We start from the raw sequence: 230,686 nt of genomic DNA on the forward strand, positions 1-230,686 counted from the left end.
TCGTTCCGCCGTCAGAACTGCCGCCAATCGTAATTGTATTACTAGTTACATTAGCACTCCCACTGCTTTGGTATCCCTCTACAGTAAGTGAAGTTTCATACATCTTGCCCATTTTCATGCCCATGCTTTCCCACTTTTTGAAGTGCTCGCTAACCGATATGGTTCCGCTTGTGCGTTTGGATGTCCGGACACTCCAATACTGTTGAAAAGTTGTTTTGTCTCCTTTAATGGAAGGCTGGTCAACCCGAGTGGTTTCATAAATATCATATGTTCCCCCGTCAACGGTAAAAGTGCCCTTCGATGTTGCACCGGGTGGACGCCAGCTTCCCCAGCTATCGACGATGTAATATTCTACGAGCGGGTTAACTGCCCATCCATAGACGCATAAATACGAATTACCATTTGGTTGGTAGTTGGCACTGTAGTTTACGGAAATGTTTCCAATTTGCTGGTGTGTCTTGGTCTCGTCGAATTTCTTGCCTTTACGGAATAATGCATTTCCAATGTTACTCCACTGGGCACTGAACGCCCCCCCACTATTAAGAGTCATACTTGTGTTCCCGGAATCTTTCCACAACTCATAGTAGTAGTTGTCATGGGTACCGGTTTGGTTTGAGGTGATCGTTGTTGCCGCCTGTGCATTTACTGCGGGTAAGATAAGCGAAAAACAAATCAAAATTGATAAAAATAACCGTATTCTTTTTTGTTTCATTGGACTTTCCTCCTTGTGTGTAATTGCATGTAGTCTGACTATGATGCAATGCATTCTGTAGTAGCTTGATACAACATTTATTTCCAAAATTTTAATTGTAATCGATTACAATTAAAATTTTATCATATTTTCCTTAATATTTTACCTGAAAAATTTCGAATTATATTGTAGAAAGTTTAGTACTTCATTCTTACTTCCCTACAGGATAAGGTTTCCAAGGAGTGCGTTCAGATCGAAGATTGGGGTGTAACCGTGATAGAAATGTTCATGAGCTCGTATTTTCCCGGTCTTGTGACTACTTAACAGGTGAAAATACGAATAAAAATAGCAGAAAGAGAAAATATTAAATTAAAAAGGGTGAAAGAAGGGCCTGAATATGAAAAAACAATGGAAATTAATCACTGCTACCCTGTATGTAGGAGTGATGATGTATGGTAGTGCAGGGATTATCGAAGCTGCTGGTATAAAGACAAGCCCCCAGATGCAAGCTCTTACTCCTAGCAACTCTATTCAGGGTGAGGCTGATCCAGGGCGCATGCAGTCACAGGACTGCCATCGACAAGGACATGCTTATAAGCACGGGCATGGCAAACGGCCTGGAGGCTGGGACCATCATCTGAACGAAAAAGTAGCCAAACTATTGGGTATCACTCCTGTTCGCTTAGAAAATGAGTTGGGACAAGGCAAATCGTTGTCCGACATCGCTAAAAGCAAAGGAATTAATGAGGAACAGCTTATAAATAAGCTGAAAAATGAAATGACCGTCGATCTGAAACGGCTCGTCAACCGCAAAGGGCCAATTACATTCGATCGTAAGTCCGGCACTTCGAATGAAGCTCAATTGAAGCGTTAGCAGGGGATACCGTCAACCTCGGCTAACGAAAACTAAATGTAAAAGGGGTGCTTGGCTGATGCAGAACTAGCATGATCTTTTTTGTACTAAAAAACCTTGAGAATGGCGGTCCTCAAGGTTTTCATATTCACCGGGCGGTCCGCATCGGATTCCTGCTCTCGCAGGGCACCTTGGTCTGGCACAGTCCGCAGCCGGCACCTGATTTGGCCTCGCCGCCGTTTAAAACCGCAAAGTCCCGTGATGCTTGGCCGTACACAAATTTCATGCAGGCAATCTTGTCATGTCCGCCTTCCTTGCTGATGGCTTGCACAGGGCAGCGGGTAATGCACACACCGCAGATGCCCTTGCTACACAGCAGGCAGTTTCCGGTATGGCCTGTGACTGAAGATGCTCTGGCATCAGGCGGCACCTTGAGATCGGTCACCACGGACAGCAGGCGGATGGCAATTCCTTTTTCGGTGATGAAGCCGTCGTTGATACTGAAGGTGCCAAGACCCGCAGCATATGCAATGTGGCGCTCCGACCAGTTGGAGATCGGCCCCCCTGTGGCACCATAGATGCTGTACCAATCCGTATCCAGCGGTGCAACTGCACGGTAACCAAGGCCTGTTAAGTATCCCACCAAATGCCGCCTTGCAGACTGTACAAAATATTCATCGCCAAAGGTCCGCAGCAGCGCCCATTCCCTTGAGGCTCTATCTTTTTGCGCCCGATTAGCCTTGCGGATCGTCTCGCTGATCGGCAGCACAACGCTGATAACGGTACCTCCATCAAAACTCCCCATTCCAAAGGAACGTTCAAATGCTTCCTGCGGCGTGGCGTGGTCGGGCCCGACCACTCTTTTGTACTCCTCAAACAAAGGATCATTGCCCGCGGCAAATTGAATAATCGGCTCCTCGTAATAAGGACTCTGTAGTTCTTCACAAACATTGCCTTTGTCTTCGCTCACATAGGTTTTCATCTCGGCTACGATGTTTTCTCTCATATCCGGTACGGATTCAACCATCCTATCCACATCCCTCTCCGTGGTTATTGTTCACAGCAAAGCTTCCTTTCAGAAGTCTTGTGGCGGGCTAACATATATTACTTACCAGCCTTGATACCGCGAAACATTTCTTTTTTTTCGTGTATATACACGAATTGAGTAACACTTCATGTATGAGTAGGCGGCTAATCACAAACCCAAATGTTCAATTTTGGATAAGAGTGAGGTCAGTATCTGCAGATTCCCGTTTCCCAATGACTCCTGCAAAAAACGTTGCGCCTCCTCCCAAAGCTCGGCTGCGTCGTTGTATACCGTTCTTCCACTCTCCGTCAGAGTAAGGCAGCGGTTGCGACTGCCCTCAGCAGATGTATCCTCCACATATCCGCTATGCTCCAGCGCCTTCAAATTGCGCACAATCGTTGTCCGGTCGAGCCGCATCTCCAGCGCCAATTCGCTTACACTTGCCGGTCCCAGCGCAGTTAAGTGTTTGAGAAGCGAGAATTGGCTAATATTGAGTCCGCTCGGGGCCAGATACCGGTCATACAGTCCCGTAACAGCCATCGAGGAACGGCGCAGATTAATGCAGGTACAGACTGAGGCTGATTGCTCCTGCGGAGATTTCTTATTCTTTTCTGTCGTTTTCATAAGTTCTCCATTCGTGTACTATTTCGTGTATCTACACCATCTCAAAAGTGGCAGGTTTTGTAAGCGATATTTGTCACAGCAGTCAGCTCTGTCGGTCTATCATGATTTATCCCCTGTAGTCCTTCCTACTAATGAAAAGTTGAAATAACCAGTCGCACGAAATCAACCAGCTACTGGTTATTTAGCTTTGCTAGAATATGAGTTGAGCGATACCTATAATAGCTTTTTAAGCTGGGAAATACGGCCTTGGGATACGCCGAGCCATTCAGCATATTCGCCTTGCTTGGCTGTTGGATGCTCGCGCATGAGTTTTCTTAGATTTTCAACTAAATGTTGTGAAGACAACCGATGTGCATTTTTTTCTTTGTACGCAGGTTTCTTTACGACAGGAACAGGTAATTGACTCACATCTATGTTTCCCTTCAGATCGTTTATGCATTTTTTACATAAAAATGAATCCCTGAAATAGCTTAAATCCTGAACCGAATAACATAAGTGACAGCAGACTCCAATATACTTCCGCATACTCAATAATCCTGTTTCAACATCTAAATAAAATTCTAAAGATTCACCAGCTTGAATCCCCATAGAGGTTCGCATCTCCTTAGGGATAACAATCCGGCCTAACGTATCCAAGGGACGTGTCATACCTGTATTTTTCAAATGAGCTTCTCCTTCCATTGTCCAACATCCAATGATCTCCTAATAAAAATATAAAAATCAATAAAGTTAAAGCATTTATGTTTGTTCCAAAATATGGTATTATCGTGAAGGAAAATCAATAGTTATACTATTAGTTTCCAAACTATATTGTTTATTGAAATTGAAATTCTATGAAAATGCTGAAAGGGTGGTTTATCCATGGAAATCACACCTACGATACAGGCAGAAATTCAAACCTATTTGAAACGAAAAGGCTTAACGATGACCAAGTTTGGTCACACGATTGATTTGAATGTAGGTACAGTTAGTAGCATTGTGACCGGTAACCGATCTATTTCTGTTCACCAACTGGATAGTATTACTGCGGGAATGAATTTACCACCGGATTATTTTTACGAACGTTATATTGAAGAATGCATTGAAGAATCTCCGCTCAACTGGAAAAAAATCAGCCCTTTCCTATACCGATGCATTGAGCTAGGACGACTGGATTGCTTGCAGCGAGTGGTAATTCTGTTATTGGATAACCCTAATTATCCGCCATCACTCTTTGAAGTCGCCGAAAATGTATACAAAGACGGTTATAATGAAGCAGCGGCTTACCTTTACAAAAAGGTGGCTGAAAGTGAGAAGCAGCAGCATTCAGAGCGATTGGCGATCTGCCAGTATCGTTTGTTCCAAATCAATATTGGACAAGATAGAGCTGTAAATCTTCAGGCTGCCATTGAATTTGCCCCTTTTGTTGATCGTTTAGACGAGATAGAGCAATTAGATGCATTAAAAGATTTAGCGAACGTGTATAGGTCACTAAGTATGTGGGACAAGGTGTATGAATTTTCATCTCAAATGGGTCAAATGGGAAAGATCCAATATAATTTGGTTCATAACTCTAAGCGAAAAGGAACAGAGCCACGAAAAAAGCTAAGCAGGCCACTGTTTGTATACATAGTTTACTCCGAGTTGCTGTGTGCTAATGCTTGCGATGCAAAAGGTGATCATGAACAGGCATTAGAACATATTCGAGGTTATGCCGATCTAAGTTGGGTGAAGGAGAAGGATCCTGATTCACTTTATTGGAAGAAGCAATATCAACAATGGGCGAAAATTAATACGTACGTCAACAGGCTTATGTCCGGGGATATTAGTGTTCTCCCCGATTACGTAGAACATATGGCTGCCGAAAAAGAGATTTTGGCCGAGCTATTGAACGTCCTTGAAGTAGCTAATCGATATAATGTAGATGTAGATCATGTCCTCCGACGTTTTGAATCCCAAATTGCAGCATATCAGGAACCGTCATCTTCTGACATGTACACACAACAAGTTTTACCGGGAGAATACATTCGGTTCTGGTACAAGATGGCTAAATACAATCTTAATAAAGGTAGATATCCATATGGTTTCAAATGTCTCCTAAATGCATGGGAAAAGGCCGAATCCATTAATAAAGGAATACTTTCGCATAATTGTGCAATGTTATTTGAACGATTTAAAGCGTATGCCGTTCCTGAAACCCGAGATCAGTTGCAAAGTCTATGGGAGAAAATTGACCAAAAAGATGGTTTTTCTTTTCGCAATAACTAGCTTCTTATTGGTACTCGCAGTACCAATCCAAGGTCCGAATCAAGGTCATGGAACGATTTCTACCACTGGAATCATCGGAGGTGCTTAATTCGAGTGTAACTACTATGGACCAGCTTATTGCTGGTCTATTTTTGTATTATTTTGTAATTTTTTGGTTCAAAAAAGATTATGACGTATTTGTACATCCCTCCTTAAAATGAGATTCATTAGGAGGTATGCAGGATGAACAGGTATGAAACGGTAACGTTAATTCAACAGATGGAACACGCCAGACAACATTTGCATGATCTTTACGAAGAGTATGGCTTCGGACATGCTTGTGTACTTGAGCAGTCTATGCTTTTGGATGAACTGATTAATCAGTACAACCGTATGTTTCAAACCAAGAAGCTGCCTCACTATGTTTAGGGCTAGATCATTAACAACGACGATGTTATTTCAGTACATCCTCTCCCTTCTTTGTTATGCAAAACTGTGACTTTTCCCGCGTAACGTTTATTATTATTCTATATAATGACTTATTTTAAAATAAAATACATATTCATGTCATAAAATGTTAATCACTTTTTTGAGGGGACGGCATACTAAGGCAATAAAAAAAGCAGAGCTCAATAAGCGAGCATTGCAGTTTGAGGATAATATACACATATTAAGAGACTTTTATGGCAGGTATACATGAGTGAGTTTTATTATTATGTTGAAGAAAAGAAGATTGCTCTTTCTATTCTACTCATGACCATTTCCATTCCGAGCTTGGCCGCAAATGCTCAAGGATAGAACCTTCGTCGAATGAATTTAACCAGTACATTAAAGATGCTATTGAGCAAGAAATTCAAGTGAATGAGGGAGATGACAATGGTTACAAAGTATTTTATTATGCTGGCAAATCGGATGAACCTTACATTAACTATTAGAGACAAATTAACTATTCTAATATCTATGTAGTCAAATTTAATGGTTTGGGTACGACTGGTAGATCGGTTAAAAGAGTTACTGCTATTGCCATGAATAATGCTGGTTCCCCTAATACATCCTTTTCATACGGATTTAACTCGCCAGCTATTTGGAACAATATGAGATTCCTAATTAATAATAGTGCTGGAACCAAGTACCCCGAAAATGTTACCAATTTGAGTGATGATGTTTGGAATCATGGTGGACGAATTGATTATGTCAAGGATTCAAATCATGTAGAGAAGTATACTTTTTACAAACAATGAATGTAATTCGATTAGAAAAGGATTGATGCGTTATGTTAAAAAAAGCAGTTAACACATTACTTTTTTCCTTAATCTTCTTTTTGACAGTAGATCAGACCAATGCAGCTCTTCCTAAATACTTGTATAATCTTGTGATTAAAGTCAACAATGTTGAGGTTACATCCGATGCTAATCCTTATATTGAAAGAGCAACGAATACTACTTATGTTCCCATTAGATTTGTATCAGAAAATCTGGGGGAAACTGTAAACTGGAACAGAGAAAAGAAAGAGGTTACAATCCGTTCGGAAGATGGTAAGACAGTGCGCTTGACAATCGGAAGCAAAGTTGCTTATGTGAACGAACAGCAGAAAATGCTGCCTAGCGCTCCTGTAATGCCGATATCTCCTAACCGTGTCATGGTGCCACTCAGATTTGTTTCCGAAGTTATGGGTGCTACTGTAGACAGTAGTAAGAAAGATGAGACTCTGTACGTAAATATCACCAAGGCTAATTAATCATTCCGTCTTCTTATTGAGTTGATAGATAGGATGTTTCTAGTTGAGGCCTCAATAATATCAAATGGTAAACGCATTAGTCTGGAATTCTTGTTGTATAAAAGCTTTAGGTAATATGATAATTGTTTTTAATTTAGTTTAAAAAAGGACATTCCCGGAATGAATCGGGAGTGTCCTTTTTTAGTGCTGTAGCATCTTTTTTCTATTAGCCAAGCTCCTGCGTGCTTTTGGAAGCACGTTTGGAGGAAAGGAACTGGAAGCGAAACGAGTGCCACTTCAACCGCTGTCTGCCTTTGGAACCAACAATCCAGTTGCCTCCAGGCAGATGGGCAAACAGCCAGCTTATGCCTAGAGAAACACTTGCTACGACGATAAACGTAATGAGCGTAGCTGTAAAATGATGATCGCCCAGTGCAAGCGGGCGGGTGTAGTAGGATATGAAGGCCAGTACGAGTGCATGGGCCAGATATCCTCCAAAAGAATAACGTCCGATCCAGTTCAGCATACGGCGAAACGGCTCGGATCGCGTATCTTTTTGCAAATGGAGCAGCAGTCCGTACAATAAAAGCAACTGCGACACAATGAGAACAAAGGTGCTTGGCTTCAAATAGGTCGAAATATTAAGATTGATCGTACCACCCGACTGGATCAGCATCGTGTGACCCATGAGCATGAACAAACCAATAAAGACAAATACATTCCACGGCAACGTCTGTTTGGCCAGTCCACGCCAGGTGTCCGTCATATAGGCGCACACTGCGCCCAGCATAAAATAGAAAAAATACATAACAAAGTTATAAGTGCGGTAATCTAACAGAGTCTGCCAAAAGGACGGCAACCCAGTGCTCCATGCAGACATGTCATAGTAGGACCATTGTAACAGCAAAGCATAAGCCGTAGCGGCAATCAGCATAATAGCCAAAACAAGCTGTTTGCGTCTTTTCGTGCTGTAACGACGTAGAAATGCTTGAACCTGCCCGGCTGCTTTTGCAAATAAAGGAAACAAAATATAAAACTGAAAGATCATCACTACAAACCATAGATGATATCCGCTGACGGGGATGATCATTTCCTCGAACATACCTTTGTAAAAGTAAATATTTCCCCACTGCGCCGTTGACCAGTTTTGAGTACATACCCAATAAATAACAGTCCAGCAAAGGAAAGGAACATAAATATCTCGAAACCGCCTGCCAATATAGCGAGGATAGCCAATCGGTTTGTTGCCGTTATAAAAAAGCAGCGCCGCAGACAGGAAAACGAACGTCGGTGTGCCAAAACGTGTCAAATGATACAGCATCGCGAGCATAACAGAATCTGGCTGTTGGATGTCGCTGCGATAAATATATTCGCCAATGCAATGCTGAAGCACGACAGCGAGGTAGGCAAGGCCCCGTAGTTCTGTCCACTCCGCGATACGCGGCTTGCTCATCCATATCACTCCTTTTCCTCAAGATACGCACATGTTTTCCCTAGCACAATTGTAGGTATTGTAACGTAGAAACATTAGTGCAGGATTAACGCCACCTGAAAGTAAGAAGAGTGAAGTAGTTCCAATTTGATATGATTGCATTTACAATCTAAGTAAAACCAGAATAAATTAAAGTGAATTTATAACTTAAGGATACACACAGGAAGAGGAGAGGAAGGATGAAAAAAACGCTGCTGGTATATATGCTGTTGATTGCGGCCTTTGCTCTCTATGTGTTCAGGTATGAACAATCTGGCCCGTTGAATGGCACTTGGGAGGATAAGGGGCTACGAGGCAGCATTGGAGAAACCTATATGATGATTACCTTCCAGTCTGGTTTGGAGTATTGGAAAAGCGGGCTCAAGGGCTTCGAGGATGCTGGGGATGCGCTGGGGGTGACTGTGGAGTATCGGGGAGCTACCCGTTATGATGCGCAGGAGCAGATGACCGTTATTGAGCAGGCGATTGCTCGTAAGCCCGCAGGGATTGCCATATCAGCGATTGATCCTCACTCCCTGATTCCGGTGATTAATAAGGCGCTGGATGCGGGCATTCCTGTGGTACTGTTTGATGCCGAAGCGCCGGGGAGCCGGGCGTATTCCTTTTTGGGCACGGATAATTATAAGGCGGGCGTGACTGCTGCAGATAAAATGGCAGAGCTGTTGGGACGAGAAGGCCAAGTCGCTGTTCTGACACTACCTGGACAGCAAAATCATGAAGAACGCTCGCGTGGCTTTCGCGATACCATTCAACGGCAGTATCCTGCGATGAAGGTGGTGGAAGTCGCAGATGGCCGTGCAGACGCGATGGTCTCCCGGGATGAGTCGCAAAGGCTGATGAAAGCTTATCCGAAACTGGCGGGCATTTTTGTGACCGATGCAACGGGAGGAACAGGTGTGGGTGAAGCGGTACTGAGTCAAAAAAACAGCCATCCGCTGAAAATCATTTCTTTTGATACAAATAAAGCGACACTGGATATGATTCGTGGTGGGACGATCTCGGCAACGATTGCCCAGGGAACATGGAATATGGGCTATTGGTCGCTTCAATATCTGTTCCATCTGCATCATCATTTAACGATTCCTGCACCTTCTTCCTCTGGCGACAACACTCCGCTGCCCGTGCGGGTAGATACTGGGATTTCCGTGGTCACCCGGGCGAATGTAGATGATTATTATGCGAAATAAATTTTGGAAGCGTATCCACTTAAGGGTGCACCAAACGATGCCTCGCTTACGCTTGCGCAATATGCCTTTACGCTTTCAGCTCATGCTGCTGTTCCTGTTGTTTGGCATTGTGCCTTCGCTGGGATTAGGTCTACTGGTCAATTGGACGGTGGAACGGATTATTGAGCGACAGGTGGAAGACCATACGATGCAATTGATTGGCAAGGTGAACGAAGCACTGGACACCAAAATGGAAAATTTGCAAAACATGACGTATCTGATTGCTTTTAACCCCGATATCGGGGAGTTCTGGAAAGGGCGGACGCTGGCAGACGGCCACGCGGGTCATGCGAGTATAGTAACGCCCGAAAACCAGGGGGGGCTGACACAGAACTCGGTGCAAAATCAGGCTCACACTTCCAAGCAGGCATTAAGTTCTGTACAGGAGCAGGATACGCTATATGAAATGAAGCAATTTTTGCAGGGATATACTACGTTATATCCTGAGATTGCAGGGATTCTGATCGTAAACGAAAAAGGCGACTATATCAGCAATGAAATGTATGCTCGAAGCACGCGTAGCTTGACGGAAGAAGGCTGGTACCAACAGGCGGCGCAGCATGCAGGCATATTCACTGTGCTAGGACAGCCGAGCCACCGTAATGTAACGACTCATGTCCGGTACAAGGACAGTGAAATTGTCTCCGTCGTCCGTTCGGTTACGGATTCGGAAACCGGACATGTGCTAGGCGTGATTATGATTGACCTCAAGCTGCGGGCTGTATCGCAGGCTGCCAGAGATGTAACCCTGGGCAAAAGCGGGTATTTAATGGTGACAGATGCTGAGGGGCGCAGCGTGTACAGGCCGGATATGCCTTTGATTGAGCGCATTCCGTCGCAATGGTTCGGGGCAGGTGACAGCGGGATGTTTACCCGTGAAGCTGGGGGCAGAGAATTGCTGTTCATGTTCAGGGCTTCCGAATTCACGGGCTGGAGAACAGTGGGGGTATTCCCGGCACGCGAATCTACACTGGAAGTGCGGCAAATTCAGTTCTATGTCGTCTGTTTTGTTTTTATTGTATGTCTGTTTGGATTAACGGCATCCTTGCGATTGTCGAGTTCCATTGCGCAGCCGATTTTCCGGCTGATGTCCTATATGCGGGCAGCAGAGACAGGAGATCTTACAGTTCGCCAATGGAGTGACCGTGGGGATGAAGTTGGAATGCTGGGGCGGAGCTTTAACCGGATGCTGGAGCAAATTCGCCGTCTCATGTCACTTAGCGAACTGAGGGAACGACAAAAACGGGATGCCGAGCTGCGCAGCCTTCAGGAGCATATTAAGCCGCATTTTTTATACAATACGCTAGATACCATTCACTGGATGGCTCGAAAAAATGGAGCAGACGACGTGTCCGACATGGTGGGGGCCCTATCGAGATTGTTCCGTCTCGGGCTGAGCAAGGGGGATGACTTTATTCCGCTGCGCTCCGAGATTGAGCATATATCGAGCTATATGCAAATCCAGCAAACCCGCTATCGTGACCGACTTCGCTGGGAATTGAATGTACCCGACGAGCTAAAGGATCTGTTCGTGTTGAAGTTAATGCTTCAGCCTGTAGTGGAAAATGCGATTTATCACGGCATCAAGGCTAGACGTGGTCCAGGCACGATTTGGGTAGAAGCTAAAGCCGAGGGCGACAAGCTGCTGCTGACGGTACGTGACGATGGAGCAGGGATGACGGCAGACCGTCTGCGTGAACTGCGTGACTGGCTGGAAAACCCCCTGAAGGCGATGGAAGGAAAGCAGAAGCAAAAGGGAGTTAGTACCCATGGCAGAAGCTATGGCATGCTGAATGTACAAGCGCGTATCCGGCTGTCTTTTGGTGAGGAATATGGAATTGTACTGGAGAGCACAGAAGGGACAGGTACCTGCGTGACGATCACTCATCCGTTGCTGCTGGATATGGCACAACTGAAGAAGCCTTATGAAAAAGGAGAGGGTCAGGATGACGAAATCAAAGGCCACAGACAACTCGACAACGGCGAGTCTGATTGACCAGGCCATAACGGAAGTGACCATAGGGACGGCAAAACGTTATCAAGTATTGATCGCAGATGATGAGCCGATCATCCGAGAGGGGATACGAGATTGCATAGACTGGGCGGCTCTGGGCATGGAAGTGGCAGCAGAGGCGGAGGACGGAGAAGAAGCGCTGGAGCTGGTGGGTCAGCTTCATATCGACATCGTGCTGGTCGATATGAATATGCCGTTCATGGACGGCATTGAACTGATTCGGCGGCTGCGGGACGAGCGTCCGGAATGCCGCTGTCTGATCATTTCCGGGCATGATGAGTTTGCTTATGCGCAGGAGGCTGTCCGACTTGGCGTAGAGGATTATATTTTGAAGCCGGTAGATGCGGAGCAGCTTCATGCTGCGTTGTTGCGGCTTCGTCAGCGAATGGACGAAGAGCACAAGCGTGCCGCCTATGTAGAACAAGCCGCCGGACAGATTGAACGGAATATTCCGCTGCTGCGCCAGCGGTTTTGCCTGGAATGGCTGGAAGGGCAACACACGGGAAAAGACGTCATGGAGCAGTTGGCGTTTTTACGGCTTCCATCGCGGCCGCCTGCTCAGATCGGTGTCGTACGGTGGCCTGCGGCAGAGGCCCGGCAGACGATTATGCGCGAGAATGACCGCCAGTTATTTCTTTTTGCTGCTGAAAATATTATTGGCGAACTGCTGGAGGACTGCCCGCATGTGTTGTTCCGCGATGCGAACGGACTGATCGGCATATGCCTGTGGCAGGAGGCACCCGAGACGATAGGCGCTTCCATGGAGCAGGCGATTGGGCGCTACCTGAATATAGCGGTTCATACGCATGTGGAGCCCAACGCGGGTGGACTGGAAGGCGCAATTGACGCATACCGGGTGAGTCGGGATCGTGTGTATGGCGAATCGCAGTTGTCTCCCATCGTACGCCGGGCTCGGCAGCTCATTCAGGAAGGTTACGCCGATCGGGAGCTGACGTTGGAAGCCCTTGCTTCGCGGCTACAAGTATCCGCCGTATATCTCAGCCGTGTGCTCAAAAAGGAGCTCAACGACAGCTTCGTGACCCTCGTCACGCGTGCCCGTATCCGTAAAGCGGTGCAACTGCTGGATTCCACGACGTTGTCTATCTATGATATAGCAGAACGTACGGGTTACGACAGTCAGCACTATTTTAGCACCGCTTTTAAAAAGACTATGGGCGTGTCTCCTGTGCAGTACCGTAAAGGCGGTGGAATTCAAGAAAACACGGTGGAGTAGGAATTGGCACGGGGGATGAGTCCCACACTGTCTCATAATAAACTGTAAGAAAAAATGTGTGTGTAATCACACCTACGCATTCAGGGGTTTGTTACGCTGGGGATAACGAACAAATATCTATCAATATTTGGAGGAAAACGATATGTTTTGTTATCAGTGTGAACAGACGCCGAGTGGCGGGTGTAAAGTAGTTGGGGTGTGCGGGAAGGATGAGACGATAGCAAGCTTGCAGGATACGATGATTTTTGCATTAAAAGGGATTGCTGCCTATGCGACACATGCTCGCCAGTTGGGCTATACCGATCCTGAGGTAGATCGCATCACGCATGAAGCGTTATATATGACCTTAACCAATTCTAACTTTAATGTACAAGAGCATTTGGAAATGGCGATGAAGGTCGGAAATGCGGCTGTACGGATCATGGATGTGCTGGATCGTGCGCATACGGATCGTTTTGGCATTCCGCAGCCGATTACCGTCAGCCAAAATAAAATCGAAGGCCAATGCATCGTTGTGACCGGACATAATTTATATGCGCTGGAGGAATTGCTGCGGCAGACGGAGGGTAAAGGAATAAACATCTATACCCACTCGGAAATGCTGCCTGCCCACGGTTATCCGGCATTGAAGAAATATGCACATCTCAAAGGGAATATCGGTAAAGCCTGGTACGATCAACGCCGACTGTTCGAGGAGTTCCCAGGTGCGATTCTCGCCACGACGAATTGTGTTATGCCGATTAAAGGCACGTATGCAGACCGCTTCTTCTCTTATGAAGTAGCCGGGCTGGAGGGAGTAGCCAAGATCATGGACGACGACTTTTCACCATTGATCGAGCGTGCGTTAGCCCTGCCAGCCGCAGATATAGATTCGGAGCAGGTGCTTACGACGGGATATCATCATGAGACGGTTATCGGGCTGGCTCCTGAGATTATTCAGGCGGTTAAAGACGGGCATATCCGCCGTTTCTTCGTCATTGCAGGCTGCGACGCACCGGGCAAAGGCGGTAACTATTACCGCGAGCTAGCTACATCCTTACCGAATGATACGGTCATTCTGACCACGTCCTGTGGTAAATTCCGCTTTAATGACGTGGATTATGGCACCGTTGGAGATACCGGCATTCCGCGTTATATTGATTTGGGGCAATGCAACAATTCGGGTTCTACTGTTAAAATCGCTCTGGCATTAGCGGATGCTTTCGGCTGTACGGTGAACGAACTGCCTGTCAGCATTGTTCTGTCCTGGTTTGAGCAAAAAGCGGTCGCCATCCTGCTAGGCTTGTTCAGCCTTGGCATCCAAGATATTCGCATTGGGCCGAAGCCGCCTGAGTTCATTTCTTCTGGCGTACTGGATGTACTGGTGGAGATGTTTGGCTTGAAACTGATTACTACCGCAGAGGAAGATATGAAAGCGATGTTGGCGTTGTCGTAAGGGGTTGGTGGGGAACTGCAAAGCGCAGTTCCTTTTTTGTTTCATCGTTCATCGATTCTAATAAAGATGTCCGTAAGAATCTTTAATGCCAGCTCAGTATCTTTGGATTCACGAGTTCTTAGGAGAGTCAAAATGGTTTTTATACTCGAATCTTCTTCGGTAAGCTCATCATTGTCCTTCACATATGTAAGCAACTGATAGACGCCCACGTTCAATGCCTTCGCTATTTTCTCCAGATTTTTCAAAGATATATTTCTCTCCGCTCGCTCAATGAAACCAATATAACTCGAATTGAATCCTGCTTTTTCGGCTAAAGCTTCTTGGGAAAGCCCTTTAGACTTTCGAATATCTCGAATACGTGTACCGACTAATTCTAAAAGTTCTGACATGATTACACCTCTCTATAGTAAGAATTTCACAAAATTCGATTCCAATCGCTCCAAAATGTAATATATAGACGAACGAGATCATCTCAATCTATATATTATTAATTGGAAGTCGCTTATTGGATTTTGCAAAATCCTCTAGTTAGAAGTGTAGAGAAAGAGTTACATCTAATTAATAAGTGTTAGTAAGTAAATTGAATTAAAAACTACTATATAGTAATATTTATTATGAAGCTTGTCCGGTAGCTAGAAAATTATACATCTTGATGGTTACATAATTGTGCTATGTTGCTCACATTGTTTCAGGATTTTGCAAAATTCGATACCAGTCGCTCCGAAGTGCAAGATATAGACGAACTAAACCATTTCGATCTATATCTTGTTCATTGGAAGTCGCTTATGGGATTTTTGCAAAATCCTCGTTTATGAAATTTTAATTCAGGAGTTGATTCCCCTTGAAACATTACTCCTTAAGTCCCCTACATAGTGATTCCGATTTCAAATTGCCTAAGTACAGCGACACCTACATATTCAATTGCATGATGGATTTTCAAAAGCTTGCCGAATACCAGATCAAGCTTGCACAGATGATGCGCGACCATCATCAGTTTCACAACTGCCTCATTCTTTGTGATCAAGCGATGTTTTCTATGGCTAAGGCCATTTATGTTCATCGAAACCAAATCATTCCATTGTATATTCGTTTATCCGTGACTGACCTGTTCCCTTTAATTCACACAGATGCTGAGCCTAATTTAGATATGGTGCTGTTTATCGGTACGGTACATTATCTGGTTTCGGGAGAAGATGATGTATCTAAAGAGCCGATGAAACTGGGGGAAGTAGACAAGTTGCTTTATAAAACGGACTCTATTCTAGAGTCTCTGTCACAGCGGATCGTAGCTGATCCGTCTAAGCGGTATCCATCTATTTATAAAGAAAATCCATTTAATGAATCGTTAGATCTTTTATCAATAATCCCTGATGCTTTTTGAGCCAATGATATAATGACGAAAAGGAAGATGTTGGATGAAGGCTAATGCTTCCACATCAGAAAGGGTGTTATTTCATATGCCTACATACAACAAACTGGTACGGGGTCGGATTCCGCATATTATTATGTCTCAGGGCAAGGAATGTCGGACACGCATTTTGAACCCAGAGGAATATAAGCAGCAACTGCGAACCAAGCTTCGTGAAGAAGTCGAGGAATATTTTGAAGCGAATAAAGATCAGGATGCGCTGGAAGAGCTGGCGGATATGCTGGAAGTCATCCGAGCGTTGGCAGAAGAATATGGGGCGAATGCAGAAGAGCTGGACAAGCTGCGGGCAGACAAAGCCGAGGCACGGGGCGGATTCCAGGAGCGGGTGTTTTTAATTGATGTCGATGAAGGTAAAAGTTAACTAAAATACTTTTAAGATAAGCACATTCAAAAAGGGAGCTTGATAACTGGAGCTACTTTTTTTTGTCTCTTTTTAAGCACCCAGTATAGCGAAAAATTATAAAGTGGAAGTTATTTTGATTTATTTACAAGCCATATGACTATTTAGTCAACGAGTTTCATGTTATCTCCTCCAACTTCCCCCTCCCCCCACACAAAGGTTAAAATTTTATAAAAAAAGTTCAAAACCAGCAAAGACCTTTCCCGGCCTGGAATGATACCATGTGTTTGCACATAAAAAAAGGAGAGGTACTCGTTGCCTCACTTATGTAAGCGCTATCTAATTTCAACTCTAATCAGCACTTACCTTCAAATGACCCGCATCACATGAGGAAAGGGGAACTTCATATGAAAAAAGGAGCTGTTGTCGTATGGCTTCTGGTTTTGGCCCTGATGCTTTCGGCCTGTAATTTGGCGGAGAGTGGAACGGGCAGCAAGGAAAAAGGCTACGTAGGCATTTCCATGCCGACCAAATCGTCCGAGCGTTGGGTAGGGGACGGAGAAAATATGGTTCGGTTGTTTCAGGAGCAAGGCTATAAAACGGATTTACAGTACGCCGAGGACGTGGTGGAAAACCAAATCTCCCAAATCGAAAATATGATCACCAAGGGTGTCAATGTTATGGTGATCGCTTCGGTCGACGGAAACACGCTGACGGATGTGATTCAGAAGGCACACGACCGAGGCATTCAGGTCATTTCTTACGACCGTCTGATTCGCAACACACCGTATCTGACGTATTATGCGACCTTCGATAATTTTAAGGTGGGCGTGCTACAGGCGGCATATATTGAGAAAAAGTTGGGACTCAAGGAAGGCAAAGGCCCTTTCAATATCGAGCTGTTCGGTGGTTCACCGGATGACAATAACGCTTATTTCTTCTTTAATGGTGCGATGTCTGTACTTAAACCGTACGTGGATTCCGGCAAACTGGTCGTGCGCAGCAAGCAGATGACGATGGCGCAGATCGCTACACTGCGGTGGGACGGAGCATTGGCCCAGTCGAGAATGGATAACCTGCTGAGTGCGTACTATTCGGGGGCTAATCTGGACGCGGTACTATCCCCTTATGATGGCATTAGCATCGGTATCATTTCATCCCTGAAAGGGGTCGGATATGGATCAGCGAACAAGCCGCTGCCGATCATTACAGGGCAGGATGCGGAGCTGGCTTCCATCAAGTCGATTGTGGCTGGGGAGCAGACGCAAACCATATTTAAGGACACTCGCAAGCTGGCTGAGCAAACGGTCGTGATGGCCAACAGCATTTTACAGGGCAAACAAGCGGAAGTGAATGACACCGAATCCTATAACAACGGTAAAAAGATCATTCCTGCCTACTTGCTTGATCCAATCTCGGTGGATCGGACGAATGTGGAAAAGGATATTGTCGGCAGTCACTATTACACCAAGGAGCAAATCGGACTGAAATAAGAGCAGGAATCCAAGCGAAAGGAGTGTATCCCATGACTGGAATCATTTTGGAAATGAAGGGAATTACCAAAACCTTTCCCGGCGTGAAGGCATTGGAAAATGTAAATCTCAAGGTCAAGGAAGGCGAAATCCATTCCCTGTGCGGTGAGAACGGTGCAGGCAAATCGACGCTGATGAAGGTACTAAGCGGTGTATATCCGCATGGAACCTATGAAGGGGATATTGTTTTCCAGGGCAAAACGTGTGAGTTCAAGGATATCAAGCAGAGCGAGGAATTGGGCATTGTCATTATCCATCAGGAGCTGGCGCTGATCCCGTATCTCTCGATTGCGGAAAATATTTATCTGGGCAACGAACGCGCCAGTGGCGGCGTGATTGATTGGAAAGAGACTTTTGTAGGAACACGCGAGCTACTGTCCAAGGTCGGTTTGAGTGAAAATCCCAATACATTAGTTACGAACATCGGGGTTGGGAAGCAACAACTAGTCGAAATTGCGAAAGCGCTATCAAAAAAGGTGAAGCTGCTTATTCTCGATGAACCGACAGCGGCGTTGAATGAGGATGATAGTGAAAATCTGCTTAATTTGATGCTGGAATTTAAAAAACAGGGCATTTCCTGCATTCTCATCTCCCACAAGCTGAATGAAGTCGCAAAGGTGTCGGATTCAATTACGATTTTGCGGGACGGAAAGACGATTGAGACACTGGATATGAAAAAGGATGAGGTTACGGAGGATCGGATCATTAGCGGCATGGTTGGACGTGATCTGACCAGCCGTTATCCAGAGCGTCATGCCGAGATTGGCAAAGTCGTTTTGGAAGTGAAGGATTGGACGGTGTATCACGAGCACCATGCAGACCGCAAGGTGCTGGATCAGGTGAATTTGAACATTCGGCGTGGTGAAATTGTCGGTATTGCCGGGCTGATGGGAGCGGGACGGACCGAGCTGGCGATGAGCATTTTTGGCAAGTCGTATGGACGCAACATTTCCGGTCAGCTGATTAAAGACGGCAAGCCGATCCAGAACAACACGGTTACGGACGCGATCAACAACGGCTTTGCCTATGTGACAGAGGATCGCAAGGAGTATGGCCTCATTCTGATGGATGACATCAAACGTAATATTTCGCTGACTGGCCTGAACAAGCTGACGAAGGGCGCTGTCGTCAATGAGCAGGAGGAAGTCGTTATTGCAGAGGAAATGAAAAAAAGCATGAACATCAAAGCGCCGAGCATTTTACAGAAAACGGGTAATCTGAGTGGCGGCAATCAGCAGAAGGTGGTGCTGAGCAAATGGATTTTTGCCGGGCCGGATATTCTGATTCTGGATGAGCCGACACGCGGTATTGATGTGGGCGCCAAATATGAAATTTATACGATTATTCATCGACTTGCCGCTGAAGGCAAGGGAGTGCTGGTCATTTCGTCCGAGCTACCAGAGGTACTAGGCTTGTGTGACCGGATTTATGTCATGAATGCTGGGCGGATCACTGGAGAGGTTAGCCGTGAGGACGCGTCGCAGGAAACGTTGATGAGATATATGACCAAGTCAGGAGGCGTGAAGCATGGAAACCATAACTAAACTATTTAAAAATAACATCCGCCAATATGGCATGATGATTGCGCTGGTCGTCATTATGATTTTGTTCGAGGTGCTGACGGGCGGCCTGCTGTTGAAGCCGATTAATATTACAAATCTGATTTTGCAAAACAGCTATATTCTCGTACTGGCTATCGGGATGGTGCTGGTCATCATCACTGGACATATTGATTTGTCCGTCGGCTCCATAGCCGCTTTTGTCGGTGCGGTTGCCGCCATAATGATGGTCGATTGGCAGCTTCCAGCATGGATCGCTGTGATTGCATCCTTGCTGGTCGGGGCATTAATCGGCGCATGGCAAGGGTTCTGGGTCGCTTATGTGAGGATTCCGGCATTTATCGTTACATTGGCGGGAATGCTGCTCTTTCGCGGATTGACCATGATCGTGCTGGAAGGCCAATCTATCTCTCCATTTCCGGGGGGATTCCAGAAAATCAGTTCAGGCTTCCTGCCGGATTTTTCATCTACCGGGTATAACCTGGTATCCATCATTGTCGGCATTGCACTCACGGTATGGTTTATCGTTAACGAAATTCGCGAACGTCGTTCGCAGCTTAAATATGGATTCGAGGTTCCGTCACAGACACTATTTGTACTCAAGTTGATTGTGGTGGCTGCGGTTATCAATCTGTTCACCTTCATGCTCGCGAGCTACGCGGGGATACCTAACATTCTCGTGCTGCTGTTCATACTGATCGTTGTATACTCCTTCGTCATGAACCGCACGATTATGGGCCGTCATGTGTATGCGTTGGGTGGAAATGAAAAGGCAGCGGGTCTGTCCGGTGTCAAAACGAAAAAAGTAACGTTCTGGGTATTCGTCAACATGGGCGTGCTGGCCGCCATTTCCGGTCTGATCTTTGCTGCACGTCTGAATGCGGCTACGCCGAGAGCAGGTACGAACTTTGAGCTGGATGCCATCGCAGCTTGCTTTATCGGCGGTGCTTCGGCATCCGGCGGGATCGGAACCGTTTTTGGAGCCATTATCGGTGGTTTGGTCATGGGTGTACTGAATAACGGCATGTCTCTGATTGGTCTGGGTATTGACTGGCAGCAAGGCATCAAGGGCTTGGTGCTGCTGCTGGCGGTTGCCTTCGATATTTACAACAAAAACAAAAGATCAGCTTAAGCTCAGATTCGATATCGTAAAACAAGAAAACCTCCAGTTCCACTAGAAATGTGGATGCTGGAGGTTTTCTTGCTTGTTGGGTCTTGTGGCTATCAGCCAACGAAACTAAGTCGTGACCATTTGGCCGCCGTTGACATGCAGCGTTTGGCCTGTAATGTAGGAACCGTCATCCGAAGCCAGCAGCACATAGGCAGGAGCCAATTCATAAGGCTGCCCGGCACGCTTCATTGGTGTATTGCTGCCGAAGGTGCGAATGACTTCAGGCGACTGTGTGGCCGGATTCAGCGGAGTCCAGATCGGACCGGGAGCAATGGCATTCACTCGAATACCCTGATCGACCAGATTATTAGCCAAAGCGCGGGTGAAGCTGACGATAGCTCCTTTGGTAGCTGAATAGTCGATCATATTCTTTTGACCAACATAGGCTGTCACCGATGCCGTATTGACGATGCTAGCCCCAGCCCGCATATACGGCAATGCTTCTGTAGTCATATGGAAGAAGGAAATAATATTCGTATCAAACGTATCACGAAGCTGCTGCTCACTGATATCCAGATACGATTCGCGCACAAACTGAACACCCAGGTTGTTAATCAGGATGTCAATCCGACCAAAGGTTTCCATCGTTTGTTGAACAACTAGACAGCAGTTGCTTTTTAGCCTTAGATCACCCGGAGTTAACAAACAACGTCGGCCAAGCCTGTGAATGACATCACGGGTTTCCATAGCATCTCGATGCTCATCGAGATAGGCAATGACCACATCGGCCCCTTCCTTGGCAAATGCCACTGCAACGGCGCGACCGATGCCACTGTCCCCACCGCTAATAATAGCCACCCGATCCTGAAGCTTTCCAGTGCCAATATACTTTGGATTATCATAAATAGGGCGTGGAACCATCAGGTATTCCAACCCCGGCTGTCTATATTGATGCTGGGGAGGAAAAGTAATCGGAACTTCTTTACATTGGGTTTCTGTACCGTAATAAGGATATTGCCAATTCATTGATAATCCCTTCTTTAGGCGTTTTGAAATCCAATATATTCAAAATGGGCGCAAGCGGTGACTCAGGATTATCGCCTTATGCCGAAACCGTCGCTCCATCTGCCGGAATATGGACGCGTCCCTCCAAACCTTCACGGTTGATGTGTTCTGTAAGCTCAGAGCGAGTTAGTAGACAATGGTTGATTGCCTCCATGTGGACAGCCACGATTTGTGTATAAGAGGCATGCTGCGCAACAGCTGTTACATCTTGGGCAGTCATAATAATAGGATCACCTACCGTAAACCGTGCTCCTCCAGCGTTCACAATTGTCCACTCAGGACGGTATTTATCCAGTGTTTCCGCGACTTCACTGCACCAGATCGTATCCCCAGCCAAATAGACGACAGGTTCACCTGGAGCCTGAAACACAAAGCCAGACACAGGTCCCATCTGTTCCCCGATTTCTCCGGTGCCGTGATGCCCGGCTGTACGGATAATCTCAATTTCTCCCACAGAACCAGCCACCCAAATCGGAGTAACCCGTGTAAAACCATCAGCAGTGATTTGTTCTTCATTTCCGGGCTGACAGAAGACGGGAATTTGTTTGTCCAACCAGTGTACTGCTGCCGGGTCCCAATGATCCGGATGTAAATGTGTGACGATCACAACGTCAGGCTGTCCGAGTGCCTGCCATTGCGGCGGCAAGGGAACCAGCGGATTACGGCGGGCATTTTCCGTATTGGGAACTGGCGGATTTGCGCCAGCATCGCTTAACATCGGATCAATCAGAAATTTTACTCCAGCGTATTCCAGCCATAAGGTTGCGTTACGGATTAGTGTGATTTTCATATATGGAAGCTCCTTTGGTAGTGAATGTTTTTGGACCGAGTGTATTTTCGGTGGTTCTTTGTTTCTGTTACAATCATATCTGACGCAAGGAGCTACAGGCTACGGCCTGCTGAAAGGAAAACCAGCATACTCGTTTCATCATGAAAGGAAAAATAACTATGGAACTATTCGTACCTGATGACACCGATCTGCGCATTCTTCATCATTTAATTGAAGACAGCTCTTTATCGAACAAGGAGATCGGCCAGCTTGTTCATTTGACAGGCCAAGCCGTAGGGGCGCGTGTTCGAAAAATGCAGGATGCGGGCATTATCGAGGGCTATACGCTGCGCTGGAACCCTGAGAAAATTGGCCAGACGATTCATGCCTTTATTACGGTTTTTTTGAATTCAGGAACGACTCACAGTGCTTTCCAGGCTTTTGCACGGGAGCATCCCTATATTGTCGAAATCCATCGGGTGAGTGGGGAAGGCTGTTATTGGATGCGCTTGCGCATGTCATCACAGGCAGAGTTAAATACCATGCTGGATGAGCTTACGAAGTTTGGTAATTACAAATTGAGTTTTTCCATTGGTGAGATTTAACGATAAAAGCTTTCGGCGTTTGTGCCGAAAGCTTTTTTATGTGGGCGAGGGCTATCGAGGTCAACGTTATAGGCTCATTTTAAAAATATGCTGCAAGCCGTGTTGTCCCATTTTAGTGTTGCCTTCATCGATAAAGCCGCATTTGCGATACAGACTTTGGGCAGATAGATTACGGGCATTGACGCCCAGTACAATCTCGCGAATATGTGGGAAGTGTCTGGCGATGAACTGTGGTAGTAAAAGCAGCCCTTTTTTAGCGAATCCTTGTCCCTGATCTGCGTAATGAATAGAGAACGCGCGCAGCAGCAGTGCCTCAGAAATATTCGTATAGTCCGCTAATTCATCCCCATCGTATAAAATGAAAAATCCAACGGGTGTTCTAGTAGCCGTAATCACGACAGGATGGCGGTGCGGATCTTCCTTGGCCAGTGTCAACATTTCATCCGGCATTCCAGTAAACTGCTTCTGCTCCTCAGGTAAGTAGAAGGTATGTAAAATGGCATCATGCCCACAATGGTAAGGGACAAGCTCTACATTATTCATCATTACACTCCGATCTGTACGGATTTTTAACTTACTATATCATCTAGTTTGCTAAAAAAAGAAACCTGAACTCGTCTTGCTTACGTATTACCCATACATAAACTAGCATAGTCAAAAGGAGACGTCTACGGTTATGAAGCAGCTTGCAGAATATCGGGAAAGCCAGGACGTATTGCGTCATGAGCTGAAGAATATTGAAAAATGGGAAAAGGAACAGAAGGACATTTTTTTCTGGGAAAAAATCGGCAGATGGCCTTTTATGCTGCTGGATCGGCTGACGCCCAAAATCATTAAAGACAAACTGGAGCAACTGCTTAATGAGATGGGCAGTTTCATTCAGAACGGCGGCAAATATTTGGTGAAGGAAGAAACGGTTCTGAACAGGCTGAAAAAGACGGCCCATGAACATGTAATTCAGCAAAATGGCACAGATTCCGTGTCGGATACGCAGGACCTGCCTCGTGCCGGGGAAAACGCTGATTCGGAACATAGTGCCGAACCTATGTGGGAGTTGAAGCAGGCGGCTGAGCTCCCGCTAACAATCATGGATCGGACTGCTGACGATATGACGTCGGCTCGCATTACCTTTGCTACCGCTCAGGGAGCAACAACGGGAATTGGCGGTGTGTTTACGATTGCGGCGGATATTCCTCTTTTGCTCGGCTTGTCACTCAAAGTGCTTCAGGAAATAGCCTTGTGTTATGGCTTTAATCCCCATGATAAGCAGGAACGCATTTTTATTATTAAATGTATGCAATTTGCTTCATCTGATATTGTGGGTAAAAAGGCTGTTTTAGAGGAGCTGGCTTTGTTTGATGATCCTTCACGTCAGGCACAGGTTTTTTCCCAGATGCAGGGATGGAGAGAGGTCATTAACACCTATCGTGATCAGTTTGGATGGAAAAAGCTGCTTCAAATGGTCCCGATTGCGGGTATTTTGTTCGGCTCCATCGCGAATCGAAGCGCTATTAGTGACGTAGCAGAAGCAGGGAAAATGTTGTATCGGAAGCGTCGGATTTTGATGCGTTTGGCAGAAGTAGAGAACTGATTGCAACACTTAGGCGTAAAAGGGGATATTTTTTTCATGAGGAAACACGTGAGTTGGCTATAAAGTTGTGCAGCGGCCAAGATGGCCGCCACACGTTTGCCTGTTACACTTCGGCTCCATTTTCTTCCGCCCAGCGGTTCAGGGTTTTATCTGTAGGAAGCAGGAAGGTTAAGATGCCGAGCAGTGGCAAAAAGCCGCACAGGAACATGATGTGAGTGATGCCTACTTTGTCGATCCAGTTGCCGAGCACGAGTGCGCCCACACCCCCAAGGCCAAAAGCCAGGCCCGTAATGAGACCGGACACGGTCCCGATTTTACCAGGCACGAGCATCTGTGCATATACGACTGTGACCGAAAAGCTAGACAGCATAATAAATCCGATAATCGCCAGCAGGATTGCCGTCCAGAATTGGTTGGCATAAGGCAGCAGCAACGCGAGTGGTGCAGCTAATACCATGGACAGAAAAATCATATTGCGTTTACCAAAACGGTCCGCCAGCGGACCGCCAAAGAAGGTGCCCAGCGCTCCAGCCCCGAGGAACAGGAAAATGTAAAGCTGTGCATCAGCCAATGGCATTTTGAATACTTCCATCAGGTAAAACGAATAGTAGCTTCCGACCGAGGTCGAGTACCACGAACGGACGAATACCAGTAGAATGAGGACAATCATGGCAAACATAACACTGTTACGCACTTCGGGCTTCATGCGGCGTGCCACCGCTTTTTTGCGTGCAATGCCTTCTGTACGCAGGACGTTACCGTACCAGCGGGCGATGAACGATTGCACCACAATTCCCGCTGCTGCAATACCTGTGAACCAGATCGCACCGAATTGTCCCAACGGGATAAAAATCCAGCTCGTGAGCATCGGCGCCAGCGATTGGCCCGCATTGCCGCCAACTTGAAAAATGGATTGTGCCAATCCCCGACGCGGCCCGGCCGCCATATGGGATACGCGCGAGCCTTCAGGGTGAAAGGCAGCCGAGCCCAGACCCACAAAGATGACTGCGATCAGCACCGCTTTATAATCGGCAGCATAGGCGAGCAGCAGCATGCCAGTCAGCGTAAAGCCCATGCCGATGGGAAGAATAGCTGGCGTAGGTCGTTTGTCCGAAAACAAGCCAATCACGGGCTGCATGATTGAAGCTGTAAAATTGATCGCGAATGAAATCCAGCCGATCTGCGTGTAGCTCAGGCTCATAGATTCCTTTAAGATCGGAAAGATCGCTGGAATGACCGATTGAATCGAGTCATTGAACAGATGGACGAAACTGATCGCAATCAGAATCGCAAAAACGGTGCTTTTCGCTTGCGGCCCCGGGAGGGGAAGCGATTGGCCCGTTTCATTTTTTGTAGCAGATTTACTAGTCATGGCAACCTCCGAATATGTATGTATATTTTAAGATATAGGAAGCGATCCGTTTGCAGCAAATGGCTGAAAGTGGGATAAAGTCCCCCTTTACTCATCGCTGCTTGCCCATTCTGCTGGATACTCTTTATTACTCGATTTAGTTGGTTTCTAAAATGGTACATCGAAATTCAAACGTTTATCATCCTCAAAACCGATATATATGTGAGTATTTTGCATAAGTCCCAAGAGCGCTTTTCAAATCAGCAAAATAGAGATCGAAGTGATCCAGTTCGTCTATATATTATATTTTTGAGCGTTGGGAATGGAATTATGCAAAATACTGATATGGAAATATAGATAGAAAAGGGGAACCACGATGAGAAAAGCAGCGAAGATTTTGCTGGCAGTATCCATGGTATGTGGAGCGGTGGTGGGAACTACGTTAAACACTGGAGAAACAGCAGTAGCGGCAAATGTAACGACGAACAACACTTGGAAAAACGCTAAAATTATAGACGTGATCGACCGGAATAACTACATACTGGATGACGGTTCTTTATGGAGAAAGAGTATAGATGGCCCGGTTATTGAGAAATTGAATTTGAAAGGCATTACAGGCAGCAAAAACGAGAGCCAAGGTTATTATGGCTGGACTGAGGACGGGAAGGTAGCCATCTGGGATGATAACTCCGACCCAAAAGTGACGGCTCAATCCTCAGGAGTTAAAGAAATTACAGGTGAGGGTTTGGCTATTAAAACCGATGGGACGATCTCCTGGGGAAGAGAACAGGTTGAGGGAATATCGGATGCTATAGATGGTGATAAGGTAAGTACCTATTTTACGGTTCTTACTCGATCCGGTGATGTATGGTATTCCACAGGGTACGCAGAATCTAAGCCCCGCAAGATAGGTCATGTAGATGGTGCGCTTGATATCAAAATGAGTACGGCGTATGCTGCAGTACTTAAGGAAGATGGCCATGTCACGATGCTGGATATGCTGACCAATGAACCCCCACGCGAAGTGGGAAGTGATATTTCTTCAATTTTATGGAAAAAAGGTACACATGTCTTGATTACTGTACATCATGATGGGACTGTATGGAGCTATGACCGAATGAAGAAATATCCAGCTGTGCAGCTTAGCGGGTTATCTAATGTTGCACGGTTGGTTGATTCGCCTGACGAGCTTTTTGCACAATTAAAGGATGGCTCTTGGGTCGGCTATAAGGATGGGATCACGACTGCGCTGAGCTTGCCTACATTAACGGGTATGTCCTTGTTGACGACCTCCAAAGAGGCTGCCATCGGCGATACGATTCAATTAAATGTACAAGAGACGTATTCGAACGGTTATCGACTAACACGTCATCCCGAAGCTAGTGAGATTGAAGTAGAGAAACCGCAGGTTGCCGAGCTACAGCAGAATGGTTCGGGTACACTCAAAGTAAGGGGCATTGGAAGCACATCCGTAGCTCTGCAGACCGAAGGAATACCATCTTCTTTTACACTAAAGGTATCGTCCGATCAAACCTTGACCGGGGCGGCTATACTGGACGGCAATGTGTATTTGCCTATGCAGTCTGTGTTCAAGACGCTGGGTGGATCTGTTACCGTGGCGAACCAGACCTTTACGATCAAGCTGGGTAAAAACAATATCGTACTCCAAAAAGGGAGCTCCACCGCGATGGTGAATGGTAAACCTGTTGCACTGAAGGGCAAGGTTCAAACGGTTAACGGACAGGTTGTATTCCCGGGAACATTACTGACCGATCTGAAGTTGGGCGGATTCAAATGGAATCGTGACCGCCAGCAAGGAGAATTATCTGTGGGCGCTACCAAGCTGGTCATTGAGACGCCGGAAACGGCAAAAATTATCAGAGCCATTGATCTGGGCAGTCTGTCCAAATTAATTGGCAAAACCTATTGGGTCAATAACTTCTATAGCGCTGGAGATCGATTTGGCAAGGTAACAGTTAAAGATATCGAAGTCAGCACGGACCCGAACGGTGTTAAATCTTACGAAGTTATTTTCCAGGGGGCCAATGGCGAAACTTATGACACGTTTTCCATCATCGGAGCTTCACGCATTCCACAAATGCTGTCTGATTCCGATCAATTTCTGACTTACGATCCGTACAAGAAATACCAATGGTCGCAAGCCATCTGGAACAAGATTAAAAATAATGAGGTAAGCTTGGGCATGAATACGACGCAGGTGCAGTTCGCATGGGGAAACCCAACAGTCAGAGAAAAGGGGGCTGCTTCAAACGGAACTCAAGTCGAAGCCTGGGTATACGGCAACCGTAGTCTTTATTTCAAGGCGGTAGCTTTCGTGAATGGCAAAGTCATAGAAGTATGGCTGTAGGGTAGCTGGTTTTCTATAACGGTTTGAACAAGGTATCTCCAGAGTCGTATATACGGCTCTTGGGATGCCTTTTTTTCATTTAACAAAACTAAGCTCTTTATTTAACAAACTTAAGATATGATTCTTTATGTCATACAACTTGCTGTATAGGTAATAGCTTCGTAGAGAAAGTATGAAGAGCACAAGAGAAGAGAGGATCTGATTTGAGAATGAAATCGCTAAGGAAACCACTATCAGTTGCATTACTATCTTTACCATTACTTCTAGGTTCCCTAGGTGGAAGTTATGCGAGTGCGGCAACCCTACCAACAACGGTAACTCCAACAGAACCGTCGTGGGGATATTTCGTAGATCATTATAAAAATAATAGTTCTGTAAATAAGACGGAAAGCTCTAATCCAACCCTCGGGTTGCTCTCCGAATTTAATAAGCTTTGGACTCCCGGCGCTACTTGGGATACAGGTACCAAGCTAAACACTAGCGTGCTGGACGCCAATATTCAAAAAGTGATTGATATAGCTGCCCGGCGCACTTCCAGTGAGGCCGATGCGGCTTATTTGGATGATCGCAGAAACCAGAGCTACAGTGTGATCGACGGTCTGGGTTCGCTCACTGATGTATATCGAAAGAATGCAGGTGCCACGACAACGATCAACGACATTCCGGCAGATGCCCTGACTAAGAAATACGAAGATGAGGGAACGAATGCAGGGAGTACAAGCTCCAATCTCGGTAACATCGTAAATCTGGTAAATACCTTGCGCGGGGAATACTCTACGACGAACCCGGCTAAGTCTTACTTTAGCTATCCTCGTCCGTTTCGCTGGAGCGATAACTCAGTGGTTGTTCCGAGCCTTATTCCTGCTCTCAAAGCTGATGCTACTAGCGATGGCGGCTTTCCTAGCGGTCATACCAATGCTGCGTATCTCAGTTCTATTGCTATGGCCTATGCCGTGCCGGAGCGTTATCAGGAACTGCTGACACGAGCTTCGGAGCTGGGCAATAACCGTGTTGTTGCCGGTATGCACTCCCCGCTTGATGTTATGGGAGGACGTGTCATGGCAACGGCGATGGCTGCTGCTATCCTGTCTGATCCGGCCAATAGCAGCTTGAAGAAAGCGGCTTATCAGGATGCTCGCAAACAACTGCTGTCTCAAAAAGGTACAGCTCCAGATCGGTTCAGCAATTATGCCACAAACAAAAAAAACTATAATCAACGATTAACATACGGATTCAGTCAGGTTAATCCAACTACGACGCCAATGACAGTGCCTAAGGGAGCTGAGGTACTATTGGAGACACGCTTGCCTTACCTGGATAGCACACAACGTCGTTGGGTTTTGGCTACCACGGGGATTCCTTCCGGATATCCTGTACTTGATGATGCTGAGGGATGGGGACGATTGAACCTGTTTTCCGCCGCGGATGGCTACGGTGCTTTCACCAATAATGTTGCGGTAAATATGGACGCTTCCAAAGGCGGTTTCAATGCACTGGATCGCTGGCGCAACAATATCTCCGGCGTTGGAAAGCTGACTAAAAAGGGAACAGGTACGTTGAAGCTAATGGGCAACAATACGTATTCCGGCGGTACACAGATCGAACAAGGTACTCTGGAAGGAACTTCGGAAACGGCTTTCGGAAGTGGTGGAATTACGAATAACGGGGGAACTCTTCTTAAAAATGCTTCTGGAAAGCTGATTATTGGCGGAAATTACAGACAATCTGCCAAGGGAACACTTGAGCTTAACCTGCGCAGTAAAAATGATGTGCTCAAAATGAAGGGAACAGCTATACTCAACGGAAAATTACGTCTGAATTTTTCTAACAAATATGTACCGGCTAATGGTGTTACGATCTTAACTTATGCTAAACGGAATGGAGCATTTTCTTCGATTGAAACAGTAGGCTTACCAAGCAATTATAAAGTGAAGGTTTTCTATACAGCTGACAGTGCTCAGTTGAAAGTCACTAAGTAAAACGTAATTAACTCTCTATACAATAATTGAAGTGCACCTTTAAAATACATGGGGATAAACCAGAAGGTTATTCCAGTGTGTATTCTAGGGTGCACTTTATTGTTTCATCATAATTAATCAAAAGTATAAAAAGGTCAAAATTTGACCTTAATGTAGTAAAATAATCCCGCTGTTTGAAAGCGCAGTCATGATATTCTTAAGAAGCATATTTGATCAAATTTTCAAATGATTCAGACTAACTAAGAGGAACAGAGGAAAGGAAGAGACTGATGAGTCTTGAAAAGGAATACGTTAAAATAGCCCAAGATGTCATTAAAGGGCTTGGCGGAGAAGACAATATTATTTCCATGGCACATTGTGCCACACGGCTGAGGCTGATTGTAAAAGATAGAGAAATTATTGATGATGAATTTATTGAGAATATTGATAAGGCCAAGGGCGTTTTCTTTACCTCTGGGCAATATCAAATTATTTTTGGAACCGGTACTGTAAATAAAGTATACGATGCCATGGTTGGTCAAAGCATATCTGCTACATCAAAGGCTGATTTGAAAGAAATGGCCTCCACCCAAGATGATAATCGGTTCAAAAGAATGATCCGAGTTTTCGGGGATGTATTTGTTCCGATTATGCCCGCATTGGTAGCTACAGGATTATTCATGGGAGTTAGAGGCTTAGTAACTCAGCCTGCACTGCTCCAGTTATTTGGACTTACGCCTGATCATATTTCTGCGAATTTCATATTGTTTACACAAATATTGACCGATACGGCTTTTGCATTTTTACCCGTGTTGGTATGTTGGTCGGCCTTCCGGGTGTTTGGTGGATCGCCGCTATTGGGGATTTTGATTGGATTAATGTTAGTGAGTCCTTCGTTGCCTACATCCTGGGATGTCGCCCAAAAAGTTCAGGAACCACTAGTGTTTTTCGGATTCATTAAAATTGCAGGCTATCAGGGCTCGGTTCTGCCTGCTTTCATAATAGGTGTCGTGGGGGCGATGCTGGAGAAGAAAATCAGAAAATCAGTCCCCGATGCATTGGACTTAATTCTAACACCGTTTTTGACATTATTAATAACACTGGTACTGGGATTGTTCGTAATTGGTCCCATTTTTCACGAGGTGGAAACTTTAATATTAATGGCTGTTACCGCCATTTTGAAATTACCATACGGCATCGGCGGATTTATTTACGGTGGCATCAATCAGATTATTGTAGTTACCGGACTACACCATGCCTTAAACCTGATTGAAATACAGATGTTAGTGGGCAATGGTTGGAATATGGTGAACCCGATCAGTTCGGCGTCGATTTGCGCACAAGCGGGTGCTGCGCTAGCTGTTGGTCTAAAATCTAAAAATGTAAAAACCAAATCCATTGCTTATCCTTCTACCTTGTCTGCGTTGTTGGGCATTACAGAACCCGCTATTTTTGGGGTGAACATTCGATATGGCAAACCGTTCATGATGGGCTTGATTGGAGGAGCGGTTGGTGGTTTCTTCGCACGTATATTTAATATTCAAGCAACGGGTATGTCGATTACAGCCCTACCTGGAATGTTATTGTACCTGAACAATCAGATATTTCTTTACATTTTAGTTTGTGTAATCGGCTTTGCTGTAGCATTTTCGCTAACGTGGATCTTTGGGTTTAAAGAAAAAACAGATAACAAATAAAATGATGTGGGGAGAATCATGGACAACAACACACTGCTTAAGAAATTGGACAGCCTTTCAATAGAAGAGAAAATAGGCCAGCTCATCCAACTGACCGGTGATTTTTTTGAAGGGGATATAGACACTGTTGTGACAGGGCCTTTAAAAAAATTAGGGTTAAACGCCGGCTACAATATATATAACACAGGATCCATATTGAACATCACTAATCCGGAAAAAATTATCCAGTTGCAAACGGATTATTTGGAAAAATCGATTCATAAAATTCCGCTGCTGTTCATGGCAGATATTATCTATGGGTATCGAACTATCTTCCCGATTCCGATTGCACAAGCATGTAGTTGGAATTATGAGGGTATAGAACATGCGGGTTCGATTGCTGCCCAGGAATGTTACGACGAAGGTGTTCACGTGACCTTTTCCCCCATGGTAGATATCGTTAGAGATCCCCGTTGGGGGCGGGTGATGGAATCGCCCGGAGAGGATACCTTGCTAGCGAAGAAATACGCTGAAAGCATGGTTCAGGGGATACAGGGAAGAAACTTGGAAGGGATCATACCAGCCAATAAAATTGCCGCTTGCGTCAAGCATTTTGCCGCTTATGGGGCACCTGTCGCTGGACGTGAGTATAACGCCGTGGATATGTCGGAGCATACGCTGCGAGAATATTATTTACCAGGGTATCAAGCTGCAATCGAAGCGGGGGCAAAGCTTGTTATGACGGCCTTTAATACCTTGAACGGCGTCCCTGCGACAGGAAACGAGTGGCTTAACCGCGACGTGCTAAGACGAGAAATGAACTTTAATGGTGTGTTGATCTCGGATTACGCCGCTATAGAAGAACTGATCATGCACGGTTATGCTGAAGACGAGGCTTCAGCCGCAAGGATTTCGTTATTGGCTGGTGTTGATGTGGATATGAAGACAGCGATATATGCCAATCAATTGGAGAAAGTAGTATCGGATAACGAGCATATGCTGGAGCTTTTGAATGAGGCTGTATACCGTGTTTTAAAGCTAAAAAATGATTTGGGGCTTTTTGAGGACCCGTTCCGCGGATTACAGGAAACCGTTCAGCGGTCGAGAAACAGTATTCTGTCAGATGAACATAAAAAAGCCGCGCTGTCCTTGGCTGAAGAATCCGTAGTCTTGCTGAAAAATGAAAATCAACTACTGCCATTGTCTAAACATACCAAAGTAGCTTTAATCGGTCCTTACGCAGATGAAAACTCCACCCTGGGTATGTGGGCCATTAAGGGGGATGAGGCGGATACCGTCAATTTGAAAATGGGATTATTAAAGCATGTTGATCCCGACAATCTCTCGGTTTGCAAAGGGGCGCATATGCTCCCCACTAATGCGAGAGAAGCCCTTGGAAAATATGCGGACAAGCTGGCTGCTGAAACAGTGGATGAGGAGGCCCTACTGCGCGAAGCGATCCGGAATGCTAACGAAGCGGATGTCATTGTCCTCGCCTTGGGAGAAAGTATTTATCAGAGCGGAGAAGGGGGATCGCGAACGAACCCGACGCTTCCTAAGCCGCAAATGAAACTGCTCCATGAATTAAGTTTACTGGGCAAAAAGATGGTTCTGATCGTTTATAGCGGAAGACCTTTGATTCTTACCGAAGTAGCCGGAAAAGTTGACGCTATTGTCCAAGCCTGGTATCCAGGAACGATGGGCGGAGAAGCACTGGCCAATATACTGTATGGGGAAGTCAATCCATCGGGGAAATTAGCTATGACCTTTCCACGAAGCGTTGGACAAATTCCGATATCCTACAATGAGTTGAATACAGGAAGACCAAATTTAAAGGAAAATGGTTCTTATCGGTTTGCATCCCGATATATTGATGAAGTGAATGAACCCTTGTATCCGTTTGGCTATGGTAAATCCTATACCTCATTTGAATACAGCCTATTAACAATTAGCCAAAAAGAAATGAAAAAAAATGAGTCAGTTGATATCTGTATTTCTGTCACCAACACTGGAATTTATGATGGAAAGGAAACGATCCAATTATATATTCGCGATAAATTTGCAAGTGTTGCAAGACCAGTGAAAGAATTAAAAGACTTTAAAAAAGTTTTTTTGCAAAGTGGCGAAACCCAAAATGTCGAATTTTCAATTCATGAAGAGATGCTTAAATTTTATGATCGTGAAATGCAATACAAAAGTGAACCTGGCGAATTTGATATTTATATCGGGTCAAGCTCGCAGAAAATTTTGCTGAGTTTTAGTTTTGTTTTTTTACCGGAGGATGAGCATGAATAAAAGCGACGCGTATAACCTGAAATATCATATTACTCCTCCTTACGGTTTGCTCAATGACCCTAATGGACTTGCCTATTTCAATCATCAATATCATGTGTTCTATCAGTGGAATCCAAAAGGAACGGAGCATAAAAATAAATGCTGGGGCCATGTTGTTTCTAGCGATCTGGTGCACTGGCAAAGGAAAAGTGTCGCGCTGGAGCCTTCAGAATGGTATGACAAGGATGGCATTTATTCTGGCGGAGGCATTGTTCATAATGAAAAGCTGTATCTGTTTTATACAGGAAATGTAATCCGAGATGATGGAGTAAAAGAAAGCTATCAATGCGCCGCGATTTCGGAGGATGGGGAGTATTTCCAAAAAATAGGTCCCTTGTTTGAGCACCCCAAAGGTTATACCCGGCATGTTCGAGATCCAAAAGTATGGAGAGACCAACACGGGAACTGGTGGTTGATTGTTGGTGCTCAGAGAGAAGATTTGACTGGAGATACGCTTATCTACAAATCTAAAAATTTGTCCGAATGGGAATGCCAAGGATCATTTGTTGATCATGATCATCAATTTGGATATATGTGGGAATGTCCAGATGTACTTCATTTTGCCGAAAATGATGTTTTTGTTTTCTCTCCTCAGGGTTTACCGGAGAGAGGCGAATATTATAAAAATCCTAATCAATCGGGTTATATTGTTGGCAAATTATCGAATACAGGCAAATTTAACGGCAACCTTTCCGATTTTAAAGAGCTTGATCGAGGATTTGATTTTTACGCGCCACAATCATTTAAGGTTAATGAGAGAACCATTATGTTCGGATGGATGAGCGCCATGAATGAAGAAGCGGAGAGGGCTGTCCCGACCATTCAGGAGGGCTGGGTTCATGCGTTGACTCTTCCTAGAGAAATGGTGTTGATGAACGGTGTGTTGTACCAGAAACCATTGCCGGAATTACAATTGTTAAGACTGGATGGCATGCATTACAAAGGGGAAATTCAAAGTAGTAGTGAGTGGGTGCTGCCTTCTACACAAGCGGAGCTCATTGTTCATTTTTCCTTACTCACAGAAAACTTTAAAATGATCATTAGGGATGCTGTGCAAATTGACTATGATTGGGAACAAAATAGTCTGACAGTTTGGAGAACAAACTGGTTGACTGGCGAGAGGGAGTACAGAAAAGCAACATTAAATAATAAGCTTGCAGAAATGCAAATATTCATTGAAAGCTCAAGCTTGGAAATATTTATTAACGAGGGTGAAGAAGTGTTTTCCCTGCGTTATTTCATAGAAGATGCAGACCAACGCAATGTATTGCTTGAGGCAGGAGACAATGTAGGTGAAGTTAGAATGTATCAGTTGCAGGAATGTGTAGGTTAACATTTTTTTGCTTGCCGAGTTGCAAGTAGGCTAAGGAAGGCTGTTCATTATCCCGTTTACGGGAAGAACTGCCTTCTTTTTTATTTTGGTCCGTTGAATAGATTCTGCTTGTTCGGGCATTTTACTATCGGTATAGTATGAGTATTAGTATAAGAGTTTATTGCTTAATATAGAATACAGATGGATCACTCATGGCTGCTGATGAGGTGTGGTGATGAAAAAAATATATGAACATATCGAAATAGACAGAAAAAAAATGATTAACCTTTTTATGTTCCAATCCAGAGATACAGAAAGAGTCATTCCTATGCATTTTCACAGCAATATGGAGTTGATCTACTGTACAAGTGGAAGTCTAAAGGTGTGGCATGAAGGAAAAATAACTATTTTGATGGAAAAGGATGCGCTATTCATTAACAGCAATGTCCCGCATTCCACGCAGAGCATTACGGAGAACCAAGTCATTGTGCTGCAATTTCCAGACACTTTCTTTGCCAATGAACAAGTAATCATACAGTTAAACACGCAAGAGAAACAAGTTGAAGATACTATAATCTCTAAATTAAGAGGATTGTTTATGGATATATATGATCTACATATTTCCAAAAGCAAATACGACTACATTTTAGAGCAAAGCCGAATTATTGAACTGAAATATTTGCTTGTCAATCATTTTAGTCAGGCAACAGACATTCCACCGGAAGTATTTAGTGAAAAGCAACGAAAGATAAAGACAATCATGGACTTTATTAAAGAGCATTATACTGAAAATATTAGCCTGGCCAAAACGGCCCGTATCTGCGGTTATTCGGAGGCTTATTTGTCGCGAATGTTTCATGAATATACAGGCCAGACGTTTACCGAATACAAGCAAATTCTTTGTTTGGAGAAGGCGATCGATTTACTGGATTCAACTAATAAGTCACTTACAGAAATTTCTTACGAGGTCGGGTTTCCAAACGAGAAATCTTTCAGAAAGGCTTTTAGAGAAGTTATGGGTAAAACACCTTATGAATATAAAAAATCAAGATTTGATCTGAATGTGTAACGCCACGAGCATGCACAGCATCCTTTCAGTACAACCAAGGGGTTGTCCCTGAGTCATTTGATGACTTAAGGACAACCCCTTGATATTTACGCTATGTTAGGAGAGTTATTAGCTTAACGGTTATCGATCTTTTCCGGGTACATATCATGGTTCATCATACGGTGCTCCGCTATCTGTTCATACTTCGTTCCTGGCTTGCCGTAGTTGGTGTACGGGTCGATAGAGATGCCACCACGTGGCGTGAATTTGCCCCATACTTCAATGTAGCGAGGGTCCATCAGCTTAATTAAGTCATTCATGATGATATTGACGCAGTCTTCATGGAAATCGCCGTGGTTACGGAAGCTGAACAGATACAGCTTAAGGGACTTGCTTTCTACCATTTTAATATCGGGAATGTAGCTGATGTAGATGGTTGCAAAATCAGGCTGTCCTGTAATCGGGCACAGGCTGGTGAACTCCGGGCAATTGAACTTTACAAAATAATCCCGATACGGATGTTTATTATCAAAGCTTTCGAGAATGGCGGGATCATAGGCAAACGTGTATTGTGTGCCTTGATTGCCAAGCAGGGTAACGTCGGTCATTTCTTCGGGTGTTCTTCCGGTCATATGGATAAGGCTCCTTAAGTTTGGTTTGGTAAACGAGATAGGGAGTTATGGTGGTGGGGAGGTCGCTCCGCGAATGATTTGATCTTCCGACCGCCGTCAACACCATAAAGTCCCTACCCGTTTACATATTGGTTGGGGCAGAAGTGAATAGTGCTCGCTCCTTTATAAAAGGAGCGAGCTTGTTGAGAACCCCGTCCTCACGGACGAGGGTGTACTTCGACTAATTTGGTGTATCTTGTGTATCACATACAGCTCATACGGAATATATTACATATAAGTGTTATACGCCGCGTTTATTGCCCCATACGAGGGTGTGGAGCTGCGGGAGTACTCTTACGTCGTTTAGTCGGGAATCGTCCATGACACGGTCGATAAGCCATTCATAACGATGGAGTAGGGACTCCGCAATCTGTCCGGTGTTCTCCGTGTTCACATCTGGATTACCCGTCTGGAGGAACAGCGGTACGTGTGGATAGCGCTCGTGAATGATGCGGGCATAGGCAAGATCGGTGTCATCGAAGATGACGACCTTCAAGCTGCAAGCTCCGGTATAGAGCCGCGCAGATTCATTAGCGGGTTCCTTCAAGCCTGTTGCGGTTGGGACGTTGGACGTAGCTCGGGACTCACTAGCCATCTTCCGGTTCGATAGACGGGCGACGATATCATCTAGCACGTCCCAGTTGGTCGTCATACCAGAGCTGGGCGGCTTCGGGGATAGGGTTACCTCATCGATATCGTACAGCCATTCCTGCCAACGGGAGCCTTGTGTTTCGACAGCGGTAGCAATGCCTTGGCTGCGCAGCAGGGTAATTAGCTCCCCAAGCTGCGGTAGCAGGGCAGGATTGCCTCCAGAAAGAGTCACATGCGAAAACCGTTCGCCACCGATGGCCTTCAGCTCCTGCCAAATGTCAGTGGCACTCAGACGACGGATCTGGTCCTTGGCGCTTCCGTCCCAGGTAAAGGCGGAGTCGCACCACGAGCAATGGTAATCGCAGCCTGCGGTGCGAACAAACATCGTTTTACGACCAATGACCATACCTTCGCCCTGAACAGTGGGACCAAACACCTCTAGTACGGGAATAGGGGCTAGTTTGGTGCCGTGGGAGGCTGTCATAGGTTGGTGAGTCGTCACGGTATTACTCATCGAGCATCCACTCCCGTCGGAACTCGGCGTAGCTGGTAGGTGTCTCGAACAACCGTACAAACTCGGTACGTCCACCTTCGACACGGTTGCAGTATGCATCCGAGGTCAAGGCTGACTCCATTTGTTCAAAGATCCAGACGACCATATTTTCCGCCGTTGTATTCATTGGAGGAAGCGTCTCATTCAAGTAACGGTGGTCCAGAAAAGGCTCAAGCCGCTCTTTCCAGATCGTTTTGATGTCACCAAAATCCAGCGTTAGACCCGTTTCGCCCGGTATACCGCTTATGCCAAACACGACGATATAGGTATGTCCGTGCAGATTTTTGCATTTGCCTTCGTAGCAGTGCAAATGATGTGCTGCATCGAATGTAAATTGTTTGCTGACTAGTACACGTTTGCGGTGATAACGCAGCTGAGAGTGCTCAATGTCTGTTCCGAACTGCTGGAGCTTGTCGACAATGCGAAAAGTACCTGGCTCACGCATGACCTTCAACTCCTTGGGATGAAGCTCCGCGCACCGCGAGATACTGCTCGAGTCCAGCACGGCGAAGTTTGCAAGCAGGGCATTCGCCACAGCCATCGCCAATGACGCCGTTATAGCACGTTAGTGTACGTGTTCTTACAAATTCAAAAGCTTTCAGCTCATCGGCCATGTGCCAGGTTTCGGCTTTGTTCAACCACATGAGTGGGGTATGAATCACAAAGGGATAGTCCATCGAAAGGTTCAGTGTGACGTTCAGCGATTTGATAAAAGAATCCCGGCAATCGGGATAGCCGCTGAAATCCGTCTCACAAACGCCTGTAATCAAGTGGCGCGCTCCTTTTTGCTTGGCGAGAACTCCCGCGAAGCTCAGGAACAGTAGGTTACGACCGTCTACAAAGGTGCTAGGCAGTTCGCCTTCCTGTTGAGTAATGTCAATGTCGGTGCGTGTGAGGGCATTAGGGGCTAGTTGATTAAGCAGGCTCATATCCAGTACCGTTTGCGGAACACCCAGTTCGCGGGCGATTCCAGCGGCTACTTCGATTTCCTGCTTGTGGCGTTGACCGTAATCGAACGTCACGGTTTCTACTTCAGCAAAATGTTTTTTTGCCCAGAATAAACAGGTTGTGCTGTCTTGGCCGCCGCTGAATACGACGACTGCTTTTTCGTTTGTAAACATAAAAAAACCTCTCGATCTTCTTGGAATGGTGCAAGACATGGAGTCTTGTCACTTGGAAGAAGGAGAGTTCTTGAACCGACTTCAACAAAAAACAGGCCTTGCCCCGCGAATTCATTTTTCTTGCGGAGGACAAAGCATCGTTAGTTTTTTATAGAGGGAGTTCGCGAACCTCTCCCATGCATGACGCATGGATTTTCTCCATTAGTATCTGCCATGAGGACAGACGGCTATAGCATTGTCATTATAGCATGGCAGGGCTATTTGATAAACACTCCACCAAATGGAATGACTTCCCGTAAAAATCGCTTGATCACGCCATCGTCGTTCATATCCTGTTGAAGCCGCCGATGATGTTCCCCAGCATGAAATAGTACGGTACCCTGTCCGGTCATTTTAAAATGATAGTTCATATGCTGGCTGGCCAGATGGTTGCCGTACACGGTCAACTCCAGTTTGGCGTTTTCGGGATAGGCAATGACGCTGCTTGCATCCACATATATCGGCTCTGTCGGATGAAGCTGTTCTTGACATACCAATCCCTGCGTCAAAAGACCGATTTGACCAACACCATCGAATTTCATTTTTATAACATCGCGGCTAAACAACATGTTTTTCATGCTTAGCAGCTTGGTACGCATTTGGATACCGGAGCTGTACCAGAACAGGTTGCGAAAATCGTATAACAGATCATCGCTCCCTTCAAGCTTAATCATTTTTAGACTAAAGCCAGGCGGAAGTGCGGCAATTAGGCGACAAGCTCCTGTGAAATCGGCTTGAATCAGTTTGTGTTTGCGATACATGCCCTTAATATTCATCAGTTTATCACTACGGCCTGAGCTGGGTCCGCGGTATGCGATGATTTGCTGCGGATGCAGAACATGCAGCTTTTCTCCTTCCGCCAGATCGAGCGTTACGACCGAACCGACGCTTTCATCATGGTGTTGTCCTGCTTGTATGTCCATTCAGACCTTTCATCCTTTCAGACAGTTAGTACCTTCCCGAACGTCGACGCATCCCGTAACGCAACAGTCGGATACCGATAAAATAACCGGCCAGCAGAATTATAGCTGTGATGATGAGCATTTTATTTCGGTGTGAAGCCTGATCGCGCTGGGTTTGAAGATTTTTTAATTCTGTGACAGTGTCAGTCAGCTTGCGGTTTTGCTCCAGTAATTGAGCGTTTTGCTCTTGATAGGCTTCTAAGCTGTTACGGGCCTTCTCCAGATCCTCCTGTGTTTGTCGGTAGCTTTCCTTGAGCTGATACACATCACCGGGCAACCGCGAAAATTGCTCGAAGCCTTGGTACACATCATCCCAATAAGCAGCATGTACTTCGGGTACACGAGTTATCCCAAAAATAAACAAAAGTGCTATAGCAGCGCAGACAATGCGGCGGTACAAAGCAAAACGACAAGTTGGTCGTGCCAAGAGATGTTCCCCCTTTTGATAAACCAAGATGTTAGATGATATAGATCATTACCCATATGACATGGTTACGTATAATATAACGATTCGGATGCAGATTTTAGAATAAACGGACGATAAATATGAAGAAAATGTCCTCAAAAAAAGTCGATATATTAGTTTAAGTGTACCTTAAAACGGGTATATCAAGGAAGCGGCAACATTCCGGCATTTTTCCCAGCATACGAGTAAAGAACGATCCGCACCTGATCAGGGGCTTAAGTTGAATAAATGAACTGAAATATATTAAAAATTGATATAAAAGGAGATTTTGCAAGATGAATGAGAGAGAACAAAACTATAAAACTTTAAAAATCACTGTAAATGGAAAGCCGTTATCAAAGGATCTCGTCGTAGATAGCACTACTTTTGCTCCTATATCTGATATTTGCACAAAAACGAATGTTTCTTTAACAGAAACTACAATCTCATAAGTTTAAATATAGAAGTAGACTATAATATGGCCCGGCATACGCCGGGCTATTTTTGCGCATTCATGTAATTCAAATGGTTTAAAATGTTATTTACCAAACTAGGTCCCCCTTCATAAAGATTCCCATGTATAATTTTCACAATCAAACATACGTTCCCTGACAATATAGTGTCAGATAACACTGTTAATTTAGAGTTACATGTTCTTTTAGGGGGAATTTACCAGTGGTGAAGTCAATGCTCAATGTAACGTGCACATGGGACAAAGAGTCTATATCTGCGAATGGGTCCAAACAAGTAAATCTACTGATAGAATGGGGCTATGGAGCTATACGTAAAAGAAAAGGAAATCTAATACCGAAAGCAGCGGGATGTGACCTTCAACTCCAGTTCATTCCAGAAAACGGGGTAAGTCTATTAAAAGCTGAAGGGGTGAGGCTCGGTTTTAAACGCTCAGAAAACGGAGATAGCATGTTTGTTCACTGTGGTGATGTACGGCGGGGAAAATATAGACAGGCTATTTTAACGTTTTCTATACCGGCTCACTCGTCCGGAAGACATACGATTGGAATGGTGGAGTGGAGCTGGCGCAAGCCATCGCAGGAAAAGCGAACGCTGATCCGGACAGACCAGCTCTATATCCATTTCACGCATCATCTTGGTCTGCTGAGCATTCCATCCAACCCGAAGGTGGAAAAATACATAAAGCTGAATGAGACGTCCCCTATTGTAAAAAAAGCATTGCGTATGTACGAGAAAGGGGAATATGAGCGAGGGGCGTTCATCCTTACCAGACAAGCAGATGAATTACTTATACTTGCAGCAAGAAGCGATGACATGGACTACCTGCAGGAAGCCGAGTTAATTCTGGCCATACGCAATAAATGGAGTGGTACTTTTGTCTCATTCACAGCGTATAGTTCTAAGGTCATTTTTAATAAAGCAATATCGGTAGGAGATGTTCATTTTACTGAAAATGATATTTTAAGATAGGCAATTATGCTAGTTTATTTGTGTAATATAGTGAGTCTAATTTACTATCTTTTTGTAAAGGAGAGACTTCCTTGACTGATCGGTTGATACGTTTAATGCGGATTATTACTATTGTTCAGGCAAATCCGGGGATATTGGCAAGAGAGCTTGCCGAACGTTGTGAAACATCAGAACGTACTATATACCGGGATATGGAGGCGTTAAGCGCTATGCATATTCCGATTACGAATATGGGGCATGGAAAAGGGTACATTTTTATTAGTAATTTTGCTTTGTATCCTCTGAATTGGACGGAAGAAGAGGTAGAGGCTTTTACCAAGCTGGGAGAGATTATGGAAACGGTAAAGCCTCTTTTACCGCCAGCTTTTGAAAGTGCTTATGAGAAAGTGATGGCCTCTAGTCAGAAAAAAAAGATGGACCAGACGAGCTTCGCGCAGGAAATGAAAAATATCATCCGGCTCGGCTCGACACTTGATCGGGAAAACCAGCCCTATCTGCTCAGGCTGATTGTTTTGGCGAGTCTTACGCAGCAGACGATTGAAGCGGAATACAGCTCGCCTCAAAATGAAAATGTATCCCTAGTTCAGGTAGATCCTTATTGTTTGGTTCCGCAGGATCGGCGATTCTATATGCTTGGTTTTTGTCACAAGCACTCCGCTATGAGAACCTTTCGGATCAGCCGCTTTCGGAACATGAGAATTTTGCCGTATACGTTTCAAAAAAATACAACTGAAATGGAAATGTTTTTTAAAGGGACCTGGTCGGTGACCAAAGGAAATCAGAATATCCGGTTTGTGGTACGTTTTTCTGCCGAGTCTGTATATCGGGTCAAAGAAGAGGAGCTGTTCATCAAGCCTTTTCTTAAGGATTTGCCGGATGGAAGTTTGTTGTTTGAGGTGACGGTCAATCATGACCGTGAATTTTTGGATTGGCTCACTTCCTATGGAGCTGAGGCCGAGATCCTGGAGCCTTTACGGTACCGCAAACGAATGCAAGAAATGCTGCGGACCTGGGGGGCATTCTATTTCGATAAAAAGGCAGGAAATCAAGAATAACAGGGGGAGATCCCCCGGAACGGGCCGGGGAGCTATCCGTTTAACGGTCTTTAAACAGGTTGGCGAGATTGCCAAAAGGACTGTACTGCTCCTGTTCTTCTTCTGGTGAGGAGTAGACGAGCTTCGAGCCGCGGCTTTCCTCATCGTCAGCAGCATTATGAACTAATGTAATACGATCAAAATGGTACATGAAAACCTGTGCGGTGTTCACGGCATCATCCAGTGCCCGGTGTTGTTGACCGTCAAAGTCAATGTTGCACAATTCCAGCGCCTGAGACAGGCTCAACTGACGGTACTTTCCATTAGAGCTAAACAGACGGGAAATCTGCTTCTGTATATCATTTGTATTATGAATCCATCCGAGATCTACATGATGGGTACGACAATGGGATACCAGCTTCTGACGGTCATCCGGGCCCCATGCGCATAAATAATAAGGGGAATCCGTACCGAGCCAGGCTATGAATTGCTTCACAGCTTCAGGGAATAGTGGGGCGGCATCAATGTCTCGTTGAGTAATACCCGTGAACTGAACGGTATCTGTAGAGAGTACAGGCCGATTCGAGGGTCTTACAAAACTGTGAAACGTATCCGCAACGTATAGGCCATCGTCTCCCTGAACAACTTTGACGGCACCGATATCAATGATTTCGGAGGAATATCTGGCGTTACGGCTAACGGTAAATTCAAGATCGTAAATAATGTATTGCATTTCTAGACTCCTTCCACACATATAACTGATCCCGATGGGTATCGGGACGAATGTTCTCTGCCCGAATGACTCTTCTCCATCATACCTCTCGGTTCACAACTTGTCAGCGGTTAAAAGGTTTGCTTTTAAAAAAAATATGCGATGTCCAAATGAGCTTGGACTATCGCATATCTAAAAACGCCTGACATACAGCAGCATCCGAAACCACTAGGATTCCGGACGCTGTTTTTGCTAGCTATTGAATTAGGCCGGGAGGTCTAACTTTTGTCCCGGATAAATGCGGTGAGGATTCTTCAACTTATTCAACTGCTGAAGCTGTTGCCAGGTGGTACCATGTTTGCGGGAAATGTCATACAGCGTATCCCCGGATTTCACAACATATACATGGCTATTTGTAACTTGTGCAGAAGCGGATGTCTGCTGTGGCTTGGCTGTTTGAGACTTTGCCGGTGCCGGTTTTGCGGGTGCTGGTTTCGCAGCCGGTGTAGGTACGGATTGCGGCTTTTCCTGCACAGGTGCGGGTGTTGCCGTTGAAGCAGATGGCGCAGCTTGTGTGGCAGGGACAGAAGTTTTACCATCAGCCTTGGCTTCTTGAATGCGACCGTCCGCTTGTACTTGCAGGCTAGCGGAGCCCACCTTTTGCATGTAGCGAATTAACGCTTCGTCAAGCGAGCCGAACATACCTGCCTGTGGATATTTAGCGAACATCGTATATTGGTCACCACCTACGGCAGTAAAATCATTGGTGGCCAGTGTGTATGTTGCCTCAGGATCAAGTGTCTTTCCGCCGATCAGGATAGAATGAACACGGCTCCCTTTGGCTGCTGATGTGTCTATTTTGAACGAGATACCTGATACCTGTGGGAAACCTCCGCTTGGCTCTGGATAGGAGGCTGTACCATTTTCCAGTGCGGCCTGAATGTCAGAGCCCTTCACTTTCAGGGTAACGATCTGGTTGCCGAAGGGCAGCACAGTGATGATGTCTCCCTTGGTTACTGTCCCCGTCTTGATGGAAGCCCGGATGCCGCCACCGTTCGTTAAAGCCACGTCTGCTCCCGAAACATCACGCATAGCATCGGTGAGCAGGTCGCCAAGATTGGTTTCACTTGCACGTACCTTTTCGCGTGCTCCTTCCAGATCCACACTTGTTTGCGTTACAACCTCTTTAAGAATAGGTTCCTGGTCCTTTTGAATGGAGGCGATCAATGCAGCAATTTCAGCGTTGGGCTGAACGTCGACTGCTTGAGTCGAATCAATCAGCTTGGCTTGCTTTTGCGTAACCTTACCGCCGTCGACCCATAAGTCCACAACACCCAGATACTTGGTGTATTCACCTGCGCTAGCGATCAATGTACCATTGTCACTAATCAAGCCTTTTTCCAGAACGGTATGGCTGTGTCCATCGATGAAAATATCAATGCCAGGCACTTCCTTAACTACCTTAAGGCTGGTGTCCTTACTAGACGCATCCTGCCCCAGGTGACCAAGAACAACAACGACATCTACTTTGCTGCGGATTTCATCAACAGCCGCTTTGGCCTCAGCCGCAGGGTCGGTGAATTGAATACCCTCAACATTTTTGGGATTAGTCTTATATGCTGTTTCTGGCGTAGTCAAACCGATAATACCGATTTTAACGCCGTCCACTTCTTTAATAACATAGGGTTTGAACAAACGTGTTCCGTCTGTTTGTTTAATATTGGCGCTGAGCACAGGGAACTGAATCTCCTTACTTAGCTCAACAAGATGCTTCCAACCATAATTAAACTCGTGGTTACCCGGAACCATAGCATCATAACGCAGCTTGTTAATCACTTTCACAATGCTCTCGCCGTTAACCAAAGTAGCGAAGGTCGTTCCATGAACGGTATCCCCGTCATCTAGCAGCAGTGTATTGGGATTGGAAGCCCGATACTGATCAATGATACCCGCCAGCTTGGCGAATCCCATTTCCTTGTCGTTCGCGACCACGTGGGCATGGGTATCGTTCGTATGTAGGATGGTGATGTGTTTACCGCTGACTGGAGCCGTTGCCGTTCCCGCTGTTCCCACATTGGTTGCTGGGTCTGCTGCTGCTGTACCGAGACAACCAAGTAGAAGCGCGGCAGTCGTCAGGATCGACGAGAGTTTTTTCCATGAGTTCATGTTGTTCCTTCAACCTCCCATAAAATGAATGAATTAGAGAAACCGCTTACGACCACATTTTATCAGATGATTGTAAAAATAACTTCTATTTTATATCAAAGCACTAAAATTTTTTGAGATATCGGTTGTTAAATCCACCGTCTAGTTACCTATATTGTAGAGGAAGTAATAAACAGTAACTCATGTAATGAGAACTAACGTTCTGTTTTGTGGTCAAAAAAAAGGGCAGTCTCTTTGGGCAGCCCGATCCGGGGTAAATAGTGATCCAACGTTTCGTCAGCTAGTGGCGGTTTTCCCTCACTCAGCAAAAGCACGGCAAACCGATTGGCCTGTTGTTCAAATTTTCCTGGGGAAAAGTAGGAGTGCTCCTCCATAAAAAAGCGGCTAATACCTTTATGCAGTCGGTCATGTCCCAATTCATGCGCACAGACGAACCGTTCCCATTCGGGTGTGAGGCCATTGTGGATAACGATAAATCTTCTACGCAACTTGTGGTAATACAGCCCTTTGGTTGTGGGGCCTAGATCGCAGTATCGGATATGGATACCCAAAGCCTTCGCAATATCGAAGGGGCAGTTGGTACGGTATTTTCGGACAAGTTTGTGAATGAGTTCGTTCATGCGCTCACCTACTATCCCTGATCTTTGCCCGCTTGGGGCTCTTTGGGCTTTTTATGTTTGTTCATCTGCTTGGCTTCCCAGAACAGACCTGTCAGCACGTCCTTGATCCGTTGACGGTCTTTTTCATCCAGCGGAATGCCATCGAACATTAATTCGTCGTCTTCCTCCAGCATTTTTTTAAAATCCCGGCGGTCTTTGGAGGTTGCCCATTCCGGCACAGTAGAACGATAAAGTTCATGTGGATTTTGCTCCATTGAATCATCATCTCCCCAATATCCGGCGGCCTTCATCATTTCGGTATAGGATACGCTAAGCGCGTCCGCTATTTTGCGGAGAGTGGAGGGTTTGGGGATTCCGCGCAGTCCATTTTCAATGCGGGAAATTTGTGAATTGCTTATACCTGCAGCATCTGCCAACTGGTTGATGCTCCATTGTTTGTGTTCACGCTGCTGTTTTAAGTAAGTTCCGAATGCTGGCTGTTCCACGATGGGGCTCCTTTCTGCAAGAGAATCATAGATATTAGTTTTAGTATACCATTAGGTAAATAGTAAAAGCACGTAATATGCCAAAAGGCATAGGGAAATAAAGCGAATATCCTGTTTTTGGAGCTATACTGCTTTTTTTGACGATGGATACCTATCCTAAATAATGTTATGTTATACTCAAGATACGAACAAAAGGGGAACACAATGTAAACACGAACGTTTTTCTATTTCAGGATTTTGCAAAATTCGATTCTAGTTGCTCCGAAGTGCAAAATCCTCATTTAAAAATACATCATTGTCAAAAGGCATAAGATAAGGAGTGTTGCTTTACATGAGGAATAACTTACCCGAATTGGACCGTCGCAAAACGCAGAATGCATTGGAGGGTGTGTTTGAGAAATACCGGATTTATAAAACGATTACTTTTATGGATCGGGAGAGCTTTATTACGGCTGGCTATACGGATCGCCCGAACGGCCCAACGAATGTGACAAGCGATCCAACGGCTCGGACAGCCGTATATAATGTAGATGCTCCTGCCGCCCGCTTGGCCTACTGCGATATGGTGGATGCCGTAGTGAGTCGCTTGAATGAACGCGAACAGCTGCTCATCCGTGAACGTTATTTAAAGGATGACGATGTGTTTGATTACAAGGTTTACAATTACGTACTGGACCCTCCGGTCAGCAAGGATACGTACACGAAGCTTCGTACGCGTGCTTTTTACAAAATGGCGCTTGCACTGGCGGACCAAGGCGTTTTAAATTTGGCAGGCTTGCAGAAGGGCGCGGATCGAAAACTGGGTTAATGTAATAATTATCCACTTGTTCTCATTTCTATTTTAAAATGGTTTCCTAAAAGGCTTTGATTTCCTGTAATAACAGGGATCAAGGCCTTTTTTTATAATAGGAACATATGTTCTCTAAAAACCTCCCAACATCATCCCTAGTCTCTGCTTTTATCGTCCATTTCCCCGGCAACGCATTCGTTATTAGGGTGTAAGATTATATCATCGGGAATCAAGACAAGAGGACATACCGAAGACACACACAGTCAAACGTTAGCCGGCCATTAGGGCCGGTTTTTTCATGCGGTGATCGTCTCTGTCGGTTCCCGGGAATTCGTTGAATAGAAAGGAGGAGTCGTGTTGCCTAAGCAAGGGATGCTGCAATGCATGAGTACGAGGCTGCGCCGGATGAGAACACGGAAGTGGAAGAAAGCCTGGCTGAATAGCCACAACATGCGAACGCAGGGTACGCAAAGGTGGCATGCCGCAGGATGAGACAAGCCTTTAAGCAAAAGCTCATTGAAATTATTCCAGCGCTGCAAGGGCGTGTATACGATGTTCAGCCACCGTCGCAGACGGCAGAGGAGCCGTATGCTGTTATGGCGCTGGGCGAGGAAATTTGGAAGTCTTCCTGGGCCGGCTATCGGCAGGTTGTTCGCATCAAACTGTACGCAGGACAAGCCGGGCTGGCGCAGGCTGATGTATGGGCGAATGCCCTGATTGCCGGGCTGCACCGGGAACCAGTGACAGGTGCAGGTGAGGACACATCGGCTTTTACCGCGCACTATTTGGGTGTGCGGGATGCAGAAAAGCTGGACACTGTTACGGGCAAGGCCTATAGAACGCTGCGTTTTGGCGTGTATGTGCCTGAGACGGAAGGTGATTCGGCCGTTCCAGCAAACGGTGCTACACAGCCGGAAGAGTGGCTGGCCGCGCTGGTCCGCTGGACGCAGAAGCAACTGGGCGAAACGTGGTCGATATACGCCGACGCTTGGCCCGCACAGCCGGGACGGCACGCGGTACTGTGGCGGATGAGCGGCTGCGAAACTAGGATGGCGGGAGCCTCCATGTATGAGCTGCGCAAACGGTTCATCGGGCATATTACCGCCCCAGACACCACTGAAGAAAACCGCGCAGCTTCCGCACTGATCGAGGGCTTTGCCGCTCAAATCCAGCTTCCTCTGGATCAGGACAAGGGCCGTTATATGTCTACAGCTGAAGCTTCAGCTGATTTGCAGGCAGATGCCATTTTAGACGGTCAGCTTCGGCTGATGCTGGTACAGCGGCGTATGCGCCCAGCTGAGGAAGCAGCGTTGATTCGCAGAGTGGAAATTCATCCTATTTTGAAATGAGGTGGTCCGAGTGACCTTGGAAAACCATGAGAAGGCCCCGGTACATTCCGGGCAGGAAGCAAGTGGCCCTCGCTATACACTGGAGGAGCTAAAGGAGCACGCAGAACAATTGTTTTCCGTGAAAGAAGAAGTGCTGGCAGGCGCCTTTTTTGGCACACAGGACAAGCTGTTTACGGTAGCAGAAGCACACACTAAAATCGAACAATTTATGAAAGCGAAGGTGGACTAATTATGGCAGGCGGAACATGGGAAAACACGAATAAACCGGTATTGCCGGGTTTGTATATGAATTTTCAGGCAGCAGCAGCTTCAGCAATTCAAGGTGGGTCACGTGGTACGGTCGTTGTACCCGTTAAGGCGAATTGGGGCCCTGTACGTGAGTTTGTAGAGATCGGCAGTGAAACGGCAATCAGCCAAATCTTTTCCGGTGACAGTCTGGACGGTGCGACCGCGTATTCGACGCTGTATCTGGCTTTGCTGGGCGGTCCGAAAAAGCTTCTAGCCTACCGTTTGGCAGATGATACAGCTGCTGAAGCATCTGTGACGCTGAAAAGCGGCGGTGCGACCCCGGCGGATGTGCTGCGCCTGAAGGCTTTGTACACAGGTAGCCGTGGTAATGGTTTCGCTGTAACTGTACAGCCAACTTTGGGCGATGAGCAAGCTCGTGAGGTGCGCCTCTATGAAGGAACCAAGCTACTCGGCACGTACAAAGGCAGTGACGGTACAGCAGCCTCTATTGCCAAGGCCATGAACGAGAACAGCGAAAACGTATGGGTGAAGGCCGAGGTTGTTGGCGACGGCGGCATTCCGGTGGATGTCAGCGGCGTACACCTCACTGGCGGCAACAGCGGCAATAGCAAGCTGGTTAATGCCGATTACATCGCGATGCAGGAGGCACTTGAAGGACAGGAATTTAATGTCTTGGCCCTGGATTATGCAGCTGATCTGGCATTGCTGCAAAGCTTTGCTGCCTGGATCAAGCGTGTTCGCAACGAAGGTAAAGGCGTTATCGCTGTATTCGGCGGTTCTGCGGCAGATGATGTGTCCAAAACAGCCGTCAGCTTGGCCTCTGCACGTTCCCTGGCGCTGAACCACGAAGGCATCGTGAACGTCGGTACAGGTGTACGTCTGGCAGGTACGGACTACAGTTCCGCCCAAACGGCTGCTTATGTAGCCGGGCTGATCGCAGGCCAACGTCTGAATCAATCGGCGACGTATGCGGTTACGCCTTTTGAGGATGTGACCCGTCGCTGGACACGTTCCGAGCAGGAGCAGGCAGTCCGTAATGGTGTCTTCCTATTGTTCTTCGATGGTCGTCAGGTCAAAGCGCTGCGTGGCATCAACAGCTTGGTGAACCCGGCTGCTGGACAAAACAATGCATGGAAGAAAATTCGTTCCATCCGTGTCATGGATGCTATTAATGCTGACTTGCAGCGTGCAGCCGAAGAGACTTACATTGGCAAAATCAACAACACGGTGGAAGGTCGTCTGGCGCTTATCGGTGCGATCAAAGAATACCTGGCACAGCTGTCGCTGAGCAACGTCATCGAAGCAGACGGCTACGATGTCATTCTCGACCCAGCTTACTACGGAGATGCGCCAGTTATCAAACCGGAGCCGGATCAAGTGTTCCTGCAATGGAACGTGAAGCTCACCGACGTGATGGAACAACTGTTCGGCACATTTTACGTGCAATAAATAAGCATTTTACGTGTATAAGCAATTCGCAGGCAATCAGCAGAAATGGTGTAGCTTGTTAACAACGAGGATTTTGTGAAATCCCGAACTATATTATGAATCATTTTGAGGAGGAAAAAGAAATGTTGGATGCTTCAAGAGTCATTTTAGGTACGTATGGTCAGGCGCATGTGGACGGGGTGTGGCAGACGAATATCAACAAGCTGGAAGCCAGCGTGGAAATGGAAAAACGCGAGCTGAATCTCGTGGGCAATGAGTGGAAGGTGCACAAGCGCGGTATCAAAAAGGGAACGGGAACAATGAGTGGCTACAAGGTCACATCCGATATGATTCGTCGCGGTTTTAACCGTTTTGAGATTATTACTAAATTGGATGATCCAGAAGCCTTCGGACATGAAAGTATTCGTCTCATTCGTTGCACTGCTGACAAAATCCAACTGGCCAACTGGACAGCAGGAGAAGAAGTACAGGAAGAAACGACCTTCACCTTTGAAGGTTATGAGCTGCTTGATCCGATTGTAGCAAACTAAATTGGAAAACGGGGGATGGGATGCTGTGAGACGTTCCGTTCCCCAAATACAAATAAACAATAAGGGAGAATGACTTATGAGCTTGAATGAGATTATGACAGAAGAACAAATTTTGGACAGCCTGTTTGAAGCTGCTGAAAAACTACCTGAGGAAACGGTCCGCATCAAGCGCCTCGACATGAAAATTGTGCTGCACGGCCTGACCTCCAGTAAGGTGGACAGCATTCGTGAACGCTGCACGATTCGACGGACTGTGAAAGGTGCAGTGGATGAGAAGGTAGATACTGAAACGTTCAACGCCTTGTTGATTTCGGAAGCTACTGGAAAGTTGGAAGTGAAGGGCCTGTCCCTTAACGGTTGGGGCGATCCCCGGATTACAAGCCGCTTGAAGCTGTCCGGTGGCGAACAGTCTGTCCGCCGTATGCTGCTGGCGGGTGAACTGGATGCAGTAGGGGATAAGGTGCTGGAACTGTCCGGTTTTGGTGTTGAGATTGCTGATCTAAAAAACTAATCAGCTCCGGGGGAATGACGACGATGCTGTACCACTTGTGGGTCCGGCACCACCTCCGCCCCGGAGACTTTTGGCGGCTTCCCCGCGGTGAGCGCATGCTGCTGCTGGCGTTTGCCGAACAGGAAATGGATAGCATAGCAGCTTCAAAAGCATAAACAAGGAGGTGAACATGATAGATGGCAGAAGCATTAAATTACCGCATGAACCTTGTGATTGATCCTAAAAACGTCATTAAGGCGAACAGAGAATTGCGCGCAATGGAACGCTATTTTGAGCGGATTCAAGGACGTGTGTTGAAAATCGGCCGCACTCGCATGGCCCCGGAAATTGTACTGAACGATATGGCCTCCAAAGGGCTTGATAATCTGTTGAACAAGATTAACCGGGTCAAATCCCAGATTATTAACGCCTCGGGGAATGTAAATGTGAAGGTAAACTCCCAATCTGGCTCAGGCTCCCCGAAGACTGATAACAATCCGAGTATCGTTTTGCTAAGCACGGCGGTGCAATTGAATACTATAGCTGTAAATGCCAATACAGCAGCAATTGTTGATTTAGGTACTAAGTTGGGATCTGTGACACCAGCTGCAGAGAAAAAAGAAGAGCCTAAGGACGCATTAACTCAGGTAAAGGATTTTCTTGGTAATGTAAAAAAAGTTGGTGAAGGGGTAAAAAGCATATCTGAAGCTCCTGAAGCATTTAAAAAATTTAAAACTGATTTTGGTATTTTAAAGGGACCGCTCCAGGGAGCTAACCGAAGAGAGAAGTTTAAAGATTTTGCTAGTAAAGCATTAAATGTAGGGAAATCTGGGGGTGAGTTTTTAGAAAAATTTGGAGGGTCTTCAGATTTAATTGAAGGCGGACAGGGATTGTTTGATCAGGCTAAAAGCTTGGGGATGATAAATCCGAGTGAAGCCGCTGGTGTGGTGCCTAGCGCTGCAAGTTCGAGTGCTGCGGCAGATGCAGCCTCAAGTATTATCAGACCAAGTAGTGTTGCAGGTGCAGCTGAGGAAGCTGGATCAGGCTTATTTAAGAACTTTTTAAAAGGTGGAGCGAAAAAACTGTTGGGACCTTTAAGCTATGGAATGGATATTGTGAACATCGCGAAGGCTACCTCTGGTAAAGAACGTGCAGAAGCTATCGGTTCCACAGTTGGTGGGACTGCTGGTTCTGCATTAGGCGGAGCTATCGGTTCATTTTTGCTTCCGGGTATTGGTACTGTGGTTGGTTCTACACTTGGGGGTATGGCGGGAGACTTTGTCGGTGGGAAAATTGGTGGATTAGTCTCAGATTATGGTCCAGCCATGATGGACAAAGCGAAGTCCGCTGGTAAATTCCTTGGAGAAAAAGCTTCCCAGGTTACAGGCTGGCTTTCTGATAAGGCTGGAGATTTTGGTAAAGGCTTTTCTGATTTCTTTTCTTTTGGTAAAAAAGATGAACCTAAGAAAGAGCCAGCTAAGCCACCTGAAGCTCCTAAACCAGCAACCTCTAAACCAGCAATCCCACCTCATTCGAATTTAGGTAAGTCATTTGAGCCCTTAACACCTATGGCTATAAATTATAGTGCTAGTGCAGTTGCAAACGTACCTCCGCAACCAGGCGTAAAAGGTGTTCCTAATCCTTACGGACCGATGGCTATAGCTAACCAGGGAGTCAATCCAAACCCACTACTGAATACTGCGGCTCATGCAAACAATGGAGCCAAAGCTAAAGGCAAAGGTAATGGTAATCCAACTCCTCAAGTAGTACAGATCAGTCCTGAACAAATGGGAACACTGTCTGGCTTTTTGAAGGATTTTAAAACGGAAACCACCAACCAATTCAATCTTCCTGCGGGGGCTGTACAGGTCACTGTACATGAGAACAAACTGGATGTGGATGGGCTTATTACGCAAATTGGCTACCGTCTCAAAGCTGAAATTTTGCGTGCAACGCAGAATACCAAGCCAGCAGGCGCTGGAGCTATGTAATGGAGTAGATGGTAGCAATGGGGAAGGAGGAAAGAGATGGAATTTAGTTTGACGGATGGTAAGGGGAAAAAGTTTCAGTTTCCAGTAAACCCTGAGGAAGTGACGATCTCACGGCAAAAGGGATTTGATACAACGACAATTTTATCCTATGGGGAGTTTGACTTCCCACAAGGGGAGAAGGTGAAGGAAATCTCCTTCTCTTCTTTTTTTCCGAAAGAATACAATCCAGCGTATTGCACATATGAAGATATCCCTGATCCGCAGGAGGCCATGAACACGTTGAATGGCTTTTTGTTATCTAAAAACCCGCTGCGTTTTATCATCACGGAGACAGCCGTGAATGTGCCAGTAATTGTGGCATCCCATAATTCCACCTTTCGCGGCGGCGAGTATGGGGATGTGAATTTTGATCTGTCACTGCGGACCTGGAGTGATATGAAAGTTGCCAAAAAAGCTGGCGTCACGGGAAGTAAGACGGCTGCGGTCAACAAAAAACCTCGCACAGATATGAAAGAAAAGAAAAAAACATATACGGTTAAGTCGGGTGATTCCTTGTCCAAAATTGCCAAGCTGGAGTTGGGGGACAGTTCGCAATGGAGTCGTATTTATCAGCTTAATAAAAAGGTCATTGGACAAAATCCGAATGCAATTAAACCGGGTCAAAAGCTGGTGTTATCATGAGCTACAAAGTCATTTTACAGGATAAATATGATTTATCTCCTCTCGTGGAGAACATTAATTTGAGGGATTCGCTGGAGCAAATCGCCTATCAGGGCACGGTCAATCTGGTCGTTACTCCGGATATGCCCGCCATTTCCCCTGGGATGTCCATTCGGGTTAGCGGAATTCCTTATGGCAAAAAGGATTATGTCCCCTTGCTGTCTCCAGCAGTGATCTGGGAAGTAGAAACCTCTAACAACGGGCTCAAACGTATGACGTTGACGTTATATGACCGTACAGTGTATTTAGACAAGTCCGAGGATGAATATTTACTCCCTGCTAAGCAGACGGCTACTCAGCGTTTTCAGAAGTATGCTAGGGACTGGAAGCTGAAAATCGCTTCATTGCCAGATACGAAAAAAACGCTGGGACGCGCCGTATACCGCACACAATCCATCTATTCTATGATGCTGGGAGATCTGCGCGAAACGGCAAAGGCGGGGGGGAAGCTGTATCATCCACGGATGATTTCTTCCGGGCTGGAGCTGTACGAGCTGGGAACGAACAAAGATGTGTATGTTTTGGAGAGAGTGACTGATACGACACAGTCCCGTACGCTGGAAGGTGCGGCCACAAGAGTGAAGGTACTGGCTACGGCTGCTAGTGAATCAGGCAATGAGGTACCATCCAAGGTGATGGCGCTTGAGGAGAAGGACATTGCCAAATATGGGACACTTCAGGTGATCGTGCAGGATGACGAGGTCAAGTCTGGTGCAGCAGCACGTGAGTTGGCCAAAAGTAAGCTGAGAGGCATACAACAAACGATATCGGTAAATGCACCGGATATGAACACGATTCGAGCAGGAGACGCGGTAATGTTAGGCTCCATAAAGTTATTGGTCATTTCGGTGAGCAGGGAATTAGGTAACCCCGGCAGTATGTCGCTGGAGCTCGGAACGTATGACGATGTAAAAAGGAGGTTTTACCTTGAATAAGGACCCCTATGGGCATTTGGCTACTGCGCTGCAATCTTCATTTCATAAGCATACCAAGCAAGCGCTGAGTGGAGTGGGCGCGGTATTAGGCACGATTACCTCCACGGGACTCAAGCTGGACGATTTTAAACATGAGCTTCAGGATTATCTGGTCGCGGAGTTGCCGGGACTGCTATCTGTACCACGCCATATGTATAAAGGCACCTCAACCGCAGTGGAATCGGAAAATTGGGAAGGCAAAGAGCTGAAAACTTCCTTTTATATCGGGGAAGACGAGCTGGAGGATGTGAATCTCAGTTTGAACGAAGGACTCAAGCCCGGAGATCGTGTACTGGCGGTTCGGGTGAATAGCGGCAATGATGTGGTAGTCGTATGCAAGGTGGTGAATGGACGTGGCTAATTTGTTTCCCGAAACGGATGATATGATCTGGACAGACACGGATATGACCAACCCGGATGTACTGGAGGATAACCGTGCAGTATTTGGTCGAAGCTGGCGGTTTGATTTTGAAGCTGGTGAGTTTGTTATGAGCCCTAGCCGTAAAATCGTGACTACAGGCGAGAAAGAAGCCTGGGTACAGTGGTGTGAAAAAGCGATTCGCACTCCTCGCTACCGGCATGTGATCTATTCACCTGACTATGGGAGTGAGCTGGATGAGCTAATTGGCAGCAGCTATGGGCACGGTGTGCAAGAAAGCGAAATTAAACGCATGGTCACGGAGGCATTACTAGCAGATGCACGTACGGCTAGTGTGGATCAGTTCACGTTTCGCTGGGAAGGTGAAGCGTGCCATTTTAGCTGCCAGATTACGAACGTGCGAGATGAAACAGAAATTGTGGAAAGTGTGGTGATCTAATGGCAGACTTGCCGGAATATTTGGTAGACCAGACGGAAGAGGAAATTTTAAATCGGATGCTGGAAAAAGTGCCTTCGGACATGGATAAGTCCGAGGGCTCTTTTATTTGGGATGCACAGGCGCCGGTAGCGTTTATGCTATCCGAAGCGGCAATCTGGGCGCAGGAGCTACTGCGACGTGGCTTTGCCAGCACAGCAGCCAGCGACAACCCGGATTTTCGCTCGCCAGAGCTGGATTTGCGGACAGCAGAGCATGGGGTGACACGGCGAGAAGCGGTTGCTGCCTCAGGTATGGTCACGTTTACGGGCACAGCGGGAACGACCGTCCCGGCGGGAACGTTGGTGGCGACCCCGGCAGATGATGTATCCGGGGAAGCTTCTATTGAATATGCGACCACGGCATCGGTTACGCTGGATGAACAAGGTGCCGGGGAAGCGACTATTCGGGCGGTCAATCCCGGGCGCAGCGGCAATGTGCCTGCGGGTGTCATCCAAGTGATGGCAACCCCGGTTAGCGGGGTTGCCTCTGTGATCAATAGGGAGGAGACCAAAAGCGGCACAGACGTTGAAAGCGACCAGCTGTTGCTGGAGCGTTTTTATGCCAAGGTGCGGAACCAGGGCACCAGCGGCAACAAGGCGCAGTATACCCAGTGGGCGAATGAGATTGCTGGTGTGGGTGGCGTGGAAGTTGTTCCGCTCTGGAAAGGGCCGGGAACCGTAGGATTATACGTGCTGGATACGGACAAACGAGCAGCCAGCCCGGATATCGTGGCTGCGGTGCAAAAGTACATCGATCCGACGCAGGATGGACAAGGCGAAGGGCTGGCACCAGCGGGCCCTGTGGTGACGGTTATGCCAGCGGTAGAAGTGGAGATTAACATTTCGGTCAAGGTACAACGTACCAAAGAGAAGCCGTCCACACTGGATGAAATCAAAAAGCTGATCGAGAGCGGTGTGCGGACGTATTTGAAGCAGCTTGCTTTTTACAAGGAAGACCCATTGGTACGGTACACCCGGATTTCTGCTGTGCTGCTGGATATTCCGATCATTATTGATTTCTCTGAACTGAAAATCAATGGACAGAGCAATCAGAATATTGAGATTGGATCAGGTCAGGTGGCAGTGCTGGGGACGGTGAGCGTCAGTGAGTAACTATGGAACGAACAGTTTTGAAGATATATTGAATAACCCAGACCAGGGAAAACGTGCAAATCGTAGTGGCACTTTTGTCAACCGGGTAACTATAGCGGGAGATACATTGGGTCAAATGAGCAGCGAGCGGGGACGCGAGCTGCTTTCCTATTTGCCTGCCTATTATGAAACCTCACGTGTGATGCGTTCCGATATGGATGCTAAAGGAAGTGAATTGGACGCCTTGTATCTTGCAATGGATGCAACGGTGGGACAGTTTTTCGTACGTACCGCCACGTGGGGGTTGGAACGCTGGGAAATGGAGCTGGGTATCGAAACCGACCTGGCGAAGCCATTAGACCAACGGCGTGCGGTGGTGGAATCGAAGCTGCGAGGGGCAGGAACTTTTTCCGGCCGGCTTGTCAAAAATGTAGCGGAGGCGTATGACGGAGGCACTGTAGATGTTATCTTTCATCCCGCCGAATGGGGATTTACCGTCAAATTTATGGATACCATCGGGATTCCGCCCAACGTGGAGGATCTTAAAGCAGCCATTGAGGAGATCAAGCCCGCTCATATGGCAGTGGAGTACAAATTACGCTACCTGACCATTGCTGAAGTTGAGTCTATGACCCTCTATGAAAATGAACATACAACACAGGATAGATATTTAGGAGGTGGCGCATAACATGGCAAGCGAAAAAACACCAAATCTTGGCTTAAATCAAATTGACCGCACATCGCCCAAAACCACGTATTTTGATCTGGAGAAGTATTTGGACCAAAACTGGCGCGCTGTAGACAATTTCGCAGGTGATGTGAATGATGGTGTAAATGAGATCAAGAAGCGTCTGGATACAACAGAGCGTAAGGCGGTAACTCTCGAACCTGGGGTGCAGATGGTTCATGCGGAAAAGGCTGCGCCATTTTCGTTGACGGGGCTGAGCGGGCGTATGTTGGTGAATTTGTTGGGACGAATGGGGAACTGCGAGACAGTAAGCGAATGGTCCTCGAATGTAGCTATTGCAATAGACTCTAACAACAAAACCAACGGCAGCAGTTCATTTAAAATTACACTAGGCAGTGTACCAGCAACGGCGTCTGCAAGTTTTTTAACCACGCCTGGTCGAAAATATATCGCAATAGCAGACGTGAAAAGTGGTAATACCAGCAAGGTGGCTATATCAATAAATGGTATTGCCAGTGTTGTGGGTAACGAGGTATCTTCTGGCTCTGTTTTTGCGCCGTCTGTTGTACGGTTCACGGCGAAGGAATATTTTCACATTGTTACCATCACAGGTACGGGTGCGGCTGGTAATATATTCAATATGGACTGTGTACGCGTTTATGAGATCAGTGAGGCAGACTATACAGACGCCGCAAGCCTTACGCCAGCACAGGCCGCAGCTAAGTATCCATATGTTGATAGTGTAATGCCTGTACGTAATCCATATGCGCTACGGTACGGGGAAAATCTATTGCCAAGCTTTTATGAGTGGGCGGTCATCAACACAGGGATAGTCAATCTACAAGGTCCCTACAAAGCGAGTGCTTCAACAAGTAGCTATCCTGGTCCATTTCCTTTATCCCCCTTAAAAGTGGTTGTTCCTGTATTGCCGAATACAACATACACAATCTCAAGTGCGGGTGACGGAATACAGTACATTGAACGTCGGAATGAAAACGATTCTGACCCAAGTGGGGAGGTTGTGCCAGGCGTAATTGCTGTAGGTTCTAAAACATTCACCACATCGGCACAAACGCGATTCTTGTCTGTGCGGCTTAGATATGCGGCGGCAGGATCGTTTACACACGAAAACCCTATGCTTAACATCGGCTGCACAGCCAAACCATTCAGGCCGCGCAAGGATTCCATGTTAGCGTTGCAAACAGACCTATACGCCGATCCGGTTACAGGTGAGAATGCGGATACGGTGTTTGAACGTGACGGGCAATACTTCAAATCTAAGAAATGGCACAGGGTTACATTAGATGGCGCTGTTAACTGGAACGCTAGTTCGCCTGGTCAATCATTTCCAGGTTTCAAAGTTGTCTATACTGCCCCAAATCAGTTTCCGGCGTGGATTAGCTATTCTGAAAAATCCGTAAAGTATGATGGGAAACTATTAAATACAGCTAAGACGGGAGGGCAATGGTCTACATTAGGGGCCGATGCAACAGAAACATCCATTGATGGGTCTATTTACGTTTCTGTCCCTGTCGCGGATAGTGGGTGGGCTGACGGTTACACGCCAACACAGGATGACATTAAAGCCTATTTCTATGGATACAAGGCATATGATGCTAACACCATCACTCCTGCAAATGCTCAAGCCATGACTACGGCTACATGGTCGGGTACAGGTACTAAATATTGGGTACAACGTGTGGGCGCTCCTAACTTTACTCAATCAACACCGCAGCAGTCTTATGCAGGGTACACGCCGTACCAACTTGTATATCAACTCGCAACGCCTACAGTTGAGCCTATCATAAGCGAGGGTCAACTCGCCTTTGTTGAGGGAGATAATCAGGTTGAAGTAGGTACGGGAATGATTGTTAGGGAGGGAGTTAATCCGGCAATTTCCAGTAATCAATACTGGATTAATGGCGCTTTAGATGGGCTTGGAAAACTTCGGGAAAAGACCAGTAAGATCGTCGCCGTTTATAAAAACGGTAAGAACGATGGTTGGGGTTCGATTACTCACGCCGAAGTTGACAAAATCAAATACGGAACCGTTCAGGCGTATACGTCTATGGCTAGATTCGACCAGACGGCATCCTATAGCGTTACGTACCTAATGTTGGAGCCGTCACCAGTCGTACCGTTCACAGGCTCCTATGCAGCCAACGAGAAAATGCTTTTAGCTGACTTGGTGGAGAGTGTGCAACAGGCTAATACGCGCCTGTCCGTGGTAGAGAACAAGAAGGCTGACAAAGATAGTCCTGCATGGATATCACCGACGTTGCTTAATGGGTGGGCTACGAGTAGACCCGTAGGAATAATGAAGGACAGTAACGGGTTCGTCCATATCAGGGGGCTAATCGCGAATGGTTTGACAAACGGAGGGTTAGCACTGTTTACTCTGCCGCAAGGTTACAGACCTATCAGTATACAAGGCCCTGTTTCTTATGGCTATGGACCTAGCGGGCCTGTTTTTGTACCGTTTGATATTTTTCCAGATGGAAGAGTTTGTTTTGGTGGTGGAGGGGCAAAAGATAGCACTACGGTGAGCGTTCTTTTCCCGCCATTCATAGCAGAGCAATAAGGAGGTCATACCATGAAAGCAGTACCTAAAGTAAATATTGAAGGCCTCTATCTGGAGGACGAGTTGGTGGACGATGCCTTTTCGGGTGTCGTCCCTTTTTATACTCCATCTTCACTCACGCTATCTGATACAAACCAGCAGCTAGACACCTATCAGCATACTAACAGCAGCTCTAGTACCATAAATGGAACCAATTCAGAAAGCATCCTTGCTGGTTATACGATAGCAATTCCAGTGCCGCCAGGCTTATATCATCCTCGTTTTGATATCCAAGGCTGGCTGACTTATGAAGCGGAATATAACCAAAAAATGATAGAAGCACAGGGCGCGTATGAGCAGTTGAACAAGGAATCTCAGGCAGCATTTCAGAAGCTGCATGATGAATGGCAAAACAAGCCGGAAAACGAACGCGGGGATGAACCTGTATATTTTGCTCAGACATTCACGGCTCCAGAACGAAGAGACCCAACGACGTTCTGGAGTGAAGGATTAAGTGCCGAAGCGATTAAGGAACTGACACAAAAAGCAGAGCAACAGCCAAGTGAGACAGATCAATTGAAGCAGCGTATTGCAGATCTCGAAGTAATGCTGACTCAGCTCATGCTTGGTAGCACAGGAAAATAACGTGTACTGACTATTATATATAGCAAAAATTTTTATATAAAAGAGGTGAAGTCATAACTATGACCGCTTTAACAGAGGCTCAATTGCGTATTTGTGCTCATGCTTGCATCACCCGCTATGATCGCGGAGAAGGTGATATAGCAACCATCCTGGGAAGCTATGCTTTAGATGAAGAACAACGCGAACAAGTAATGAAGATTATTTTATCCAAGCGTTCTGATCTAGTAGCGGGCAACGTAGATAATTCATCATCAACTGATGCTCTGAATGAACAGGAAGAAACGGTTAAATGGTATAACTCTATTTTCCGTAAAAAAACAATATAGAGAACAAAACAAAAATAATTGTTTAAATGCCCTTGGATCAGTTCAAGGGCATTCATTTTACACCTTGGTTCAAAAGGGGGAACAAATATGCATGAAAAGATCGATCAGATTTGGCTGGGGTTTTCCACGGGGACCTTGATCGGTTATTTTTTTGGGGGGTGGACCACAATGTTGACGTTGCTGTGGTGGATGGTCGTGATCGACTTTTTCACCGGATGGGCAGCGGCCTGGATTAACGGGGAGCTAAAAAGCCGCCAGGGGTATTACGGTATTTTTCGCAAGGTTACCGTATTTTTGCTCATTACAGTAGCTCATCTAATCGACGGTATTCTCGGGGATGCACATTACTTCCGGGATGCCGTCGTTTTCTTTTATTTAGCGAACGAACTGTTGTCCATTATTGAAAATGTGGGCAGAATGGGAGTGCCGATGCCGGATATTTTGCGGAATGCGGTAGCTATTTTTGAGTCTAAGTCGAGTGGAGAAAAAATAAAGCCAACCGACCCTTCCGACAAAGAAAATAAAGCTTCATAAAGGGCCACTAGTGGCCACTACCAAAATAGGCAGACTACCTTTTCGCCCTTTTTTCGGTGTGAAAGTGGAAAAGCCCAGACCGTATGGATGGTCCAAGCATATGGATAACAGAGACAGAGTGAGCTACAACATTATGAATGATAAGGAGGGAACGCCTTATGCAGAATCGCAGCCCTAACGCTGCCGAAGGCATTGACGTATCCCGATATCAGGGAACGATTGATTGGAAACGTGTACGAGCCGATGGTAAATCGTTTGCCTTTATTAAAGCGAGTCAAGGACAGCGTTACGTTGATCCGACATTTATCACGAATGCAAAAGGGATCAAGGCAGCCGGGATTCTCCTGGGAGCTTACCATTTTGTAGATGCAACTAGTGTAAACGCAGCAAAAGCGGAAGCCAGGCATTTCGCCGAGGTGCTGGATCAGGTGGGGGGTGCGAAAGCGCTAGACTTGCCAGCGGTGATGGATTACGAAATTAATCCGGGAGGGCTTAGCTCGGCCGCGATTCATGAGGTTGCGTTGGCATTTGTAACGGAATTTGAACGGGTAAGCGGCCGTAAGCCGATGGTATATACAGGGAATGCTTTTGCTGCCCATTTCAAAGCGCCATTGGGTAGTTATAAGCTGTGGATTGCGCGTTATAGTACACGAGTGCCCAGCGATACCACGGCATGGAAGCGCTGGGACTTTTGGCAATATAGCGATAGTGGACGGGTTGATGGAATTCAAGGGCCGATTGACCTGAATGTATACGCCGGAACAGAGGCCGAGCTACGCCAAGTATTTGCAGGAGAAGAGGGGGATGAGCCAATGACAGCAGAGGAAAAAGCGGCATTTAAAGCCCTGCAACAGCAGGTCGCTGCCCTTGAAAACAGCAAAGATGTGCTCAAGCAGACGTTGAATGAACAGAGCGCTTATATTAAAAAAGTGGATCAGCGGGTAGCTGAACTGGAGGCGCGTCAGGCTATGCCTGTGCCGACCTGGGCGAAGGAAGCGATGGCTGCCGCTGTTGCATTTAATCCGGCAAGCCCGATTGTGGATGCGAAACTGCCAAGCAGTTATGATTTTTATCGCTTACTGGTCGTACTGAACCGTCTGGGTGTGTTTAAAACAACCAAATGATCTTCGAAAGAACTCATGTACTGCCAACCCCACTTTTATATAAATAAGTACAGTAGTTACGCCTGAAGTCTAATTAGACAGGCGGTTACATGCAGCCGCCTGCCCTTGTTGGATCTTTTATTCAAAAAGCAATTCAATATCCTCTTGGCTAATCCGAGCAGATTCAAAGTCCGAAGGAGTGAAGTGAACATTCTGCTGACTAAGTGTAAAATCAATTACACGGTGTAGAGTTTGGACATACATATGCATAAATTCGGTTATACTTTCTTTTTCAAACATTGTTGTGCTGTACATCATATGGACCACCAACTGGTCGTTAACAATCAGGCTGTTGATTTCGATGCCAGCCGTTAGATGATTGACGAAGTCCACATCTTGAAGGCCTGGAGTATGCTTATATACATAGTCTGAACTCTGACTTTCGTGATCGAACTGTCCCAGATAATTGAAGCGTAGGGGACGAATCTTTTTACTTTTTTCAATAGCTCCTAGCATGTATTTTAAAATGCCATAACCGATACCCTGTTGGGGAATGCGTCGGCGCAGTTCCTTGACATATGCAATGACACTGCCTATTTCTGTACCTGGCACTTGAATACGTAAGGGATGTAACGCCGTAAACCAGCCAACCGTTCTGGATACGTCTACGTGATCCAGGCTCCTTCCGTGATGCTCAACCTCATAAGTGAAATCTTCTAATCCAATCCATTCCTTTACACTTAACGCCAAGGCAGCCAGCAGTAAATCCACAGGCTCAGTATGATAGACCTGATTCGCCTTGGTGAGCAGTTTGTGCGTATGGGCAGGGGAAAGTTCTCCTTCGACGACTGCACATGAAGCATAGTTTACGGTAGTGGATGGCTGGCTTGTGATGAATGCTGGAAAATGGTCGTTGCCGCCCTCCATTTCATTCCAAAAATCAAGCTCCTCCCGTAGATCCGCAGTAGTGGAATAATGATGAAGCTCCTTGGCAAAGGTTTGAACAGAGGCTGTTTTTCTTGAAAAATGTACCTCCTCCCCTTCTTCTAAGGCATGATAAGCCTCCAATACATCCTCCAATATAATTCTCCAGGAAACTCCATCTACAACCAGATGATGCGCAGTGATGAACAATTCCCAGGTTCCTTGTCCGTGATCGAATATAGCTGCTCGAATAGGAAGACGGTGGGACAGATCGAAACCGGATTGCAAGCTATGCACCAGCTTATTGAATTCATGCTGCCAAGCCTCTGCTGAAATAGGCGTCATGTCATAACAATCCAGCTTGAACGGGATTGCAGTGAGTTCCGGGTTATAAAATAACTTGCCATCCGGGTGTATGCTCATCCTTAAAGCATCGTGATGTTCAATTACTTTGTGAAATGCCTTTTCTAGAGCAGAACGATCCATTTCATTTTTCAGCAGAAGCAAGACCGATTGATTATAGTGATGAGGATTATGAAATGACTGCTCCATAAACCACAAGGAGATCGGTGTAGGCTGAATTTCTCCGCTGACGGGAGCTGAAGAATCGTACAGTCGGCTCTTTTGGCGTGTGTAATGAGCAAGCTCTGCTATACTGGGATGCGCTAAAACATCCTGTACACCCACTTCCAAATCATAGTTATTTAATTTGGATGTCATCTGGATCGCTTTAATAGAGTCTCCCCCCAGTGCGAAGAAATTATCGTGGATACCTATGTTAGACGTATGGAACAGCTCTTCCCAAACCTGCACGAGAATGCTTTCCACCGTATTATGGGCTTCCTCATATATGTCAGTTAATCCAGAGGACACGTCTGGCACAGGAAGCTTTTGCTTGTCCACCTTGCCATTGGATGTAAGCGGAATGATTTCCAGCTGGAGTATGTGGCTTGGTACCATATAATGGGGAAGACAAGCATGTAAATAATCTTTGAGAAGCTTGGGAGAGATAACACGATCAGATACATAATAGGCACACAAAACGGGATATCTATTCGCATCGCCTGTTTCCACAACGTTTACGACAGCATGCTGGATGTCAGGATAGGAGGATAAAGCTCCTTCAATCTCACCCAGCTCGATACGAAAGCCTCTGATTTTGACTTGGTTATCATTTCGGCCAAGGTATTCGATCAGGCCATTTTCCAGCCGTATCCCCATGTCACCGGTTTTATACATTCGTTCGCCAGGAACAAAAGGATTATCGAGAAACCTTTCTTTTGTGAGTTCCAGTCTGTTCAGATATCCTCTTGCCACTCCATGACCGGAAATGTAGATTTCTCCTTTTACCTGCACAGGAACAGGCTTTAAGTGCGTATCCAGCAAATATACAGCCACGTTATCGGAAGGCACACCGATGGGAACGGATCTTCTGCTATCCCGGTCTGCATCATACATATGGATCATGCAGCCTACGACGGTTTCCGTAGGTCCGTACTCATTGAACAGGGCAATACTTCCGCCAAACTTGTCATGAATGTTGTGAGCAAGACTGACTTTGAGATCTTCTCCTCCTACAATGCATTTGCGGACGCTCGATGTACGAATGTCCGACTCTTGTAGAAGGGACAAGTGTGCGGGAGTTAGCTTTACAATGGTTGTACGTTGGTCTTTCATAATGCGGAACAATACAAATTCGCCGGGATCATCATCTCTGTAGAGGTTAATGGCATGTCCGCTGATTAATGGGGTGAATATGGAAGTGACAGTCAGATCAAAGGCTATTGACGAATAACAAGCAAAGACCTCGTGAGCTGCGGACAAGTAGGTTTTATTCGCCCACCATATGTAATTCACAAGTCCCTTGTGCGGAACTGCCACTCCTTTAGGTTTGCCTGTGGAACCGGAGGTGTAAATTACATAAGCGAGCTGGTTCGGTCCGCTTTGTGGCTTCAAATTCGAGCAATCTCCATGGTACAGGGATGCATCGTCTATACGATAAACTCCTCTGGAAAATGAAATATCATCATTCAAAGGTGCATCGGTAAGAAGCAAAGCAGCCCCGGAATCCTCCAGCATATAGCTAACACGGTCAGCTGGATAGTGAGGATCTATAGGCAGATAGGCCCCACCTGATTTCAACACAGCTAAGATCGAAATGATAAGCTCAAATGAATGCCCAGCCATGATCCCCACGATACTCTCTTGCCCAATACCACGGCTTTTTAAAAACCTCGCCAGTTGGTTAGCTTGTTCATTTAACTCACGATAGGTTAACGTGTGCTCTTCAAAGTAACAGGCAATATTAGTAGCTTTTTCAACGACTTGCTGCTCAAATAACTGAGTAATGGTTAGGGACGAGGGATAGGAAGAACGTGTTTGATTCAGCCCATAGATCAGCTCATTTTGTTCCTGCGGAGATAGCATTTCAATTTCCGCAATCGGGGTCTGTGGCTGCTCGATCATCTCGCGAACGATATGAATGATATACTCAAACATTTTTGCGATCTGCGTCTCACTGTAAGAATTCACTTTATAGTCAAAGTCCAGCGTAATTCTTCCGCTCCCCTCCCAGTCACGAATAACCAGTTGCAGCGCATAAGGTTGATAACCACTGAAAACCTCCTGAACTTCATAGGGGCACCCATCAAATTGGGGACTAAATTTCATATTGTAATAATTAACACACATATCAAACAGACTGTTATATCCTTTTTGAGCAAGCTCCAGGTCACTAGCTAGAAGATCATATGGATATTTTTGATGAAAATAAAAATTCATCAGCTCTGCCCCCACATGCTTCATCAAAGAGCAGGCATCTAAAGCTTCATCCAGTTGGATGCGAAACGGCATGGTGCTGGTGAACATACCAAACGTATTTTTTTGTTTTTTGCCCGATCTGTTCAGGACTGGAGTCCCGATCACCACATCGGTTTCTTGAGTCGTCCGGTAGATGTAAAGCAGAAGGGCGGATACGAATAATACGTTTACAGAAAGTTTGGAGCTTTGGATAAAGGTCTGAATGATGCGTGAAGTTTCACTATCGATGGCAAAGGATGTTCGAACGGCCGAAATATCTTTGCTTTTGTTGATAGGTATCATGTCGGGTAAGGTTTGAAATTTTTCATGCCAGAATATTTTATTTTTTATAAAACGCTCAGATGTTAAATAGGCTTGTTCTTGATCAATGATAGGTATGTAGGAATATTCTTCATCAGCAGGCAGGGGGCTGTGGTTAACCAGTAGAGTATAATACTGCGAAATTCGTTCAGACACGATATGTAAGGCCCAACCGTCTGCAATAATATGATGAAATTGACCCAAATAACCAACATCAGCAGGCCCCAGTTTAAAAATAACAAAAGAATACAGTTTGGCATTCAACAGAGGCATAACCTGTCCGCTCACAGCCTTCAGCCATTGTTCAAAATGAAGTAACGGATCAGGCTCATGGCTAAAATCAATACATGCGATCTGCTCCTTTTCATAGGGCTTTACGTACTGTACGGGTTCTCCATTTTGCTCTTCGATCTGGATGCGGAGGCCTTCCGTTTTGGAAATGAAGAGTTGAATCGCTTTCTCCAGCGCGTCAAACTCTAGTTCCTTTTGAATGCGTACAAGTCCGGTCAGATTGTGCATGGCTGTCGTACCATATATTTTCTCGTTATACCAAACTCTTTTTTGAGAATGTGTTAGTGCATAGAACATCCATTAGCCTCCTTATACATGCAGATATTGAAAAACATAGAGTCTACATAAAAATGATCCTAGCCCACCCAATAAAAACAATCAAGCAGAAAAAATGTATTTTTAAACAAAAAATAAAACGGATTTTCGACAATTTTATTCCAATTTAAAAAGGCGAGTTCCCTTTAAAAGGTTTCCGTAGGTTTACAATGGAATTTTTAAAAAAGTGTGAATTAGCTCACTACATCCGATATGGATGAAATGTTAAGGTGTTAATACAATTTCGATAATATTGATAAATATTAATTTATTAAGTATTTCTGGTAATTGACTCTCCGATTTCGCAATCAATATCCTGGCATTCTTCCTTAATTTTCCTTTAAATAAATCCATTCCTATTTAACATATATTTACTCTTAAACTATTTAATTATCCATAAATTAAATATACAAATTGTGTATATTTATTCATGATGTTGAATACTATTTATCCTAGTTTTTTTATGTAATTACTAGATAAATAGTCTTACATATATTGGTCAAGCAAGCTTTGATTACATATTACAAAGAAAGCTGGAGCGATTATGGAATGTAAAAAGATGATCATGAGAAAAATGGCAGCGGTTATCCTGATTTTCGCTTTAGTGGCTACATGTATTCCGCCCAGTCGTGCGGAGGCCGCAGCAGGATTGGATGAAAACACCACTCAGCGTTTGGAAGCATTTATTCATGAGAAGATGCAGGAAGGTCATATCCCTGGAATGACAGTTATTGTGGTTCGTGGAAAGGAAACGGCCTATCTCAAAAGTTTTGGGTACGCCAATGTGGACAAGCAGGTTCCTGTAACACCCGAGACAAGCTTTGAAATTGCCTCTTGCTCCAAAGGATTTACAGCACTTGCCGTGCTGCAACTACAGCAGCAGGGGTTGTTGAAGCTGGATGATCCCGTTTCAAAGTTTTTTCCATGGTTTCAAGCCAAGTATAAGCACCAAAATGTCGAGATTACACTGCGGCAGCTGTTACATCACTCCAGTGGCATTCCATGGTACACAATTACCGACATCCCGATCTCCAACCGTCCCGATTCACTGGAACAGGTTGTACGAAATGTGAATGGCCTGGAATTACATAATCGTCCTGGCGAACGCTTTGAATATGCCACCATTAACTACGCAATCGTGGGGGCTGTCATTCAAAAGGTCACAGGGCAACCTTACGAAGATTATATGAAGACCCATATTTTTCAGCCTTTAGGTCTGAATAAAACTACTCTTTATCCCACAGAAGCCGCACCCACGATGGCAACAGGCTACAAGAACGGCTTTTTTCAAGCACGTGAATATCAATCCCCTGTCTTTAGAGGAAACCGTCCCGCTGGTTATATCATGATGGACGGAAATGACCTCGCCACTTGGCTCAAATATCAGTTGGGCAGCCTGAAATCTCCCATGACTCCATTAATTATGGAAACTCATGCGCCTGACCGCACCGTTACCCCCAGCAAGTTTGATATGTCGTCTTATGCTATGGGCTGGGCTGACTACCAAAGCGGAAACGGAGAGGTGTCCAAGGCTGGATTAAATCCGAATTTTTCTGCTTATATGGTTTTTCGCCCTCAGGATCAGCTGGCTGTAGGGATTATGGCAAACAACGGTACCACGTTAACGTATATCACCGGGCATGGTCTTATGGACATTTTACGAGATCGTCAGCCTGTGTCTCCGTATGAGCCAGATCAGAAAACAGACAATGCGTGGTCCGTTATTACGATCATGCTGGCATGTTATGTGCTGGCGGTAGTGGTCCTGTTGATGACGGTGGTACGAGATATCATCCGCAAACAACGTGTTTTGAAGCCTTTGAATCCAAAAAAGCTGCTCACATGGCTGCTATTTTTACTTTGCAGTACACCGTTTTTGTATGGAGTTTATTTGGTTCCTACTGCCATGCAGGGCGTTTCCTGGACAACCGCGATTGTCTGGTCTCCGTTTAGCTTTCCGTTTGCGATTGGAGCCTTGGGGCTGGGATTGCTTTTGAGCTTTGGCTACCTGGTGTTGGGTACGATTTTTCCGAACACAGACGAAAATAAACGCTCGCTTCCTTTACTGGTAATGGTGAGCTTGCTGAGCGGGGCGGCGAATGCTTTTGTCATTTTTATCGTCAATTTCTCAATTGGCAGCGAAATACCGCTCAAATATCTGCTGTATTATTTCGGATTAGCGCTGGCGGTTTATATTTTCGGTCGCAAGCTGATTGAAACCAAATTAGTGAAGATTACCTACAACATGATTTATCGAAAACGAATGGAACTGATTCAACGTGTGCTACACAGCTCTTATGACAAATTAGAACGCATGGACAATGGCAAAATTTTAGCCACTTTAAATAATGATACAGAGATGGTGGGCTTCTCGGCCAATGTGGCGGTGGGGTTCGCGACCAGTCTACTGACAGTCATCTGCTGCTTTGTTTATCTCGGTACGATTTCATTTTGGGGCACGATACTCTCCCTGGCTGTCATTGCGGTGATTGCCGCATTTTATAGCATCGTCAGCGGTACGGCTAACCGCTATTGGGAAGAGGCGAGGGATACCCAAAACGTGTATTTGGGGTTCATCGACCATATGCTCAAAGGTTTTAAAGAGCTTAGTATGCATGGACGCAAAAAGACGGAGTTTAGCAGCGATATTCAGGATAGCTGTGAACAGTATCGTCAAAAACGCTCCGTGTCCCGCATTAAATTTACCAATGCACTGGTGCTGGGCGAGACGCTGCTGATTTTAATTTTAGGTGTAGTTACCTTTGTGTTCCCGACGATTTTCCCGAACATTAAGGATTACACATTAATTCAATTTGTTGTCGTGTTCCTCTACTTGATCGGACCCATCAACGGATTGTTGCAGGCTGTGCCGGAGCTGTTCCAGATTCGGACCTCCTGGCGAAGAATTAAAGCCTTTATTGCGGAAATGCCGACTGATGACAGCGGAGAAGTGTATGATACTGCGAGTTTGGTGGATGAAGAAGTGGCTGTGGAACGAATTGGTTTTCATAATCTTAGCTTCGAGTACAGCAACGTGACTGGAGAGTCCAGCTTTCTGGTCGGACCTATTACACTGGAAGCGGCTAAAGGACAGACCATTTTCATCACAGGCGGCAACGGCAGTGGTAAAACGACGCTTGCTAAATTAATGACTGCCCTCTATCCTCCACAAACGGGATACATCACGATCAATGGAGAAGTCATTGATGCCCGCACGTCGGGCGAGTATTTTTCCACCGTCTTCTCTGATTTTCATCTGTTTGAGCGCTTGTACGACATTGATTATAAGGAAAAGCAGTCCGACATTGAGCGTTATCTGAAAAAACTGGGACTGGAGGAAAAAGTAAGGGTCAAGGATGGATATTTCAGTACGCTCAAGCTATCAGGTGGACAACGAAAGCGGCTTGCGCTTTTGATCTGTTATCTGGAGGATCGACCCGTATATTTGTTTGACGAATGGGCTGCCGATCAAGATCCGGAATTCCGCAAGTTCTTTTACCATACACTTCTGCCTGAAATGAAGGCGGCGGGTAAAATTATTTTCGCCATTACGCATGATGACCATTATTTCCATACCGCAGACCGACTGCTGAAGATGGAAATGGGGCAGATGAAGGAGCTGGAGGTGTTGAGTGCTGAAGTCAGTGGCTCATAACCAATCCATTAAAATTTATGAAAAAGTGTGGGCTTAGCATGCAAAACTACATTGTTGTCAAAGGTGCAAGACAGCACAACCTGAAAAATATCTCCTTGCGGATTCCGCGAGATCAACTGGTTGTTTTCACGGGAGTTAGCGGCTCGGGTAAATCATCGCTTGTCTTCAATACACTATATGCGGAAGGGCGACGACGCTTAATGGAGTCGCTGTCCGCATATGAACGAATGGGCTTGCGAAAAACGGAAGAGGCGGATGTGGACTTGATCGAAGGGTTGTCTCCGGCAATTGCGATGGAGCAAAAGACGGTCTCGCGCAACCCGAGGTCAACCGTGGGTACATTGACCGAAATCTCCTCTTTTGTCCGGTTGTTGTTTTCACGAACAAGTCGGGCGGTTTGTCCCTACTGTCAGGAAGCACTGTCTGTACAGACAAGGAAAAAAATCACGGAGCAGGTACTCCAATGCTCACCTGATGCTTCAATAGAAATCTATGCGCCGATCCTTTCCATGCCACATGAAGGGCCTGTCGCGTTGCTGAAGGAAATACAAAAAAAAGGCTACACCCAATTAAGCTGGAATCAAAAAATGCTGGATATAGAGCAAGCTGAGGTTTTGTTTTCCAGTATGTCTCCACAGGCAGTACGTCTAGGAAAAGGAGACAGTCAGCTGGAGGTACTGGTTGGCAGAATTACGATTTCAGCTTCCGTGGAGCAACGAAAAGATATCCAAGCTCTGGTGGATAAAGCACTGGATTTAGGAGATGGCTGGATTCAAATTCGACCTGTGGTTGATAAACGATTCGTATGTAATCTGAATTTTGGCTGCTCCTGTTGTGGCATGGTGGCGAGTGAAATTTCGGCAGGGGCTTTCTCGTCGAATAGTCCTTTGGGTGCTTGTCCGACTTGTACAGGACTGGGCACTCATTATGAAGTAGATCTGGAACGTGTGATTCCTGATCGATCCAAAAGTCTAGCTGAAGGAGCGATTCAGCTACTTGGCTGGCAATGTGAGCAAGAGAAATTTCATAAAAATCGAAAAATTTTGGAGGGACTAGCGACCCGATATCATTTTGAACTGAGCACGGCGGTAAAGGATCTGCCAGATGAGGCGTTATACGCTGTGCTATACGGTACTCAAGGGGAAAAGATTGCAATTGAGAATCCTGCTACAGGTGGCAAGCTGATGCACGAAAGATTTGCAGGTATTGTGAATCTTATTTATGAGCGCTTTAACGCTAATGCCAAGGATGAAATGAGCGCTATGAAAGCGGAAGACAAGGAAGTGATGCGGGAACAAGTATGTCCGAGCTGCGGAGGAGCACGTTTGAAGGCAGAACGACTGCTATATCGTGTGGGGGACAAAACGATCCGCGATTTTTCGAACATGCCGTTGGTTGAGCTGTATGCAGGCTGTGATGAACTACTGCGAATGGCACCTCAAGTTTTCGAGAGTCTTGCGGCTGTGGCCCAGCCCATTTTACAGGAAATCAAGACTCGTTTGACGCTGCTGCTGGATATGGGACTGGACTATTTAAATCTGAACCGTCCGGTGACCCTGCTCTCGGGTGGTGAATCACAGCGCGTACGCTTGACGACCCAATTAAGCTCTGGGCTGATGGGCATGATCTACATTTTGGATGAACCCAGTGTTGGATTACACCCGAAGGATACCGGGAAAATGATAGCTATGCTTCACAGACTACGGGATTTGGGAAATACCATCTTGGTCGTCGAACATGATGAGGAGATTATGGCCCAAGCGGATTATCTTGTTGATATTGGACCTGGCGCAGGATTGCTCGGCGGTGAAATTGTAGCACAGGGTACGGTGGAAGAAGTCATGAGCAATTCGAAGTCTTTGACAGGACAATATTTGAGCGGCAAGCAAGGTATTCCTGTTCCCACCCAACGAAGAAAGGCCTGTGACGGGAAATATCTTGAGGTGCTGGGAGCCAGGGAGAACAATCTACAGAACCTGAATATACGAATTCCACTGGGTTGTTTAGTTTGTGTTACAGGGGTATCAGGATCAGGGAAAACCACGCTGGTTCATAACGTTATATATGGGAAATTACGTTCTCGCCTGGAGGGTAAATCTGCATATCTGAAGCACGATGTAGAGCTGAAAGGAGAAGCGTCGATTGATCAGGTGATCTGTATCGATCAGAAGCCAATTGGACGGACATCGCGATCCACTCCGGCTACTTATGTGGGGGTGTTTGACGCCATTCGAAAGCTGTTTGCCAGGACAGAAATAGCTAAGCAACTCCAACGAAAGAGTGCACATTTTAGCTTCAATTCACCGGGTGGACGCTGTGAAGTTTGTTCAGGACTCGGGGTGATCGTCACTGAAATGCAGTTTATGTCTGACGTTGTAATGGTTTGCGAAACGTGCCGGGGCAGACGCTACAGCGAGGATATACTGGCAATTACATATCACGAGAAGAATATCGCGGATGTATTGGAGATGAGCATTGAAGAAGCTGCTGTTTTCTTCGCTGACCAACCGGATATTTACGGCAAGTTGAAGCTCATGAACGAATTGGGTCTTGGTTATATGAAGCTGGGTCAGTCTGCCACGACATTATCTGGCGGGGAAGCCCAGCGTATTAAGCTGGTAGAGGAGCTAAGTCAGTTAAAAAAAGGGCGCAGCCTGTTGTACATTTTGGATGAACCGACCACAGGCTTGCATCCCGACGACATTCAGCGACTGCTAACTATCCTTCAACAGCTCGTGGATGAGGGCAACACCGTACTCATCATTGAACATAACCTGCATCTGATCAAAACAGCAGATTATGTGATAGACCTTGGCCCTGAAGGGGGCACCCGAGGTGGACAGCTAGTGGCAGCTGGAACGCCTGAGCAGGTTGCGACCTGTGAGCACTCCCATACCGGATCTTTTTTACGTAACTTAGGAATGGATTACGACGAGAAAGAGGTGAGAGCATGAGCAACAGATTGGAGCATTTACGCATTCTCCCGACAGGCCCCCTAAATTATTATCTGCAAAAGCGATACAACGATCTGCCATGGGTGCACAAGTTTGGCTTGGATCACATCAAGGTAAAGGGGGATTTTATACTCATTCATGCATGGAAGCCTGGGTATGTGAAGCTAACACGGGAACAGGCAAATCTTCTCAAAGCAGCCATTGAAAAAGGCGAAAATCCTGAGGACAAGCTTCCTCGGCTGCCAGAAGCATGGCTACTGGACGGAGAAGATGAACCTGATGTGGAAGGACTCTTGGCTAAGGTCATCGTGCCCGAGTTATTCGAACTGCTTTCCCCGGAAAATCTTCAAGAAGACGTGACCAGTCCGCAATCTATCCGGTTAAGAGCTATTTTGGAGCGTGTCGCCGAGCATGTACCTGTTTTTCCAGCCATTCAGAATCCCTATGAGCTGCGTCGTTTTCTGGAGGTCGTGAAAGGCCAAAAGCCTAAAACAGTCGTTGAGATCGGGACAGCCAGCGGCGGTGTGTTTTATTGCCTGAGTCAACTGGCCGATCCAGACGCGTTGCTCGTCAGTATTGATTATCCGGGTGGACCGTATGGAGGGGGTCAGGATGACAGTGAGGTACAGCTCTACTCCAGCTTTGGCAGCACGGGACAGCAGTTTTCTTTTATTCGAGACCGTTCATTTCACTGCTCCACCAAACAGGACTTGAAAAAGGTTTTAGGAGACCGGCAGATTGACCTTCTATTTATTGATGGAGATCATTCCTACGGTGGTGTGAGTTCGGATTTTCGTATGTATCAAGAGCTGGTGGCACCGGGCGGCATGATTGCTTTTCATGATATCAGCATGCGGCCTGAAACGTGGGGAAGAGGTTATGATGTTGGCGTTTTCTGGGATGAAGTGAAACAAAGTTATCCCTCCTTTGAGGAATTTGTAGACCCAACGGGCTGTCGAGAGCCGTTTATTCGTCACCCGCAAGAGGGACTGTTCGCATATGGGATTGGCACCATCATTCAATTGTAAGGGGGAGACAACCATGAGCCACCGTCCATTGAACAAAACACGTGTGGAGGATGTCATTGGTTTGACTCCCATGCAGGAAGGAATGCTTTACCACTATTTACGGGACAAGGATACAGGAGCTTATTTTGAGCAATACAGCTATACGCTGCAGGGTCAGCTTGATCTATCTGTCTGCTGTGAGGCGTGGAAATGGACGATTCAACAGCATGAAGTGCTGAGAAGCGTATTCCGCTGGGAAAAGATCCAGAACCCGGTTCAGATTGTCCTGAAAGGACGCGTCCTATCTTTCACTTTCCATGACCTCATAGAAATGGAAGAGGTGGAGCAAGAGACGGTACTACAGGAGCTTCGCGAGGCAGACCGTGCTGTAGGATTTGACCTGTCCGAGGGCCCCCTACTGCGGATTACGGTGTTTAGGCTGGCGCATGATCGTCATATCATGATGGTCAGCAACCACCATATTGTGATGGATGGCTGGAGTAATGGCATTGTGCTGGGTGAGTTTATCCGGGCATATGATGCGCTGCGTGCAGGCCGGGAGCCAGAACGATTAGCCAAGCCGCGTTTTGGAGAGTACGTGAAATGGCTTGGTACGCAGGATAGAAGCGGAAGCAAGGCATTTTGGCAAGCTTACCTGACTGGATATGAGGTTCAGCCCCTGTGTTTACCCGATACAATTTCTAGCTCAGAAATAAGCGATACGGCTTGCGAATCGTATGTTTTGCAATCGGAGCTGGTGAGGGGGCTTGAAGCTGTTGCGAAGGAAGAATCCGTGACAGTAGGTACCCTTTTTACAGCGGCCTGGGGTATTCTGCTGCAAAAGGTCAGCAGACGTCAGGATGTGCTTTTCGGCACGACGGTATCTGGCCGCTCCAGCAGCCTGCCTGGAATTGAACGGGTAGTGGGGCTTTTGATGAACACGGTTCCTGTACGGTTACAGTCAGGCAATGGAGATACGCTGCAACAAGCCTTGCTCGATATTCAGCAAGCCAGCGTAGCGAGACAGCCCTACGAAACAACACCGCTTGTGGATATACAGTCTTACGGCAATTTCAGAAGCACAGAGCGTCTTTTTGATACGTTGCTTGTGATTGAAAATTATCCGCTGGAGATCAATCGACAGAGTGAATTGACCTTGGAATCCTTTTCTGGCCATAGCGTAACGGATTATTCACTTCTGGTGAGCATTCATCAAATGGAGCAAACAGCCATCCAAATCATGTATCAGCCCTCAAAATATGATCCGTCCGCGATTGAACTGTTATGTGAACGTTATATCGCTTTACTCAGGCTGATCGTTACAGAAAGAGATTATGCCATTCAGAATATTCACTCCTTGACGGAGATGGAAAAGAGACTGGAAGAGGTCTGGGCAATTGAATTTGACTATAGCCCGGATACTTTGAAAAGGAGTGTATGAAGATGAAGAAGCCGAAAGCTTGGGAACAAATGGATTCCTATCAATGGATGACCACGAAAGAAACCGCCCACTATTACCGACTCATCGCCAATCTAATGAAGGAGATTCACGCTAAAATTCCAGATGAACAGTATCATTTGGACAAAGTAGCTACAGAAACGGATATTCGTGAGGAAAACTTTCAGGGAAAAAACTATCAACGCGCAGTCATGTATTTAATGTCTAACGGATGTGAGTGGGCCCTGAAAAACGGAAATGGCTGCACCATGTGCGGTCATTTGGCTAAGCAAACACGTAAAGACGGCCCTCTCTCTGCCCATTATTATTTGGAGCAATTTAGTGAGGAATTTAAGCGGATTGATTTTAGCAAATATCCTTTACTCAATCTATATAATAACGGCTCCATTCTCAACGACAATGAAGTTCCGGCTGAAGCGCTGTGGGAAATCATACGCATGGTTGGAGAAAAGCCTGAGATCAAAATGCTGGTCATCGAAACCAGACCCGAATTTGTAACGAAAGAAAATATGGCGGAAATTAAGCGCCTTTTACCGGATAAGCATGTGGAAGTCGCCATGGGGCTCGAAATGATTGACGACTTTTTGCGGTATGTATGCATAAACAAAGGCTTTTCCTTAAAGCAATTTGATAAGGCCGCCCGCTTGGTGACCCAGGAGCTGAATTTACGTAGCTATGTGTTGCTGAAGCCGCCCTTTATTACGGAACAAGAGGCTATCGAACATGCCGTACAAACGATTGAGCATGCTTTTGAGCTCGGTACGACGACCGTTTCACTGGAAAGCTGTACCGTACAGGATTATACACTGGTGCAATATTTAAGTGACCAGGGCGCCTATAAACCGGCATGGCTCTGGAGCATCGTTGAGGTGGTAAAACGGACGGCGCATTTGGGCAAGATCATCGTCGGTTTGTTCCAATTCTATCCTTCTCCTGTCGGGGTGCCTTACAATTGTCCGCATTGCAGTGATCGAGTAATGGAGGCGTTGAAGGAGTATAATCACACTCTTGATCCGAGCGTTCTGGACCATCTGGATTGCAGCTGCAAGGCTGAATGGAAGAAGGAACTGAATCACGTGCATCCTCCTTTTGAGGAAAGACTGAGCATTTTGAATAGTGAATTAATTAAGTGATTCATTGAGATTATCAACTGGAAGATATGGTAGATTCGTCAGCTCATGAAGGCCTGGAACGGTTGACAGAGAGGGGAGTGTGTATGGACAAAAGTACACATTTGAAAGGCCGGATCATTGAAGAATATTGGATGGAAAAATGGTCTCAAGACCTGCCGAGGGAGTTACTGCCTGCAAGCAGAAGCAAGTCTAACCATCAGCCGGAGGCTCGCAAGGAAACGCTCGAAATGGTTATTCCCAGGGAAACGATTCGTCAATTGGATCAAATGTCGAAGGGCTCGGAGTTGGGACGTTTTATTTTGTTCCTGACGGCGCTGTCAGGGCTGGTCTATCGCTATTCGCAGTCAGAGGATATTTGTATCGGCACGACGACGCTTATACAGTCCGAACCCAAGCGGGGAAATGTGCTTTTTCTCAAGCCGCGGGTTCAGGGAAGCCGAACCTGGCGTGAGCTTAACGAAGACATGAAGGCCGAGTTTTCTCGAACGATGAATCATCAGGATGTTTCTGTGCCCCTTCTCTATAACAAATGGACATCCGTTCACGGGAGAGAACTGCAAGAACTGTGGCAAATGGCATGTGTGGATGAGGGATTACAAACGGTGACTGAGGACCTGGATCGGTTTGATCTGATGATCAAGCTTGTACCAAACGAAGAAGGCCGAATGCTGCAACTGGTTTATCGGCCTGAGGTGTATTCGTTGTCGCTAGTCCAATCCTTTGCTGTAAATTTGCTGTATGTTCTGGCTCAATGGCCTGAGAAATCGGCGGTCTCTCTGGAGGATGATGGGGCAAATATGCTGGCTCCACAGCAACGAGAGCTTCTGGTACATGGATTAAATCAGACGGCTGTAGAGCTGCCGGGTGTGACCTTGCTGCATCAATTGTTCGAAGAACAGGTGATGACAACGCCTGAACAAGCTGCTGTGGTCGAGGCAGGGTATCGCATTAGCTATAGAGAGCTAAATGCGAAGGCAAATCAGTTGGCCCATACTTTACAACGTCACGGAGTGGGATCGGATGATATCGTGGGCATCATGGCTGAGCCGACGACGGAGGTCATCATTGCCATCTTAGCGGTATTAAAGGCTGGAGCGGCGTATTGTCCGATAGATCCGACGTTTCCAGTAGAGCGGGTACAGCAGCTTTTAACGGATAGTCGGATGGAGTTGTTGATCTCACCTCCACAGCATGTGGATACCCATGCTTTTCAAGGAACAGTGCTCGATCTATCCAATCCTGCATTATATGCGGGGGAGCCGTCCAATCTACCGTTTGAGGGTAGACCTGATCATACAGCGTATGTCATATACACATCAGGCTCGACGGGAGCGCCTAAAGGGGTGGTGATAGAGCATCGTCATATTGTCAATCAATTGGCTGGACTGAAACGCAGCTATGACTTCCATGAACAGTTGAGACATGTTTTGATGGCTCCGTTCACATTCGATCCCTCTGTGCAGCAGATTTTTTTACCGTTAGCTACAGGCGGGACACTGTATCTGATTCCAAAAGAAGCCAAAACCGATCCAAGCGCCTTTTGGGGACTGGTACGGAAGGAACGGATTAACGTGTTGAATACCGTACCTTCACTGATGGAAGTGCTGTTAGAACAGGTGACAGATATCGAACATCACTTTGCTTTTATCATGGTGGCAGGTGAGGTTTGCAGCGGCGAGCTGGTACAGCAATTACGCGATAAGCTGAACATAGACAAGCTGCTCAACATTTACGGCCCGACGGAAGCGGCTATTAATACAACTCTGTATGAATGTCTGCCTGTAGAGCAGCGAGCAACATTACCCATAGGTAAGCCTCTGCTGAATTATCAGGTATACGTTCTGGATCCACAGCAACGCTTGCTGCCCTTCGGAGCTACTGGAGAGCTGTTCATCGCTGGCGCTGGACTGGCGCGCGGATACTTATACAATCCACGCTTGACGGCAGAACGCTTTGTGCCGAATCCGTTTGGGACCGAAACAGAACGGATGTATAAAACAGGCGATCTGGTGAAATGGTTGCCCGACGGCAATCTGGAGTTTGTCGGCAGGTCCGATGATCAGGTTAAGATCCGGGGGATGCGTGTGGAGCTGGGGGAGATTGAGTCTGTTCTCAGAAGTCATCCGTCCATCAAAGAAGCCGTGGTCATTCCGCATGGATCAGAGGAACGAACCGAGGATCTTGCTGCCTTTTATACCTTGAAAAAATCGGGAGCCAGGCAAGAATCTCCGGTCGGAACGAGCGATGTCCAGTCGTACTTGAAGCAGCATGTACCGGGCTATATGGTCCCGACTCATATCGTCTGCTTGGAGTCCATGCCCGTCACAGTGAACGGCAAGGTGGATAAAAAAGCGTTGCCTCTGCACCAGATTGTAATTACCGAAACCCGTGCATATGTGGCACCACGTAATGAGTTAGAAGAACAGCTGACGGAGATCTGGAAGAAGCTGCTGGTCGTACCTGTCGTTAGTGTGGAGGAAAGTTTTTTTGAAGCAGGTGGAAATTCATTGTCTATCGTGCGACTGCAAAGCAGAATCCACCATCTGCTGAAAGTTCAGCTGACGATTCCACAGCTCTTTACACATCATACGATCGCCATGCAGGCTAAAATCATTCAGTTCGGCGGTGTAGAGCAACCTACCGAAGCCCTTCGCAAAACGGAAACAAAACGACTACATAACCACAGACCTGAGCTTGGAAGCAAGGGGCGAAACGGTGATGTTGCTGTGATTGGCATGGCTTGCCATTTCCCTATGGCGGACAATTGCGATGACTTATGGGACAATCTGTGTCGCGAGGTGGATGCCGTCCGCGACATTCCGGCCCATCGGTTACAGGATATTGCTCAGGGTTCAGATGATGTAGTCGGGCAGTCAAAATCGTTGCCACAAGGGGCATATCTGGATCGAATTGATGGCTTTGATGCATCATTTTTTCAAATATCCCCTAATGAAGCACGGATGATGGACCCGCAGCAGCGTCTGCTGTTGCAGGTTGTATGGGAAGCGATGGTGAATGCGGGTTACTCGGAAAAAGAGGTGTACGGCTCGAAGACAGGAGTGTTCGTAGGGACAGGCACACCGCAATATATGGACCTTATGCAACAGGTAGAGCCTTCCGCAATTCCGGGGAATTTGCAGGCTGTGATTGCCGGACGGATTGCTTATGCCTTCAATTGGACAGGCCCGGCGGAGGTTATTGATACAGCCTGTTCCTCTTCACTCATCGCCGTACATCATGCGGTACAGGAGATAACGTCCGGCGGTTGTGAAATGGCCGTGGCTGGTGGTGTCAATCTGTATTTGTCGATGGTGGATGAAAATCTCTTCAATATGGGAATCGCCTCACCTGATGGAAAGACGAAGGCGTACGACGCATCGGCAGATGGTACAGGCGGTGGCGAAGGGGTTGGCGCTGTTGTACTGAAGTCACTGGAGCAGGCGGTGGCTGATGGTGATTATATTTACGCAGTAATCAAAGGAAGCGCAGCTAACTCGGATGGTCGCTCCAACGGGATCACAGCTCCCAATGCGGCAGCGCAGGCTGAAGTGATTGAAGAGGCCTGGAAGCGTGCGGAGATTGATCCGCAGACGGTTTCTTATATCGAAACGCACGGGACAGGCACCAAGCTAGGTGATCCTATTGAAATGGAGGGCATTACACGGGCTTTTGGACGGTACACAGATCGTAAGCAGTTCTGTGCGGTAGGCTCCGTCAAAAGCAATATCGGGCATCTGGATTCAGCGGCAGGGATTGCCGGGTTTATAAAAGCAGTGCTGGCCATCACCAAGCGTCAGATTCCGGCATCCCTTCATTTTAAAGTGCCTAACCCACATATTGATTTTGCAAATTCTCCGGTTTATGTTGCTCGGTCACTTCAGGAATGGACGCCAGACTGCGGGATTCGTCGTGCAGGGGTAAGCTCCTTTGGCTTGAGCGGAACGAACTGCCATGTTGTGCTGGAGGAATATGCGATTCAAAGAGAAGTTCATTCTCTGGGCGAGGAATATGTATTCACCTTGTCAGCCCGGACTGAACAAGCGCTCTACGCTTATGCCGACAGGTTTGCAGCTTATCTGGGAAATACCAACGAAGCTTTGGCAGACATTTGTTACTGTACCAATATCAGCCGTGGAAACGACGCCTGCCGTTTGGCTACCGTCGTCGGCTCGCAGGAAGAATTACGGCGTAAGCTCATGCTGTTCGTGGAGCAGAGCGATCATGATGCAGCTTCGGCATTACCGGATCGCGAACGAATATACGTAAATACGACAGCAAAAACAGGGAACAGCCCTGAGCCGTATAGGGTACAGCCTGCGGAATCGCTGGAGCATATGGCAAAGGCGTATATGCAAGGAAGGGAGCTGGAGTGGGAGGACTATTATCACGGACAAAACCGGGTGCGAGTCCCTCTTCCAGGCTACCCGTTTGAAGAGAAGCGCTACTGGGTTGAACCCAAAGTTCAGCAACCACCGCATGTACCAACTAGTGCGGAATTGACCTCTGACACGCAGGAGGAATCTCCTGATTTCTGGCAGGCTACCGAGGCGGTTTTCCAATTTGGTGAACGGTTATTGGAAGAGAGCGGCTTTGCGGTAGAACAGGGCTATAAAAAGGCGGTTGATGAATTTGCGGCCCAGCTTATTATCGGATTATTCAGACAATGGGGGACGCTCACGGAACCCGGAAAAGTATATAAAGAGCCAGAAATGTTGCATAAGATAGGGATTACTTCCACATATCAGCGTCTATTTCGGTTCATGCTGCGTTTCGTAGAAGAACAGGGCTACATCTGCATTGACGGTGATAATATCACGCTAACCCTTGAAGGGTCAGCTCCCGATCTGTCAGCCTTATGTAACCAATACGTGGAACAATATCCGGCATTTGCGGGAACATTCAAGGTGTTGAAGTATTGTCTGGACGCCTATCCGGCTGTGCTGACCGGGAAAAGGTCACCCCTGAGTGTGCTGTTTCCCGATGGTACATCGCAATTCCTGGCGGGCTTTGCCAATCAGGGACGTACGCTGGGCGATCTGTGTGAGACGATGGCGCTGGACGCATTAAAGCAGCATATTTTAGCGCAAGCGGGAAAACGGCTCCGCATTCTGGAAGTTGGGGCTGGGTCGGGAACGGTGGGCAAGGTTCTTTTCCCAGCCATAGCAAATCGTCAAGTCGAGTATTGCTACACCGATTTGGGCCGGGGCATCATTTTGGAAGCGCAAAAGCAGTTTGCAGCTTACCCGTTTGTTCGATATCAGACTTTTAATATTGAAGAAGATCCTGTGGCACAAGGCTTTGTGCCAGAACAGTTTGATATCATTATTGGCCTGAATGTAGTTCATGCCACAAGCCATTTACGAACATCCTTGTCCCAGTTGAAAAAGGTGCTTGCTCCCGGTGGAGCACTGTTTATGATCGAAAAAGTGCAGAACGAGCCTGCGGAAAATCTCGTCTGGGGCATGACGGAGGGATGGTGGCTGTTCGAGGATCAGGACATACGAAAGGATTCTCCGCTGGTTACGACGGAAACATGGGGGCAGTTGTTGAAGGAGGAGCGATTCACGGAGGTACGAACCTTTCCTATGCATTTGCCAAACCGTGCCGAGGCCGAAACCGCGCTGATTATCGGTCGAATGAGCGAGCAAGAACAAGTGAGCAGGGTTGAAGATTTAATGTACCGTGTTCGGTGGATTAAAAAAGAACTGAAGAAGACAAGAGAAGGCGTGTTGGCTCAAGGAAACTGGCTAATCTTCAAAGACAAGCTGGGGATTGGTGAGGAACTGGTGCAACGCATGAGGCGCTCCGGTCATCCTGTGGTGACTGTAGAGGCTGGGCAAAGGTTTGAAAAACGGAACGATCAACAGTACACCATCCAGCCGGGTGTAGAAGCAGATTATATTCAACTCATGAATGAACTGGGACAACATAACCAGCGCTTGAACGGTATCGTTCATCTCTGGACCTGTACAGTCACCCCGTCAACCCCAGTCAACATTGAAACAGTGGATGCAGGTTTGGAGTCAGGTGTCTATAGTCTTTATTTTCTGACTAAAGCATTACTGCATCAGGGTCTGCATGAAACGCTGGACTTGCGGGTGGTTTCGAACTTTACCCAGCGGATATCGGACGAGCAACAAGTATCACCTGAAAAAGCGGCGATTCACGGTTTGGTCAAAGTTATTTCTCAGGAGCATCCACAATTGCAATGCTTCGGACTGGATGTCGAAACGCTCCACCACACCAACGAGCAAGTGGCGGATCTGATCATGACCGAGCTGCAAGAAAACAAAACGGATTCATTCGTTGTCATCCGTCAGGAGCGTTACATCCAAGGTATGTCTCGTCTCGAATCGGATACGGTAAGCACTCCAGATAATCGGAATCATCCGGGTATTCCACCCCGGCGTTCCATCACCGTTCGTCCGGGTGCCGTGTATATCGTGACTGGAGGCGCAGGGGGATTAGGACTGGAGGTTAGCCGGTATTTATCCGAGCAAGCTCCGATCCATCTAGTCATCCTGAACCGAACGGAGCTGCCGGAAAAATCGCAATGGTCACACATCATAAATGATCCGGTGCAAAGGAAGGCTGATGCCGCAATTTACCGTAAGCTTTCGGCCTTTGCAGACATGGAAAAACACGGCTCAAAGGTGCATTATTACGCGGGAGATGTGGCTGATTATAGGCAGATGCAACACATTTTTGACGATGTACAAGCTCGTTATGGCCCCGTTAAGGGAGTTGTTCATTGTGCGGCAGCTAGCGGCGACACCAGTCGTCCGCTGGAGATTCAGAATTTGGGTGATTTTCGCAAGGTGCTTCGCCCCAAAATTCACGGAACGCTGGTATTGGATAAGCTTATGGCGGAACAAGAGACAGATTTCTTTGTTCTGTACTCCTCGGTAGCCTCGCTATGGGGCGGAGCTGGCGGTGGAGATTATGCGGCTGCCAATGCGTTTATGGATGCCTTCAGCGCACAGCGTAACATGCAGGGGCAAACGACGCTTGCGATCAACTGGTATGCGTGGGAGGGACTCACTGGACCAGGGTGCATGGACTATATGCCTGTATCAGATGCGCTGGCTGCTTTCCGCATGAGCTTGTCTTATCCGCTGGATCAGGTGGCAATCGGCAAGTTTGATACACAGAAGCTGCGTGAATGGGCGCCGATGATGAAAATTCAGCTTGCGCCGGATATGTTGACGAGTCGACGCCGAGCTGTAGCTAAATCCACCAAGGAAGCAGGAGCTCTGCCATCTGTAGAGCCTAACCGTTCGGTGACAGATGTGAAGGTCAGTCTGAAAGGGAAAACAACAGAGCCTTACACAGAACTGGAACAGCAGATCGCTCAAATATGGGCAGAGGTGCTGGGATACGAGGAAATTGATGTAGGTCAACATTTTTTTGAAATCGGCGGGGATTCCTTGCTTATTTTGAAAGTGCTGAGTCTTCTGAATGAACGGGTTGATCCCGAAGTGGAGGCCGGGGATTTGTTCTCGTACGGTACAGTTGCGCAGCTGGCACAGTTTATGGAAAACAGGCATGCTGCCAGCACAAGAGAAGTGACGGACGTAGCACCGCACTTACAGGTCGAAGTTTCCGGCGCGGACGAAGCGGACGAGGATTTACGAAGCCTGATCAAGCGTGTAAAGGAGGACGCTATTTCAGTGGATGAAGCTATGAAAGGATATGAAAGCATATGAGGGATACGTTTGTTGAAGCCATTTTGCAGCTTGTAGCCAAACAGGAATTATCCGAAGAGCATGCGTATTCTCTGATCAAGCAATATCAGGTTCGGCTCAAAACTGCTTCATCGTCCGCAGCCCACGATGGAATAAACCGCAACAGGGATATAGCCATTATCGGCGTAGCCGGACGGTTCCCGCAAGCAGATAACAAGGAACAATATTGGAGTAATCTGGTCAACGGTTTGAATGGGATACGAACGTTTCCTAGCTCACGTTTGGAGCAGATTCGTCCCTTTTTGGATGAACAGAATCAAGGGCCATATATGCCGGCAGGCTATTTGGAGGAAGTTGATACGTTTGACGCGGCATTTTTTAATATTCTTCCGGGTGAAGCCAAATATATGGACCCGCAGCAGCGTATGTTCATGGAAACCGGTTATGAGGCCATTGAGGATGCAGGGTATGGTGGTGAACGCATTCGTGGCTCACGAGTGGGGGTATATGTCGGCTATAGTGAAGCGCGATACAAGGAGCTGATCGAAAGCGAGTCGTCCACCGCCTTTGTCGGGAATTTCCCGCCAGTTATCGCAAGCCGTCTCGCTTATGCGCTGAATCTGTCCGGTCCTGCAATGAGTGTAGCCACCGCCTGCTCGTCTTCCCTGGTTGCCTTGCATCTTGCATGTGAGGGATTACGCGCTGGAGATTGCAGCATGGCTTTGGTGGGTGGGGTAGCCATTGGTGCGTTACCCACCAGGATGGAGCCGGGCGGGCTGGGGATTACTTCTCCGCAAGGACAATCACGCAGCTTCGACGCGGATGCCGACGGTACGGGATGGGGCGAAGGTTGTGGTGTTGTTCTGATCAAGCCACTGGAGCAAGCTGAGAGGGATCACGATTATATTTACTCCGTGATTAAAGCAAGTGCCATCAATCAGGATGGTGCCTCCAACGGATTGGCCTCCCCGAATGCCCGAGCTCAGGAAGAAGTGATTGTAGAGGCGTGGAAGCGTGCGGGCATTGACCCTTCCACGATCTCTTACATCGAGGCCCATGGAACGGGGACCAAAATTGGAGATCCGATTGAAATTAAGGGGATTACGAATGCCTTTCGCAGGTATACGCAAAACAGACAATTTTGCGGTATCGGCTCGGTCAAAAGCAATATCGGTCATCTTGATTCCGCTTCAGGCATGGCAGGATTAATCAAAATGATCATGGCTTTACAGCATAAGCAGCTTCCACCCACCCTGCATTTTGCTTATCCTAATCCGTTGATGAACTTGCATAGTTCTCCGGTCTACATCCATACGAAGCTAACCGAATGGCGAAGTGAGGATGGAATTCCGCTGAGGGCAGGTATCAGTTCATGGGGATTAAGCGGTACAAATTGTCACGTGGTACTGGAGGATTATCAGGGAAGCAGGCCCTCCCTTTCTTCGTCCTCCGATCTACCCTGCGGTGGGGAGCGTGTATTTACCCTTTCGGCATACAGTGAGGATTCACTGCGAAGATTGACTGCCCGATATATTGATTTTTTGGAGAATGACGATATTCCGCCTTTGGAAAATATCTGTTACGTCCTGAATACGGGCAGAGAGCATCATGCTTATCGGCTGGCGATTCCGGTCACGGATCGACGCAGCCTTTGGACAAAGCTCAAACAGGCCTATGATGCTTTGGTTCGTCAGGATGGAACAGGGCTGGAGCAGCAGGGGATTTTCTGTTCCATGTGCAGCGAGTCCCTGGTAGAAATGGCGCTGGATACAGATGATGCCCCGATGATTGCCCGGCGATATGTTGCCGGGGAGAACAGGCGCTGGGCGGAGGATTATCCGGTAGGTGGGTGTGTCAAAGTACCCTTGCCTGCATACGCTTGGGAGAAGCAACGATATTGGGTGGAGCCGCCGATCCAACGTAGAAGCAGCAACCGCGATGAACAGGTGTCAGCTTATAGCGAAGCACGCGTTTCCTTTGGTGACGGATATGTTCCGACGGAAACAGAAGACAGGCTGGCACGTATCTGGGGCCGAATTTTAGGCATTGACGAGCTGTCTGTGGATGCGGATTTCTTCGAACTTGGCGGGGACTCTCTGTTGGCAACAGATCTGATTACTGCCATAAGCCAGGTATTCCATACACGAATTACATTGGTTGATTTGTTTGGGCATCCCTGCATTCGTGAGCTTGCCCAGCTTATTTCAGGTGAAAAAAAATCGGATTACCAGTCCATTGAACCTGTGTCTCCACAAGCATTTTATCCCGTATCCAATGCGCAGCGCCGTCAGTTTATTTTGAAGCAGCTGGCAGAAGGCAATTTGAGTTACAACATGCCCGGAGCGGCTACGATCACGGGACGCTTGGATGTGGAACGCTTTAAAGCTGCTTTTGCTGCGATCATTCGTCGCCATGAATCCTTTCGGACGGTGTTTGATGTTGCGGAGGATGAAATTGTGCAAAGTGTTCTTCCGCAGGCTGAGCTTGCTATATCGCTGGGTGTGGCTCCAAAGGGAGCAGATGTACAAAAGCTGATGGAGGAATTTGTCCAGCCGTTTTCCCTGGGAGAGGCTCCTTTACTTCGGGTACGCTTGCTGCCATTAACGGAGGAATGTGATGAAGAGGACAAGCATTTGCTGATGTTTGATATGCATCATATTGTTTCGGATGGCGTTTCCATGGAGATCCTCATTCGGGAATTTACCAGTCTTTATGCCGGGCAGAACCTGCCGCCGCTGCGTATCCAATATAAGGACTATGCGGTATGGCAAAATGCTTTTCTGCAAAGTGAGCAGATGCTGCAACAGGAGCAATTTTGGCTGAGGACGTTAACGGAAGGACTGGAGTCAGGATTGCCTGTTCTGAAAATGCCCAGTGACTATCCCCGGCCGCCTGTGATGACTTTTGAAGGGGGGGTGTACTCGTTCACGATTGACAAAGTGGTCGCTGAACGCTTGCGAGCGATGGGACAGGAGCATGGCGCTACGCTGTATATGACGCTTCTTGCTGTATACAATGTGCTGCTTTATCAATACACAGGGCAGGAGGATGTCATTGTAGGCTCCCTCATTGCTGGCAGACGTTATGCGGGTGTAGAGCATACGATAGGACTTTTTACCAACTACTTGCCTATTCGTAATACTCCAGCGGGTGAGCGGCGCTTTACGGACTTCTTAAAGGAGGTGGCTCATCGCACCATAGCCGCGTATGATCATCAGGATTATCCATTTGAAAAAATGGTGGAGCATCTGGATCAGAAGCGCGATCTTTCACGCAACCCTATTTTTGACACCATGCTTATTTTACATAATCAGGGGATGCAGAAAACCCAATTTACGATGGGAGATTTAACGCTGAACATGGTGGACTGGGCCAAGCACAGTTCAACCATGGATTTAAAGCTCGACATTTTTCAGGGAATGCAAGGGGAACTGAAATGTACCTTTGAGTATTACTCCCGTTTGTTTCACGAACAGACGATCACTGCGCTGGCAGGACATTTGCTCAGCCTGATCGACCAGATTGTGGACCAGCCTGAGCAAGCTTTAGCGGAGTACCGGATTTTTTCACCTGAGGAAGCGGAGAAGATGAAACAGAAACGGCAGGGAAAGGACTCTACTTTTGCGCTTCCTGCGATTTGCCCGGCACCGGAGGCTGAGCAGCACCCTTTGTCTTTTTATCAAAAGCAGATATGGCGACATCGAGGATCAACTAATAATGTGATCGTTCATGCAACGTGGAAAGGCAAGGTGGATCAAACGTTATTTGCCAGAGTGCTGGAAGAACTGCAAGCCGAACACAGCACGCTCAGAACAACCTTTAGGGAAGAGACAGCCGGGCCGACTCAGCAGGTGCAGGCGTGTCTTCCGTTGGATTACAAATTTACAGATGTACTAGAGGGGGATGCAGCTTCTTGGGCGGAACATTGTGTGGCTGTGGAGTATCGGAACCCGTTCGAGTTACGACAAGGTCCGCTGTACCGGATACGCTTGGGTTGTGACAGCAACGAACGATGCCAATTGATCGTCGCCGTTCATCCATTACTAACGGAGTGCCTCGATCTGAAAGGTTGGCTGGAACAACTGTTTATTCGCTATTCCGCTGCTGTTACGGATTCGGCAGTGGATACAGCCCACATATTTCAGTCCATCTCGCAGATTGATTTTACTTATTGGCAACAACGGTTGCTGCAGGAAGGATATTTGGAGCCTCAAAAGGCGTATTGGACTGAGGCACTGCAAAAGCCGCTTCCTCCGATCGGATTGCCGTTCAAACGCGGGGAAGAAGCTTTTGTAACACCCGAGTGGACTTCTATTGAAGTGCCTCTCGCCACAGAGGAGACTGAAGCTCTAAAAGCTTTTGCCTCCAGTCATGAAGGTTCTGTTACGGACGTTCTATTCGCCTGTTATTTCCTGCTGCTGCGGCAATTAACGCATGCGGAGGAGCTTTTGATCTATGTCATGCATCCCGAAGGACATCCAGTTCAGGGCAGCGGAGTACCTTTATGTATCCAGCATCCTGTGCCAGTCAGAGTTTCGATGGAGGGGCTTTCGTCGTTTAATCCTTTGCTAGAAAAAGTGAAGGACAAACATCAAGCTGCGCTTCAAGCTGTTTTATATCCGTTTCATTTGCTGCTGGACCCTAATGAGTTGAAGAGCGGGAGGGAGGGTTCATCACGTTATAACGTCGTCTTTTACACAGAGGATGGAACGAGATCTTTACCCGAGGGAGGGGAAGTGGGATTGCGTGTATACCCCTCAGAGCCAGCAGCACTGCAACTGTCAGTCGTGAAATCAACAACCGGACTGACCTGTTCCCTGAGGTGGAATACCGCTTTGCTGGAATCTTCCTATGTCCACTCTATGCTGGAAAGGTATCACAAAATAATCAAGACCATTGCTAGTAGTGTGTCCAACCTGTCTAAGGTATCCCATTAACGTGCGGTTCATTCAAAGGAGGCAATTACAAATGGAATTAAGATCATCTATTGAATTTTATGACAATCGGTTTTTAATGTTCGTTCTGGATCAAATGGCTTATGAATTTGAGAAAAACGGCTCCAAAGAGGTCATTCGAATGACCTTGGGAAAATCCGAGCTACCTTTGCATGAGGATATCATTCAGTCGATGAAGGATGCGTTGGACACCTTTGAAAAAAGCTCGCTTGTATTTCCGCCGGGTTTGCCGGAATTAAAGGAAGCACTCGCGGAGGAATACAAGAAAACATATGATCTGGACATTAACCCTAACAATATCCTGATTAATGTAGGCACCAGCGCCTTGTTCCGAAATCTGTTTTATTTGCTGGCAAAAGAGGGGGATGAGGTTCTTTTACCGCGTCCGTACTATTCTCTGTATCATTTTTGCGCCCAATTGGTAGGGGCGAATGTTCGCTACTATGATATCAATTTGGAGACGCTAGCACTGGATCTGGATTCCTTTAAGGAAAATTTCACGGATAAAACTAGAATTGTAGTCATTAATTCGCCTGGTAATCCGCTAGGCAACATCTTAACGAAAGACGAACTGTATGCCATTGATAAAATTATCAACGGTCAGGCGGTGGTCATTAATGATGAGATTTATGCCAATGTTTGCTTTGATGAACGAAGCACTTCGGTACTGGAGCTGAAGGATACCAAATCAGCCTTTATTACAACGAATGCTTTCTCCAAAGGGTACCGGATGTACAGTCGGCGCGTGGGCTACTGCATCGTTCCTGACGAGCTAGTCACACCGCTCACGGTCATACAGCATCACACATTGCTGACAGCCGACCCTGTCGTGCAATTTGGCGCATTGGAAGCATTGGCACATCCCGAAGAGATTGAGCAGCTGGTCAGCCTGTATAAAGCAAGACGGGATTATACGGTGGAGCGATTCAATGAGGTTCCGCTCGTACGTGCTATCCCTGCACAAGGTAGCTTTTACTTCACACTCGATTGTGAAAAGTACATGGACGAGCACGGCATCGAAACGAGTTTGGAGCTGGCTGAACAAATTATGAGAGCCAAACAAGTGGCGACTGTGCCAGGTTCTGATTTTGGATTGCCGAAAATGCTGCGCCTGTCCTACTCTACAACGCGATACAACGAAGGCATAGATCGCTTAGTGGACTTTTTCACAAACAGCTTGGTAGGTCAATCGGCTGTATCTGCTGCAATTCCGGTTCGGGAGTAGACCCTATGGATCTGGATTTTGATGCATTTGAAATTCTATCGGCAGAAGAGGAACGCGTCATTGCGGAGATGAATCAGACTGCAAAGCTTTATGAGGATCATGTTACGATTCCTGATTTGTTTGCCCGTCAGGTCGCAATCACACCACAGCAAACCGCTATTTATGAATACGGCTCCTCCATTACGTATGCCGAATTGGAGGAACAAGCGAATCGAATGGCACGCCTGCTGCACGCAGCAGGTGTGCGACCTAACCAGCGGGTAGCAGTGGTAGCGGAACGGGGAATTGAGCTTTTAGTAGCTGTTTTCGGCGTATTAAAAGCAGGTGCAGCCTACGTGCCTATTGACCCGGACTACCCGAAAAAGCGGATTCAATATATGCTGCGCGACAGTTCTTGCGGTGTGCTGATCACCGAGTCTGCCAAGCTTCAAACGATGCTGGGAGATTTGCCGGAGAGCATGACGACGGTTGTTTGTCTTGACGAAACGAAGATGCGAGCAGATCGTCTGACGGTGTATCAGCGGTCGGATTGGGAGCGCCAGGAGCAGGGCTCATGGGCGTGTCCTGCCGGTGAAAATGATCTTGCGTATTTGATTTACACCTCAGGCTCTACGGGAGATCCCAAAGGAGTCATGATGACGCATAAAGCTGTGCTGAATACGCTCTTTTGGTTGCAGGATACCTTTTGTTTGACCGCAGAAGATGTGATTGCGCAGAAGACTTCTGCCAGTTTTACCGATTCGGTATGGGAATTCTTCTGGCCTCTGATATACGGAGCCAAGCTGTCTATATTCAGCTCGGATACGGTCAAAGATCCTCAACGGCTATATGAACAGCTCCGGGATGACAAGATTACCATTACCCAGTTCGTTCCGGCCCAGATGAGTCTCTTTCTGGATGCGGTTCCGACCGAAGAGACGGATCATCCGCTACCGGAACTTAAATGGGTATTCAATGGAGGCGAAGCCTTGCTCGTCAATGGGGTGCGGGACTGGTACAGCACATTCCAGCAAGCCAAGATTGCCAACATTTACGGTATGACCGAGTCGGCTATTTATGCAACCTGTTACCTGATTGACGCATCTCCGGAAGAGGGAGAATTGAGCATTCCGTTGGGAAGACCCCTTGCGAACACGCATGTTTATATTTTGGACAAGGAGGGGCAATTGTGCCCCTTTGAGGTCAAAGGCGAAATATGCATCGGCGGGATTGGTCTGACGGAGGGGTACTGGAATAAGGCAGAAGCAACTGCCAAGGCTTTTACCCAGCATCCCAAAACAGGAGAAAGGCTATATCGTACAGGTGATTTGGGCATGTTACGGCCGGATGGCATTCTGGAGTATAGCGGCCGCAAGGATGATCAGGTACAGGTGCGTGGGTATCGCGTAGAACTCAAAGAAGTGGAACGGGCCGTATCCGTTTTTCCAGGGATCAAGGAAACAGCTGTGATTGCCCAAACGGATGAGTTTGGTGTAACCAATCTCTTATGTTATTTTACTTCGCTGGAAAAAGGGCTCGAAGTGGATGATCTGACAACACACCTGCGTGAAATATTACCTGAGTATATGATTCCGGGATTTTTCATGGAACTGCTGGAGATGCCGTTAACTCCGAACGGGAAGATTGATCGCAAAAATCTGCCACAGCCGGAGGACCGAGTTCACCGTTCAACCGCATATGTGGCGCCTCGCAATGAAAGAGAGCATATGCTGACGAAAATCTGGGCCGGAATTTTAAATATAAGCCCGGAGGACGTCGGCATCCATGACAGCTTTTTTGAAATCGGCGGCAATTCCATCTCGATTGTTCGGCTTCATCGAAAGATGAAGCACGCACTGGGCAGTGAGGCAACAGTAGCCGAGCTGTTTTCCTATCCTACGATTGCAGCGTATATGAATCACTTTGAAAATCAGTCCAAGGATGACGAACAGCTGGATCAGGATCTTATGAGCCTGCTGGATCAAATTGAAGATGGCTCACTGGATGTAAGCGAGTCTATACGGGCGCTGGACCATCTGAAGGAGGGATAACATATGAAACGGGTTCAGAATTATTTGCTAGCTCAGGTTGCCGCAAAACATCTCTCCAAGATAGAAGCTCTGCCGATGCTAAAAGAGCTATTCGAAAATGAGTCCAAAACGGTGAAGGTTGATGATATTGCCGTTGTTGGGATGGCCTGTCGTTTTCCGGGAGCAAATGGAACGGATGAGTTTTGGGATAATCTCGTGAACGGCATGGATGCCGTGAGGGACTTCCCGGAAAGCCGCAAGGCTGACGTGGACCAGCCTATTCGGGACTATTTCAAAGGTAAACGATATGCGCCGGAGATCAAGTATCGCAGAGGAGCATATTTGGACCATATTGATCGTTTTGATGCAGAATATTTTAACATTACTCCTGCAGAAGCCCGGTGTATGGACCCTTTGCAGCGCATTTTCCTTGAAGTTACCTGGGAAGCACTGGAGGATGCCGGCTATGCCGAAAAGGAATTGTACGGCTCACGAACCGGGGTATACGTAGGGGATACGGATGCCGATTACTTGCAACTGATTCAGAACATGGAGCCGTATGCCTTACCCGGTAATACCATTTCAGTCGTAGCCAGTCGGGTGGCCTACTTGCTGAATCTCGCCAGCGGCAGCCATCTGATTGATACCGCCTGCTCTGCATCTTTGGCTGCTGTGCATCATGCGGTCAAAGGACTAATTACTGGCGATTGTGACATGGCTGTAGCCGGCGGGCTGAACCTGACCCTGTTTCCCGTAGATGAAGGACTGGTCGATATCGGCATTGCTTCTCCCGACTCTGTTGCGCGCACCTTCGATGCCGCAGCGAATGGGACGGTATGGGGCGAGGGATTCGGGGTCATCGTACTGAAGACGCTGGAAAAGGCTAAAAAGGATCGGGATCATATCTACGCTGTCATTAAAGGCAGCTCCATGAATTCGGACGGAAAGTCCAACGGCATTACCGCGCCAAGTGCCTTGGCTCAGACAGAGCTGATGAAGGAAGCTTGGCGTAATGCGGGTATCTCTCCGGAAACGGTAACCTACATTGAGGCTCACGGTACAGGAACTCGTCTAGGTGATCCGATTGAGATTGAAGGCATTACCAACGCCTTCCGCAGCTACACGGACAAGCGGCATTTTTGTGCCTTGGGCGCGGTGAAAACGAACATAGGTCATCTGGACACCGCAGCCGGTATTGCAGGTCTGATCAAAACAGTGCTGTTATTGCAAAAGAAGGAGATTCCGGCAACCCTCCATTTTAACGAGCCGAATCCGCACATTAATTTCATTGAATCGCCTGTGTATGTGAATACAGAGCTGGTTCCATGGGAGACGGAGGCAGGAGTGCTACGGCGGGCAGGAGTAAGTGCTTTTGGTCTAGCAGGAACTAACTGTCATGTCATATTGGAGGAATATGAGCAGGACGAGCAGAGCCAGTCCGCCAGTGGAGAAAACGTACCGTATGTATTTACGTTGTCTGCCAAGAGTAAAGCTTCCTTTGATGCTTTGGTTGACCGTTATCGTACGTTTTTGGATCGCACGGCTCATGCGCTGCCAGATATTTGTTTTACAAGCAATCAGGGACGGGGGCACTATGCTTATCGGCTTGCGATTGTAGCTACAAGTCTTGAAGAGTTAAGGGAAGGGCTGGAGCGATTTGCAAATGCAGATGAAGCTGCACGTCCAGCTTTAGCGGGAGAGGGGATATATTATACCCGCCTAACGACCCGTGAGGAGAAAAGCTTCAAGGTACAGCCTGACACCAGCCTAGATCGGGTTGTGGATGAATATATGCAAGGTAGCGAGATCAATTGGACAGCTCTGCATGATTTGGATCAAAGACATCGTGTTCCTTTACCTGTATATCCATTTGCAGGCAAGCGACATTGGGTGGATTATATCCCGGAGCATGCGATGGAGCATAAAACAGATTCCCCAGCCTTGAGATCGGTACCGGAGAAGCAGGTTGACCAGTGGTTCTATGAACTGAATTGGGTAGCCAGTCCGTTGACGGCTTCTGCCTCCCAAGAACGGTCGGTTACCAGCAAGTCATGGCTTATTCTGGCGGATGAAGAAGGCGTAGCTGCTTCACTTAGCGAGTTTATGAAGGATCAAGGACTCACACCTATTATCGTAGAGGCTGCATCTGATTATGCTGCCATAGATCCCAGCCATTATCAGATTCGTCCCGGCTATGCGGAGGATTATAACAGGCTGCTTGCAGCCGTGACCGAGGTTGAGACGCGAGGGGGAGCAGAGCTTTCCGGTATCGTCCACTTGTGGACCTGCACCGAAATTCGCAGTCGCATGCGACAACTCGATGATTTGAATGAAAGTCAGGAGCAAGGGGCTTTAAGTCTTTTTTATTTGATGAAGGCTGTTCAGGCAAGCTCGATTCATCGCCTGTTGGAAATCAAAGTCGTCTCGAACTACGCACAGCTGGTCGTAGCGGAGGATACATATGTGTTCCCGGAAAAAGCGCCTCTGTGGGGATTGATGAAGGTCATCTCGCAGGAATATAGTCAGCATCGTTGTAGCTGTATGGATGTAGAAACGATCGGACGCGACAATTCCGACATTGCTCAGGAAATCATGCTGGAATTGGATCGGGACGAAGCAGATCAAAGTTCAGCATGGCGAAGCGGTCAGCGGTATACGCAGCAGCTGGAACGGATGCAGCTTACAGCTCATCCACATCGGAAGATTACAATCCGTGAGGGTGGCGTCTATCTGATTGCCGGGGGAGCCGGTTCAGTTGGACTGGAAACTTGCCACTATCTTGCCCGGCAGGCGAAGGTTAAGCTCGTGCTGGTGAACCGTACTGTGCTTCCGGACCGGGAAAGCTGGCAGGAACGAGCTGCGGGGCTGGATACCTCTGAAATTACGAAGAAAATCCGTGGACTGTTGGAGATTGAAAAGCTCGGCTCCGAGGTGAGCTACTATGCGGCAGATATCACGGATCTGGATGCAATGAAGAAGGTCGTGGATGATGTGCATGCACGTTATGGCCCGATTCATGGGGGCATGAATGCCGCGATGCATTTGGAGGAAATTCGTCTGGAGCAGATGGATGCAGCGGGGTTCCAGCGAACCATGGGAGCCAAGGTAATAGGAACATGGGTGTTAAACGAGGTGACTAAGGATCAAACGCTGGACTTCTGGATTCTTTTCTCGTCAGTGGCTTCGCAGCTGGGAGGTGTAGGCTTGGGTAGCTACGCTGCTGCAAATGCATTTCTGGATCAGTATGCCCACTATCAGAGCCGTCGTGGCATGGAGATGATGGCGATCAACTGGTCGCATCTGGAGATGGGGGCTACATCGGACGAGCTGATGGATCAACGGATGTTATCTCAGCCGATTTCGTCGGAGGACTATGGCAAGCTGTTTGATCGGCTTTTGCAATATAAACTGACCCAAACGGTCATTGCCAACATTCGCAGCCAGGAGCTGGCTCAAGTGTTGACGCTGCTCAAGGTTCGCTTTTCCCCAGACTTAACAAAGGAAATTACAGAGCAAGCGCAGGGACACAACGATCAAGAGTCTGAAGCCTACAGTCATCTGCTGGAGTCCTATCAAGAGCTGAAGCAGTTCATTACCTCTAATGAGGCACTGAACGATATGATCCAGCGAAATGTGAAGCTGGGTGCTAAATTTGTCTCCTTCGAGGAAGAGCTGTTTCGTACGCTACAGCCCAAGTCGGAGGCTACGGACACTGGAGTGCACATGAACTCTCACATTCAAGTGACCTTGATCGGCCATGATGGAGATGCGTATTCGAAAACAGAACGGCAGCTAGGTCAGATTTGGGGCGAGGTACTGGGGCATGAGGAAATTAGCATACACCAGGACTTTTTTGAAAATGGAGATTCGCTGATGCTGATGAGTGTCATTGCTAAAATTAAAGACCAGCTGGCCATAGATGTACCGATTCAGGTCTTTTTTCAGGAGCCAACGGTGGCCGGGCTGGGAAGCTGGATAGATGAATCCAATCGTGTCGATTTCGAGGAATCCGATATCATTCCGGTATTACCACGTCATTTTGCTGAGGCTGAACAATAAAGCGGCTTTGTGTTGGGCTAACAGGTGAGGAGTGAAGGAACATGTTATTCTGCGGACTGAAATTAACGCATGATGGTAGTGTGGCCTTGATTGAGGATAACAAGCTTATTTTCAGCTACGAGGTTGAAAAATTCAATAACAACAAACGCTACAGCGAAATTCCTGATTTGGATTTTGTCGAGGAAGTGCTTAACCTGCATGGCTATACCTCGGCAGATGTGGATCGGTTTGTCATCGACGGCTGGGCCGGATTGAAGGAAAGTAAGGTGGACACGCGTTCCCATGGGCAGGAGCTGTCCCTCACGGTTGCACCTTACCGCGAAGTATCGCTTTCAGCCGACGCGCTCCAAGCCTATTCGGGCAGTGGCCTTGCCATTGGTGGAAGAACCTACAACTATACCAGTTATATGCATTCAACCACACATATCGCCAGCACCTATTGCGCGAGTCCTTACGCGGTGACCAAGGAGCCGTCTTACGCGCTTGTGTACGATGGCGGCATGTATCCGCGTTTTTATTACTTTGATCCAGCGAACGGAAAATTAGAAAATCTGGGTCCTCTCTTCATGTACATTGGCAACATTTATTCACTGTTTTCGCTGCACTTTGAGCCATTTCTGCGCGGAGGGCAAGGACCGCGCGTGGATGATCTTTCGGTAGCGGGCAAGGTTATGGCCTACATTGCCAAGGGACAGGTACGTCCAGAGCTGCTCGAACAGTTTGAGCTGACGTATGCACGGCATTTTTCACCCTCGATGGAGTTTAACTGGACCTTTTCCCAGGAAATCAAGCGATATGTAGATGAGCATCATATTCCACATGCAGACGCCATGGCGTCTTTCCATCAGTATTTGGAGCAGCTTCTCGTAACCTCGTTGGAGGCGAGTGTGACCAAGCATGGACGGAAAACACGAAACTTTTGCTTTATAGGAGGCTGTTCTCTGAATATCAAATGGAACAGTGCGATTCGGGAAAGCGGATTATTTGACGATGTGTTTGTTTCTCCGTTCACCAACGATACAGGTTCGGCTATTGGTGCTGCCTGTTGTGAAATGATTCATCAGACAGGTCATCCTCATTTGAATTGGTCTGTGTACAGCGGACCCATGGTCATTCAAAATGAGCCAGCAGAAGGCTGGGAATCACGTGCTTGTACGGTAGCACAGCTCGCGGAACTGCTGCATACGACAGATGATCCAGTCGTGGTGCTGCATGATCGGGCGGAACTGGGACCACGTGCATTGGGCAACCGGAGTATACTGGCAGCTGCCGTTCAACCGGATATGAAAGACCGCCTGAATGCCATCAAGCAGCGGGAAGACTATCGTCCGGTCTCACCGATTTGTATGGAGGAGCATGCACCTGCTATTTTTTCACCGGGAACACGTGATCCGTATATGCTTTTTGATCATATGTTGCGTGATGAATGGGTGGAACGCATTCCTGCGATCCGTCATCTCGATGGAACGGCACGCCTCCAGACGGTGAGTCGGGAGGATAATCCGCTGATCTATGATTTGCTGGATGCGTACGAGAATTTGAGCGGTATTCCAGTGCTGTGCAATACTAGCGCCAATCTGCTCGGCAGCGGCTTTTTCCCGGATGTGCGTTCTGCAACCGAATGGAACGGAACCCGGTATGTCTGGTGCAATGAAACGTTATACGAAAAGCAGTAGCATATCCTCGAATAATGTACAGATGGAGGTTTACACATGGGAGAGAAGCAGACCTATGATCTGTCTCATGGGCAGAAACGGTTCTGGGTTCAGTCCCAGCTGGACGCTCAGAGCAGCGCCTTAAATCAATCGGTAGCCGTTCGAATCAGACAAGCTGTGAATACCTCGTATTTACAGCAGGCCCTCCATACCATCGTTGAAAGACATTTTATCCTTCGTACAGTGTTCACGGTGGTCGAAGGTGTACCGAAGCAAGTGGTGCTGGAGCAATTGACCTTAAACCTGCCTGTTGTGGATGTATCGGATACAGGGGAAGAAACAGCGTGGGCAGAGGTACAAAAAGAAATACAGACTGTGATGAATCAGCCTTTTGATCTGGAGCAGAGTCCATTATGGCGGGCACAGATCTACATGCTGGCGGCAAACGACTATGTTTTTCATATTTGTATGCACCACATCATTGAAGATGGTTGGTCTATGGATCTGTTTTTTCAAGAACTGTTTCATATTTATCAGGCGTTGGAGCAAGGAACAAGCCCCCATTTGCCAGAATTGCCAATCCAGTATATTGATTATGCACATTGGCAAAATCAGCAGGTGCTTACTGGAAAACTAAGCTCGCAGGAGCAATACTGGAAATCCCGATTGGATGGTGAATTGCCAAGTCTTCAATTGCCTTTGGATTTTCCGCGTCCGACCATCCGAAATGCTCCGGCGGCGGTGGAAAAGGTCATTCTGGATGCGGAATTATGCGCGGGCTTGGAGCGGTTGAACCGCACGTACGGAACCACCATGTTCATGTCGATCGTTGCCAGTCTGAATGTGTTATTAGCCCGGCTTACTCAGCAAGAGGACATTATTATTGGTACTCCTGTGGCGGGGCGGAATCAAAAGCAGGTTCGAAACCTGATGGGTTTTTTTGTGAATACTCTCGTGCTGCGGAATCGACTTTCCCGAGACATATCTTTTTCCCGATTGTTACAACAAGTTAAAGATGAGTGCGCAGGAGCATACGCCCATCAGGACTATCCTTTTGACAAGCTATTGCAGGTATTGAACCGTCCGCGCCGCCTAAATCGTGCCCCACTGTTTGACGTTCTAATTAATTTTGCAGCCGGCTCCAAAAATGAGGAGAACTTCGGGGGAATCCCGATGGAAAGAATCAAGCTGGGAAATGGTGCCGACGCGAACGAGTTTGACTTGACCGTAATTGTGGAATCCGTAAATGACGAATTGGTCATATCGCTTAGCTATGGAACAGATTTGTTTACAGCCTTAACGATGTCCAGGATCGGAGCGTATTTCCGTAACATTATTGCGGGTGCCATTCAGGACCCGGAGCAGTCTGTGTGGAAAATGGATTACATGGGGGCAGAGGAACGCGCGGTCATCCATCGTGTTAATGATACGCAGAAGGTTTATCCGGCTGGAGTCACAATTACGTCTCGTATTCAGGAGCAGACGCTCCGTACCCCTGATGCAGTGGGGGTTCTGGACGGCGACATGGCTGTCACCTATAAGGAGCTGCACCTTCGCTCCAACCAATTGGGACAGCTTTTCAGTCGCTATGGAGTTCGTCCGAACTCGCTGGTTGCCATTATGGGGGATAGGAATGTCCCATTGCTTACCGCTATTTTAGGGATTATGAAGGCTGGTGGTGCCTATGTACCGATTGATCCTGATTATCCGCAATCCCGAATCCAATATATGCTTGACGACAGTTCGTGCCGCGTGCTTGTTACGAATTTACGTTATTTCGGACGGACGTTAGATCATTTGCCAGACTGTATTGAAACTGTCATTTGTCTGGATGAAACGGTATGGGGAGAGTCGGAATGGATCGTTAGACTGCGGGAGATGCGAGGGGATGAGTCTTATTTTATTCCTGTCAAAGCACAAGGGATGTCTACGGATGAGCTGAGTCTGCAAAATATTCCCAATGAAAAAGACCTGGCGTATATCATGTACACATCTGGCTCCACGGGACAGCCCAAAGGGGTGATGATGACCCATAAGGCTGTGCTGAATACGTTATTTTGGTTGCAGGATACCTTTGCTCTGGGAGCAGACGATGTCATCGCGCAGAAGACGTCTACCAGCTTTACAGACTCGGTGTGGGAATGGTTCTGGCCGCTGATGGAGGGAGCCAAATTAACGATTGTACCCGCGGATATCGTCAAAGACCCTGCCCAACTATACCCATTTATGGAGCGGGAAAAAGTGACGGTCACTCAATTTGTTCCTGCGCTCATGAATGTTTTCCTAAGTGCTGTACGAAATGCGGGGGAATCTCATCCATTGCCTGATCTAAAGTGGATTTTTAACGGGGGCGAAGCGCTTCCGGTGAATATCGTGCAGGAATGGTACACTCTTTTTCGCACAGCGAAAATCGCCAATCTATACGGCATGACCGAATCGGCCATCTATGCGACCCAGCATATCATTCAGCACAAGCCGGATGCAGGAACATTACGTATTCCTCTGGGGCTGCCGATTGCGAATACTCATGTGTATGTGCTGGATCAGGATGGACAGCTTGCCGGATTCCAAGTGCAAGGCGAGATTTGTATCGGCGGGACAGGACTGGCGAGTGGATATTGGGCCAAGCCGGATTTGACAGCCAAAGCCTTCACTACGCATCCGTTGACCGGAGAAAGGCTTTATCGAACGGGAGACTTAGGCTGTCAGACCCCGGACGGGCAATTTCAGTATCTTGGGCGAAAGGACGATCAGGTTCAGGTGCGGGGATTTCGCGTCGAAATGAAGGAAGTTGAGCAGGCGCTGGTCAGTCTTCCATCTATTCGTGAGGCAGCGGTGATTGCACATGTGGAGGAAACGGGATTAACCGGGCTGATCGGCTATTACACATTGCAGTCGCCAGAAATGACGTCAGAAGGGGTACGCCAACATCTAAAAGAACGGCTTCCCGACTATATGGTTCCCGGTCTGTTGGTCCCGCTCGAAGCCATGCCTTTGACCCCACACGGTAAAATCGACCGTAAACATATGCCAAAACCTGAGGGAAGAAGTCTTGCAGGAACAGAATATGTACCTCCAAGGGACGGCATGGAGCAGGAGCTATCCACCATTTGGACAGAAATTTTGGATATAGCGCAAGTGGGTGTACAGGACCCCTTTTTTGCGTTGGGTGGACATTCACTCAAGATGGCAAAAATGATTTACCGGATTCAGGAGCGCTTGCAGGTGAAAGTGACGTTCAAAGAACTTTTTGATCATCAAACCATTCGTGAGCTGGCAGATTTGCTTCGTCAAAAGACCTCTGTTCATGCAGCTTCTATCGAACCGTTGCCTGAGCAGGAGTATTACCCAGTTTCCGCCGCTCAAAGACGATTATTTGTTTTGCATCAATTGGAAGGAGAAAGCCTGAGCAATCACGTGTTCACTGCATGGCATTTGGAAGGCAGTATCCAACGAGAGCAGCTTGAACGTCTGTTTCGAACATTACTGCTCCGGCATGAAGTATTTCGAACGGGCTTTACCCTGCTGGAGGATGAAGTAGTACAGCAGATTCATTCGGATGTAGCTTGGAAAATGGAATATACCGAAGGGACGGCGGCCGATATGCCGCAGATTCAGCAATCATTTTTGCGTCCTTTTGATTTGCAACTGCCCCCGCTTTTACGGGTAATGCTGGTTCGATTAGCGGAGCAGAGCCATGTTCTACTGCTGGATGTGCATCATATTATTTTTGATGGAATTTCTGCGACAGTGCTTATTGATGAGTTTATCTCCCTGATGGAAGGAAGCGCTCTGGAAAAACCGCACATTCAGTATAAAGACTTTGCCGCCTGGCAGCATATACAGCTCAGCGGGGAACATCTGAAAGAACAGGAAGCGTTCTGGCTGAAGATGTTCGACGAACAGCACACTGGAAAGGAAATTCCGCTTCTGAATCTGCCGGGAGATTATCCAAGACCAAGACAACGGAGCTTTGCCGGGGGCTCGCTGGAATTTAGTCTGTCGTCAGACTGTGCAACAAGTTTGCGGAAGCTGGCAACGGAGAGTGGTGCCACGTTATTCATGGTTTTGCTTGCAGCATACAATGTATTCTTGTCACGCTATAGTGGGCAGGAGGACATCGTGGTGGGTACGCCAGTAGCCGGAAGATTGCATGTTCAGCTGGAGCGTATGCTCGGTATGTTCGTAAATACACTTACGTTACGAAATGCTCCCGTACAGGAGAAGACCTTCCGACAGTTTCTGGACGAGGTCAAAGACAATGCGTTGAATGCGTTTGAGCATCAGGATTACCCCTTTGATATGCTCGTTAATCGCTTGCATCTCCAGCGGGATTTGAGTCGTAATCCGCTGTTTGACACGATGTTTCGGCTGCAAAATTTTATGGATGGCAGCAGGGAAGTGCCGGGTTTACAGGTGAAGCCTTATCCGTTGGAAAGCCCTTTTGCTTCATTTGATTTGATGCTGACCGTGGTTGAGATGCCGACTGCTAAAGGTGTAGGTGATAATCGCTGTAATGGGCTGCATTGTACCTTTGAATACAGCGCGGAACTGTTCCGCGAGCATACGGTTCGCCAGATGGCGCAGCATTTCATAGAGCTGGTGGCCCAACTGGCTTTGCAGCCAGACCGTCCCCTGTATGCCTACAGCCTGCTGACTCCTGCGGAGCAATCACGCATTCTTGTCGCCCGCAATGCGACTGAGCTTGCGCTTCCGGCTGACAAGCTGATGCATCACCTGTTCGAAGAACAGGCTGCACGGATGCCGGACGCCATAGCGGTAGAATGTGGGAGCCAGTGTTTGACCTATGGCGAGCTGGATGTCCTGTCCAATCGGGTGGCGAGAACATTGCGCAGCAAAGGAGCGGACGTGAATACGGTGGTTGCCTTGCTGCTGGAACGGTCGGTAGATTTGCTGACGGCGATGCTCGGCATTTTAAAGGCAGGTGCTGCCTATTTGCCGATCGACCCCGACTATCCTGCGGCGCGTATTTCCTACATGCTGGAAGAGAGTGAAGCGCAATGGCTTATTAGTCGGGACACACTGCTGGATGGACTGGATTTTAGAGGCGAAGTCATTTCGTTGAATGACGCGAGTATATACCGTCAGGATGGAAAAAGGCTGGAGATCACACAGCCGGGACCCCATGATTTGGCGTATATGATTTTCACCTCAGGCTCGACCGGACATCCGAAAGGCGTGATGATCCGTCAGGAAGCCATCGTTAACCTGATCTACGGGATTACCGAGCGAATACCGTTTCCTGAAGGTCAAACCTTCTTCTCAGTAACTACTGCCGCATTTGATATTTTTGTATTGGAAACGCTACTGCCTTTGGCGAAGGGGCTACGGGTAGTGTTATCTACGGGAGAAGAGCAGGCGAATGCTGAACTGCTGTTGGAAGCCATTCGCCGAACAGGTCCGCACTTGCTGCAAATAACTCCTTCGCGGCTTCAGCTTTTGCTTATGCACCCGGAAGCAAAAGAAAGTATGCGCACGTTGCAGGTCGTAATGGTGGGAGGCGAGGCTTTACCAGAGTCATTGCTTCGTCAGACGCAGGACGTGACCACTGCGCGCATTTTTAACATGTACGGCCCAACCGAAACTACAGTCTGGTCAACTGTGCAGGAGCTTACCCAGCATGAGCGGGTGAGAGTGGGTACGCCGATAGCGAATACACAAGTATATATTCTGGATGGGCAGCTCCAGCCTGTACCGGATCTTGTAGCGGGTGATCTCTGGATTGGAGGCAAGGGACTTGCATCCGGTTATGACAAGCGCCCTGAGCTGACAGCGGAGAAGTTCAAAGCCAATCCGTTCCGGTCCGGTGAGCGAATGTTTAAGACCGGAGATTTGGCGCGGTGGCTGCCTAACGGTGAGATTGAAGTGTTGGGCCGGATAGATGATCAGATCAAGGTCCGTGGCTATCGGGTGGAGCTGGGGGAAATTGAACAGGCGCTGTTGAATCATCCTTCCATTCGGGAAGCTGTGGTGGTACAGGACCGATCAGCTGAACAGGAGAACCACTCCCTTTGTGCCTATTGGGTAGGCCAGCAGACTTTATCAGTGAGTGAGCTACGTAATCATTTGCTTGCCCGGCTGCCAGAATATATGGTTCCCTCGCATTTTATTACCTTGTCGGAGATGCCTTTAACGCCGAACGGAAAAGTAAACCGTCGAATGCTGCCCAAGCCGGATCCTAGCCGTCCTCTTCTTGAAGTGGAATATACGGTACCTGCTACAGAGGTGGAAATGCAGGTCAGCCGAATTTGGGAAGAGGTATTGCACAGAAGTGGACTTGGCATCCACGATAATTTCTTTGAGCTGGGAGGCAATTCGGTTTTGCTCATTCAAATGAATGTTCGTCTCCAGCAAATCTATCCAGGGAAAATCAGCGTTGCAGACTGTTTTGCCTATCCGACCATTGCGAGACTTTCCGGTTTTCTGGAGCAGCAGCAAGGAGAACAAGCATGGACGGATGCGGAACAGGAACGATATGAGCGTCAGGAGCAATACTGGCGTCTTTACTTGGCTGAATCGTTATCTTTTATTCCGTGGAATGAGGCGATGCGGACAGATGGAGGAGCCGAAGGGCAGGCTACGTTCACCTTTACCTTACCTGCGGACCTGCTGACCACGTTACAGAAAGCAGTCTGGAGTCAGGATTTTGCCCTAACAGACTTGTTACTAGCCGTTTATACGTATGTTTTGTCACAAATGACAGGTCAGTCCGAACTGGTATTGCTCATCGGTGAAGGACACCTATTACCACATAAACAGTTCATACACCATGGACAGTCCTCTTTCCTCGCATTACAACTGACAGGGGAGAGCTTGTATCCGCTGCGTGTACGATTGACGGAAAATGATGATTTTAGCGCCCTGTGCATAGAGGTTGCTGGTCATCGTCAAAAAGCGAAAGAGACCGACCTTTACCCGATCCCAGTTATGTTGCCAAATGGGACAGGAAACGCCAATCCGTCTGCTTTTCTCCCTTGTGTGTTTCTGAATCATACGCCGGCGGGACATGAGGTGACCCGACAATTTGACTGGGTGCTTCATATGGATGTGCGCGCGGAGCAGGTACGGTTCCTATGCGAATATCAAGCTGGAAAACTGAAGAAGACTTGGGCGGAACAGATGATGAAGGCCTATGTCCACGTACTGCACAAGATTGCAGACCTACTATAAGGAGGATGGAACGATGAAAAAATTAGGATTTTTATTCCCGGGGCAAGGCTCTCAATATGTAGGCATGGGTCAAAGCTTATACGATGAATATTCAGTAGCAAGAGAAACCTTTGAAGAGGCCGAGGATGCGCTAGGGTTTGATCTAAAGACGCTTTGTTTCACAGGTTCCATGGATGAGCTGACTCTGACCGCTAATGCCCAGCCTGCCATTTTGACCGTGAGCATCGCAGCTTTTCGTGTACTGATGCAGGAATTGAAGCTTGCTCCATCTCTGGTAGCGGGTCACAGTCTGGGAGAATTCTCGGCATTGGTCAGTACAGGGGCGCTTGCTTTTTCGGATGCGGTGAAAATAGTACGTCAGCGGGGCATTCTGATGCAGGAAGCTGTTGCTCCCGGTACAGGAGCGATGCTGGCGGTAGTCGGGAGTCATGAGCGTGAGGTGGATGAGGTGTGCCAGAAAGCTTCGACAGCCGGTGTATCGGTCGGCATTGCGAATTATAATTCCTCTGAGCAGCTCGTCATTTCGGGTCATACTCCTGCACTGGAGAAGGCAGAAGAGGAACTGAACCGTAGAGGAATCAAAACGATTCGCCTCAAGGTGGGCTTTCCGTTCCATACGAATTTAATGCGGAGCGCTGCGGGCAAATTTCGGGAGGAGCTGGAGAGATATGATTATGGCCGTTTTCAATGGCCTGTGCTCTCTAATGTTACAGCGACACCCTATGCGGATCGTCGTTATATCCTATCTAACTTGACGTCCCAGATGGCACGGCCTGTGCAATGGCACAGAAGCGTTCAATACATGCTGAATCAGGGTGTGAATCATTTTATAGAAATCGGCCCCAAAACCGTATTGAGAAATTTAATGGCTGGTATCACCTCTACGGCTCATTCCTTTGCTTTTGAGCATCCCTCCACTCTGGAATTGCTGCGGAATGCTGATATCGAGAGCAAACCAGATGGTTTGGGTCTGGTGACCTCCTGTATTGCGATTGCGGTTTCAACCCAGAACCGGAACTGGAATAACGATGAGTATGAGCAGGGTGTAGTCGTTCCATACAAAGAATTGCAAAACCTGCGCGAACAATTGATCACAACCGGAACAGAACCAACGTTGGAACAAATGCAGCAAGCTCTGGACAAGCTAAAGTCCATTTTTGCAACCAAATTAACACCAACGGAACTACGGGCTGAACGGTTTGAGCAGATTTTCAGCAATACGCATACACGCGAATTATTTCCCGCGTTTCAGGTCAGCTAATCGCAGCGAACACGAGGAACGGAAGGGAGTACGATGATGACAAAAACAGGATTCAATCTGGCGGCTCTTCAATTCAATGAACAGGATTTTCAGGACGCGGGTCCGATCGCGGTTAATGAGCTGCGAGATTCGGATATTGCAGTCATCGGGATTAGCTGTAAAATTGCCGAAAGTGAAAATGCAGCTCAGTTTTGGGATCTTCTGCGGGCGGGGCAGGACGCCATACGCCCTTTTCCTGCCCGACGAAAAAGGGAGCTGGAGAGCCTCTTCCAAGCCGGGCTGTTAAATGAACAAACGGCATTAAATGAAGGTGGATTTCTAGAAGAAATTGATAAGTTCGACTATCCCTTTTTTCAACTTTCTCCGGCTGAAGCACGATTGATGGACCCAAACCAGCGACTGTTTTTGGAGTCTGCCTGGGCGGCGGTTGAAGATGCGGGGTACGGTGGTAAAATGCTTTCCGGTAGTCGGACAGGAGTCTATGTCGGCTACAGCAGTGATTTTGGTGAGGAGTACAAGCGGTTTATAGCAGAAATGGCTCCTTCATCAGCTTCTTCAGCGATTCCAGGTAATATCCATTCCATGATTGCCAGTCGGATCGCCTATCTGCTGGATTTAAAAGGGCCCAGTCTGTTGGTGGATACCGCATGTTCTTCATCTTTGGTGGCCATTCACCTGGCCTGCCGGGATTTGCGGCACGGCGATTGCGATACGGCGATTGCCGGCGGGGTAAAGGTCACACTTGTACCTATAAAAGAGGGAAAGGGCGGGGGGCTGGGTGTAGGCTCCTCGGATGACCGGACGAGAACGTTCGATAGCGTTTCAGATGGCACAGGTGGAGGAGAAGGTGTAGCCGCTGTTCTGCTCAAACCCTTGAAGCGGGCCATTCAGGATCAGGACCATATTTATGCTGTCATTAAAGGCAGTGCTGTGAACAATGACGGGACTTCAGCCGGGATTACGGCTCCCAATTCGCTGGCAGGAGAGGATGTCATTGTACGGGCCTGGAAGGATGCTGGGATTGACCCGGATACCATTACATATATTGAAGCTCATGGGACAGGCACCAAGCTGGGTGATCCAGTGGAGATTGATGGTATACGGAGAGCCTTTCGGCAGTATACCGACCGGAATCAATTTTGTGCCATAGGCTCGGTCAAAACCAATGTAGGTCACCTGGATAACAGTGCGGGAATCACGGGCTTTTTAAAGGCAGTGCTCGCTTTGGAGCATGCAGAAATTCCGGCGAGCCTACATTTTACCTACCCGAACCCGGATATTAGCTTTATTGATTCGCCTGTATATGTGAATGACAAGCTGCAGCCTTGGCCCAAGGAGGATTTTCCGCGACGCTGCGGAGTCAGTTCCTTCGGGCTCAGCGGTACGAACTGCCATGTCGTTCTGGAAGAGGCCCCGGCATGGGCTGAAATGCAGGATGGTGGCCAGTTGGAGCAGGAAACACCGGAAACGGTTCAGCTTTTTACGTTATCTGCTAAAAATGAAACAGTGCTTGCAGCCTATGTGAAGCAATATCAGCAATATGTCATGGAACCCAAAACCTATCCGTTACGCGATCTTTGTTATACCGCCAATACCGGACGAGGGCAGTATGGCTTTCGTCTAGCGATTCTGTGCCGGGATTGGGATGATCTGGGGGCAAAGCTGACTCAAATACAGACCTCAGGCTTCAGCGGACAAGCGCAACAAGAAGAGTTCATACCGGGTGTGTATTTTGGACGTCATAAGGTTGTATCTGCACAGAAGGAAAAAGAAGCAGGGGAGCTTACGCTGGAGGAATCCAGAAGACTGACAGCATCAGCCAAAGAGAAACTGACCCAGTCTTCATTCGAGTTCGATACGCTGGATTCTCTGTGCCGTATGTATGTTGAGGGAGCAGATGTGGAATGGGAGAGCTTGTATGAAGGCAAAGCGTGCCGCAGACGAAGCATTCCCACCTATCCTTTTGAGCCTAAGCGATGCTGGATAGAGGTAGAGGAGAAGGCAGTCGTTTCTCAGGCTTCCCATGTTCGAAAATTCACAGTGATGGAAACAACACATCCGCTTTTGGACTATTGTTTGGCAGAAACCGAGGATCAGGATATTTACCTGACCCGTTTCTCTGTTGGGCGTCATTGGGTACTAAGCGAGCATAAGATTATGGAAAACTGTATTGTACCAGGAACCACTTATCTGGAAATGGTTAGGGCAGGGTTGGAAAAATACAAGCGTCCAGGCAAGGTGCTGGAGCTATATGATATCCAGTTTATTTCTCCGCTCATCGTGGATGCAGAGGAAGAAAGAGAAGTACACACCGTTTTGCAACGGGAGGGTGAGACGTTTTCGTTTAAGGTATTAAGCCGGACGGGACCCTCAGTTCAGCCGTGGGAGCAGCATTGGGTAAGGCATGCACAGGGGCGCGCGGTATTTGTAAAGGCAGCCCAACCTGTTATGAGTCTGGGCGATATTCGGACTGAGTGCAACGATCAGGAAGTAGTAGTCGGTGAGAATCATGCCGAAGCGGCTGCTGCATTTTCATTCGGGCCGCGGTGGGAGACGCTGCGGACGATTGCAATTGGAACAGATCAAGTGTTGGCTAAGCTGGAGCTGCCCGTAGCCTATCAAATGGATGTAAGTCAATACGTGCTGCATCCCGCTTTGTTGGATGTGGCCGTCGGGGTAGCAAGCCAGAGTTTAGGAAATGGCCTGTTCCTGCCATTTTCATATCACAAGCTGCGCATTTACGACTCCCTCCCACGGCTTTGCTACAGCTATCTGCGCAAAAAAAATAAGGTCAGGGAAAGTGGAGAAATTTTAACGGTAGATGTGCTCATTCTGGGTGCCGAAGGTCAGGTACTGGTAGAAATTGAAGATTATGCAGTCAAACGTGTACACGAGGCGGATCTTAAACGAACCCGCTATACAGAACATCATAAATATCATCAGATTGTATGGAAAAAGCAAGAACAAGCACCCTCCGAGTATGAAGAAGATACAGTAACCCGGACCGCAAATGATTCAGTGTTACCCACACCGCTGGAAACAGTTTTATTATTCACAGATAACCGTCCGATCGGTGTAACGCTACGTGGATTGTTAGCGCACGAAGGGTATGATGTGGTTGAAGTGAAGCGGGGAGTCACCTTTACTAAAATGTCAGACCATGCTTACTTCTCTACTGGTTCCGAGGAAGATCATATACGCTTGTTGACAGAGATGCGATGTCAGAATGCTAAGAAACTGATATACCTCTGGAACGGGCAGTCTATGGTGCAGCTATTTCATCTGGCTAAGGCAATCGCAGAGACCAAGTCAGCTGTTAAGGAACTGACGGTGATCGCTGAGCAGGCTTATAAAGTGAATGAATTGGAAAATGAATTAAAACCAGAACATGCGGGCTTGTTTGGGCTGGCCCGGGTCATCGGTCAGGAATACCCTGATCTGAGCTGCCGTTGCCTCGATATAAATACAAGCACCCAGCCTTCAGAACTCATTCATTCCCTACGGCACGATGATGATACATTTCTGGTCGCTTGGCGTAACGGCGAACGTTATGTAGAGCAGATTGAACCTGTGGATCTGACGGAAAGCGAAGTTGACCCGATTACGATCAGACCGCAGGGAACCTATGTCATAACTGGGGGTACTGGCGGGCTGGGATTGGCAATCGGTAAATGGCTTGCTTCTAAAGGTCAGGTCACACTGGGATTGATAGGTCGCAAGCCTTTGCCACCCAAGGAGCAATGGGAGGCCATTGCAAACGCCGATTCCAACGGGAGCCCAAAAAACATAAGACAGAACTCAAATCCAGACATGAATACAAGGATGCAGAATACGGTTACCGCCTTACTGGAATTGGAGCAGCAGGGAGCGCAGGTAGAATATTATGCTGTCGATGTAGCTGACGAGACCGCTATGAAGCAAGCCTTGAATGAACTTCGCCACAAGTATGGGGCTATTCACGGTATCATCCATGCTGCGGGTGTGGCTGGAGACGGTTTTATGGCTCTCAAGAGCCAGGACCGCTTTACCGAGGTACTGGCTCCGAAGGTAACAGGCACACATGTGCTTGACCGAATCACCACTGCGGATACACTGGACTTTTTTATTCTTTTTTCATCTGTGACTTCACTGATGGGTGGACCAGGCCAAAGCGACTACACGGCAGCCAACGCCTATCTGGATGCCTTTGCCGAGTGGCGGAATCACTCCGGCCGACGTACGCTTGCCATCAACTGGGCTCCTTGGCAGGAAGTTGGGATGGCTTTTGAGCATGAGGTTGATTTCCAAGAGAGCTTATTTCAGGCTCTGTCCACACAAGAGGGACTGGCCGCTCTTGAACAATTATTGCTTCATCCCGTTCCCCGTGTCATTGTGGGTGGCTTGAATTACGCTCAGGTGGCCGCGCTGGATTCCGCTGCCATTCCTTTCGGATTTTCTCATGAAATGCGGGCTATTCTGGACCGTCATCGTCGGCTTCTGCATGACCATGCGGTCACGTCATCTGCTGCCGTGCGCCGTCCTGTGCAGTTGCGTGGTCGGGCAACAGAACAATATAGCTCATCTGAAAAGGTGATCGCAAGCATATGGGCGGAAGTGCTGGGGCTTGATGAGCTGAACATCTATGACAGTTTTTATGAGCTGGGAGGAGACTCCCTGATTGCTAGTAAAATGGTGGGACAGATGAATCAAAGCTTGTCCAAAAAAGTGGATATGAGCGATATCTTCAACTATATGACGGTCAGCGAATTAGCCCTGTATACGGATGGAGAAGCGAAGCAACCTCTTCTGACGGAAACGGAGCTGCCTGCACCCCAATCAGCTGACAAAAATCTGATCATTCATCCGGTGGAACAACGTGAGGTGTACCCAGCTTCCTCGACGCAACGTCGATTTTATATGATGCGTCAAATGGCAGGACATAGCACCTTGAACAATCTATGCAGTGCGATGACCATCACTGGTAATCTGGATCATCATCGGTTGGAGAAAGCCATATATGCGGTAATTCGTCGTCATAGCTCGCTGCGCACCGCTTTTGAGTTGCGGGATAACGAACTGGTACAGAGAGTGTACCCGGAGGTGGATTTTTCGCTGGAATATAGCGAAGGGGACGGGCGCGAACTCGAAGCGTATGTGGATGAATTTATCCGTCCTTTTGACCTGAATCGTGCGCCGCTGTTAAAGGCGAAGCTGATCCGGCTGAAGGACGATTCCCACCTCTTTCTGTGCGATGTTGACCATATTGCAGCCGATGGAGCCTCGATTGGTATTTTATTAAGTGAAATGATACAGGGCTATTCTGGACAGGATCTACCGCAACTGCCTATGCAATATACTGATTTTACATTGTGGCAAAATCAGCGTCTGGACAGTGCCGAAATGAAAAAGCAGGAGGCATACTGGCTGGACGTATTTAAGGGGACGCTGCCTGTACTTGATTTGCCTACAGATGAGCCGCGGGCAGCGCAAATGAGCAATGCCGGGGATGTCTATACATTTGATCTGAATGAGGAATTAACAGCTTTGGCTAAAAAAACAGCGGTACAGCATGGGGTTACGCTCTTTATGCTTCTGTACGCTGTCTATAGTACTTTATTGGCCAAATATGCGAATCAGGAAGAGATCATTATTGGCATTCCAAGCGCAGGTCGCCAGTCGGAAGAGGTTCAGCACATGATTGGGCTGTTCATCAATACGCTGGCCCTGCGAACTGCGCCAGCCGAAGATAAGCCTTTCGCAGCATATTTGCAGGAGGTTAAGAAGCACGCGCTTGAAGCCTATAAGCATGAGGATTATCCCTTTGAAATGCTGCTGAATCAGCTTGACGTACCGAGAGACCGGAGCCGGAACCCACTTTTTGATGTTCAGTTTATTTCCCAGAACTTTCGGGGGGAGCCGATGAGCATCAACGGGCTTCGCTTTACTCCGTTGGAAGCTAAGATGGAGGCTGTCCAAGTCGATCTGACAGTCATATGGGTTGAAAATGAAGGCAAGCTGCGTTTTCACTTTGAGTATGCGACCCAACTGTTCAAGGGAGAGACCATACGTCGGCTTGCGAGCTATTACAAGAATCTTTTACAAGAAGTTTGTGCTGATGCTTCGCGGCCGATTGGCCTCATTTCCATGAATCAGGCGGAAGAACAGCAGCGAACCCTGTACGAGTGGAATGAAACCCGGGTGAATTACCCACAGGAAAAGCTGGTTCACCAGTGGTTTGAAGAACAGGCAGAACAGCAACCTGAGCGGATTGCTGCCGTCTACGGAGAGCATTCGCTGACTTACAGCCAATTGAATATCAGAGCTAATCAGCTTGCCCGGCACTTGCTAACTTATCATTTGGTACCGGACCAAGCTGTCGGTATCCTGGTCCCCCGTTCGCTAGATATGCTGACCAGCATGCTTGCCGTACTCAAAGTAGGAGCAGCCTATGTCCCTATGGACCCGGAACATCCGACGGAGCGGGTGGCCTACATGCTGGAGGACAGCGGCGTGTCTCTGCTCCTAACTTCTACGGACACCGTCAGCATCGACACGCTTCGTTTTACAGGGTCCGTCATGGATGTAAGTGATCCGGCCTTGTACAGCGTAGATGCTGATAATCTAGCTTTTGCACTTGCAGGCAAGGAGCCTGTGGCACCTCACCATTTGGCTTATATTTTGTACACGTCAGGATCATCCGGTAAGCCCAAAGGAGTCATGGTTGAGCATAGAAATGTAACGAATTACATCACGGCTTTCCAGCATGAATTCCATCTAACGGCTGAGGACGTAGTGCTCCAGCAGGCAGCCATTACCTTTGATGCATCCGTGGAGGAAATATACCCTACATTGGCAGCAGGGGGAACGCTGGCTATGGTTTCACGGGATGAACTGAAGGACATCCAATTGCTGAACCAATTCATTCGCCAGCAGCAAGTGACCGTGGTCAGCGCCTCGCCGTTTATTTTAAATGAGCTGAATCAACTGCCCCCTTTCCCGCATATTCGCACTTATATTAGCGGGGGGGATGTGCTGAAAAGTGAATATGTCACCCAGTTGTTGCGCTCGGCAAAGGTCTACAATACGTACGGACCAACAGAAGCGACCGTCTGTGCTACCTATTATTGTGTGCCGGATATTCCAGCTGTCCATCCATTGCCTGTCGGACGGCCTGTAGCCAATGCTGAGGTATACATCATGAATCGCAGGGGTACGGATGTTATGCCTATCGGGGTACCCGGTGAAATATGCCTTTCAGGCTGGGGAGTTGCACGCGGCTATATGAACCGCCCCGAACTGACGCAGCAGCAGTTTGTAGCAAATCCGTGGATACCGGGCGAGCGGATGTACAAAACGGGTGATCTGGGCAGATATCTTGAAGATGGGCAAATTCAATTTTTAGGAAGAGTCGATCAGCAGGTTAAAGTGCGGGGTTACCGCATTGAGCCGGGCGAGGTTGAAAAATCGTTGCTCCAGCACCCGCGTATACAGGATGGAGTGGTGTTGGTTCAGGAAGTCCAGCCTGGTATGCATGAGCTATGCGCCTATATCGTTACAGATCAGGAATTGTCGGTGGCAGAACTGAAGACCCATCTGTCGGTAACCTTGCCTGAATATATGATTCCGTCTTACTTTGTTCGAGTCGATGAGATCCCGTTAACACATCACGGAAAAATCGACCGTCATGCTTTACCGCAAGTTAATGAAAGTATCAAGGTCGGTACGGCCTATGTGCAGCCAGCTTCACCCCTGGAAGAGCGCTTGGTTGAGCTTTGGTCGGAAATCCTGCACCGGGAGCAGATTGGCACACAGGATGACTTCTTCCTGCTGGGCGGGCAATCCTTGCTGGCAACCAAGCTGGTCTACCTTATTAACAAGGAATGGAATGTAAATCTGACACTGCGCGATTTCTTCCGGGCAGGGACGGTTCAAGGGTTAGCGACATGGATAGAAGAAATTCAATCGGGCCGTGAACGTGGAATATTAGTGGAACAGGAGGGATTAATCAAGCCCTTTAATCTCCGGCAAAAGCCATTGTTCCGCGTTCAGGTTATTCATCAGCCTGCCAACCGTCATTTGCTGTTCATTGATATGCATCATATTATTACGGACGGTCTTTCCCAGGAGATAATCGTCGAGGAATTTGCTCGTTTATACGGGGGCATGAACTTACCGGAATTGACGATCCAGTATAAAGACTATGCCGTGTGGCAGCGTGAGTTTTTGAACAGTGTGGAATTCCGTCAGCAGGAGCAGTTTTGGCTGGAGCTTTTTCAAGGGGAAATTACAGAGCTGGAATTGCCTACGGATTTTTCACGCCCCGATGTGAGAAGAGGTGAAGGGCAAGCCATTCATTTTGAGCTGGATCAGGAATGGACGTGGAAGTTAAAACGCTTTGCCCTGCAACAAAATGTCACGGTATTTATGGTTCTACTGGCGGCCTATAACCTATTGCTGGCCAAAGCCAGTGGGCAGGAAGATATTATCGTCGGCATTCCGGTATCCGGCAGAACTCATGCGAGCCTGAGTCCTCTTGTCGGCATGTTCGTCAATACGTTGGCCCTTCGCAACACGCCGAAGAAGGACATGACAGTGCACGAATTTTTAATGCAGGTAAAGGAACGTTCTCTTCAGGCTTTTGAGCATCAGGACTATCCGTTTGAGCAACTGGTTGAGAAGTTGAATTTGGCTGGCCAAACAAGTCGCAATCCGCTGTTCGATACCATGTTTGCATTATTGAACGAATCTTCCCGTACCATCGTAGAATTACCCGGCCTGAAACTGACTCCATGTGATGAAGCGGAGTATACAGGAGCACAATTCGATTTAACATTTACCGCAGCTATGACCGACGAGCATATCGAATGTATCCTTCAATACGATGTAGATCTCTTTACCGGGGAGACGGTGGAACGCTTGAGCCGGGAATTCCTTCAAATCTTACACACTGTCCTTGTCAATCCACAGCAAAAGATTGGAGAGCTTCGGATAGAAAAGGTGGCAGTTGACCCGAATCAGCGGGACAGAGAGGAAATACTTGAGTCAGCAAGCGTCCACAAGGAAGAGGACTGGGTGAGTGAGCTTGCCATAGCGGCTTCGGAATCGGTGAACGAGGCGGAATGGAAGACACTTGTCCATGATTACAATCAGACAGACATGGGTCCGGGGTCCGTAAAGCTGTTACATCAATATTTCGAGGTTCAAGCAAGCCGAAACCCTGAGCAGATCGCTCTCATTTCCGGTCAACAGGAGATCAGCTACGGAGAAGTGAATCGACGGGCGAATCTGGTTGCACATAGCCTACTGGACTCCGGTACCCGGCCGGAGCAAATAGTAGCTATTGTTATGGAGCGCTCACCGGAAATGATTGTTGCTTTATTGGGCGTGTTAAAAGCAGGGGCGGCGTACCTCCCCATTCATCCAGCCGATCCAAAGGAACGGATTCGCTACATCCTGGCAGACGCTGGTGCCGAATGGATTCTGACCCATCAGCAATGCCATGCCAACTGGGTAGATGAAGGAATCCAGCAGGTCATCGACGTTGACTTACTGTGTCAGGATCAGCAAGAACGAGGTAATCCAGAGCTTGTCATCCAGCCTGATCATCTAGCTTATGTCATCTTCACCTCCGGCTCAACGGGGCAGCCCAAAGGGGTGATGGTGGAGCATCACGCCTTTAGTGCGCGAGTGGTATGGCTGGCACAACAGCTTGGTTTAAGGGAGCAGGACACGGTGCTGCAAAAAGCATCCTATACCTTTGATGGTTCCATCGTCGAGCTTTTCAGCTGGTTCATGGGCGGAGGACGATTGGTGTTATTGGAGGCAGGTGCAGAAACGGATACCCGTCAAATGCTGGATACCATTCACAGGCATCAGGTTACAGTGGCTTTCTTCATTCCTACTGTGCTGCAAATGTTTTTGTCAGAGCTTTCAGTCGAGGATACAATCCAAGCAGCCACTTTGCGTTGGGTCATGTCGGGTGGCGAACAGATAGGCCAGGAGCAGGTGCGAAGTTTTAATCTGAAGTTCCCGGAAGCGAGATTACTTAATCTGTATGGGCCTACGGAAGCCAGTGTGTTTGCAACAGCCTATACGTGTACGTCTGTATCTTCCGAAGGTCCGATTCCGATCGGACGGCCTGTGGGCAACACCCGGGCGTATATTTTAAATCAGGAGCTGGCGTTGGTTGGTTTGGGGCAGGTAGGAGAGCTTTGTCTGGGAGGGTGCCATCTGGCACGCGGGTATGTACATCTGGATGGACTTACGGCAGAGCGTTTTATCCCCAATCCTTTTGTACCAGGTGAACGAATCTATCGGACAGGCGATCTTGCCCGGATGCTGCCTAGCGGCGAGATTGTTTACATGGGACGGTCGGATCAAATGGTGAAAATCGGAGGCTACCGGATTGAGACAGGTGAAATTGAAACAGCCCTCTTGCAAAATAACGACATTCAGCAGGCGGCTGTACTTGATTTGACAGATGAGCAGGGCAACAAGTATTTGTGTGCTTATCTGGTTGTGCAAACCGACTGTACAGTTCGAGAACTGCGGGCATTTTTGCTGGAACGATTGCCGGAATATATGATTCCTTTACGTTTTATGAAGGTGGAAACGATGCCTCTTGGTTCAAGCGGAAAGCTGGACCGTAAGGCGTTAAATACCTTGGGGGTAGAGTTGCCTTCCGGCAAAGAGCATACACAGCCCCGCAACGAAATGGAACAGCAACTGCTCCTGTTGTGGGCGGACATTTTCAAAACAGGCGCAGTAGGTATAGATGATCATTTCTTTGAGTTTGGCGGAGATTCGTTGCTCGCTTACCAGTTCATTTTGCGTGTGCGTCAAATGTTGGCCATCGAGATTACTTTAAAGGAACTTTTTGCAGCTCCGACTATTCGACAACTTTCAGATCACATAAGCTCCAGAAGAGTTGAGTGTCATCACGAGGATGAAGCGACAGTCCGTTCCTTGATCCCTGCTGCGACTCCAAGCGCCCATTATCCGGCCTCGTCTGCTCAAATGCGTCTTTTTATGATGCACGAGCTGAATCCAGAGGATCTAAGCTATAATCTACCGGGCGCCATGATGCTGGAAGGAGAACTGGACCTGGCCAGACTTGAGGGAGCCTTCCAAGCGCTTATTCAGCGTCACGAAGCTTTTAGGACCACATTTGATGTGATCAACGGCGAGATTGTTCAGCTTATTCATGAATCTGTTCCGTTTGCCATTGAGTTTTTCAGAACAGAGGAAACCGAGATTAGCAACATACTTCGGGGCGATGGAAAGCTTATGAGAGAAGTCATCCCAGTTCAGCAGCATGCACTGTCATCAGTAAAAGTAGAGAAAAAAGAACGCCGACGGAGGGAGATTTAGCATCATGCATTATGAAGGATATGAAACATCTTCGGCGCAAAAACGGCTATATCTGATTCATGATCTTCTCGGACCTAACATCATCTATAATATGCCCAGCATTCGAATCATCAAAGGAGCGCTGGAGCCAGAGCGGCTGTACAGAGCATGGTGTAGGCTGACAGAACGTCATGAGGGCTTGCGAACGTCCTTTATTCAAAAGGACGGCGAGGTTTTACAACTCGTCCATGAATCCATCGATGTATCGATTCCCTATAGAGAACGTTCGGATCAGAGTACGGATAAGCTTGTTAACGAGTTTATCCGTCCGTTCAATCTGAACGAGGCCCCTCTATGGCGGGCTGAGCTTGTACCTTTGGTTGATGGGGAGATTCTGTTCCTGTTTGATATCCACCATATCATCGCGGATGCGGTAACCATCAACATTATATTTGAAGAGCTGATGGCTCTATATCAGGGACAGGAGCTTGCTCCATTAGAGTTTCAGTATGTCGATTATACGATCTGGCAAAACGATCAATTAAGTGATATTCATATTCAGAAACAGGGTGAATTTTGGCTGAACCAATTTACAGAGGATGTTCCTCTGCTGTCGCTGCCTACAGATGGAAAAGGCTTAAGGTCCGATTACAGCGGCGGGATCGTATCGTACTCGATTGAAGCTAACACGGCTCACTCCTTGCGTGCATTATGCTTGCAGCACAATGTTACGTTGTATATGGTTCTACTCGCCGCGTACAGCATCCTTCTGTCCAAATATGCCGGACAGGAGGATCTGGTCATCGGAACACCTGTCGCCGGAAGGACTCATTCCGAGTTTGAAGGGATTGTGGGCATGTTCGTGAACACGCTCGCCTTGCGTCAGAAACCGCAGAGAACCAAGCGGTTCTCTGATTTTCTGGAAGAAGTGGCAGACCGAACTTTTGCTGCGTTTGAGCATCAGGACTACCCCTTTGATATGCTGGTGGAGCAGGTCAATCCTGAACGAATCAGTGGTCGTAATCCTTTATTTGATGCTTGCTTTGTATTGGAAAATGTACCGCAGCCTGTCGTGCAGGCAACAGAGGTCACGTTTTCTCCTTATACTTTTGAACATAAAATCGCTAAATTTGATATCACCTTGTATGCATACGAAATGCAGGAGGGTATCGGGCTGGAACTGGAATATCGCAAAGCGTTGTTTACGGAGGAAAGCGCCCGCCGGATGCTACGACATTTTACCAGAATTGTCGAAATCATTGGCGAACAACCCGATATTCGGATTGAAGACATTGATATGGTTACAGAAGAAGAGCGCACCGTTTTACTTCATACTTTTAATCAGACCCACAGCAAAAATGCATACGAAAAAAATTCGCATGGGGTAACCATCCATCGACTGTTCGAACAGCAAGTGATACGGACGCCTGACCATCCAGCCGTGAGGTGGAAAGAAAAGCAACTAACGTATGATGAATTAAATGAACGTGCCAATCAATTGGCGCGGGTTTTACGGCAAAAGGGAGTTCAGGCAGAAGATGTCGTCGGTATTTTAGCTACTCCTGCGTTGGAGATGATTGTTGGTATTTTAGCTATTTTGAAGGCCGGGGCCGCTTATTTACCGATTGATCCGCTCTACCCAGATGAACGGATTCAATATCTATTACAGGATAGTCAGGCGAAAATATGCCTTCTACCGACTGCCAGCACCAGACGCTTTCCTGGGGTGGACATGTTACTGCTCACAGACCCGAGTCTCTATACGGGAGAACCCCGTAATCTGGAGGACAGCAATCAGGCGCACAATGTGATGTACATCATTTATACTTCGGGGTCTACAGGACAACCAAAGGGTGTAATGATTGAGCATCAATCCTTTGCTCGCCTAGTGTTAGAGCCAGGGCCGTTGGCTATTACGCAAGAGGATCGAATATTGCAGACGTGTTCCCTGGCCTTTGATGTGTCGGTTTTTGAACTGTGGGGAACACTGCTGAGCGGGGCAACCTTGTATCTCATTGAAAAAGAAGAGCTTTTATCTGCCGACATACTCGGCAAGAGGATGGCACAGTATGGAATCACGATGGCATGGTTCACGGCTCCTTTGCTAAATCAGCTGATTGATGAGAAACCTTCCATCTTTACTGGACTTCGATTGATCATGACCGGGGGAGACGCCTTGTCTCCGCAGCATATGAATCTCCTTCGCGCCGCCCAGCCGGATTTAACGATTGTCAATGCCTACGGTCCTTCGGAGAATACTATTTTTACGTCGTTCCATACGATTCAGGAGGACTATGACCATAACGTGCCGATTGGCAAGCCTGTCGCCAATACACAGGTCTATATCCTGAGCGCGTCCAATCAACTTCAGCCCATTGGAGTACCGGGTGAGCTGTGCATTGGAGGTGAAGGATTGGCGCGTGGCTATTTGGCTCGGGAGGAATTAACGGCAGCCAAATTTGTTTCTCATCCCTGGCTCCCAGAAGAGCGTATGTACCGTTCTGGAGATTGTGCCCGATGGCTGGCTGACGGAACGCTTGTTTTTTTGGGTCGCATGGATCACCAGGTCAAAATTCGGGGCTTTCGTATTGAAACCGGCGAAGTTGAGGCACGGCTTGCACATATAGAGGGGATTCAGGAAGCAGTCGTGCTTGTTCGTCAGCACAGCGACGGGATCAAATACCTCTGTGCTTACTTTGTTTCCGACGTAGAAATGTCACAGGCAGAAGTCCGGCTGGAGCTGGCTACATATTTACCGGATTATATGATTCCTGCCTGTCTGATCCGACTTCCGCGTTTGCCACTGAATGTGAATGGCAAAATTGATCGGAACGCGTTGCCAGAGCCTGATCTTGAAGCACTGCGGGAGAATGAATATGTCCCTCCTTGCAATGAACTGGAACAGGAGCTGGTTCGCATCTGGTCGATGGTTCTGCCCACGAACCTGCCGACGGATCGCATTGGTGTAACGGACAATTTTTTCACCCTGGGAGGAAGCTCGCTCAAGGCTACCAAGCTGGTTTCACTAGTTTTGCGTGAGTTAGGGATAGACCTACCGCTCACCAAATTATTTACTTTTCCTACTATCCGCCTACTGGCAAGTGCATTGCAGGGAAAGGAAAGAAGTGTGTTTCCAGCCAGAGCAGACACGCTTGTCCTCTTAAAGCCCGGCACAGCGCAGGATAAGCACCTTTTTTTCATCCATGATGGAAGCTTGGATGTCAGTTGCTACATGGAATTGGTCAACGGACTTACAGCTACTTGGAATTATTGGGGCATAAAAATGGATGCTTCGATTCTTGCTGAAAATAAAACAGCTGGGATGAAGGAAGCGGCACACCGATATGTGAATCAATTGAAAAGCATTCAGGAAACAGGCCCGTATTATGTTGCGGGGTGGAGTATGGGTGGAACGCTTGCTTTCGAAATAACCCGACAATTGGAAGAACAAGAAGAACGTGTCGAACTTTTGGCCATTCTGGACACACTGCCACCTTTGAAGTATGGCAAGGAAGATCACTGGGACCACCATATTCAGGAACTGGAGAGGATGGAAGAAACGTTGGATTTATCGCTTTGGAAGCGAGCATTTCCAGCCAGTGTACTCCCCTTGCTACCGGAATTTAATGAGTTGGGACGGAGTGAATTACTAGAACGCTTTAAAAGTGTGAATCATTGGGTGAAAATGCAGCATGTCTACCAGCCCGATCGAGCTGTAAAGGCCCCTGTATGTTTGTTTATTTCAGAACATACCTGGGAATTAGGATATAAAGGATGGGAATTGTATTGTAAGGGGGAAATGTTCACGCATAAAGTGCCTGGCGATCATTTCTCTATCGTAAAAGGAGCCCAAGCCGTGTCTGTAGGTTTGGTGCTGAATACATTTTTGAGGTAAGATTATGCTCCTGCTTGGAGGTTGAAGACCCCAAGCAGGAGTATTTATTTGATATGATCGTGTAAGTTGGTTTGTAATATTAATTGACATGATGTATAAAAACATATGGTAATGTATGAAAAACCCCCTTGTCTGCTTCCAGATTTTATAGTAAAGTATCCAATAATCAACTTTGTTTGAACATAATATTCACTGTTTGTGAGTATATATCACACTTTCACCACGACCTCACATACTCCTCTTTCTATTTATTACATCACATCTATTCATTACCCTACAGCATCTCTTACACCACTAGATTATGAACACTTCTGTCCTACTACACCTATTTGATGAACTCGGAACCTGGGACCACAGCTTGAGGACAAGCTTGTCATGTCAATCCAAAGGAATTGGCATTCATCCGGTATCAACGAATTAACAATATATAAGGTGTGAAAGGGGTTTGCTGCATGAGCAAAAAGTATGCAAAACACAAAATCTGGACCGTTCTGCTGGTGCTTGCGCTAGGAGCTGTTTTGGCGCTTTCCGGTTGTGGGGGATCAGGTGAAGGAGCAAAGCCAGAGGCAGGGAAAACACCAAGTGGAGCAGGAGAGGGCGTGCAGGACACGCTTATTTATGGACGCGGCGGAGATTCCGTGGCGCTAGATCCTGCCATTGTGACTGAAAGCGAGTCGCTAAAAATCGGAATGCAAGTGTTCGACACACTGCTGGAATATAAGGAAAATACAACGGAGATCCAACCGGGGCTTGCAGAGAGCTGGGAAGTATCACCGGATGGACTGGTCTATACGTTCAAGCTGCGTCAGGGTGTGAAATTCCATGACGGAAGTGACTTTAACGCAGAAGCGGTTGTGTTTAACTTTGACCGCTGGGCTGATCCGAAAAGTCCATACAAATTTGAAGGTGACTCGTTTGACTATTATGATTCTATGTTCGGTCCTGAAGGAAGTAGGGTGATTAAGGAGGTTAAAGCGGTAGATGCGAACAGCGTCCAATTTACACTAAACAAGCCGCAGGCGCCGTTTTTACAAAATATCGCTATGCCATCCTTTAGTATTTCAAGTCCCAAGGCTATTCAGGAGAAAAAGGCTGATTTCAAGAGTAATCCGGTCGGCACGGGTCCTTTTGTATTTAAGGAATGGAAACGGAACGATACCATCACGCTGGAGAAGAATCCAAACTATTGGAAAGAGGGGCAGCCGAAGCTGGCTAAGATCATTGTTCGTTCCATACCCGACAATACCGCGAGATTTAATGCTCTGCAAAACGGGGAAATTGACCTGATGGAGGATTTGAACCCGGATGATGCAAAGCAGTTAGACGGTAATAGCGAGTTGGTGAAAATTGAACGTCCCTCCTTTAATGTGGCGTACATTGGCTTTAATTTAAAGAAAAAAACCTTCAATAATCCCAAGGTACGGCAGGCACTGAATCACGCAGTGAACAAGCAGGCCATTATTGATGCATTGTTTGCAGGGCAGGCTAAGCCTGCGGTCAATCCGATGCCACCTACGTTATGGGGGTACAACGATAGTATTCAGGACTACGCCTATGATCTGGATAAGGCTAAATCTTTGCTAGCGGAAGCGGGCTTTCCTAACGGGCTTCCCGAGCCGTTAACCTTCTATGCAATGCCCGTATCTCGTCCTTATATGCCTGACGGAAAAAAGGTGGCAGAGGCCATTCAAGCCGATTTTGAAAAAATAGGCGTCAAAGTAAACATCCAATCCCCGGAATGGGCCACGTATCTGGATGATGTTAAGGCGGGGGAAAAGGATGATCTGTATATGCTGGGATGGAACGGGGATAATGGTGACCCGGATAATTTCCTTTATACATTGCTGGACAAGGATACGATTCCAGGCAATAACCGCAGTTTTTATGTGAATGAGGAACTTCATAAAATATTGGTGAAGGCTCAGGTTGAGGTCGACCAGAACAAGCGTGGGGAACTGTATAAACAAGCACAAGTGATTATTAAACAGGATGCGCCGTGGATTCCATTGGTTCATAGCACACCGCTGATGGCAGGTAAAGCGAACCTCAAGGGTTTTGTACCTTCTCCGGCAGGTATTGAAGCGTACGGAAATATTTATTTTGAATAGCCCAAACGCAAGCAGGCGGTGAATCTGATATGAATTCATATATTGTGAAAAGACTGGCTATATTGATTCCTGTATTACTGGGCATGACGCTCATCGTTTTTTCCATTATTCATGCCATTCCGGGAGATCCGGCGGAAACCATACTGGGAGATAAGGCTACGGAACAGTCCAAGCAGGCGCTACGTGAGCAATTGGGGCTGGATAAGCCGTGGTTACAGCAATATGGGACCTATTTAGGTGAGCTGGCACAAGGGGACTTGGGCGATTCCATTCGCACCAGGCAGCCGATTGCCCGGGAAATGCTTCCTTATCTGGCGGCTACGCTGGAGTTGACAGTAGCAAGCATGTTTTTTGCTGTAGTAGTCGGAATGAACGCCGGCATCGTGAGTGCCTGGAAGCGAAATTCCTGGTTTGACTATGTCAGTATGGTCATTGCCCTGGTCGGAGTATCGATGCCGATTTTTTGGCTGGGCTTGATGGAGCAATGGATCTTTGCAAATAAACTGCATTGGCTTCCTTCCATCGGACGCATGAATTCTCGTGATCCGGTGGAAGCTGTGACGCATTTAGCCGTGATTGATGCGTTCATAGGTGGACGTATGGATCAGGTGTGGACCGTCATCAAGCATTTGATCCTGCCCAGTATCGCACTTGGAACGATTCCAATGGCGGTCATTGCGCGCATTACTCGTTCCAGCATGCTGGAGGTTATGGATGCGGACTATATCCGTACAGCTCGGGCGAAGGGGCTGGCATCTTTTCAAGTCGTGTACAAACATGCGCTTAAAAATGCTGCGATCCCCGTACTTACTGTCATCGGTCTTCAGACTGGCTCACTACTGGGAGGCGCGGTACTGACAGAAACCATTTTTGCCTGGCCTGGCATCGGACGGTACATTTTTGAAGCGATCAGCTCGCGTGACTATCCGGTTATTCAAAGCGGAATTCTGATCATTGCGTTCCTGTTCGTCATCATTAATCTGATTGTCGATTTGCTGTACGCGGTGCTCGACCGGCGTATCCGTTATCAGTAATCAAGTCGCCAATTGTTCAAGGGGGAGCTTGTCCGATGTCACAATTTTCAATGGAACCCAACAACATACCGACGACACGCAGCACATTGGCGCATTTGCCTGTCGTGACTGGCCCTTGGAGAGACGCATGGAGGGCTTTCCGTCACAATAAAATGGCGTTCGTCGGCCTGAGCATTATTATCTTCTTTGTCATCATTGCTTTGATCGCGCCGTGGATTGCTCCTTTTGACTATAAAGAGCAAAATTTGGTGAGCCGTTTGCAGCCTCCTTCTGCGGAGCATTGGTTCGGTACGGATGATCTCGGTCGAGATTTACTGACTCGCACGCTGTATGGAGCCAGAATCTCGTTGTGGGTCGGTTTCTTGTCTGTTATTGGTTCAATGATTGTAGGAACAGCCTTAGGTTTAATCGCAGGATTTTACGGAAAATGGGCAGATATGGCCATTTCGCGACTATTCGACATTTTACTGGCATTTCCGGGGATTTTGCTGGCCATTGCTATTGTGGCCATTTTAGGGCCTTCATTGGAAAATGCGTTGTACGCCATTGCCATTGTCAATGTGCCAACGTATGGGCGGTTAGTTCGCTCTAAGGTGCTGAGTGTCAAAACGGAGGAGTATATCACTTCTGCTAGAGCGCTTGGAGCCAATAATACACGAATCATCCTCCGTTATATTTTGCCTAACAGCCTGACACCGATCATCGTACAGGGAACGTTGGGGATCGGAACGGCCATCATTGAAGCGGCAGCGCTTGGATTTCTGGGCTTGGGTGCACAACCTCCTGAGCCAGAGTGGGGTAAAATGTTGTCCGATTCGCGGCAATATATCCAGAACGCGCCGTGGACAGTTATTTTTCCGGGGGTATCTATCATGCTGACCGTATTGGGATTTAACCTGATGGGAGACGGCCTGCGGGATGTGCTTGACCCGAGGGCGAAGCGGTGAGGTATATAAACTGAACTTAAGAGTTACTATTAGCGCCACTGCGCAGTCAGATGATGCTTCCCATCGCCACCGCCCCCGGATTTCTAAAATAAGGCCAATGATTATGGTAGAAATTCGGGGACAAAAGCGACCGCTTCGCTTGTACAGCATCATTCCGTCTGCTCCGTTTTCCATGCACATTTTTTAAGTTTTACGTATATACTTCCATTTAAATAGAAAAAAAAAGGTGTTCCCTGAAACTAATGGCTGGGGGAACGCCTTTTTTATATGGCATTTTACGTTTATTGTACTTCGATTCATCCCGCTATGGCTGCAATCTTCTCTGTGAAAGTCATGTAAGCTTTCCTGAGGCGCAAAAAAAATGTATAATCACTCCAATTGAGTACGTAGGGAGTGGGCTTTATGACATGGCAGGACAAGAGAGAGCATCGGCAATTTGCGGAACAGACACGAAGCGACGCTTCACGGGCCGCATATGAACGGGACTACTCCCGTTTAATCCATTCACCGACTTTCCGTCGGTTGCAGGGTAAATCACAGGTGTTTGGCGCAGGCACGGGCGATTATTACCGCACACGACTGACGCATTCTTTGGAGGTAGCGCAAATTGCGCGTGAAGCATCACGAAGCTTGCTGCGCCGCCATCCCGAAGTAGAGCTGGAACAAGCAGATAACGCAGGACTGATCATTGACCCTGAGGTGGTAGAATGTGCTTCCATTGCACATGACTTTGGGCATCCACCGTTCGGACACAAGGGGGAAGAGGTGCTGGACGGGATTTTGGATCAACTGATTGAAACAAAGGTAGAAAAGATATCCTCTGCCGGAGGCTTCACACCGGAGTCTAAGCGTGGACAGGAGGCCTATGCGCGTGAGCGACGAATTTATGAGCATTTTGAAGGGAACGCGCACAATTTCCGGCTGATTATGTTTTTGGAGAAGCGTGAGAACGTGGATGGTTTGAATTTGTCGGACGCTGTGTTACTGGGGATCAACAAATACCCGTACCCGGGGATTCTGAACAAAAAAGGGTTGTACCTGCATGAGTGGGAATACATACGTTCCATCCGCGAGGATTGGGGTATCCCTGATGGTAAAAAAACGTTGGAAGCCCAGCTTATGGACCTGTGCGACGATATCGCTTATTCTGCGCATGATCTGGAGGACGGGATTAAGGCTGGGAAAATCGAGGTACATGAGCACTTCTTATATGATCCGTATTTAATTCGTCTGATTACGGAGAAAATCACCACGTTGGAGGATAGCTTCTGGCAAGGCTGGCAACTGGCTCAGATTGAGCAGAAGGTAGCGGCTGTGCTGAGCGAATTTTTGAAGGTGTGGAACGGCAAGATGCCGATGTGTGAACACGATTATTCCCGTACCCGCCGTGAAGTGAAGGCATACTGGGTCAGCCTGTTTGTCAGCAGCTTGGGTGTAATTGAGGATGGAAATTGGAAAAAGGTGACCTTCGTACGAGATGGAAGCGAAGATTTGGATATGCTGCGCACTGTGAGTGTGTTGAAAAGCTTTGCTTGGGTTACGATGATCCGCGATCTGCGCGTACAGCGACTGCAAAAACGGAGTGAGTGGATGCTCAGACGGCTGTGGTTAGCTTTTCTAGACCCGGAAACGTCCAAATCTATTATTCCAAGCGACTGGCTCCAGCGCTATGAGCGCGACCAAGCCAAGGCGAAACCGATCTGGACATGGGAGCATATGGTCATAGACTATATTGCAGGCATGACCGATGCTTTTGCTGAAAAAATCTATAATGAGTTATACGGCCTGAAGGTGGGTTCGATTTATGATCTGGATTGACCTTTAAATTACCCCTATATAGTAGAAGGAACTGGTTTGTAATGGATAGCAGGAAGGAGGAATGTGTCTATGCAATCTCAGTCTTTATCTACGAAAAGGTTGAATCTCGGTGTGCTCGATATGGTGCCGTTGCTGCCCGGTAACCGTCCGGAGCAGGCGGTTCAACGAGCTGGTGAACTAGCGAGACAGGCAGAAGCATGGGGATATACACGCTACTGGACCTCGGAGCACCATGATATGGAGGGGCTGGCTTCCTCCAGCCCGGAAGTGCTGCTGTCTCATATCGGGGCGGTGACGAAGACAATCAAACTGGGTGCGGGTGCTATTTTGCTCCCGCATTATAGTCCAGTCAAGGTCGCGGAATGGTTTCATTTGCTGGCTGCTCTATATCCTGGCAGAGTCGAATTGGGCCTGGGGAGAGCACCTGGTGGTGGACCTCATGCTTCAATGGCACTGAGCGGTAATTTTCTTCAACATGTGACGGAGCTGCCACAGACGATGGAAGCTCTATTGGCTTTGCTGGAAGGTACATACGAATATGAACAGGTGCCTGTGTTTGCCCGGCCGATGCCTGAACAGCCGCCAGCAGTGTGGATGCTGGGTACAAACCGAAAAAGTGCCGAATATGCCGCCCAGTATTCAACAGGCTATGTATTCGGTCAGTTTATGAGTGAACAGCAAACGGAAGAAATGCTAAGCATTTACCGCTCCAGCTTTCAGCCATCCAACCGGATGGACAAGCCACGTACCATGGTTGCTGTAGGAGCAGTATGTGCCTTGACGAATGAACTGGCGCAGCAATGGGCTGGTCAGATTTCATTGGGCGACCCGGCAATGCGAGCCAGCTGGCTGGTGGGAACGCCGTCGGATATTGCCGAACGGTTACGCGGCTTGCAGATTAAATATGATAATGATGAGTTTCTGTTGGTCACACCGATTCCCGATTATGAGCAGCGGCTTCACTCCTACCGTCTAATAGCGGAGGCTGTAAATTCTAACCTTGATTCCAAATGAAAAGAGATATGACATGAATAAACAGAAAACGAATATCGAAGAAATGAAACCAAGCTACATATATACCTATGCGTGTCATGAAACAGAGCGTGAGTTGTGTTTTTTGGAATTAAAATGCTTGTTCGGTCAGCCGCCCGTGCAGGACTTTATCCTATTGTCCCATCGGCGTCTGGAGCCGGGGACGAGCCCGTTTATTCATCTTAGGCTGGATGTAATGACAGATGCGGGAACGCTGGAAGAGCTATGCGAAGCAGCTTCTATGTTACAACTTGAGGAAGGAAAGACTTTCAAGGTGTTGTGCCTTAAAGAAGGTGACCATGAGGCCGACTATGACGAGCGGCGCGGGATCGAACGCCGAATGGGTGCACGCATTCATGGGCAGGCGCAAATGAAGACACCGGATATCACCCTTGGTGTTATTCGGATAGGAGAACGGTGGCTACTGGGCACGTGTCAGTATAGCGACAGATCGTGGCAGGAGCGTCGTCAGAAGCCGCAAAACTATTCTACTGGACTACCCGTTATGGTTGCCAGAGCACTTGTGAATTTGGCAGCAACTGATCTAACAGCAGCAAAGGGAGAGCCAGGCTCATTGAAGCTGCTAGACCCGTGTTGTGGTATGGGCAATGTAATGATTGAGGCATTGAGTATGGGAAAGGATATTCGCGGTTGTGATATCAACCCGTTGGCGGTGCGTGGGGCACGAGTGAATTTGCGTCATTTTGGATATGAAGAAGATCTAGTGAAGCTGGGGGATATGAATATGCTCGAAGGCACATACGATGCGGCCATATTGGATATGCCCTATAACCTGTGCTCCGTGCTCCCGGCTGATGAACAAAAGAAGATGCTGCGCAGTCTGAGACGCTTGGCCGCGCGGGCAGTGGTCGTGAGCACGGAGCCGATGGAAACATTGTTATCCGACTCAGGTTGGACCCTTACGGAGCAATGCCGCATACATAAGACAGGTATGAGTCGGGAAATCTGGATCTGTAAGTAGTGTGTTAATACTGAGTTTTGTAGTTAACCAAATTCAGCGGCAGTTCCTGATCAGCGGCATAGGCATTCAAATTAGTAAGAAAAATATCTACCGCCCGTTCGGCATATCGGTCCGTATCGCCTGCAATATGCGGTGTGATCAAGACATGGTCCAGACTCCATAGCGGATGTGAAGCAGGTAGCGGTTCTTCCTCGAATACATCCAGTCCGGCAAAGGCAATATGCTTTTGCTCCAAAGAGCGTACAAGCGCATCCGTATGAACGGTGCCACCGCGGCCTACATTAATGAAGAAGGCTCCCTTACGCATAGCTGCAAATGCTTTTTCGTCAAAGAAGTGATGGGTTTCCTTGGTGAATGGTAATATATTTACCACGATATCCGCTGCTCCCAATGCTTCGTGTAGTTGTTCGTTAGTATACATGTGCTCTACATGGGGAGCTTCCTTGCCAGAACGACGGACTCCGATCACCCGCATGCCAAAGGCTTCTGCAATCCGCGCTGTTTCACGGCCGATTTCGCCAACGCCTGTAATCAACAGCGTTTTGCCACGTAATTCCGTCAGTTGGCCTTTCGGTGGCTGCCATGTTTTCTGACGTTGCAAGAGAGCTGCTTGCTGTAAATAACGTGTATGCGATAGCAGCATGCCAAAGATCTGCTCTGTAATTGGAATTGCATGCACACCACTTGTATTCGTTAGTAAAATGTTACGCTTCTCCAATTCGGTAAGCGGTAGCTTATCAATCCCAGCCGACCAGGTTTGTATCCACTTCAGTTTGCTGTCTGGGTGTAACGCCTCTTCGGCAATATGCTTGGACCAGCCTAGAATAACCTCGGCCTCCCGGATTTGTTTAGACTCCAATTCCTGAGCTTTGCCAATAATCAACTCGTAGCCCGGAGCTGTTGCACGAACTTGTTTTTTTTGCTCTTCCGTAAGTTGATGTAAGCTTAAAATGTTTCCCATAGTTCATAGCCTCCTCGATTTTTGATTCCTTGGAGTTTCCAATATATTCTGGCGAACCATCCTTTCAAGAATAACAGATTGCCGAAAAAATTGCATAATTAGGGTAAAAACGAGCTCGCGGTGTCACTATATATAACAACAAATGGCTTTACCCTGATTAGGGACAATCCAAACAGCTACTTTTTGAGATATCCACAAATATCTATTAGGAAAGGAGGTATAGGTTGATGAAAAATGAATCGCAAAGACTTTTTACAGCTATTGCTCTCCCAAATGAGCATAAGAAGAAATTACATGATTGGGTGGAGCAGGATTTAAAAGACCTGACTTTTCGCAAATGGAGTGATTTCAGAGATTACCACGTGACACTTCAGTTTTTGGGTGATGTGGAGACCTCGGTTATACCGAAACTTGAGCAGGTTTTAGTTCAAGCTGCAGCTGAGCATGACCCGTTCACACTCGGCATTGGAGAAGCAGGTTTTTTTGGCCGTGAAGAATTTCCGCGTGTACTGTGGAGGGGAGTGACCGGGCAGCGTGATTCACTGGATCAACTGTACCAGTCCATACTCCAGGCTACCGAACCGCTGGGTTTTAAACCCGAGGAACGACCTTATCGACCTCATATCACCCTAGCACGCTCGTACACAGGAGAACAGCCTATTCCACCGTCTATTTGGCAGTCAAATGACCGATGCAGCGAGCCGTGGGAAGTGGGAGAATTTGTTTTATATGCAACCCGAATGGGTCAAAAACCAATGTACCAAATAATTCAAACATTCCCATTAATGAGGTGAAAGCCTTGATCTATCAGCGAATTTAGTGATATAGTGTTTCAGCGTTATTCAAAAAGCGCATTTTAGGTTACATATCTGAGGAATGTGCTTATAGTTAACGGGAGGAACATTATGGAAATCGTTAAAGAACATCGTTGGTTTGCACCTCTATTGAGTGTGCTGCTTGTTTGTATATTGGGGATAGGCCTCTACGCTGAGGTTCAGCAAACACAGAAAAATCATAAAAATGCACCTATGCAATCTCTGAGCTGGTCAGGGAACTCTTCGTCTCCTACATATGGCGACAGGATGGGGACCCATAACGGGTCAAACAGGACAAGCCCCATCTTTGTCGCTGCTCATGGGCAGTCAAGCTGGAAAGAAATCATGCCGACTCCGTTACCTGCTTCCCAGATGAAGCAGGCGGAACAAGCTCGGAATAACGTTGCTACAGGCAAGAAAAAGCCTGAGGTCCAGCATAGCAAGTCCGCAATCCTAACCCCTCCTACAACCATCTACTTTACGAAGACAAAAATGCTCACGCAGGATGACAAGGCGTTGTCTACCTGGAGCTATCCTGTCTCCGCTAAAGAACTGCTCCTGCTGCAAAAAATAGTGATGGCAGAAGCAGAAGGCGAACCGTACGAAGGCAAAGTGGCAGTTGCCAACGTTGTCTTAAACCGGCTGCGGTCAGCCCCATTTCCCGATACAATTCAGGCAGTGATTTATCAAAAAGCGCAATTTAGTCCGGTCGCGAACGGGCGTCTTCGTCGTGTTCAGCCCAACCAGGACAGCATCCGTGCGGTTACTGCTGCTTTGAACGGCCATAAAGCCGTGCCTGATAACACCTGTTTTTTCCTGTCGCTTACGTTGGCCCAGGACCTTACGGTTCATCATTCGCGTACCAAGGTGAAAACTATCGGTCATCATACTTTCTACAAATAACAGCCCTTTCTAAACAATAGGGTTCAGCTTTGTGAACGGATTTTGTGGTACAGGTGAAGCCAGTATGCAAAAGAGTTATAATAGGTAAAGGAAAGTAACCAAAATAATGAAAGTGACAAAGGAGGCGTAGATGATATGAAAATCACATATTATGGACATTCAGTTGTACTGGTAGAGGCAGAGGGGAAACGGATTATTATTGATCCTTTTTTGACGGGAAATCCTAAGGCAACCGTAAAAGCTGAGGATATTCAGGTGGATGCCGTGTTGTTGACACACGGTCATGCTGATCATTTTGGAGATGCTGTTGAAATTGCCAAGCGCAATGATTGTCCAGTAATCGCGGTCGCGGAACTGGCTGAATATTGTTCATCCTTGGGAGCCAAAGCTCACGGTATGAATCTGGGTGGGGGTCACCACTTTGACGGTTTCCATGTGAAATTCACGCTTGCGTTCCACAGCTCATCTTTGACGGTGGACGGACAAACCATTTACATGGGAGAGCCGGCGGGGATTTTATTGACCATGGGAGGCCAAACCTTTTTCCATGCAGGGGATACCGGCCTGTTTGGCGACATGCGTCTCATTGGGGAAACTAACTCCATCGATGCTGCGGTATTGCCGATCGGAGATGGTTATACGATGGGACCGGAGGATGCATTGCTGGCAGCAAAATGGCTGCGTGCAAGCCGCGTAATACCGGTGCATTACAATACGTTCCCGGGTATTGAGCAGGACGGAGACGGCTTCTGTGATCGTCTACACAAAGAAGGCATTGAAGGGAAAGCATTGAAGCCCGGCGAAAGTCTCGAATTTTAATACGGATATCTGATTTGCGGGAATACACTTGATGGTCTATAAACTCATCAAATCTCTTTTGTCAGCCTTTTCTGTTCCTTAGAGGAATAGGAAAGGCTGTTTTTTAAAAGTGAATATTTATACATAAAAATGAGATATTTTTGCATTGATACGTTGAAGCTGTAATGTAAAAGATTTATTATCACAATCATAAAAACTTTGAATTGCTAACATGATAGGTCAATGATAAAATGATAGAACTAATTAGATTCATCAGTGGAATCGACGTATTTTTCAAGTCAAGCCATTGCATAATTATTGAAAAACATACGCATTCAGCGGACCGTACCGCCTTGAATACGTCACATGTTTTGTCCCCCATTCCTCGTAGTTGTTCTTTGAGTTACCTCTTGTTGCCACTGTCTTCTATTCGGCCGCCTGTATTTCAGGCCAGCATGACTTTATAACAGAAAGGTTGCGTTCCATGAGACAGACAGGTTTACCACCCAAACAGGGACTATATGATCCCCAATTCGAAAAAGACGCCTGCGGCATGGGCTTTGTTGCCCACATCAAGGGAAAACCATCGCACGATATTGTAAGTCAGGCTTTGACCATGCTCGTGAATATGGAGCATCGGGGCGGTCAGGGAAGTGAACCAAACTCCGGTGACGGAGCAGGGATTATGATTCAGGTCCCTCATCTGTTTTTTCAAGAGGAAGCGGAGCGATTGGGTTTCAAATTGCCAAAGGCCGGACATTATGGCGTTGGTATGCTTTTTGTATCCAATGATCCCAAAGTTCGTGAGGTACATGAGCAGAAGCTAAGAGATATCATCGTGGACGAAGGTCAAAATTGTTTGGGTTTTCGCGATGTTCCAACTTATGACGAAATGCTGGGGAAATCGGCAAAAGCAGCTAAACCGGGCGTGCGTCAGGTATTCATCGGTCGCAGTAGCGATCTGAAGGAAGAGCTGGACTTCGAACGGAAACTGTATGTCATTCGCAAACGTGCAGAGCTTGCTATTCGCTATAACCAAGAGGATGAGAACGGTGAGTCGTTCTATATTCCAAGTTTGTCATGTCGCAAGGTTGTATACAAAGGAATGCTGACAACCGAACAGGTAGGCAAATTTTATCTGGATTTGCAGGATGAGCGGGTGACATCGGCGATCGCGCTGGTCCATTCCCGTTTTAGCACGAATACGTTCCCGAGCTGGGACCGTGCGCATCCTTATCGTTTTATGATTCACAACGGTGAAATCAATACTATGCGCGGCAACGTGAACTGGATGCATGCTCGCCAGGCGCAGTTTGAAAGCGAAGCGTTTGGTGGAGATATCAAGAAGGTAAAACCAGTCATTAACCCAGATGGCTCCGATACAGCCATGTTTGATAATACGCTGGAGTTTCTGTATCTGAGCGGACGATCCCTTCCTCATGTAGCCATGATGATGGTGCCGGAGCCTTGGAACAAGCATGAAACCATGGACCCGAAGAAGCGAGCATTTTATGAATATCACAGCACCATGATGGAACCGTGGGACGGACCTGCTGCGATGGCGTTTACAGACGGTATCCAAATCGGAGCCATTCTCGACCGCAACGGTCTGCGTCCTGCACGTTACTATGTGACCAAGGACGATCTGATCGCACTGTCTTCAGAGGCGGGTGTATTGGATATTGCTCCTGAAAATGTGCTCTATAAGGATCGTCTCCGTCCGGGTCGTATGCTGTTGGTTGATACTCAAGAAGGCCGTATCGTTTCTGACGAAGAGTTAAAGGAACGTATCGCTTCCGAGGAACCTTATCAGCAATGGCTGGATGAGCACTTGGTTGATCTGGATGAGCTGCCGGAAGCACTAGAACAGCCGGAGCCTAAACATGAAAATGTAAATCAGCTTCAGCTCGCTTTTGGATATACGTTTGAAGAACTGCGCAAAATTCTGGAGCCGATGGCACTTACAGGTGCAGAACCGATTGGCTCAATGGGGTACGACGCACCATTGGCGGTGCTGTCTGATCGTCCGCAACGTTTGTACAATTACTTTAAACAAATGTTTGCCCAAGTCACGAACCCGCCGATTGACGCCATTCGTGAAGAGATTGTAACGTCAACCGCAACTACGATTGGGCCAGAGCGCAATTTACTGCATCCAGAACCGGAAAGCTGTCGTCAGATTCGTTTGGATTCGCCGGTGTTGTCGAATGAGGAGTTTGCCAAAATTCGCCACGTACACCGTCCGGGCTTCAAATCAATGACAATTCCGATCTTCTTTGAAGCGAAGGAAGGTGCTGAGGGCTTACGCAAGGCGCTGGAAGGATTGTTTGAGGCGGCTGACCGTGTCATTGACAAAGGTCATAACATCCTGATTTTGTCCGACCGTGGAGTGGATGCGGAAAATGCGGCCATTCCGGCGTTGCTAGCTGTTTCCAGCCTGCATCACCATCTGATTAAGCAGGGTACACGTACACGTGTGAGCATTTTGCTGGAGTCCGGGGAGCCAAGGGATATTCACCATTATGCGGTGCTGCTTGGATACGGTGTGAGCGCGGTTAATCCTTATCTGGCTTTTGAAACGCTGGATGTCATGATTCAGCAGGGCTTGCTGCGCGGCATCTCGCACGAAAAGGCAGTTAAAAATTATATTAAAGCGGCAACAAAGGGTGTCGTTAAAATATTGTCCAAAATGGGTATTTCCACGATTCAGTCGTACCGTGGAGCACAAATTTTTGAGGCTGTAGGTCTGAAACAGGATTTTGTTGACCGTTATTTCACCTGGACACCTTCCCGCATTGGCGGTATCGGTCTGGAGGAAGTGACTACGGAAGCGCTGGTTCATCATAACCGTGCTTTCACCGACAAGGACGGCAACGACAAAGTGCTGGATTCGGGCGGCGACTATCAATGGCGTAATGACGGGGAAGAGCATTTGTTTAACCCGCAAACGGTGCATTTGCTCCAGCAGTCGGTTCGCTCTGGAGACTACAAGTTATACAAGAAATACGCCAAGCTGGTGCAGGGCGAAACGGAACAGCATTTAACGATCCGCTCGATGCTTCAGTTGAAGCCTACGGGTGAGCCTGTGCCGCTGGAAGAAGTGGAATCCGCTGCATCCATTATGCGTCGCTTCAAGACAGGAGCCATGTCCTTTGGCTCGATCAGTCAGGAAGCGCATGAAGATATGGCGATTGCGATGAATCGGATCGGTGGCAAGAGCAATACGGGTGAAGGTGGGGAGAACCCTGCACGTTTCATTCCGGATGCCAATGGCGATTCTCGTCGCAGTTCGATTAAGCAGGTAGCGTCGGGCCGATTCGGTGTAACATCGAATTACTTGGTGAATGCCGACGAAATTCAGATCAAAATGGCGCAAGGCGCGAAGCCGGGCGAAGGTGGACAACTGCCAGGACGTAAGGTATACCCTTGGGTTGCTGAGGTACGTGGTTCTACGCCAGGAGTAGGTTTGATTTCACCACCGCCGCATCACGATATTTATTCTATCGAGGATTTGGCAGAGCTCATCTATGATCTCAAAAACGCCAATCCGCGTGCTGACATTAACGTGAAACTGGTGTCAGAAGTAGGCGTAGGCACGATTGCTACAGGGGTAGCAAAAGGCCGTGCTGACATTATTCTGGTCAGCGGTTACGACGGTGGTACAGGCGCTTCCCCGCAAGGCTCCATTCGCCATGCAGGTATGCCTTGGGAGCTGGGTCTGGCGGAGACGCATCAGACGCTGATGTTAAACAACCTGCGCGACCGCGTGGTACTGGAGACAGACGGCAAGATGCTGTCTGGCCGCGATTTGGTAGTAGCTGCCCTGTTGGGCGCAGAAGAATACGGCTTCTCTACAGCGCCGCTCGTGGCGTTGGGCTGTATTATGATGCGGGTATGCCAAATGGATACATGTCCAGTTGGTGTGGCTACGCAGAATCCGGAGCTGCGCAAAAATTATATGGGCGATCCTGCCCATGTGGTGAATTTTATGCGTTTCATCGCAGAAGATGTCCGTGAAATTATGGCGGAATTGGGTTTCCGTACAATTCAGGAAATGATTGGACGTACGGATTGTCTGGATACCGTGAACGCCGATTCACATTGGAAGAAGAAGGGCGTAGACCTGAGCTTGCTGTTGCATGTTCCTGAGTTGGAAGAAGGTAGTGTACGTTACCGCGTACAACGCCAAAATCACGGTCTGGAAGAAACACTCGACATGCAGAAGCTCGTACCGATGGCTGCGGAAGCGCTGGAGAACGGAACGCCTGTTGAGGGTACCTTACCTATTACAAACGTGAATCGGGCGGTAGGAACGATTCTGGGCAGCGAGGTTACCCGTAAGTATGGAGCGGCGGGTCTGCCAGAGGATACGATTCGCTTTAACTTTATTGGATCGGCAGGTCAGAGCTTCGGGGCATTTATTCCGAAAGGCATCACGCTGAGCGTGGAAGGCGATAGCAATGACTATGTCGGTAAAGGGCTATCTGGCGGTAAGGTTATAGTGAAAAAGTCTCACAAAGCAACCTTTAAGGCAGAAGAGAACATTATTATCGGAAATACAGCCTTGTATGGAGCGACCAGCGGTGAAGCTTACATTAGCGGAATCGCAGGCGAGCGCTTTGCCGTTCGGAACTCCGGCGCACGAATTGTAGTTGAGGGCGTTGGGGATCATGGTTGCGAATATATGACGGGCGGACGTGTAGCGGTATTGGGTGGAACCGGACGGAATTTTGGAGCCGGAATGTCCGGAGGTATTGCATATGTCTATGACCCTGAGGGGACGTTCCTGAGCCGTTGTAATCTGGAAATGGTGTTGCTGGAAGGTGTGGAAGAACCTGCAGAAGCAGCGGATTTGCGCGGCTTGATTCAACGCCATGTCACTTACACGGGCAGTGAAGCGGGACAACGTATTTTGGATGATTGGCAGACTGCGATTCAGCAGTTTGTACGAGTGATTCCAAAGGATTACAAGCGTATGGTTGAACAGATCCAAAAAGAAGAGGCAACTGGTTTGAGCGGAGATGAAGCTCTGTTGGCAGCATTTGAAGCCAATATGCGTGAATTGGCGCGTGCCGGGGGCTAAAATGTAGACTACCAAATTTACTAAAAAAGGACTCGCTGAATACCGCTGTTATAATCACGGTGGTACCAGCAAGTCTTTTTTAGGTTGCTAAAAATGTGATTCATTTCCTTGACAAACGTCATAAATTCTGACATTACCCCCAAAATGTTTTCCTGAAACGGTAAATATGTTATAAAAAGTACCAAATTTTTTGGAATGTAACCGTTTACGTAAGAGTTTATGTCTTGTTATTTATTTTTGGATTGGTTATGATTTTTTTAGAGTACACAAACAAACCTAATATGCCCATCGTCCCTTCAAAACACAGAATAGGGTGACAGGATGAAGTTGAGGAAGTCAGCAGAAGACAAAATGATTTTTTTATACCGTTATGTATCACTATCTCTAACGTCACTTGTTTTTCTGTTCGAATCATCTAGGTTAATCGTGTGGCAGAAGCTATTACTGATTGGTTTTCTATTTTTATCCGTTACAGCATTTACTTGGATTTACCGTAAATACAGACTTCATGATATGGTATTGAAATGCAGCATTGCACTAGAAACAGCAGGGATCATTTTGTTGTTATTCCCAACCGGAGGGATGGATAGCCCGTTCAAATGGTATGTGATTACCCCCATGCTGGTGGCTTGTGCTCATCTGTCTATGAGATACAGTTGGACACTCCTCCTTTCTTATATCGGCTTGGTGCTTACATTTTGTTATATCTTTTTTACACCAGGTCAATATTTTTTGTGGGATCTTATATTGCAGAATATCAATTTGTTTCTGGTACTGATCGTAACTACGATGGCAATGCAGGTTATCGGCGTCATGAAGGACGAACTGAAGGTGGCTAAAGAACAAGCCAATGAGACGATGGATCATATCAAGTCGATTTACCACATCATGGAGACGACCAGCCACAATGAGGCTTTAAATCTCGGCCAGGTCATCTCAGACTATACTGTCAAGCTAACAAAGCAGAGCCGTGCATTTTTCTGGCTGGATAGTCAGGAGGAGGATGCACCGGAAAGTAGCCAGACAGGCTGGACGGTAGAGGAGGAGGAGCAGCTATTTGAGGAGCTGGGGAATTATCGGGAGGAATTCAGGGAAGAGCGTGAACCATTTTTCAGACATCTGCCAGAATGGGGCGATTTCCTCATGATCACAGTACCGATGACGACCCGTTTTGTAGCGACGATTGGCCTCAAGCTGGGCCCGGATCAAAGTCTGACAGGAAGACGCTGGCTCGTGCAACAACTGATATTCTTGGCTGAGCTGAGCGCTGTGTTCTTGGAGCGCTATGAGCTGGAGCGTATTGAAAATCAGCTGATTGTGACGAATGAGCAGAACCGAATTGCAAATGAAATGCATGACAATGTTTCTCAAAGTCTTTTTGGTATTGTGTACGCAACGCATTCTCTCCGGCAAACCTGGTGTCATCAGCCAAAGGAGCAGGTGGAGGAGCAAATTGATCTAATTCAGCAATCTGCTAACCAAGCGGTTAGAGAGCTGAAAGGGGCGATTCATAGTCTAAGCTCGAAAAAAAGCGGAGGCTCAACTTGGTTAGGGACGGTGAAAAGTCATCTCCATACACTCTCCAAGCTGAACCATGTACAAATTGATTTTGACATTCATGGTGATCATTATTCACTTCCGTATTTGTACCAAAAAGCTTTGTTCCGCATCATTTCCGAAGCGGCGGGGAACGCAATCCGTCATGGATTGGCCAAGCGAATTGATGTGAAGTTAAAATTGACGCCCCAAGTGATTAGACTGTCTATTCATGACGACGGAGTAGGGTTTGAGACGGCGAGAATGGTAGCAGGAGGTGAGGCGGTCAGTGCAGGCGGGGGCCTGGGCATGATGAATATGGAATATTTAGCTCAATCGATGGGAGGCGAATTTGATATTTCAAGTCGAATCGGAGAGGGAACACAGATCCGATTGTCCATTCCGGTAAATGCTTATGAATGAGGATTTTGCAAAATCCTCGAATAAAATGCGTGAACATTCTGCAATACAAAATCTGCGGTAACAATCGGATACATAGGGATTATGCAAATCCTGAACTGTAGACAGGAGGCCGAATCATGAAAATTGTCATTGTCGATGATCATCCTTTAGTACGGAAAGGACTCGCTGCGGTTATATCCATGCAGCCCAATGTTCAGTTTGCGGGAGAGGCCCAGAATCAACAGGAAGCACTTGTGGTGATCGAGGAAACAGATCCGGATCTGGTGCTGCTGGATTTGAAACTAGCTGATGAATCGGGGCTGGATATTATCAAGATAGCGCGCGGACGTGGTTTCAGAAGCAAATTTATTTTGCTGACCTCTTCCGCAACACGTGAAGATTTTCTGAAAGCAGAGGAAGCTTCCGTGGATGGTTATGTGCTTAAGGAAGCATTGCCTGAGGAATTAATTTACGCGATTCATCTTGTCAACAAAGGACGCAAATATTATGATCCGGCTATTCTCGAAAACAAGCTGCGTGAAGATGCGGGCAATCTGTCGGACGACCTGACGCCAAAGGAAAAGGAAGTGCTGGTCGAGCTGGGACAAGGAGCCTGCAATCGTGAAATTGCATCGCGGTTATTTATCAGTGAGTTCACAGTCAAAAAGCATGTCAGTCAGATTTTGGCCAAGCTGCGGCTGGCGGATCGTACGCAGGCGGCATTGTATGCCAATGCCATTGGTCTGGCGAAGTACGAGCCAACAAACATGGTATGATGCGCTGACTCTATAAGCTGCGCTGCACTTTTATATGCGAGTGGAAAGAAAAGCCTCAAAATCACCAAGCTTTGTGATTTTGAGGCTTTTTTCGATTTCTTTTTCCATAATCGACAAAGCATGGTACAAAAGTATACCATGCCGTATCCGAAAGTATACATTTCCCTCCCCCCATAGTGAGGGAGAAAGTGCCATTCGGTTCCATGTCGTTCACAGAGCCAATTGTTACAATAAAGTCATACTTAAATATGTAGAGAAATTGTATAGGAGGGAGGATTTTTGTGGAGAAAACCATTTTGGATTATCTAGTCCTGATCAAAAGAAGATTGTGGCTGATCGCAATTTTTGTCATTCTCTCATGTGTAACAACATACTTTGTGAGCGACAATGTTGTGAAGCCAGTCTATTCCGCTTCAAGCCAACTGCTGGTTAATCATATTTCCGCCAAGCAGGGGAGTAACAATCTGAACGACGTCAACACAAGTCTTAATTTGGTGGAAAGCTACAAGCAAATTCTCACTTCACCTAAAATTATGGACGCTGTTGTAGCGGCTCATCCCGAGTTCGGTTTGACGCAGCAGAAGTTGGCAGAGAAGCTGCAGATTAAATCCTCGGATAAAAGTCAGGTTATCGGTTTGACGTTTGAGGCAGGGAGCTATCCACAGGCCGCAGCGGTTGTAAACGCGGTAACCCAGAAATTCGTACAGACAGTTCCGGGATTGATGGAATTGAATAATGTGAAAATTTTAAATGAAGCGGACCCTCAGGCCAACCCTGACCCGATTAATGGGAACCCGCTCATGAATATTGCGATTAGTTTTCTCGTATCGCTGATGATTGCATTGGGCACGATTGTGTTCCTGGAAAGCATTAACGGCACGCTGCGCTCGGAGAAAGAAGCGGACGCGGACATCGGTATTCCGGTAATTGCATCGATTCCAGTCATTCGCAAGAAGGACGTCGATGGAGCAGCCGGAAATTCCAAAGAACGGGTAGGGGAGCGTAAATATGCTGCGATTGAATGACATGTTGATTACAGAAAGTAATCCATCATCGTATATCTCGGAATCATTTCGATCCCTCCGTACATACATCCGGCAGCAGGTGATTGGGCAAAAGGACCGTGGAACGGTTCTATTGTTGACCTCGCCGGAAAGCGGAGCGGGTAAAACTACACTGCTCGCCAACATCGGAGTTTCCTTTGCACAAGAAGGCAAGAAGGTGGCTCTGGTGGATTGCAATCTGCATAAACCAGCGCTGCACGAGATATTCGGAATGGAGAATACCGGAGGTCTATCGGCTTATTTGCGCGGTGGGGCTTCTTCCAAGTCTATCGTTAGGCATGGTGGGCTGGAGCTATCGGTTGTTCCCGGTGGAGACACCCTGTACAACGCAGCAGATCTGCTCGGTAGCGAACGTATGGCTGAGCTGCTGGAAGAGCTCAAACGTGAATATGACATCATCTTGCTTGATTCGGCTCCGGCGTTGAATTATACGGATGCTCGCTTGATTGCAGGCTTGACGGATGGTGTGATTCTCGTTGCTAGACATGGTCGTACCAAACGGGAAGATCTACGCAAAACAAAGCAACTCATGGAGCAGGCCAGTGCGACGCTGGTTGGAATTGTGATGAATCAGGTGAAGTAAGCAACACCAAAATTCGATGAAGCAAGGAGAATGAGTGCGATGACGAAAAGAGTGAAAAAGGCCATTATTCCAGCAGCAGGGTTAGGTACGCGCTTCCTCCCTGCCACAAAAGCGATGCCTAAGGAAATGCTTCCAATTATCAATAAGCCTACGATTCAATATATCGTGGAAGAAGCGATTGCTTCTGGTATTGAGGACATTATTATCGTTACGGGTAAAGGCAAACGTGCCATTGAGGATCACTTTGACAACGCATTTGAGCTGGAATCCAAACTGCTCGAGGACGGTAAGCTGAAGCTTCTGGAGGAAGTACAGCGTTCTTCGGGAGTGGAAATTCACTACATTCGCCAAAAAGAACCCAAAGGTCTTGGACATGCGGTATGGTGCGCAAGACGCTTTATCGGGGACGAGCCGTTTGGTGTGCTGCTGGGCGATGATATCGTAACAGGTCAGAAACCTTGCCTGCGCCAGCTGATGGATCAGTATGAGGAAACTCAAAATTCGGTTATCGGTGTGCAACGGGTACCGCAGGAATTTACGAACCGGTACGGCATCATTGAACCGGATCAGCAGGACGGACGCTTGTACCGAGTGAATAATTTTATAGAAAAACCGGCTCCAGGCACAGCGCCATCCGATTTGGCTATTATGGGTCGCTACGTGTTCTCACCGAAAATTTTCAAATATCTTGATCTTCAGGAAAAAGGAGCTGGCGGCGAAATTCAGCTGACGGATGCGATCCAAAAGCTGAATCAGAGTGAGCGTGTGTACGCCTATGATTTTGAAGGCACACGTTATGACGTGGGTGAGCGTCTTGGATATATTTTAACCACACTTGAATTTGCACTTGCCAGCGATGATTTGAAGTATCCGGTTATGGAGGCCATGAATGAATGGTTGAAAAAGACCGAGAAAGCAACCACGGCAGGTTGAGAGGGGGTACGTCAGCATGAGCATGGAAAATTTACCGGAGGACGGCGAGGCTGTCATGTCAGGTAAAGCGTTTTACATGCCATACGGAAATACACAAATTCAGGATAAAACGTCCTACCTGGTCACAAAACGCCTCCTTGATATGCTGCTGTCGTTTGTGGGCTTGATCGTCTTGCTTCCGCTTTTTGTAGTGGTAGGCGTTTTGATTAAGCTTGAAGACCCAAAGGGAAGCGTGTTTTTCAAGCAAACTCGGGTGGGCAAGAATGAGAAGTTATTCGATATGTATAAATTCCGTTCAATGGTGTCCAATGCTGAGGAACTGAAAAAGGACTTGATGGAGCTGAATGAAGTGAGCGGCGCCATGTTCAAAATTAAGAACGATCCTCGGATCACGAAAATTGGCAGTTTTCTGCGCAAGACGAGTATTGATGAGATTCCGCAGCTGTGGAACGTGTTGGTCGGCGACATGACCTTAGTCGGTCCGCGTCCGCCGTTGCCCAGCGAGGTCGAGCAATATTCCGATTATGATAAGCAACGCCTGATTGTAACACCGGGATGTACGGGTTACTGGCAGGTGAGCGCACGTAACAGTGTAGGCTTCGAAGAAATGGTGCAAATGGATTTGAAGTATATTCATGTTCGCAATACGTGGCTCGATTTGAAAATCATCATGAAAACAGGCGTTAAAATGCTGTTCTCCAAGGATGCTTACTGATGGATGCATTCAAGCGATGTCCCGCAGTGTCCGTCGTTATTTGCACCTATAACCGGGCGGACCTGCTGGAGAAAACGTTAATGTCCCTGCTGGAGCTGGAAGACCTTGCACTGGCTGAGATCATTGTGGTCGATAACCGATCCACCGATCATACAGCAGCGACGATCAAAAGGTTCACCGTCGCCTATGGTCAGAATATCCATCTCCGATATCATTATGAGCGCGAACAAGGATTGTCTGCTGCTCGTAATGCAGGCATTACGTTATCAAGAGCGGAAGTCATTGCTTTTCTCGATGATGATGCAATTCCGTGTGTTACATGGTTGCAAACGATTATGTCAGCATTCGGGAACAATCCTGAGCTGACGGCTATGGGTGGGAAAATTGACCCTATGTTTGAGACGGAACGACCGGGTTGGCTAACAGGCCCGCTTGAACTGCCTTACACGATTATTGATCTGGGCAAAGCCGTTCGTGAATATCCGTCTGGACTGAATCCATTTGGAGCGAATATGGCGATGCGCAAAACGGCTTTTGCCGCCGTTATGTTCCCGCTTCATCTAGGCAGAAAGGGAGATATCCTTCTATCAGGTGAAGAATCGTGGGTATTTGAGCAAATCCGTAAAAATGGTGGAACGATTATGTATCATCCACACATGTCTGTGGAACATTTTGTGCCGTCTTCACGGTTAACGAAAGAATGGATCATGAACCGCTACTATTGTCAGGGCATGTCTAACGCTGCTCAGGCCGTAGGTCTGCGCGGCAACGCGATGCTGATGGCGAAGATGGCAGCCAAAGTGTTATACATCACTGTGGATTCCCTGCTGGCACGTAGTGAGGGCAGGAAGCTGTTGAACCGGTGCAGGCTTGAAAGTATCCGTGGGACGCTGGATACACTGCGCAACCGGAAAAGCGAGTCAGCTGCGGGGTGAAAGATGGAACATGAGTAACTATCCTTGGACTACTAGAATAAACACCATACAGCATGTTTTTATTTTTCTACTGGGCGCTCTTGCTGTAGGAATTGCGGCTACCTATCAGCCGGTGGTCAGTATTGCGGCGGTATGTTTACTGCTCTTGCTGGCTGTTTCTATCCATCATCCGGAGCGCATCAGCTATGCTGTTTTGCTAAGTACAGCAGTCTCAGTCGATTCTCTGTATCAGGGTGGCGTGTTCGGTATTGAGATTTTGTCATTGTACAAATTAGGCATTTTGGCTCTGCTGGTGCCGTGCATGCTCGTGTATGGCATACGTCTCAAGTTCAGCTATCCGGTCTGGGCATTGGTGATCATGCTGGGGATCACATTTGGATTTTCAGCATGGCTGCCTTTGTTAACGACCTCGATTGCCGTCAAGGCGTTCGTCGGTTTATCACTCCCTTTCTTTTTTTTACTGATCCAGTGGAAAAAGGATGTGGCAGAAAAGCATATCCGACTGATCAGTCTGTTGCCAATTATTAGTGTGGCCATTGGACTGGGTTTGCAGGTTTTAGGGCTGCATTCGTTTACGGATGTGGAATTTACGGGCGCAGTCAGAGTACAAGGAGCGAATATACCGCCGCATCTGGCAATGCTCTCCTTTCTCGGAATTGCCGTCTCTCTAATTGAGGTCAAGCGCAAACCCAAGCAAGCCGCTTTTTATTACACTGTGTTGGCACTGAACTTTCTGATTCTGATCGCTACCGGTACACGTGGACCGATTCTGGCTTTGTTATTAATGTTTGCTGTATATCTGTTTGATATTGCCCGTCAGTACCTCAAGGGGAAAGTCAATTATTTGCTACCGCTGGCCGGATCGTTTTTGGTTGCTCTGGGGGCGGTGGCCCTGCAATGGAACAATTTAAAAAAACGCTCCTTCGAACGGGAGACCGATACAGGCATTGACCTGTCGGGACGCTCGGAGGCATGGGAATATTTTTTGAACAGAGTACATGATTACCCTTGGTCAGGGAGAGGTCTTGGCGCGGTAACGGTCGCGAACGACGGGACATTATTCAATGGCTTTGTTGTACCGCATAACGAGTATATACGCTTTTATTTTGACACGGGATATATCGGTTGCGGGCTATTAATGCTTTCATTGCTGATCGTGTTCGCTCTCATTTACCGGTCGCTTGCCAAGTCTATCAAACCTTATTTTGCAAGCTTAATTGCAGGCTTTCTGATCTACTCGTTTTCAGATAATACGTTGTCGACGGTTCAGATGATTATTCCATTTTGCTGGTATTTGAACGCGTTATACCAGACATCTACTCAAACCGATTTTCGCAAAGAGAAGTGATACGATGAGCAGAGTGAACATGTTCGATGTCAACTTTGATAATTACGATTTTAATGATCTACTCGAATTTATAGATACTTCTATTGAACATCAGCGTCATTCCTACATTTTGACCTGTAATGTCGATCATGTGATCAAGCTTCGCAAGGATGATGAATTCCGCAAGGTGTATTCGGATGCCGGAGCTGTAGTGGCCGATGGGATGCCTATCATATGGGCGTCCAAGTTACTGAAAAAACCCCTCAAACAAAAGGTCTCCGGGTCAGATTTGTTCACTCGGTTGGGAGAGGCTTTTGAGGATCGAGGCTATCGTTTATTTTTTCTGGGTGCAGCTGACGGTGTTCCTGAGAAGGCTATGCTCAATCTCCAGGAATCTTATCCGAACATGAATGTGGTGGGCTGTTACTCTCCTTCTTATGGCTTTGAGAAAAACGAGGAGGAGAATAGGCACATTGTCCAATTGCTTCAAGAGGCTCGCCCGGACATCGTTTTTGTAGGTGTGGGCGCCCCTAAACAGGAAAAATGGATTTACAGATATTACGAGACTTACCGCGCTCCGATTTCGATTGGGGTGGGAGCGACCTTTGATTTCCTGTCGGGAAATGTGAAAAGAGCACCGGAGCTGATGCAGAAGACGGGATTTGAATGGTTCTGGAGGTTGTCTCAGGAGCCTAAACGATTGTGGAAAAGATATTTGATTGAGGATTCCCAATTTCTCGTTCTGCTGTTTAAGGAGATGTTCAAGCGGAAGCGGATGAAGGGAGGTCAGGGGTGAGAAACATGAGTCGGTTGGCAGATCAGCAGATTTCCGTTTGGCTAGGAAATCGGCGTGGAATCAGCATGATCGGCATGGGGTTGCTGGCTTGTATGTTGCCACTCGCCATCGGATTTGTCAGCGCCAAGATGAATCCCACCATGAGCCAGCAGGGAGCCATATTGCTGGCGCTCGTTTTTCCGGCCTTCCTGCTGGCGATCTTGCAATCGCGGCTACTGATTCCTTACACACTGGCAGTGTGGGCAGTAGGCCCGGAAATCCGCCGCATTGCGGATTGGATGGAGGGAACATATCACTCGGTTTCCTTGTTGAGCGTGGCACCGCTGCTGGTAAGCAGTATGTTGATTATTCCTGTGTTGCGAGGCATTCATCAGGCGGAAAAACCCTTGACCCGAATTGCTGTATTTTTCGGCATAGAATTGGCCTACGGAAGTGTGGTCGGGTTATTCAAAAATGGTATTGTTTTTGCTTATGATTTAGCCAATTATGTGGTTCCTTTGATCCTGTTGCCTTATCTTGCGATTAAGCCCATGAAGGCGAAGGAGCTGGACCGACTGCTGTATTCATATGCCAACATTGCTGTTCTTGTGGCAATCTACGGCATTATCCAGTACTTGACGGTGCCTCCGTGGGATGCATTTTGGATGAATCATGTAGAAATGAATTCCATTGGTGTTCCAGAACCACTTCAAATCAGAGTATTTTCTTCCATGAACTCGCCCGGTCCCTGCGCTATTTTCCTGGCGATGGCACTTGTACCCATGCTAATGGAAAAACGTTGGCGTGGCACTTTGGGATGGATCGGAATCCTGCTGACGGTCGTTTGCCTTTTAATCACGCTGGTACGTTCAGCCTGGCTAATTGCATTCGTCATGTTACTGGCTTACATTCTCAGTTCATCTTCCAAGGGAAAGTGGAAAACCTTGTTTCAACTAGCTATAGTTGGCCTTCTTCTCTACATCATTGTTCCAAAACTTCCAGGGGCAGAAGGTTTGGTGGCTCGCATGCAGACGCTGACGGATATTCAGCAGGATCATTCGTACAATGAACGTTTGGATTTACTGCATACGATGCTTCCGGCGATTGCTGGCAATCCGGTCGGGCAGGGGATTGGGAGTGTAGGAATCGGAACCAAGCTTGATAACGGCGGCGATCTCGGCGAACTTGGGATTATGGATAATGGATATATCGCCATTTTCCTCACCTTCGGTATTTTCGGGGCATTCTTTTTCTTCGGTGGTCTCTTCGTTATCATCAAGCGCCTTCTCGCCCGTATTGCCGCACGAGATGCCAGTCAGCCTTATATCAGACTGGCGTTGGCTACGTGGGCCGGAGCTGTAGCCAGTCTCATATCAGATAATGGTTTCCCCGGTATGCGCGGCTATCTGATCTGGATGATGATCGGAATAGGACTATGGGCAAAAGATGTCATCGCGGAAAGAAGGTAAAGGCTGTGCAAAACTTACAAGCATTATCCGCACCTGTCCGGACACTATGGTCCACGGTGATTCGGTTTGCCAAAAGCAAGGATAACAGCTCTGCAGCAGTAAAAACGATGATATTCAGTATGCTGATTCTCGTCGTGAATATGCTGACTGGTGTGCTAACGGCACGATTCCTGGGTCCTACTGGACGCGGGGAACAGACAGCGATGGTGAACTGGTCCCAATTTCTCGCCTTCTGCATGAGCTTCGGTGTCCCGTCTGCATTGATTTACAATGCGAAAAGGAAACCGGAGGAAACGGGCAAGCTGTATGGTCTGGCCTTGCTACTGGCTACCATGTTCGGGGGCTTGGCGACACTCGTCGGAGTTTTTCTAATTCCTTATTGGCTGCGCTCTTTTTCTTCATCGGTCATACTTTTCGCGCAGTGCTCCATGATGATGTGTCCGCTCATAGCGATTTCACAGATCAATAATGCATTGCTTCAAGTTCGCTCGGAATATAAGCAGTACAATTTATTCCGGTATCTGGTACCGCTAAGTACACTGCTGGGTCTGGCGATTCTGATCTTAACCGGAAATATGAATCCGTACACCTCGGCATTGGCCTATTTACTGCCGGGCTTGCCGATTTATATTGGTGTCACGATACGAATGATTCGGCTGTACAAACCTAAGGTAAAGAACAGCTGGACGCAATTTAAAAATCTCTTTACCTACGGTATGGGTTCATACGGAAATGATCTCATGGGGCAGGTTTCCACTTATATTGATCAGATTTTGATTGCGGGTCTGCTCAGACCCGCTGATCTCGGTTTATATGCAGTAGCGGTCAGCTTGGCCAGGATGGTGAATGTATTTTCTACCTCGATCATTGTCGTGCTGTTTCCCAAAGCCTCCGGTCTGAATAAGGAAGAGGCGGTGGCCATAACATTTCGGGCATTTCGAGTGACATCAACGGCAACCTTTCTGGCTGCGGTGATGCTGATGCTGATTGCTCCGTTCGTATTTACATTGTTATATGGTCAAGAGTTTAAACAAGCGCTTACGGTATTCCGGTTCCTGGTGCTTGAGGTTGCTATCAGTGGGGGAACCATGGTGCTGGCACAACAATTTATGGCGTTGGGTAAGCCCAAACTGGTTACCATTCTACAGGGTGTCGGATTGGCGCTCGTCATTCCATTGCTGTCCATACTCGTACCGAAATATGGATTGACGGGTGCAGGGATAGCAATGCTGTCTTCGGGAATTCTACGGTTCATTTTCATTTTATGTAATGTTAAATTCGTTCTAAAAATGAAGATTCCAAGACTGCTTATTTCCAAACAAGATTTTCAATGGCTCCGATCAACGATGTCACACTACATCCGGAAAAAGCCAGTTAACGGTTAGATAAAGAAGGAGGCACCTGCTAATGAACCACATGTCTAGCGTTCCCGCGGACAACCGGATATCCGTAGTTATTATCGCTCAGGATGATGGCACTCGAATCACAGCCGCCATTAAATCCTGCAAGCCCTTTGCGGACGATATCGTCGTCATTGACGGAGGGAGCAAGGACAATACGATTCAGGTAGCTGAATCCTTGGGCTGTCGGGTGTTTTCTAACCCGTGGCCCGGTTATGCCAAACAGCGCATGTTTGGTGTTGAAAAAGCGGAATTTGATTGGATATTCCTGATTGATACGGACGAAGTAGTGGATGCAGAGTTGCTTGGAGACTTGTTGAAAGTAAAGGAAACGCTCCACGATCCGGCCAAAGCATATTCCGTATTCCGGATTGGAGATTTTCTCGGCAAATGGATGAACAAAGGCGAATACCTGGTTCGTTTGTACAATCGGCGTATTTATGGCATTACGAATAGTCTTGTTCATGAAATGCCGGATGTAGCCTCTTCCCAGATTGTCAATCTGGAGGGCGTGTTATGGCACTACGGCTTCCGCAGCATCAGTGATCATATGACCCGTTTTAACAAATATACAGATCTGGAAGCAGAGACGGCATTTAACAAAGGAAGATCCTTTCGGATTACCAGACTGTTGTGGCGGCCTCCTGCCCGCTTTGTGCAGAAGTATTTTGTCCAAGGCTTATACCGCAAGGGATTGGCGGGTTTTGCCGTAGCAGTATTCTGGGTGATGTATGAGTTTCTCGTCTGCTTCAAGCATTATGAGCTAACCAAGCGGCGAAAAAAGATAGAAATCGTGGATGACGGACATACCGAGCAGAAAGGAGAAACCAGCTATGTCGTACAATAACGGATTTCGTATTGCGGCAACGGGGCTTAGCTGGCCGTCTTTGCAGCCAGGAGGCCTCAACACATATTTTAAATCCATCTGTGAGCAGCTTACGTTAGAGCGCAATACGTTGGATGCTCTAATCTGTAGTGACGAGCAGCCGCAAGCGCCCGACCGGATTCGGATTCATACGATTGGCAGCAAGCAGCAATCCATCTGGAAGCGCCGAGAGCTAATGCAAAAATATGCAGCAGAGTTGTTCGACAAGCAACCGATGGATATATTGTATTCCCATTTTGCTCCCTATAGTGTCGGGCCAGCGCTGGAGGCGAAAAAAAGAGGAATCCCGGTAGTTACCACCTTTCACGGACCGTGGACGGAGGAAATGAAGATTGAAGGACAGGGCATCAAGCATTTTCTAAAAACGACGTTGGCTAAATCCATTGAAATGAAGGCCTACGGTCTGTCGGATAAATTTATAGTGCTAAGCGAGACTTTTCGGGATATTTTGCATGAGCACTATAAGGTTCCACTCAGCAAAATTCATATTATTCCTGGAGCGGCGAATGTAGAAAGGTTCCACCCAGCAGAGGATCGGGGAGCAGTACGGGAGCGCCTGAATTTGCCGCAAAACGCGACGATTGTGCTAACCGTTCGTCGTCTTGTTAATCGAATGGGACTGCTACAGCTACTCGAAGCATGGAGACGAGTCACCGAGCGTCATCCTGATCATCTGTTGCTGATTGGAGGGAAGGGCCCCTTGATGGAGGAATTGGCTTCCAAGGTGGAGGAATACAATCTTCATAACCATGTAAGGCTGCTCGGTTATGTGTCGGATGAGGAGCTTCCACTGTATCACCAAGCATCGAATTTGTTCGTTGTACCCACACAGGCACTGGAAGGTTTCGGTCTGATCACAGTGGAGGCGATGGCCTCGGGACTGCCGGTGCTGGCGACTCCTGTGGGTGGCAATAAGGAGATTTTAAGAGGATTCCGTCCCGAGCTTTTGTTCAAGGGAACGGATAGTGAAGCCATTGCTGAAGGGTTGCTGCGTGTGCTGGATCATCGTGAACTTCTACCGAATGCAAGGGAATGCCGGGACCATGTCCTGAGCAGATATACATGGGGACATGTAGCGGAGCAGGTGGAAGAGGTGTTCCGACAGGTCCTTGATAGAAAGGCGGCGGCGAAATGATGAGAGTAGCTTATATTGACCATACGGCAAGATGGAGCGGCGGCGAAGTCGCTTTGTACAACATACTGACGAATATCGGGGAACATATCGACCCGCTCGTTATTTTGGCAGAGGAGGGCGATTTAGCAGATCGGCTTCGACAGCGTGATATTGATGTGCGCATCGTTCCATTGGACGATTCGATTCGCAATCGGGGACGGAATGCCGTGAATCTAGGTGCGCCTGCAGCAGCTTTTCGTTTGCTGGCTTACGGTAGAAAACTTGCGCCCTTGCTGCGTGAGGAAAAGGTCGTGTGCGTTCACACGAACTCGCTCAAGTCTGCACTGTATGGTACAGTAGCCGCCAAATCGGCGAAGCTGCCCTTGATCTGGCATATCCGTGACCACATCGGTCCGCCGTATTTGAAGCCGATTGTGGCCAAAGGGATTCGGCTGATGTCCCGCTTTTTGCCCAACGGAGTGATTGCTAATTCCAAATCCACGCTGAGTGCGTTGGAGTTACCCCCGGACAAAAAGACGCTCGTCGTTTACTCTGCTTTTGCCAAAGCAATTACAGCACGTGACACGGCTGCGGATTCACGTGGTGATGAGTCGTTTAACGTCGTATTGGTCGGCAGATTGGCGGAATGGAAGGGACAGCATATTTTACTGGAAGCGGCACGCTCCTTTTTACCGGATCAGCGCGTGAAATTCTGGCTGGCTGGAGATGCGTTGTTCGGAGAAGAGGAATACAAGCAACGATTAGAGTCCACAATGCGCGAATACGGGTTGGCTAACGTCAATCTGCTGGGACACGTCGATGACATTCAAGGTCTGATGCAGCGTTGTGATTTGCTGATTCATACCTCTATTACACCAGAACCATTCGGTCAGGTCATTATTGAAGGCATGGCTGCGGGTCTCCCAGTGATTGCTTCCAATGAGGGTGGACCCAAGGAAACGGTGGTACCCCATGAAACCGGGCTGCTTATTGAACCGGGTGATCCGGCTAAGCTGGAAGAAGCCATCCGCTGGATGTTGGAGCATCCACAAGAACGTCAGCAGATGGGTGAGAGAGGGATGGAACGGGTCAAAAAGCATTTTGTCATCGAGAACACAGTTAAGGATATAGTTCATTACTATAAGGGTTTGTTGGCAGGAGTCTGACCGACATTCGCGTTAAAGGATGATTCAGATGAAAATAGCGATAGCACACGATTACTTAATCCAAATGGGCGGAGCGGAAAGGGTAGTAGAGGTATTCCACGATATGTATCCGGAGGCTCCTATCTTCACAACGGTGTTCAGCGACGACCGCCTGTCGCGTAACTTGAAGGATGCGGATATTAGAGCCACTTGGCTACAAAAAGTCCCAGGAGTGAAGGACAACTTCAAAGGAGTGCTGCCGCTGTATCCCATTGCTATCCGTGATTTTGATTTTAGGGATTTCGACATTGTTTTAAGCTCCAGTAGTGCATTTATGAAAAGCATCCAGGTACCCAAACATACGTTTCACATTTGTTATTGTCACACACCGATGCGGTTTGCCTGGGATTACGATACATATATGGCCCGGCAGTCCAAATCCAACCTGCTCAAAAACATGCTCAAGCTGTACATGAACCGGTTGAAAACATGGGATGCCAAAACTTCTCGCAACGTAGACCAGTTTGTTGCCAACTCTTCGGTTGTTAAACGAAGAATTTTGCACTATTACCAAAGGGATTCGGATGTGATTTTCCCACCTATTAATACATCCCGTTTTAAACGCGCTACAAACATCGGTGACTATTACCTGATCGTATCCCGATTGGTGTCCTACAAGCGCATCGATCTCGCGATCGAAGCATTCAAACGTAACGGTCTCAAGCTGCGCATTGTGGGTGAAGGACCGGACCGTAAACGACTCGAAGGTATGGCTGCCCCGAACATTGAGTTCCTCGGCAGGCTTGAGGATGAAGAGGTTAACAAGCTGATGGCAGAATGCCGAGCGCTCGTTTTTCCGGGTGAAGAGGACTTCGGTATTACGCCTTTGGAGGCGAATGCGGCCGGACGGCCTGTCATCGCTTTTCAGGGTGGGGGAGCGCTGGATACGATTGTTCCTCATGTGAACGGCGTATTTTTCCGCAAGCATCAAGTAGAGGATGTGCTGGAGGCCGTCGAAAAGGTTGAGCAACATGCATGGAATGTGGACGATATCATTACCCATGCCCGCAAATTTGATGAAGAAAACTTCAAGGATCAATTAAAAAAGTATGTAGAACAAGCCTATGTGAACTTTCTAAAAGGAGGATGAACGGAATGAAGCTGGCTGTAATCGGTACTGGATACGTTGGGCTCGTCTCGGGTGTATGTTTTGCGCAAAAAGGTAATGAGGTGATTTGTGTCGATCTGGAGCAGCACAAAATCGACATGTTGAACCGGGCAGAATCTCCGATTTATGAACCGGGTATTGAGGAATTGATCGCGTTGAATCTGGAAGCGGGCCGGTTGGAGTTCACCTCGGATTTGGCCGATGCGGTACGCCGCTCGGATATCGTAATTTTGGCGGTAGGTACGCCTTCTCTGGCTAACGGCGAGGCGAATTTGTCGTACATTGAACAGGCGGCCGCTGATGTTGGGAAAGCCATGAACGGGTATAAGATTATTATGACCAAGAGTACTGTACCTGTCGGAACGAACGAAAAGATTAAGGACGTGTTGGCTCGTCACACGAGCTTGTCTTTCGATATCGTCTCCGCGCCGGAGTTCCTGAGAGAAGGCTCAGCCATCAATGATACGCTTCATCCGGATCGCATCATTATTGGTTTGGACAATACAGGATTGCGTGAAACCATGGTCACTCTGCATCAGGTCTTCACGGATAAAATCTATGTGACGGATATCCGTAGTGCTGAAATGATCAAATACGCGTCCAATGCGTTTCTGGCAACTAAAATTTCGTTCATTAACGAAATCGCTAATATTTGCGAAAAGGTTGGCGCCGATGTAACCTGTGTGGCTGACGGTATGGGTATGGACAAACGGATTGGTTCCTCTTTCCTACAAGCAGGGATCGGGTATGGTGGCTCTTGCTTTCCAAAAGACACAAATGCGCTTATCCAAATTGCAGGTAATGTAGACTATGAATTTAAGTTGTTGAAATCGGTGGTCGAGGTGAATACCGACCAGCGATTTATGATTGTATCCAAGCTGCGCGAATCGCTGGGTCAACTGAACGGTGTGTCCATTGGCATTTGGGGCCTCGCCTTCAAGCCAAATACAGATGACATCCGAGAAGCTCCAGCACTGGAAATCGTAGAAACGCTCATTCAGGCAGGCGCTATTGTCAAGCTGTATGATCCCATTGCGATGGATAAATTCAAGGAGCGCGTGGATCACCCGAATATTATGTGGTGCTCATCCCCACAGCAAGCCGCTGAAGGTAGCGACGCTGTGTGCCTGTTGACCGATTGGGAAGAGTTCAAAAAAGTTGATCTCGTACAACTGGCCTCCATTCTGCACAAACCGGTTCTCATTGACGGTCGTAACGTATTCGGTGAGGAACAGATCCAAGGCTCCGGGCTGGAATACTACTCCGTGGGTCGTCCGCGGATGAGTGGGTGGAATCGGGATAAAGTGGAAGTTTAAAAGTGACAGATTAAAAAGTGACTGTGGCGGTGTTGGAGGCGCTGAAGGCGCTGCGCGTGCAGATTGTTCTTCCGATTGCTGTTACCCCCGGATTTTCTGGATTATATAAAACATTCAAAGGTTAAAATCCGGGGATAAAGGCAAACGCTGACGCTTCTCCAGAACAATTCTGCCCGCTCCGCTGCTTTTCGCCGTGGAGTCACAATTTTTAAACTCCCACCTTATGGGGGGAGTAGAAGGGCAGATCAGAAGGAGCGGCGCGGTTGATGCCGCTCCTTCCGATCAAAGCGCCATGCGGCTGTACCGCGGCGCCGCTCCTGTGAAGCAAGGCAGGTAAACGCCAAGCGTGAGATTTTACAGGCTGACCGGACTTAATAATGTCCGGTCGTGCCTTTTGCAATAAACGGTATGATCGGCATGATGCATTTTTGAGTAGCGCAGGGATGGATTTGAATCTGGAGAAGCGGAGCGTTCGCCTGAAAGCTTTCCAAAGGAAAGCTCGCATCGGAAGCATAAGCTTAGTGGGATTCAAACCTATATACGATTTTATATAATCGAGTGAATCCCGGTCCAACAGCGATCATAAGATTAAATTCATACCGTAGCGGGTAGTCAACTCATCATCAGAACGATCATCCAACCAATATAGAGAGGAAGTGGAGAGTTATGAAGCTCGTACTTTTGTCTGGTGGTTCCGGTAAAAGATTATGGCCTTTGTCCAACGATTCCCGTTCCAAACAATTTTTGAAGGTACTGGAGAGCCCGGAGGGGATTTCTGAATCCATGGTACAGCGGGTATGGAGACAATTGGGAGACAACGGATTATCAGAATCCTCGTTTATTGCGACAGGGAGAGCACAGGTCGAAATGATCCAGAGTCAGGTCGGGCCGAATACACGCATCATTGTTGAGCCGGAACGCAGAGACACCTTTCCTGCGATTGCGCTGACAGCGACTTATCTATATTCCATTGCAGGTGTTTCACCTGATGAAATTATAGCAATATTGCCTGTAGATCCTTATGTTGAGGATGCTTTCTTCGCTTCCGTAGCCCAGCTGGAACATACGCTTCAGGAGAGTGAAGGCAAGCTTGCTTTAATCGGAGTTGTCCCTTCCTATCCTTCAGAGAAATATGGTTACATTATTCCGAAAAACGATGCCACTCAAGGTAGCACAGGCTACCGTGAAGTGAGCCATTTTCAAGAGAAACCCGACCGGGAGCAGGCGGAGCGTCTGATTGAACGCAATGCTCTATGGAACTGCGGGGTTTTTGCATTCAAATTAAGTTATTTGCTGGATATCTTGGCATCCAAGGGGTTGCCACTTAATTATGAAGAAATGCAAAAGCAATACGCATCTCTGGAAAAAATCAGCTTTGACTATGAAGTAGTCGAGAAGGAAAAGGACATCGTAGTTCTTCCGTATGATGGTTTTTGGAAGGATTTGGGTACCTGGAATACACTCACAGAAGAAATGTCTAATCAACAAGTGGGCAGAGGTGTAGTAACGGAGGATTGCGTCAATACGAGCCTTATTAACGAGTTAGACATTCCTGTGGCGATCATTGGAACGAATGATCTGATTGTAGCCGCTAGCCCGGATGGTATTCTTGTGACCAATAAGGCTGAAAGTCCTCGCATTAAGGAAGTGCTCAAGGCTCATGATCAGCGTCCAATGTATGAAGAACGTCGTTGGGGGCAGTATCGGGTTGTCGATTATGTCAAGTATGACGAGGGTAACGAGGTATTGACCAAACGAATCCGCGTACGGAAAGGCAAAAATATCAGCTACCAGCTTCATTTCAAACGAAGTGAAATCTGGACCATTATTAGCGGTGAAGCGGAAATTATTTTGAATGAGAAGCTGCACAAAGTGAAGGCTGGTGACGTAGTACGTATCCCTGAAGGGACGAAGCATAGCATTTTGGCAGTGACCGATGTGGATTTTATTGAGGTGCAGACTGGCTCTGAGTTGGTTGAAGAGGATATTGTCCGCTTTTGTATGGATTGGAATGAAATTTCCCGTCACCAATTTATCTCCTAATTATTTTCGTAAAAACGAAAAAAAAGACGAATTCATGAAAATTCATAGCCTAAACTGTCGAAATTGGGCGAAAACCTGTAAATTCATGAACATGACCTATTAAATTTTGGTAAAAAAAAGTCGATACTTAGGGTAAGAAGGAATCCAAACTCCTTCCAACGATAAACGCAGCCCTGTCGAAAGGCAGGTACGCAAAGCTAAAGGGCCTTCCACAAGGATGGCAGCCTGGCTACCGAAAGGAAGAGCGAAAGTGAGATTCAATTTTATTCCTCTGTATCGACTGATACGTCATGTACTCCCCGTTGTTATGCTTTTTTCATTGTTGCCCGTCGGTTTTGGAGATTCTCTGTCGGTGGCGAATGCCGCTTCATTACAACCTGTTAATTCGGACGCTTCTACTCAGGCCCGTGAACTATACAATTATTTACTCAACATCTCAGGGAAAAAAATAGTCACCGGTCAGCATGATTATTTGGAAAGTCCAGATGAATTAAGTAACAAGGTCCAAAAAATCAGTCAGGCATATGTTGGTGTACACGGCTATGAGATGGGAGCTATCTCTGGTCAATCTGACGCTACGGAAGCAGCACAACGTAAAAATGTCGTCGATAGTGCTATCCGTTGGGACAGATCCGGTGGAATTGTGACGATGACTTTTCATGAAGCGCTACCAGGTAGGCCACTGACTTGGGCCAATGTACAGGCGAAAGTAAGTCAGGCAGAGTTCAACAAATACGTGACTCCAGGTACTGCGCAGTATAACCTCCTCATTGCCGATCTGGATAAGGTCGCTGTATCGTTAAAGCAGCTTCGTGATGCAGGGGTTCCGGTTTTGTGGAGACCTTACCACGAAATGAATGGTGACTGGTTCTGGTGGGGAAACAAAAATAATTTCAATCAGCTATGGAATATCATGTACGACCGTTTTACAAACACACATCAATTGAACAATCTGCTGTGGGTATGGAGTCCGAATGCTCCCAATTCGTATACCGTCCCATATACCCCGAAATACCCGGGGGATGACAAAGTGGACATTTTGGCAGTAGACATTTACAACAATGATTTTAAGCAAAGTCATTACGAAGGTCTGCTCGGGTTGGCACGGAATAAGCCGATTGCCATTGGGGAGCACGGTGAGATGCCTAGTTCTGAGGTATTGCAGGCTCAACCTAAATGGGTATATTCCATGACTTGGGGCAAGATGCTGACTGAGAATAACACAACAAATCAAATTCAGGATTATATGAATGATTCGAAGAGTTTGACGCGGGATGATGTGAAAAATGGGCTGGCAGCAATCGAACAACCTGGGACAGACGTACCGACCTTACCGGACGAGGGACAAAGTGAGCCTATCCCGGCTCCGACTCCTCCTTCCGTTCCTGATGTGGTATATGTGAACGGGCTGCAGGGCGAATATTTTAACAATATGAATTTGAGCGGAAGTCCTGCTTTGATCCGTACAGATAGCAAGCTGGACTACAACTGGCGTGCCAATGCAGCTGATCCAAAGGTGAATGCCGATCAGTTCTCGGTTCGCTGGACGGGTAAAATCAAACCGCAATATAGCGAGACCTATACGTTCACAACGATATCCGATGACGGTATCCGTGTATGGGTAGACGGCAAGTTGGTTATTGACAGCTGGTTCAAACAAAGCTGGACAGAGCGTAAAGGTAGTATTACTTTGGAAGCAGGCAAAATGGTAGATTTAAAAGTGGAATACTATGATGAAAAAGGCGACGCGATGGCACGTCTAATGTGGGAAAGTCAGCATGAAGCGAAAGCGGTGATTCCCGGAAACGCTTTGTTTCTTCCTTGATTGATACTCTTTCCCGGTCAAAAAATTTGAGGAGAGAGGGTGGATCATATGATAAAAAAATGGTTATCCCATAGGTATTCAGTAGTTTTATCTGGACTACTAGCGGTCGTAGCTATAGCGATGATCGCTTGGTTTATATACACGCCTTCAAGAAGCGCAGAATTGCAGACGGATAAAGTAGCGGCTGCCAGTCCAGTATGGAAGCTGGGTCAGAGGGATGACTCTTCAGCGGAATTCAAAGGTGTGGTCGGTAGGGATAATATCGATATTTCTACAGCAGCTGCCTCTACCGAATCGTCTGCTAAAGGATCATTGTCAGCATTGTCGGAAGCAGAGAGTACAACAGTTCCGGTATTGCTCAGCAGTGGAGATATTCCTCCCGGTTTGAATGCGTCCACGAACCCTGAACTGACACTCCAGTATAAGCTGAATCAGATTCCTCCCAATGGTATGATATTCCGTGTTCGGATTTTGGATGCGGGCAAAGCAGTCCCGCAAATGGCTGTATTTTCAAATCATCAGCTGTCCGGTATTATTCAGATTGCCGGGGTTTCCGGTACTGGGAGTGCTTATAATTTCAAAAACAACTACGAGCTGTATATACCCAAAGAGCAATTGCAAAGCGGTGTTAACGTACTCAAGCTAAAGACAGCGCGCTGCCTATACTGCTCCTCTGCAGAAGATAAAAATGTGTGGTGGACTTGGGATGACTTGAGCTTGGAGACGTTAGCTTCACCTGCGACCGAACCGGTACACGGTAAATATATACTGACCGGAACAAATGTGAACAATAAAGAATTTTATTATGATCAGGGTGCAGTTAAGCATTTACCATACGTTCTCAAGTGGCTGGGCATTGCTTATAGTGGCAACGTCATGAGGGTCACCTGTGCCAGTAATGTGGGCAAGGCCTGTACAGACGTGGATGATTACTATCAAACGTTAAAGCAGTATAATATGCAATCGTCTGCTTTGTATTTATATACAGGTGATATTAAGCTGCAAAAAGATGGTTCTCTACCAGAGACGGCCAAGCAAAAGTTGCGCGATTATGTAAAAAAATACGGTTCTTATCTTCAATATTATGAAGTAGATAATGAACCTGGATTATTTAATCGCTCCAAGGCGGTAAACCTGGCTGTGGCCAAGTGGTTGAATACAGAAGGCAAGCAATTGGCACCGCATCTCAAAACCGTAGCACCGGGCTGGGCCTACTGGCCAACGTACTCTACCAAAGCATGCAAAAATCAAACCAGTGGTACGCAAAAATGCGGTGACCCAGATGGATGGGAACGGGACCCGGCGCAACGTAAACAGCTGGAGGAAGTCACCGACCTGACCAATGGACACGCCTATGGTGAATCGTATAATGAAGAGGGCGGGGGCAGCTTCGTCCAAAATTTGAAAACCTTCGGCGGTTCGAGCAATGGACTGGCGAAAAAGATGCTGAACACAGAGTTCGGTACCAATGATACGCATCGAGACAATCCAGATTACGGGGCTAGTCAGCCACAAGCAGCTGCATTCGACCGGATTATGCGTTCGCAAATTGGGTTTGCCGATATGTTTATCCAGCACGCTGCTTTTTATAAAGATTATACGCTGTTTAAAACAGGCTTCGATCTGCAAAGTCATAACCCGGCCAACACAGAAATTTATCCGTTCGGGCAAGGACAGGACACCCGCGTTAAGATCATGAGACGCTTGAGCTTAGCCTATGCCACCCATGGAAAACCTCTGACTTATACAGTGCTGAATCCAGAGGATACCAAGGATAAGATGGTGTATGTTCGTGCGGTGGATACGTCCAAGCTTAAACCGCTGGCAGGTAGCGGCGCTACTTCAGACAAATTGCTGGTGAATCTAGTGAATTTCGAAGCTACCACGCAGACAGTTCGTGTACGCGTAACGATGCCGAAAGCCGGTTTGTACACGGGTGAACGTTTTGGAGCGGGTTCTACTTACAGTCAGGCACAACGTTCCATATCAGGGCTCAAGGCTTCTCCTGCTCTTGATTTTGAAGAAAAGCTGGGTCCTGGCGAAGCGGTACAATATATTTTGGAATTAAAAAGTACAGATCAAACCGCAGCTTCAGCTCCAACAGGGGTGAAGGCTGCCTCTGTTCAGGATGGGGCAGTAAAGATTAATTGGCTTCAGGCAGAAGGCGTATCTTCCTATGATGTGCTGCGTGCTGACGGGACCGACGGGGCCTATCAGGTGATCGCCTCGCAAGTAGCGGGAAGCACGTATACAGACCGCACAGTAAAAGCCGGAGGCCATTATGTCTACAAAGTTCGGGCGACCGGAGGCACTCAGGTTTCCCAGGCAGCCGAGGTCGCTTAATATTAGATCGGAATGTATATAGGACCTTAGATAACGAATACCTAACATCATTTCGAATTAAAACAAAAAAGAACCTATCAGGAGAAAATAGGACCTGACAGGTTCTTTTTTGTTGGAAAATCGTTCTGATTTGCCAATACTTTACGTATAATGAAGAAAAAAATAAGAAAATCCTTTTATATTCTCGTCATAAGACGACAACATTGCAGGTATGTATTCATATATAATAGTTTTGTTCATGACTATACATACATGGTTTGTGGGAAATCTCTTTCCGGTGACCAAGAATAATAAAGCGAGGTTAGTGCTGAATGAACAAGGAGACAGAATTAGGGGTGAACAACCCTCTTTTTCGAAACAACGTACAGAAAGCAGACAAAGCTGCCATCCACTTGGACATCCGGGACATCTTGCTCCAATGTGGTATCACGATACCAGAATGGCTAGAAAGCGACGCTGATGAAACCACATACCGGAAGGACAAGCGCGTGTAAATTCCAACGGCTGGTCTTACTTGATTGAGACGTAAGGCAGTCGGCCGCGTTCTTTATTCCATCATTCGTTCCATTCGGACAAATGCAATAAAACGTTTGGCTTCTTCCTCAGACAAGGTGCGTCCGTCAATGGTCAGGTTGAAACGTCGCAGAATATCCTCGTCGGACAGTTCAAGCTGGTCCACAAATTCCCTCACATCTGAATCCAATATTGCCGCCGGATGGCTCGTACGTCCCACCAAGTAGTCAATCGTTACCCCGAAAATATCAGCGAGCTTGGTCAGGATCTCAAAATCTGGCTTGCGCCTATTTTTTTCATAGTGAGAAAGAGCTGCCCGCGTAATTCCGAGGGATTGCGCTAGTTCCTCTTGTTTTAATCCCTTATGTTCTCGTAATTCAGCGATGCGGGTGCCATAATTCATCTGTTTTTCCTCCTGAAGGCAAGGTTAAGAAAGGTAAAAAAGCAATTTTACGCTTGACAAGATACGATTTGTATCATAAATTAGTTATGTAAGTTACATAACGTATCTTTATTTCATAGTTTTCACTTATGTCTTCGTTTATATACCCTAAGAGGCCACCGATGATTGAGCATTTTGTGCTTATTCGCTGGCTGGACCTTCTATGCGCTATTATACAACATTTTACTATAGATTAGAGGGTCATGCATCGTTCTTTTCCCCGTTATGCAGAGGATCAGTACAAGCGTTATTGCATCGAAAACAAGTCAATCAGGGAGGACTGGTCTTGTGCAGTTGAAAGAGTACATCCGTTTGATCCGTAAAAGAATGTGGTTGATTGGTAGCATCGTATTGCTGGTATGTACTGTAGTGGGCATAAAAAATGTATATTTTACCCCGCAGATTTACGAAGCTACCGCAAAGCTCATTATCAACCAGACGCCACGACCGGATCGTGCAGGTGTCGTTGATTACAGTGTAGTTCAAACGAATATAGCCTTAACGAACTCCTATAAGCAAATCATGATCTCCTCGGCGATTATGGATCAGGTGGTCGCCAGCTTCCCCGACCTTAAGGTCACTCCGTCAGCTTTGGCGTCAAAATTAAGAGTGAACACCGCAGGTGATTCACAGGTCATGGATGTAACAATCCGCGATTTATCGTATACGAAGGCTGTGAAAACCGTCAATGCGGTAGCCAAAGTATTCAAACGGCAAATCCCCTCTATCATGAAAATGGACAATGTCACCATCCTAAGCGAAGCCAGTCTGAATGATCCAGCAGTTCCCGTGAACAGTAATCCCGCTATACAGATATTTATTGCTTTTGCCACCTCTTTATTGTTGGGAATAGGCTTGGCGTTTTTGCTGGAGGTACTGGATGATACATTTAAGAATGAAGAGGATATTGAAAAAGAACTCGGTCTGCCTACCCTATCCTTGATTACGAAAATGAAAAAAGAAGATAAACGCTCCGACAGCTCCACTACAACTCCTAAACAGGTAGGTGAAGGGCAATATGCCGCGATTAATCAATAATCAGCTCGTTACATCCCTACATGCTCAGTCTTCCGTTTCGGAGGAGTACCGCATGCTTCGTACTAACATCCAGTTTTCTTCTATAGACGAGCCGATTGAGGTTATGATGGTGGCGTCCGCTCAGGCGGGTGAAGGTAGAACGGTCACGATTAGCAATTTGGCTGTAACCTATGCGCAAGAGGGGAAAAAGGTGCTGATTATGGATATGGATCTGCGTCGTTCCTCTTTGCACCATATGTTTGGTTTGCGTAATCACACGGGGCTGACACGGGTGCTTGCCAATCAACAGGCATGGCAGGATGTGGTTCAGGAAACCGGGATTGACCATCTGCATGCAATTACAGCCGGACCGAACCCGCCCAATCCGTCCGAGATGCTCAGTTCCCGCAGAATGAATGCTCTGCTGGTTGACCTAAAAGAACATTATGACGTGATCTTAATGGATACGCCGCCGTTGCTGTCCTTTCCGGATGGCTTAATTATAAGCGCTATGTGTGACGGAGTCATTCTGGTGGTGCAGGCAGGGAAAGTCAAAAAGGATATCGTCAAGAAAGCAAAAGCGAATTTGGAAAGAGTAAAGGCGCGCATTCTGGGTGTAGTACTTAATAATGTGAAGCGTTCGAATACCCGCGCCGAGCGGGGGATGGAGGAACGCAATCTGACATGAATAAAAAGGAGGAAAATGATAGTATATAAAATTCTTTTAACAATGTATAAATAATACTTATCAATAAGGAGCGAGGTGATGAGACGTGTCTTCTTCCCGCTCGAACGAGGCCGAAGTGCTGGGCGCGTCAGTGGATGTTTATTCGGTTGCTCATGGGCTTGAACGGCGGCAAGGATGGAACGTATACCCGTTCGTGAAGCGAAGCATGGATATTATATTGTCTTTCATTGGAATCATCGTGCTATGCCCGGTATTTCTGCTTGTCATTTTGCTGATTAAGCTGGAGGACCCAAAAGGAAGTGCAATATTTTATCAAGTACGTATTGGAAAAAACGAGCGGCCGTTTCGCATGATCAAATTTCGTTCTATGGTGTCTGATGCCGAAGCCAGATTGTCTGCACTGCTGGTGGAAAATGAAATTGAGGGTGCGATGTTCAAAATGCGGGACGATCCCCGAATTACCCGTGTGGGTCGCTTTCTTCGCAGAACGAGCATCGACGAGCTGCCACAACTGTTCAATGTACTACGTGGGCAGATGAGTCTGGTAGGACCCAGACCCCCATTGCCAAGAGAAGTCCATGATTACACAGTGAGGGATAAGCTGCGTCTGACGGTTACACCGGGCTGCACTGGTCTATGGCAGATCAGCGGTCGTAATCATTTAAGCTTTAACCAGATGGTAGAACTGGATTTGGAGTACATATCCAGACGCAGTTTCCGCACAGATATGATCATTATGCTGAAAACATTTCGTGTGCTGCTAGGCTCCAAGGATGCGTATTAAAGTCTTTCATTTTCACGAAGAAGGTAGGGGATAAGTATGGATCTTCATTCCAACATATATGTAGCAGGGCATAATGGACTGGTGGGTTCCGCTATTGTCCGAGCGCTTCAGGATGCGGGTTACCGTCATATTATTACTCGCACAAGCCGTGAGCTGGATCTACGCAATAAAGAGGCAGTAGATCATTTTTTTGAAACAGAGCCTGTGGATTATGTATTTCTGGCAGCGGCCAAGGTTGGTGGGATTTTGGCGAATAACGAATATCCGGCTGATTTTATCCGTGACAATCTGCTTATACAAACGAATGTGATTGATGCGGCATACCGGGCGAATGTAGGCAAGCTGTTATTCCTCGGCTCTACTTGTATCTATCCTAAATTTGCTCCGCAGCCGTTGCGGGAAGAATATCTGCTTACAGGTGAACTGGAGCCTACTAATGAGGCCTATGCAATTGCTAAAATTGCCGGGATTAAAATGTGTCAGTCTTACAACCGTCAGTATGGAACCCGGTTTATTTCTGTGATGCCGACGAATTTATACGGTCCGGGCGACAACTTTGATCTCCAGACCTCTCATGTGCTGCCTGCGCTCATCCGCAAGTTTCATGAAGCCAAGCTGAATCAATCTCCGACTGTCGAAGTATGGGGCTCAGGTACGCCGCGGCGAGAATTTCTTCATTCTGATGATTTGGCTGAAGCCTGTCTGTTCCTGATGAACAATTATGAGGGAAATGAAATTGTAAATATCGGCGTAGGTGAGGATATCTCTATTCGTGAGCTGGCTGAACGAGTGAAGAATGTAGTCGGCTATGAGGGAGAAATTACCTTTAACACCTCCGCTCCTGATGGAACGCCGCGTAAGTTGGTAGATGTATCCCGAATTTCCGAGCTGGGTTGGTCGGCGCGTATTTCACTAGAAGAGGGATTAAAGTCTGTGTATCAGGCATTTCAAGGTCTGGATCTGGTTGAACAATAAAAAAACGGTGGGGGAATGGGAATGAAAAAAGCGCTGATCACAGGGATTACCGGACAAGACGGGTCCTATCTGGCTGAGTTGCTGCTGTCCAAGGATTATGAGGTGTACGGGGTGCGCAGACGAACCAGCACACCGAACTTTGAAAATGTAGCGCATATCCAGAATGACATCCACTGGCTTTCCGGTGATATGACCGATCTGGCTTCATTGATCGAAGCCGTGCGTCAGTCCGACCCGGATGAGGTCTACAACTTGGCTGCTCAATCCTTCGTAGCGGCCTCATGGCCGCAGCCGTTGGCTACAGGTCAGATTACAGCGCTGTCTGTCACCAATATGCTGGAGGCGGTTCGAATTGCCAAACCGGAAGCGCGCTTTTATCAGGCGTCAAGCAGCGAGATGTTCGGTAAGGTGCTGGAGACACCGCAGACAGAAACGACTCCGTTTTACCCACGTAGTCCCTACGGTGTCGCCAAAGTGTACGGCCATTGGATTACAGTGAACTATCGCGAAAGCTTTAATATGTTTGCTTGCTCTGGCATTCTGTTCAATCACGAATCCCCACGCCGAGGACTGGAATTTGTAACGCGTAAGGTGTCGGATGCGGTAGCTCGTATCAAGCTGGGGTTGCAGCAGGAGCTGCGCATGGGAAATTTGGATTCACTGCGAGACTGGGGTTTTGCAGGGGATTATGTAAAGGCGATGTGGCTGATGCTTCAGCAGGATCAACCGGATGATTACGTCATTTCCACGGGAGAAATGCATTCTGTGCGTGAACTGCTGCAAATTGCCTTTTCCCATGTAGGCCTAAATTACGAGGATTACGTCGTGATCGATCCTCAATTTGTCCGTCCGGCAGAGGTAGATCTATTGCTCGGCGATTGTGCCAAGGCGAAAGAAAAGCTGGGCTGGCGATTGGAAGTAGGCTTCGAGCAGCTCATTCATATGATGGTGGATACAGACTTGGAGCGGGTAAAAAGGCAGGCTGCAGTTGAAGCTTCTGTCGTCGTGTAAGAGATGGAGAGGCCATCCGCCTGGGCGGGGGTCTCTTCGCTGTACGCAAGGTCATTTTTCAAGATGGAGTAAAACCTATGACATTAGTCGAAAAACGCGCCAAACCGCGCAGAAGTTTGCTGGTGAATACATCATGGCTGTTCGGTGACAAAATGATTCGCATGGTGTTCGGCCTGGCAGTCAGCATCATCATGGCGAGAGTGTTGGGACCAGAGGAACTGGGAAAGTGGAATTATGCGGAATCCTTTTTCGGGATGTTTCTGATTTTCACGACCCTTGGCTTTGATTCTATATTAGTACGCGATCTTGTCAAAGACCCCAAGGATGAGCATGAGCTATTGGGTACGGCGGTTCTGCTGAAATTGGTAGGTACTCTGATAGCCATTGTACTGTCCTATTCCTTCATTTCACTGCTCAGACCGGAAGACAGTTCGGTGCGGTTGATCAATCTGATCCTGGCTACGGCCTCGGTATTTCAATTGTTTGATATCATCGACTACTGGTTTCGTGCGCAGATGCTGTCCAAATACACGGTCGTTGCCAAGAATACCGCCTTTGTTCTCGGCTCCACCATTAAAATCATTCTGTTGTTGTCCGGTGTTCCGATATGGGTGGTGGCGTTGTGTGCTCATGGAGAGTTTCTGTTGGGGAGCCTGCTGCTGCTGTATTTCTTCCATAAGGAAGGACGACGTGTGAACCGATGGACGTTCCGTTTAGCCACAGCTCGACGAATCATGAATCACAGCTGGCCGCTTATACTGTCATCCTCTGCTGTATATGTACAGGCACGGATCGATCAAGTCATTATCGGTGAACTGCTGGGGAACGCTGCGGTTGGGCAATACTCCGTTGCACTCCGACTTATCGAAGTGCTGGGCTTCATTCCGGTTGTACTGACAACGGCCTATGCTCCAGTAGTAACCCGCTCCAAGCAGAAAGGAAGCGACGAATACAGACAGACATTGTCTACGGTGTATCGCCTGATGTTTATATGCTTTCTTGTGACCTCGGTACCTTTATTTTTTCTATCCCAATGGGTAGTGGTTGTGCTGTATGGGAAAGAATTTACCGAAGCAGGTTCGCTGTTGTCTCTGTTTGCGATTCGTCTGTTTTTCACCAACTTCAGTGTTGCTAAAAGCTTGTTTATTACCAATGAAAATTTGTTCAGATACACGCTGCTGACCTCGGTGGTGGGTGCGGTTACGAATATCGCTTTCAATTACGCGCTAATCCCGTTGCTTGGTGTCCGAGGGTCGTTAGTGGCGACGATCTTGTCCTTTACGATATCTGTATTTCTATTAGATTTGCTATTTAAGGAAGTTAAATCTAATTTGGGTTGGATGATGAAGTCCATCCTGACCTTCTGGCGTGTTCATATTACAGTACCGAAAGTTGGAGAGAACAATCATGATACCCATTAAACCGTTTGTTCGGCATGAGGAACAGTGCCCTCATTGTGGAGGTAAGGTACGTGGTGGAGAGGTGCTGTGGCAGGGAATCCATGTATGTGTCAGCACTGCGTGTGAGGGGTGCGGACGTGAATATCTCGAGGACATGAGGGTCGGTCATGCTACGTATTCACCTTATCGTGTAGAAATGCCTGACTATATTCTGACCGGTGATGCGAAGTCGAGAAAATGGCTCGGAGAGCCTTTGCGGCAATCGTTGATGAATCCTTCCTATGACTTAGCAGTCGGCATGACTGTGCATAAAATGAAAGCTTCTACACGTGTGATTATCATCAACACAATGGATTATTTGTATGGTCATGCTTTGCTCAAGCTGCTCAATGTGCAACGCGAATACGAGCAATCGCCGGACCTGGGCATCATCGTCATTGTGCAAAAGTCGCTGGAATGGATGGTGCCAGCATATGTGTCTGAAATTTGGACGGTTGATGTGCCGTTCAGCAGAGCACGAAACTTTTATCCTGTGTTACATCATCGGATGATTGAGGAACTGATGCGCTTTGATGAGGTGTATGTCAGCCCGGCATATTCACATCCCAATCAGTTTGATATTGAGCAGTTTACAGGTGTCTCCCGCTATGACGAGGGGCGTGAGTCGGAGCCGCGCATTACCTTCGTATGGAGGGAAGATCGCTTGTGGAGCGGCAGCCATCATATCGCAAGAGCGGTACAGAAATTTCCGCAGCTCAAACGTTGGCTAAAACCGCTAATTTATCATCAGCGCAGTAAAATCATACGGCTGTTCCGCAGGCTAAGAGAAAGCTTCCCAGATCATCGTTTTACAGTCGCTGGACTTGGGCGTACCGGGAGCTTCCCGGCATGGATTTCTGATGAGCGTGTCACACGCTTTGACCGGGAAAGTGAGCTGCGGGTCTGCGAGGTATACGCAGCCAGCCGATTAGTGATCGGCATCCACGGTTCTAATATGCTGCTGCCCTCTGCGCATGCTGGCATGACTATTGATTTGATGCCCAAGGACCGATGGGGGAATTACGCTCAGGATATTTTATTTCACGAAACGGATCATCGGCTTACAGCCTACAAATACCGCTTTGTGCCGATGGAATCGAGTGTGACTCTAGTGGCGGATATGGCAGCTGCCCAGCTCAAAGGGGCAGACCATTTTAATATGCAGATGATGGAGGAAAGGCAGCGTGAACATTCAAGTTGGAGGGGAAAGGCCGCTTCGGGGCGGGTTTGATCCTGGAGCAACTATTGTGGATGGAAGGCCGCTTCGGGACGGGTTTGATCTTCCGATCGCTGTTGACGAGAGATTCCCTAGATTGAATAGGCACTGTAAGAGGTCGGAATCCCTCGTCAAAGGCGAACGCTACGCTTCTCCAGATTCAAATCCTTACCCTCCGCTACCCACCGCCGCCAAAAAGAATTTCCCCCAGCCCATAAGGTGGGGAAGGTAAAAGCCGCCTGGCGATAGCTTCGCCTTATCGCCGCGAACTTCACGCCGGGCATGTATGCCGGCGTAGGGCACACTCAGCACAGTTCTCTGTCAAAGTGACAGCGTTCAGTGGATATCAATCTTTTAGCAGGCAGCAATCTAGCATAGTTAAGGTCTCGTGGTCAGCCCTGCGGTAGTAGCTCTATGCTGTTCAATCATTTATCGCTAATGTGATCGGTATACAAGGTAGCGCGAAGTCAACGCCTGCATGCATTCGCTCGCGTATATCCGCGCAGCGAGGGCACTTCATGCCCAGCATTCCCTTTTTTTAAATGGGGTGACTTTATGGACCCGGCGGTCAGCAGCGGAGCGTTCCATTTGAATCTGAAGAAGCGCTAGCGTTCGCCTTTGCAGTGGGATTCTTACCTCGGAGTGTTTTATATATCCAGGAATCCGACTGCAACAGCGATCGGAAGATCAAATGGAACGCGCAGCGGTCTCTAAACCCCGCCGCCATAACTCACCCAATATGAAATGGCAGGAGCCCTGATGATGATTCAAAAAATATTGTATCTCCGCAATTTTGCCAGCAAGGTGAACGGGGACTCATACAATTTACAGGAAGTCGGTTTGGGCAAAGCACTCGTTCGAAAAGGCTACGATTGCGATATTGTTTACTACAACGATCGTAAGGAAACCCATCTGGAACAGGTCTACCGTCACGAAGGATGCACCCTGCGTATTATCTGGCTCCACGGGTTTAAGTTCTTAAGCAACAGCATCTACAGAGATGTTCTCAAAGATTCTTTTCTGGATGCCTATGGTCTGGTCATTACTACAGAATACAACCAGATCATGACCTATCTGCTTTCCCGCAAATGCCCTGATAAGCTGGCGTTGTATCACGGCCCATACCGGGATAACACGCACGCGCTGATCCGCAAACTGTACGATATTATGCTGCTGCCGAAGGTAGCAAAATCTCTAAGCCGTACCTATGTCAAATCCGATCTCGCCAAGCGCTATCTGGAGAATAAAGGTTTTGACAACGTGGTTACGATTGGAGTCGGACTGGATCGCAGTAAAGTAGAGAGAGCATTCGACAGTGACACCAGTAACAACAGTGAAGACATAAGCGGAGAACGTGAGGAAAACCGTGAGGTCGCGAATGAGCTGCGTCGAATCGGAGATCGTCCGGTGCTACTGTATGTTGGTGTACTGGAGGAACGGAGAAATATACGTTTTATGCTGAGTACGTTCAAAAGGGTACTCCAAAAGCATCCTAGCTGCCTTTTGTTAATGGTCGGGAATGGACGGAAGACGGACACAGACCGCTATTGGACATATGCTCATGAACTGGGAATAACGGACAGTATTATACATTTTTCAAGAGTGGAGCAACGTCATCTGTGGCAGGTTTATGGAGCGGCGGATGTGATGCTGTTTCCGACCCAATACGATATTTTTGGTATGGTGCTGCTGGAAAGCATGCTGTTTCGCGTCCCGATTATCTCTTCGGTAAACGGGGGCTCGATTACCTTGATTGAGGACGGAGTGAGCGGAGTCATGCTGAGAAGCTTTTCAGAAGAGGAATGGTCTGGTCGGATAGGCGCTTTGCTGGATAATGCTGAGCTGAGACGAAGTATGGCGGAGAAGGCCTTCCTTACGGTCGAGCGTATGTCGTGGGATCGCATTGCGGATGAAATAGTAAGCCATCAAGGGATCAAGCCCGGGGATTCTAACCACGTTATGCAATCAACGCAGGAAAGAGGGGCAGCCACGTGAGCCAACAGGTCAGCAGACAGATGAACCCTCCTGTAAGCAAGGTGCTGATCATCCATAACTTTTATCAGCAAAGCGGGGGAGAAGACAAGGTTGTCGAGCAAGAATCGGCTATGCTGCGTTCCAGAGGAATAGAGACAGAGCATTACTATGTGCACAACGACAGCATTCAAAGCAGAGGGCTAGCGAACATGGCAAAGCTGGCAGTAGAGGCGGCATGGTCCCTGCCGGAATTCAAAAGAATTAAGAAGCTGCTTTTACAGGTGAAGCCGGATGTGGTGCATGTGCATAATTTTTTCCCAGTTATATCTCCTTCGGTCTATCATGCTTGTGAACGGCTGGGGATTCCGGTTGTCCAGACACTGCATAATTACAGGCTGATTTGTCCGGCGGCAACCTTTATGCGAGGGAATAAGGTTTGTGAAAAATGTCTGCACGGCACGCTGCTGCACTCCATCCGTCATGGATGCTATCGAGGTTCACAGCTTCAGACGATTCCGGTGGCGGCGATGATTAAGTTCAACGATCTGATCGGCACATGGCAGCACAAGGTAAGTCGCTATATTGCGCTGACGGAGTTTGCACGGGACAAATTTGCCGAAAGCGGTATTCCGCTGGATCGTATCGCGGTAAAGCCGAATTTTATCCATCATAAAAAAGTGAAAACCCAGTATGACCCGAATGATCGTTATTTGTTGTTCGTGGGGCGGATTTCTGCTGAAAAAGGGGTTCGCAATCTGCTGCAAGCCTGGTCACAGTTGGAAGATCGGGGGGGATTTAGACTGGTCATCATTGGGGATGGTCCGGAAAAGGCTGAATTGGCCGCTGCTTATCCGCAGGAAGATGTTCGGTTTCTCGGTAAGCAGGATGGAGACACGGTACTGGATTGCATGAGCCGAGCCATGTATGTCATGGTGCCTTCCATTTGGTATGAAGGATTTCCCATGACCATTGTAGAGTCTTTTTCTGTTGGAACCCCGGTATTATGCAGCCGGCTCGGCGCACTGGAGGAAGTCGTGGAGGACGGGGTGACGGGTTTCCATTTTCAACATGATGATTTGGAAAATATAAAGACTGTGATTCGCTGTGCAGTAGCCTATGAAAACTATGCAACTATGAGACAGAAGGTGTCGGAAAATTATGCTGCACGCTATACGGAAGAAGTGAATGTAAAGCAGCTGATGGCGATATATAGCGAGGCGATGGAGGAGCGTGATTATGAAACAGCTGCCCCAATATAGAGTCGGAAGGATTGCGGATGCAGATATTGCAGCACTTACGTTTCAGGAGACGGTACACATGCTGGAACAATGGGCAGTCGAACGAAAGGACGGCTATGTTTGTATTTGCAACACGCATTCCATTGTCACAGCCGGGAATCATTCCGGGTTCCACGAAGCGCTCACTCAAGCCGATTTGTGTACTCCGGACGGTATGCCGTTGGTATGGGCGCTTAAGCTGTACGGATTTGAGCGTCAGGATCGGGTAGATGGTCCCAGTCTGATGCTCAAGTTGTGCGAACGTGCGCCACAGACGAAGGTGAGTATATATTTTTACGGCAGTACGCCGGATACGCTGGATAGCTTAAAAGAAAGAGTAGAACAGGATTACCCCGGAATCCGCATCGCGGGCAGCTTTTCACCACCATTTCGTGAGCTTCACCCAGATGAGGAGGAGCGGATCATTGATGAAATCAATGCGTCCGGCGCGCATATCATATTCGTCAGCTTAGGCTGCCCGAAGCAGGAAATATGGATGCATCGAAACAAAGACCGCATTCATGGCGTGATGATTGGAGTAGGGGCGGCCTTTGACTATATCACTGGAAAGGTTCGTAGACCGCCACTAGCGATACAAAAGCTGGGGCTGGAGTGGCTGTACCGTCTGATCTGTGAACCGAAGCGATTATGGAAGAGGTATGCCTATAACAATCCGATGTATGTATACCGTTTTCTAAAATCTTATCGGCAAAACAAACGGCTTACGCTTTATCATAATCGGCTTGCAGGAAGAGATATAGAGAAGTGAAGTCGGTAAAAGCAGGATGCAATGAGACAGCATGTAAAAGGGGGAGTTGCTTTGAAGTTATGTGTAATTGGTGCAGGGTATGTCGGGCTGGTGTCGGGGGTCTGTTTTGCCGCACTCGGGAATACCGTCGTCTGTGTAGATCAGAATGAGGATAAAATTCATCAGCTGCGTGCAGGTGGGGTGCCGATTTATGAACCGGGATTAAAGGCTCTAATTAAAGATAATGTAGAACAAGGCCGACTAAGCTTTACAACAGATACGGCTGCTTCGGTGGAGGCAGCCGAAATTGTTATTTTGGCAGTCGGTACACCTTCGCTGCCAGGCGGAGAAGCGAACCTGTCCTATATTGAAGAAGCCGCCTGCGAGGTGGCAGACGCCATGAATGGCTACAAAATAATTGTCACCAAAAGCACGGTGCCTGTCGGAACGAACGAACGTATTCAAAATTGGATTGCGAGCCGCACAAATTATCCGTTTGGTGTGGCTTCGGTTCCCGAATTTTTACGTGAAGGTTCAGCAGTCATAGACACCCTACAGCCAGATCGAATCATCATCGGAGCTTCCGATCCGCATGTGTCCACTGTGCTGACTACACTGCACGAACCGTTGACGACAAATATCGTAACCACGAATATCCGTTCGGCGGAGATGATCAAGTACGCGTCGAATGCTTTTTTGGCGACCAAAATTTCGTTTATTAATGAGATTGCAAATATTTGTGAAAAGGTGGGCGCAGACGTTACACGCGTGGCACACGGTATGGGGCTGGATCAGCGGATCGGTTCCTCCTTTTTGTCTGCTGGTATCGGCTATGGGGGTTCCTGTTTTCCCAAGGATACACAAGCTCTGATCCAAATTGCTGGCAACGTGGACTATGAATTCAAGCTGCTGAAATCTGTGGTGGAAGTGAATCAGGGGCAACGTTTTAACGTGATTCGTAAGCTAAAAGAGGCGCTGGGTGATCTGGAAGGAGCCACGATTGGCATATGGGGGCTGGCCTTTAAACCGAATACAGATGATGTAAGAGATGCCCCGGCGCTGGATATTATGCAGTCGCTGCTGGAGGCAGGGGCGCAAATTCGTGCATATGACCCGATCGCTACCGCTAACTTCCGCCGACTGCTGGACAGCTCGGAAGTAACGTGGGCAGATAGCGCACGAGAAGCGGCAGAGGGATGTGACGCACTGTGTCTATTGACGGAATGGGAAGAGTTTGGTGATATCGGGTTGGGTGAGCTGAATGAGCTTATGAAGTATCCAATTATGATTGACGGACGCAATGTGTACAGCGAGGAGCAAATCAGACAATCCCCCTTTGCATACTATTCTGTCGGTAGGCCACAGATGAACAATCTGGATGTAGATCGTTATCAGTCTGTAGTAAATCCGTAAAGGGGAGGCTGCATATGAAACGATGGCTGAAGATGACATTGGGGGCTGCGGCGTTATTGGTCGTAGGGGCTACTGCCTACACCGCTTATGTGTATCATTCCTTTAAAACAGCGGCGAATGCGATGTATCATCCGCGCAGCATCGTGCAGCCTGGGTCGGTTTCTACCCTTGCAACGGGCGGAGCAGGGCGATCCGTAGATACAGACTCTGGATCAAGTACACCCAATCCGGCAGCCATCTCCCAGTTCAAGCCGTTCACCGTGCTGGTACTGGGCGTAGATCGGCGGCCTCACGATCCAGGACGATCGGATACGATGATCGTCTTGTCTGTTAACCCTGCCGAAGGCTCTATGTTGATGTTCAACATCCCACGTGATACGCGAACAGAGTTGATCGGCAGGGGGCGTGAGGACAAAATCAATCACGCTTTTGCTTTTGGGGGCGTGGATATGTCGATCCGTACGGTAGAGCATTTTTTGAACCATCCGATAGATTACTATGTACAGATGAACATGGAAGGGTTTGCGAAAATGGTGGACCTTGTGGGGGGAGTCGAGGTTCATAACCCACTTGATTTTCAATATGAGGGCCATCATTTTGCGCAGGGTAATTTGAACTTGAACGGGGCTGAGGCGTTGGCCTACGCCCGTATGCGTTTTGATGATCCACGTGGGGATCTCGGAAGAAATGCTCGCCAACGGGAGCTACTCAAGCAAATTCTTGCCCAGTCCATCAGCAAGGAAGGGCTGTTGAGGGTAAAACCGATACTGGAGGCAGCGGGGGAGCAGATTCGCACAGACATTACCTTTGACGATATGACCACCTTCCTGACCCGGATCGGTCCGTCCCTCAAGCAGACGGATAGCGTTGAGCTGAAGGGACATGGGCGTAAAATCAACGGCGTGTATTATTACATTGTGGATGAGCAGGAACGCCAGCGTATCCATGGAGTGCTGGAGAAGCACATGCTTACCACGGCCATATCGCCTTAGGTAAGCCTTATGTAGACGGGTGCCCTATTGGGAGGTCACCCGTTATTTTCTTATAAAGTCTTCTAAAAAAGGCTTGTCCCACATACATCTGTAGAGAATTCGGTATAGTCCAACAGAGGGAGGGGCAATGTGTGCTGTTTAGAAGGAGAGCGGCTTCGGCGTTCGTCCGTAAGCTATTATATTTTGCAATCATATGTGGATTGTTATGGTTGCTGTGGCTGGGTCTGCATGGGGTGATGTCTACAGGCGAGGGCGATCAAGCGGTAGAAGCACTGAACGAGTTCTACACTATGGAGCAATCGGGAAATTTCGGAGGCTCATGGGAGCTTTTTCATTCGCAAATGAAAAAGAAATTCGAGAAGTCCACGTATGTACAGCAGCGTGCGCACGTTTTTATGCAGGATATGGGGACGGATACGTTCACGTTTGAACTGGGGGAGCCGCAGGCTGAATATGACATTCGTACCGATCAGAATGGAGAAGAGTTAGGGAAAGTTTACCGTATTACGGTCACTCAGCATTACAAGACCCGATTCGGCAACTTTGATATCGTACAGCCTTGTTATGTGACGCAGGAAGATGAGAAGTGGCGGGTGCTTTGGATATATAAGGACAAGGAATAGAGGTTGTGTGGTGTTTCTAAAAGGTTAAATATGGTACAATACTTCCAAAACCGGAAATGTACAGTAAAATGGATCACAGCTTCACTCCGGATGGAAGGAGTTTCAAAGCATGCAGCAAGCGACAGGACAGGTTCCCGTCATACGTATGGAGGGTGTGAGTAAAATCATTTCCTCAAAAGCGATCGTGGATGATCTGACGCTGGAGGTTCCGGCGGGGCAGGTATTTGGTTTCCTTGGACCCAATGGTGCGGGAAAAACGACCACCATCCGTATGATGGTTGGCCTGATTTCGATCAGCAAGGGCGATATTCATATTTGTGGAGACAGCATCAATACCGATTTTGAAAAGGCTGTTGCCCATGTCGGCGCGATTGTTGAGAATCCAGAGATGTACAAGTTTTTGACAGGTTATCAAAATTTGCAGCATTTTGCGCGAATGTCTCCTGGGGTGACCCAAGAGCGCGTGGAAGAAGCGATTCGTCTGGTGGGACTCGGAAATCGGATTCACGATAAAGTAAAAACCTACTCGCTCGGGATGCGGCAGCGACTTGGGGTAGCTCAGGCGATTTTGCATCGACCGAAGCTGCTTGTGCTGGACGAGCCGACCAATGGCTTGGACCCGCAGGGTATTCGTGAACTGCGGGATTATTTGCGTCAATTGACCCGTACGGAAGGAATTACTGTATTCGTATCAAGCCATTTGTTGTCCGAGATGGAGCTGATGTGCGACCGTGTAGCTATTATTCAGAGCGGACGGCTGGTTGATATCAAGCAACTGAAGAATACAGGGGAGGAAGTGCATAAGGCGGAAATTGCTTTTGAGGTAAATGATGCCGAACAAGCTTATGCGCTTGCTGGAGCAGGGCGCGTCGAAGGTAATCAACTGCTGCTTCACCTGGAGCGGGAACAGATTGCAGAGATGAACAGCCTGCTGGCTGCAAATGGCATTAAAGTATATGCGATTCGCCCGGTTGCCCGTACGCTGGAAGATCAATTTTTGGAAGTGACGGGAGGCGGGGTCATTGGGTGATTTCTTCAAGCTGGTACATAACGAAAATCTGAAAATTTACCTGCGTGTGCGCACATGGATTATGCTGGGGCTGCTGGCGGTCATCACTGCTGTGATTCCGATGCTGATTTCCCTGGTTTCCGATCAGGTCAGTGTGTGGGATGGGATTGCGTTGACGACGTTGTTTACATTTTTCCTCAATACGACGTTTACGGTCATTGTAGCCGCTGATTCGGTGGCTGGTGAATTTACTTGGGGAACGATTAAGCTGCTGCTCATCCGACCTTGGACTCGCAGCAAAATATTGTTGTCCAAGTATATATCCGTGATTTTGTTCAGTTTGCTCGGAACGATCATTTTGATTTTGATGGTTACGCTGTCCTCATGGCTGATGTTGTCCAAGGATGCACCAGCGGGTTCTGTTCCACTGTTCAGTGATCCGATATCTTATGTAACGCTGAACTTTTTGTATAGCTATATCGCCTTGTTCGTGACGATGGCCTTTGCTTTTATGCTGTCCGCTGTTTTCCGTTCCAGTGCCTTGGCGATTGGGCTGTCACTGTTCATGATGTTCACCAAAACAGTTTATAACACGATTGGCTTGTTCAGCACAGATCGTTTTGAATGGACCAAATACGTTCTATTTACGCATATGGATCTGAAAAAATATTTAGATATGCCGCCGGGTACGGTAAGTTCCAGTCTAACCTTTTCGCTCACCGTGCTGGCCGCATATTATGTGATTTTTATCGCCATTGCCTGGGTGGTTTTCGTAAAACGTGATGTTTCGACCTAAATCGAAGTGCCATAGAGTAACACAAAGGACGTTCAAATGCCTAGCATTTGGACGTCCTTTTGTTATTTCAGAATTTTACAAAATCCTCATTTAAGACTATTTTATGCTGTATCTATGTCATTTTTTACTACACATTCTGCGTGCAGGGGTATATTGTAATCTATTTTCAGCAAGAATCAATCAATAGGGTCATTTTGCGTTTAAAGAGGTAGAGAGAAACAGAATAGAGGGGGGCCGCATGATATGCTGCAAAATAATCGTTTTTTTCGTCTGACTACGGGTATTGTCATGCTATTACTCATCATTTACTTGGGCACCAAAGTAAGCTTTATATTCAGTCCTCTCGTATCTTTGGTCAGCTTGCTGGTTGTACCGTTGATGCTATCTTTTTTCCTCTATTATTTATTGAGGCCGATTGTAGATGTAATGGAACGGAGAAAAATCAAACGATCTATCTCCATCTTGCTGATTTATTTGGTCATTGGAGTGTTATTGTTTGTTTTCTCATGGGGTGTGTGGCCTACGCTGCGTGATCAAGTTACCAATTTATTTGAAAATGCGCCGAAGCTCATTAAAAGTCTGGTTGATCAATTGAGCCAATGGCGGCATAATCAATCCTTGAGACAAGTGCTGCCTCCGGGTGAAGACCCGCTGTCACAACTGTCAGATACGTTGAACGAAGCTTTTTCGACACTGTCTGATTATTCGGTAAAGCTGGTATCGTTCGTGTCCTACTTTTTTATTGTATTGGCTACCTTTCCAATATTGCTCTATTACATGCTGAAGGAAGGGAGCAAGTTTGGCCCTAAAATGCTAAACTTCTTTCCAAAAAAATATCACAAGGACGCATTGGAGGTTATGGATGATATCGATAGTGCACTCAGCAGCTTTATCGTGAGTCGGGTGCTGATTAATGTCGCGTTGGGTGTGATGATGTTTCTTGGATTTTTAATTATTGGTTTGCCTTATGCCTTGCTGCTTGCCGTTATTTCGATTTTTCTTAATTTTATTCCCTATGTGGGGGCAGTGGCTGCTTCTATACCTGTGGTTATTATTGGATTACTCGAATCACCTTCGATGGCACTCTGGTCCCTGGTCGTGGTGATCGCTGCACAGCAAATTCAGGATAATTGGCTGTCACCTATAGTTTTTGGCAAGCAGCTGGATATTCATCCGTTGACTGTCGTTATTTTACTGTTAGTTGGTGGCGACCTGCTCGGGATTCTGGGTATCATTTTGGTGATTCCATTGTATATGTGCGGAAAAATCGTCATACGCAAGGTGTACCAATTATTTTTGGAACGCAGAGTGGAGGATATTATGGAATGAATGGAGAATGCACTGGATTTAAAGGAGTATATACTGATTTTATCCTGCTTCGGATTGCAGAGCGGCTTGGCTATCCTCCTTGTTTTTGCTGAAACTAGATTGGGTTTCGTCGTTTGACTCATCCGTAGAAGTTGACAACTCTACACCCTTTGTTCGGTTCATTTGAATTGTGCCGTCCAGTATACCGCCTTCAGAAATGACCAATGCAGTGGTCGCGGTATTTCCGTACAGTTCACCTGTCGGCGTAATGGTCAGTCGTCCTTCTGTAGTAATGCTGCCGAACACCTTACCGGCAAGAATGACGTCTTGTGCGATGATATCCGAACGTACAACAGCAGATTCTCCAATGACGACAGTACGAGTGCTGCGGATATCGCCCTGAAAATGACCGTCAATCCGAATATTGGCCTCTGCCTCAACTGTACCTTCAAAGCTGGTGCCATTAGCGAGCAGTGTATCCATAGCTGGGGCGGAAAGCTTTTTTTTGGATTCCTTGAACATGATGGTTTTCCTCCAATCTTTTATTGTGAATATTTTCAAAAATCCTCATTGTACATACAGTAATGGATCGACAGGTTGGTTATGCTTGACGATCTGAAAATGAAGATGAGGTCCTGTGCTCCTTCCGGTACTTCCCAGCAGACCGATGGTCTGTCCTTTGTGGACACGATCCCCCGGAGCCACCTGCATGCCGCTCAGGTGCATATACCAGCTCTGGAGTCCGTCAGGATGCTGGATGATGATGCACTTGCCGCGGGCTCCGCTAGAAGCAGCCTCCAAGACGGTGCCAGCTCCTGCTGCATAGACAGGATCACCGGTTTGTCCGGCAATGTCCACGCCTGAATGGAAGGCAGATCTGCCTGTAAAAGGGTCGCTGCGATAGCCGAAGCTGGAGGTCATTCGCCGTGAACCTACAGGCCAAATGGAGGGATTCCCTTGCTCGGCAAGAGCCAGCCTACGAGTCTGGAGTAGCTGTGCGGCTTGTTTGCGCTCCAGATTCTGCTGTACGGCATTTGCTTGCTGAATAGAGCGGGGAACCGTACGTTCCACCGTGTCCAACAGAGATTCGATCTCCTGAAAATCATCCATTGCCTGGCGAGTTAGGAGGGCAGTATTTTCATGCACTGCGATCAGCTCGCCCCCGATATGGCCGGAAGCATCCCAGGAGAGCGGCGTCATGGTCTTTTTATGGTTACTTGTGGCAGATGAGTTTCCGTGTTTACGAATGAATTGCTGCATTTGCTGTTCCAGCTCCGTTACACGCTGAAGGCGTTCACGAATATTGGTGGCTTGATTCGTCAGCTCCATGACTTCCTGCCGTAGTCGCCCAATGGCTGCATCCTTGTCCGCTACCGTGACCTCCATCTGCAAACTCTGGACAGCAAGATTCGTTTCCATTTGGGAGATAATATGGGAAGAACGGATTTGCAGCCCGATCACGAGTGTAGAGATAGACGCGATCACAAGAGTTGGGACGAGAATGACAGCGGCTGTAGAGCATTGTAGCTGCTTGGGCGGTTGCTGTGCATCCCGAATAACAAGCAGGGTCATCCGGCGATTTAGGCTTCCTTTTTTCATAATCGCTCCTTTCCGGACATCGCTCCTATAGTGCTTGGTTACTATCTATTCAGCTTAAGAGGCAAACATGTCAAAAAAATTGGAGCTTAGTATAAAACGTAGATGAGGATTTTGCAAAATCCTGAGATATATAAGGAGGCTTAGACATGCTGTGGTTGCTGTTGGTTTTAATTGTTTTTATTTTTCAGACCGGGACGATCCTGCTCTTTGAATTTCGCAAGCCGTCCAAAGCGGTAGCCTGGCTTTTTATTTTGTTTTGCTTCCCGCTCATTGGCTTTGTCGTGTACTACTTTGTTGCACAGGATTATCAGAAGCGCAAAATGGTTCGAAAAGGGGGATCGCAGCTGTTTCGTGAATTTCGCGAGCGTCTGTGGGCGCAATCGAAGGTGATTGAACAGGTGGAGCAAATGCATAATCCTCATTTCAAGCATCAGGAGCGTCTGTTTAACCAGTTAATTCGTATGTCGGAAAACCCGTTGACTGGATGTAATCGCACACGTGTGCTGACGAACGGTGAGGAAACCTTCGAGGCTATGCTGACAGCGATGGAACATGCACAACATCATATCCATGTGGAGTTTTACATATTTCGGGCCGACGAAATCGGAAGAAAGTTTCAAGAGGTCATGATCCGCAAGGCACGTGAGGGAGTAAAGGTACGATTCGTTGTGGACGGTGTAGGAAGCTACCATTTGCCCTATTCCTTTATTCGTACCTGTAGTGAGGCGGGAGTGGAATTTCATTATTTTCTACCTCCGTTTTTCGCCACGTTGGACCGCCGGATTAACTATCGCAATCACAGGAAAATCGTGGTGGTGGACGGCATGATCGGATTTGTAGGAGGGATTAATGTAGGCGACGATTATCTCGGAAAATACCCCAAAGTGGGATTTTGGAGGGATACACACTTGCAGATTGAAGGAGATAGCGTCTATTTTCTGCAAAATGCATTTCTTAGCGACTGGAAGCTGGCCTCGGGGGAGAGATTGATGGATGTGAATTTATTTCCTCCACATACCTGCACCGGGGATGAGGAAGTACAGATTTTGAGCAGCGGTCCCGATCAGGTTTGGGATACGATTCAGGAAATGTGTTTTGGAGCGCTCACGGTTGCCAAAAAGCGGATTTGGATTACGACGCCGTATTTTATTCCCGATCTGGGGATTTATGAGGCGCTCAAGCTGGCAGCAGTCAGTGGCGTAGATGTGAAGATTATTATTCCCTACCAATCCGATTCGAAGCTGGTTCATCTGGCGTCTTTATCCTATGTGCAAGAATTGCTGGAGGCAGGGGTGGAGTTCTACCAATATCGAAAAGGATTTATTCACGCCAAAGTGGTGATTGTTGATGATTTACTCGGTTCGGTCGGGACCGCCAATATGGACATGCGCAGCTTTTTCTATAATTTTGAGTTGACCGCTATAGTTTTTGCTAATTCAGCGCTGGAACGGCTTTCGGAAGATTTTGTAGAGGACATTTCCAACTCCTCACGCATAGATTTAAACGTGTTCCGCAGACGGCCTCGATCTCAGAAAATAGCTGAAATTCTAACTCGCATGCTCTCTCCACTCCTTTAAAGGCGGTTTTCGCCGTTTTTATCGATATAATCCCGCTTTATTGTGATTTATGTGCTCTTTGCTAACTTTTTTGCGCAAAATCACAGTTTTATGGTATACTATTCATATAACACAAGCGCGGTAAAGGAGAGGGGACTGCGGATAGCAGCCCCTTTTTCGGTCCAATATACCATACTGTAACGGGGGGATTTATATATGAGTGTAGTGAGCAAGGAAGTTCAAAATCTGTCTGAAATCACAGATGTAACCGGAGAGTTGACCAAGATCAGCAAAATTCCAGCTAATCCGAAGAACAAAGCAAAACGCCTGTTTCAGCGTGCGGCCATGATTATTTTCGGTGCGGCGCTTATGGCAGTGGGCCTCGAAATATTTCTGGTTCCTAACGGCGTTATCGACGGAGGCGTCACAGGTATTTCCATTATGGCCTCCAAGATTACTGGCTATCCACTCGGTATTTTCCTGACCCTGTTGAACCTTCCATTTTTACTTATCGGATACAAACAAATCGGTAAAACCTTCGCTTTATCCACTTTATTCGGCATTATCGTTATGTCCATCGGAACCGCGTTACTTCACAATGTAAGTGCATTGACTCCTGGCGAACCGCTGCTCGGCGCTATTTTTGGGGGCGTCATTCTCGGTGTTGGGGTGGGTCTTGTGATTCGGTCCGGCGGCTCGTTGGATGGGACAGAGATCGTAGCTATTCTCGTCAGTGAAAAAACTCCTTTTTCGGTCGGTGAGATCGTACTGTTCGTTAATATCTTCATTCTGGGAAGTGCAGGTTTTGTGTTCGGTTGGCCGAATGCCCTGTATTCCATGATTGCTTATTATATCGCCATGAAAATGATTGATATTACGATTGAAGGTCTGGATCAGTCCAAATCGGTCTGGATTATTAGTGAAAAATACCGTGATATTGGGGATGCCCTGACGGATCGTCTTGGACGGGGCGTAACTTATCTGGAAGGTGAAGGCGGCTTTACGGGCGAAAGCAAGAAAGTGATTTTCGTCGTCATTACCCGACTGGAGGAAGCGAAGCTGAAGAGCATCGTTGAAGATTGGGACCCGCACGCTTTCGTTGCGATCGGTAACATTCACGATGTGAAGGGCGGACGCTTTAAGAAAAAAGGAATACACTAGCGCAAGGGGACAATTTCTCAGCCTAATGGCTGCGGGGTTCGTCCCCTTTTTTGTTCTTCCAAGCATGGATCAGGTTCGGTGTGCCTTGGTGCGCATATGCTTGAGGACGTCTTCTACGGGCTGGGGAGGAACCTTGTCGATCAAGTCGCCTACCTGGTTTAGTCGTTCCTCAATATTCAGCAAATGGTAGTCAAGTGGTGATACATCTTGCCGTACCTCTTCCCATGTTAGCGGAGTGGAGACCGTAGCGCCGGGGCGTGCCCGCGGGGTATAAGGAGCGGCCAGAGTTTTCCCTTGATAATGCTGCAAATAATCAAAATAGATGGCTGTTCCCCGATCCTTCTTTAACCGTTCGAGTGTGAACAGATGCGGGTGCTTTTCTGTCACAAACTGTCCAACTAATAGCCCGATGCTGCGAAGTTCGTCGAAGGTTATGCCTGTACGGATGGGAACGATAATTTGTACACCTGTGGCCCCGGAAGTTTTGGGGACGGAATCCAAACCAAGCGAAGCCAGTACTTCACCGACAATAGAGGCTGCCTCCATAATACGTGGCTCCACCTCTCTGGATGGATCAAGGTCAATCATCCATTCACAGGGCAGCTTGCTTCCCGCTTCATGCAGAGAGGGGTGGAATTCCAACGCAGCTTGATTACCAAGCCAGAGAAGTTGTGGCAATTTGCCGAGCACGATATATTCAATACCATCATGCAGAGCGGTTTCAATATAGTCCGGCCGAGGACGTGGGGCATTTTTCTGATAAAAAAAATCACCGTGAATCCCATGTGGCCAGCGGATGACGGTCAGCAGACGATGATGGCAATATTTGAGCAGGAAGGGAGCCAATACCGCGAGCTTGCGAAGATATAGCGCCTTAGTCACGCCTGCTTCAGGCCACAGTGGTTTATCCGGGTTGGTGATAGGAATTTCCTGACCTTCAATGGTAATAGTACCTTTAACAGCTTGTCCCATAATGCTATCCTCCTTTGGCTAACATGCAGCAAAATCTTTATTTACAGGCTGATTGTTGCACTTATAGATCTACATATGGTTTAACATGAACGTGAAGTGCTGAATTTATCCATCAAAGGGATTGACAAGATACATTATGTATCATAAATTTATAATAAAAAATACGATATGTATCTATTAAAGTGTCTTGAGCAGAGGTAGAGGAGGAGTTTGCTTGATTGAAAAGCAAGGCGGAGGGCTGGTATTCCTGTTAAGTGTCCCTCGGAGTGGAAGTTCGCTGCTTACCGCCATTTTGCAAAACCATTCCCGCCTGTTTGCCACACAGGAAATGTGGTTTCTGCTCAGTTTATATGATCTTCCTCAGTCACATGCACGGCCATATGGAGGAACAGGGATACTTCGGCAATTTTTTAAAGGTATGGTTTCCTCCGATGTACTGGAGCAGGCCTCTCGTTCGTATGCACTTGAAATATATAATGGTCTGCTTCAAGGAACTACAGCAGATATGCTTATCGACAAATCCCCGCGTTACTATACGGTGCTGGAATTTATAGACCGTTTATTCCCTGATGCCCGCAGGCTGTGGCTTATCCGGAATCCTTTAGCCATTGTGGCCTCATTCAAAAAGGTCAATCAGCTACGGAATGGACGTTTTCAACTGCTGGAGGAACTGGGGAGTCCGCATTTTAATATGAAAATGACGGATATTACGGTTGGTTTGTTCCGTTATGCTCATTATTTTGCTACACCTCATCCACTTGCATACCCGCTTAGGTATGAACAACTCGTATCCAATCCAACGATGGAGATCGAGAAGCTGTGCGGTTTTCTGGGGATCAAGTATGAGCCGGGGATGGAAAAGTACGGAGACTTTGCGGATACGCCCAAATCCAGTCTTTTTTATAGTATGGGAGCGGGTGATCCATTCGTAGGAGAGCATGAGCAGGCGCATCAGGATTCGGTACATAGCTGGCAACATTTGTTGAGTAAAACGGAAATTGAGCTGTATTGCAGAAGCATTGGGTCCCGCATGTTTAGGCAGCTTGGTTACGCGGAAGCGTTGGAGCAGGCTGAGCAGATGACTGGAGTCCGCTTTGAAGAGGAGCCGGATATAGAGCTGCTGAGTCAACGTACACAACAATTTCTCCAACAAAGCGGCTTTGAATGGAAGGCAGCTTATCGGATGCTGGAAGACCGGGATGCAGATAACAGAGAACTTGTGATAAATGCAACCCATCATACTGTACCTCAAGATCTGGCAAGGATGGAGGTGGACCAGATCGTGAACGATCGGCGGATCCAATCACTGGAAAACAGGTTGGCACATAGCTATCAGGAGCGGAACCGTCTTATCGCTCAGCTCCAAAGCTATCAACGCCCAAATCAAAGTCTCCGATCTCGCAGCCTCTTTGCCCGTAAGCTCGGGCGCTTGGCGTCTGTAGCGTTATCAAGCATAGGAAAAGAAAAAGGGGGAAGAACGTGAGTGCGATTGCCGGAATCTATAGCTTTGGACATGAGTCCGTAAGCACCGAAGAAGGCGGGAAAATGATGCAAGCCCTGCGAAAATATCCCGCTGACCGCGTATGCGCTTGGTGCGAAGGCTCAATTTTTTTGGGTTGTCATGCCCAGCATGTGACCCCGGAATCTGTTCATGAGCGTCTTCCCTTCTATGATGAGCTAAGAGATTTGGCAATCACGGCGGATGCGATTATTGACAATCGTTCCGAGCTGTTTGAACGGCTGGGAGTTGAGCAGGAACGGCGGCAAGATATCACGGACAGCGAGCTGATTTTGCTGGCATATGACAAATGGGGAGTGGAAGCAGCCAGTTATCTGATAGGTGATTTTGCCTTTGTCATTTGGGATGCCAAGGAACATCGATTATATGGTGCTCGAGATGTGACAGGAAATCGTACGCTGTACATCTACCAACATGATCGAGGATTCGCGTTTAGCACGGTAGTCGCTCCACTTTTGACCCTGTCCTCTCTGCGAAAAGAACTGCATGAACCGTGGCTGGCCGAATTTTTGTCCATCCGTGCCATGCAGGAATCCGTTGATATCGGAACGACCGCATACAAGCATATCAACCAGCTTCCTCCTGCACATTGGTTCACTATGGAGGAGGGGAAGCGAACCCTTCATAAATATGCATGTCTGGATAAGGTAGAGCCACTGCGGCTCAAAACAGGGGGCGAGTACATAGAAGCTTTCCGCGAGGTGTTCACACAGGCGGTCACTGCCCGACTACGGACGCATCGCGCTGTAGGGGCTGCCTTGAGCGGAGGGCTGGATTCCGGGGCGGTTGCCAGCTTTGCCGCGCCATCGCTGCACTTGCAACAAAAGCCGCTGCATGCCTACAGCTATGTGCCTGTTCAAGATTTTACAGACTGGACACCGCCTACATTGATGGCGAACGAACGAAGCTATATTCAGTCTACGGCTCGCTATGTAGGCAACATTCACGAGAATTATATGGATTTTGAGGGTAAAAGTCCGTTTTCTGAAATTGATATTTGGCTGGAACTCATGGAAGCACCCTACAAATATTTTGAAAACTCCTTCTGGATCAGAGGTTTTTATGAAAAAGCACAGGAGCACAATGTCGGTGTACTATTGACCGGGGCACGAGGCAATTTTACCGTATCGTGGGGCCCTGCACTAGACTATTATGCCCGGCAGTTTCGTCGTTTGCACTGGTTGCAATCCTTTCAGGGATTGTGGCGGTACAGCAAGCTTACGGGCAGGCGTATGTCTCATCTACTCCCTGTGATGTTGAAAAAAGCGACTTCGCTTGAATCTCGTTCATGGCTGCGGCGTAGCAATCGAAGTCCCGTTCCTTCACTGATTCACCCGGAGTTTGCCAAACGGATGCATGTAGAAGATATTCCTGTATTGAGCGGAACAGGCTGGATGAAAAACGCCGATCAGACGAGAAAAGAGAAATTTTCGAATTTGGCGATTGCTAACAAAAATGGTGTGGTCGCGACCAAACTTTCACTACGGTATGGCCTGTGGGAACGTGATCCGACCGGAGACAGCCGAGTGATTCGCTTTTGCTTATCGGTGCCTTTTGAACAGTATGTGCAAAACGGTCGGGACCGTGCCCTCATTCGTACGGCCATGCGTGATCATCTACCTGATGATGTTCGGTTGAACCAGCGGGTACGCGGTGTACAGCCTGCAGATTGGCTACATCGAATGCTTCCTTGCTGGGATACGTTTATGGGAGAGCTTCAACTGATGTGTCATGATTTACGAGCCGCCGAATATCTCAATATTGAGTTTATTAAGACGGCTATGGCGAAACTTCACCACCCCCGCCCTGAGCAGGCGTCTGATCCGAATATACGACTACTAATGCATAGCCTGATCGTGTACCGTTTTCTCTGTAGATTGAACTGATCGAACCTATCCGGTCAGACAGTTCGCCATTCGTTGGAGGGGAGGTGATGAGATGAGTAAAAAAGAATGGCAGGAACCGACGATAGAGGTGCTGGATATTAACCAGACTATGGCGGGTAAAGGCTGGAAACAGATTGACTGGGTGTCTGACCACGATGCCGATCTTCATAATCCAAGCTAACACATGGTTATACATGCAGCCGATGTTGGGCTGGAAGCAAAAAACTGGTCCGATAACGACTGAATGAACGAGAATAGCATAATCCATTGGACTCGTATTCAATACAAAGCCGTCTTTATTTCTTCGGGTTAGAGGTATTGCCCAAGAAATAAAGACGGGATTTTTAAGGACAGAGGAGTGAGTCCTATCGTGCATGACAGGAGTACAAATGTCAGTTGGACGAAATATATAGCCTTTGGACTCAGAATTGCCAGTGAGCTGAATCTGCCTGAGCTGATCCTGGCAGCACCGGAAGCAGTAGAGGATGTAGTCATTCGACAGGCTGATTTAACTGCATGGAGTGGTCAGCTGGAGCAGGCCAATTTTGTGATGCTAGATGAGCGATTTATGTTCCAAATACCAGGCACGGCCATTTATGCCGTCAGGGAAGGCAAGGAGATCGAAGTAAGCATATTCTCCGGGGCCGATCCTGACACCGTGCGGCTGTTTGTGCTGGGTACATGCATGGGTGTTCTGCTGATGCAAAGACGAATATTACCTATTCACGGAAGTGCGGTCGTCATCGGGGGGAGGGCCTACGCATTTGTGGGTGAATCGGGTACGGGCAAATCGACACTGGCTGCTGCTTTTAGGCAGGCAGGTTATCAGATGGTTAGTGATGACGTGATTGCTGTAAAAGCTACGGCTTCCTCAGCCATCGTGTATCCAGCTTATCCGCAGCAAAAGCTGGGGTTGGATAGCTTGCTCCAACTGGAGGCTTTACGGGAGAACAAGCATGCACGCAAAAGAAATAACATACGGTCCCTAACTGATGGCAATTCTGTAATGCCACAATACAGTGATCTGCGTATGCTTGCAGGTGAGCTGAATAAATATGCTGTACCCGCCGTAGATGAATTTTTTAACGATCCGCTGCTCTTAGGGGGCGTATTCGAGCTTGTGGCAGATTCTCCAATCCGTGCGTTGATGCGCGAAGGGGAGCTAGTGGCGGTTACGGAACAGCCCTTGAACGTTCTGGAGTGCTTGCATACATTACTACAACATACATATCGTAGGGTGATTATTCCGCGAATGGGTTTGAGTGAATGGTCGTTTGATACAGCGGCTAGGATGGCTCGTAAAGTAGAGGGCTGGCGGCTGCTGAGGGATAGTTCCGTCTTTACTGCGTCCGAGGTTGTACAACGGGTACTTGATATCATTCGTAAGGAGGAAAAGAGTTATGGCAGCCACTAATTCAGCTAAGGACCATTATCGCGTCATTTACGGTGAAGAGGTCTATGTCAGTGATATGGACGGAGAAAAAGTGATGATGAGCATTAACACTGGTAAATATTATAACTTAGGCTTCACAGGAGGACGAATCTGGGAACTGGCAGAATCCGGTCCTTCACTTGGCGATATCGTAACTGTCCTGACGAATGAATATGAGGTGGACGAGGAACAGTGCAGACAGCAGGTACATACCTTTGTGGCTGAGTTGGAGCGGGAAGGACTGTTAAAGCTTCTACGGGAGTCGGTATAACATGCGGATACAACGGCTTCTTCTCCTGTCTCCAGAGGTCAGGAAATTGTTGCCGGAAGCCTGGCTGGAGCTGGGATGGGCGAGGCTGCGCCAGCGTCGTTCTTTTGGGGATTACTCAAGGGTTTGGGGCATATGTATGGAAGAAACTCCATGGCAGTGTGATGTCAGGCAGGAGAAGTCCATTCAGCAGATTTCGCACGCTGTGGAGCTGGCAAGCCGTTATACTCCTTGGCGCAGTAGTTGTCTTGTACAAGCCGCTGCGGCGATGACGTTGCTGGGGCGCAGAAAACTGGACTGCACGCTGTATCTGGGCACAGCCAAAAATGCCGCTGGACGCTTGGCCGCACATGCATGGGTACGTAGCGGACCGATTTATGTTACGGGGAAACGGGAGATGGAAGCATTTACGGTGGTGGGGATATTCGGGAGACGTGCTGTGATGGCTACAAATACAAAAAATGAAAGATAAAGGCGGTTCTTTGCTTTAATGCGATGAGACAAGAAGGAGAAGAATGCATGCCCACCAAGTCTGTTTTGGAACTTGCGAATTGGAATGAGGATCAAGAATTAACGTTGTTACTCTCTCTATTGGGGAAAGACGTTTCTCATTGGCAGGATAAGACTGCTGCTACCCAGCTGCGTGAGATGGATTGGGTCCGCTTTTTACGTCTGACCGAGCACCATCGAGTGGTACCTACGGTGTATCTCCAACTGAAAACATTGAATCATCCGTTCATTCCCGCAGAATTGTTGCGAAACCTTCAGGCGCAGTATCATCGAAACACGCTTCGCATGCTCCATCTTCAAGCAGAAGCCGAGCGTCTGACCAGGCTCTTCATAGCTCATGGAATTCGTGTGCTTATGTTGAAGGGTCCTGCTCTGGCGCAGCAGTTGTACGGGGATGTTTCTCTGCGTACCTCCAAGGATATCGATTTACTCATTGCCCCTGACGATATGGATGAGGCTGAGCATTGGATGAAGGAAGCCGGATATGCGTCCAAGAGCGGAGAAGTGCGTGTCCTTGGTAGTTGGAAATGGAAGGACCACCATGCATCCTACCTCCATCCGCAAAAACGGGTAGAGATTGAGTTGCATTGGCGGCTTCACCCGGATGGGGGTGGGGAACCCTCTTTTGACGAGCTGTGGAACTGCCGGAAAATGGGCAAAGCTGCAGGAACCAGTCGGCAGGTACCGTTGGGACCTGCCGACAACAGGACTGTGATGACGTCCTGTATGTATACGCTTGGCAGCGAGCATCAATTTCTGTACTTGAGTGCGCATGGTGCGCGTCACGGCTGGTTCAGGCTGCGCTGGCTGGTTGACATCGACAGGCTTGCGGTATGTGCTGTCGATTGGGAGGCGCTACTGCCGATGATGCGCCGCTACGGGGGCCTGCCTGCTGGGGGGCAGGCTTGGGCACTCGCCGCTGCGCTGTTGGGTACGCCGATACCGGAGTCGATGCGTCCGGTATCGGCTACCCGGCAGGCGCACAGGCTCGCGCTGAGCGCGCTGGCCTTCATGCAGGCCAGCGTTCCCGCACCGTACCCGATTGCCCACGGGTCGGGTACAGGTAGGCTTGCTCCATCTGAGCTGCTGCATAGCAGAGCTTTGGCGGAGCAAGCGGAAGCCGCCCCTCCGGATGGCGGTGCTTCGGTATGCGGTACCTGTGGCGAAGCAGCCATGCTTGCCACCAGTGGCGTTACTAGCATCACGGAAGATGCCAGTAACGCCGATCATAGCCCGATGAGCACTGCTACCAGTTGTGCCCCCATTACTCCAGCTGTCGCCTCCAGCCAAGTCATGACCAGAAACACGGCGGCTGCCCATCAGCCGGTCAGCCGCACTTACTTGCTTTCCTTAAAAGAGCCAAGACACAGACTATGGTACCTCATCAGCCGTTTGTTTCCTTCTACGGGGGATTCGGCCGTTTTTCCACTGCCTCGCCAGCTGCATTTTTTGTATATCCCTTTACGTCCATTTCTTTGGCTGAAGCGGCGATTTTCAAAGCACTGACTTGATAGAGGATTTTGCAAAAATCCAATAAGCGACTTTCAATGAACAATATATAGATCGAAATGGTCTAGTTCGTCTATATATTGCACTTTGGAGCGACTGGAATCGAATTTTTCAAAATCCTGGATAAGGAGTGTGCATTATGGTTCACCTGCGATTATATATGACAAAGCTGTATAGCGTGAACGGCGGTGCGTTATTTCTCAATATTGGATGTATGATCATTGTCAGCCTGCTGGAGGGTTTTGGCATTTATATGCTTGTTCCTATGCTGGCGGCTATCGGCGTATTTGTTGGTCATTCAGGGATGCCATTTCTGTCTGGTGGATTGGAACATTTTTTGCCGTTCATTCCTAAAAGCTGGCTGTTGCCGGGGATGTTGATGGTTTTTATAGTGCTGCTTACAGGGCAGGCTTTGCTTCAGCGTTACCAATCCATCCTGAATTCGCGGATTCAGCAGCGTTTTATGCGCTCTTTGCGAATAGACGTGTACACTTCCTTTATGAAGGCGCAGTGGGCATTTTATTTGCGTCAGCGTAAATCTGATTTTAGCCATGTGATGACGACCGAGCTGGCGCGTGTCAGTCAGGGAACGAATTTGCTTCTTCAACTGACTACTGCTGTCATGTTTACGATGATCCAGATTGCGTTGGCTTTTTGGTTATCCCCCTCTTTAACCGGGCTGGTATTTCTGAGTGGATTGGGGCTGTTTGTCGTGTTCCGCCGCTCCATTCGAAATGCCAAACAATTAGGTGATCGTACCACTGAGCTGTCGCAGGTTTATTTTGCTGGAATTACGGATCACATGAACGGCATGAAAGATATTAAAAGCAATCTGTTGGAAGCGGCGAATATCCATTGGTTTCGCTCCCTGACACAACGCATGGAGGATAATACGACCCAATTTGTCCGGCAAAATGCGACCACACAGTTTTTTCATCGTACAGCGGCAGCTGTTTTTGTCGCTTGTGTCATATTTACATCGCTGCAGTGGCTGCATGTTACTCCTGAAAAACTGATTGTGCTGATTCTTATATTTTCACGCTTATGGCCCCGATTTGCTCTTATTCAAGCGAGTCTGGAATACATCATGTCTATGATCTCCGCTTTTGAGAGTGTCACCAAGGTGCAACAGGAGTGCGAAGCTTTCACGGATCCGTCATTGATTGTATCTGCATCTGTACGGCAACCCCTGTCCCTTCGTCATGGGATCGAATGCAGCCATCTGGATTATCGCTACGATGGTGCAGCAGAGTCTGCGCTGCGTCAAATTAACTTGTTCATACCCGCTCGGGGAATGACAGCCATTGTAGGGAAATCGGGAGCAGGTAAAAGTACAATGGTCGATGTCCTGATGGGTTTTTTACGTCCAACTGGGGGGCAGATTACAATAGACGGGCTCGTTCTGGACGACGAATTGTTGCTCCAGTGGCGGCAGTCGTTTGGCTACGTGTCACAAGACCCATTTTTATTTCACGCGACTGTCCGCGAAAATTTGATGCTGGCAGATAAAGATGCTAGTGAGCAGCAGCTATGGGAGGCGTTACATTTTGCCGCCGCAGACAACTTTGTATCCAGATTGCCCGAAGGGCTGGACACAGTAATTGGAGATCGCGGGATTCGTCTGTCTGGAGGAGAACGTCAACGGCTAGTATTAGCACGGGCTGTCTTGCATCATCCTTCGGTACTTATACTAGATGAAGCGACAAGTGCGCTGGATGGTGAGCATGAAGCCGCAATTCAGGCAGCACTGGAACGGATGAAAGGTCAAATGACGTTGATCGTCATTGCTCACCGCCTGTCAACCATCAGACATGCGGATCAAATTGTCGTACTGGATCAAGGCGAGGTCATACAGCAGGGGAACTACCACCAACTGGAACAAGAGGAGCGGGGGGCGTTCAGTCAGCTACTATCGTATCAAAGCAGTGTCACCGCCACCCCTTAACCCGACTTTTCTGTAACTCAGCTTAAGTTTCTTTACGTTTGGCAGTGCTTCTTTTCTTTTTGACTGGAGTCGGAGAGATGTTCTCGCCTGCAACAGCCTGCTGTGCTGTTGGGGCCGCTGGTTTACGCGCAGGGCGTTTTTTCGCAGCAGGGCCGGGATCGGTAACGACAGGTTGCACTGCCTCGATGCTGGCCTGAAGGGCGGCCATTAAATCTACTACATTGGTCTGAGGCTGTGTTGGGGCGATTCGCACCTCTTCACCAGCCACTTTATGTTGAATGAGATCCAGAAGACGCTCGCGGTACTGATCCGTATACTTTGCTGCATCAAAAGGTGTAGATAGCTGCTCGATTAGCATTTTTGCCATGGTCAGCTCTTTCTCTTTAACCTCCTCCTGCCCCGGTAAGTTAGGCACTTGAGCAATGGGGCGAATTTCATCGGGGTAAAACATCGTCTCCACCGCCAAACATTCATCCAACACCCGAATAGCCGCCAGGCTGCTTTTAGAGCGGATGGAGATTTGGGCAATCCCGATTTTCCCGGTATCCTTCATCGCATTCATGAGCAGCTTATACGCATTGGAGCCAGCTTGATCCGGGGACAGATAATACGTTTTCTGAAAGTAAATCGGATCAATTTCCTGCAAATCCACAAAATCTAAAATAACAATATTTTTATCCGCTTGTCCGCTAACTTGCTCCAGTTCCTCCTTGTCGAACATGACAAATTTTCCTTTTTCATATTCGTATCCTTTTCCAATTTCCTCCCATTCGACCTCCTTGTCACAAACGGGACACTTTCGTACATAGCTAAGTGGGCTTCCACACTCCTTGTGAATATAACGCATGGAAATGTCCTTATCCTCAGTCGCAGAAAACATTTTAACGGGCACATGAACCAGCCCAAAGCTGATCGCACCTTTCCAGACTGTATGCATTACGCCGCTCCTCCTTTTTTTTAATCCGCATTTTGTATCCTTCGATTCCAACGCTCGGCTGTGAGCATACCCATTTTTCACTTAGTATGCTTCGGAGAAAGGAATGTATGAGGTGTAAAGAAAAGAGCAAGCCAACTAATCTGCATTCTGAGGTATGACTACATCGCATAATACAATGATATGAAGTTGTTAAGTTACATTAGTTATATTAAGATAAGGGATAACCAACGATTTTGACATTTTATAAGAAAGGAGTGTTCATGTCATGAAGAAAAGATCATTAAACTTTATATCTTTTGGATATGGATACTCTACTGCTGTTTTTTTCTAAAATCATTTTTATTGGTGGAGTCTGCCTAAAAATGCTTAGAAGAAACGGTAGAAAAATTTAAAAATGACGAGGTCGATTAAATGAAAAATGAAAAAATAACTAGAAAAAACCCGGCAGGTATGCTGAAACCAGTAGGGAATTACACGCATATAACTAAAGTTCCCAGAAATTCAGAGCTATTCGTAACTTCGGGTCAAGTTGGAGTAGATCAGAATGGCCAATTTCCAGAAAGCTTTAACCTACAAATCAGCAATACTTTTAATAACATTAAATCAGTTTTGGACGCCGAACAATTAACCGCTGACAATATTATAAAAGTAAATGTATGGGCAACTGAGCAGATAGATTGGGATTACATGTATTCCCAATGGGAAAAGTTATTCGGGAATGATTATCCTGCAATGACTATCGGCTACCTTACTGCTCTAGGATTGCCTGAAATAAAAATTGAAATTGAAATTTGGGCAGCTAAAGCATAAAAATAATACGCACCTCATTTATGGGATGGAATCATAGATAGCCCCGGTCTTCGTGAGAAGCTGGGGCTGTTTTATGTTTAAATTCACGAAAAATGTACATCCGACGTCGCAAGCAAACGCACTAAACGATTACCGAGCATCGCATAGTGATGAGCTATCCGCATCTGCATCCTTCGATTCCAACGCCTTGGCTGTGAGCAAATCATTTTTATGTTTCGTACAAAGGATTTGTATGAGTTGTGAATGAAGACTGCGAATTGCTTCCGCGTGCGCATGGTTACAGCAAGTTTGGTGCATAGTAAGGCATATCCGATTCAAAAGGGGGTACACAATTTATGTCCGGAAAATCCTATCCTCAGCAAATCAGGCATCGTGTGGGTCAAAGCCATATCGCCTTTCGGGGCCCAGCTGGAGGCGAACAGGATGCATTGCCGCCCGAGTTTGCTCTTTCACATGGAATCCGTCCGCCTTTTCCCGTAGCTGTGGCTCATGTGGATTTGGAGGCTGTAGTTTCAACTTCGCCTTCTCATAGCATCCCTTCATTAGACGTTGAACGGATTATAGATGAAGACTAGGTGAACTATATTTCTGAATGAATGCACACAACAACAAACAGGAGGGGAAGAATAACATGAACGTGGAACGAGCAAAAGCTATTTATGATTCATCCGAAAATATTGCCGTACAATTGGATGGTAAACCGATCTGGATTGAGCATGTAGACCAAGCAAACGGTATGGCAACGGTACAGATAGGTAGCAGACCCGGCAATACCCAAACCGTCCGTGTGGATCGTCTGGAAGAACAATAGAAGAGGGGCACCAAACCAGATTTTTCCCATAGTATGGGGTATAGCTTTAGAAAGATCTTGGACAGCTGTAGGCTTTCATCGTAGAATGCTGCTTGAATGGTCCCGCTCCAACCCTAAAAGGCTCGCAATTGCTCAATGAGCAATTAGCGAACCTTATTTGTAATAATAAATGCAGTCGAGGGAACAAGTTAAACGCCAGACAAGTTAATTTGAAGGTGGAGTTGGTTCCTTTACATGACTTTATACTGCAATGGCCTTTAAATGTGGTGAAATCATCAGTTTAGCCTCAGTTGCCAATTGAACGTCTTCCACCGATAAACCCGGCGCAATTTCCTTCAGCATCAGTCCACTACCTGGAATAACATCGATGACAGCCTTTTCGGTTACGATGGTCTTTACAACATTTACAGCGGTGAGGGGTAGTTTACATTGTTCCAGTATTTTCGGCGCTCCATTTTTGTTCACATGCTCCATGGCTACAATCACTCTCTTGGCTCCGACCACCAAATCCATGGCTCCCCCCATGCCCGGAACCTTTTTCCCTGGGATCATCCAGCTTGCAAGGTTGCCTTTCTCATCGACCTCCAGGGCGCCCAACACGGTGATATCCACATGCCCTCCACGGATGATAGAAAATGAAAGCGAACTGTCGAAAAAGCAAGCTCCTTCCATAGTTGTAACATAGTTTCCGCCTGAATCGATACAATCGAGTCTTTCTTTCCCCTGAGTCGCTTTTGGACCTACACCGAGGATTCCGTTCTCAGCCTGCAGCATAATATGAATGTCATCGGGGATATAGTCCACTACCATTGTAGGCAATCCGACACCAAGGTTGACAACTTCACCACTTTTGAATTCCTGGGCTATTCTTCGAGCAATGAATTCTCTGTTATTCATGCGTTTTCACCCACCTTTACAATTGCGTCGACAAATATTCCGGGAACGTTGACATGATTGGGGTCAATTTCACCCGTCTTTACGTATTCGTCTACCTGAGCAACTACATACTCTGCCGCTGTAGCCATAACCATATTGAAGTTACGTGAAGAGCCGTTGATGACAAGATTACCTGCTTCATCAGCCTTATGGGCTCTGATTAGCGCCACATCCGCTTTGAGCGGGAGTTCGAGCAAATATTCCCTTTCATCAATTTCTATTTTCTTTTTTCCTTCCTCTACAACGGTGCCTACACCTACAGGTGTTAAAACCCCGCCCAAACCGGCTCCTCCTGCGCGTATTTTTTCAGCGAGCGTGCCTTGCGGGAAGAGTTGGACCTCAGCTTCTTTCGTCATCAGGAGCCTTCCCGTTTCCGGATTGGAGCCGATATAGGATGCAAAAATTCGCTTTACTCTGCCACTTTTTACAAGCTTATAGATAGATAATTCCGGTGTGCCTGTGTCATTGGAAACAATCGTAAGATTGCTGGCGGGATTGGTGTCGACAAGCGCACGAACCAGCTCCTCCGGAAAGCCTCCTGCCAGAAAACCTCCGACCATCACCGTGTCTCCGTCTTTGACCTTCTTAACTGCTTCTTCAGCGGAGATTACTTTGTTATTCATGGTTCCTTCTCCTTATATATATATTTTTAGGAAAGCAACTTTATTGGAGATAATCATAGAGGACTCTTCCATATGGAAGCGTTAAATCGGCAATAAAATGTTTTCCGCCAATATAAGCTTTTACCGGCAAATCTGCCACAGGAGCGTTGACATGGGGAATCAGGCTTAACCTCGCAGGCCCTGACCAGGCGCCTTTAACCGTAATGTTTTCGAGATTATACGCTACTAACTGAGCGATTTTGGGGGTACCGTCAACATCAGGAATTAATTTCAAATTAACTTGCGTTTTTGCGATGGCTTTAGCCGTTTCTTTTTCATCAAGAATGTTATATTTGAAAGGCATAGTTCCCGTGGCCACCAGGACGTGATTATAATGCAATGTACCCGTTAGCGTCTCCGTTTCCTCCACGCTCAGGCGAGGCTTTGCCCATTTTTTTGGAAATCCCCAGACTTCACGTCCCCCCAGAATAGCAGGCGCGTTATCCAAATACATTTGGGCAACAAAATTGCAGGGTTCTCCATGAAAAGTACACGGAATGACAATACCACTTTCCTCATAGCATCCTAAACCGGAAGAATCGGGCATCTTGATCCATTCATAGGAGACCGTATTGCTTCCATCCGGCTCAAGAGGTTCTGGGACCGCCTGTCTTATCGCAGCGGGATCAGTCTCGTAGGTAATGATAAAAAATTCCCGGTTGATGAAGCGGTATGGTGGGCGCCCGTAGCTGCCGCTAGCCGCAGGCATAGATTGGAGTGAAAGTACATCTTTTTGATTCATAGCGATCTCCCTTCCTTTTAAGAGATAGTTCTAAAAGTCATCCTGAACACGCACTTTAAATGAGAGCATTTTCAACCAGCATCGCTATTCCCATTCCTGTTCCGATGCATAACGAGGCGATACCGTAGCGTGAAGATCTTCGCACCATTTCGTGAACCAACGTAGTCAATATCCTAGCACCGCTGGCACCGACAGGATGCCCGATCGCGATTGCGCCGCCATTGACATTCACTTTGTCCAGACTGACCCCTAGCTCTTTCACTACCGCTAATGCTTGTGAGGCAAATGCTTCATTAATTTCAAAAAGATCAATGGCATCGATGGATATACCTTGCTGCTTAAGAAGTGTCGAAATGGCTTTCACTGGCCCCATTCCCATATATGCAGGGTCAACGCCAACAAGTGAATAACCTTTGATATATGCCAATGGCTTTAATGCATGTTCCTTGCATTTGTCTTCCGATACTACAAGCACGGCGGCCGCGCCATCATTGATTCCTGAAGCATTTCCGGCGGTAACCGTCCCGTTCTCCTTAAACGCAGGTTTTAATTGAGAAAGTTTTTCTTGCGTTGTATTTCCTCTTATGTGTTCGTCCTCTGTGAAAGAAATAGTTTCTTTTTTGGTTTTGATCATGACCGGAACAATTTGCTCTTCAAAAAGCTTTTTGTTTTTTGCTTCTACGGCTTTTAGCTGGCTTTGATAGGCAAATTCGTCCTGTTCAAGTCTTGAAATTCCATATTTCTCGGCAACATTTTCTGCGGTAATTCCCATATGGTAATGGTTGATCGGGCACGTAAGGCCGTCGGCCACTAGGGAGTCTACCAACTCACCGTTGCCAAGTTTGTAGCCGTTTCTTGCATTCCTTAGCAGGTAAGGGGCATTCGACATGCTCTCCATGCCTCCGGCCAAGACGACGTTGCCTTGTTCAGCCAAGATTGAATTGTAAGCTAAAGCAACGGCATGAAGTCCTGAACCGCAAACCGTGTTTATCGTTGTTTCGGGTACATCAATAGGGATACCGGCTTTTAATGCCGCCTGTCTGGCAGGATTTTGTCCATTGCCCGCCTGAAGAACATTTCCCAAATAAATCTGATCAATCAAAGAAGGCTCTAATTTACTTTGCTGAAGGCATGCTGTCATCACGGTTGCTCCCAGCTCGGAAGCGCTTAGAGGCGCAAGGGTTTTGTTAAAAGAGCCGACCGCTGTTCTCAATGGGCTTACTAAAGCTACTTTTTTCATTAAAAACTCACATTCCTTTCGCTGTGTTCAAAACACAATACATCCATGATTGCACTTCAATTGGTAATTTCCGCTCTTAACCTACGAGACAGCGACTGCAAGATACATTTGCTTGCGGGCATATCATGGTGCCTAAGACAGTGAGTGTGACGGTTCGATCGCCTTCCCTCATTGGAAATTAAAACCATTTTTATCATAGTTCTAATGCAGTTTTTGCTCAATGTTCAAATATTTACATATATCTATGTACAGATGTTTATAGGGCCATATACTCCACAATAATTAGGCCATTCTAATGTTTTCTGTTAATTTCTTGATTTTTCTGAAAATCATGATCATAAATTGAATTTTCTGTTAAAAAAGAAAGTTCCAATCCATACGCGAAAAAGTTTTCCTCGCAAATATCATCTAACTCATCGCTGGGAAATAAAAAAAAGCCTCCAGAATGTTCTGAAGACGGATTTGCCTTTCAATATTCATAATCTTCGTTATATTGTGCCAGCTTGCTTCTTGTTAACGGTGTCACTTGAAAGGGCGGTTTTTTCGTATGAACAATAAAAGAAGCCGACTTGCTTGAAAGCAATCGGCTTGGAACATAAAACTTCAACAACTCACGAAAAATGTACATCCGCTGTCGCGAGTAAACGCACAAAACGATTGCCAAGCATCCCATTATGATGCGCTACAATTTGTTCACTGCTCAGCACCTTGCTATCAAATGTACTATGCGCATCTAATACGAGCACGTTGTTCTGGTATCCCAGACTATAGGCGCTTCGGCAAGTCGTGTCGAGGCAAAACTCGGTCTGCATTCCCGCGATTACGAGTTGATCGGCCCCCAGTTCCTTTAGCACATGGCCCAATTCAGTTTGGTAGAAGCTGTCCCAAGATGATTTACGGACAATTCGTTCATGAGGAAGAGGACGCACCACGTCGGCGATGGCCCAGCCTACACTGTTTTCCCGAAAATCCTCATCCGCTTCATCGGTATGCTGTACAAAAATCACCGGTGTACCTGTAGCTCTGGCTTTGTCCAAAAGCTGCTGCAAATGTGCTACAACTTCCTGTTCACGATACAGCTTCTCATCATACATGAACATAGCCTGCTGAACATCAATCATGAGTAAAACGGTTTGCCCCATCGTTTCAATCCCTCCCTGTGTGTATCATCTAACTTACAATAGCATGTCTTCATGCCTTGCGGCGACATAAGGTGAACTATATAATAAAGAACAAGTTGGAACGGTCCGATTCGGACGAAAGGTGATTAAAATATATGACAATTTCGCAGGAGCAGTTTACGTTCCGTTCTGTCTCAGAGGCACAGACCGGGTCATTGGCAGGTTTTTTGGCAGCCAAAGCGGTTCCCGGAACGGTAATTGTGCTGGATGGAGATCTGGGAGCGGGCAAAACTGCTTTTTCCAAGGCTTTTGCCGGCCATTTAGGTGTGCCGGGCATCGTAAATAGTCCAACCTTTACCCTTATTAAGGAGTACGAGGGCCGATTGCCTTTGTATCATATGGATGTGTACCGGATTTCCCAGGACGAGGCGGAGGATCTCGGGCTGGACGAATATTTTTACGGGACAGGAGTATGTCTGGTGGAATGGGGTAGTATTATACCGGATATATTGCCGGAGCAGCGGCTTCACATGTATATAGAAACAACGGATGTCGGGGAGCGCTTGATTCACCTGACCGGGTACGGCGAGCCTTATGAACAATGGTGCCGCAGTTTGCGGGAGAATGGAGTTTGAACCATGCAAAGAGAGCATACAGATGTGAATGTAAAGCCGCGTGAGCGGTTTTTGACGTTAGATACAGCGACGACCGTGATGGCGGCCGCTCTGATGAACGGAAGAGAATTGCTGGGAGAAAGCAACGTCTATGGCGAACGTAATCATTCCGTGCATGTGATTACCGAGCTGGAACGACTGCTGAATGAAGAAGGGCTGACACGAGATGATGTAGACGGTATTGCAGTTGGTGTTGGACCGGGGTCTTATACCGGTATCCGGATTGCGGTGACCGCAGCCAAAACACTCGCTTGGGCCTGGGGTATCCCGGTGACGTCCATATCCACTTTGCATGCTTTGGCGTGGGGTGGTTGGAATCGCAGCATCGAGATGAAGGGACAAGAAGATAAAAATGAGTCTGTGAATAACGGTTCGTCCGGAGCGCAGGCAGCAGACTGGATTGTGCCCGTGCTGGATGCGCGCCGTGGTCAGGTTTACACGGGGCTGTTCGACGTGAGTACAGTTGACGACGTCGAGAGTCCGCAACGGCTGGAGCCAGATGCAATCCGGTTGATGACTGCTTGGACCGATGACCTGCTGCAACGGCTGGAGGCTTTGCCCTCTGAAGAGCGTCCTCCAGTCATTTGGCTAGTCGGTGAAACGGCGGTTCACGCCGAAACAGCCGAGCGCCTGCGTGCTTGGAGCGAGCTTCGTATCGTACCTTATGAGCTGGAAGGAAGATGGGTTGGCCGCCTTGGGGCGGATAAGCTGCTTCGTCAAGAACACGACGAGCTACATACGCTGGTTCCTAATTATACCCAGCTGGCGGAGGCGGAAGCCAATCTGCTTCGCCAGCGCTGAAGAGAGCGGTGAACAACATGGCAAAGAACATACAGCGGGAAGAGAAACTTGAGTTTCGCTTGATGCAACTGAATGATATTCCCGATGTGCTGGAGATTGAGCATGAAGCGTTCACGCTACCGTGGACAGAGGAAGCATTCCGCAATGAGCTGACGATGAATCATTTCGCTAAATATATGATTATGGAACTAGACGGACAAGCCATTGGTTACGCAGGCATGTGGACGATTATGGATGAGGCCCATATTACGAATATTGCGATTCGTGAGGCTTATCGCGGACGTAAGCTTGGAGACAAGCTGTTGGATGAGCTGATGCAGACCGCCTCTTATTTAGGGATGGAACGTATGACGCTGGAGGTGCGGGTAACGAACCAGATCGCTCAAGGCTTGTATGAGAAAAAAGGCTTTAAGCCCGCAGGTGTGCGCAAAGGCTATTATTCGGATAATAACGAGGATGCTGTGATCATGTGGGCGGATCTTCCCGCGCATGGGGCATCCGGTGAACAGGAAGGAAGCGTGCAGAAGCAATGATGCAAGAGGAAAAAGCAGGTACAGGCTCCGCCTCCGGCGAGCCTTGCTATATACTGGCAGTGGAAACGAGTTGTGATGAGACGGCTGTTTCTGTCGTGAAAAATGGCACAGAGGTGCTCTCGAATCTGATTTCCAGTCAGATTGAAACACACAAAGCCTTTGGTGGTGTTGTGCCAGAGGTGGCTTCACGCAAACATGTGGAGAGCATCACCTACATGCTGGACGAGGCCATGCAAACATCAGGAATTACCCCACGCGAGATTTCGGCGGTTGCCGTGACACAAGGACCAGGACTGGTTGGTGCATTGCTGGTTGGTATTGTCGCCGCTAAGAGCGCTGCTTTGGCGTTTAGCAAGCCATTAATCGGGACGCATCATATCGCGGGACATATTTATGCCAATCAGCTGGAGCATGATATCGTATATCCGTGCATTGCTCTCGTTGTGTCAGGAGGACATACAGAGCTGGTGCTGATGGAGTCCGAAGGTCATTTTCAACTCATTGGTCGTACAAGGGATGATGCGGTTGGGGAAGCCTACGACAAAGTAGCGAGAGCCATTGGATTTCCGTATCCCGGCGGTCCGCATGTGGATCGTGTAGCTCATGAATCGGAGGAAGTGGTTACTTTGCCGCGTGCATGGTTGGAGCCGGATTCTTATGATTTTAGCTTTAGCGGTTTGAAATCTGCGGTGCTGAATGTAATTAACCAGACGAAAATGCGCGGAGAAACTGTTCATGTGGGAGCGATCGCAAGAGGCTTTCAAGAGTCGGTCGTCGAGGTGCTGGTGGAAAAGGCGATTCGTGCCATGCGTGAATACGGTGCGAAGCAGCTTCTGCTTTGTGGCGGTGTGGCTGCTAATCGCGGACTGCGTACAGCATTGCGGGAGCGCTGTGAGCGCGAAGGAATCGAGCTGCTTGTACCATCGATGAAATATTGCACAGATAATGCAGCGATGATCGGCGCTGCGGCCTACGCCAAATGGAAGCGCGGGGAATTTACCTCATTGGATATGAAGGCTGATCCAGGGCTGTCTCTGGAAGAATGGTCTGTCCAAACTTAATTGAAGAAGAATGAGCAAGACACGGCACAGTTGAGTCGTGTCTTTTTTGTTCCGCTCCATAACTATCATAAAAATATAAATTCAAGAGGATAAAATACAGGAGTTTGAGCAAATGAATGGCAGCCTCTCATTCACTCGCATTATTCGTCACAATTGTTCACGATTTTTCATGATCCATCAAAAAAATCTGGAATTTTGATATTGCCCGAATAATGATGTGATTTGTCAAGTTGTGAACAAAGTTATCCACATATACCGCTTCGAATGTGGATAACCGAGTCCGAAGCAAGCAGGCTAAGACTTTTTGGAGATAGCAAGTTGGGGGATATGTAACACCTTTAGTTCTTGTGAAAACTGTGGATAATGTGGATAAAAGGGTGGATAAATTTGGTTTTCATTTGAAAATGGCTTTTTATCAATAAAAAAATGGCCTAAAAGGCCATTTTTCAATCTCATTCATACACATAAGCTGTGGATAATCTTGTGTACAAAAATATAGAAGAGGAAAATGTGAAATTTTTAAGGCTAAGATTTTATGCAGTAGTTTTTATTCTTCTAACAGCTCTTCCCAAGAGGTATAGGTTTCAGTCAATTCCTGTTTATGGGTGTCGAGTTGTGCCTGAATATTCTGAAGTGCTGTGTAATCCTGATAAATCTCAGGCAGGGTCATTTGTTCCTCCAGCCCTAAAATTTGTTCTTCCAGCGTTTTGATCTGGTTTTCCAATGCCTCCAGCTTGCGTTGACGGCTACGTTCCTCGCTTTTGGCTTGTTTGTCTGCCGCATAGGTGGCGGCGCGTGATTTGGATGTGGTCTCGTCTGTCACGGATGCAGAGGTAGCCGATGTTTTGCCGCGTGTGGCCTGATTTGCCTCCAGAGCTTCCTGTGCAATTTCCTCTAACTCCTGTTTTTTGGCTACATAGTCATCATAATTCCCCAGGAAATGTTCTATCCCCCCAGGATGCAGCTCGATGACACGTTCCGCCATTTTGTTCAGGAAATAACGGTCATGGGAAATGAACAACAGCGTACCGTCATAGTCCATCAAAGCTGCTTCCAGCACTTCCTTGCTAAACAGATCCAGATGGTTGGTAGGCTCATCTAGAATTAATACGTTGGCTTCGCGCAGCATGAGCTTGGCCAGAGAAACGCGGGCTTTTTCCCCTCCGCTTAATGCAGCTACTTTTTTCAGTACATCGTCACCGCTAAACAGGAAATTACCCAGCACTGTACGAATACGTGCTTCTTCCATATGAGGGTATTCGCTCCACAACTCCTCCAGTACGGTATTGGCGGGGTTCAGGTTCGTCTGCTCCTGGTCATACAGACCGATTTTGATTTTTGTGCCCCAGTGGATGTAGCCAGCAGCAGGTTTAAGTGATCCGGTCAGACATTTGAGCAACGTCGATTTTCCGATCCCGTTCGGACCAATCAGTGCCACGGTATCTCCACGTTTTAAGTCGAACGATGCGTGCTGGAATAAAGGCTTTTTACCTTCATACCCCACAGAGAGGTCACGTACCTCCAGCACTTCCTTACCTGACATATGGGCTGTTTCAAAGGAAAAATGAGCCTTTTTCAAGTCTCCCATGGGCCGATCCATACGCTCCATTTTATCTAACTGCTTGCGCCGACTTTGAGCGCGTTTGGTCGTGGAAGCCCGTACGATATTACGTTGTACGAATGCTTCTAAACGGGCAATTTCTCCTTGCTGCTTTTCGTAATGTTTCAGGTTCGTTTCGTACTCGGCAGCCTTCAACTCCATGTAGCGGCTGTAGTTGCCTGTATATCGGGTAGAACGATGGCGTTCGATTTCAATAATCGTCGTTACCAGTCGGTCCAGAAAATAACGGTCATGTGATACAACCAGCAGAGAACCGGAGTAGCCGCGCAAATAGTCCTCCAACCAGGTCAGTGTTTGAATATCCAGATAGTTGGTAGGCTCATCGAGCATAAGGACATCTGGGGCGAGCAGTAGGATGCGCGCTAGCGCAAGCCGGGTTTTCTGTCCTCCGCTCAGAGTAGCTACAGGCGTCTCAGGTGCAAATGAACCAAAGCCCATGCCGTGCAGCACGCTGCGAATACGGGTCTCCATTTCATAACCACCGTGATCCTTGAACCAGTCTGAACGACGTGCATAGCGTTCCAGCAGATCTGCGTAGCGTTTTTCGTTTTGAGCATTGGCCAGGTCAGCGATGTCCTGTTCCATTTGCCGCAGTTCCCGTTCCGCTTCAATCAGGGGAGTGAACACCAGCATCATTTCCCCCCAGATAGAACGATCAGAATTCAAGCCGCTGTTTTGCGCCAGATAACCGATGCTGGTCTCCTTCGCCTTGAAAATTTGTCCACTGTCATAGGATATTTCACCAGCAATGATTTTGAGCAGGGTCGATTTGCCTGCACCGTTCACACCTACGAGTCCAATACGTTCACGTTCCAATATTTGAAGGTTAATCCCGTCCAGAACGGGCTCAATTCCATAGGATTTAGTAATTCCGGTTACTTGCAATAGCATAGCGTATCGTTCCTCCATTACATTTTGCACAGTTCTACCTGCTTTCTTCGCAGGTACCTTCCTTCCAGTTTACATGAAATTACCCACTATTGCACTGCTTTCACCCTGTAAACCCTTGAGCCGCGTGTAGTCAATTTGTATAAACAATGATAAACTTAAACGAGAAGTGAAAAAGAATGAAAAAAACTTGCAACGTACAGCACTTACTGACAAATGGGACAATAGTAACGTTTTAAAGATTATCGACGATTGTGCGGGAGGGCGGATGTGATGGATGTCTGTGATGTGAAGAACGCGCTGCGTTTGCAGCAACGGGAAGCGCGTGACTCCATGGACCCGCTGACAAGGCAGAAGGCATCGGCTGTGGCCTGTCGGCATGCAATCGAGGCATGGGAGCAGCTTAGAATAGACAGAAACGGAGATAAGCTAACATTATTTAGTTATCTCTCTTTTGGCAGCGAGATTTCGACGACTCCCCTCATTGAGCATTGCTGGTCACAGGGAGATCGTGTCCTGGCCCCAAGAGTGGATCCGGTAACCCGGACTATGGAGCTGAGGGAGATGGATCAGTACGGAGATATTGTACCCGGTATCTGGAACATCCCTGAGCCTGCTTTGACATGCAAGGAATGGTTGCCTGAAATGTGGGCGGGAATTGACTGGGTTGTTGTGCCTGGCTTGGCCTTTGATCGTCGTGGGGGCAGGATTGGTTACGGCGGAGGCTATTATGACCGCTTTACCGTACAGGTAGAGGCAGAGAAGCGTAACAACAGCCACCTAGGTCCGCTTTATGTCTCGCTGCTGCTGCCGGGACAATTGCTGACACAGGTGCCCATGGAGCCAAGGGATTTGCGAGTGGACGTGCTGTTTACTCTGGATGGACGCTTAGATTGTGATTATGCAAAATTGACAAATGATGAATGAAGTAAAGTTGGGTATGTGAAAGGAGCTGTGAGGGAGTCGTGGATTCCTTTACTCATTTTAACGAACAGGGACGGGCTCGGATGGTAGATATTTCGGGTAAAACGTCTACGATTCGTACAGCAGTTGCCGTGACTCAGATTACGATGAATCCGGCTACATTGACGGCTGTAAAAGAAGGAAGAATCGGCAAGGGTGATGTTCTTGCTGTGGCCCAGGTCGCAGGGATTCAAGGTGCGAAAAAAACGTCAGACTGGATACCGATGTGTCATCCACTGGCCCTGACAGGTGTGAACATTACTTTTTCCGATAATGGACATGATGTGCTTCATATTGAAGTTGAAGTGAAGACCGAAGGTAAAACAGGTGTAGAAATGGAAGCTTTGACAGCGGCTTCAGCCGCAGCGTTAACCGTGTATGATATGTGCAAGGCGCTGCAAAAAGATATGATCATCGGCCCTACCATGCTGCAATCCAAAACAGGTGGCAAGCATGGGGATTTTCAAAGGGAGGACCACCGGGAACCTTGACATAGACAACATTGTCGCCGAGAGGGTACTGTGATGTGATGGAGGATGCAGCGTGGCTGTTTCTGATTTTCAGAAGAGAAAGTATTCTTTCATGATAGGAGAAGGGTGATCTTATGGTGTGGAAAACGGCGATCCTAACAGCCAGTGATAAAGGGGCAAGGGGAGAGCGTGAGGATACAAGCGCACAGGTCATCCGGGAACTCATCGAAGAAGAACTGGGCGGAGAGATTGTGGAATACCGGATCGTTCCCGATGAACCGGATGAAATTATTGCAGCTTTAATCGAAATGACCGATTATTTTCATGCAGACCTGGTACTAACTACGGGCGGAACTGAGCTGGCGATCCGTGATGTGACACCCGAGGCGACTAGGCGGGTTGTGGAACGGGAAGTGCCAGGCATGGCGGAAGCCATGAGAATGATCGTGATGCAGAAAAATCCAGCGGCTATGCTATTCCGTGGAATCGTGGGAATACGCGGACGTACACTGATCGTCAATTTGCCAGGAACACCCAAAGGTGTGCATGAAAATTTGGCAGCGATAATGGACCAACTTCCAGAAGCGTTGCTTATGGTGACAGGCCAGTTCCGGTAGAAGGCAGCACATCGTGTGTGGTATGATACCTATAAGAATTTATAAGGCCGTATACGGGCAAAGATTCTTATTTTGTCCGTCAACATAAGGAGGATTACTACACATGCCCAATATTGGAGCACCGGGTTATATTTTGTTGATTATTCTGGCGCTGCTGTTATTTGGTCCGAACAAGCTGCCTGAGCTGGGTCGAGCTGTAGGGCGTACATTCCGTGAGTTTAAAAACGGGGCACGCGATATTTTATCAGAAGATGAACGGACTGAGCGTAAAGACAGCAAAGATAGTGTGGTCAAAGAATCACAAACGACGTCTTCAGAAGTTCAACCTCAGCCTGAGGATAAACGCTTGTCATAGATTTAGTTATAATTCTTGATGCTTGTACAATAAACAAGAGCCTCTTCTTCAGTGAAGGGCTTTATTTTTTAGGAGGCGCTGCTGCGTTCCGTTCAGAAAGGAGGAATGGACTTGACCCCATCAGAGCATGAAATGCCGTTAATGGAACATCTGGGAGAGCTTCGCCGCAGAATTATTTATGTGCTAATTGTATTTGTGTTGGCACTGGCTGGTGGTCTGTTCGCGGCGGGTTCTGTCTATGACTGGCTTATTCGCTCCGGTTCGGCGCAAGCTTTTCAGTTAAACGCGTTTTCCTTTTGGGACGGGATTGGTATCTACATGAAGATCGCCATGATCATCGGGATTGCGGTGGCGCTACCGTTTGCCTGCTACCAACTGTGGAAGTTTGTCAGCCCGGGCTTAAGACCGCAAGAACGGAGTGCGACTTTGCGGTATGTGCCTTATGTGCTGCTTTTGTTCATCATTGGGGTAGCTTTTGCTTATTTCATTATTTTCCCAATGGCGATTCAGTTTACATCGTCTGTCACCAAAAGTATGGGATTACAGGAAACGTACGGGATCGCACAATATTTCACCTTTATGTTTAATATTGTACTGCCTGTAGCGCTGTTGTTTGAGCTCCCACTGCTTATCATGTTTCTGACGGGGATTCATGTTTTAACACCAATGAGGCTTCGCAAATGGCGGAAGATTTCTTATTTTCTGCTTGTGTTCGTCGCGGTTGTCATTACTCCGCCGGACTTTATTTCCGATTTTTTGGTGGCGATTCCGTTGCTGGTGCTATATGAAGTGAGCGTGTATTTATCTTCGGTTGTGTACCGCAGGCAGCTGCGTGCGCAGGAGGAACGTGAGGCGCAGTTGCGTGTAGCTTCGGAATAATAAGGCAGGACCTGAATGGCTCAGTAAACAATTTATTCGGGTCCGCGCTACATGGCAACTTGCAGATGATGAATAGCATTTGTATATCATAACTATTTACAGAGTATGAACAGCAGCAGCTTAGCTGTCTTAAAAATAACCATTAGCCTTGAGTTAACGGTTATTTTTCAGATAGATGGATATAATCGGGAAGGGCTGTCCATAAAAATTCCCATAAAAAATACATTAGGGACTTGAAATTCAATCTCAAGTTGAGTATCATAAAGTTGGTTGTTAGCACTGACGACTGTCGAGTGCTAATACATACAACATAACAACCAAATTACAGGATAAAACACTTAATAAGGAGGCTATTTTTTCATGATCAAACCTTTGGGTGAACGCGTATTGGTGGAAGCAATTGAGCAAGAGACAACGACTTCCTTCGGGATCGTACTTCCTGACTCTGCCAAGGAAAAGCCGCAAGAAGGCAAAATTATCGCGGTTGGCGCAGGCGCATTGAAAGACGGTGCCCGTATTCCTCTGGAAGTAAAAGAAGGCGACCGTGTCATTTTCTCTAAATACGCTGGAACGGAAATCAAATATGAAGGTAAAGAATATTTGATTATGAAAGAAAGCGATATCCACGCGATCATCGGTTAACCGGAACCCGGACAAGACCTGAATATAGGAATTGAAACAAATCATTCATAATCCATAGGGAGGTTTATCACAAATGGCTAAAGATATTAAATTCAGTGAAGACGCTCGTCGCTCTATGCTGCGCGGGGTTGACGCATTGGCTAACGCTGTTAAAGTAACACTCGGACCGAAAGGCCGTAACGTTGTACTGGAGAAAAAATTCGGTAGCCCGCTCATCACCAATGACGGTGTAACGATTGCAAAAGAAATCGAGCTGGAAGATGCGTTCGAAAACATGGGCGCTCAACTGGTTAAAGAAGTAGCAACCAAAACGAACGATGTAGCTGGTGATGGTACGACTACTGCTACTGTTTTGGCTCAAGCCCTCATCACAGAAGGCCTGAAAAACGTAACTGCGGGCGCAAGCCCAATCGGTATCCGTAAAGGGATCGACAAAGCGGTTAAAGCGGCTGTTGCTGAACTGCAAGCCATCTCCAAACCAATCGAAAGCAAACAATCCATTGCTCAAGTAGCTGGTATTTCCGCTGCTGATGACGAAGTAGGCGAACTGATCGCTGAAGCTATGGAAAAAGTGGGCAAAGACGGTGTAATCACTGTTGAAGAATCCCGCGGATTTGCAACAGAGCTGGAAGTGGTTGAAGGTATGCAATTTGACCGTGGCTACATTTCCCCGTACATGATTACAGATACGGACAAAATGGAAGCTGTACTGGACAATCCATATATCCTGATCACAGACAAAAAAATCACAAACACACAAGAAATCCTGCCATTGCTTGAAAAAATCGTACAACAAGGCAAGCCACTCGTTCTGATCGCTGAAGACATCGAAGGCGAAGCACTGGCTATGCTCGTTGTTAACAAACTGCGTGGTACATTCAACGCTGTAGCTGTTAAAGCTCCAGGCTTTGGTGACCGTCGTAAAGCAATGCTGCAAGATATCGCTGCCCTGACAGGCGGTCAAGTGATTACAGAAGAACTGGGTCTGGATCTGAAAACAGCTTCCGTAGACCAACTGGGTACAGCACGTCAAGTGCGTATCACTAAAGAAAATACGATTGTGGTTGACGGTGCTGGAAACAAAGCCGACATCGACGCTCGTGTTAGCCAAATCCGTACGCAACTGGAAGAAACCACTTCCGAGTTCGACAAAGAGAAACTGCAAGAGCGTCTGGCTAAATTGTCCGGCGGCGTAGCAGTCATCAAAGTCGGTGCGGCAACTGAAACAGAATTGAAAGAACGCAAACTGCGCATCGAAGATGCCCTGAACGCAACCCGTGCTGCGGTTGAAGAAGGTATCGTATCCGGTGGTGGTGTAGCGCTCCTGAACGTATACAAAGCAGTTGCAGCTGTTGAACTGCAAGGCGACGAGCAAACAGGCGTGAACATCGTGCTGCGCGCTCTGGAAGCTCCAATCCGCACCATCGCTGCTAACGCAGGTGAAGAAGGCTCTGTAATTGTTGAGCGTCTGAAACGCGAAGAAGTTGGCGTAGGCTTTAACGCAGCTACTGGCGACTGGGTAAACATGATCGAAGCTGGTATCGTGGACCCTGCGAAAGTAACTCGTTATGCTTTGCAAAACGCTGCTTCCGTAGCAGCAATGTTCCTGACTACCGAAGCGGTTATCGCTGACAAGCCAGAACCAGAAAAGGCTGCAATGCCTGACATGGGCGGCATGGGTGGAATGGGCGGAATGATGTAATAAAGGGCCTCAAAACCCTGTAATACCGCTATTTAAAAGGCTCCCGAGAGGGAGCCTTTCTTCATTAAATCACGAAAAAATCACATTTCTTGCAAAGGGAGATGATCTTTCGTGAAATTGAAGTTCAATATATCTGCAAAGTGAATTCTTATTTTCTCATTAGCATCCTTTTTCATATGTTGAATACATAGCCGAAACAGCAGATACCATGGAAGGTGAGAAACTTTCAAAGCTGTTAAACGTTATGATAGCTGCTAATCAATATAATTTGGATGTTGATGATGTACTTTCAAGGTTTAAAAAAGACATTGATGCCGTTACTCAACTCCCGACATCTACTGATATGTACAGCCAACAAGTAGTACCCGACTACATTGCATGGTTTGGTTACGAAATGGCCTACTATTATTTAAACAGAGAAAGGTACAGTGTTTGTTTTAAACAATTGTTATTTGCAATGGTAAAGTCACATATAATAAATAATGAGACTTACTTTATAAATTGTATTGGCCTGTTTATGCGTTTCCAAGTCTATGCGACTCCTGAAATCAAAACAGAGTTCTCCAATCTAATTGAAAAGGTGTAGGACTGTTAATTGTTGCGAGTAGCTTTTTAGTTTTCATGACTGTACCTGGTATCTAAATCCTTGTGCAAGTTGGAGGTTCCTAAACGTCAGTACAGCAATCCACGCTAACCTTAATTGGTCGGCGGGGATTTTTAGTTGAAGAACTGCTTACAGACGGATATTTCTAGGTGGAACTGGTATAAGGCCACTTTTTAAATGTTCATTGAAAATAAAAGTTTTGCCAACTACAATAAAAGAAACAACGGTAGGCGAGGACGGGGAAAATAAAGTCCTAGACTGTCGCTGTTTCATTGAACTAACGTTTCCCGTTAGCTCAATGGTTTATCTTTCCCTTGAGGGATGTTAGAAGCTCAAGTTCTCTTTCCGTTGCAGGATGAACAACTATACTATCTGTAAGGTTTAGGGTAGATTCTTTTACCTTTCTCCCCCATTTCCTTGAAAAGGAGCGCCAATCACATACCATCTCGACGACATACTTCCTCGGCATGGGTAATGCCTCTTTGGTGTCGGGATTAACAACCCAATATTCCCAATGATGCTTGTTTTTACGTTGGTGACGAAGCCATTCGTATTTCCAATTCAACTCATCTTCTAAATTCAAAGGTTTTCCAGAGTGAAATTTTTTTGCGTAGGGAAAGAACTCAGCCGGTGAAAATTTCGACCAATCATGAACAATCCCCTGAATATACAAGCCTTCCTTCCAACATTCAATTAGAACATTCAATTTGTGATTAAGGATGTATAAGAAATATTTCAAATAAGCTTTCTACTTCTCCAAAAAGATAAAAAATCCCACCTCCAAGAACGAAGTCTTGGGGACGAGATCTCGTCGTGGTACCACCCCAGTTCGCTAATCTGTCTTCAGATTAGCCTCATCGAGTACGGCATGCCAACACATACTTATACTCTAGCTCTGTAACAGGAACTCCTGTCACACCATCCCCCGAACTAGTTCAAGTTTCGATGGATGCTCAGAGACTTGATTCAATAAGATCTCCTTTACTCCTTTTCAGCTACCAGAGTTCTCTGTTAAAGTAAACCTTATTTACTCTTCTCGTCATTGCATTTGTGTAATTTTACCAAATACCTATTGAGTTTGTAAATACAAGAATGTTGGAACTATCCTGCCCGTTAGCTTAACGTCGCCGTTCAGTCTATAACTTTTCAGCAGGCCGCCGTAATATGTTAGATCTGGAGATTAAGACAGGGAGGCGTACAGAGGACATAAAGGCGGGTTTGCTAGCCTCGGAGCAGGATAACTATATCTTGTGGGAAAACAAAACGGACACGCGACACATTGTAATCCTGGAGGACTGGGATAGAGATCCAAAGGTTACTACGCCGCCAACGCCCCCAGGAAGCGCTAATAGGTACTATACGGAATATTAAAACCCTGGATTGCTCTGGGGTTCATTCATTTTGTGAAACTAATTTTATCTTTGTTTTTATTCAGATAGTATTGAACTGCCCTGTTTTCGTCCGGGAACCCTTCTGTGAATTTTTCTAGCTGGACGGAGAAAACTTTTCCGTTTTTGATCTCTACCGTTAACTCAGGATCGGTATAATCAGTACCATAAGAATGATAAATTGATTCGGATGCGTTCATTTGAGTCAATGGATTGCCTAGCTTTTCCACAACTTTTTTTACTGTATCACCCACCACGACCTTGCGTTTGATACCTTTTCCCTTTTGGTAAACACCTACATATTCAAGAATTCCCTTATGGAAATGAAGGTACTGATTGTTATCAAAAAAAGCAACATTTCCACTGTATGCGATCTGATAATATTCCGTTTCTATTTTCATGTTTTTGAACTTTGGTTGTAGATCGGAAAAGGCGGAGCCTAGCGTCCAATCACCTATAGTAATGTAATTTTCGTAAGGTTTTTGAGCATATACGCCAGGAAGAACGAATGAACAAAAAACGATTACTGTAAAAATTGCAATACATATTTTTTTAACGATATTGACATTCGATTATTCACCTCAGTTTTATTTTAAGATAGTCTATCAGTCCTAGAATATTTTTCTATATATTCACAAAATAGACCAAATGAATTACGCTTATAACAACACATACGAAAGCATCGGTGACACCCTGCTGGCTAAGCTGGTTGGATGTTTTTTGATTTGCTGTTTAGCCCTGTCAATTTCTTTAATGACACATACTATATACCGTAACTTAAAAAAGGAGGAGTTCATGTGAGTGAATGTGGACATGAGCATAAGGCCAAACAATTTTGTCCTTTCACATCGACGGGTGCAATTTTGGTGCTCTTTATCCTGTTAGTCATAATTACTAAAGCGTGTTGGATTTAATTATGTGAAAAGAATTGTTGTTGGATAATACTACTTCACTTGACTTGACTCATTTTTTAAGGATGGTAAAAAGTAGAGCCCAACAAGCGTATTTGGCAATAGCCTATGCGCTTGTTTGGTTTTGTCGGCAGGGGAATATTTTATTGAAGGATTTCTCAGATCATTCATCGAATGAATGACCGAGGTGATCAGCATGAAGCATACATATAAAGTGTTAAAATCGGATTTAGAACTGTTTGCTGCTGCATTAAGCCAGGCAAGAGTATATATGGTTCAGCCGTTGAACGAGGGTTTGATAGATGTTGTGGATTACAGTGGAGCAGTGGAGAATATTACATCGGAGTCGGTTAAGATTAACGGAACCTTTTTCATGAGGAATCAGTTTGAATTTAGAGTAGATGTAAAGGGCTCAACTGGGTAACTGGTATGAGTCTACTTTTTAAATGTTCGTTGATAACTACAACAAAAGAAACAATGGTAGCCTAGGACGGGAAAATAAAGCCCTAGACTATCGCTATTTCATTGAACTAACGTTTCCCGTTAGTTCAATCAATTCTGTTGCCATCGTATATGCTGGTGGCGAACCAGGTCTTCTACATTACTATATCGTCTTTCGTAAGTTTTTGGTACAGGGCTATCTTCTCGTTAGCAAGGGAAATCATGCACTCAAGTTCCTGTCGCTTGGATTCCAGTTCCACCAGATGCTTTTCAAGAATTTCTATCCGTATGTGTAAGGCAGGAGTAAAATTAGCAACTTCTTCCCCTTTTTGAATTTTATCCAGTACACATCCGTCACGAGTAAATTCCGTAATCTCCTCAAGCGACAATCCCAATTTTTTTAATCTAATTAAACATTGTATATATGAAACCTCATTTTCGGTATAAATGCGTGTCCTTCCATTTCTTCGATTTGGTTCCTGTAGCACTCCAATTTTTTCATAATAGCGAATCGTATAAGGAGTTAGCCCCGTTCTTTCTGATACTTGACTTATAGTAAGCATTGTTATGTCACTCCTTTTTTCTAAATCAAAATTTAAAACTATTATACATCTTTAAGTCAACTCGAAGTCGATATTTGCACCTCTAACTTCATTTCAAAAATTTGTGCTTGATTTCTAGTGGACTCTAACTTGTAAGCTAAAGTTGCTAATTGATATACATGAAACATAAAAAAACTAAAGATAAAAGGAAATGGTGTCAAACTTATTTTGATGGAGGCATAAACAATGAACAACAAATATTTCACGATTCAACAAGCAGCGGAAGGTATCTGGGGTGCTATTTCGGTACCTGGTAGTGGTTCGCTGGGGAATGCGGCAATTATTGACATTGGGGATTTGACCGTTGTTGTGGACACAACCAACCTACCGCATTCTGGTGCTTTGTTACGTCAAACCGCAGAACAATTAACGAATAAACCAATTAAATATGTGATCAATACTCATTTCCATGGAGATCATGTCAACGGCAATCAGGAATTCATGGAAAGTGATTTTATATCTACCGTTTGGACAAGAGATTTGCTATCTGAAATGGGTAAAGTGAATATTGATCTAATGCAACAAAACATTCAGAAGTTAATAAATAGCCTACATCAAGTACGTTCACAAGAAAAAAATCCGCACATGTTAACCGAAATCGGCTATGATCTTTCCGTGCAGAGAGCCCTGTATGATGCTATCCCTTCCCTTCGTAGGGTGATACCCACGATAACTTTTGACGATAAACTAGTTATAAAAGGAGCAAAACGCACTGTCGAAGTTTTATCCTACGGAGGCGGCCATTCTTTAAGCGATGCCGTTATTTACGTGCCTGAAGAACGAACCTTGATTGCTGGTGATTTAATAACCAACAAGACGATTCCGGTCTTGCCATACGGTAATCCATACGCTTGGATACGCATCCTTAGACGCATTCAAAGAGATCTGAAGGTAGATACTGTCATTCCCGGGCATGGAGATGTGTCCACTCCAGATAAAATCCTAGATGTCATTCGCTTTTTAGAAAAAACGATCGCTTATGTGTCTGAAGCTGCGACGAGCGGAAAACCAGAGTCTTACTGGTTAAATGAAGGTGTATTAAATGGCTATGAAGATTGGCATCTAGCTCAGTATTTCAGATGGAATTTTCGCTGGCTCTTCAATACAATGCTTGTTCAAAATAATAGATGAGACACAACTAGCACTCCTTTTAACTCCACCAGATTCACAAGGCCAGTTCTGAATGTCAACCCGGCAGCACGTTTGGGTATTTTCAAACGTAATTGGCAGTCTGCTTGTTAGGTTAACCTGCCACGTTAGCTTAACATCGCCGTTCAGTCTACAACTTTTCAGCAGGCTACCGTAATATGTTAGATCTGGAGATAAAGATGCGGAGGTGTACAGAAAGCATAAAAGTTAGTTGCTTGCTTTAGAGCAAAATAACTATATTATGGGACCGGATAAGTCTACACTACGAGATATCGTCATTCTGGAGAGTTGGGAGCGGGATAGAGCATACCTATGCCGCCAAGAGAAGGTGAAATATTTTAGAAAATTAAATTCTCAGAAATATCATTGCTACTTCCTATGCCTCAATATACAATAGAAAGGAAATTGTTGATGAGACCGATATGTGGTGAATATTTCGTTATTTGAATCACAAAAAATCACATAAAAAATCACAATCTCGGCGAATATGGATGAATATAGGCAAATGAAATTTTCTGAATAGGGAACAAAACATGTAATAAAATATGAGTTAAGTTCGGAAACGTTTATCGGCGAGAATCAATCAAAGATGGGCGGCATGATGTAAGGCTTTTAAGCCCAGCATCATGTGTCCAGCAGAGCAGATTTTTGTCTAATTTAGACGTTAATTTGTGAAACAGTCACGTTATGAATTATAAATGATACAACGACCACTTCTTAATAATCTCATTAAGGGTGGTTTTTTGTTGTTGAAATTTGTTTATCAAGATTTTTCTTCAACTCTGAGTAGTTCAACTGGATTAATATCTAAAACAGGCGATATTTTGTATAAATGATGTTTTTGTTTTTGATTGTGTTGTTAACAGCTTGTAGCAGTAATATGAATACTTCTGAAAAAATACCAAATTATAAGATTATTTAAGATGCATCTAATACTAACAATATTGAAAAGAAAGTAATTTGTAGCAAAGGAACTATTGAAGAAAGAGCATTTTTCTTCAATCAGAGTTCAAGAATATTCTCAAGTAACAGAATTGCTTACGGCAAATAGTGATAAGACAGATAAAGTTATATCTATCTTACGTACATATACTTCATGCATGATTGACTCTGCATTACAGGAAGGCTTTGATACATTATCAGACAGTGCATTATATCTCCATTCTAAGAACGTCGTTGACACTGAGAAACTACAATTATTAGTCATCCCATTAGAGAATAAAAGAATTGCTGAATTTAGAGCGGAAGAAGCTGAGGCAACTCGAAAATTTTAATGAGAAGTATTTTGTTCCTAGTATCGGAATGTCCGCGGAGAAAGTTCTTGAGTCAACTTGGGGGGGAACCCAACGATATAAATAAAACGACTACTCTCTACATCTGTGGTACAAATATCAGTAGAAGCACAAATAGGGCATCTAGCTATATTTAATTCTTTCGAAACCACTTTTTTCAGATCATCATTCAACACTATAAACCTCCTTAGTAAGTAAATAAAATTCAAATTATATTTACTCAACCTTTCCCTTTTTGTTGTAACAATATATGGTTAAAGCTCGACAAATCATTAACTTTGCCATTCGGATCTTTCTTACGTCGTTTCGCCAAAATTATTTACCTCAATTCAATTGGAATATGCTAGGATATATAATAGGTCATTATAACCATTTCTGTCTCTTGTCTAAAGTGACATCAAATATAGAGCATAAATTAAATACAGGACAACTTCAAAATGCAAAATAGAGTTGTCCTAGCCTAATTAAAAGTTCTGGAGGAATACAGAATGAACATCAACGGCGCACTTAGAAAGTTTTTTCGAAAAGTAAATAGGGAAAATGTGGAACAACTTATGAAAGAAAAAGGGGTGTTTCCTACTGATAAAAAAATCAAGAGTAAAAGAGAGTTGTATCCGTATTTTATGGAATTAGAGTCAATCGTAAGTGAGGAAGAGGTTGAAGATTTAGTTGAAATGGCGGTTCATGTAAAGACAAAAGGATTGCCAGCGTTTACTCATAAATTAGCCAATAAAGATTTCTTTGTAGGAAAGGCTCCTGAAGAACTTTCTAGAAGTTTTGAGTATAAAGTACATCCTATTGGAGATATTTATACCATTTCAACAAAAATGGCTAATACAACTGGTGGGAGATTAAAAATCGATTATATATTAAAAAAGTACGAAGAATCGTGGAGGAATGGTGAACTAAATATAGAAAGTTTATCTGCTGTTTATAAATCAAGTATTGATATTGATTTAGAAAAAAATATTCTTACAATTTTCGCAGGTGACGATGAAACTCATAGTATCATTGAAACATTTATTGGTATGGTTTTAAAATTACCAATTCAAACATATAGAATAAAAGCTTCAAACACCACTCTTTCGTGGGAACAAAATGCAAGTTATTTGACCGCTCTTTTTTTAGATTTTGTTTTTAACAGACTGAAAAATAAGGGGATTGAGTCTAGTTTTTCCCATGTGAAATTTAAAATAGCTAGTGACGACATAAAGGAAGTTACAATAAATGGAAAGAATATTTTGAATTCTTATTTAGCATGCGAATATGTAGTTTTAGGGAGAGACATCATTCAATTTAAGACATCAATGGTACAAGGCGCACGAACTTTTTCGTGTAATTTCGAGTTAAAGGGAAGCGATTTGCTTAAAATAGTTGTTCTTGATATCTCAGATGAAAATCTCAAAGAACAAATTATGAGGCATATTCAAGAAGAATACATCCTCATGTGTGAGCAAGGTATTGTTAATTACAAAGAAATAAGTAAATTACTCGAAAAAATTTACGAACGATTTATGAATAAAGAAAAACTATTTCAAGATACACTACGAGAAAATTTAGTTTCGAGTATATCACAGTTGGGATACTTATTAGAATACACTGAAAAGAATGACTTATCCAAAGAAGCTTTGTCACTCATGATTGAAAGTAGCAAGGTCTTACTTGAAAATTTAGACGTTACGGAGAAGGATTCACTGATTCAACTACTTACTTCGTGGCTAGAATCAGAGTAAAATGACTTATCACTAATAACTGATTGGTAGGTGAAATGACATTATGATTCTAGAAAGAGACTGCATTGGATATTCAATTGATAGTGCGATAAAAGTAGACTCAATAACAGTAAGTAACTTTGAAAAAATAGAAATGTTATCTGATTGTACTAACTATCAAATTCATCGATATAATTGGGTTGACCCAATAAAATATAAAGAAAAATTGATTAGTAAATCCACTAAGTCTGTCTCAATGATATATTTTAAAAACCAACTAACTATTTTCTTGTTTGGTAATTCTGAAAGCAATATTTCGTATGTGGAGTCAAGATTAAAAAGATTGTTTTCAGTGAAATTTGAGAAAGTTGACTTGTATCCTAAAATTATTAATAAATTGTCGTCGAATAATCACAAATTTAAAGTTATAAATATTCAGTTTGTAAGAGTTAAAGATAACTTGGAAAAATGGGTGTCAATAGATGCAATTGGGCTATCTAAGAATGAGTTTTTAAAAATCATAAATGAAGAAAATCCTCAAACTATCAGCCTATATGACGAGTTAAATAAAACGTATTTTAGTGTAGATATAAATTCATCGCTCTCATTTAATGATACTACAACCATATCAGATATAGTAGGAGTCCTTGAGTATGTTAGTTCGTGTATTTCTTAAAAGATGGTATTCCATTTTTCTTTATTTTGTTTCTTTAGTTTTTATCTCAATTTATATTTTCAAGGGAATTTGTGGGATGAACTATCCTCCAAACTCCAGAGATACAATTGAACTAATCAGTTGGTTGTTTTCAGGAGTGGTTTCAATTATATCATTCTTGTCAATTTTTGTTGGGTTTGTTTATGACAACAAATTAATTAATGCGTCTTCTTCATTAAAACAAATTTATAAACCTTACGGATTAGAGTATGAGAATTATCAAGCAACTCTAATTGATTATCAACAGTATGTATCTAAAGGATTAACATTAAATTCAATTTATTGGGTTATACTTGTTACATCCAATTTATCAATTATTATTTGGTTAATTAGTCTTGAAATAGTTAATAATATTTTTCCTATCTCCTTTAACTTCAATAATATTACTAATATTTTTCTTTTTATAATGTGGTTGATTTTTAGTTTCCTTTTGACCTTTCTAGTTTTTTATTTGAATAGAATCAAAAACAATAAAGACCCTTTAGGTAAAGGATATTTGCCCAAACCAAATCAATTACTTGATATGAATTTTCTTGTGACCCAAGATGTGGATATGGATGAGATTATTCAAAAGGCATTACCTATTGTAGAATTGTATTCAAATCCAGAACCACAAAACAATTACGAAATGAATTTGGTGTTTCCTCTTCCAATAAGCAACTATAAATACGTAATAAAAATTTATGATATTAATAAGCGGCTCCTACTTCGCTGTTTTGGCTATTATGAACTACAGTCTTCTTTTGGAAAGAGACAGCATATAACAGTAATAAACAACATGAGTGATTCTATTTATAATTTAATTGATGAGAATGCATCTGCTGAGATCAAAGTTTATAGTGCTTTCAATAATTCCCTGTTAGGGAGAATGAGTCTTTCATTTCGAGTAACCGCAAGTAAAAAAAATAGTCAAACAGAACGTTCAATAAGCCATCTGATAGCACGTGATATTGATCAGGGTTTAATTACTACAATTAATAATTCGTTTCATTCTTGTCAGGTGGAGAACGGTTTTTGATGGATTAGTGCCACTTCATTATCTCAATGGCTCATACCATAAAAAAATTGCATCCACTGAAAAATTTAAAAAATCGTTAATGTAACAAAATATAAATTTTGCTATATTTATCTGTAAATAATATTAATTAGGAGTGAATATTTTATAAATATTGTTTTTTTATGATAATTGATTTTATATTAGTAACATTTACACCAAGCAATCACTGCCTTATATACTATAAATTATCATTAAAAGAAGTGGTCATTGCGATCATTTAATAGTAAGAGTGCCACTTTATCGTGGACCCTGCAATTGTAACTCGTTATGCATTGCAAAACGCTGCTTCCGTAGCAGCAATGTTCCTGACTACCGAAGCGGTTATCGCTGACAAGCCAGAACCAGAAGAGGCTGCAATGCCTGACATGGGCGGTATGGGAAGCCCTGTTTGACCACATAGTGTAAAACAAAAGGCTGATTATGGACTCTCTCATAATCAGCCTTTTTAATGATCCAAAATGCAGTGTTATATAGATTTACACATGATCTATAAGGGTTTTTCGGTTCATTACATTTAAAATGAAAGCGTTGACATGGATTTTAACCCGCTATATACTTAGCTTAATTAAATGAATAGCTCTAGGATTGTTACTGTTACGCAGGCAAAACCTAAGGAACAAAATGTTAAGATCTAAGGATCTTATGTATTTTGTTATACTTAGGTTTTTTTGTTTATAGAGAGAGGAAGGTTAAATACAAGTGGTTTCGGCACTCTGCTGAAGCCATTTTCTTCTATTTATATGTTCACATCTGAGAGGAGCGACAAACTTGGAATACAAATATGAGCTGGTCCAGGCAGACAATCATTTTCCGTTAAAAATTATAGTTCATTCCTCAAATGAACCAGCGTACATACCTGGGCATTGGCACGACAGCATCGAAATATCCTATGTGCTTTCAGGAAGAATCGACCATATCTACATCGATGGCGCGAGTTATAGCTCCAAAGAAGGAGATATTTTGCTCATTAATTCGAATGCCATTCATTCCTTTTCTGTAGCTAAGGGAAAAGGGAGAGAGGCTATAACGGTTCTGATTCCTTCTGAATTTATTAGAGCAAATGTTAACGGCAGTGACCCGATTTCATTTGACTGCGTATCCATTTTTGAAACTAACGAGCAGAGATTACTGCATTTTGCGGAGCTGCGTGATTTGTTAAACACCTTATTTGTGGCTTATCTCAACCGGCATAATGACCCTTTAGCGCATATCCATTTAACGTCATTATCTTATAAACTGGTGTATCTGTTATTAATGCATTTTAAAATGGATCATGAATCTATCCGTGGCTTTAACTCCGATAAATATTTGGAGCGGCTGACGTTGATAACCGATTATATCAAAAAGAATTACGATCAAAGCTTATCCTTGGATTCGATAGCTCAGGTTTTTGGGTTGTCTCCCGAATATTTGTCCCGGTTTTTTGTGAAGCATGTAGGGATGACCTTATTTCAATATATCAATGCCATCCGTCTGGAGAGATCTTTTCGAGCTCTCATGAATACGGATCATTCCATTATACAAATTGCGCTGGAGCACGGATTTCCGAACGAGAAGTCTTTTGCCAGGGTATTTAAAAAGGTTTATCAGGCAACACCGCATCAATATCGAAAAGAGAACAAGGGGTATTCTGGAGCAAGGAGTCAGTAATTGACCTGAATTAGGCTAATAAAAGACAGGATACAAATAAAAAAATCATTAAAATAAATAATGTAAGCGTTTTATTAATGGACCTGGGAGGTAAGACATCATGTTTAAACGGTTTCAAAAGGCTGCTAAAACAACTATGTTATTCACTTTAGCTATCGGTACGACCCTTGCTTTCAATTCCGATGCATGGGCCAAGGATGTAAAGATACAGCCCACCTCATACCGGACGGTTGCGGAGGTTAAGGATTGGGGAGCAGCCATTACGAAGATCATTGTTAACTTGGGTAAGCCAGTACCTAAAGATGCGATAACAAAGGATACATTTAAGGTCCATGTGGGAAGAAGCGACAACAGGCTGGTAAATCCCTTTATTGAGAATGGCAACCGGAAAGTCACCAAGGCCTATGTATCGGACAAAAGTGGCAACCCTGTAAATAAAACCGGAAGCTACGTTGTATTGGAAATGGAAATCGGCCCGACCTTAACACTAAGCTCCGCTATTCATTATGATGCGGCAGGCTCTGGGTTTAATGCATGGAATGATAACAAATACACAATCACGCAGCAAAAAGCTATTAAAACCACATCAGGAACGATTTCCGGCTTGAAAATTGATACTTCCGCAGGTCAGATACGGAAGCTAGTTGATCAATTTTCAACCGACAAAGCTACTTTTGACGGGATTACTTTAACCTATGCGGACTATGCACCGTCAAAAGACAAAGTGAAAAACCCCTTGGTGATCTGGCTGCATGGTATGGGTGAGGGAGGTACCGATCCGACGATTCCGATTTCCGGAAATAAAGCAGCGAATTTTGCTTCTAAGGATATCCAATCCTATTTTGGTGGGGCTTATGTGTTGGCACCTCAGACCCCAACCTACTGGATGGATGGCTCTACAGGCTTTGGGGACGGAACCTCCAAGTACGAGCAAGCATTGATGTCCTTAATTAAGGAGTACGTGGCCAAAAACAAAGACATTGATACAGATCGAATCTATATTGGCGGAGACTCCAACGGCGGTTACATGACTATGCTGATGATCCGTGATTATAAAGATTATTTTGCAGCAGCAGTGGTGGCCTGTGAAGCCTTAAAGGACAGCCTTATAACCGATGAACAGATTAACGAAATGAAGGACCTGCCGATCTGGTTTGTGGCTGCCAAAACCGACACCGTAGTACCGCCCAACGATTATACGATTCCGACCTACAACCGTTTAGTGAATGCCGGAGCAAAGGATGTTCATATGTCGTTATTTGATAACGTAGTGGATACCTCTGGTTTGTACAAGAAGAGCGACCAAACACCGTATGAATACAACGGCCACTGGTCCTGGATTTACGTGTATAACAACGAAGTATCGAAGGTGATTAACGGAAAGAAAACAACGATGATGCAATGGCTGGCCTCCAAAACATTGGACTGAAAGGTATAGCTAGCAAATGAAAATAGCAATATGATGTAATAGGCTTCTTTAAAGTTCAATGAAAAACTATTGAAAAATAGATTATGCTTTTGGGAAGCCAGCTTTACCGTACATTCTCTGAGTCATTCGTTAACAACACGTTATCGCTCGGCATTATCAGTTCCTTATTGGGTTTTCGCAAAATCCTCATGTATAAAACTCCGTCAACAAATAATTGACGGAGTTTAATTGTTCTCTTTCACTTATTCACTTCAATCAGCCCATCCGGTTTTTCCCGATTAGAGAGTAATTCGGATACCGTAACGAAGGTGTATCCTCTCTTCTTGAGCTCGGGTAGAATAATTTTCAAGGCTTCAACGGTTTGTGTACTTTGATGTACATAATCGTGCATGAGGACAATGTCGCCGTTACGGGCGTTGCGAAGGACTTTATTAGCGATGCGATGCACACCAGGTTTTCGCCAATCTAAGGTGTCCTGATGCCAGGACCATAAAATAATTTTCAGCCCTTTCTCCTTGGAGAGCTTAACCAGCGAATCGGTATAGGAGCCGCCGGGTGGCCTAAAAAGATGGGTTCCCGTACCAGTTGCCTGAACGATGCTCGCCTGAGCTTGATCCAATTCGGACAGAGCTTTGTTGCGGGAAATGTACTGAAAGGATGAGTGAAGAAAGGTATGGTTGCCAACTTCATGCCCTTCTTCTCGTTCCCGTTTGACAAGGTGAGGCAGCTTTTCGACACGACTGCCGACGACAAAAAAGGTCGCTTTAGCATCATATTCTTTAAGCAAATCCAAAATGGCAGGCGTGTTGCTTTCGTCAGGTCCGTCATCGAATGTGAGAGCGATAAGCTTACGATGGGTAGGAACTTCCCATACAATGTCGCCCCGTTCTTCGTAATAGGCCCTTCCCTTTGTAGGAGCAGGGGAGGCGTATGATGTGGCTTGTGCATTGGTAGATGGAGTGGGGCAAGAGCTGATACACAGTAAAGAAACAGCGATTCCAGCGCACAGCAAACGGTTATATTTCATAAGGCTTCTTCTCCGTTCTAACGTATTCTCACATTAGCTTGCCAAGAAGAAGCATATACCATTCCTCGTTTCTGAAATTCATCCATTCCAATCACTTAAAATTAGATCTAATTGCTTCTTCAGCAAGGCGCAGATTACGGAGTTATGCTCAAAAAGAGTGATAGCTTGCTTGTTGATAACATCCTGTACCCATGATAAGTTGTACATATCCATCCTTGGTTTCAATGTGCAGTTGAGGTAGGTCATTGTCCAGTTCGTGAGAGTCTTAATCTGACGAAAAATGAAGAGGTCGACGGGACAAGCCGCAAAAGCTGATCTGAGGTCAAGGAGCTGCGACTCGTTCCTGAACTTCGAACAGGAGATGAGACGGGATGAAAACAAATGAAAAAGAGTTGCGGGCTATTAGTCTGACATTAGAAGCGGGCGAACACATCCGATCATATATGGGGTGTACGTATGATTTGAAACAGAGCTCCCAGAAGATATCGCTTCATGGAATGCTGGCAGTGACGTCCGAACGAATCATCTTTTATTCCTGCACTATGGGTACTCCTTGGGTCAAGTTCATCAATTATCACCATATTTCACTGGCTAAGCTAGATAAGGATTTGTCGGATTCTAGGGGGAACATCACGCTGATCAATCAGGGTGTGAACGAGGTGTTCACCCACCTGCCGAGTGGAGATTGTATAGAGGGCTTTGTAGCTGTACTAGAGCAAGAAGCAGGTATCTCTTGTGAGAACTAATGATTATGGAAAACAAATAACTAAAACCTCCAACTTCGTAATGTGCCAAGAAGGCTCCTTACAGAATTTGGAGGTTTTTTTGTCTTTTAATTAGAGAGAGATATGGATCGAGCGCTAACTCAATAGGGTTATAACCAATAAATTATATAATACCAGCGGCAGAATGACATTGTTGTAGGCATAGGAGCGATCAGGGGTTGTGGTGCCTGAGAAGGGTGAGTGATATTGCTGAGGGACTCTCAGATACAAATGATCCGCATCGATGTGCACAATCGTTCCTTCATATACTTGATGATCCATCGTTTGGACCCTGACCGTGTGATTCATGTAGGGGCTTAATTGATAATGCAAATGATCGCGGATATTTTTGAGTTCGGCCTGTAACTCCGGTCTAGCTTGATATAAAGTTTGCGGACTGACGGTGTTGTACGGCATTCGCCTCTAACCTCCATACCATGTAATGATGCATCGTATGCAGGAGTCTATGTCTTTGTGCTCATACCTATAGAGAGTTGCTTTTACAAAAAGAAAAAACATTAACATTTTACTCCAGCCCACTTGACGTTCCCTTTACATCGAAACGATACACTTACTGAGGTTGGTTTGAAAAGAAAGGGGCGATCCGTTTTGGGTGAGCTTAACAAATCTATGGGACTGGGGACGAGGAGTCAGCAACAGACTTCGTCTAAAGCCCGCATACGCACGGGTTCGCTAAAAATTCAAAGACTGCGCGAAAACGCGCTGGCGTATACCTTTTTGGCTCCATCGCTTATTTTGTTTGCTG

176 protein-coding genes, 2 pseudogenes, 2 riboswitches and 1 other annotated feature (2 of these 181 only partly in view) are annotated in these 230,686 nt (G+C 46.8%); of the genes and pseudogenes, 140 read left to right on the forward strand and 38 right to left on the reverse strand.

Going from position 1 to position 230,686, the window contains the following annotated elements; all coding sequences use genetic code 11:
• Nucleotides 1–712 carry the 5' portion of a glycoside hydrolase family 11 protein gene (locus JOE49_RS11190; protein ID WP_023987332.1) on the reverse strand. The gene continues 377 nt to the left of window position 1, outside the view, so 712 of the gene's 1,089 nt are visible here — the first part of the coding sequence; the start codon lies at nucleotides 710–712; the stop codon falls past the left edge of the window.
• Between the two features lie 376 nt (nucleotides 713–1,088).
• Between JOE49_RS11190 and JOE49_RS11195 the strand changes: the two genes are divergently transcribed.
• Nucleotides 1,089–1,565 (forward strand): hypothetical protein, encoded by a 477-nt coding sequence (locus JOE49_RS11195; RefSeq protein ID WP_209941161.1) that lies wholly within the window; start codon nucleotides 1,089–1,091, stop codon nucleotides 1,563–1,565.
• Nucleotides 1,566–1,692: 127 nt separating this feature from the next.
• On the opposite strand, the gene JOE49_RS11200 is transcribed toward JOE49_RS11195, so the two are convergent.
• From JOE49_RS11200 to JOE49_RS11210, 3 genes are all read right to left on the reverse strand, one after another.
• The gene (locus JOE49_RS11200) at nucleotides 1,693–2,571 is read right to left on the reverse strand and encodes a (Fe-S)-binding protein (protein ID WP_209941163.1); all 879 of its coding nucleotides are present in this window, start codon (nucleotides 2,569–2,571) and stop codon (nucleotides 1,693–1,695) included.
• Nucleotides 2,572–2,739: 168 nt separating this feature from the next.
• On the reverse strand, nucleotides 2,740–3,195 hold the full coding sequence (locus JOE49_RS11205; protein ID WP_075153849.1) for a MarR family winged helix-turn-helix transcriptional regulator: 456 nt from the start codon (nucleotides 3,193–3,195) through the stop codon (nucleotides 2,740–2,742).
• A 213-nt stretch (nucleotides 3,196–3,408) separates the two neighbouring features.
• Entirely contained in the window at nucleotides 3,409–3,876 is a 468-nt protein-coding gene (locus tag JOE49_RS11210; protein ID WP_209941165.1) for an AbrB/MazE/SpoVT family DNA-binding domain-containing protein, read from the reverse strand.
• Nucleotides 3,877–4,056: 180 nt separating this feature from the next.
• Here JOE49_RS11210 and JOE49_RS11215 point away from each other — a divergent pair, with 180 nt between their 5' ends.
• The 3 genes from JOE49_RS11215 to JOE49_RS11225 all read left to right on the forward strand — a co-directional run bounded on the left by JOE49_RS11215 (nucleotide 4,057) and on the right by JOE49_RS11225 (nucleotide 7,159).
• A complete protein-coding gene (locus tag JOE49_RS11215) occupies nucleotides 4,057–5,442 on the forward strand; it encodes a helix-turn-helix domain-containing protein (protein WP_209941167.1) in 1,386 nt (461 codons plus the stop codon).
• Between the two features lie 222 nt (nucleotides 5,443–5,664).
• The gene (locus tag JOE49_RS11220) at nucleotides 5,665–5,850 is read left to right on the forward strand and encodes an aspartyl-phosphate phosphatase Spo0E family protein (RefSeq protein WP_025723187.1); all 186 of its coding nucleotides are present in this window, start codon (nucleotides 5,665–5,667) and stop codon (nucleotides 5,848–5,850) included.
• 844 nt (nucleotides 5,851–6,694) lie between these two features.
• Entirely contained in the window at nucleotides 6,695–7,159 is a 465-nt protein-coding gene (locus JOE49_RS11225) for a copper amine oxidase N-terminal domain-containing protein (protein WP_209941169.1), read from the forward strand.
• Between the two features lie 205 nt (nucleotides 7,160–7,364).
• Here JOE49_RS11225 and JOE49_RS11230 read toward each other — a convergent pair whose 3' ends face one another.
• A complete protein-coding gene (locus tag JOE49_RS11230; RefSeq protein WP_209941170.1) occupies nucleotides 7,365–8,591 on the reverse strand; it encodes an acyltransferase in 1,227 nt (408 codons plus the stop codon).
• 218 nt (nucleotides 8,592–8,809) lie between these two features.
• On the opposite strand from JOE49_RS11230, the gene JOE49_RS11235 reads away from it, so the two are divergent.
• The 4 genes from JOE49_RS11235 to hcp all read left to right on the forward strand — a co-directional run bounded on the left by JOE49_RS11235 (nucleotide 8,810) and on the right by hcp (nucleotide 14,539).
• Complete coding sequence (locus JOE49_RS11235; protein ID WP_209941172.1) at nucleotides 8,810–9,817, forward strand: substrate-binding domain-containing protein; 1,008 nt, start codon at nucleotides 8,810–8,812, stop codon at nucleotides 9,815–9,817.
• Nucleotides 9,818–9,854: 37 nt separating this feature from the next.
• Nucleotides 9,855–11,852 carry a cache domain-containing sensor histidine kinase gene (locus tag JOE49_RS11240; protein WP_245248369.1) on the forward strand — a complete coding sequence of 666 codons (1,998 nt, stop codon included), beginning with the start codon at nucleotides 9,855–9,857 and terminating at the stop codon, nucleotides 11,850–11,852.
• Nucleotides 11,803–13,104 carry a response regulator gene (locus JOE49_RS11245; protein WP_209941176.1) on the forward strand — a complete coding sequence of 434 codons (1,302 nt, stop codon included), beginning with the start codon at nucleotides 11,803–11,805 and terminating at the stop codon, nucleotides 13,102–13,104. The genes JOE49_RS11240 and JOE49_RS11245 overlap by 50 nt, the downstream gene beginning before the upstream one ends.
• A gap of 142 nt (nucleotides 13,105–13,246) precedes the next feature.
• The gene (gene hcp, locus JOE49_RS11250; protein WP_209941178.1) at nucleotides 13,247–14,539 is read left to right on the forward strand and encodes a hydroxylamine reductase; all 1,293 of its coding nucleotides are present in this window, start codon (nucleotides 13,247–13,249) and stop codon (nucleotides 14,537–14,539) included.
• Nucleotides 14,540–14,580: 41 nt separating this feature from the next.
• Here hcp and JOE49_RS11255 read toward each other — a convergent pair whose 3' ends face one another.
• Nucleotides 14,581–14,928: a helix-turn-helix domain-containing protein gene (locus JOE49_RS11255; protein WP_023987345.1), complete on the reverse strand. Its 348-nt coding sequence runs from the start codon at nucleotides 14,926–14,928 to the stop codon at nucleotides 14,581–14,583.
• 452 nt (nucleotides 14,929–15,380) lie between these two features.
• On the opposite strand from JOE49_RS11255, the gene JOE49_RS11260 reads away from it, so the two are divergent.
• The 5 genes from JOE49_RS11260 (at nucleotide 15,381) to mmsB (ending at nucleotide 20,531) form a co-directional block, all read left to right on the forward strand.
• Entirely contained in the window at nucleotides 15,381–15,920 is a 540-nt protein-coding gene (locus JOE49_RS11260; RefSeq protein WP_209941180.1) for a hypothetical protein, read from the forward strand.
• 76 nt (nucleotides 15,921–15,996) lie between these two features.
• The gene (locus JOE49_RS11265; protein ID WP_209941189.1) at nucleotides 15,997–16,329 is read left to right on the forward strand and encodes a nucleoside triphosphate pyrophosphohydrolase; all 333 of its coding nucleotides are present in this window, start codon (nucleotides 15,997–15,999) and stop codon (nucleotides 16,327–16,329) included.
• 386 nt (nucleotides 16,330–16,715) lie between these two features.
• Nucleotides 16,716–17,801, forward strand: a complete 1,086-nt coding sequence (gene chvE, locus JOE49_RS11270; protein WP_069081208.1) for a multiple monosaccharide ABC transporter substrate-binding protein — start codon at nucleotides 16,716–16,718, stop codon at nucleotides 17,799–17,801.
• A 32-nt stretch (nucleotides 17,802–17,833) separates the two neighbouring features.
• The gene (mmsA, locus tag JOE49_RS11275) at nucleotides 17,834–19,384 is read left to right on the forward strand and encodes a multiple monosaccharide ABC transporter ATP-binding protein (protein WP_209941190.1); all 1,551 of its coding nucleotides are present in this window, start codon (nucleotides 17,834–17,836) and stop codon (nucleotides 19,382–19,384) included.
• Nucleotides 19,368–20,531 (forward strand): multiple monosaccharide ABC transporter permease, encoded by a 1,164-nt coding sequence (gene mmsB / locus JOE49_RS11280; protein WP_068938496.1) that lies wholly within the window; start codon nucleotides 19,368–19,370, stop codon nucleotides 20,529–20,531. The genes mmsA and mmsB overlap by 17 nt, the downstream gene beginning before the upstream one ends.
• Before the next feature lie 105 nt (nucleotides 20,532–20,636).
• Here the strand turns inward: mmsB and JOE49_RS11285 are convergent, their stop codons facing one another.
• Both JOE49_RS11285 and JOE49_RS11290 read right to left on the reverse strand, forming a co-directional pair.
• Entirely contained in the window at nucleotides 20,637–21,536 is a 900-nt protein-coding gene (locus JOE49_RS11285; protein ID WP_076264425.1) for a glucose 1-dehydrogenase, read from the reverse strand.
• A gap of 76 nt (nucleotides 21,537–21,612) precedes the next feature.
• Nucleotides 21,613–22,365 (reverse strand): MBL fold metallo-hydrolase, encoded by a 753-nt coding sequence (locus tag JOE49_RS11290; RefSeq protein WP_209941192.1) that lies wholly within the window; start codon nucleotides 22,363–22,365, stop codon nucleotides 21,613–21,615.
• A gap of 158 nt (nucleotides 22,366–22,523) precedes the next feature.
• Between JOE49_RS11290 and JOE49_RS11295 the strand changes: the two genes are divergently transcribed.
• Nucleotides 22,524–22,949, forward strand: a complete 426-nt coding sequence (locus tag JOE49_RS11295) for an Lrp/AsnC family transcriptional regulator (protein WP_023987353.1) — start codon at nucleotides 22,524–22,526, stop codon at nucleotides 22,947–22,949.
• A 66-nt stretch (nucleotides 22,950–23,015) separates the two neighbouring features.
• Here JOE49_RS11295 and JOE49_RS11300 read toward each other — a convergent pair whose 3' ends face one another.
• Entirely contained in the window at nucleotides 23,016–23,492 is a 477-nt protein-coding gene (locus JOE49_RS11300; RefSeq protein WP_209943600.1) for a GNAT family N-acetyltransferase, read from the reverse strand.
• 133 nt (nucleotides 23,493–23,625) lie between these two features.
• Between JOE49_RS11300 and JOE49_RS11305 the strand changes: the two genes are divergently transcribed.
• On the forward strand, nucleotides 23,626–24,540 hold the full coding sequence (locus JOE49_RS11305; RefSeq protein WP_209941193.1) for an EcsC family protein: 915 nt from the start codon (nucleotides 23,626–23,628) through the stop codon (nucleotides 24,538–24,540).
• 103 nt (nucleotides 24,541–24,643) lie between these two features.
• Here JOE49_RS11305 and JOE49_RS11310 read toward each other — a convergent pair whose 3' ends face one another.
• Nucleotides 24,644–25,912: an MFS transporter gene (locus JOE49_RS11310; protein ID WP_209941194.1), complete on the reverse strand. Its 1,269-nt coding sequence runs from the start codon at nucleotides 25,910–25,912 to the stop codon at nucleotides 24,644–24,646.
• Nucleotides 25,913–26,267: 355 nt separating this feature from the next.
• Here JOE49_RS11310 and JOE49_RS11315 point away from each other — a divergent pair, with 355 nt between their 5' ends.
• The 6 genes from JOE49_RS11315 to JOE49_RS11340 all read left to right on the forward strand — a co-directional run bounded on the left by JOE49_RS11315 (nucleotide 26,268) and on the right by JOE49_RS11340 (nucleotide 36,608).
• Complete coding sequence (locus JOE49_RS11315; RefSeq protein ID WP_209941195.1) at nucleotides 26,268–28,259, forward strand: copper amine oxidase N-terminal domain-containing protein; 1,992 nt, start codon at nucleotides 26,268–26,270, stop codon at nucleotides 28,257–28,259.
• 209 nt (nucleotides 28,260–28,468) lie between these two features.
• Nucleotides 28,469–30,238 carry an acid phosphatase gene (locus JOE49_RS11320; RefSeq protein WP_209941196.1) on the forward strand — a complete coding sequence of 590 codons (1,770 nt, stop codon included), beginning with the start codon at nucleotides 28,469–28,471 and terminating at the stop codon, nucleotides 30,236–30,238.
• A 269-nt stretch (nucleotides 30,239–30,507) separates the two neighbouring features.
• Nucleotides 30,508–31,914 (forward strand): sucrose-specific PTS transporter subunit IIBC, encoded by a 1,407-nt coding sequence (locus JOE49_RS11325; protein ID WP_076264421.1) that lies wholly within the window; start codon nucleotides 30,508–30,510, stop codon nucleotides 31,912–31,914.
• Between the two features lie 18 nt (nucleotides 31,915–31,932).
• Nucleotides 31,933–34,188 (forward strand): beta-glucosidase BglX, encoded by a 2,256-nt coding sequence (gene bglX / locus JOE49_RS11330; protein WP_209941197.1) that lies wholly within the window; start codon nucleotides 31,933–31,935, stop codon nucleotides 34,186–34,188.
• On the forward strand, nucleotides 34,181–35,560 hold the full coding sequence (locus JOE49_RS11335) for a glycoside hydrolase family 32 protein (protein ID WP_160789205.1): 1,380 nt from the start codon (nucleotides 34,181–34,183) through the stop codon (nucleotides 35,558–35,560). Before bglX ends, JOE49_RS11335 begins: the two co-directional genes overlap by 8 nt.
• A gap of 214 nt (nucleotides 35,561–35,774) precedes the next feature.
• Nucleotides 35,775–36,608: a helix-turn-helix domain-containing protein gene (locus JOE49_RS11340; protein WP_160789206.1), complete on the forward strand. Its 834-nt coding sequence runs from the start codon at nucleotides 35,775–35,777 to the stop codon at nucleotides 36,606–36,608.
• 113 nt (nucleotides 36,609–36,721) lie between these two features.
• Here the strand turns inward: JOE49_RS11340 and queF are convergent, their stop codons facing one another.
• The 6 genes from queF to JOE49_RS11370 all read right to left on the reverse strand — a co-directional run bounded on the left by queF (nucleotide 36,722) and on the right by JOE49_RS11370 (nucleotide 40,951).
• Entirely contained in the window at nucleotides 36,722–37,219 is a 498-nt protein-coding gene (queF, locus tag JOE49_RS11345; RefSeq protein WP_013309106.1) for a preQ(1) synthase, read from the reverse strand.
• A gap of 280 nt (nucleotides 37,220–37,499) precedes the next feature.
• Nucleotides 37,500–38,363, reverse strand: a complete 864-nt coding sequence (gene queE / locus JOE49_RS11350) for a 7-carboxy-7-deazaguanine synthase QueE (RefSeq protein ID WP_209941198.1) — start codon at nucleotides 38,361–38,363, stop codon at nucleotides 37,500–37,502.
• The gene (gene queD, locus JOE49_RS11355; protein ID WP_053324813.1) at nucleotides 38,356–38,847 is read right to left on the reverse strand and encodes a 6-carboxytetrahydropterin synthase QueD; all 492 of its coding nucleotides are present in this window, start codon (nucleotides 38,845–38,847) and stop codon (nucleotides 38,356–38,358) included. Before queD ends, queE begins: the two co-directional genes overlap by 8 nt.
• A complete protein-coding gene (gene queC, locus JOE49_RS11360) occupies nucleotides 38,840–39,523 on the reverse strand; it encodes a 7-cyano-7-deazaguanine synthase QueC (RefSeq protein ID WP_068938506.1) in 684 nt (227 codons plus the stop codon). The genes queD and queC overlap by 8 nt, the downstream gene beginning before the upstream one ends.
• 134 nt (nucleotides 39,524–39,657) lie before the next feature.
• Nucleotides 39,658–39,701, reverse strand: a riboswitch (PreQ1 riboswitch).
• Nucleotides 39,702–39,780: 79 nt separating this feature from the next.
• The gene (locus JOE49_RS11365; protein WP_013309110.1) at nucleotides 39,781–40,485 is read right to left on the reverse strand and encodes an AIM24 family protein; all 705 of its coding nucleotides are present in this window, start codon (nucleotides 40,483–40,485) and stop codon (nucleotides 39,781–39,783) included.
• Nucleotides 40,486–40,510: 25 nt separating this feature from the next.
• Complete coding sequence (locus JOE49_RS11370) at nucleotides 40,511–40,951, reverse strand: SH3 domain-containing protein (RefSeq protein WP_023987365.1); 441 nt, start codon at nucleotides 40,949–40,951, stop codon at nucleotides 40,511–40,513.
• Nucleotides 40,952–41,265: 314 nt separating this feature from the next.
• Between JOE49_RS11370 and JOE49_RS11375 the strand changes: the two genes are divergently transcribed.
• The 3 genes from JOE49_RS11375 (at nucleotide 41,266) to JOE49_RS11385 (ending at nucleotide 43,467) form a co-directional block, all read left to right on the forward strand.
• Complete coding sequence (locus tag JOE49_RS11375; protein WP_165176511.1) at nucleotides 41,266–41,421, forward strand: hypothetical protein; 156 nt, start codon at nucleotides 41,266–41,268, stop codon at nucleotides 41,419–41,421.
• Nucleotides 41,422–41,644: 223 nt separating this feature from the next.
• Nucleotides 41,645–42,412, forward strand: a complete 768-nt coding sequence (locus JOE49_RS11380) for a hypothetical protein (protein ID WP_209941199.1) — start codon at nucleotides 41,645–41,647, stop codon at nucleotides 42,410–42,412.
• Between the two features lie 71 nt (nucleotides 42,413–42,483).
• Nucleotides 42,484–43,467, forward strand: a complete 984-nt coding sequence (locus JOE49_RS11385; protein WP_023987368.1) for a helix-turn-helix transcriptional regulator — start codon at nucleotides 42,484–42,486, stop codon at nucleotides 43,465–43,467.
• 40 nt (nucleotides 43,468–43,507) lie between these two features.
• Here the strand turns inward: JOE49_RS11385 and JOE49_RS11390 are convergent, their stop codons facing one another.
• The 4 genes from JOE49_RS11390 to JOE49_RS11405 form a co-directional block, all read right to left on the reverse strand.
• A complete protein-coding gene (locus JOE49_RS11390; protein ID WP_023987369.1) occupies nucleotides 43,508–44,179 on the reverse strand; it encodes a 3'-5' exonuclease in 672 nt (223 codons plus the stop codon).
• A 243-nt stretch (nucleotides 44,180–44,422) separates the two neighbouring features.
• The gene (locus JOE49_RS11395) at nucleotides 44,423–46,324 is read right to left on the reverse strand and encodes a 5'-nucleotidase C-terminal domain-containing protein (protein WP_209941200.1); all 1,902 of its coding nucleotides are present in this window, start codon (nucleotides 46,322–46,324) and stop codon (nucleotides 44,423–44,425) included.
• 194 nt (nucleotides 46,325–46,518) lie between these two features.
• Entirely contained in the window at nucleotides 46,519–46,944 is a 426-nt protein-coding gene (locus JOE49_RS11400) for an ImmA/IrrE family metallo-endopeptidase (protein ID WP_029516155.1), read from the reverse strand.
• A gap of 11 nt (nucleotides 46,945–46,955) precedes the next feature.
• On the reverse strand, nucleotides 46,956–47,429 hold the full coding sequence (locus JOE49_RS11405; protein WP_028543151.1) for a helix-turn-helix domain-containing protein: 474 nt from the start codon (nucleotides 47,427–47,429) through the stop codon (nucleotides 46,956–46,958).
• 331 nt (nucleotides 47,430–47,760) lie between these two features.
• On the opposite strand from JOE49_RS11405, the gene JOE49_RS11410 reads away from it, so the two are divergent.
• The 19 genes from JOE49_RS11410 to JOE49_RS11495 all read left to right on the forward strand — a co-directional run bounded on the left by JOE49_RS11410 (nucleotide 47,761) and on the right by JOE49_RS11495 (nucleotide 63,796).
• Nucleotides 47,761–48,237, forward strand: coding sequence for an ArpU family phage packaging/lysis transcriptional regulator (locus tag JOE49_RS11410; protein WP_209941201.1), 477 nt, complete (start codon nucleotides 47,761–47,763; stop codon nucleotides 48,235–48,237).
• Between the two features lie 339 nt (nucleotides 48,238–48,576).
• Entirely contained in the window at nucleotides 48,577–48,711 is a 135-nt protein-coding gene (locus JOE49_RS26670; RefSeq protein WP_023987373.1) for a hypothetical protein, read from the forward strand.
• Nucleotides 48,708–49,568, forward strand: a complete 861-nt coding sequence (locus tag JOE49_RS11415) for a hypothetical protein (RefSeq protein ID WP_209941202.1) — start codon at nucleotides 48,708–48,710, stop codon at nucleotides 49,566–49,568. The genes JOE49_RS26670 and JOE49_RS11415 overlap by 4 nt, the downstream gene beginning before the upstream one ends.
• A gap of 10 nt (nucleotides 49,569–49,578) precedes the next feature.
• On the forward strand, nucleotides 49,579–49,797 hold the full coding sequence (locus tag JOE49_RS11420; protein ID WP_028543149.1) for a YqzN/YkzM domain-containing protein: 219 nt from the start codon (nucleotides 49,579–49,581) through the stop codon (nucleotides 49,795–49,797).
• 2 nt (nucleotides 49,798–49,799) lie between these two features.
• On the forward strand, nucleotides 49,800–51,266 hold the full coding sequence (locus tag JOE49_RS11425; RefSeq protein WP_023987375.1) for a phage tail sheath family protein: 1,467 nt from the start codon (nucleotides 49,800–49,802) through the stop codon (nucleotides 51,264–51,266).
• A 122-nt stretch (nucleotides 51,267–51,388) separates the two neighbouring features.
• Nucleotides 51,389–51,796, forward strand: coding sequence for a phage tail tube protein (locus JOE49_RS11430; protein WP_013309122.1), 408 nt, complete (start codon nucleotides 51,389–51,391; stop codon nucleotides 51,794–51,796).
• A 76-nt stretch (nucleotides 51,797–51,872) separates the two neighbouring features.
• Entirely contained in the window at nucleotides 51,873–52,307 is a 435-nt protein-coding gene (locus JOE49_RS11435) for a phage tail assembly chaperone (RefSeq protein ID WP_209941203.1), read from the forward strand.
• A gap of 176 nt (nucleotides 52,308–52,483) precedes the next feature.
• The gene (locus tag JOE49_RS11440) at nucleotides 52,484–54,277 is read left to right on the forward strand and encodes a hypothetical protein (protein ID WP_209941204.1); all 1,794 of its coding nucleotides are present in this window, start codon (nucleotides 52,484–52,486) and stop codon (nucleotides 54,275–54,277) included.
• Between the two features lie 36 nt (nucleotides 54,278–54,313).
• Nucleotides 54,314–54,958 carry a LysM peptidoglycan-binding domain-containing protein gene (locus JOE49_RS11445; protein WP_013309124.1) on the forward strand — a complete coding sequence of 215 codons (645 nt, stop codon included), beginning with the start codon at nucleotides 54,314–54,316 and terminating at the stop codon, nucleotides 54,956–54,958.
• Nucleotides 54,955–55,932 (forward strand): XkdQ/YqbQ family protein, encoded by a 978-nt coding sequence (locus JOE49_RS11450; RefSeq protein ID WP_053324821.1) that lies wholly within the window; start codon nucleotides 54,955–54,957, stop codon nucleotides 55,930–55,932. The genes JOE49_RS11445 and JOE49_RS11450 overlap by 4 nt, the downstream gene beginning before the upstream one ends.
• Nucleotides 55,925–56,332: a hypothetical protein gene (locus tag JOE49_RS11455; protein WP_023987380.1), complete on the forward strand. Its 408-nt coding sequence runs from the start codon at nucleotides 55,925–55,927 to the stop codon at nucleotides 56,330–56,332. The genes JOE49_RS11450 and JOE49_RS11455 overlap by 8 nt, the downstream gene beginning before the upstream one ends.
• Nucleotides 56,319–56,789 (forward strand): DUF2634 domain-containing protein, encoded by a 471-nt coding sequence (locus tag JOE49_RS11460; RefSeq protein WP_209941206.1) that lies wholly within the window; start codon nucleotides 56,319–56,321, stop codon nucleotides 56,787–56,789. Before JOE49_RS11455 ends, JOE49_RS11460 begins: the two co-directional genes overlap by 14 nt.
• Nucleotides 56,789–57,940 carry a baseplate J/gp47 family protein gene (locus JOE49_RS11465; RefSeq protein WP_209941207.1) on the forward strand — a complete coding sequence of 384 codons (1,152 nt, stop codon included), beginning with the start codon at nucleotides 56,789–56,791 and terminating at the stop codon, nucleotides 57,938–57,940. Before JOE49_RS11460 ends, JOE49_RS11465 begins: the two co-directional genes overlap by 1 nt.
• Nucleotides 57,933–58,607, forward strand: a complete 675-nt coding sequence (locus JOE49_RS11470; protein WP_209941209.1) for a YmfQ family protein — start codon at nucleotides 57,933–57,935, stop codon at nucleotides 58,605–58,607. The genes JOE49_RS11465 and JOE49_RS11470 overlap by 8 nt, the downstream gene beginning before the upstream one ends.
• A 1-nt stretch (nucleotide 58,608) precedes the next feature.
• Nucleotides 58,609–61,188 (forward strand): hypothetical protein, encoded by a 2,580-nt coding sequence (locus tag JOE49_RS11475; RefSeq protein WP_209941211.1) that lies wholly within the window; start codon nucleotides 58,609–58,611, stop codon nucleotides 61,186–61,188.
• A 12-nt stretch (nucleotides 61,189–61,200) separates the two neighbouring features.
• A complete protein-coding gene (locus tag JOE49_RS11480; RefSeq protein ID WP_209941212.1) occupies nucleotides 61,201–61,812 on the forward strand; it encodes a hypothetical protein in 612 nt (203 codons plus the stop codon).
• 59 nt (nucleotides 61,813–61,871) lie between these two features.
• The gene (locus tag JOE49_RS11485; protein ID WP_209941214.1) at nucleotides 61,872–62,138 is read left to right on the forward strand and encodes a hypothetical protein; all 267 of its coding nucleotides are present in this window, start codon (nucleotides 61,872–61,874) and stop codon (nucleotides 62,136–62,138) included.
• 87 nt (nucleotides 62,139–62,225) lie between these two features.
• Nucleotides 62,226–62,672, forward strand: coding sequence for a phage holin family protein (locus JOE49_RS11490; protein ID WP_040101929.1), 447 nt, complete (start codon nucleotides 62,226–62,228; stop codon nucleotides 62,670–62,672).
• 158 nt (nucleotides 62,673–62,830) lie between these two features.
• Complete coding sequence (locus JOE49_RS11495) at nucleotides 62,831–63,796, forward strand: glycoside hydrolase family 25 protein (protein WP_209941216.1); 966 nt, start codon at nucleotides 62,831–62,833, stop codon at nucleotides 63,794–63,796.
• A 117-nt stretch (nucleotides 63,797–63,913) separates the two neighbouring features.
• Here the strand turns inward: JOE49_RS11495 and JOE49_RS11500 are convergent, their stop codons facing one another.
• Nucleotides 63,914–68,407 carry a non-ribosomal peptide synthetase gene (locus JOE49_RS11500; RefSeq protein ID WP_209941218.1) on the reverse strand — a complete coding sequence of 1,498 codons (4,494 nt, stop codon included), beginning with the start codon at nucleotides 68,405–68,407 and terminating at the stop codon, nucleotides 63,914–63,916.
• Nucleotides 68,408–68,984: 577 nt separating this feature from the next.
• Here JOE49_RS11500 and JOE49_RS11505 point away from each other — a divergent pair.
• The 21 genes from JOE49_RS11505 to JOE49_RS11605 all read left to right on the forward strand — a co-directional run bounded on the left by JOE49_RS11505 (nucleotide 68,985) and on the right by JOE49_RS11605 (nucleotide 131,817).
• Nucleotides 68,985–72,080 carry a cyclic peptide export ABC transporter gene (locus JOE49_RS11505; RefSeq protein ID WP_245248370.1) on the forward strand — a complete coding sequence of 1,032 codons (3,096 nt, stop codon included), beginning with the start codon at nucleotides 68,985–68,987 and terminating at the stop codon, nucleotides 72,078–72,080.
• 38 nt (nucleotides 72,081–72,118) lie between these two features.
• Nucleotides 72,119–75,034 carry an excinuclease ABC subunit UvrA gene (gene uvrA, locus JOE49_RS11510; protein WP_209941223.1) on the forward strand — a complete coding sequence of 972 codons (2,916 nt, stop codon included), beginning with the start codon at nucleotides 72,119–72,121 and terminating at the stop codon, nucleotides 75,032–75,034.
• The gene (locus tag JOE49_RS11515) at nucleotides 75,031–76,062 is read left to right on the forward strand and encodes a class I SAM-dependent methyltransferase (RefSeq protein WP_028543132.1); all 1,032 of its coding nucleotides are present in this window, start codon (nucleotides 75,031–75,033) and stop codon (nucleotides 76,060–76,062) included. The genes uvrA and JOE49_RS11515 overlap by 4 nt, the downstream gene beginning before the upstream one ends.
• Before the next feature lie 13 nt (nucleotides 76,063–76,075).
• A complete protein-coding gene (locus JOE49_RS11520) occupies nucleotides 76,076–77,482 on the forward strand; it encodes a condensation domain-containing protein (RefSeq protein ID WP_209941225.1) in 1,407 nt (468 codons plus the stop codon).
• A gap of 2 nt (nucleotides 77,483–77,484) precedes the next feature.
• Nucleotides 77,485–78,633 (forward strand): archaeosine biosynthesis radical SAM protein RaSEA, encoded by a 1,149-nt coding sequence (locus JOE49_RS11525; RefSeq protein ID WP_028543130.1) that lies wholly within the window; start codon nucleotides 77,485–77,487, stop codon nucleotides 78,631–78,633.
• 83 nt (nucleotides 78,634–78,716) lie between these two features.
• Entirely contained in the window at nucleotides 78,717–86,339 is a 7,623-nt protein-coding gene (locus JOE49_RS11530) for an amino acid adenylation domain-containing protein (protein WP_209941227.1), read from the forward strand.
• Entirely contained in the window at nucleotides 86,336–91,255 is a 4,920-nt protein-coding gene (locus tag JOE49_RS11535) for a condensation domain-containing protein (RefSeq protein WP_209941229.1), read from the forward strand. The genes JOE49_RS11530 and JOE49_RS11535 overlap by 4 nt, the downstream gene beginning before the upstream one ends.
• Before the next feature lie 31 nt (nucleotides 91,256–91,286).
• Complete coding sequence (locus JOE49_RS11540) at nucleotides 91,287–92,498, forward strand: pyridoxal phosphate-dependent aminotransferase (RefSeq protein WP_209941231.1); 1,212 nt, start codon at nucleotides 91,287–91,289, stop codon at nucleotides 92,496–92,498.
• 5 nt (nucleotides 92,499–92,503) lie between these two features.
• A complete protein-coding gene (locus JOE49_RS11545; RefSeq protein ID WP_209941232.1) occupies nucleotides 92,504–94,528 on the forward strand; it encodes a non-ribosomal peptide synthetase in 2,025 nt (674 codons plus the stop codon).
• 3 nt (nucleotides 94,529–94,531) lie between these two features.
• Entirely contained in the window at nucleotides 94,532–98,566 is a 4,035-nt protein-coding gene (locus tag JOE49_RS11550; RefSeq protein ID WP_209941234.1) for a type I polyketide synthase, read from the forward strand.
• 41 nt (nucleotides 98,567–98,607) lie between these two features.
• Nucleotides 98,608–100,242 carry a carbamoyltransferase N-terminal domain-containing protein gene (locus JOE49_RS11555; protein WP_209941236.1) on the forward strand — a complete coding sequence of 545 codons (1,635 nt, stop codon included), beginning with the start codon at nucleotides 98,608–98,610 and terminating at the stop codon, nucleotides 100,240–100,242.
• Nucleotides 100,243–100,278: 36 nt separating this feature from the next.
• A complete protein-coding gene (locus tag JOE49_RS11560) occupies nucleotides 100,279–107,412 on the forward strand; it encodes a non-ribosomal peptide synthetase (RefSeq protein WP_209941238.1) in 7,134 nt (2,377 codons plus the stop codon).
• A gap of 13 nt (nucleotides 107,413–107,425) precedes the next feature.
• Entirely contained in the window at nucleotides 107,426–108,673 is a 1,248-nt protein-coding gene (gene fabD / locus JOE49_RS11565; protein ID WP_068938674.1) for an ACP S-malonyltransferase, read from the forward strand.
• Between the two features lie 33 nt (nucleotides 108,674–108,706).
• Nucleotides 108,707–120,022: a hybrid non-ribosomal peptide synthetase/type I polyketide synthase gene (locus JOE49_RS11570; protein WP_245248371.1), complete on the forward strand. Its 11,316-nt coding sequence runs from the start codon at nucleotides 108,707–108,709 to the stop codon at nucleotides 120,020–120,022.
• A gap of 4 nt (nucleotides 120,023–120,026) precedes the next feature.
• Nucleotides 120,027–123,896 carry a non-ribosomal peptide synthetase gene (locus JOE49_RS11575; protein WP_209941240.1) on the forward strand — a complete coding sequence of 1,290 codons (3,870 nt, stop codon included), beginning with the start codon at nucleotides 120,027–120,029 and terminating at the stop codon, nucleotides 123,894–123,896.
• A gap of 452 nt (nucleotides 123,897–124,348) precedes the next feature.
• Nucleotides 124,349–126,004: an ABC transporter substrate-binding protein gene (locus JOE49_RS11580; protein WP_068938672.1), complete on the forward strand. Its 1,656-nt coding sequence runs from the start codon at nucleotides 124,349–124,351 to the stop codon at nucleotides 126,002–126,004.
• 29 nt (nucleotides 126,005–126,033) lie between these two features.
• The gene (locus JOE49_RS11585; protein ID WP_053324844.1) at nucleotides 126,034–127,038 is read left to right on the forward strand and encodes an ABC transporter permease; all 1,005 of its coding nucleotides are present in this window, start codon (nucleotides 126,034–126,036) and stop codon (nucleotides 127,036–127,038) included.
• 35 nt (nucleotides 127,039–127,073) lie between these two features.
• Nucleotides 127,074–127,985 carry a nickel transporter permease gene (gene nikC, locus JOE49_RS11590; protein ID WP_025720529.1) on the forward strand — a complete coding sequence of 304 codons (912 nt, stop codon included), beginning with the start codon at nucleotides 127,074–127,076 and terminating at the stop codon, nucleotides 127,983–127,985.
• A gap of 402 nt (nucleotides 127,986–128,387) precedes the next feature.
• Nucleotides 128,388–129,803 carry a deoxyguanosinetriphosphate triphosphohydrolase family protein gene (locus JOE49_RS11595; RefSeq protein ID WP_028543119.1) on the forward strand — a complete coding sequence of 472 codons (1,416 nt, stop codon included), beginning with the start codon at nucleotides 128,388–128,390 and terminating at the stop codon, nucleotides 129,801–129,803.
• Between the two features lie 69 nt (nucleotides 129,804–129,872).
• Nucleotides 129,873–130,817, forward strand: coding sequence for an MsnO8 family LLM class oxidoreductase (locus JOE49_RS11600; RefSeq protein WP_023987409.1), 945 nt, complete (start codon nucleotides 129,873–129,875; stop codon nucleotides 130,815–130,817).
• A 13-nt stretch (nucleotides 130,818–130,830) separates the two neighbouring features.
• Nucleotides 130,831–131,817, forward strand: a complete 987-nt coding sequence (locus JOE49_RS11605; protein WP_209941242.1) for a TRM11 family SAM-dependent methyltransferase — start codon at nucleotides 130,831–130,833, stop codon at nucleotides 131,815–131,817.
• Between the two features lie 4 nt (nucleotides 131,818–131,821).
• On the opposite strand, the gene JOE49_RS11610 is transcribed toward JOE49_RS11605, so the two are convergent.
• Nucleotides 131,822–132,778 (reverse strand): D-2-hydroxyacid dehydrogenase, encoded by a 957-nt coding sequence (locus JOE49_RS11610; RefSeq protein ID WP_053324847.1) that lies wholly within the window; start codon nucleotides 132,776–132,778, stop codon nucleotides 131,822–131,824.
• A 227-nt stretch (nucleotides 132,779–133,005) separates the two neighbouring features.
• Here JOE49_RS11610 and thpR point away from each other — a divergent pair, with 227 nt between their 5' ends.
• The 24 genes from thpR to JOE49_RS11730 all read left to right on the forward strand — a co-directional run bounded on the left by thpR (nucleotide 133,006) and on the right by JOE49_RS11730 (nucleotide 164,626).
• Nucleotides 133,006–133,572: an RNA 2',3'-cyclic phosphodiesterase gene (thpR, locus tag JOE49_RS11615; RefSeq protein ID WP_209941244.1), complete on the forward strand. Its 567-nt coding sequence runs from the start codon at nucleotides 133,006–133,008 to the stop codon at nucleotides 133,570–133,572.
• Between the two features lie 111 nt (nucleotides 133,573–133,683).
• Nucleotides 133,684–134,496, forward strand: coding sequence for a cell wall hydrolase (locus JOE49_RS11620; RefSeq protein ID WP_209941246.1), 813 nt, complete (start codon nucleotides 133,684–133,686; stop codon nucleotides 134,494–134,496).
• Nucleotides 134,497–134,631: 135 nt separating this feature from the next.
• Nucleotides 134,632–135,315 (forward strand): metal-dependent hydrolase, encoded by a 684-nt coding sequence (locus JOE49_RS11625; RefSeq protein ID WP_028543114.1) that lies wholly within the window; start codon nucleotides 134,632–134,634, stop codon nucleotides 135,313–135,315.
• Between the two features lie 463 nt (nucleotides 135,316–135,778).
• Complete coding sequence (gltB, locus tag JOE49_RS11630; protein WP_209941248.1) at nucleotides 135,779–140,377, forward strand: glutamate synthase large subunit; 4,599 nt, start codon at nucleotides 135,779–135,781, stop codon at nucleotides 140,375–140,377.
• A gap of 321 nt (nucleotides 140,378–140,698) precedes the next feature.
• Nucleotides 140,699–142,336: a sensor histidine kinase gene (locus tag JOE49_RS11635; RefSeq protein WP_028543112.1), complete on the forward strand. Its 1,638-nt coding sequence runs from the start codon at nucleotides 140,699–140,701 to the stop codon at nucleotides 142,334–142,336.
• Between the two features lie 116 nt (nucleotides 142,337–142,452).
• On the forward strand, nucleotides 142,453–143,091 hold the full coding sequence (locus JOE49_RS11640; RefSeq protein WP_013309148.1) for a response regulator: 639 nt from the start codon (nucleotides 142,453–142,455) through the stop codon (nucleotides 143,089–143,091).
• Nucleotides 143,092–143,372: 281 nt separating this feature from the next.
• A complete protein-coding gene (locus tag JOE49_RS11645) occupies nucleotides 143,373–144,116 on the forward strand; it encodes a YveK family protein (protein ID WP_023987416.1) in 744 nt (247 codons plus the stop codon).
• Nucleotides 144,100–144,738 (forward strand): CpsD/CapB family tyrosine-protein kinase, encoded by a 639-nt coding sequence (locus JOE49_RS11650; RefSeq protein ID WP_013309150.1) that lies wholly within the window; start codon nucleotides 144,100–144,102, stop codon nucleotides 144,736–144,738. The genes JOE49_RS11645 and JOE49_RS11650 overlap by 17 nt, the downstream gene beginning before the upstream one ends.
• A 39-nt stretch (nucleotides 144,739–144,777) precedes the next feature.
• On the forward strand, nucleotides 144,778–145,671 hold the full coding sequence (gene galU / locus JOE49_RS11655; protein ID WP_013309151.1) for a UTP--glucose-1-phosphate uridylyltransferase GalU: 894 nt from the start codon (nucleotides 144,778–144,780) through the stop codon (nucleotides 145,669–145,671).
• A gap of 16 nt (nucleotides 145,672–145,687) precedes the next feature.
• A complete protein-coding gene (locus tag JOE49_RS11660; protein ID WP_013309152.1) occupies nucleotides 145,688–146,386 on the forward strand; it encodes a sugar transferase in 699 nt (232 codons plus the stop codon).
• Complete coding sequence (locus tag JOE49_RS11665; protein ID WP_209941250.1) at nucleotides 146,386–147,321, forward strand: glycosyltransferase; 936 nt, start codon at nucleotides 146,386–146,388, stop codon at nucleotides 147,319–147,321. The genes JOE49_RS11660 and JOE49_RS11665 overlap by 1 nt, the downstream gene beginning before the upstream one ends.
• 10 nt (nucleotides 147,322–147,331) lie before the next feature.
• Nucleotides 147,332–148,669, forward strand: a complete 1,338-nt coding sequence (locus tag JOE49_RS11670; protein ID WP_209941252.1) for an O-antigen ligase family protein — start codon at nucleotides 147,332–147,334, stop codon at nucleotides 148,667–148,669.
• 4 nt (nucleotides 148,670–148,673) lie between these two features.
• Entirely contained in the window at nucleotides 148,674–149,444 is a 771-nt protein-coding gene (locus tag JOE49_RS11675; RefSeq protein WP_209941254.1) for a WecB/TagA/CpsF family glycosyltransferase, read from the forward strand.
• A 5-nt stretch (nucleotides 149,445–149,449) separates the two neighbouring features.
• Nucleotides 149,450–150,892, forward strand: a complete 1,443-nt coding sequence (locus tag JOE49_RS11680) for an O-antigen ligase family protein (protein WP_023987420.1) — start codon at nucleotides 149,450–149,452, stop codon at nucleotides 150,890–150,892.
• A 5-nt stretch (nucleotides 150,893–150,897) separates the two neighbouring features.
• On the forward strand, nucleotides 150,898–152,277 hold the full coding sequence (locus JOE49_RS11685) for a lipopolysaccharide biosynthesis protein (protein ID WP_013309157.1): 1,380 nt from the start codon (nucleotides 150,898–150,900) through the stop codon (nucleotides 152,275–152,277).
• A 22-nt stretch (nucleotides 152,278–152,299) separates the two neighbouring features.
• Nucleotides 152,300–153,139 (forward strand): glycosyltransferase family 2 protein, encoded by an 840-nt coding sequence (locus JOE49_RS11690; protein WP_023987421.1) that lies wholly within the window; start codon nucleotides 152,300–152,302, stop codon nucleotides 153,137–153,139.
• A complete protein-coding gene (locus JOE49_RS11695; RefSeq protein WP_209941256.1) occupies nucleotides 153,126–154,313 on the forward strand; it encodes a glycosyltransferase family 4 protein in 1,188 nt (395 codons plus the stop codon). The genes JOE49_RS11690 and JOE49_RS11695 overlap by 14 nt, the downstream gene beginning before the upstream one ends.
• The gene (locus JOE49_RS11700; RefSeq protein WP_209941258.1) at nucleotides 154,310–155,458 is read left to right on the forward strand and encodes a glycosyltransferase family 4 protein; all 1,149 of its coding nucleotides are present in this window, start codon (nucleotides 154,310–154,312) and stop codon (nucleotides 155,456–155,458) included. The genes JOE49_RS11695 and JOE49_RS11700 overlap by 4 nt, the downstream gene beginning before the upstream one ends.
• Before the next feature lie 28 nt (nucleotides 155,459–155,486).
• Nucleotides 155,487–156,587, forward strand: a complete 1,101-nt coding sequence (locus JOE49_RS11705; RefSeq protein WP_023987424.1) for a glycosyltransferase — start codon at nucleotides 155,487–155,489, stop codon at nucleotides 156,585–156,587.
• A 5-nt stretch (nucleotides 156,588–156,592) separates the two neighbouring features.
• Entirely contained in the window at nucleotides 156,593–157,921 is a 1,329-nt protein-coding gene (locus JOE49_RS11710; protein ID WP_160789660.1) for a UDP-glucose dehydrogenase family protein, read from the forward strand.
• Nucleotides 157,922–158,587: 666 nt separating this feature from the next.
• Nucleotides 158,588–159,964, forward strand: coding sequence for a sugar phosphate nucleotidyltransferase (locus JOE49_RS11715; protein ID WP_013309163.1), 1,377 nt, complete (start codon nucleotides 158,588–158,590; stop codon nucleotides 159,962–159,964).
• Between the two features lie 156 nt (nucleotides 159,965–160,120).
• A riboswitch (cyclic di-GMP riboswitch) is annotated at nucleotides 160,121–160,201 on the forward strand.
• 13 nt (nucleotides 160,202–160,214) lie between these two features.
• On the forward strand, nucleotides 160,215–161,789 hold the full coding sequence (locus JOE49_RS11720; protein ID WP_071559045.1) for a glycosyl hydrolase: 1,575 nt from the start codon (nucleotides 160,215–160,217) through the stop codon (nucleotides 161,787–161,789).
• Nucleotides 161,790–161,837: 48 nt separating this feature from the next.
• Nucleotides 161,838–164,132: a PD-(D/E)XK nuclease family protein gene (locus JOE49_RS11725; RefSeq protein ID WP_209941260.1), complete on the forward strand. Its 2,295-nt coding sequence runs from the start codon at nucleotides 161,838–161,840 to the stop codon at nucleotides 164,130–164,132.
• Nucleotides 164,133–164,443: 311 nt separating this feature from the next.
• A complete protein-coding gene (locus JOE49_RS11730; RefSeq protein ID WP_071559043.1) occupies nucleotides 164,444–164,626 on the forward strand; it encodes a hypothetical protein in 183 nt (60 codons plus the stop codon).
• Between the two features lie 53 nt (nucleotides 164,627–164,679).
• Here the strand turns inward: JOE49_RS11730 and JOE49_RS11735 are convergent, their stop codons facing one another.
• Complete coding sequence (locus JOE49_RS11735) at nucleotides 164,680–165,048, reverse strand: helix-turn-helix domain-containing protein (protein ID WP_023987431.1); 369 nt, start codon at nucleotides 165,046–165,048, stop codon at nucleotides 164,680–164,682.
• 327 nt (nucleotides 165,049–165,375) lie between these two features.
• On the opposite strand from JOE49_RS11735, the gene JOE49_RS11740 reads away from it, so the two are divergent.
• From JOE49_RS11740 to JOE49_RS11815, 16 genes are all read left to right on the forward strand, one after another.
• Complete coding sequence (locus JOE49_RS11740) at nucleotides 165,376–166,125, forward strand: YveK family protein (RefSeq protein ID WP_023987432.1); 750 nt, start codon at nucleotides 165,376–165,378, stop codon at nucleotides 166,123–166,125.
• Nucleotides 166,106–166,792 carry a CpsD/CapB family tyrosine-protein kinase gene (locus tag JOE49_RS11745; protein ID WP_023987433.1) on the forward strand — a complete coding sequence of 229 codons (687 nt, stop codon included), beginning with the start codon at nucleotides 166,106–166,108 and terminating at the stop codon, nucleotides 166,790–166,792. Before JOE49_RS11740 ends, JOE49_RS11745 begins: the two co-directional genes overlap by 20 nt.
• An 85-nt stretch (nucleotides 166,793–166,877) precedes the next feature.
• Entirely contained in the window at nucleotides 166,878–167,576 is a 699-nt protein-coding gene (locus JOE49_RS11750) for a sugar transferase (protein WP_023987434.1), read from the forward strand.
• Nucleotides 167,577–167,612: 36 nt separating this feature from the next.
• Nucleotides 167,613–168,551, forward strand: a complete 939-nt coding sequence (gene fcl, locus JOE49_RS11755) for a GDP-L-fucose synthase (protein WP_013309171.1) — start codon at nucleotides 167,613–167,615, stop codon at nucleotides 168,549–168,551.
• Between the two features lie 21 nt (nucleotides 168,552–168,572).
• A complete protein-coding gene (gene gmd, locus JOE49_RS11760) occupies nucleotides 168,573–169,562 on the forward strand; it encodes a GDP-mannose 4,6-dehydratase (RefSeq protein ID WP_023987436.1) in 990 nt (329 codons plus the stop codon).
• A gap of 77 nt (nucleotides 169,563–169,639) precedes the next feature.
• Nucleotides 169,640–170,983 carry a flippase gene (locus JOE49_RS11765; RefSeq protein WP_053324853.1) on the forward strand — a complete coding sequence of 448 codons (1,344 nt, stop codon included), beginning with the start codon at nucleotides 169,640–169,642 and terminating at the stop codon, nucleotides 170,981–170,983.
• A complete protein-coding gene (locus tag JOE49_RS11770; protein WP_209941262.1) occupies nucleotides 170,970–172,232 on the forward strand; it encodes a hypothetical protein in 1,263 nt (420 codons plus the stop codon). The genes JOE49_RS11765 and JOE49_RS11770 overlap by 14 nt, the downstream gene beginning before the upstream one ends.
• A gap of 747 nt (nucleotides 172,233–172,979) precedes the next feature.
• Nucleotides 172,980–174,212: a glycosyltransferase family 4 protein gene (locus JOE49_RS11775; RefSeq protein WP_209943603.1), complete on the forward strand. Its 1,233-nt coding sequence runs from the start codon at nucleotides 172,980–172,982 to the stop codon at nucleotides 174,210–174,212.
• A complete protein-coding gene (locus JOE49_RS11780) occupies nucleotides 174,209–175,450 on the forward strand; it encodes a glycosyltransferase family 4 protein (protein WP_209941264.1) in 1,242 nt (413 codons plus the stop codon). Before JOE49_RS11775 ends, JOE49_RS11780 begins: the two co-directional genes overlap by 4 nt.
• Complete coding sequence (locus JOE49_RS11785) at nucleotides 175,428–176,237, forward strand: WecB/TagA/CpsF family glycosyltransferase (protein ID WP_209941266.1); 810 nt, start codon at nucleotides 175,428–175,430, stop codon at nucleotides 176,235–176,237. The genes JOE49_RS11780 and JOE49_RS11785 overlap by 23 nt, the downstream gene beginning before the upstream one ends.
• 51 nt (nucleotides 176,238–176,288) lie before the next feature.
• Nucleotides 176,289–177,629 carry a UDP-glucose dehydrogenase family protein gene (locus JOE49_RS11790; RefSeq protein ID WP_209941268.1) on the forward strand — a complete coding sequence of 447 codons (1,341 nt, stop codon included), beginning with the start codon at nucleotides 176,289–176,291 and terminating at the stop codon, nucleotides 177,627–177,629.
• A gap of 14 nt (nucleotides 177,630–177,643) precedes the next feature.
• On the forward strand, nucleotides 177,644–178,621 hold the full coding sequence (locus tag JOE49_RS11795; RefSeq protein WP_209941270.1) for an LCP family glycopolymer transferase: 978 nt from the start codon (nucleotides 177,644–177,646) through the stop codon (nucleotides 178,619–178,621).
• Nucleotides 178,622–178,752: 131 nt separating this feature from the next.
• A complete protein-coding gene (locus JOE49_RS11800) occupies nucleotides 178,753–179,244 on the forward strand; it encodes a hypothetical protein (RefSeq protein ID WP_023987444.1) in 492 nt (163 codons plus the stop codon).
• A 109-nt stretch (nucleotides 179,245–179,353) separates the two neighbouring features.
• Nucleotides 179,354–180,274 carry an ABC transporter ATP-binding protein gene (locus tag JOE49_RS11805; protein WP_068938660.1) on the forward strand — a complete coding sequence of 307 codons (921 nt, stop codon included), beginning with the start codon at nucleotides 179,354–179,356 and terminating at the stop codon, nucleotides 180,272–180,274.
• Nucleotides 180,267–181,049 (forward strand): ABC transporter permease, encoded by a 783-nt coding sequence (locus JOE49_RS11810; RefSeq protein ID WP_023987446.1) that lies wholly within the window; start codon nucleotides 180,267–180,269, stop codon nucleotides 181,047–181,049. Before JOE49_RS11805 ends, JOE49_RS11810 begins: the two co-directional genes overlap by 8 nt.
• A 243-nt stretch (nucleotides 181,050–181,292) precedes the next feature.
• Nucleotides 181,293–182,378: an AI-2E family transporter gene (locus JOE49_RS11815; protein WP_209941272.1), complete on the forward strand. Its 1,086-nt coding sequence runs from the start codon at nucleotides 181,293–181,295 to the stop codon at nucleotides 182,376–182,378.
• A gap of 39 nt (nucleotides 182,379–182,417) precedes the next feature.
• Here the strand turns inward: JOE49_RS11815 and JOE49_RS11820 are convergent, their stop codons facing one another.
• Together JOE49_RS11820 and JOE49_RS11825 are read right to left on the reverse strand one after the other, a co-directional pair.
• The gene (locus JOE49_RS11820; RefSeq protein WP_209941274.1) at nucleotides 182,418–182,879 is read right to left on the reverse strand and encodes a bactofilin family protein; all 462 of its coding nucleotides are present in this window, start codon (nucleotides 182,877–182,879) and stop codon (nucleotides 182,418–182,420) included.
• 45 nt (nucleotides 182,880–182,924) lie between these two features.
• Complete coding sequence (locus JOE49_RS11825) at nucleotides 182,925–183,956, reverse strand: M23 family metallopeptidase (RefSeq protein ID WP_075153895.1); 1,032 nt, start codon at nucleotides 183,954–183,956, stop codon at nucleotides 182,925–182,927.
• 146 nt (nucleotides 183,957–184,102) lie between these two features.
• Between JOE49_RS11825 and cls the strand changes: the two genes are divergently transcribed.
• Complete coding sequence (gene cls / locus JOE49_RS11830; RefSeq protein ID WP_053324864.1) at nucleotides 184,103–185,533, forward strand: cardiolipin synthase; 1,431 nt, start codon at nucleotides 184,103–184,105, stop codon at nucleotides 185,531–185,533.
• Nucleotides 185,534–185,728: 195 nt separating this feature from the next.
• Complete coding sequence (locus JOE49_RS11835) at nucleotides 185,729–186,673, forward strand: YitT family protein (RefSeq protein ID WP_013309188.1); 945 nt, start codon at nucleotides 185,729–185,731, stop codon at nucleotides 186,671–186,673.
• Between the two features lie 69 nt (nucleotides 186,674–186,742).
• On the opposite strand, the gene ligD is transcribed toward JOE49_RS11835, so the two are convergent.
• Nucleotides 186,743–187,645: a non-homologous end-joining DNA ligase gene (gene ligD / locus JOE49_RS11840; protein WP_013309189.1), complete on the reverse strand. Its 903-nt coding sequence runs from the start codon at nucleotides 187,643–187,645 to the stop codon at nucleotides 186,743–186,745.
• Between the two features lie 214 nt (nucleotides 187,646–187,859).
• On the opposite strand from ligD, the gene JOE49_RS11845 reads away from it, so the two are divergent.
• The 8 genes from JOE49_RS11845 to JOE49_RS11880 all read left to right on the forward strand — a co-directional run bounded on the left by JOE49_RS11845 (nucleotide 187,860) and on the right by JOE49_RS11880 (nucleotide 196,714).
• On the forward strand, nucleotides 187,860–189,128 hold the full coding sequence (locus JOE49_RS11845) for a sulfotransferase family protein (RefSeq protein ID WP_209941282.1): 1,269 nt from the start codon (nucleotides 187,860–187,862) through the stop codon (nucleotides 189,126–189,128).
• Nucleotides 189,125–191,050 (forward strand): asparagine synthase-related protein, encoded by a 1,926-nt coding sequence (locus JOE49_RS11850; protein WP_209941284.1) that lies wholly within the window; start codon nucleotides 189,125–189,127, stop codon nucleotides 191,048–191,050. The genes JOE49_RS11845 and JOE49_RS11850 overlap by 4 nt, the downstream gene beginning before the upstream one ends.
• Before the next feature lie 52 nt (nucleotides 191,051–191,102).
• Nucleotides 191,103–191,231 (forward strand): paeninodin family lasso peptide, encoded by a 129-nt coding sequence (locus JOE49_RS11855; RefSeq protein WP_023987454.1) that lies wholly within the window; start codon nucleotides 191,103–191,105, stop codon nucleotides 191,229–191,231.
• 189 nt (nucleotides 191,232–191,420) lie between these two features.
• Nucleotides 191,421–192,464 (forward strand): dephospho-CoA kinase, encoded by a 1,044-nt coding sequence (locus JOE49_RS11860; RefSeq protein WP_160789045.1) that lies wholly within the window; start codon nucleotides 191,421–191,423, stop codon nucleotides 192,462–192,464.
• Nucleotides 192,451–192,753 carry a lasso peptide biosynthesis PqqD family chaperone gene (locus tag JOE49_RS11865; protein ID WP_053324868.1) on the forward strand — a complete coding sequence of 101 codons (303 nt, stop codon included), beginning with the start codon at nucleotides 192,451–192,453 and terminating at the stop codon, nucleotides 192,751–192,753. Before JOE49_RS11860 ends, JOE49_RS11865 begins: the two co-directional genes overlap by 14 nt.
• A 1-nt stretch (nucleotide 192,754) precedes the next feature.
• Nucleotides 192,755–193,222, forward strand: a complete 468-nt coding sequence (locus JOE49_RS11870) for a lasso peptide biosynthesis B2 protein (protein ID WP_209941286.1) — start codon at nucleotides 192,755–192,757, stop codon at nucleotides 193,220–193,222.
• A 47-nt stretch (nucleotides 193,223–193,269) separates the two neighbouring features.
• Nucleotides 193,270–194,766: a nucleotidyltransferase domain-containing protein gene (locus JOE49_RS11875; RefSeq protein WP_209941289.1), complete on the forward strand. Its 1,497-nt coding sequence runs from the start codon at nucleotides 193,270–193,272 to the stop codon at nucleotides 194,764–194,766.
• 142 nt (nucleotides 194,767–194,908) lie between these two features.
• Complete coding sequence (locus JOE49_RS11880; protein ID WP_071559030.1) at nucleotides 194,909–196,714, forward strand: ABC transporter ATP-binding protein; 1,806 nt, start codon at nucleotides 194,909–194,911, stop codon at nucleotides 196,712–196,714.
• A gap of 22 nt (nucleotides 196,715–196,736) precedes the next feature.
• Here JOE49_RS11880 and ku read toward each other — a convergent pair whose 3' ends face one another.
• A complete protein-coding gene (gene ku / locus JOE49_RS11885) occupies nucleotides 196,737–197,651 on the reverse strand; it encodes a non-homologous end joining protein Ku (protein ID WP_013309197.1) in 915 nt (304 codons plus the stop codon).
• Between the two features lie 411 nt (nucleotides 197,652–198,062).
• On the opposite strand from ku, the gene JOE49_RS11890 reads away from it, so the two are divergent.
• From JOE49_RS11890 to JOE49_RS11900, 3 genes are all read left to right on the forward strand, one after another.
• Nucleotides 198,063–198,461 carry a RidA family protein gene (locus JOE49_RS11890; RefSeq protein WP_209941291.1) on the forward strand — a complete coding sequence of 133 codons (399 nt, stop codon included), beginning with the start codon at nucleotides 198,063–198,065 and terminating at the stop codon, nucleotides 198,459–198,461.
• Between the two features lie 335 nt (nucleotides 198,462–198,796).
• A complete protein-coding gene (locus tag JOE49_RS11895; protein WP_160789049.1) occupies nucleotides 198,797–199,036 on the forward strand; it encodes a hypothetical protein in 240 nt (79 codons plus the stop codon).
• A gap of 56 nt (nucleotides 199,037–199,092) precedes the next feature.
• Nucleotides 199,093–199,272, forward strand: coding sequence for an H-type small acid-soluble spore protein (locus JOE49_RS11900; RefSeq protein ID WP_023987462.1), 180 nt, complete (start codon nucleotides 199,093–199,095; stop codon nucleotides 199,270–199,272).
• Between the two features lie 240 nt (nucleotides 199,273–199,512).
• Here JOE49_RS11900 and JOE49_RS11905 read toward each other — a convergent pair whose 3' ends face one another.
• From JOE49_RS11905 to JOE49_RS11925, 5 genes are all read right to left on the reverse strand, one after another.
• Complete coding sequence (locus JOE49_RS11905; RefSeq protein WP_160789050.1) at nucleotides 199,513–200,169, reverse strand: 3-oxoacid CoA-transferase subunit B; 657 nt, start codon at nucleotides 200,167–200,169, stop codon at nucleotides 199,513–199,515.
• Nucleotides 200,166–200,831: a CoA transferase subunit A gene (locus JOE49_RS11910; protein WP_160789051.1), complete on the reverse strand. Its 666-nt coding sequence runs from the start codon at nucleotides 200,829–200,831 to the stop codon at nucleotides 200,166–200,168. Before JOE49_RS11910 ends, JOE49_RS11905 begins: the two co-directional genes overlap by 4 nt.
• 40 nt (nucleotides 200,832–200,871) lie before the next feature.
• Nucleotides 200,872–201,612 (reverse strand): acetoacetate decarboxylase, encoded by a 741-nt coding sequence (locus JOE49_RS11915; protein ID WP_061829615.1) that lies wholly within the window; start codon nucleotides 201,610–201,612, stop codon nucleotides 200,872–200,874.
• A 55-nt stretch (nucleotides 201,613–201,667) separates the two neighbouring features.
• Nucleotides 201,668–202,852, reverse strand: coding sequence for an acetyl-CoA C-acetyltransferase (locus JOE49_RS11920; protein WP_160789052.1), 1,185 nt, complete (start codon nucleotides 202,850–202,852; stop codon nucleotides 201,668–201,670).
• Between the two features lie 611 nt (nucleotides 202,853–203,463).
• Nucleotides 203,464–203,994: a cysteine hydrolase family protein gene (locus tag JOE49_RS11925; protein WP_028543084.1), complete on the reverse strand. Its 531-nt coding sequence runs from the start codon at nucleotides 203,992–203,994 to the stop codon at nucleotides 203,464–203,466.
• A 134-nt stretch (nucleotides 203,995–204,128) separates the two neighbouring features.
• On the opposite strand from JOE49_RS11925, the gene tsaE reads away from it, so the two are divergent.
• The 4 genes from tsaE to tsaD are packed head-to-tail and all read left to right on the forward strand — an operon-like array spanning nucleotide 204,129 to nucleotide 207,042.
• Nucleotides 204,129–204,608: a tRNA (adenosine(37)-N6)-threonylcarbamoyltransferase complex ATPase subunit type 1 TsaE gene (tsaE, locus tag JOE49_RS11930; RefSeq protein WP_023987468.1), complete on the forward strand. Its 480-nt coding sequence runs from the start codon at nucleotides 204,129–204,131 to the stop codon at nucleotides 204,606–204,608.
• A 3-nt stretch (nucleotides 204,609–204,611) separates the two neighbouring features.
• Nucleotides 204,612–205,448 carry a tRNA (adenosine(37)-N6)-threonylcarbamoyltransferase complex dimerization subunit type 1 TsaB gene (gene tsaB / locus JOE49_RS11935; RefSeq protein ID WP_209941293.1) on the forward strand — a complete coding sequence of 279 codons (837 nt, stop codon included), beginning with the start codon at nucleotides 204,612–204,614 and terminating at the stop codon, nucleotides 205,446–205,448.
• A 17-nt stretch (nucleotides 205,449–205,465) separates the two neighbouring features.
• Nucleotides 205,466–205,981 (forward strand): ribosomal protein S18-alanine N-acetyltransferase, encoded by a 516-nt coding sequence (gene rimI / locus JOE49_RS11940; protein WP_023987470.1) that lies wholly within the window; start codon nucleotides 205,466–205,468, stop codon nucleotides 205,979–205,981.
• Nucleotides 205,978–207,042, forward strand: coding sequence for a tRNA (adenosine(37)-N6)-threonylcarbamoyltransferase complex transferase subunit TsaD (tsaD, locus tag JOE49_RS11945; protein ID WP_160789054.1), 1,065 nt, complete (start codon nucleotides 205,978–205,980; stop codon nucleotides 207,040–207,042). The genes rimI and tsaD overlap by 4 nt, the downstream gene beginning before the upstream one ends.
• A 547-nt stretch (nucleotides 207,043–207,589) precedes the next feature.
• Here tsaD and JOE49_RS11950 read toward each other — a convergent pair.
• A complete protein-coding gene (locus tag JOE49_RS11950; RefSeq protein ID WP_209943605.1) occupies nucleotides 207,590–209,554 on the reverse strand; it encodes an ABC-F family ATP-binding cassette domain-containing protein in 1,965 nt (654 codons plus the stop codon).
• A 270-nt stretch (nucleotides 209,555–209,824) separates the two neighbouring features.
• On the opposite strand from JOE49_RS11950, the gene JOE49_RS11955 reads away from it, so the two are divergent.
• From JOE49_RS11955 to JOE49_RS11990, 8 genes and pseudogenes are all read left to right on the forward strand, one after another.
• Nucleotides 209,825–210,478: a 5-formyltetrahydrofolate cyclo-ligase gene (locus JOE49_RS11955; protein ID WP_160789056.1), complete on the forward strand. Its 654-nt coding sequence runs from the start codon at nucleotides 209,825–209,827 to the stop codon at nucleotides 210,476–210,478.
• A gap of 38 nt (nucleotides 210,479–210,516) precedes the next feature.
• Nucleotides 210,517–211,005 carry a cyclic pyranopterin monophosphate synthase MoaC gene (gene moaC, locus JOE49_RS11960; RefSeq protein WP_013309211.1) on the forward strand — a complete coding sequence of 163 codons (489 nt, stop codon included), beginning with the start codon at nucleotides 210,517–210,519 and terminating at the stop codon, nucleotides 211,003–211,005.
• A gap of 113 nt (nucleotides 211,006–211,118) precedes the next feature.
• The gene (locus JOE49_RS11965; RefSeq protein ID WP_013309212.1) at nucleotides 211,119–211,601 is read left to right on the forward strand and encodes a MogA/MoaB family molybdenum cofactor biosynthesis protein; all 483 of its coding nucleotides are present in this window, start codon (nucleotides 211,119–211,121) and stop codon (nucleotides 211,599–211,601) included.
• 103 nt (nucleotides 211,602–211,704) lie between these two features.
• Entirely contained in the window at nucleotides 211,705–211,956 is a 252-nt protein-coding gene (locus JOE49_RS11970) for a twin-arginine translocase TatA/TatE family subunit (RefSeq protein ID WP_209941295.1), read from the forward strand.
• Nucleotides 211,957–212,067: 111 nt separating this feature from the next.
• Nucleotides 212,068–212,835 carry a twin-arginine translocase subunit TatC gene (gene tatC / locus JOE49_RS11975; RefSeq protein ID WP_209941297.1) on the forward strand — a complete coding sequence of 256 codons (768 nt, stop codon included), beginning with the start codon at nucleotides 212,068–212,070 and terminating at the stop codon, nucleotides 212,833–212,835.
• 360 nt (nucleotides 212,836–213,195) lie between these two features.
• Nucleotides 213,196–213,477: a co-chaperone GroES gene (gene groES / locus JOE49_RS11980; RefSeq protein WP_007429271.1), complete on the forward strand. Its 282-nt coding sequence runs from the start codon at nucleotides 213,196–213,198 to the stop codon at nucleotides 213,475–213,477.
• Between the two features lie 73 nt (nucleotides 213,478–213,550).
• A complete protein-coding gene (groL, locus tag JOE49_RS11985; protein WP_013369880.1) occupies nucleotides 213,551–215,179 on the forward strand; it encodes a chaperonin GroEL in 1,629 nt (542 codons plus the stop codon).
• A 175-nt stretch (nucleotides 215,180–215,354) separates the two neighbouring features.
• A pseudogene (locus tag JOE49_RS11990) lies at nucleotides 215,355–215,765 on the forward strand (transcriptional regulator); the annotation flags it as partial.
• A 313-nt stretch (nucleotides 215,766–216,078) separates the two neighbouring features.
• Here JOE49_RS11990 and JOE49_RS11995 read toward each other — a convergent pair.
• Both JOE49_RS11995 and JOE49_RS12000 read right to left on the reverse strand, forming a co-directional pair.
• Nucleotides 216,079–216,522: a DUF5662 family protein gene (locus JOE49_RS11995; protein WP_245248372.1), complete on the reverse strand. Its 444-nt coding sequence runs from the start codon at nucleotides 216,520–216,522 to the stop codon at nucleotides 216,079–216,081.
• Nucleotides 216,523–216,576: 54 nt separating this feature from the next.
• Nucleotides 216,577–216,835, reverse strand: a binding site (T-box leader).
• A gap of 344 nt (nucleotides 216,836–217,179) precedes the next feature.
• Nucleotides 217,180–217,572, reverse strand: a complete 393-nt coding sequence (locus tag JOE49_RS12000; RefSeq protein WP_209941299.1) for a hypothetical protein — start codon at nucleotides 217,570–217,572, stop codon at nucleotides 217,180–217,182.
• Nucleotides 217,573–218,278: 706 nt separating this feature from the next.
• Here JOE49_RS12000 and JOE49_RS12005 point away from each other — a divergent pair.
• Nucleotides 218,279–218,506, forward strand: coding sequence for a hypothetical protein (locus tag JOE49_RS12005; protein WP_209941301.1), 228 nt, complete (start codon nucleotides 218,279–218,281; stop codon nucleotides 218,504–218,506).
• Nucleotides 218,507–218,678: 172 nt separating this feature from the next.
• Here the strand turns inward: JOE49_RS12005 and JOE49_RS12010 are convergent, their stop codons facing one another.
• Nucleotides 218,679–219,086, reverse strand: a complete 408-nt coding sequence (locus tag JOE49_RS12010; protein WP_209941303.1) for a MerR family transcriptional regulator — start codon at nucleotides 219,084–219,086, stop codon at nucleotides 218,679–218,681.
• A gap of 225 nt (nucleotides 219,087–219,311) precedes the next feature.
• On the opposite strand from JOE49_RS12010, the gene JOE49_RS12015 reads away from it, so the two are divergent.
• The 8 genes and pseudogenes from JOE49_RS12015 to JOE49_RS12050 all read left to right on the forward strand — a co-directional run bounded on the left by JOE49_RS12015 (nucleotide 219,312) and on the right by JOE49_RS12050 (nucleotide 228,129).
• Complete coding sequence (locus JOE49_RS12015) at nucleotides 219,312–220,256, forward strand: MBL fold metallo-hydrolase (RefSeq protein ID WP_209941305.1); 945 nt, start codon at nucleotides 219,312–219,314, stop codon at nucleotides 220,254–220,256.
• A 995-nt stretch (nucleotides 220,257–221,251) separates the two neighbouring features.
• Nucleotides 221,252–221,548 (forward strand): hypothetical protein, encoded by a 297-nt coding sequence (locus tag JOE49_RS12020; RefSeq protein WP_209941307.1) that lies wholly within the window; start codon nucleotides 221,252–221,254, stop codon nucleotides 221,546–221,548.
• A gap of 506 nt (nucleotides 221,549–222,054) precedes the next feature.
• Entirely contained in the window at nucleotides 222,055–223,299 is a 1,245-nt protein-coding gene (locus tag JOE49_RS12025) for a hypothetical protein (RefSeq protein WP_165176381.1), read from the forward strand.
• A 43-nt stretch (nucleotides 223,300–223,342) separates the two neighbouring features.
• A complete protein-coding gene (locus JOE49_RS12030; RefSeq protein ID WP_165176379.1) occupies nucleotides 223,343–223,954 on the forward strand; it encodes a hypothetical protein in 612 nt (203 codons plus the stop codon).
• Nucleotides 223,932–225,011, forward strand: coding sequence for a hypothetical protein (locus JOE49_RS12035; RefSeq protein WP_165176377.1), 1,080 nt, complete (start codon nucleotides 223,932–223,934; stop codon nucleotides 225,009–225,011). The genes JOE49_RS12030 and JOE49_RS12035 overlap by 23 nt, the downstream gene beginning before the upstream one ends.
• Before the next feature lie 278 nt (nucleotides 225,012–225,289).
• A pseudogene (locus tag JOE49_RS12040) lies at nucleotides 225,290–225,442 on the forward strand (TCP-1/cpn60 chaperonin family protein); the annotation flags it as partial.
• 376 nt (nucleotides 225,443–225,818) lie between these two features.
• A complete protein-coding gene (locus tag JOE49_RS12045; protein ID WP_053324884.1) occupies nucleotides 225,819–226,700 on the forward strand; it encodes an AraC family transcriptional regulator in 882 nt (293 codons plus the stop codon).
• A 100-nt stretch (nucleotides 226,701–226,800) separates the two neighbouring features.
• Nucleotides 226,801–228,129, forward strand: a complete 1,329-nt coding sequence (locus JOE49_RS12050; RefSeq protein WP_209941309.1) for a prolyl oligopeptidase family serine peptidase — start codon at nucleotides 226,801–226,803, stop codon at nucleotides 228,127–228,129.
• A 238-nt stretch (nucleotides 228,130–228,367) separates the two neighbouring features.
• Here JOE49_RS12050 and JOE49_RS12055 read toward each other — a convergent pair whose 3' ends face one another.
• Nucleotides 228,368–229,156, reverse strand: coding sequence for a polysaccharide deacetylase family protein (locus tag JOE49_RS12055; RefSeq protein ID WP_023987570.1), 789 nt, complete (start codon nucleotides 229,154–229,156; stop codon nucleotides 228,368–228,370).
• 371 nt (nucleotides 229,157–229,527) lie between these two features.
• Between JOE49_RS12055 and JOE49_RS12060 the strand changes: the two genes are divergently transcribed.
• Complete coding sequence (locus JOE49_RS12060) at nucleotides 229,528–229,902, forward strand: PH domain-containing protein (protein ID WP_023987571.1); 375 nt, start codon at nucleotides 229,528–229,530, stop codon at nucleotides 229,900–229,902.
• Between the two features lie 114 nt (nucleotides 229,903–230,016).
• On the opposite strand, the gene JOE49_RS12065 is transcribed toward JOE49_RS12060, so the two are convergent.
• Entirely contained in the window at nucleotides 230,017–230,337 is a 321-nt protein-coding gene (locus JOE49_RS12065; RefSeq protein ID WP_023987572.1) for a hypothetical protein, read from the reverse strand.
• Between the two features lie 192 nt (nucleotides 230,338–230,529).
• Here JOE49_RS12065 and JOE49_RS12070 point away from each other — a divergent pair, with 192 nt between their 5' ends.
• Nucleotides 230,530–230,686: the start of a carbohydrate ABC transporter permease gene (locus JOE49_RS12070; RefSeq protein ID WP_023987573.1), read on the forward strand. The gene runs 809 nt beyond the window's last position; the window shows 157 of its 966 coding nt (coding positions 1–157); it begins with the start codon at nucleotides 230,530–230,532; its stop codon lies off the right edge, out of view.

Source organism: Paenibacillus sp. PvR133 (assembly GCF_017833155.1).
Classification (GTDB): Bacteria; Bacillota; Bacilli; order Paenibacillales; family Paenibacillaceae; genus Paenibacillus; species Paenibacillus polymyxa_B.

Bases quoted from the DNA above. Each gene is read 5' to 3' on its own strand.
- JOE49_RS11925 (WP_028543084.1), bottom strand. From the start codon at position 203,994: ATGGGGCAAACCGTTTTACTCATGATTGATGTTCAGCAGGCTATGTTC.
- JOE49_RS12060 (WP_023987571.1), top strand. From the start codon at position 229,528: ATGAAAACAAATGAAAAAGAGTTGCGGGCTATTAGTCTGACATTAGAA.
- JOE49_RS11430 (WP_013309122.1), top strand. From the start codon at position 51,389: ATGTTGGATGCTTCAAGAGTCATTTTAGGTACGTATGGTCAGGCGCAT.
- JOE49_RS11890 (WP_209941291.1), top strand. From the start codon at position 198,063: ATGAAAAATGAAAAAATAACTAGAAAAAACCCGGCAGGTATGCTGAAA.
- JOE49_RS11855 (WP_023987454.1), top strand. From the start codon at position 191,103: ATGAGTAAAAAAGAATGGCAGGAACCGACGATAGAGGTGCTGGATATT.
- queC (WP_068938506.1), bottom strand. From the start codon at position 39,523: ATGTTTACAAACGAAAAAGCAGTCGTCGTATTCAGCGGCGGCCAAGAC.
- JOE49_RS11815 (WP_209941272.1), top strand. From the start codon at position 181,293: ATGCTGCAAAATAATCGTTTTTTTCGTCTGACTACGGGTATTGTCATG.
- JOE49_RS11775 (WP_209943603.1), top strand. From the start codon at position 172,980: ATGATTCAAAAAATATTGTATCTCCGCAATTTTGCCAGCAAGGTGAAC.
- JOE49_RS11200 (WP_209941163.1), bottom strand. From the start codon at position 2,571: ATGGTTGAATCCGTACCGGATATGAGAGAAAACATCGTAGCCGAGATG.
- JOE49_RS11895 (WP_160789049.1), top strand. From the start codon at position 198,797: ATGTCCGGAAAATCCTATCCTCAGCAAATCAGGCATCGTGTGGGTCAA.
- queF (WP_013309106.1), bottom strand. From the start codon at position 37,219: ATGACCGGAAGAACACCCGAAGAAATGACCGACGTTACCCTGCTTGGC.
- JOE49_RS11880 (WP_071559030.1), top strand. From the start codon at position 194,909: ATGGTTCACCTGCGATTATATATGACAAAGCTGTATAGCGTGAACGGC.
- JOE49_RS11235 (WP_209941172.1), top strand. From the start codon at position 8,810: ATGAAAAAAACGCTGCTGGTATATATGCTGTTGATTGCGGCCTTTGCT.
- JOE49_RS11900 (WP_023987462.1), top strand. From the start codon at position 199,093: ATGAACGTGGAACGAGCAAAAGCTATTTATGATTCATCCGAAAATATT.
- gltB (WP_209941248.1), top strand. From the start codon at position 135,779: ATGAGACAGACAGGTTTACCACCCAAACAGGGACTATATGATCCCCAA.
- JOE49_RS11515 (WP_028543132.1), top strand. From the start codon at position 75,031: ATGAGCAACAGATTGGAGCATTTACGCATTCTCCCGACAGGCCCCCTA.
- tsaB (WP_209941293.1), top strand. From the start codon at position 204,612: ATGCAAAGAGAGCATACAGATGTGAATGTAAAGCCGCGTGAGCGGTTT.
- JOE49_RS11950 (WP_209943605.1), bottom strand. From the start codon at position 209,554: ATGCTATTGCAAGTAACCGGAATTACTAAATCCTATGGAATTGAGCCC.
- JOE49_RS11485 (WP_209941214.1), top strand. From the start codon at position 61,872: ATGACCGCTTTAACAGAGGCTCAATTGCGTATTTGTGCTCATGCTTGC.
- JOE49_RS11285 (WP_076264425.1), bottom strand. From the start codon at position 21,536: ATGAATTGGCAATATCCTTATTACGGTACAGAAACCCAATGTAAAGAA.
- JOE49_RS11745 (WP_023987433.1), top strand. From the start codon at position 166,106: ATGCCGCGATTAATCAATAATCAGCTCGTTACATCCCTACATGCTCAG.
- JOE49_RS11820 (WP_209941274.1), bottom strand. From the start codon at position 182,879: ATGTTCAAGGAATCCAAAAAAAAGCTTTCCGCCCCAGCTATGGATACA.
- JOE49_RS11540 (WP_209941231.1), top strand. From the start codon at position 91,287: ATGGAATTAAGATCATCTATTGAATTTTATGACAATCGGTTTTTAATG.
- JOE49_RS12065 (WP_023987572.1), bottom strand. From the start codon at position 230,337: ATGCCGTACAACACCGTCAGTCCGCAAACTTTATATCAAGCTAGACCG.
- JOE49_RS11480 (WP_209941212.1), top strand. From the start codon at position 61,201: ATGAAAGCAGTACCTAAAGTAAATATTGAAGGCCTCTATCTGGAGGAC.
- JOE49_RS11915 (WP_061829615.1), bottom strand. From the start codon at position 201,612: ATGAATCAAAAAGATGTACTTTCACTCCAATCTATGCCTGCGGCTAGC.
- JOE49_RS11635 (WP_028543112.1), top strand. From the start codon at position 140,699: ATGAAGTTGAGGAAGTCAGCAGAAGACAAAATGATTTTTTTATACCGT.
- JOE49_RS11320 (WP_209941196.1), top strand. From the start codon at position 28,469: ATGAAATCGCTAAGGAAACCACTATCAGTTGCATTACTATCTTTACCA.
- JOE49_RS11785 (WP_209941266.1), top strand. From the start codon at position 175,428: ATGAAACAGCTGCCCCAATATAGAGTCGGAAGGATTGCGGATGCAGAT.
- JOE49_RS11490 (WP_040101929.1), top strand. From the start codon at position 62,226: ATGCATGAAAAGATCGATCAGATTTGGCTGGGGTTTTCCACGGGGACC.
- JOE49_RS12000 (WP_209941299.1), bottom strand. From the start codon at position 217,572: ATGAAAATAGAAACGGAATATTATCAGATCGCATACAGTGGAAATGTT.
- JOE49_RS12050 (WP_209941309.1), top strand. From the start codon at position 226,801: ATGTTTAAACGGTTTCAAAAGGCTGCTAAAACAACTATGTTATTCACT.
- fcl (WP_013309171.1), top strand. From the start codon at position 167,613: ATGGATCTTCATTCCAACATATATGTAGCAGGGCATAATGGACTGGTG.
- JOE49_RS11300 (WP_209943600.1), bottom strand. From the start codon at position 23,492: ATGAATAATGTAGAGCTTGTCCCTTACCATTGTGGGCATGATGCCATT.
- ku (WP_013309197.1), bottom strand. From the start codon at position 197,651: ATGCATACAGTCTGGAAAGGTGCGATCAGCTTTGGGCTGGTTCATGTG.
- JOE49_RS11550 (WP_209941234.1), top strand. From the start codon at position 94,532: ATGAAACGGGTTCAGAATTATTTGCTAGCTCAGGTTGCCGCAAAACAT.
- JOE49_RS11555 (WP_209941236.1), top strand. From the start codon at position 98,608: ATGTTATTCTGCGGACTGAAATTAACGCATGATGGTAGTGTGGCCTTG.
- JOE49_RS11445 (WP_013309124.1), top strand. From the start codon at position 54,314: ATGGAATTTAGTTTGACGGATGGTAAGGGGAAAAAGTTTCAGTTTCCA.
- cls (WP_053324864.1), top strand. From the start codon at position 184,103: ATGCTGTGGTTGCTGTTGGTTTTAATTGTTTTTATTTTTCAGACCGGG.
- mmsB (WP_068938496.1), top strand. From the start codon at position 19,368: ATGGAAACCATAACTAAACTATTTAAAAATAACATCCGCCAATATGGC.
- JOE49_RS11220 (WP_025723187.1), top strand. From the start codon at position 5,665: ATGAACAGGTATGAAACGGTAACGTTAATTCAACAGATGGAACACGCC.
- JOE49_RS11870 (WP_209941286.1), top strand. From the start codon at position 192,755: ATGCGGATACAACGGCTTCTTCTCCTGTCTCCAGAGGTCAGGAAATTG.
- mmsA (WP_209941190.1), top strand. From the start codon at position 17,834: ATGACTGGAATCATTTTGGAAATGAAGGGAATTACCAAAACCTTTCCC.
- JOE49_RS12030 (WP_165176379.1), top strand. From the start codon at position 223,343: ATGATTCTAGAAAGAGACTGCATTGGATATTCAATTGATAGTGCGATA.
- JOE49_RS11650 (WP_013309150.1), top strand. From the start codon at position 144,100: ATGCTGCGATTGAATGACATGTTGATTACAGAAAGTAATCCATCATCG.
- JOE49_RS11835 (WP_013309188.1), top strand. From the start codon at position 185,729: ATGAGTGTAGTGAGCAAGGAAGTTCAAAATCTGTCTGAAATCACAGAT.
- JOE49_RS11495 (WP_209941216.1), top strand. From the start codon at position 62,831: ATGCAGAATCGCAGCCCTAACGCTGCCGAAGGCATTGACGTATCCCGA.
- JOE49_RS11955 (WP_160789056.1), top strand. From the start codon at position 209,825: ATGGATGTCTGTGATGTGAAGAACGCGCTGCGTTTGCAGCAACGGGAA.
- JOE49_RS11525 (WP_028543130.1), top strand. From the start codon at position 77,485: ATGAAGAAGCCGAAAGCTTGGGAACAAATGGATTCCTATCAATGGATG.
- JOE49_RS11245 (WP_209941176.1), top strand. From the start codon at position 11,803: ATGACGAAATCAAAGGCCACAGACAACTCGACAACGGCGAGTCTGATT.
- JOE49_RS11210 (WP_209941165.1), bottom strand. From the start codon at position 3,876: ATGGAAGGAGAAGCTCATTTGAAAAATACAGGTATGACACGTCCCTTG.
- JOE49_RS11695 (WP_209941256.1), top strand. From the start codon at position 153,126: ATGTCGTACAATAACGGATTTCGTATTGCGGCAACGGGGCTTAGCTGG.
- JOE49_RS11690 (WP_023987421.1), top strand. From the start codon at position 152,300: ATGAACCACATGTCTAGCGTTCCCGCGGACAACCGGATATCCGTAGTT.
- JOE49_RS11680 (WP_023987420.1), top strand. From the start codon at position 149,450: ATGAGTCGGTTGGCAGATCAGCAGATTTCCGTTTGGCTAGGAAATCGG.
- JOE49_RS11620 (WP_209941246.1), top strand. From the start codon at position 133,684: ATGGAAATCGTTAAAGAACATCGTTGGTTTGCACCTCTATTGAGTGTG.
- JOE49_RS11875 (WP_209941289.1), top strand. From the start codon at position 193,270: ATGCCCACCAAGTCTGTTTTGGAACTTGCGAATTGGAATGAGGATCAA.
- JOE49_RS12055 (WP_023987570.1), bottom strand. From the start codon at position 229,156: ATGAAATATAACCGTTTGCTGTGCGCTGGAATCGCTGTTTCTTTACTG.
- JOE49_RS11705 (WP_023987424.1), top strand. From the start codon at position 155,487: ATGAAAATAGCGATAGCACACGATTACTTAATCCAAATGGGCGGAGCG.
- JOE49_RS11505 (WP_245248370.1), top strand. From the start codon at position 68,985: ATGATCATGAGAAAAATGGCAGCGGTTATCCTGATTTTCGCTTTAGTG.
- JOE49_RS11700 (WP_209941258.1), top strand. From the start codon at position 154,310: ATGATGAGAGTAGCTTATATTGACCATACGGCAAGATGGAGCGGCGGC.
- JOE49_RS11710 (WP_160789660.1), top strand. From the start codon at position 156,593: ATGAAGCTGGCTGTAATCGGTACTGGATACGTTGGGCTCGTCTCGGGT.
- JOE49_RS11440 (WP_209941204.1), top strand. From the start codon at position 52,484: ATGGCAGAAGCATTAAATTACCGCATGAACCTTGTGATTGATCCTAAA.
- JOE49_RS11295 (WP_023987353.1), top strand. From the start codon at position 22,524: ATGGAACTATTCGTACCTGATGACACCGATCTGCGCATTCTTCATCAT.
- JOE49_RS11475 (WP_209941211.1), top strand. From the start codon at position 58,609: ATGGCAAGCGAAAAAACACCAAATCTTGGCTTAAATCAAATTGACCGC.
- JOE49_RS11605 (WP_209941242.1), top strand. From the start codon at position 130,831: ATGAATAAACAGAAAACGAATATCGAAGAAATGAAACCAAGCTACATA.
- JOE49_RS11425 (WP_023987375.1), top strand. From the start codon at position 49,800: ATGGCAGGCGGAACATGGGAAAACACGAATAAACCGGTATTGCCGGGT.
- JOE49_RS11215 (WP_209941167.1), top strand. From the start codon at position 4,057: ATGGAAATCACACCTACGATACAGGCAGAAATTCAAACCTATTTGAAA.
- JOE49_RS11305 (WP_209941193.1), top strand. From the start codon at position 23,626: ATGAAGCAGCTTGCAGAATATCGGGAAAGCCAGGACGTATTGCGTCAT.
- JOE49_RS11460 (WP_209941206.1), top strand. From the start codon at position 56,319: ATGGACGTGGCTAATTTGTTTCCCGAAACGGATGATATGATCTGGACA.
- JOE49_RS11600 (WP_023987409.1), top strand. From the start codon at position 129,873: ATGCAATCTCAGTCTTTATCTACGAAAAGGTTGAATCTCGGTGTGCTC.
- chvE (WP_069081208.1), top strand. From the start codon at position 16,716: ATGAAAAAAGGAGCTGTTGTCGTATGGCTTCTGGTTTTGGCCCTGATG.
- JOE49_RS11825 (WP_075153895.1), bottom strand. From the start codon at position 183,956: ATGAAAAAAGGAAGCCTAAATCGCCGGATGACCCTGCTTGTTATTCGG.
- JOE49_RS11580 (WP_068938672.1), top strand. From the start codon at position 124,349: ATGAGCAAAAAGTATGCAAAACACAAAATCTGGACCGTTCTGCTGGTG.
- JOE49_RS11770 (WP_209941262.1), top strand. From the start codon at position 170,970: ATGATACCCATTAAACCGTTTGTTCGGCATGAGGAACAGTGCCCTCAT.
- JOE49_RS11670 (WP_209941252.1), top strand. From the start codon at position 147,332: ATGAGTAACTATCCTTGGACTACTAGAATAAACACCATACAGCATGTT.
- JOE49_RS11230 (WP_209941170.1), bottom strand. From the start codon at position 8,591: ATGAGCAAGCCGCGTATCGCGGAGTGGACAGAACTACGGGGCCTTGCC.
- JOE49_RS11735 (WP_023987431.1), bottom strand. From the start codon at position 165,048: ATGAATTATGGCACCCGCATCGCTGAATTACGAGAACATAAGGGATTA.
- thpR (WP_209941244.1), top strand. From the start codon at position 133,006: ATGAAAAATGAATCGCAAAGACTTTTTACAGCTATTGCTCTCCCAAAT.
- JOE49_RS11310 (WP_209941194.1), bottom strand. From the start codon at position 25,912: ATGACTAGTAAATCTGCTACAAAAAATGAAACGGGCCAATCGCTTCCC.
- JOE49_RS11205 (WP_075153849.1), bottom strand. From the start codon at position 3,195: ATGAAAACGACAGAAAAGAATAAGAAATCTCCGCAGGAGCAATCAGCC.
- JOE49_RS11965 (WP_013309212.1), top strand. From the start codon at position 211,119: ATGGTGTGGAAAACGGCGATCCTAACAGCCAGTGATAAAGGGGCAAGG.
- tsaE (WP_023987468.1), top strand. From the start codon at position 204,129: ATGACAATTTCGCAGGAGCAGTTTACGTTCCGTTCTGTCTCAGAGGCA.
- JOE49_RS11585 (WP_053324844.1), top strand. From the start codon at position 126,034: ATGAATTCATATATTGTGAAAAGACTGGCTATATTGATTCCTGTATTA.
- queE (WP_209941198.1), bottom strand. From the start codon at position 38,363: ATGAGTAATACCGTGACGACTCACCAACCTATGACAGCCTCCCACGGC.
- JOE49_RS11400 (WP_029516155.1), bottom strand. From the start codon at position 46,944: ATGAACGAACTCATTCACAAACTTGTCCGAAAATACCGTACCAACTGC.
- JOE49_RS11545 (WP_209941232.1), top strand. From the start codon at position 92,504: ATGGATCTGGATTTTGATGCATTTGAAATTCTATCGGCAGAAGAGGAA.
- JOE49_RS12015 (WP_209941305.1), top strand. From the start codon at position 219,312: ATGAACAACAAATATTTCACGATTCAACAAGCAGCGGAAGGTATCTGG.
- JOE49_RS11625 (WP_028543114.1), top strand. From the start codon at position 134,632: ATGAAAATCACATATTATGGACATTCAGTTGTACTGGTAGAGGCAGAG.
- JOE49_RS11865 (WP_053324868.1), top strand. From the start codon at position 192,451: ATGGCAGCCACTAATTCAGCTAAGGACCATTATCGCGTCATTTACGGT.
- JOE49_RS11595 (WP_028543119.1), top strand. From the start codon at position 128,388: ATGACATGGCAGGACAAGAGAGAGCATCGGCAATTTGCGGAACAGACA.
- JOE49_RS11265 (WP_209941189.1), top strand. From the start codon at position 15,997: ATGCCTACATACAACAAACTGGTACGGGGTCGGATTCCGCATATTATT.
- JOE49_RS11390 (WP_023987369.1), bottom strand. From the start codon at position 44,179: ATGCAATACATTATTTACGATCTTGAATTTACCGTTAGCCGTAACGCC.
- JOE49_RS11725 (WP_209941260.1), top strand. From the start codon at position 161,838: ATGATAAAAAAATGGTTATCCCATAGGTATTCAGTAGTTTTATCTGGA.
- groES (WP_007429271.1), top strand. From the start codon at position 213,196: ATGATCAAACCTTTGGGTGAACGCGTATTGGTGGAAGCAATTGAGCAA.
- groL (WP_013369880.1), top strand. From the start codon at position 213,551: ATGGCTAAAGATATTAAATTCAGTGAAGACGCTCGTCGCTCTATGCTG.
- galU (WP_013309151.1), top strand. From the start codon at position 144,778: ATGACGAAAAGAGTGAAAAAGGCCATTATTCCAGCAGCAGGGTTAGGT.
- JOE49_RS11910 (WP_160789051.1), bottom strand. From the start codon at position 200,831: ATGAATAACAAAGTAATCTCCGCTGAAGAAGCAGTTAAGAAGGTCAAA.
- JOE49_RS12025 (WP_165176381.1), top strand. From the start codon at position 222,055: ATGAACATCAACGGCGCACTTAGAAAGTTTTTTCGAAAAGTAAATAGG.
- JOE49_RS11375 (WP_165176511.1), top strand. From the start codon at position 41,266: ATGAATGAGAGAGAACAAAACTATAAAACTTTAAAAATCACTGTAAAT.
- JOE49_RS11240 (WP_245248369.1), top strand. From the start codon at position 9,855: ATGCCTCGCTTACGCTTGCGCAATATGCCTTTACGCTTTCAGCTCATG.
- JOE49_RS11665 (WP_209941250.1), top strand. From the start codon at position 146,386: ATGGATGCATTCAAGCGATGTCCCGCAGTGTCCGTCGTTATTTGCACC.
- JOE49_RS11560 (WP_209941238.1), top strand. From the start codon at position 100,279: ATGGGAGAGAAGCAGACCTATGATCTGTCTCATGGGCAGAAACGGTTC.
- bglX (WP_209941197.1), top strand. From the start codon at position 31,933: ATGGACAACAACACACTGCTTAAGAAATTGGACAGCCTTTCAATAGAA.
- JOE49_RS11290 (WP_209941192.1), bottom strand. From the start codon at position 22,365: ATGAAAATCACACTAATCCGTAACGCAACCTTATGGCTGGAATACGCT.
- fabD (WP_068938674.1), top strand. From the start codon at position 107,426: ATGAAAAAATTAGGATTTTTATTCCCGGGGCAAGGCTCTCAATATGTA.
- tsaD (WP_160789054.1), top strand. From the start codon at position 205,978: ATGATGCAAGAGGAAAAAGCAGGTACAGGCTCCGCCTCCGGCGAGCCT.
- hcp (WP_209941178.1), top strand. From the start codon at position 13,247: ATGTTTTGTTATCAGTGTGAACAGACGCCGAGTGGCGGGTGTAAAGTA.
- JOE49_RS11570 (WP_245248371.1), top strand. From the start codon at position 108,707: ATGATGACAAAAACAGGATTCAATCTGGCGGCTCTTCAATTCAATGAA.
- queD (WP_053324813.1), bottom strand. From the start codon at position 38,847: ATGCGTGAGCCAGGTACTTTTCGCATTGTCGACAAGCTCCAGCAGTTC.
- JOE49_RS11535 (WP_209941229.1), top strand. From the start codon at position 86,336: ATGAGGGATACGTTTGTTGAAGCCATTTTGCAGCTTGTAGCCAAACAG.
- JOE49_RS12010 (WP_209941303.1), bottom strand. From the start codon at position 219,086: ATGCTTACTATAAGTCAAGTATCAGAAAGAACGGGGCTAACTCCTTAT.
- JOE49_RS11450 (WP_053324821.1), top strand. From the start codon at position 54,955: ATGAGCTACAAAGTCATTTTACAGGATAAATATGATTTATCTCCTCTC.
- rimI (WP_023987470.1), top strand. From the start codon at position 205,466: ATGGCAAAGAACATACAGCGGGAAGAGAAACTTGAGTTTCGCTTGATG.
- JOE49_RS11500 (WP_209941218.1), bottom strand. From the start codon at position 68,407: ATGTTCTATGCACTAACACATTCTCAAAAAAGAGTTTGGTATAACGAG.
- JOE49_RS11730 (WP_071559043.1), top strand. From the start codon at position 164,444: ATGAACAAGGAGACAGAATTAGGGGTGAACAACCCTCTTTTTCGAAAC.
- JOE49_RS11225 (WP_209941169.1), top strand. From the start codon at position 6,695: ATGTTAAAAAAAGCAGTTAACACATTACTTTTTTCCTTAATCTTCTTT.
- JOE49_RS11255 (WP_023987345.1), bottom strand. From the start codon at position 14,928: ATGTCAGAACTTTTAGAATTAGTCGGTACACGTATTCGAGATATTCGA.
- ligD (WP_013309189.1), bottom strand. From the start codon at position 187,645: ATGGGACAAGCTGTTAAAGGTACTATTACCATTGAAGGTCAGGAAATT.
- JOE49_RS11715 (WP_013309163.1), top strand. From the start codon at position 158,588: ATGAAGCTCGTACTTTTGTCTGGTGGTTCCGGTAAAAGATTATGGCCT.
- JOE49_RS11905 (WP_160789050.1), bottom strand. From the start codon at position 200,169: ATGAATAACAGAGAATTCATTGCTCGAAGAATAGCCCAGGAATTCAAA.
- JOE49_RS11530 (WP_209941227.1), top strand. From the start codon at position 78,717: ATGGACAAAAGTACACATTTGAAAGGCCGGATCATTGAAGAATATTGG.
- gmd (WP_023987436.1), top strand. From the start codon at position 168,573: ATGAAAAAAGCGCTGATCACAGGGATTACCGGACAAGACGGGTCCTAT.
- JOE49_RS11365 (WP_013309110.1), bottom strand. From the start codon at position 40,485: ATGGACATACAAGCAGGACAACACCATGATGAAAGCGTCGGTTCGGTC.
- JOE49_RS11325 (WP_076264421.1), top strand. From the start codon at position 30,508: ATGAGTCTTGAAAAGGAATACGTTAAAATAGCCCAAGATGTCATTAAA.
- JOE49_RS11610 (WP_053324847.1), bottom strand. From the start codon at position 132,778: ATGGGAAACATTTTAAGCTTACATCAACTTACGGAAGAGCAAAAAAAA.
- JOE49_RS12035 (WP_165176377.1), top strand. From the start codon at position 223,932: ATGTTAGTTCGTGTATTTCTTAAAAGATGGTATTCCATTTTTCTTTAT.
- JOE49_RS11435 (WP_209941203.1), top strand. From the start codon at position 51,873: ATGAGCTTGAATGAGATTATGACAGAAGAACAAATTTTGGACAGCCTG.
- JOE49_RS11465 (WP_209941207.1), top strand. From the start codon at position 56,789: ATGGCAGACTTGCCGGAATATTTGGTAGACCAGACGGAAGAGGAAATT.
- JOE49_RS11410 (WP_209941201.1), top strand. From the start codon at position 47,761: ATGAGGAATAACTTACCCGAATTGGACCGTCGCAAAACGCAGAATGCA.
- JOE49_RS11970 (WP_209941295.1), top strand. From the start codon at position 211,705: ATGCCCAATATTGGAGCACCGGGTTATATTTTGTTGATTATTCTGGCG.
- nikC (WP_025720529.1), top strand. From the start codon at position 127,074: ATGTCACAATTTTCAATGGAACCCAACAACATACCGACGACACGCAGC.
- JOE49_RS11640 (WP_013309148.1), top strand. From the start codon at position 142,453: ATGAAAATTGTCATTGTCGATGATCATCCTTTAGTACGGAAAGGACTC.
- JOE49_RS11415 (WP_209941202.1), top strand. From the start codon at position 48,708: ATGAGACAAGCCTTTAAGCAAAAGCTCATTGAAATTATTCCAGCGCTG.
- JOE49_RS11765 (WP_053324853.1), top strand. From the start codon at position 169,640: ATGACATTAGTCGAAAAACGCGCCAAACCGCGCAGAAGTTTGCTGGTG.
- JOE49_RS11660 (WP_013309152.1), top strand. From the start codon at position 145,688: ATGAGCATGGAAAATTTACCGGAGGACGGCGAGGCTGTCATGTCAGGT.
- JOE49_RS11675 (WP_209941254.1), top strand. From the start codon at position 148,674: ATGAGCAGAGTGAACATGTTCGATGTCAACTTTGATAATTACGATTTT.
- JOE49_RS11920 (WP_160789052.1), bottom strand. From the start codon at position 202,852: ATGAAAAAAGTAGCTTTAGTAAGCCCATTGAGAACAGCGGTCGGCTCT.
- JOE49_RS11520 (WP_209941225.1), top strand. From the start codon at position 76,076: ATGAGCCACCGTCCATTGAACAAAACACGTGTGGAGGATGTCATTGGT.
- JOE49_RS11795 (WP_209941270.1), top strand. From the start codon at position 177,644: ATGAAACGATGGCTGAAGATGACATTGGGGGCTGCGGCGTTATTGGTC.
- JOE49_RS11315 (WP_209941195.1), top strand. From the start codon at position 26,268: ATGAGAAAAGCAGCGAAGATTTTGCTGGCAGTATCCATGGTATGTGGA.
- JOE49_RS11805 (WP_068938660.1), top strand. From the start codon at position 179,354: ATGCAGCAAGCGACAGGACAGGTTCCCGTCATACGTATGGAGGGTGTG.
- JOE49_RS11340 (WP_160789206.1), top strand. From the start codon at position 35,775: ATGAAAAAAATATATGAACATATCGAAATAGACAGAAAAAAAATGATT.
- JOE49_RS11335 (WP_160789205.1), top strand. From the start codon at position 34,181: ATGAATAAAAGCGACGCGTATAACCTGAAATATCATATTACTCCTCCT.
- JOE49_RS12005 (WP_209941301.1), top strand. From the start codon at position 218,279: ATGAAGCATACATATAAAGTGTTAAAATCGGATTTAGAACTGTTTGCT.
- JOE49_RS11575 (WP_209941240.1), top strand. From the start codon at position 120,027: ATGCATTATGAAGGATATGAAACATCTTCGGCGCAAAAACGGCTATAT.
- uvrA (WP_209941223.1), top strand. From the start codon at position 72,119: ATGCAAAACTACATTGTTGTCAAAGGTGCAAGACAGCACAACCTGAAA.
- JOE49_RS11395 (WP_209941200.1), bottom strand. From the start codon at position 46,324: ATGAACTCATGGAAAAAACTCTCGTCGATCCTGACGACTGCCGCGCTT.
- JOE49_RS11195 (WP_209941161.1), top strand. From the start codon at position 1,089: ATGAAAAAACAATGGAAATTAATCACTGCTACCCTGTATGTAGGAGTG.